221 protein-coding genes and 6 pseudogenes (1 of these 227 cut by a window edge) are annotated in these 222,462 nt (G+C 61.5%); 122 read left to right on the top strand and 105 right to left on the bottom strand.

Annotated elements, in window-relative coordinates:
- Positions 1-2,469, top strand: the 3' portion of a protein-coding gene (locus QMO82_RS17405; RefSeq protein WP_183607932.1) for a response regulator. 915 nt of this gene lie to the left of the window's left edge; 2,469 of the gene's 3,384 nt are visible here — the last part of the coding sequence; its start codon lies off the left edge, out of view; it ends in the stop codon at positions 2,467-2,469.
- 22 nt (positions 2,470-2,491) lie between these two features.
- Here the strand turns inward: QMO82_RS17405 and QMO82_RS17400 are convergent, their stop codons facing one another.
- Together QMO82_RS17400 and mnmD are read right to left on the bottom strand one after the other, a co-directional pair.
- Positions 2,492-2,686: a type II toxin-antitoxin system ParD family antitoxin gene (locus tag QMO82_RS17400; RefSeq protein WP_183607933.1), complete on the bottom strand. Its 195-nt coding sequence runs from the start codon at positions 2,684-2,686 to the stop codon at positions 2,492-2,494.
- 72 nt (positions 2,687-2,758) lie between these two features.
- Entirely contained in the window at positions 2,759-3,487 is a 729-nt protein-coding gene (gene mnmD, locus QMO82_RS17395; RefSeq protein WP_183607934.1) for a tRNA (5-methylaminomethyl-2-thiouridine)(34)-methyltransferase MnmD, read from the bottom strand.
- Between mnmD and QMO82_RS17390 the strand changes: the two genes are divergently transcribed.
- The 8 genes from QMO82_RS17390 (at position 3,486) to QMO82_RS17355 (ending at position 8,982) form a co-directional block, all read left to right on the top strand.
- The gene (locus QMO82_RS17390; protein WP_183607935.1) at positions 3,486-4,664 is read left to right on the top strand and encodes an FAD-binding oxidoreductase; all 1,179 of its coding nucleotides are present in this window, start codon (positions 3,486-3,488) and stop codon (positions 4,662-4,664) included. The genes mnmD and QMO82_RS17390 overlap by 2 nt on opposite strands.
- A gap of 114 nt (positions 4,665-4,778) precedes the next feature.
- Positions 4,779-5,486, top strand: coding sequence for a DUF1045 domain-containing protein (locus tag QMO82_RS17385; RefSeq protein ID WP_180694426.1), 708 nt, complete (start codon positions 4,779-4,781; stop codon positions 5,484-5,486).
- A gap of 113 nt (positions 5,487-5,599) precedes the next feature.
- Positions 5,600-6,523 carry an allantoinase PuuE gene (gene puuE, locus QMO82_RS17380; RefSeq protein WP_183607936.1) on the top strand — a complete coding sequence of 308 codons (924 nt, stop codon included), beginning with the start codon at positions 5,600-5,602 and terminating at the stop codon, positions 6,521-6,523.
- Positions 6,523-7,023: a 2-oxo-4-hydroxy-4-carboxy-5-ureidoimidazoline decarboxylase gene (gene uraD, locus QMO82_RS17375; protein WP_183607937.1), complete on the top strand. Its 501-nt coding sequence runs from the start codon at positions 6,523-6,525 to the stop codon at positions 7,021-7,023. The genes puuE and uraD overlap by 1 nt, the downstream gene beginning before the upstream one ends.
- Positions 7,020-7,382: a DUF86 domain-containing protein gene (locus QMO82_RS17370; protein ID WP_183607938.1), complete on the top strand. Its 363-nt coding sequence runs from the start codon at positions 7,020-7,022 to the stop codon at positions 7,380-7,382. The genes uraD and QMO82_RS17370 overlap by 4 nt, the downstream gene beginning before the upstream one ends.
- 5 nt (positions 7,383-7,387) lie before the next feature.
- Positions 7,388-7,888 (top strand): ureidoglycolate lyase, encoded by a 501-nt coding sequence (locus QMO82_RS17365; protein WP_183607939.1) that lies wholly within the window; start codon positions 7,388-7,390, stop codon positions 7,886-7,888.
- A complete protein-coding gene (uraH, locus tag QMO82_RS17360; RefSeq protein WP_183607940.1) occupies positions 7,885-8,241 on the top strand; it encodes a hydroxyisourate hydrolase in 357 nt (118 codons plus the stop codon). Before QMO82_RS17365 ends, uraH begins: the two co-directional genes overlap by 4 nt.
- The gene (locus QMO82_RS17355) at positions 8,242-8,982 is read left to right on the top strand and encodes a metallophosphoesterase (RefSeq protein WP_183607941.1); all 741 of its coding nucleotides are present in this window, start codon (positions 8,242-8,244) and stop codon (positions 8,980-8,982) included.
- Positions 8,983-9,115: 133 nt separating this feature from the next.
- Here QMO82_RS17355 and QMO82_RS17350 read toward each other — a convergent pair whose 3' ends face one another.
- The 4 genes from QMO82_RS17350 to QMO82_RS17335 all read right to left on the bottom strand — a co-directional run bounded on the left by QMO82_RS17350 (position 9,116) and on the right by QMO82_RS17335 (position 13,408).
- Positions 9,116-10,861 (bottom strand): flotillin family protein, encoded by a 1,746-nt coding sequence (locus QMO82_RS17350; RefSeq protein WP_183607942.1) that lies wholly within the window; start codon positions 10,859-10,861, stop codon positions 9,116-9,118.
- Entirely contained in the window at positions 10,858-11,505 is a 648-nt protein-coding gene (locus tag QMO82_RS17345) for an OB-fold-containig protein (RefSeq protein ID WP_183607943.1), read from the bottom strand. The genes QMO82_RS17350 and QMO82_RS17345 overlap by 4 nt, the downstream gene beginning before the upstream one ends.
- A 5-nt stretch (positions 11,506-11,510) precedes the next feature.
- On the bottom strand, positions 11,511-12,650 hold the full coding sequence (locus QMO82_RS17340) for a PspA/IM30 family protein (RefSeq protein WP_183607944.1): 1,140 nt from the start codon (positions 12,648-12,650) through the stop codon (positions 11,511-11,513).
- 146 nt (positions 12,651-12,796) lie between these two features.
- Positions 12,797-13,408, bottom strand: coding sequence for a CDP-alcohol phosphatidyltransferase family protein (locus QMO82_RS17335; protein ID WP_183607945.1), 612 nt, complete (start codon positions 13,406-13,408; stop codon positions 12,797-12,799).
- A gap of 201 nt (positions 13,409-13,609) precedes the next feature.
- Between QMO82_RS17335 and QMO82_RS17330 the strand changes: the two genes are divergently transcribed.
- The 3 genes from QMO82_RS17330 to QMO82_RS17320 are packed head-to-tail and all read left to right on the top strand — an operon-like array spanning position 13,610 to position 17,169.
- Entirely contained in the window at positions 13,610-15,394 is a 1,785-nt protein-coding gene (locus QMO82_RS17330; protein ID WP_183607946.1) for a bifunctional alpha/beta hydrolase/class I SAM-dependent methyltransferase, read from the top strand.
- 9 nt (positions 15,395-15,403) lie between these two features.
- A complete protein-coding gene (locus QMO82_RS17325) occupies positions 15,404-16,732 on the top strand; it encodes a phosphatase PAP2/dual specificity phosphatase family protein (protein ID WP_183607947.1) in 1,329 nt (442 codons plus the stop codon).
- Positions 16,729-17,169, top strand: a complete 441-nt coding sequence (locus QMO82_RS17320; RefSeq protein WP_183607948.1) for a hypothetical protein — start codon at positions 16,729-16,731, stop codon at positions 17,167-17,169. The genes QMO82_RS17325 and QMO82_RS17320 overlap by 4 nt, the downstream gene beginning before the upstream one ends.
- A 46-nt stretch (positions 17,170-17,215) precedes the next feature.
- On the opposite strand, the gene QMO82_RS17315 is transcribed toward QMO82_RS17320, so the two are convergent.
- The 3 genes from QMO82_RS17315 to puuD all read right to left on the bottom strand — a co-directional run bounded on the left by QMO82_RS17315 (position 17,216) and on the right by puuD (position 21,289).
- On the bottom strand, positions 17,216-18,358 hold the full coding sequence (locus tag QMO82_RS17315) for an alpha-hydroxy acid oxidase (protein WP_183607949.1): 1,143 nt from the start codon (positions 18,356-18,358) through the stop codon (positions 17,216-17,218).
- A 388-nt stretch (positions 18,359-18,746) separates the two neighbouring features.
- Positions 18,747-20,054 (bottom strand): guanine deaminase, encoded by a 1,308-nt coding sequence (guaD, locus tag QMO82_RS17310; RefSeq protein ID WP_183607950.1) that lies wholly within the window; start codon positions 20,052-20,054, stop codon positions 18,747-18,749.
- Positions 20,051-21,289, bottom strand: coding sequence for a urate hydroxylase PuuD (gene puuD, locus QMO82_RS17305; protein ID WP_183607951.1), 1,239 nt, complete (start codon positions 21,287-21,289; stop codon positions 20,051-20,053). Before puuD ends, guaD begins: the two co-directional genes overlap by 4 nt.
- 126 nt (positions 21,290-21,415) lie before the next feature.
- Between puuD and QMO82_RS17300 the strand changes: the two genes are divergently transcribed.
- Positions 21,416-22,102, top strand: coding sequence for a Type 1 glutamine amidotransferase-like domain-containing protein (locus tag QMO82_RS17300; RefSeq protein WP_183607952.1), 687 nt, complete (start codon positions 21,416-21,418; stop codon positions 22,100-22,102).
- Between the two features lie 163 nt (positions 22,103-22,265).
- Positions 22,266-22,598, top strand: coding sequence for a hypothetical protein (locus tag QMO82_RS17295; RefSeq protein WP_003565666.1), 333 nt, complete (start codon positions 22,266-22,268; stop codon positions 22,596-22,598).
- A gap of 174 nt (positions 22,599-22,772) precedes the next feature.
- Here QMO82_RS17295 and QMO82_RS17290 read toward each other — a convergent pair whose 3' ends face one another.
- A complete protein-coding gene (locus QMO82_RS17290; protein WP_097620811.1) occupies positions 22,773-23,669 on the bottom strand; it encodes a LysR substrate-binding domain-containing protein in 897 nt (298 codons plus the stop codon).
- 101 nt (positions 23,670-23,770) lie between these two features.
- Between QMO82_RS17290 and QMO82_RS17285 the strand changes: the two genes are divergently transcribed.
- A complete protein-coding gene (locus tag QMO82_RS17285) occupies positions 23,771-23,962 on the top strand; it encodes a hypothetical protein (RefSeq protein WP_183607953.1) in 192 nt (63 codons plus the stop codon).
- Here QMO82_RS17285 and xdhC read toward each other — a convergent pair.
- The 4 genes from xdhC to QMO82_RS17265 form a co-directional block, all read right to left on the bottom strand.
- On the bottom strand, positions 23,938-24,753 hold the full coding sequence (xdhC, locus tag QMO82_RS17280; protein WP_183607954.1) for a xanthine dehydrogenase accessory protein XdhC: 816 nt from the start codon (positions 24,751-24,753) through the stop codon (positions 23,938-23,940). The genes QMO82_RS17285 and xdhC overlap by 25 nt on opposite strands.
- Before the next feature lie 62 nt (positions 24,754-24,815).
- Positions 24,816-27,155, bottom strand: a complete 2,340-nt coding sequence (gene xdhB, locus QMO82_RS17275) for a xanthine dehydrogenase molybdopterin binding subunit (RefSeq protein WP_183607955.1) — start codon at positions 27,153-27,155, stop codon at positions 24,816-24,818.
- Positions 27,156-27,420: 265 nt separating this feature from the next.
- The gene (gene xdhA, locus QMO82_RS17270; protein ID WP_183607956.1) at positions 27,421-28,887 is read right to left on the bottom strand and encodes a xanthine dehydrogenase small subunit; all 1,467 of its coding nucleotides are present in this window, start codon (positions 28,885-28,887) and stop codon (positions 27,421-27,423) included.
- A gap of 28 nt (positions 28,888-28,915) precedes the next feature.
- Complete coding sequence (locus tag QMO82_RS17265) at positions 28,916-29,692, bottom strand: 3-hydroxybutyrate dehydrogenase (RefSeq protein WP_183607957.1); 777 nt, start codon at positions 29,690-29,692, stop codon at positions 28,916-28,918.
- Positions 29,693-29,947: 255 nt separating this feature from the next.
- On the opposite strand from QMO82_RS17265, the gene glpK reads away from it, so the two are divergent.
- The 7 genes from glpK (at position 29,948) to map (ending at position 37,294) form a co-directional block, all read left to right on the top strand.
- Positions 29,948-31,441 carry a glycerol kinase GlpK gene (glpK, locus tag QMO82_RS17260; protein ID WP_183607958.1) on the top strand — a complete coding sequence of 498 codons (1,494 nt, stop codon included), beginning with the start codon at positions 29,948-29,950 and terminating at the stop codon, positions 31,439-31,441.
- A gap of 10 nt (positions 31,442-31,451) precedes the next feature.
- The gene (locus tag QMO82_RS17255; protein ID WP_183607959.1) at positions 31,452-32,387 is read left to right on the top strand and encodes an LD-carboxypeptidase; all 936 of its coding nucleotides are present in this window, start codon (positions 31,452-31,454) and stop codon (positions 32,385-32,387) included.
- Positions 32,388-32,738: 351 nt separating this feature from the next.
- Positions 32,739-33,113, top strand: coding sequence for a YciI family protein (locus QMO82_RS17250; protein WP_183607960.1), 375 nt, complete (start codon positions 32,739-32,741; stop codon positions 33,111-33,113).
- On the top strand, positions 33,110-34,369 hold the full coding sequence (locus tag QMO82_RS17245) for an RNA polymerase sigma factor (RefSeq protein WP_183607961.1): 1,260 nt from the start codon (positions 33,110-33,112) through the stop codon (positions 34,367-34,369). The genes QMO82_RS17250 and QMO82_RS17245 overlap by 4 nt, the downstream gene beginning before the upstream one ends.
- 89 nt (positions 34,370-34,458) lie before the next feature.
- Entirely contained in the window at positions 34,459-34,926 is a 468-nt protein-coding gene (locus tag QMO82_RS17240; RefSeq protein ID WP_183607962.1) for an SRPBCC family protein, read from the top strand.
- A 508-nt stretch (positions 34,927-35,434) separates the two neighbouring features.
- The gene (locus tag QMO82_RS17235) at positions 35,435-36,496 is read left to right on the top strand and encodes an LLM class flavin-dependent oxidoreductase (RefSeq protein ID WP_183607963.1); all 1,062 of its coding nucleotides are present in this window, start codon (positions 35,435-35,437) and stop codon (positions 36,494-36,496) included.
- A 39-nt stretch (positions 36,497-36,535) separates the two neighbouring features.
- Positions 36,536-37,294 carry a type I methionyl aminopeptidase gene (gene map / locus QMO82_RS17230; protein WP_183607964.1) on the top strand — a complete coding sequence of 253 codons (759 nt, stop codon included), beginning with the start codon at positions 36,536-36,538 and terminating at the stop codon, positions 37,292-37,294.
- 258 nt (positions 37,295-37,552) lie between these two features.
- Here the strand turns inward: map and QMO82_RS17225 are convergent, their stop codons facing one another.
- Positions 37,553-38,128: a PadR family transcriptional regulator gene (locus QMO82_RS17225; protein WP_183607965.1), complete on the bottom strand. Its 576-nt coding sequence runs from the start codon at positions 38,126-38,128 to the stop codon at positions 37,553-37,555.
- A 166-nt stretch (positions 38,129-38,294) separates the two neighbouring features.
- Between QMO82_RS17225 and QMO82_RS17220 the strand changes: the two genes are divergently transcribed.
- The gene (locus QMO82_RS17220; protein WP_183607966.1) at positions 38,295-39,479 is read left to right on the top strand and encodes a YbfB/YjiJ family MFS transporter; all 1,185 of its coding nucleotides are present in this window, start codon (positions 38,295-38,297) and stop codon (positions 39,477-39,479) included.
- Positions 39,480-39,595: 116 nt separating this feature from the next.
- Entirely contained in the window at positions 39,596-40,861 is a 1,266-nt protein-coding gene (gene sbmA / locus QMO82_RS17215; protein WP_183607967.1) for a peptide antibiotic transporter SbmA, read from the top strand.
- A gap of 246 nt (positions 40,862-41,107) precedes the next feature.
- On the opposite strand, the gene QMO82_RS17210 is transcribed toward sbmA, so the two are convergent.
- Complete coding sequence (locus QMO82_RS17210; RefSeq protein WP_183607968.1) at positions 41,108-42,097, bottom strand: polysaccharide deacetylase; 990 nt, start codon at positions 42,095-42,097, stop codon at positions 41,108-41,110.
- A gap of 120 nt (positions 42,098-42,217) precedes the next feature.
- On the opposite strand from QMO82_RS17210, the gene QMO82_RS17205 reads away from it, so the two are divergent.
- From QMO82_RS17205 to der, 3 genes are all read left to right on the top strand, one after another.
- Entirely contained in the window at positions 42,218-42,802 is a 585-nt protein-coding gene (locus QMO82_RS17205) for an NnrU family protein (RefSeq protein ID WP_183607969.1), read from the top strand.
- 318 nt (positions 42,803-43,120) lie between these two features.
- Positions 43,121-43,804, top strand: coding sequence for a tetratricopeptide repeat protein (locus tag QMO82_RS17200; protein WP_183607970.1), 684 nt, complete (start codon positions 43,121-43,123; stop codon positions 43,802-43,804).
- A gap of 16 nt (positions 43,805-43,820) precedes the next feature.
- The gene (der, locus tag QMO82_RS17195; protein WP_183607971.1) at positions 43,821-45,242 is read left to right on the top strand and encodes a ribosome biogenesis GTPase Der; all 1,422 of its coding nucleotides are present in this window, start codon (positions 43,821-43,823) and stop codon (positions 45,240-45,242) included.
- Between the two features lie 78 nt (positions 45,243-45,320).
- Here the strand turns inward: der and QMO82_RS17190 are convergent, their stop codons facing one another.
- Positions 45,321-45,758, bottom strand: coding sequence for a MarR family winged helix-turn-helix transcriptional regulator (locus QMO82_RS17190; protein ID WP_183607972.1), 438 nt, complete (start codon positions 45,756-45,758; stop codon positions 45,321-45,323).
- A 162-nt stretch (positions 45,759-45,920) separates the two neighbouring features.
- Between QMO82_RS17190 and QMO82_RS17185 the strand changes: the two genes are divergently transcribed.
- Positions 45,921-46,940, top strand: a complete 1,020-nt coding sequence (locus tag QMO82_RS17185) for an alpha/beta hydrolase (protein ID WP_183607973.1) — start codon at positions 45,921-45,923, stop codon at positions 46,938-46,940.
- Here QMO82_RS17185 and QMO82_RS17180 read toward each other — a convergent pair whose 3' ends face one another.
- Both QMO82_RS17180 and QMO82_RS17175 read right to left on the bottom strand, forming a co-directional pair.
- Positions 46,941-48,122 carry a glycosyltransferase family 1 protein gene (locus QMO82_RS17180; protein WP_183607974.1) on the bottom strand — a complete coding sequence of 394 codons (1,182 nt, stop codon included), beginning with the start codon at positions 48,120-48,122 and terminating at the stop codon, positions 46,941-46,943.
- A 238-nt stretch (positions 48,123-48,360) separates the two neighbouring features.
- Positions 48,361-49,401 (bottom strand): glutamine synthetase beta-grasp domain-containing protein, encoded by a 1,041-nt coding sequence (locus QMO82_RS17175; protein WP_183607975.1) that lies wholly within the window; start codon positions 49,399-49,401, stop codon positions 48,361-48,363.
- A gap of 431 nt (positions 49,402-49,832) precedes the next feature.
- On the opposite strand from QMO82_RS17175, the gene gstI reads away from it, so the two are divergent.
- Positions 49,833-50,024 carry a glutamine synthetase translation inhibitor GstI gene (gene gstI, locus QMO82_RS17170; RefSeq protein WP_183607976.1) on the top strand — a complete coding sequence of 64 codons (192 nt, stop codon included), beginning with the start codon at positions 49,833-49,835 and terminating at the stop codon, positions 50,022-50,024.
- A gap of 73 nt (positions 50,025-50,097) precedes the next feature.
- On the opposite strand, the gene QMO82_RS17165 is transcribed toward gstI, so the two are convergent.
- The 7 genes from QMO82_RS17165 to QMO82_RS17135 form a co-directional block, all read right to left on the bottom strand.
- Entirely contained in the window at positions 50,098-51,033 is a 936-nt protein-coding gene (locus tag QMO82_RS17165; protein WP_183607977.1) for a sugar kinase, read from the bottom strand.
- A 176-nt stretch (positions 51,034-51,209) separates the two neighbouring features.
- Positions 51,210-51,551: a hypothetical protein gene (locus QMO82_RS17160; RefSeq protein ID WP_183607978.1), complete on the bottom strand. Its 342-nt coding sequence runs from the start codon at positions 51,549-51,551 to the stop codon at positions 51,210-51,212.
- A 177-nt stretch (positions 51,552-51,728) separates the two neighbouring features.
- The gene (locus tag QMO82_RS17155) at positions 51,729-52,715 is read right to left on the bottom strand and encodes an ABC transporter ATP-binding protein (RefSeq protein ID WP_183607979.1); all 987 of its coding nucleotides are present in this window, start codon (positions 52,713-52,715) and stop codon (positions 51,729-51,731) included.
- Positions 52,708-53,715, bottom strand: coding sequence for an ABC transporter ATP-binding protein (locus QMO82_RS17150; RefSeq protein ID WP_183607980.1), 1,008 nt, complete (start codon positions 53,713-53,715; stop codon positions 52,708-52,710). Before QMO82_RS17150 ends, QMO82_RS17155 begins: the two co-directional genes overlap by 8 nt.
- Positions 53,716-53,717: 2 nt before the next feature.
- Complete coding sequence (locus QMO82_RS17145; protein ID WP_183607981.1) at positions 53,718-54,635, bottom strand: ABC transporter permease; 918 nt, start codon at positions 54,633-54,635, stop codon at positions 53,718-53,720.
- Entirely contained in the window at positions 54,632-55,555 is a 924-nt protein-coding gene (locus tag QMO82_RS17140) for an ABC transporter permease subunit (RefSeq protein ID WP_017965401.1), read from the bottom strand. The genes QMO82_RS17145 and QMO82_RS17140 overlap by 4 nt, the downstream gene beginning before the upstream one ends.
- 48 nt (positions 55,556-55,603) lie before the next feature.
- Complete coding sequence (locus tag QMO82_RS17135) at positions 55,604-57,184, bottom strand: peptide ABC transporter substrate-binding protein (RefSeq protein WP_183607982.1); 1,581 nt, start codon at positions 57,182-57,184, stop codon at positions 55,604-55,606.
- 284 nt (positions 57,185-57,468) lie between these two features.
- Between QMO82_RS17135 and QMO82_RS17130 the strand changes: the two genes are divergently transcribed.
- Positions 57,469-59,115 (top strand): alpha-glucosidase family protein, encoded by a 1,647-nt coding sequence (locus tag QMO82_RS17130; RefSeq protein WP_183607983.1) that lies wholly within the window; start codon positions 57,469-57,471, stop codon positions 59,113-59,115.
- Between the two features lie 71 nt (positions 59,116-59,186).
- Here the strand turns inward: QMO82_RS17130 and ade are convergent, their stop codons facing one another.
- Both ade and QMO82_RS17120 read right to left on the bottom strand, forming a co-directional pair.
- Entirely contained in the window at positions 59,187-60,881 is a 1,695-nt protein-coding gene (gene ade / locus QMO82_RS17125) for an adenine deaminase (protein ID WP_183607984.1), read from the bottom strand.
- Positions 60,882-60,999: 118 nt separating this feature from the next.
- Positions 61,000-62,103: a branched-chain amino acid ABC transporter substrate-binding protein gene (locus QMO82_RS17120; protein WP_183607985.1), complete on the bottom strand. Its 1,104-nt coding sequence runs from the start codon at positions 62,101-62,103 to the stop codon at positions 61,000-61,002.
- A 458-nt stretch (positions 62,104-62,561) separates the two neighbouring features.
- Here QMO82_RS17120 and QMO82_RS17115 point away from each other — a divergent pair, with 458 nt between their 5' ends.
- Positions 62,562-63,476, top strand: coding sequence for an HD-GYP domain-containing protein (locus tag QMO82_RS17115; RefSeq protein WP_183607986.1), 915 nt, complete (start codon positions 62,562-62,564; stop codon positions 63,474-63,476).
- An 80-nt stretch (positions 63,477-63,556) separates the two neighbouring features.
- Here QMO82_RS17115 and QMO82_RS17110 read toward each other — a convergent pair whose 3' ends face one another.
- The 6 genes from QMO82_RS17110 to QMO82_RS17085 all read right to left on the bottom strand — a co-directional run bounded on the left by QMO82_RS17110 (position 63,557) and on the right by QMO82_RS17085 (position 69,370).
- Positions 63,557-64,882 (bottom strand): aspartate aminotransferase family protein, encoded by a 1,326-nt coding sequence (locus QMO82_RS17110; protein WP_018243099.1) that lies wholly within the window; start codon positions 64,880-64,882, stop codon positions 63,557-63,559.
- A gap of 350 nt (positions 64,883-65,232) precedes the next feature.
- Complete coding sequence (locus tag QMO82_RS17105; protein ID WP_183607987.1) at positions 65,233-65,550, bottom strand: helix-turn-helix transcriptional regulator; 318 nt, start codon at positions 65,548-65,550, stop codon at positions 65,233-65,235.
- 115 nt (positions 65,551-65,665) lie between these two features.
- Positions 65,666-66,415, bottom strand: a complete 750-nt coding sequence (locus QMO82_RS17100) for a HugZ family protein (RefSeq protein WP_183607988.1) — start codon at positions 66,413-66,415, stop codon at positions 65,666-65,668.
- Between the two features lie 31 nt (positions 66,416-66,446).
- Complete coding sequence (gene choV, locus QMO82_RS17095) at positions 66,447-67,499, bottom strand: choline ABC transporter ATP-binding protein (protein ID WP_183607989.1); 1,053 nt, start codon at positions 67,497-67,499, stop codon at positions 66,447-66,449.
- Positions 67,496-68,341, bottom strand: a complete 846-nt coding sequence (gene choW / locus QMO82_RS17090; RefSeq protein ID WP_017961531.1) for a choline ABC transporter permease subunit — start codon at positions 68,339-68,341, stop codon at positions 67,496-67,498. The genes choV and choW overlap by 4 nt, the downstream gene beginning before the upstream one ends.
- Positions 68,342-68,413: 72 nt before the next feature.
- Positions 68,414-69,370 (bottom strand): choline ABC transporter substrate-binding protein, encoded by a 957-nt coding sequence (locus QMO82_RS17085; protein WP_183607990.1) that lies wholly within the window; start codon positions 69,368-69,370, stop codon positions 68,414-68,416.
- Positions 69,371-69,606: 236 nt separating this feature from the next.
- Between QMO82_RS17085 and QMO82_RS17080 the strand changes: the two genes are divergently transcribed.
- From QMO82_RS17080 to QMO82_RS17070, 3 genes are all read left to right on the top strand, one after another.
- The gene (locus QMO82_RS17080) at positions 69,607-70,209 is read left to right on the top strand and encodes a thymidine kinase (protein WP_183607991.1); all 603 of its coding nucleotides are present in this window, start codon (positions 69,607-69,609) and stop codon (positions 70,207-70,209) included.
- Positions 70,210-70,346: 137 nt separating this feature from the next.
- The gene (locus QMO82_RS17075) at positions 70,347-71,417 is read left to right on the top strand and encodes a hypothetical protein (RefSeq protein ID WP_183607992.1); all 1,071 of its coding nucleotides are present in this window, start codon (positions 70,347-70,349) and stop codon (positions 71,415-71,417) included.
- A 147-nt stretch (positions 71,418-71,564) separates the two neighbouring features.
- Positions 71,565-72,695, top strand: coding sequence for a DUF2333 family protein (locus QMO82_RS17070; protein ID WP_183607993.1), 1,131 nt, complete (start codon positions 71,565-71,567; stop codon positions 72,693-72,695).
- 12 nt (positions 72,696-72,707) lie between these two features.
- Here the strand turns inward: QMO82_RS17070 and QMO82_RS17065 are convergent.
- Both QMO82_RS17065 and QMO82_RS17060 read right to left on the bottom strand, forming a co-directional pair.
- Positions 72,708-73,170, bottom strand: a pseudogene (locus tag QMO82_RS17065) (PAS domain-containing protein).
- A 46-nt stretch (positions 73,171-73,216) separates the two neighbouring features.
- Entirely contained in the window at positions 73,217-73,942 is a 726-nt protein-coding gene (locus QMO82_RS17060) for a LuxR C-terminal-related transcriptional regulator (RefSeq protein WP_183608349.1), read from the bottom strand.
- 310 nt (positions 73,943-74,252) lie between these two features.
- Here QMO82_RS17060 and QMO82_RS17055 point away from each other — a divergent pair, with 310 nt between their 5' ends.
- A complete protein-coding gene (locus QMO82_RS17055; RefSeq protein WP_183608350.1) occupies positions 74,253-75,941 on the top strand; it encodes a hypothetical protein in 1,689 nt (562 codons plus the stop codon).
- Positions 75,942-76,026: 85 nt separating this feature from the next.
- Here the strand turns inward: QMO82_RS17055 and QMO82_RS17050 are convergent, their stop codons facing one another.
- Positions 76,027-76,557 (bottom strand): TIGR00645 family protein, encoded by a 531-nt coding sequence (locus QMO82_RS17050; RefSeq protein ID WP_183607994.1) that lies wholly within the window; start codon positions 76,555-76,557, stop codon positions 76,027-76,029.
- Between the two features lie 159 nt (positions 76,558-76,716).
- On the opposite strand from QMO82_RS17050, the gene QMO82_RS17045 reads away from it, so the two are divergent.
- Complete coding sequence (locus QMO82_RS17045; protein WP_183607995.1) at positions 76,717-78,396, top strand: formate--tetrahydrofolate ligase; 1,680 nt, start codon at positions 76,717-76,719, stop codon at positions 78,394-78,396.
- Here the strand turns inward: QMO82_RS17045 and QMO82_RS17040 are convergent.
- The 3 genes from QMO82_RS17040 to QMO82_RS17030 form a co-directional block, all read right to left on the bottom strand.
- Positions 78,375-78,602: a hypothetical protein gene (locus QMO82_RS17040; protein ID WP_183607996.1), complete on the bottom strand. Its 228-nt coding sequence runs from the start codon at positions 78,600-78,602 to the stop codon at positions 78,375-78,377. The genes QMO82_RS17045 and QMO82_RS17040 overlap by 22 nt on opposite strands.
- 84 nt (positions 78,603-78,686) lie before the next feature.
- On the bottom strand, positions 78,687-79,667 hold the full coding sequence (locus QMO82_RS17035; RefSeq protein WP_246718300.1) for an extensin family protein: 981 nt from the start codon (positions 79,665-79,667) through the stop codon (positions 78,687-78,689).
- A gap of 46 nt (positions 79,668-79,713) precedes the next feature.
- On the bottom strand, positions 79,714-79,968 hold the full coding sequence (locus QMO82_RS17030; RefSeq protein ID WP_272781926.1) for a hypothetical protein: 255 nt from the start codon (positions 79,966-79,968) through the stop codon (positions 79,714-79,716).
- Between QMO82_RS17030 and QMO82_RS17025 the strand changes: the two genes are divergently transcribed.
- The 6 genes from QMO82_RS17025 (at position 79,949) to queF (ending at position 87,448) form a co-directional block, all read left to right on the top strand.
- On the top strand, positions 79,949-82,171 hold the full coding sequence (locus QMO82_RS17025) for a TonB-dependent hemoglobin/transferrin/lactoferrin family receptor (RefSeq protein ID WP_272781927.1): 2,223 nt from the start codon (positions 79,949-79,951) through the stop codon (positions 82,169-82,171). The genes QMO82_RS17030 and QMO82_RS17025 overlap by 20 nt on opposite strands.
- 272 nt (positions 82,172-82,443) lie before the next feature.
- A complete protein-coding gene (locus tag QMO82_RS17020) occupies positions 82,444-84,633 on the top strand; it encodes an anthranilate synthase (RefSeq protein ID WP_183607999.1) in 2,190 nt (729 codons plus the stop codon).
- A 297-nt stretch (positions 84,634-84,930) separates the two neighbouring features.
- Positions 84,931-85,170: a hypothetical protein gene (locus QMO82_RS17015; RefSeq protein ID WP_003561395.1), complete on the top strand. Its 240-nt coding sequence runs from the start codon at positions 84,931-84,933 to the stop codon at positions 85,168-85,170.
- Positions 85,171-85,185: 15 nt separating this feature from the next.
- Entirely contained in the window at positions 85,186-85,857 is a 672-nt protein-coding gene (locus tag QMO82_RS17010) for a DUF2161 domain-containing phosphodiesterase (protein WP_183608000.1), read from the top strand.
- A gap of 212 nt (positions 85,858-86,069) precedes the next feature.
- Positions 86,070-86,984 (top strand): CDF family cation efflux transporter EmfA, encoded by a 915-nt coding sequence (emfA, locus tag QMO82_RS17005; protein WP_183608001.1) that lies wholly within the window; start codon positions 86,070-86,072, stop codon positions 86,982-86,984.
- On the top strand, positions 86,984-87,448 hold the full coding sequence (gene queF / locus QMO82_RS17000) for a preQ(1) synthase (protein ID WP_183608002.1): 465 nt from the start codon (positions 86,984-86,986) through the stop codon (positions 87,446-87,448). The genes emfA and queF overlap by 1 nt, the downstream gene beginning before the upstream one ends.
- A 138-nt stretch (positions 87,449-87,586) precedes the next feature.
- Here queF and QMO82_RS16995 read toward each other — a convergent pair whose 3' ends face one another.
- Positions 87,587-88,360 carry a DUF2076 domain-containing protein gene (locus QMO82_RS16995; protein WP_183608003.1) on the bottom strand — a complete coding sequence of 258 codons (774 nt, stop codon included), beginning with the start codon at positions 88,358-88,360 and terminating at the stop codon, positions 87,587-87,589.
- Positions 88,361-88,591: 231 nt separating this feature from the next.
- Here QMO82_RS16995 and QMO82_RS16990 point away from each other — a divergent pair, with 231 nt between their 5' ends.
- From QMO82_RS16990 to leuA, 4 genes are all read left to right on the top strand, one after another.
- Positions 88,592-89,176, top strand: a complete 585-nt coding sequence (locus QMO82_RS16990; protein WP_183608004.1) for an ATP-dependent Clp protease proteolytic subunit — start codon at positions 88,592-88,594, stop codon at positions 89,174-89,176.
- 160 nt (positions 89,177-89,336) lie between these two features.
- On the top strand, positions 89,337-90,566 hold the full coding sequence (locus QMO82_RS16985) for a benzoate/H(+) symporter BenE family transporter (RefSeq protein WP_183608005.1): 1,230 nt from the start codon (positions 89,337-89,339) through the stop codon (positions 90,564-90,566).
- Positions 90,567-90,627: 61 nt separating this feature from the next.
- Positions 90,628-90,753 carry a hypothetical protein gene (locus QMO82_RS16980; protein WP_272781933.1) on the top strand — a complete coding sequence of 42 codons (126 nt, stop codon included), beginning with the start codon at positions 90,628-90,630 and terminating at the stop codon, positions 90,751-90,753.
- A 155-nt stretch (positions 90,754-90,908) separates the two neighbouring features.
- Entirely contained in the window at positions 90,909-92,633 is a 1,725-nt protein-coding gene (gene leuA, locus QMO82_RS16975) for a 2-isopropylmalate synthase (protein WP_183608006.1), read from the top strand.
- A 224-nt stretch (positions 92,634-92,857) separates the two neighbouring features.
- Here leuA and QMO82_RS16970 read toward each other — a convergent pair whose 3' ends face one another.
- The 4 genes from QMO82_RS16970 to QMO82_RS16955 form a co-directional block, all read right to left on the bottom strand.
- Entirely contained in the window at positions 92,858-93,700 is an 843-nt protein-coding gene (locus tag QMO82_RS16970) for an anti-sigma factor (RefSeq protein ID WP_183608007.1), read from the bottom strand.
- Positions 93,701-93,702: 2 nt separating this feature from the next.
- On the bottom strand, positions 93,703-94,212 hold the full coding sequence (locus QMO82_RS16965) for an RNA polymerase sigma factor (RefSeq protein WP_183608008.1): 510 nt from the start codon (positions 94,210-94,212) through the stop codon (positions 93,703-93,705).
- A 187-nt stretch (positions 94,213-94,399) separates the two neighbouring features.
- Positions 94,400-94,960, bottom strand: coding sequence for a hypothetical protein (locus tag QMO82_RS16960; protein WP_183608009.1), 561 nt, complete (start codon positions 94,958-94,960; stop codon positions 94,400-94,402).
- A gap of 159 nt (positions 94,961-95,119) precedes the next feature.
- Positions 95,120-96,028 (bottom strand): metallophosphoesterase, encoded by a 909-nt coding sequence (locus tag QMO82_RS16955; RefSeq protein ID WP_183608351.1) that lies wholly within the window; start codon positions 96,026-96,028, stop codon positions 95,120-95,122.
- Between the two features lie 70 nt (positions 96,029-96,098).
- Between QMO82_RS16955 and QMO82_RS16950 the strand changes: the two genes are divergently transcribed.
- Positions 96,099-96,578 (top strand): NUDIX domain-containing protein, encoded by a 480-nt coding sequence (locus QMO82_RS16950; RefSeq protein WP_183608010.1) that lies wholly within the window; start codon positions 96,099-96,101, stop codon positions 96,576-96,578.
- A 4-nt stretch (positions 96,579-96,582) separates the two neighbouring features.
- On the opposite strand, the gene QMO82_RS16945 is transcribed toward QMO82_RS16950, so the two are convergent.
- Positions 96,583-97,569, bottom strand: coding sequence for a glutathione S-transferase family protein (locus tag QMO82_RS16945; protein WP_183608011.1), 987 nt, complete (start codon positions 97,567-97,569; stop codon positions 96,583-96,585).
- Between the two features lie 234 nt (positions 97,570-97,803).
- On the opposite strand from QMO82_RS16945, the gene QMO82_RS16940 reads away from it, so the two are divergent.
- On the top strand, positions 97,804-98,367 hold the full coding sequence (locus QMO82_RS16940) for a GNAT family N-acetyltransferase (RefSeq protein ID WP_183608012.1): 564 nt from the start codon (positions 97,804-97,806) through the stop codon (positions 98,365-98,367).
- Here the strand turns inward: QMO82_RS16940 and QMO82_RS16935 are convergent, their stop codons facing one another.
- The 5 genes from QMO82_RS16935 to QMO82_RS16915 are packed head-to-tail and all read right to left on the bottom strand — an operon-like array spanning position 98,368 to position 105,614.
- Positions 98,368-98,784 (bottom strand): GNAT family N-acetyltransferase, encoded by a 417-nt coding sequence (locus tag QMO82_RS16935; protein ID WP_183608013.1) that lies wholly within the window; start codon positions 98,782-98,784, stop codon positions 98,368-98,370.
- Between the two features lie 4 nt (positions 98,785-98,788).
- Entirely contained in the window at positions 98,789-100,858 is a 2,070-nt protein-coding gene (locus QMO82_RS16930; RefSeq protein ID WP_183608014.1) for a hypothetical protein, read from the bottom strand.
- A gap of 1 nt (position 100,859) precedes the next feature.
- On the bottom strand, positions 100,860-103,673 hold the full coding sequence (locus QMO82_RS16925; protein ID WP_183608015.1) for a DUF4159 domain-containing protein: 2,814 nt from the start codon (positions 103,671-103,673) through the stop codon (positions 100,860-100,862).
- Positions 103,670-104,590: a DUF58 domain-containing protein gene (locus QMO82_RS16920; RefSeq protein ID WP_183608016.1), complete on the bottom strand. Its 921-nt coding sequence runs from the start codon at positions 104,588-104,590 to the stop codon at positions 103,670-103,672. Before QMO82_RS16920 ends, QMO82_RS16925 begins: the two co-directional genes overlap by 4 nt.
- Before the next feature lie 13 nt (positions 104,591-104,603).
- On the bottom strand, positions 104,604-105,614 hold the full coding sequence (locus QMO82_RS16915) for a MoxR family ATPase (protein WP_097620252.1): 1,011 nt from the start codon (positions 105,612-105,614) through the stop codon (positions 104,604-104,606).
- A gap of 158 nt (positions 105,615-105,772) precedes the next feature.
- On the opposite strand from QMO82_RS16915, the gene QMO82_RS16910 reads away from it, so the two are divergent.
- The 3 genes from QMO82_RS16910 to QMO82_RS16900 are packed head-to-tail and all read left to right on the top strand — an operon-like array spanning position 105,773 to position 108,305.
- Positions 105,773-106,396 carry a DUF1285 domain-containing protein gene (locus QMO82_RS16910; protein ID WP_183608017.1) on the top strand — a complete coding sequence of 208 codons (624 nt, stop codon included), beginning with the start codon at positions 105,773-105,775 and terminating at the stop codon, positions 106,394-106,396.
- Entirely contained in the window at positions 106,393-107,043 is a 651-nt protein-coding gene (locus tag QMO82_RS16905; RefSeq protein WP_183608018.1) for a CoA pyrophosphatase, read from the top strand. Before QMO82_RS16910 ends, QMO82_RS16905 begins: the two co-directional genes overlap by 4 nt.
- A complete protein-coding gene (locus tag QMO82_RS16900; protein WP_183608019.1) occupies positions 107,040-108,305 on the top strand; it encodes a CCA tRNA nucleotidyltransferase in 1,266 nt (421 codons plus the stop codon). The genes QMO82_RS16905 and QMO82_RS16900 overlap by 4 nt, the downstream gene beginning before the upstream one ends.
- 66 nt (positions 108,306-108,371) lie before the next feature.
- Here the strand turns inward: QMO82_RS16900 and QMO82_RS16895 are convergent, their stop codons facing one another.
- From QMO82_RS16895 to hemF, 3 genes are all read right to left on the bottom strand, one after another.
- Positions 108,372-108,557 carry a DUF1059 domain-containing protein gene (locus QMO82_RS16895; protein ID WP_010029983.1) on the bottom strand — a complete coding sequence of 62 codons (186 nt, stop codon included), beginning with the start codon at positions 108,555-108,557 and terminating at the stop codon, positions 108,372-108,374.
- A 112-nt stretch (positions 108,558-108,669) separates the two neighbouring features.
- Positions 108,670-108,939, bottom strand: coding sequence for a hypothetical protein (locus tag QMO82_RS16890; protein ID WP_183608020.1), 270 nt, complete (start codon positions 108,937-108,939; stop codon positions 108,670-108,672).
- 103 nt (positions 108,940-109,042) lie between these two features.
- On the bottom strand, positions 109,043-109,954 hold the full coding sequence (gene hemF, locus QMO82_RS16885; protein WP_183608021.1) for an oxygen-dependent coproporphyrinogen oxidase: 912 nt from the start codon (positions 109,952-109,954) through the stop codon (positions 109,043-109,045).
- A gap of 177 nt (positions 109,955-110,131) precedes the next feature.
- Between hemF and QMO82_RS16880 the strand changes: the two genes are divergently transcribed.
- Positions 110,132-110,392, top strand: a complete 261-nt coding sequence (locus QMO82_RS16880) for a hypothetical protein (protein WP_183608022.1) — start codon at positions 110,132-110,134, stop codon at positions 110,390-110,392.
- A gap of 3 nt (positions 110,393-110,395) precedes the next feature.
- On the opposite strand, the gene QMO82_RS16875 is transcribed toward QMO82_RS16880, so the two are convergent.
- Together QMO82_RS16875 and QMO82_RS16870 are read right to left on the bottom strand one after the other, a co-directional pair.
- Entirely contained in the window at positions 110,396-112,042 is a 1,647-nt protein-coding gene (locus QMO82_RS16875) for a Na/Pi cotransporter family protein (RefSeq protein WP_183608023.1), read from the bottom strand.
- A gap of 191 nt (positions 112,043-112,233) precedes the next feature.
- Positions 112,234-112,695, bottom strand: coding sequence for a tRNA (cytidine(34)-2'-O)-methyltransferase (locus tag QMO82_RS16870; RefSeq protein WP_183608024.1), 462 nt, complete (start codon positions 112,693-112,695; stop codon positions 112,234-112,236).
- Positions 112,696-113,084: 389 nt separating this feature from the next.
- Between QMO82_RS16870 and QMO82_RS16865 the strand changes: the two genes are divergently transcribed.
- From QMO82_RS16865 to QMO82_RS16855, 3 genes and pseudogenes are all read left to right on the top strand, one after another.
- Complete coding sequence (locus QMO82_RS16865; RefSeq protein ID WP_183608025.1) at positions 113,085-114,941, top strand: ABC transporter ATP-binding protein; 1,857 nt, start codon at positions 113,085-113,087, stop codon at positions 114,939-114,941.
- 97 nt (positions 114,942-115,038) lie between these two features.
- Entirely contained in the window at positions 115,039-115,254 is a 216-nt protein-coding gene (locus QMO82_RS16860) for a hypothetical protein (protein ID WP_246718301.1), read from the top strand.
- An 83-nt stretch (positions 115,255-115,337) separates the two neighbouring features.
- A pseudogene (locus QMO82_RS16855) lies at positions 115,338-115,529 on the top strand (hypothetical protein); the annotation flags it as partial.
- A gap of 125 nt (positions 115,530-115,654) precedes the next feature.
- Here the strand turns inward: QMO82_RS16855 and QMO82_RS16850 are convergent.
- Entirely contained in the window at positions 115,655-115,885 is a 231-nt protein-coding gene (locus tag QMO82_RS16850) for a CopG family ribbon-helix-helix protein (protein ID WP_183608026.1), read from the bottom strand.
- 162 nt (positions 115,886-116,047) lie between these two features.
- On the opposite strand from QMO82_RS16850, the gene QMO82_RS16845 reads away from it, so the two are divergent.
- Positions 116,048-117,961 (top strand): ABC transporter ATP-binding protein, encoded by a 1,914-nt coding sequence (locus QMO82_RS16845; protein ID WP_283196652.1) that lies wholly within the window; start codon positions 116,048-116,050, stop codon positions 117,959-117,961.
- Here QMO82_RS16845 and QMO82_RS16840 read toward each other — a convergent pair.
- On the bottom strand, positions 117,917-118,849 hold the full coding sequence (locus QMO82_RS16840; protein WP_183608028.1) for an endonuclease/exonuclease/phosphatase family protein: 933 nt from the start codon (positions 118,847-118,849) through the stop codon (positions 117,917-117,919). The genes QMO82_RS16845 and QMO82_RS16840 overlap by 45 nt on opposite strands.
- 285 nt (positions 118,850-119,134) lie before the next feature.
- Here QMO82_RS16840 and petA point away from each other — a divergent pair, with 285 nt between their 5' ends.
- From petA to QMO82_RS16820, 4 genes are all read left to right on the top strand, one after another.
- Positions 119,135-119,713 (top strand): ubiquinol-cytochrome c reductase iron-sulfur subunit, encoded by a 579-nt coding sequence (gene petA / locus QMO82_RS16835; protein WP_126911939.1) that lies wholly within the window; start codon positions 119,135-119,137, stop codon positions 119,711-119,713.
- A gap of 14 nt (positions 119,714-119,727) precedes the next feature.
- On the top strand, positions 119,728-121,008 hold the full coding sequence (locus QMO82_RS16830; protein ID WP_183608029.1) for a cytochrome b N-terminal domain-containing protein: 1,281 nt from the start codon (positions 119,728-119,730) through the stop codon (positions 121,006-121,008).
- Positions 121,009-121,033: 25 nt separating this feature from the next.
- Positions 121,034-121,918: a cytochrome c1 gene (locus QMO82_RS16825; RefSeq protein ID WP_183608030.1), complete on the top strand. Its 885-nt coding sequence runs from the start codon at positions 121,034-121,036 to the stop codon at positions 121,916-121,918.
- Between the two features lie 113 nt (positions 121,919-122,031).
- On the top strand, positions 122,032-122,574 hold the full coding sequence (locus tag QMO82_RS16820; RefSeq protein ID WP_183608031.1) for an adenine phosphoribosyltransferase: 543 nt from the start codon (positions 122,032-122,034) through the stop codon (positions 122,572-122,574).
- Between the two features lie 18 nt (positions 122,575-122,592).
- On the opposite strand, the gene QMO82_RS16815 is transcribed toward QMO82_RS16820, so the two are convergent.
- Positions 122,593-123,060 (bottom strand): MaoC family dehydratase, encoded by a 468-nt coding sequence (locus QMO82_RS16815; protein WP_183608032.1) that lies wholly within the window; start codon positions 123,058-123,060, stop codon positions 122,593-122,595.
- Positions 123,057-123,545, bottom strand: coding sequence for a MaoC family dehydratase (locus tag QMO82_RS16810; RefSeq protein WP_183608033.1), 489 nt, complete (start codon positions 123,543-123,545; stop codon positions 123,057-123,059). The genes QMO82_RS16815 and QMO82_RS16810 overlap by 4 nt, the downstream gene beginning before the upstream one ends.
- A gap of 81 nt (positions 123,546-123,626) precedes the next feature.
- Between QMO82_RS16810 and QMO82_RS16805 the strand changes: the two genes are divergently transcribed.
- Positions 123,627-124,700: a hypothetical protein gene (locus QMO82_RS16805; protein WP_183608034.1), complete on the top strand. Its 1,074-nt coding sequence runs from the start codon at positions 123,627-123,629 to the stop codon at positions 124,698-124,700.
- A gap of 120 nt (positions 124,701-124,820) precedes the next feature.
- On the opposite strand, the gene ychF is transcribed toward QMO82_RS16805, so the two are convergent.
- Positions 124,821-125,924 (bottom strand): redox-regulated ATPase YchF, encoded by a 1,104-nt coding sequence (gene ychF, locus QMO82_RS16800; RefSeq protein WP_183608035.1) that lies wholly within the window; start codon positions 125,922-125,924, stop codon positions 124,821-124,823.
- A gap of 139 nt (positions 125,925-126,063) precedes the next feature.
- Between ychF and QMO82_RS16795 the strand changes: the two genes are divergently transcribed.
- The 3 genes from QMO82_RS16795 (at position 126,064) to clpS (ending at position 127,121) form a co-directional block, all read left to right on the top strand.
- The gene (locus QMO82_RS16795) at positions 126,064-126,321 is read left to right on the top strand and encodes an AbrB/MazE/SpoVT family DNA-binding domain-containing protein (protein ID WP_183608036.1); all 258 of its coding nucleotides are present in this window, start codon (positions 126,064-126,066) and stop codon (positions 126,319-126,321) included.
- On the top strand, positions 126,318-126,719 hold the full coding sequence (locus QMO82_RS16790; protein WP_183608037.1) for a type II toxin-antitoxin system VapC family toxin: 402 nt from the start codon (positions 126,318-126,320) through the stop codon (positions 126,717-126,719). The genes QMO82_RS16795 and QMO82_RS16790 overlap by 4 nt, the downstream gene beginning before the upstream one ends.
- A 90-nt stretch (positions 126,720-126,809) precedes the next feature.
- Complete coding sequence (gene clpS / locus QMO82_RS16785; RefSeq protein WP_183608038.1) at positions 126,810-127,121, top strand: ATP-dependent Clp protease adapter ClpS; 312 nt, start codon at positions 126,810-126,812, stop codon at positions 127,119-127,121.
- A 27-nt stretch (positions 127,122-127,148) separates the two neighbouring features.
- Here clpS and QMO82_RS16780 read toward each other — a convergent pair whose 3' ends face one another.
- The 5 genes from QMO82_RS16780 to QMO82_RS16760 all read right to left on the bottom strand — a co-directional run bounded on the left by QMO82_RS16780 (position 127,149) and on the right by QMO82_RS16760 (position 132,318).
- Entirely contained in the window at positions 127,149-127,622 is a 474-nt protein-coding gene (locus QMO82_RS16780; protein ID WP_183608039.1) for a GNAT family N-acetyltransferase, read from the bottom strand.
- Positions 127,619-128,341, bottom strand: coding sequence for an aminoacyl-tRNA hydrolase (pth, locus tag QMO82_RS16775; RefSeq protein WP_183608040.1), 723 nt, complete (start codon positions 128,339-128,341; stop codon positions 127,619-127,621). The genes QMO82_RS16780 and pth overlap by 4 nt, the downstream gene beginning before the upstream one ends.
- Positions 128,342-128,433: 92 nt before the next feature.
- A complete protein-coding gene (locus QMO82_RS16770; RefSeq protein WP_183608352.1) occupies positions 128,434-129,147 on the bottom strand; it encodes an ABC transporter substrate-binding protein in 714 nt (237 codons plus the stop codon).
- Between the two features lie 25 nt (positions 129,148-129,172).
- Positions 129,173-131,524, bottom strand: coding sequence for an EAL domain-containing protein (locus tag QMO82_RS16765; RefSeq protein WP_183608041.1), 2,352 nt, complete (start codon positions 131,522-131,524; stop codon positions 129,173-129,175).
- 185 nt (positions 131,525-131,709) lie between these two features.
- On the bottom strand, positions 131,710-132,318 hold the full coding sequence (locus QMO82_RS16760) for a 50S ribosomal protein L25/general stress protein Ctc (protein WP_183608042.1): 609 nt from the start codon (positions 132,316-132,318) through the stop codon (positions 131,710-131,712).
- Between the two features lie 350 nt (positions 132,319-132,668).
- Between QMO82_RS16760 and QMO82_RS16755 the strand changes: the two genes are divergently transcribed.
- Positions 132,669-134,258: a hypothetical protein gene (locus QMO82_RS16755; RefSeq protein ID WP_183608043.1), complete on the top strand. Its 1,590-nt coding sequence runs from the start codon at positions 132,669-132,671 to the stop codon at positions 134,256-134,258.
- 212 nt (positions 134,259-134,470) lie between these two features.
- On the opposite strand, the gene QMO82_RS16750 is transcribed toward QMO82_RS16755, so the two are convergent.
- The 6 genes from QMO82_RS16750 to lgt all read right to left on the bottom strand — a co-directional run bounded on the left by QMO82_RS16750 (position 134,471) and on the right by lgt (position 140,461).
- A complete protein-coding gene (locus QMO82_RS16750) occupies positions 134,471-135,403 on the bottom strand; it encodes a ribose-phosphate pyrophosphokinase (RefSeq protein WP_126911616.1) in 933 nt (310 codons plus the stop codon).
- A 105-nt stretch (positions 135,404-135,508) separates the two neighbouring features.
- The gene (locus tag QMO82_RS16745; protein WP_183608044.1) at positions 135,509-136,327 is read right to left on the bottom strand and encodes a hypothetical protein; all 819 of its coding nucleotides are present in this window, start codon (positions 136,325-136,327) and stop codon (positions 135,509-135,511) included.
- A gap of 105 nt (positions 136,328-136,432) precedes the next feature.
- Positions 136,433-137,584: a Xaa-Pro peptidase family protein gene (locus QMO82_RS16740; protein WP_183608045.1), complete on the bottom strand. Its 1,152-nt coding sequence runs from the start codon at positions 137,582-137,584 to the stop codon at positions 136,433-136,435.
- Positions 137,585-137,589: 5 nt separating this feature from the next.
- On the bottom strand, positions 137,590-138,384 hold the full coding sequence (gene pgeF / locus QMO82_RS16735; RefSeq protein WP_183608046.1) for a peptidoglycan editing factor PgeF: 795 nt from the start codon (positions 138,382-138,384) through the stop codon (positions 137,590-137,592).
- A 111-nt stretch (positions 138,385-138,495) separates the two neighbouring features.
- Entirely contained in the window at positions 138,496-139,596 is a 1,101-nt protein-coding gene (locus QMO82_RS16730) for a class I SAM-dependent methyltransferase (protein WP_183608047.1), read from the bottom strand.
- 16 nt (positions 139,597-139,612) lie between these two features.
- Positions 139,613-140,461 (bottom strand): prolipoprotein diacylglyceryl transferase, encoded by an 849-nt coding sequence (gene lgt, locus QMO82_RS16725; protein WP_183608048.1) that lies wholly within the window; start codon positions 140,459-140,461, stop codon positions 139,613-139,615.
- Between the two features lie 202 nt (positions 140,462-140,663).
- Between lgt and QMO82_RS16720 the strand changes: the two genes are divergently transcribed.
- The 4 genes from QMO82_RS16720 (at position 140,664) to QMO82_RS16705 (ending at position 143,044) form a co-directional block, all read left to right on the top strand.
- Complete coding sequence (locus tag QMO82_RS16720; protein ID WP_183608049.1) at positions 140,664-140,924, top strand: accessory factor UbiK family protein; 261 nt, start codon at positions 140,664-140,666, stop codon at positions 140,922-140,924.
- 441 nt (positions 140,925-141,365) lie between these two features.
- Complete coding sequence (locus QMO82_RS16715) at positions 141,366-141,866, top strand: YbjN domain-containing protein (protein WP_003541709.1); 501 nt, start codon at positions 141,366-141,368, stop codon at positions 141,864-141,866.
- Between the two features lies 1 nt (position 141,867).
- Positions 141,868-142,695 carry a pyrroline-5-carboxylate reductase gene (proC, locus tag QMO82_RS16710; protein ID WP_183608050.1) on the top strand — a complete coding sequence of 276 codons (828 nt, stop codon included), beginning with the start codon at positions 141,868-141,870 and terminating at the stop codon, positions 142,693-142,695.
- Positions 142,696-142,702: 7 nt separating this feature from the next.
- Positions 142,703-143,044 (top strand): tRNA-binding protein, encoded by a 342-nt coding sequence (locus QMO82_RS16705; RefSeq protein ID WP_183608051.1) that lies wholly within the window; start codon positions 142,703-142,705, stop codon positions 143,042-143,044.
- Positions 143,045-143,052: 8 nt separating this feature from the next.
- Here the strand turns inward: QMO82_RS16705 and QMO82_RS16700 are convergent, their stop codons facing one another.
- Positions 143,053-143,754 (bottom strand): MBL fold metallo-hydrolase, encoded by a 702-nt coding sequence (locus QMO82_RS16700; protein WP_183608052.1) that lies wholly within the window; start codon positions 143,752-143,754, stop codon positions 143,053-143,055.
- 288 nt (positions 143,755-144,042) lie between these two features.
- On the opposite strand from QMO82_RS16700, the gene QMO82_RS16695 reads away from it, so the two are divergent.
- Complete coding sequence (locus QMO82_RS16695) at positions 144,043-144,660, top strand: DUF1236 domain-containing protein (protein ID WP_183608053.1); 618 nt, start codon at positions 144,043-144,045, stop codon at positions 144,658-144,660.
- 184 nt (positions 144,661-144,844) lie between these two features.
- Positions 144,845-145,114 carry a hypothetical protein gene (locus QMO82_RS16690; RefSeq protein ID WP_183608054.1) on the top strand — a complete coding sequence of 90 codons (270 nt, stop codon included), beginning with the start codon at positions 144,845-144,847 and terminating at the stop codon, positions 145,112-145,114.
- 101 nt (positions 145,115-145,215) lie between these two features.
- On the opposite strand, the pseudogene QMO82_RS16685 reads toward QMO82_RS16690, so the two are convergent.
- Positions 145,216-145,593: pseudogene (locus tag QMO82_RS16685) on the bottom strand (branched-chain amino acid aminotransferase); the annotation flags it as partial.
- Between the two features lie 246 nt (positions 145,594-145,839).
- Here QMO82_RS16685 and QMO82_RS16680 point away from each other — a divergent pair.
- Genes QMO82_RS16680 through QMO82_RS16670 form a run of 3 tightly spaced genes read left to right on the top strand, consistent with a single transcriptional unit; the run spans position 145,840 to position 148,433 of the window.
- A complete protein-coding gene (locus QMO82_RS16680) occupies positions 145,840-146,331 on the top strand; it encodes a MarR family winged helix-turn-helix transcriptional regulator (RefSeq protein ID WP_183608055.1) in 492 nt (163 codons plus the stop codon).
- Entirely contained in the window at positions 146,332-147,033 is a 702-nt protein-coding gene (locus QMO82_RS16675) for a response regulator (RefSeq protein ID WP_097620290.1), read from the top strand.
- A gap of 23 nt (positions 147,034-147,056) precedes the next feature.
- The gene (locus tag QMO82_RS16670) at positions 147,057-148,433 is read left to right on the top strand and encodes an ATP-binding protein (RefSeq protein ID WP_183608056.1); all 1,377 of its coding nucleotides are present in this window, start codon (positions 147,057-147,059) and stop codon (positions 148,431-148,433) included.
- Here QMO82_RS16670 and QMO82_RS16665 read toward each other — a convergent pair.
- Positions 148,430-148,888, bottom strand: coding sequence for a helix-turn-helix domain-containing protein (locus QMO82_RS16665; protein ID WP_183608057.1), 459 nt, complete (start codon positions 148,886-148,888; stop codon positions 148,430-148,432). The genes QMO82_RS16670 and QMO82_RS16665 overlap by 4 nt on opposite strands.
- A gap of 35 nt (positions 148,889-148,923) precedes the next feature.
- On the opposite strand from QMO82_RS16665, the gene QMO82_RS16660 reads away from it, so the two are divergent.
- Positions 148,924-149,796 carry an oxidoreductase gene (locus QMO82_RS16660; RefSeq protein WP_183608058.1) on the top strand — a complete coding sequence of 291 codons (873 nt, stop codon included), beginning with the start codon at positions 148,924-148,926 and terminating at the stop codon, positions 149,794-149,796.
- 186 nt (positions 149,797-149,982) lie between these two features.
- Here QMO82_RS16660 and QMO82_RS16655 read toward each other — a convergent pair whose 3' ends face one another.
- The 3 genes from QMO82_RS16655 to QMO82_RS16645 form a co-directional block, all read right to left on the bottom strand.
- Positions 149,983-150,459 (bottom strand): BA14K family protein, encoded by a 477-nt coding sequence (locus QMO82_RS16655; protein ID WP_183608059.1) that lies wholly within the window; start codon positions 150,457-150,459, stop codon positions 149,983-149,985.
- A gap of 142 nt (positions 150,460-150,601) precedes the next feature.
- Complete coding sequence (locus QMO82_RS16650; RefSeq protein ID WP_003561293.1) at positions 150,602-150,817, bottom strand: cold-shock protein; 216 nt, start codon at positions 150,815-150,817, stop codon at positions 150,602-150,604.
- Between the two features lie 487 nt (positions 150,818-151,304).
- Complete coding sequence (locus tag QMO82_RS16645; RefSeq protein WP_183608060.1) at positions 151,305-152,195, bottom strand: DMT family transporter; 891 nt, start codon at positions 152,193-152,195, stop codon at positions 151,305-151,307.
- A gap of 97 nt (positions 152,196-152,292) precedes the next feature.
- Between QMO82_RS16645 and QMO82_RS16640 the strand changes: the two genes are divergently transcribed.
- Positions 152,293-152,766: a DUF3052 domain-containing protein gene (locus QMO82_RS16640; protein WP_183608061.1), complete on the top strand. Its 474-nt coding sequence runs from the start codon at positions 152,293-152,295 to the stop codon at positions 152,764-152,766.
- A 128-nt stretch (positions 152,767-152,894) separates the two neighbouring features.
- Entirely contained in the window at positions 152,895-153,203 is a 309-nt protein-coding gene (locus tag QMO82_RS16635) for a hypothetical protein (RefSeq protein WP_246718302.1), read from the top strand.
- Between the two features lie 190 nt (positions 153,204-153,393).
- Here the strand turns inward: QMO82_RS16635 and QMO82_RS16630 are convergent, their stop codons facing one another.
- The 4 genes and pseudogenes from QMO82_RS16630 to QMO82_RS16615 all read right to left on the bottom strand — a co-directional run bounded on the left by QMO82_RS16630 (position 153,394) and on the right by QMO82_RS16615 (position 157,237).
- Positions 153,394-154,536 (bottom strand): PQQ-dependent sugar dehydrogenase, encoded by a 1,143-nt coding sequence (locus QMO82_RS16630; RefSeq protein WP_183608062.1) that lies wholly within the window; start codon positions 154,534-154,536, stop codon positions 153,394-153,396.
- Between the two features lie 127 nt (positions 154,537-154,663).
- A pseudogene (locus QMO82_RS16625) lies at positions 154,664-154,906 on the bottom strand (class GN sortase); the annotation flags it as partial.
- Positions 154,907-155,084: 178 nt separating this feature from the next.
- Positions 155,085-155,357 (bottom strand): annotated as a pseudogene (locus tag QMO82_RS16620) (marine proteobacterial sortase target protein); the annotation flags it as partial.
- Between the two features lie 236 nt (positions 155,358-155,593).
- Positions 155,594-157,237 carry a glycosyltransferase family 39 protein gene (locus tag QMO82_RS16615; protein ID WP_246718320.1) on the bottom strand — a complete coding sequence of 548 codons (1,644 nt, stop codon included), beginning with the start codon at positions 157,235-157,237 and terminating at the stop codon, positions 155,594-155,596.
- A gap of 357 nt (positions 157,238-157,594) precedes the next feature.
- Between QMO82_RS16615 and QMO82_RS16610 the strand changes: the two genes are divergently transcribed.
- The 5 genes from QMO82_RS16610 (at position 157,595) to QMO82_RS16590 (ending at position 161,549) form a co-directional block, all read left to right on the top strand.
- Entirely contained in the window at positions 157,595-158,797 is a 1,203-nt protein-coding gene (locus QMO82_RS16610) for a pyridoxal phosphate-dependent aminotransferase (protein ID WP_283196651.1), read from the top strand.
- Between the two features lie 100 nt (positions 158,798-158,897).
- Positions 158,898-159,164 (top strand): type II toxin-antitoxin system Phd/YefM family antitoxin, encoded by a 267-nt coding sequence (locus QMO82_RS16605; RefSeq protein ID WP_183608065.1) that lies wholly within the window; start codon positions 158,898-158,900, stop codon positions 159,162-159,164.
- Positions 159,161-159,547, top strand: coding sequence for a type II toxin-antitoxin system VapC family toxin (locus tag QMO82_RS16600; RefSeq protein ID WP_183608066.1), 387 nt, complete (start codon positions 159,161-159,163; stop codon positions 159,545-159,547). Before QMO82_RS16605 ends, QMO82_RS16600 begins: the two co-directional genes overlap by 4 nt.
- A gap of 179 nt (positions 159,548-159,726) precedes the next feature.
- The gene (locus QMO82_RS16595; RefSeq protein WP_183608067.1) at positions 159,727-160,632 is read left to right on the top strand and encodes a glycosyltransferase family 8 protein; all 906 of its coding nucleotides are present in this window, start codon (positions 159,727-159,729) and stop codon (positions 160,630-160,632) included.
- A gap of 47 nt (positions 160,633-160,679) precedes the next feature.
- The gene (locus tag QMO82_RS16590) at positions 160,680-161,549 is read left to right on the top strand and encodes a 3-deoxy-manno-octulosonate cytidylyltransferase (protein WP_183608068.1); all 870 of its coding nucleotides are present in this window, start codon (positions 160,680-160,682) and stop codon (positions 161,547-161,549) included.
- Positions 161,550-161,567: 18 nt separating this feature from the next.
- On the opposite strand, the gene QMO82_RS16585 is transcribed toward QMO82_RS16590, so the two are convergent.
- Complete coding sequence (locus QMO82_RS16585) at positions 161,568-162,665, bottom strand: calcium:proton antiporter (RefSeq protein WP_183608069.1); 1,098 nt, start codon at positions 162,663-162,665, stop codon at positions 161,568-161,570.
- A gap of 229 nt (positions 162,666-162,894) precedes the next feature.
- Here QMO82_RS16585 and QMO82_RS16580 point away from each other — a divergent pair, with 229 nt between their 5' ends.
- Positions 162,895-163,176 carry a DUF2188 domain-containing protein gene (locus QMO82_RS16580; RefSeq protein ID WP_183608070.1) on the top strand — a complete coding sequence of 94 codons (282 nt, stop codon included), beginning with the start codon at positions 162,895-162,897 and terminating at the stop codon, positions 163,174-163,176.
- Positions 163,177-163,365: 189 nt separating this feature from the next.
- On the opposite strand, the gene QMO82_RS16575 is transcribed toward QMO82_RS16580, so the two are convergent.
- Positions 163,366-164,268: a LysR family transcriptional regulator gene (locus QMO82_RS16575; RefSeq protein ID WP_183608071.1), complete on the bottom strand. Its 903-nt coding sequence runs from the start codon at positions 164,266-164,268 to the stop codon at positions 163,366-163,368.
- A 94-nt stretch (positions 164,269-164,362) separates the two neighbouring features.
- Here QMO82_RS16575 and QMO82_RS16570 point away from each other — a divergent pair, with 94 nt between their 5' ends.
- Entirely contained in the window at positions 164,363-165,385 is a 1,023-nt protein-coding gene (locus tag QMO82_RS16570; protein WP_183608072.1) for an NAD(P)H-binding protein, read from the top strand.
- A gap of 120 nt (positions 165,386-165,505) precedes the next feature.
- On the opposite strand, the gene QMO82_RS16565 is transcribed toward QMO82_RS16570, so the two are convergent.
- The 6 genes from QMO82_RS16565 to trxB form a co-directional block, all read right to left on the bottom strand.
- Entirely contained in the window at positions 165,506-166,306 is an 801-nt protein-coding gene (locus tag QMO82_RS16565; RefSeq protein ID WP_183608073.1) for an aminoglycoside phosphotransferase family protein, read from the bottom strand.
- A 208-nt stretch (positions 166,307-166,514) separates the two neighbouring features.
- Positions 166,515-167,639 carry an alkene reductase gene (locus tag QMO82_RS16560; RefSeq protein WP_183608074.1) on the bottom strand — a complete coding sequence of 375 codons (1,125 nt, stop codon included), beginning with the start codon at positions 167,637-167,639 and terminating at the stop codon, positions 166,515-166,517.
- 25 nt (positions 167,640-167,664) lie between these two features.
- Complete coding sequence (locus QMO82_RS16555; RefSeq protein ID WP_183608075.1) at positions 167,665-168,831, bottom strand: MFS transporter; 1,167 nt, start codon at positions 168,829-168,831, stop codon at positions 167,665-167,667.
- Position 168,832: 1 nt separating this feature from the next.
- Complete coding sequence (locus QMO82_RS16550; RefSeq protein ID WP_183608076.1) at positions 168,833-169,126, bottom strand: helix-turn-helix transcriptional regulator; 294 nt, start codon at positions 169,124-169,126, stop codon at positions 168,833-168,835.
- 551 nt (positions 169,127-169,677) lie between these two features.
- The gene (locus QMO82_RS16545; protein WP_183608077.1) at positions 169,678-170,574 is read right to left on the bottom strand and encodes a LysR family transcriptional regulator VtlR; all 897 of its coding nucleotides are present in this window, start codon (positions 170,572-170,574) and stop codon (positions 169,678-169,680) included.
- Positions 170,575-170,596: 22 nt separating this feature from the next.
- Complete coding sequence (trxB, locus tag QMO82_RS16540) at positions 170,597-171,571, bottom strand: thioredoxin-disulfide reductase (protein WP_183608078.1); 975 nt, start codon at positions 171,569-171,571, stop codon at positions 170,597-170,599.
- A gap of 231 nt (positions 171,572-171,802) precedes the next feature.
- Here trxB and QMO82_RS16535 point away from each other — a divergent pair, with 231 nt between their 5' ends.
- Positions 171,803-172,270: an Lrp/AsnC family transcriptional regulator gene (locus QMO82_RS16535; protein ID WP_049736233.1), complete on the top strand. Its 468-nt coding sequence runs from the start codon at positions 171,803-171,805 to the stop codon at positions 172,268-172,270.
- A 110-nt stretch (positions 172,271-172,380) separates the two neighbouring features.
- Here the strand turns inward: QMO82_RS16535 and QMO82_RS16530 are convergent, their stop codons facing one another.
- The gene (locus QMO82_RS16530; protein WP_183608079.1) at positions 172,381-173,727 is read right to left on the bottom strand and encodes a sigma-54 dependent transcriptional regulator; all 1,347 of its coding nucleotides are present in this window, start codon (positions 173,725-173,727) and stop codon (positions 172,381-172,383) included.
- A gap of 4 nt (positions 173,728-173,731) precedes the next feature.
- Complete coding sequence (locus QMO82_RS16525) at positions 173,732-175,603, bottom strand: ATP-binding protein (protein WP_183608080.1); 1,872 nt, start codon at positions 175,601-175,603, stop codon at positions 173,732-173,734.
- A gap of 225 nt (positions 175,604-175,828) precedes the next feature.
- Between QMO82_RS16525 and QMO82_RS16520 the strand changes: the two genes are divergently transcribed.
- Positions 175,829-177,160, top strand: a complete 1,332-nt coding sequence (locus QMO82_RS16520; RefSeq protein WP_183608081.1) for a dicarboxylate/amino acid:cation symporter — start codon at positions 175,829-175,831, stop codon at positions 177,158-177,160.
- A gap of 69 nt (positions 177,161-177,229) precedes the next feature.
- Here QMO82_RS16520 and QMO82_RS16515 read toward each other — a convergent pair whose 3' ends face one another.
- Together QMO82_RS16515 and greA are read right to left on the bottom strand one after the other, a co-directional pair.
- Positions 177,230-178,288, bottom strand: coding sequence for a glycosyltransferase family 4 protein (locus QMO82_RS16515; protein ID WP_183610894.1), 1,059 nt, complete (start codon positions 178,286-178,288; stop codon positions 177,230-177,232).
- A 27-nt stretch (positions 178,289-178,315) separates the two neighbouring features.
- Positions 178,316-178,792: a transcription elongation factor GreA gene (greA, locus tag QMO82_RS16510; RefSeq protein WP_003565408.1), complete on the bottom strand. Its 477-nt coding sequence runs from the start codon at positions 178,790-178,792 to the stop codon at positions 178,316-178,318.
- Positions 178,793-179,059: 267 nt separating this feature from the next.
- Here greA and QMO82_RS16505 point away from each other — a divergent pair, with 267 nt between their 5' ends.
- Together QMO82_RS16505 and QMO82_RS16500 are read left to right on the top strand one after the other, a co-directional pair.
- On the top strand, positions 179,060-180,292 hold the full coding sequence (locus QMO82_RS16505; protein WP_183608353.1) for a putative DNA modification/repair radical SAM protein: 1,233 nt from the start codon (positions 179,060-179,062) through the stop codon (positions 180,290-180,292).
- Complete coding sequence (locus QMO82_RS16500; RefSeq protein WP_183608083.1) at positions 180,292-181,746, top strand: UdgX family uracil-DNA binding protein; 1,455 nt, start codon at positions 180,292-180,294, stop codon at positions 181,744-181,746. The genes QMO82_RS16505 and QMO82_RS16500 overlap by 1 nt, the downstream gene beginning before the upstream one ends.
- A 59-nt stretch (positions 181,747-181,805) precedes the next feature.
- Here QMO82_RS16500 and carB read toward each other — a convergent pair whose 3' ends face one another.
- Positions 181,806-185,294 (bottom strand): carbamoyl-phosphate synthase large subunit, encoded by a 3,489-nt coding sequence (gene carB, locus QMO82_RS16495; RefSeq protein ID WP_183608084.1) that lies wholly within the window; start codon positions 185,292-185,294, stop codon positions 181,806-181,808.
- 520 nt (positions 185,295-185,814) lie between these two features.
- Between carB and QMO82_RS16490 the strand changes: the two genes are divergently transcribed.
- Entirely contained in the window at positions 185,815-186,735 is a 921-nt protein-coding gene (locus QMO82_RS16490; protein WP_183608085.1) for a neutral zinc metallopeptidase, read from the top strand.
- Positions 186,736-186,779: 44 nt separating this feature from the next.
- Here QMO82_RS16490 and QMO82_RS16485 read toward each other — a convergent pair whose 3' ends face one another.
- The gene (locus tag QMO82_RS16485; protein ID WP_183608086.1) at positions 186,780-187,772 is read right to left on the bottom strand and encodes an aldo/keto reductase; all 993 of its coding nucleotides are present in this window, start codon (positions 187,770-187,772) and stop codon (positions 186,780-186,782) included.
- A 126-nt stretch (positions 187,773-187,898) separates the two neighbouring features.
- Here QMO82_RS16485 and QMO82_RS16480 point away from each other — a divergent pair, with 126 nt between their 5' ends.
- The 3 genes from QMO82_RS16480 (at position 187,899) to QMO82_RS16470 (ending at position 190,936) form a co-directional block, all read left to right on the top strand.
- Positions 187,899-188,153 carry a hypothetical protein gene (locus tag QMO82_RS16480; RefSeq protein ID WP_183608087.1) on the top strand — a complete coding sequence of 85 codons (255 nt, stop codon included), beginning with the start codon at positions 187,899-187,901 and terminating at the stop codon, positions 188,151-188,153.
- The gene (locus QMO82_RS16475) at positions 188,146-189,390 is read left to right on the top strand and encodes a TCR/Tet family MFS transporter (protein ID WP_183608088.1); all 1,245 of its coding nucleotides are present in this window, start codon (positions 188,146-188,148) and stop codon (positions 189,388-189,390) included. The genes QMO82_RS16480 and QMO82_RS16475 overlap by 8 nt, the downstream gene beginning before the upstream one ends.
- Before the next feature lie 142 nt (positions 189,391-189,532).
- Positions 189,533-190,936 carry an MATE family efflux transporter gene (locus QMO82_RS16470; RefSeq protein WP_183608089.1) on the top strand — a complete coding sequence of 468 codons (1,404 nt, stop codon included), beginning with the start codon at positions 189,533-189,535 and terminating at the stop codon, positions 190,934-190,936.
- A 17-nt stretch (positions 190,937-190,953) separates the two neighbouring features.
- Here QMO82_RS16470 and QMO82_RS16465 read toward each other — a convergent pair whose 3' ends face one another.
- Positions 190,954-191,274 carry an antibiotic biosynthesis monooxygenase gene (locus QMO82_RS16465; RefSeq protein ID WP_183608090.1) on the bottom strand — a complete coding sequence of 107 codons (321 nt, stop codon included), beginning with the start codon at positions 191,272-191,274 and terminating at the stop codon, positions 190,954-190,956.
- Positions 191,275-191,501: 227 nt separating this feature from the next.
- Complete coding sequence (carA, locus tag QMO82_RS16460) at positions 191,502-192,707, bottom strand: glutamine-hydrolyzing carbamoyl-phosphate synthase small subunit (RefSeq protein ID WP_183608354.1); 1,206 nt, start codon at positions 192,705-192,707, stop codon at positions 191,502-191,504.
- Between the two features lie 273 nt (positions 192,708-192,980).
- Between carA and QMO82_RS16455 the strand changes: the two genes are divergently transcribed.
- Complete coding sequence (locus QMO82_RS16455) at positions 192,981-193,433, top strand: GatB/YqeY domain-containing protein (RefSeq protein WP_183608091.1); 453 nt, start codon at positions 192,981-192,983, stop codon at positions 193,431-193,433.
- 6 nt (positions 193,434-193,439) lie between these two features.
- On the opposite strand, the gene QMO82_RS16450 is transcribed toward QMO82_RS16455, so the two are convergent.
- Entirely contained in the window at positions 193,440-194,327 is an 888-nt protein-coding gene (locus QMO82_RS16450; RefSeq protein ID WP_183608092.1) for a hypothetical protein, read from the bottom strand.
- A 668-nt stretch (positions 194,328-194,995) separates the two neighbouring features.
- Here QMO82_RS16450 and dnaG point away from each other — a divergent pair.
- Together dnaG and recQ are read left to right on the top strand one after the other, a co-directional pair.
- A complete protein-coding gene (gene dnaG, locus QMO82_RS16445) occupies positions 194,996-197,005 on the top strand; it encodes a DNA primase (RefSeq protein ID WP_183608093.1) in 2,010 nt (669 codons plus the stop codon).
- Positions 197,005-198,870 (top strand): DNA helicase RecQ, encoded by a 1,866-nt coding sequence (recQ, locus tag QMO82_RS16440; RefSeq protein WP_183608094.1) that lies wholly within the window; start codon positions 197,005-197,007, stop codon positions 198,868-198,870. The genes dnaG and recQ overlap by 1 nt, the downstream gene beginning before the upstream one ends.
- Positions 198,871-198,911: 41 nt before the next feature.
- Here the strand turns inward: recQ and QMO82_RS16435 are convergent, their stop codons facing one another.
- On the bottom strand, positions 198,912-199,334 hold the full coding sequence (locus QMO82_RS16435) for a type II toxin-antitoxin system VapC family toxin (protein ID WP_183608095.1): 423 nt from the start codon (positions 199,332-199,334) through the stop codon (positions 198,912-198,914).
- Entirely contained in the window at positions 199,334-199,576 is a 243-nt protein-coding gene (locus tag QMO82_RS16430) for a type II toxin-antitoxin system VapB family antitoxin (RefSeq protein ID WP_183608096.1), read from the bottom strand. Before QMO82_RS16430 ends, QMO82_RS16435 begins: the two co-directional genes overlap by 1 nt.
- A 172-nt stretch (positions 199,577-199,748) precedes the next feature.
- Here QMO82_RS16430 and QMO82_RS16425 point away from each other — a divergent pair, with 172 nt between their 5' ends.
- From QMO82_RS16425 to QMO82_RS16360, 14 genes and pseudogenes are all read left to right on the top strand, one after another.
- A complete protein-coding gene (locus QMO82_RS16425) occupies positions 199,749-200,936 on the top strand; it encodes a glycine C-acetyltransferase (RefSeq protein WP_183608097.1) in 1,188 nt (395 codons plus the stop codon).
- Between the two features lie 180 nt (positions 200,937-201,116).
- The gene (tdh, locus tag QMO82_RS16420) at positions 201,117-202,154 is read left to right on the top strand and encodes an L-threonine 3-dehydrogenase (protein ID WP_183608098.1); all 1,038 of its coding nucleotides are present in this window, start codon (positions 201,117-201,119) and stop codon (positions 202,152-202,154) included.
- 10 nt (positions 202,155-202,164) lie between these two features.
- A pseudogene (locus QMO82_RS16415) lies at positions 202,165-202,511 on the top strand (GFA family protein).
- A gap of 50 nt (positions 202,512-202,561) precedes the next feature.
- The gene (locus tag QMO82_RS16410; protein WP_183608099.1) at positions 202,562-202,756 is read left to right on the top strand and encodes a hypothetical protein; all 195 of its coding nucleotides are present in this window, start codon (positions 202,562-202,564) and stop codon (positions 202,754-202,756) included.
- A 221-nt stretch (positions 202,757-202,977) separates the two neighbouring features.
- Positions 202,978-205,035, top strand: a complete 2,058-nt coding sequence (gene rpoD, locus QMO82_RS16405) for an RNA polymerase sigma factor RpoD (RefSeq protein ID WP_183608100.1) — start codon at positions 202,978-202,980, stop codon at positions 205,033-205,035.
- 242 nt (positions 205,036-205,277) lie between these two features.
- Positions 205,278-205,571 carry a GYD domain-containing protein gene (locus QMO82_RS16400; protein ID WP_018242976.1) on the top strand — a complete coding sequence of 98 codons (294 nt, stop codon included), beginning with the start codon at positions 205,278-205,280 and terminating at the stop codon, positions 205,569-205,571.
- 164 nt (positions 205,572-205,735) lie between these two features.
- Complete coding sequence (locus tag QMO82_RS16395) at positions 205,736-206,467, top strand: DUF930 domain-containing protein (RefSeq protein ID WP_183608101.1); 732 nt, start codon at positions 205,736-205,738, stop codon at positions 206,465-206,467.
- A 32-nt stretch (positions 206,468-206,499) separates the two neighbouring features.
- Complete coding sequence (locus QMO82_RS16390; RefSeq protein WP_183608355.1) at positions 206,500-207,597, top strand: DUF930 domain-containing protein; 1,098 nt, start codon at positions 206,500-206,502, stop codon at positions 207,595-207,597.
- A 101-nt stretch (positions 207,598-207,698) separates the two neighbouring features.
- The gene (locus QMO82_RS16385) at positions 207,699-207,860 is read left to right on the top strand and encodes a hypothetical protein (protein WP_183610893.1); all 162 of its coding nucleotides are present in this window, start codon (positions 207,699-207,701) and stop codon (positions 207,858-207,860) included.
- A 56-nt stretch (positions 207,861-207,916) separates the two neighbouring features.
- Positions 207,917-208,645 carry an APH(3') family aminoglycoside O-phosphotransferase gene (locus tag QMO82_RS16380; RefSeq protein WP_246718321.1) on the top strand — a complete coding sequence of 243 codons (729 nt, stop codon included), beginning with the start codon at positions 207,917-207,919 and terminating at the stop codon, positions 208,643-208,645.
- Between the two features lie 63 nt (positions 208,646-208,708).
- Positions 208,709-209,515, top strand: a complete 807-nt coding sequence (locus QMO82_RS16375; protein ID WP_183608103.1) for an AraC family transcriptional regulator — start codon at positions 208,709-208,711, stop codon at positions 209,513-209,515.
- A gap of 82 nt (positions 209,516-209,597) precedes the next feature.
- A complete protein-coding gene (locus QMO82_RS16370; RefSeq protein ID WP_183608104.1) occupies positions 209,598-210,497 on the top strand; it encodes a DMT family transporter in 900 nt (299 codons plus the stop codon).
- A 128-nt stretch (positions 210,498-210,625) separates the two neighbouring features.
- The gene (locus tag QMO82_RS16365) at positions 210,626-211,024 is read left to right on the top strand and encodes a DUF427 domain-containing protein (RefSeq protein ID WP_183608105.1); all 399 of its coding nucleotides are present in this window, start codon (positions 210,626-210,628) and stop codon (positions 211,022-211,024) included.
- A 72-nt stretch (positions 211,025-211,096) separates the two neighbouring features.
- Positions 211,097-211,330: a hypothetical protein gene (locus tag QMO82_RS16360; protein WP_168255511.1), complete on the top strand. Its 234-nt coding sequence runs from the start codon at positions 211,097-211,099 to the stop codon at positions 211,328-211,330.
- A gap of 167 nt (positions 211,331-211,497) precedes the next feature.
- On the opposite strand, the gene QMO82_RS16355 is transcribed toward QMO82_RS16360, so the two are convergent.
- Positions 211,498-211,743, bottom strand: a complete 246-nt coding sequence (locus tag QMO82_RS16355) for a hypothetical protein (RefSeq protein WP_129419782.1) — start codon at positions 211,741-211,743, stop codon at positions 211,498-211,500.
- 134 nt (positions 211,744-211,877) lie between these two features.
- On the opposite strand from QMO82_RS16355, the gene QMO82_RS16350 reads away from it, so the two are divergent.
- The 7 genes from QMO82_RS16350 to QMO82_RS16320 all read left to right on the top strand — a co-directional run bounded on the left by QMO82_RS16350 (position 211,878) and on the right by QMO82_RS16320 (position 216,528).
- Complete coding sequence (locus QMO82_RS16350) at positions 211,878-212,597, top strand: Crp/Fnr family transcriptional regulator (protein ID WP_183608106.1); 720 nt, start codon at positions 211,878-211,880, stop codon at positions 212,595-212,597.
- A gap of 136 nt (positions 212,598-212,733) precedes the next feature.
- Entirely contained in the window at positions 212,734-213,954 is a 1,221-nt protein-coding gene (locus tag QMO82_RS16345) for an MFS transporter (protein ID WP_183608107.1), read from the top strand.
- 76 nt (positions 213,955-214,030) lie between these two features.
- Positions 214,031-214,630 carry a DUF922 domain-containing Zn-dependent protease gene (locus QMO82_RS16340; protein WP_183608108.1) on the top strand — a complete coding sequence of 200 codons (600 nt, stop codon included), beginning with the start codon at positions 214,031-214,033 and terminating at the stop codon, positions 214,628-214,630.
- A 95-nt stretch (positions 214,631-214,725) separates the two neighbouring features.
- The gene (locus QMO82_RS16335; protein WP_183608109.1) at positions 214,726-215,079 is read left to right on the top strand and encodes a DUF1428 domain-containing protein; all 354 of its coding nucleotides are present in this window, start codon (positions 214,726-214,728) and stop codon (positions 215,077-215,079) included.
- A gap of 75 nt (positions 215,080-215,154) precedes the next feature.
- Positions 215,155-215,577 carry a secondary thiamine-phosphate synthase enzyme YjbQ gene (locus tag QMO82_RS16330; RefSeq protein ID WP_183608110.1) on the top strand — a complete coding sequence of 141 codons (423 nt, stop codon included), beginning with the start codon at positions 215,155-215,157 and terminating at the stop codon, positions 215,575-215,577.
- 127 nt (positions 215,578-215,704) lie between these two features.
- Entirely contained in the window at positions 215,705-216,007 is a 303-nt protein-coding gene (locus tag QMO82_RS16325; protein ID WP_183608111.1) for a hypothetical protein, read from the top strand.
- Between the two features lie 167 nt (positions 216,008-216,174).
- The gene (locus tag QMO82_RS16320; protein ID WP_183608356.1) at positions 216,175-216,528 is read left to right on the top strand and encodes a hypothetical protein; all 354 of its coding nucleotides are present in this window, start codon (positions 216,175-216,177) and stop codon (positions 216,526-216,528) included.
- A 368-nt stretch (positions 216,529-216,896) separates the two neighbouring features.
- Here QMO82_RS16320 and QMO82_RS16315 read toward each other — a convergent pair whose 3' ends face one another.
- Positions 216,897-217,637 carry an SIMPL domain-containing protein gene (locus QMO82_RS16315; RefSeq protein WP_183608112.1) on the bottom strand — a complete coding sequence of 247 codons (741 nt, stop codon included), beginning with the start codon at positions 217,635-217,637 and terminating at the stop codon, positions 216,897-216,899.
- 182 nt (positions 217,638-217,819) lie between these two features.
- On the opposite strand from QMO82_RS16315, the gene QMO82_RS16310 reads away from it, so the two are divergent.
- The 3 genes from QMO82_RS16310 to QMO82_RS16300 all read left to right on the top strand — a co-directional run bounded on the left by QMO82_RS16310 (position 217,820) and on the right by QMO82_RS16300 (position 219,726).
- Positions 217,820-218,281 carry an N-acetyltransferase gene (locus tag QMO82_RS16310; protein WP_246718303.1) on the top strand — a complete coding sequence of 154 codons (462 nt, stop codon included), beginning with the start codon at positions 217,820-217,822 and terminating at the stop codon, positions 218,279-218,281.
- 237 nt (positions 218,282-218,518) lie between these two features.
- On the top strand, positions 218,519-219,070 hold the full coding sequence (locus QMO82_RS16305; protein ID WP_183608113.1) for a hypothetical protein: 552 nt from the start codon (positions 218,519-218,521) through the stop codon (positions 219,068-219,070).
- A gap of 464 nt (positions 219,071-219,534) precedes the next feature.
- On the top strand, positions 219,535-219,726 hold the full coding sequence (locus tag QMO82_RS16300) for a hypothetical protein (RefSeq protein WP_246718305.1): 192 nt from the start codon (positions 219,535-219,537) through the stop codon (positions 219,724-219,726).
- Between the two features lie 300 nt (positions 219,727-220,026).
- On the opposite strand, the gene QMO82_RS33835 is transcribed toward QMO82_RS16300, so the two are convergent.
- Complete coding sequence (locus QMO82_RS33835) at positions 220,027-220,236, bottom strand: hypothetical protein (protein ID WP_097620350.1); 210 nt, start codon at positions 220,234-220,236, stop codon at positions 220,027-220,029.
- A gap of 251 nt (positions 220,237-220,487) precedes the next feature.
- On the opposite strand from QMO82_RS33835, the gene QMO82_RS16295 reads away from it, so the two are divergent.
- The 3 genes from QMO82_RS16295 to QMO82_RS16285 all read left to right on the top strand — a co-directional run bounded on the left by QMO82_RS16295 (position 220,488) and on the right by QMO82_RS16285 (position 221,819).
- Positions 220,488-220,640 (top strand): hypothetical protein, encoded by a 153-nt coding sequence (locus QMO82_RS16295; protein WP_183608114.1) that lies wholly within the window; start codon positions 220,488-220,490, stop codon positions 220,638-220,640.
- Between the two features lie 184 nt (positions 220,641-220,824).
- Positions 220,825-221,055, top strand: a complete 231-nt coding sequence (locus QMO82_RS16290) for a hypothetical protein (RefSeq protein ID WP_246718322.1) — start codon at positions 220,825-220,827, stop codon at positions 221,053-221,055.
- A gap of 137 nt (positions 221,056-221,192) precedes the next feature.
- Complete coding sequence (locus tag QMO82_RS16285; RefSeq protein WP_283196650.1) at positions 221,193-221,819, top strand: outer membrane protein; 627 nt, start codon at positions 221,193-221,195, stop codon at positions 221,817-221,819.
- A 203-nt stretch (positions 221,820-222,022) separates the two neighbouring features.
- Here QMO82_RS16285 and QMO82_RS16280 read toward each other — a convergent pair whose 3' ends face one another.
- Positions 222,023-222,310 (bottom strand): DUF1236 domain-containing protein, encoded by a 288-nt coding sequence (locus QMO82_RS16280; protein WP_183608116.1) that lies wholly within the window; start codon positions 222,308-222,310, stop codon positions 222,023-222,025.
- Positions 222,311-222,462: the final 152 nt, after the last annotated feature.

Genomic DNA, 222,462 nt, shown 5'->3' with positions numbered 1-222,462 from the left:
CGCGAAAAGGCGCTGATTGAGTCGCGCAAGCAGGAAGAAATACTGCATCGGGATATCGAGAGCATTCTGCATTCGCTGCCGGTCGGCGTGCTGATCCTCGATAACGACCACCAGATTCTCTATGTCAACGACGAATTCTACAGCATCTGGGAGCTGCCGCTCGACGATCGCTTCGACGGCCGCCCCTTCATCGACGTCATCCGCCGCAATTTAGAGCTCGGACGCTACGACGGCACGCAGACGCCGGAGGAGATCTACGCCTTCCGCAAGCATCTGTTCGAGGCCGAAGTGCCTGAGCCGATCGAGCTCGGCTGGGCGGGGGGCAAATCCGTCATCTTCGACAGCCGCCGCATCTCCAACGACCGTATCCTGCTCACCTATGCCGACATCTCGGCGGTGCGCGAGCGGGAAAAGGAAATTCATGAGACCCGCGCCGCGCTCGAGCGGGTCGGCGAGATGATGCGCGATGCGACACATGCGATGTCGCAAGGTCTTGCCATCGTCCAGGACGGCATCATCAAGATGTCCAACGGGGCGATGGCCGATATCCTGCAGATTCCACCCGCCTATATCGAAGCCGGGCAGGGCTGGCTCGGCATGTTCGAATTTTGCGCGGCGCGCGGCGATTTCCACGATGCCGCTGCCGAAATCCTGCAGGGCTGGCGCGACAATATCGCCGCGAGGCTGCCGATCTCCACCGTCTTCCATGTCGGCGGCGAGCGCTGGGTGAACATGGATGCGACGATCACCAAGGGGCAGCATTGGGTGGCGCTCTTCACCGACGTCACCGAGCTCAAGAGCCGCGAGGAGGAGTTGCGCCATCTCTTGTCGCGCGCCGAAGCCGCCGACCGCGCCAAATCCGAATTCCTCGCCAATATGAGCCACGAGATCCGCACGCCGATGAACGGCGTGCTCGGCATGGCGGAACTGCTTGCCAAGACCGATCTCGATACGCGGCAGAAGACCTTCGTCGACATCATCGTCAAATCCGGAAATGCGCTGCTGACCATCATCAACGATATCCTCGACTTCTCGAAGATCGATGCCGGACAGATGAAACTGCGCAAGGCCGCCTTCGACATCACCGAAGCGGTGGAGGATGTGGCGACGCTTCTGTCCTCGCATGCGGCCGAGAAGAATATCGAACTCCTGGTGCGTGCAGCACCGGATCTGCCCGCCGCCGTGATCGGCGATGCCGGGCGTTTCCGGCAGGTCGTCACCAATCTCGTCGGCAATGCCGTCAAGTTCACCGAGCGCGGCCATGTCTTCGTCGATGTCGGCTTCGAGCCTGCTGCCGGCGGCGAGATCATGGCGAATATCCGCATCGAGGATACCGGCATCGGCATCCCGAGTGAAAAGCTCGAAACGGTCTTCGACAAGTTCTCGCAGGTCGATGCCTCCTCGACCCGGCGGCATGAGGGAACGGGCCTCGGGCTTGCGATCACAGCCGGGCTCGTCGACCTTTTCGGCGGCTATCTCAACGTCGAGAGCGAATGGGGCAAGGGCTCGGTCTTCACCGTCAACCTGCCGTTTGCGGTGGCAGCCGCCCGTGTCGAACCGAGACCGCTGCCGATCAATGTGCAGGGTGCCCGCATCCTCGTCGTCGACGACAATGACGTGAACCGACGCATCCTCACCGAGCAGCTGTCGCTTTGGGGCTTCGACGGCGTGGCCGCCGAGGGCGGCGGTACCGGTCTTGCGATCCTGGAGGCGGCGGCCGATCTCGGCATTACCGTCGATGCCGTCGTGCTCGATTATCACATGCCCGATATGAACGGCGCCGATGTCGCGCGCCGGCTGCGCGCCGATCGCCGTTTTGCCGAGCTGCCGATCATCTTCCTGACGTCGATGGATATTTCCGGCACGGAAAAGGAATTCGCGGCGCTGAACGGTCACGCGCATCTGATGAAGCCGGCGCGCGCCAACGTGCTGCGCAACACCGTCGTCGAAGTGGTGCGCGCCCGGCGCGTGAAACAGGCGTCGGAAGCCGAGGTCGCCCGGCTGCAGGCCGAGGCAGCCGTGCCTGTGCCGGCGCCTGTGCCCGCAGCGCAGCCGCGGGCGGCCGAATTCGTCGACGTGCTCGTCGCCGAGGACAACGAGGTCAACCAGATCGTCTTCACGCAGATCCTGCAGGGAACGGGTCTTTCCTTCCTCGTCGTCGAGAATGGCGCGGAGGCGGTCGCGGCCTGGGAGCGGCACGCGCCGCGCATCATCATGATGGACGTCTCTATGCCCGTCATGAACGGCCATCAGGCGACCCAGACGATCCGCGAACGGGAACAGGGCCGGGGCCACCGGGTGCCGATCATCGGCGTCACCGCCCATGCGCTCGAAAGCGACCGCGAACTCTGCCTCGACGCCGGCATGGACGACTATATGTCGAAGCCGATCAGCCCGGAACTGCTCGAGGAAAAAATCCGGCAATGGCTCGGGAAAGACGAACTGCAGCCTGGGCGCACCAGCTACTGATCCTTGCGGGGAAATAGGGCAATCACGAACGGCTTCCGTATTTGTCTTCAAGACGCGCGGCAACATCGCCGATAGGCTTGAGACGCCCTGCATCCGCGTCGGCGATCCCTCGGCCGATCGCCAGATCGAGCGCCGTCAGCCGATTTCCCCGCCTCGATTTCGCGAGCTCGTTTACATCGTTTTCGAGTTTCTGCCTCAGATTCTCGCCGCTTGCCATATCCACTCCTTTTCGGAAACTGTCTCGCAAAGCGATAGCCTTGGCAATATTGGCGATAGAAGCCGGCTAGCCTTATCGGGCGAACCGCTTGATGCCGCAGAGCATCTCGCGCTTGCCGGCAAAGCCCTGGCGGCGCTCGACGGCAAAACCGGCGGCAATGAGATTGCGACGCACGAAGCCGGCCGCCGCATAGGTGGCGAAAGTGCCGCCGGCTGCGCTTTTTTCACAGACGAGCCGCATCAGTTCTTCCGACCACATCTCGCCGTTGCGCGAGGGCGCGAAGCCGTCGAGATACCAGGCGTCGAAGCCGGGCTTTGCGGCGGCGACGCCGTCAAGGGCGCGGCCGCAGACGACGCTGAGCCGTGTCTGCGCATCGAGGTCGAGCGTGACGGTACCATCAGGCGTCTGCGGCCAGGTCGCCGTCAGCGCCTCGCGTTCGGCATCGATTTCAGGCCAGTGCGACAGCGCCCGGCCGATCTCTTCGCCGCGCATCGGGTGAAGCTCGAAGGAGATGAAATGCAGGTGCTGGCCGCCTATGCGGTGGAGCTTCCACTGCCGCCAGGTCTCGGCGAAGTTCAGGCCGGTGCCGAAGCCGAGCTCGCCGATCATGAATTCCTCACGGCCACTCCAGCGTTCCGGCAGGCCGTTGCCGGCGAGGAAGACGTGGCCGCATTCCAGCCGGCCGTCGGTCTGGCAATAAAAATGATCGCCAAAGGCGGTGGAATAGGGCATATCGCCGTCGCGCCATTCGAGCGGCTGCGGCGCGCCCACGCCAATCTGATCGGGGTTCACGTCTGTCATGGAAAAAGCCGATAATCCTCAGCCGGTCTCAGGTCAATCATCTCCAGAACTGCTGATCGTCGGCGGCGGCATCATGGGCCTTTGGGCGGCCGTCCATGCAGAGCGCCGCGGCATCCATACCCTGATCGCCGACGCCGGCAGATTGGGCGAAGGTGCGAGCGGCGGCCTGCTCGGCGCGCTGATGCCGCATATGCCGGACCGGTGGTCGGAAAAGAAGCAGTTCCAGTTCGATGCGCTGGTCTCGCTCGAAACCGAGATCGCGGTGCTCGAAGCCGAGACCGGACTTTCTGCAGGTTACAACAGGTCCGGGCGGCTGATCCCGCTGCCGAAGCCGCATCTCAACCGCATCGCGCGCGGCCATTCCGAGGATGCCGAACGCCACTGGCGGGCAGGCGAGCGCCGCTTCCACTGGCACGTGCTCGACAGGCCTGATGCAGATGGCTGGGTCGAGGCGTCCGCCGGCGAGAGCGGCTTCGTGCATGACACGCTTGCCGCCCGCGTCGCCCCCCGCTCGCTGATGTCAGCACTGATCGCCTTCCTGCGAGGGGCAAAACATGTGCGCATCCGGGAAAATGCTGTCGTCACCGATCTCGATCCGGATCGCGGCACGGCCGAGATCGGCGGTGAAACCATTGCTTTCGGCCGCTGCATCCTGGCCGCCGGCCATCAGTCCTTTCCGCTGCTGCAGGGGCTGACGCCAGGCTTGAAGCAGCCGCTCGGCCAGCCGGTGAAGGGGCAGGCGGCGTTGTTGAAGGCGGATATCGACCCGGCGCTGCCGACGATCTTCCTCGACGGGCTCTATGTCGTCGCGCATGAGGGCGGGCATGCGGCGATCGGCAGCACCAGCGAGAACCGTTTCGACGATCCTTTTTCGACCGATGCCCAGCTCGACGCGCTGATCGAGGCGGCGCGGGCGATCGTGCCAAGCCTTCGCGACGCTGCCGTCGTCGAGCGCTGGGCGGGGCTTCGCCCGAAGGCAATCGACCGGGATCCGATGATCGGCCGCTATCCCGATCACCCGCGCCTGATCGCGCTGACCGGCGGCTTCAAGGTCAGCTTCGGCCTTGCGCATCGGCTGGCGGAAGCGGCAATCTGTATCGCAGGCGATGCGGACTGCGGATTTTTGCTGCCGGAGAGCTTCGCGATTTCAAATCACATCGCTGCGGCTTCACGTTAAACGCGAATTAGTTCCAGCGTCGTTTCGTTATTCTGTCATGCAAATCACCTATCTGCTTGCGCATCGACAGCGCCTGAAGTCACCGGCGCTCACTTCCTTGATGGAGGAAATCGCATGCGTTATGCCATTTGCTTCACGCCTCCGGCGAGCGACCCGCTCTCGCTCGTGGCCGCCAATTGGCTTGGCCGAAACGTGTTTTCTGGTGATGTGACGGAGCCTCCGGCCATTCGCGGCCTCGGCATTCACGAAATCGCCTTCCATACGGCCGTGCCGCGGCGCTATGGTTTTCACGGTGTTTTGAAAGCGCCGTTCCACCTCTCCTCCGACGTGTCGGAATCGCAACTCTTGCGCGATCTTATGCGTTTCTCCGGAACGGTCCTTCCCTTCCGGATGCCGCGCCTCGAAGTTGCCAGGCTCGGCAATTTCTACAGCCTGCTGCCGAATATCCCCTGTGGGCAGATCCAGTATCTGGCCTCGGCGATCGTGCAGGAATTCGATCGTTTCCGTGCGCCGCTCAGCGAAGCCGAGATCGAGCGCAGCGATCCGGACGGCTTGTCGGCAGCGCAGTTCGCCAATCTGCATCGTTGGGGCAATCCATACGTGATGGAGGAGTTCCGCTTTCACATGCCGGTGACGGGCCCGATCAACGCGATCGACATGCCGCGCATCGAGCCGGCGCTGCGGACGATCTTCGAGCCTGTGTTGAGAGAGCCGATCATGGTTTCGAACGTGGCGCTGATGATCGAGGAGGGCACCGGCGGTCCCTTCCGCGTTCATTCGCTGCATCCGATGGGCAAGGTCAGCGCGCGCAAGATTGCCTGAAGTTCCGTGCGCTAAGGATTTGTTCCGTAAAGGGAAAATTCCGTTGCGCAGTTTCCGTCTCGACATTCCGGCTGCGGATGATACCGTTCCCCGTCTTTTTAGAAGGTGATTTGATGGTATCCGAGACTTATCCGCGCAATCTGGTCGGCTACGGGCGTCAGACGCCCGATCCACAATGGCCGGACGAGGCACGCATCGCCGTGCAGTTCGTCATCAATTACGAGGAGGGGGGCGAAAGCTCGATTCTCGACGGCGACCCGGCGTCCGAAAACCTGCTGTCGGAGATCGTCGGTGCGGCCGCCTGGCCGGGGCAGCGCAACCTCAACATGGAATCGATCTACGAATATGGCTCGCGCGCCGGTTTCTGGCGGCTCTGGCGGATGTTCACCGATCTCAAGGTGCAGGCAACCGTCTACGGGGTGACCTTGGCCATGGCCCGCAACCCTGAGGCCGTCGCCGCCATGAAGGAGGCGGGTTGGGAGATCGCCAGCCACGGCTACCGCTGGCTGGAATATAAGGATTTTCCGGAAGATCTGGAGCGCAAGCACATCCTCGAAGCCGTGCGTCTGCACACCGAACTCACCGGCGAGCGGCCTTACGGCATGTACCAGGGCAAGCCTTCCGACAACACGCTGCGGCTGGTTCAGGAGGAGGGCGGTTTCCTCTATTCCTCCGATTCCTATGCCGACGACCTGCCTTACTGGGTCAAGGGCGTCGACGGGAAACCTTTCCTGATCATCCCCTATACGCTTGAAACCAACGACATGCGGTTTGCGACGCCGCAGGGCTTCAACTCAGGCGATCAGTTCTTTACCTATCTCAAGGACGCTTTCGACACGCTCTATGATGAAGGCAAGGATGGCAGCCCGAAGATGATGTCGGTCGGCCTGCATTGCCGCCTCGTCGGTCGCCCCGGACGGGCGGCGGCGCTGAAACGCTTCATCGAATATGTGCTGAAGCACGACAAGGTCTGGATCCCGCGCCGCATCGAGATCGCAGAGCATTGGCACAAACACCATCAGCCGGACGCGCTCTGATGATGTCGCGCGAGGATTTTGTCTCCCGCTTCGGCGGCGTCTTCGAACATTCGCCTTTTATCGCCGAGCGTGCTTATGACGCCGGCAGCGTGACCGAGCCGCTGACGGCATCAGGCGTGCATGCGGCCCTTACGTCCGTCTTCCGCGCGGCAAGCCAAGAGGAACGTCTCGGTGTGCTCAATGCTCATCCCGATCTTGCCGGGCGCTTGGCAATATCAGGCGAACTCACCGAAGACAGCCGCAAGGAGCAGTCCGGCGCCGGTCTCGACCGGCTGAGCCCCGCCGAGCACGCCCGCTTCACCGAACTCAATTCAGCCTATGTCGAAAAATTCGGCTTTCCTTTCATTATTGCGGTCAAGGGGCTCGGCAAGGGCGATATCCTGTCGGCCTTCGAAACACGGATCGGCAATGGTCGCGACGAAGAATTTGCGACCGCGACGGCGCAGGTTGAAAAGATCGCGCTGCTGCGCCTGACATCGATGCTGCCGGAGGCCGAATGAAAGAGCGGCGCGCAATCGACTATCTCAACGAGATGTATGAGGCGGCATCCGAAGCGCTGTCTTTCGTCGGCGGAATGGACGGGGCGGCCTTCGCCGGAGACAAGCTCACCTTCAAGGCGGTTGCCTTTTGTCACTTCACCATAGGCGCCGCGGCGTCCCGCCTGCTGGTGACCCACCCGGAATTTGCCACCGAGCATCCCGATCTGCCCTGGACAAAAATCTGCGGCACCGGCAACCGTATCCTCGAAGACGTCTTCGATCTCAATCCTTCGGACATGTGGGAGGCGACATATCGCACGCTGCCGGAGCTTCTTTCCGGGATCGATGCCGTCCGTAACTGGCATGCTCAAGGCGAGTGAAACCATTGCCCGAATTTCTCGACATTCGCCCGCTCACCAGATCCGGCTTCGCTCCCTTCGGCGAGGTGATCGAAGCCGATCCGGCCTCGATGCGGCTGATCAACGGCGGCACGACCGAACGCTTTCATGCGCTGGCCTCGGCGGAAGCGACGGGCGAGGGCGCGCGCGTCATCATCAATCTCTTTCGCGGCCAGCCGCGCAGCTTCCCTTATCAAGTCGACATGATGGAGCGCCACCCCTTCGGCAGCCAGAGTTTTTCGCCCGTTTCCGGCCGTCCCTTTCTTGTCGTCGTCTCCGAGGATGAGGAGGGGCGTCCTGCCCGGCCGCAGGTGTTTCTCGCACGCGGGGACCAGGGCGTGAACTACCGCCCCAATGTCTGGCATCATCCGCTGATGGCGCTTGGCCAAGCCTCCGATTTCGTGGTTGTCGACCGCGACGGGCCGGGCAACAATCTGGAGGAATTCTTCTTCGAAACCTCCTTCGTCATCAAGGAGCCAGCCCCATGACCGGACTGACCACGCATGTTCTCGATACCGCTCTCGGCAAGCCGGCCGCGGGCCTCAGGATCGATCTTTTCCAGCTCGACGGAGATATCCGCAGACATCTGAAGACGGTCGAGACCAATGCCGATGGCCGGGTCGACGGCGGTCCCATTCTCGTCGGTGAAAATTTCCACGTGGGAATCTACGAACTCGTCTTCCACGTCGGCGAGTATCTGCGCGGCAATGGCACGCCGCTGCCGCATCCGGCCTTCCTCGATCTCGTGCCGATCCGCTTCGGCATTGCCGACGTCACGGCGCATTACCATGTGCCGCTGCTGATTTCGCCTTACGGTTATTCCACCTATCGAGGCAGCTGAATGAGGTTTGCCGCAATCGCCGATATCCACGGCAACCATCTGGCGCTCGAAGCGGTGCTTGCGGATATCCGCGCTGAGGGCATCGAGGAGATCGTCAATCTCGGCGATTTCTTCAGCGGGCCGCTGGAGGCCGGCCGGACAGCCGATATCCTGATGCCGCTTGGCCTAACCTCGGTTCGCGGCAATCATGATCGCTATCTGATCGAGCAGGATCCGGCCGCCATGCATGCCTCGGATGGCGCGGCCTATCGGCAATTGACGCCATCCCACCTCGATTGGCTGCGCAGCCTGCCGTTCGATTCCGTCTATCGCGGCGAGGCCTATCTCTGCCACGCGACGCCGAAGGACGACAATCTCTACTGGCTGGAATCGGTTTCGCCGGAGGGCTTCGTCTTTCTGAAATCGATCGAAGCGATCGAGGCGCTGGCGGAAGGCATCGACCTGCCGCTGATCCTCTGCGGCCACAGCCATGTCCCCCGCGCCGTCCGCCTTTCCGACGGCCGCCTGATCGTCAACCCCGGCAGTGTCGGCTGCCCGGCCTATGACGACGTCCTGCCTTATTACCACAAGGTCGAAGCCGGCCATCCGCTGGCCGGCTACGCCATTCTGGAAAAGACGGCTGCGGGATGGACATGGCAGTTCCGAACCGTCGTCTATGACCATATGGCGATGTCGGCACTGGCCGCCGAAAGGGGCCGGGCCGACTGGGCGGGCGCGCTGGCGGCGGGTTGGGTGAGATAGAGCATGATGCCGAAAACTGTGAGCGGTTTTCTCATGGCGTCATGCTCTAACTGTTTAATTTAGAACAGGATTCAGATTTCAGGCCGAACCGGCCTAAAATTTCCGTTCTAGTCCAGACCCGCCTGCGCTCCGATCAATCCTTCTTCGGGGGCGGAGGGACGATCGGCTTTGCTGGGGCTGCGGACGGTGTTGCCGGCCTTACCGGGGGTGCGGCAGGCGTTGCCGGCCTTGCCGGTTTTGCGCCATCGAGATTTCCAAGGAGGGATGAGATGGCATTGTCGCCCTCGAAGCCGGCTTCCTTCAGCAATTTGTCGAGGATCGGTTTGTTGGCCTGGTAGGAGAGGAGCTGGCCGGCCAGTCCTTCGCCGAGGCCGATGCCGTTTTCGCCGCCCGCGCCGTTTCCACGGCCGAGCATGCCACCGGTATCGAAGATCCTGATGTCGGAAATCTTCTCGATCGGCTTGACCGCCTCGGCGAGCGCCTCGGGAATGATGCGGATCCGCTCGCGGGTGATCTCGAACTCGATGATGGCAGCGCTCAGTTTGTTGCGGGCGTCGTTGAGCAATGCCTCGCTCTCGGCCGCGGCCTTGCCGGTTTCGAGAATACCCTTGGCCTTGATGATCGCCGCATCCGCCTCGGCGGTCGCGAGCGTCTTGATAGCCTCGGCCTGGTCGCTTGCCGCCTGTTTTTCGGCCTCGGCGCCGACGGTGACGGCGGTTGCTTCCGTCTCGGCTTTCTTGCGCGCGTCGATCACGGCAATCTGCCTTTCGCGTTCGGCGATCTCGATCGCCTTGGCGGTGCCGACCTTTTCCTCCGCTGCTATCGCCAGCGCGCGGGCCGCTTCCGCAGCCGCCTTCGCTTCGGATTCTTCACGGCTCTTATTGGCGACGGCGATGGCGCTTTCCTGCGCCACGATCTGCAGGTCGCGTTTGGCTTCGGTGTCACGCTGCTGCACGGCGCGGGCGGAATCGATGTTGGCGCTTTCGCGAGCCTGCTTGGCGGCTGCCTCGCGTTCGGCGATCGCCTGTTCGGAAGCGATGCGGGCTTCCTCCTCGGCGCGTTTTGCCGCCTGTTCCTGCTGCGCGGTTTCGGCGCGTGTCGCCGCGGATTTGTTGGCGATGTCGCGTTCCTGGCTGAGCTCGGCTTCCCGCTTCGTCCGCTCGATGGTCAGCGATTGCTGGCGGGCCTCGAGATCCTTCTGGGCAATGGCGACTTCGGTATCGCGAACGATCTCGTTGCGCTCCTTCTTGCGGCCCTCGGTGATGCGGGTCAATGCGGCAAGACCCTGCGCATCGAAGAAGTTGTTGGCGTTGAAATGCTTGATATCGGTCTGGTCGAGGCGCGTCAGGGATACGGATTCGAGTTCGAGACCGTTCGACTGAAGATCGGCGCCGACAGCCTCCTGTACGGCCTTGACGAAATCCATGCGCTGTTCCTGCAGCGCGTCGAGGTTCATCGTTGCGGCCACCGAGCGAAGGCCGTCGACGAACTTCGCTTCGATCAGGATGCGAAGCGCCTCGGCGTCATTGGTCCGGTTGCCGAGCGTCTGGGCGGCAAGCGCAATCGAGGAGGCATCGGGTTTCACGCGCACATAGAACTCGGCGCCGATATCGACGCGCATCCGGTCCTTGGTGATCAACGCATCACCTTCACCGCGGCGAACCTCGAGCCGCAGCGTCTTCAAATTGACCCTGGCGATCGAGTGGAAGATCGGCAGGACGACCGACCCGCCGTCGAGCACGACCTTCTGGCCACCGAGGCCGGTGCGCACATAGGCCTCATCGCGACTGGAGCGTGTGTAAAGAGAGGCGAGGACAAAACCGATGCCGAAGATCAGAACAATCCCAATGCCGGCTGGTAGAATAACGTCGTACATCATTGCTGGTCCCTCAAAGATTGATTGTCCGCATCGGTCGGGTCGACCAGCGCGGGAATGGCAATAAACACGTCTGCCGTGCGATCGACGAGAAGAACCTCAATGCCGATCTTGAGAGGTTCCTGCCCCTTGGCGGCTCTGGCTCTCAGCACATGCCAGTTTCCATGCTGATCCTTGACGCGGACGCGTCCCGGCAGTCCCTGATCGAGCGGGCCGATCGACACTTCGGCGGTTCGGCCGAGGAAACCATCGAGATCGACCACATAGGTTTCGTCGTGCGGCACGATCCGTGCCACGGTCCTGCTCGATGCCCTGACCAGAGGGAAGGTGACCACTATGGCGGGAACGACGGCAATGAAGGCGGGCAGTGGTGCCCAGAAGGCGCCGGCGACGGCCTGTATGGCAAAGCCCGCAATGGCGAAGAAGCCAAGCGCCAGCATCAGCAGAATGAGCAGCGGAACCCCGCCGAGATTGAGCCAGGACAAGTAGCCTGAAATGCCGTCATGTCCATGGAAATCCGGTTTTCCCAAAAGCTCCGTGATCGAAAATCCCATGACGGTCGCGAGCATCTCGATCGCGGTCAGGCCGGCCAGGATTGCGGCGGCGATAGCGAAGGGAGCACATTCGGGGGCGAAGAAAAGTCCCATCGGCGTTACCGATTGTCCGCTTTGAAGCGCGCGAGGCGTGCCTCGATCGCCTGTTCGCGGTGCAATCGGTCGAGCTCGTCCAGCTCCGAACTAAGGGCATGTTCGCCTGATGGAACACCGGTCAGCCGCGACACGGCCGCCGCAGCCCTGGCAGCATCGGCGCCCGGCGCCGGCCGGCTGTGACCCGCTGCGGCGTCTTCGGGATGTCTGGCGATGCTGCGCTTGTAGTCGGCAAGGCGGGCGTCCGCCTCGCGGCGGGTGGCGAGCACGGCCTGCAAGGCTTTCTGGCCGTCGTCCAACTGCTCCCTGGCATCGGCCAGTGCCTTATCCAGAGCTGCGATCTGGGATTCGAGATCGATCTGGCGGGCAACGCCGGCCTTTGCCAGGTCATCGCGCCCGGACGAGACAGCGAGGCGGATTTTCGCGTCGAGCGCCTTCATGTCCTCGACGATTTCGTCCTTGCGGCTCTGGATGCGATATTCCTCGGCGCGCGCCTTGCCAAGATCGGTGCGGGCCTCGTCCGCCGCTGCATCGATTTCGCGGATCGCCTGTTCGATGACGGCGATCTTGTTGACGCCTTCCGCCTTGTCGACCGCCGCATTGGCGATGCCGGCAATGAGACGACCCATGCGTGAAAGAATGCCTTCGTTCGTCATGTTTTCCTCCATCCGAGCGGAATTCGGCGTGACGCCGATATGAATCTCGTAGCGATCCTGACCGGCCACAAGGTAGGCCGGAAAAATACTCTCCCATCCCCTGGAATAACCCGCGACATCGAAGGGTACGGCAACGCGCCCATGCACCGTGGCGATCGTCAGATCCGAGGGGCCCTTGATGGCGAAGAGCTTGTCATCGAGCGGCAGAAGCGGCGGATCGGCGTTCGCGCCGCGATTGGCGGCGAAATCGCGAAGACCGAGTGTCACCAGCCGCGCCGGCAGGCCCGTCTGCTCGCGGACGGTTTCATAGGCAAGCTCATGCAGCACGACGAGGTTGGCGCCCGCCCTGTCGTCGATGCGTTCGCTCAGGATGTCGATCATCCTGCGATAGGCGGCAATAGTATCGTCCAGCGCCTGCCGGGCATGATCATCAGGCGCCAGCGTGTAGCGCAGCAGCGATGGGTGCGGTGTCTTGCCTGTGTTCGCCATAACACAAAACATAAAGCACCGCTTTGGTGCTTTCAAGATGTCGCGCTAAAAATACAACCTATGTTTAAGATGCCGTTAGAAGGATCGACACCGTTTCCGGATCACATTTGCCGATGGAGGAGCCGGCAGCGGATCGGCTCCGCTGCCTATCGGGTGGACGTCTGCGCCTCGCGAATACCGGCGCGGATACGATTGATGATCGTCCATATGAGAAGCAGAGCCACCACAGCCCAAAACCACGACGTCCATGCTGCAAACGTCCCGCCAACCGCGACAAAGATGCCGAGCGCGCCGAAAAGCACGGCACGGTCGCTCTTGCCCAGCGGCCCGTCGTAACGCCGGCTTGCGCCAACCGTTTGACCGAGAATGCCGGTAAATTCCGTCAGCGCGGAGAGGAATATGACTGATATCGCCGGCATCCAACCGTTCGGATCGATGAGGGCAAACGGCACATACAGGGCGACATCCGACACGACATCACCGATCTCGTTCAGATACGCGCCTAAAATGCTCTTCTGCCCATGTTCGCGTGCGAGCATGCCGTCGATGGCATTGAGGCCCATGCGCAGGAGAAACCACACAGGCACCAGCAGGAACCAATGCGGAAGCGGGGCGACGCTCAGAAAAAGGCCAAGTGCAACCGAGACGGCGGCAGCAACCGAAGTCACCTGATTGGCGGTGACGCCTTGTGCCGCAAGCGAGCGCACCAGAGGGCGAAGAATGTTCTGAAATCGAGACTTCAATTGATAAACAGACATGCTACCTCAGTGGAATTTCGTGGCAGTTGAACAGTCTATCCCGGCTCGGGCAGTGCAGATCGTCGTCGCTATGAGGACGGCCGCACTTCATAACGGTTCACGCAAAGGACTTACATTTGCAACTAGACTTTTGCAATGAAAGCAAATCACTGTGCTCACCAATGGATGCAACCTATCCACCCATCAGAATTGGAGAAGACCGTGCTGCAAACTGCCGATAGCGTGCAACCCGCCTCGACGGCCAGACCAATGCATGAATCCGAATTCGCATCGCATGACGGCACCCGACTGTTTTATCGGGCGTGGCCTTCGACGGGCGCTGCAGCGAAGGGCGCGATCATTCTTCTCCATCGCGGCCATGAACATAGCGGCCGCGTCGCCCATCTCCCCACCGAGCTCGGCCTCGATGATTTTGCCTTCTACGCCTGGGACGCGCGCGGCCACGGGCGTTCGCCGGGAGAGCGCGGCTACTCGCCATCCTTTGCGGCCTTGGCGCGTGATCTCGATTGCTTCGTCCGCCATGTCAGCGAGACAAGCGGTATCTCAGTCGAAGACATCGCCGTCATCGCGCAGAGCGTCGGCGCGGTGCTGGCCACCACCTGGGTGCACGATTATGCGCCGCCGATCCGCGCGCTGGTGCTCGCCTCACCGGCCTTCAGCGTCAAGCTCTACGTGCCCTTTGCCAAGGAAGGCATTGCGCTCTGGGAAAAGCTCAAGGGAACGTTCTTCGTCAATTCCTATGTCAAGGCGAAGTTCTTGACGCATGACCCCGAGCGCATCGCGTCGTACGAATCCGACCCATTGATATCCAGGCCGATTGCCTCCAACATCCTGGTGCAGCTCTATGAGGCGGCAGCCCGGCTCGTCGCCGATGCTCGCGCGATCACCGTGCCAACCCAGCTGCTGATCTCCGGCAGCGACTGGGTGGTGCGACACGCGCCGCAGCACCGGTTTTACGAAAACCTCGGCAGCCGCATCAAGGAACGGCACGTGCTTGCCGGCTTCTACCATGACACGCTCGGTGAAAAGGACCGCGCGATTGCGCTCGCCGAGGTCCGCCGTTTTATCGAGGCGCGTTTCGCCGAGCCCCGGGCGCCTGCCGATCTTCGCACCGCCCATGTCCAGGGCTATACCAAGGACGAGGCCGACCGGCTCGCGAGCCCGCTTGATGCGACATCCCCACGCGGCATCTACTGGGCGCTCAGCCGCCTCAACATCAAGATCGGCGCTCTGGTGTCCGAAGGCATAAGGACCGGGATCAGGACCGGTTTTGATTCCGGCTCGACGCTCGATTACGTCTACGAGAACAAGCCGCGCGGGCTCGGTCCCGGCGGGCGCTTGATCGACAAGGTGTTCCTCGAGGCGATCGGCTGGCGCGGCATCAGGCAGCGCAAGCTGCACTTGCAGGAGCTGATCGACCGCGCGCTGCAGCGCCTGAAGGCCGCCGGCCGCAGTACCCATATGCTCGACATAGCGGCCGGGCACGGCCGCTATGTCCTTGATGCCATCGAGACGGCTGCCGTCCGTCCCGATAGTGCGCGTTTGCAGGACTATTCCGCCATCAACGTCGACGCCGGCAGCAAGAGCATTGCCGCGCGTGGACTGAGTGATTTCGTGAGCTTCCGCCAGCAGGATGCCTTTGACGGCGAGGGGCTGGCGGCAATCACGCCGGCTCCGGATCTCGCCATCGTCTCCGGCCTTTACGAGCTGTTTTCCGACAATGCGATGATCGCCGCTTCGCTCGATGGGATCGCCCGGGCGATGCAGCCCGGCGGTCTGCTCGTCTACACCAACCAGCCATGGCATCCGCAATTGGAGATGATCGCCCGCGCCCTGACCTCGCACCGCGGCGGCGAGGCGTGGGTGATGCGGCGGCGGACGCAAGAGGAAATGGACCAGCTGGTCGCCGCGGCCGGTTTCCGCAAGATCGAGCAGCGCATCGACCAATGGGGCATTTTCACCGTCTCGCTGGCCGAGAGAGTCTGAGGGCAAAGCGTGGAGAAGGCACGTTCAACTTTTTCCTGGACAGCGCCGGTCCCGAAGCGGGCGGCGCTCTGGCTCGCCTTCCTGGCGCCGCTCTTCTATCTGAGCTATGGCGGCGCCAATTGGCTGGCATCGCAACGCGCTCATGTGCCGAACGTCGCCTTCGCATGGGAAAGCGCCATTCCGTTCCTCGGATGGACGATCATTCCATATTGGTCGATCAATCTGTTCTATGCACTCTGCCTGTTCATCAACACGACGCCGCGCGATGTGGATCGGCTGGCGAGACGTTATCTGACGATCCAGATCGTCGCCGTCGCCTGCTTTATCGCGTTTCCGCTCGAGGCGACCTTCGTGCGGCCGGCAACGAGCGGCTTGCCGGGTTTCATGTTCGCCGTCCTCGGCGGCTTCGATAAGCCGTTCAACCAGGCGCCGTCGCTGCATATCGCGCTCCTGGTGGTGATCTGGGATCATCTGCGCGGGCGGTTGCCGCGCAAGGCACGACTTCTCTGGCACGTCTGGTGCTTCCTGATCGGTGCCTCCGTGCTGACCACGTGGCAGCATCAGGTCATCGACATACCCACCGGCATGCTGCTCGGTCTGTTTGCCGCCTGGCTTTTTCCGCGCGATGCCGGTTCGCCGCTGGCGAATTTGACGATGAGCGGCGATCCAAAGTCGCGCCGTCTCGGCTTCTATTATCTGTGCGGTGCCATCGCATTTCTCGGCCTTGCAGCGCTCTGCACGCCTTTATCGGCAGCAGCGCTTCTGTTGCTCTGGCCGGCTATTGCGCTGGCGATCGTCGCAGTCGGATATTTCGGCGCCGGCCCGCAAATATTCCAGAAACGCGTCGATGGCCGGGCCACGCTTGCCAGCCGCTGGCTGCTCGCACCCTACCGGCTCGGCGCTCTCATCAACATTCGGCTCTGGACCCGGAGAATGCCGGCATCGGTGGTGATCACCGACGGCGTCCATCTCGGTCGTTTTCCGCGTCGCAACGAGGCCGACCGCTTTACCACGGTGATCGATATGACCGGCGAACTTCAGCGCCCGGGCGGGACGCGCGCGCGCTGGTGCAGCTTTCCCGCCCTTGATCTGACAGCCCTCGACAAGATCCAGACGCTTGCCGCGGCAAACCTCATCGAGACCGAGCGCCAGCACGGACCGGTCCTCGTCTGCTGTGCGCTCGGTTTCCAGCGGAGCGCCTGCGTCATCGTGCGTTGGCTGCTCATCACCAGGCGTTGCGAAGATCCAGCCGAAGCCGTGCGGCGGATCGAACGGGCAGGGCGGCGTGTTCATCTGCCCGTGGAAAGTATCCATGCCGTGACGGAGGGCTTGCAATGACGCAGTGGAATGCCACGGCCTCGGCGGCTGCGCGAAATCTCGGCCGCAATTCGATCTGCTGTGGCCTGGCAGCGCTGCTGCCACTGATTGCCGGCCCGATCGCCGTGGAATATCGCGGCTTCGTTCCATCGCTCGGCTGGCTCTTGATGCTCGTATTCTGCGTGCTGGTCCTTGCGCTGGCGGTCCATCTCCTCTTCGATGCGCTGCTGTTTCGCCTTGCGTCGAGCCATGAGACGGAGGCCGCCGGCCTTGCCGCCGTCGACGACCTGTTGTCGCGGATGCAGCTTCGCAAGCCTGGCAGGACGCCGCCCGGCCTGGAGAGGCGGATTGCCGGGTCGCGCCGCATCGTCTGGCGGCAGCGTTTTGCCCTCGCCATCTGCCTGGTGATTTTCGCGATCCTTCTATTCAATGCGAACGACGGCCTGCCGCGATGCTGAATCGCCTGCGGTCGATATAAGCGCTCGCCGGTGCGTGTCTGGCAGGTTATTGCCGGCCGTCGATGATCGAAGAATTCACATCGTTGATGTCGCGTTTGCCGCACAGCGCCATGGTGATGTCCATCTCCTTGCGGATGATGCCGAGCGCCAGCGACACGCCTTGCTTGCCCATGGCGCCGAGACCATAGAGGAAAGGACGGCCGATATACGTGCCCTTCGCGCCGAGCGCTACTGCCTTCAGCACGTCCTGGCCGGAGCGGATGCCGCCATCGAGATGGACTTCGATGCTGTCGCCGACGGCATCGACGATCTTCGGCAGCATGCTGATCGAGGAGGGCGCGCCATCAAGCTGGCGGCCGCCGTGATTGGAGACGATGATCGCGTCCGCGCCGGTATCGACGGCTGCCTTGGCATCTTCCGGATCGAGTATGCCCTTGATGATCAGCGGGCCGCCCCATTGCTCCTTGATCCAGGCGACGTCAGCCCAGGACAGCCGCGGGTCGAATTGCTCGTGCGCGAACGTGGATACGGAGGCGACATTTGTGACATTTTTCGCATGACCGACGATGTTGCCGTAGTATCGGCGCTTCGTCTGCAGCATGTCGAGGCACCAGAACGGCCGCATCGCCATCTGCCAGATATGTTTCGCGGTTAATTTCGGTGGGGCCGAGAGGCCGTTGCGCAGGTCCTTGTGGCGCTGGCCGAGGATCTGCAGGTCGGCCGTCAGCACCAGCGCCGAACATTTGGCGGCCTTGGCGCGACGGATGAGGTCGAGGACGAAATCCTTGTCCCTCATCACGTAAAGCTGGAACCAGAAGGGACGCGTCGTTGCTGAGGCGACGTCCTCGATCGAGCAGATGCTCATCGTCGAAAGCGTGAAGGGAACGCCGAATTCTTCCGCCGCGCGCGCCGCCAGCATCTCGCCGTCGGCATGCTGCATACCGGTCATACCGGTCGGCGCGAGCGCCACCGGCATCGACACTTTCTGACCGATCATCGTCGTTTCCAGCGTGCGGTTGCTCATGTCGACCAGCACGCGCTGGCGCAGCTTGATCCGGCTGAAATCGCTTTCGTTCGCGGCATAGGTCGACTCCGTCCAGGAGCCTGAATCCGCATAGTCGAAAAACATCTTCGGAACGCGGCGCCGGGCGAGCTTCTTCAGGTCGGCGATGGTGAGCGGAGTGGCCATGAATGGAACCTTCACATCTGAACGCGGCTATCGGCGTAACATGAAATTCGGAAGGGCGTTATGGGAAACTAGAGCCTTTCCGGGTAGATTGAAGCATTCTGCCGGAGCAGGTTTTCTTCAGGGCAAAGGCGATTGGCGACGGGCATACCCAGGGTACGTCCGAGCCGATCGCCTTTGATCCTGGCGCAAAGATGCCCGGCCCTCCGGGTTGGCGAAACGGGCCGGCTGATCGACCGGCCGGCTTGGCCGTAGAACTGGGCTACGACGCGCGCCGGCCGGTCGACTATCCGACGCCGTTTGAGCCAACAGAATGCTTCAATCTAATACGGAAAGGCTCTAGCCGCGTCAGACAGCTTACACGGTCCCGCTTTGGGGGCAGCCGATATCGTCAAAGCCCTGCTTTCAAGGCAATACCGGCCACGTAGGTCTCGGCGATCGCCCGGTCGTCGCCCATCGTCTGCAAGAGGAAGAGTTCCTCGGGCAGCGTCTTCACCACTTCCATCTTCAGCGCCATGGCCGGGGTCGCGGTCGCATCGAGGACGACGAGATCGGCTTCGGTGCCGGGTTCCAATGTGCCGATCCGGTCCGTCAGCGACAGCGCCTCGGCATTGCCGCGGGTCATCAGGTAATAGCTTTCCAGCGGGTTCAGCCGTTCGCCGAGCAACTGCTGGATCTTGTAGGCCTCATCCATGGTCTTCAGCATCGAATAGCTGGAGCCGCCGCCGATATCGGTCGCCACGCCAATGCGGACCGGCTTTTCACGTCGTGCCAGCGCCTTCAACGGAAACAGGCCGGAGCCGAGGAAGAGGTTCGAGGTCGGGCAGTGGACGGCAACGGCGCCCGTCTCGCTCATGACATCGGCTTCACGCTCGGACAGGTGGATGGCGTGGCCGAAGAGGCTCTTCGGTCCGAGCAGGCCGTAGCGGGCGTAGATGTCGGTATAGTCGATCGCCTCGGGATAGAGCTCACAGGTGAATTTGATCTCGTCGTGGTTTTCCGAAAGATGCGTCTGGATGTGCAGGTCGGGAAATTCGCGGACGAGAGCTGATGTCGCTTCCATCTGCGCCGGCGTCGAGGTGATGGCGAAGCGCGGGGTGATGGCGACGTGGTTGCGGCCCTTGCCGTGCCAGTCCGCGATCACCTGGCGGGTCTCGTCGTAACCCATCTCCGGCGTGTCGAGCAGGCCCTGCGGGGCGTTGCGGTCCATCATCACCTTGCCGCCGACCATGCGCATATTGCGCTTCATCGCCTCGGCGAAGAAGGCATCGGCCGAGGTCTTGTGCACGGAGCAATAGGCAACTGCCGTCGTCGTGCCGTGGCGGATCAGCTCGTCGTAGAAATGCGTGGCGATCCTTTCAGCATGCGCGCTTTCGACGAACCGGCATTCCTCGGGGAAGGTGTAGCTGTTCAACCATTCGAGCAGGTTGGCGGCATAGGAGGCGATGACCTGCATCTGCGGAAAATGCAGGTGCATGTCGATGAAGCCGGGCATGATCAGATGCGGACGATGGTCGATCTCGGCCGCGCCTTCGGCTGTTTTTGCCTTGACCTCGGCATAAGGGCCGACCGCTGCGATCAGCCCGTCCGTGATCAGCAGGCCGCCATCCTCCTCGTAGAGATAGCTTTGGCTGTCGGTCAGGCTCAGCGGCGCGCGGTGGAAGGACAGCAGGCGGCCGCGCAGGAGTGTTGTCGTCATTGTTTCTTGCCTTCGACTGCGCTTTCGAACCAGGCGACGAGCAGCTTGCGTTCGTCAGGCGTAATATCGGTGATGTTGCCCGGCGGCATGGCATGGCTGCGGCCCGCCTGTATATAGATTTCGCGGGCATGGGCGGCGATTTCCGCGTCATTTTCGAGCATTACGCCCTTCGGCGGGCGGACGATGCCCTCATAGACGGGCTCGGCCGAATGGCACATGGAACAGCGCGTCGAGACCAACTGCTTGACGGCCGGAAAATGCGGATCGCCGGCGAATTGCTGGAAGGCGGGGGCGACGGCTGCCGCATCCGTTTCGCCGGTCAGCAGCTTCGGCACGGTCGAAAGCCACATGATCAGGATGAAAAGGATGACGGTGACGATCCAGGTCCAGGTCGGCCGCCCTTTTCTTGCATGGGTGGTGTTGAACCAGTGGCGGATGGTGACGCCCATCAGGAAGACCAGGGCGGCGATCACCCAGTTGAACGCCGTGCCGAAGGCCAGCGGATAGTGGTTCGACAGCATGAAGAAGATGACGGGCAGCGTCAGGTAGTTGTTGTGCAGCGAACGCTGCTTGGCGACCTGCCCGTATTTCGGATCGGGCGTCCGCCCGGCGATGAGATCGGCAACGACGATCTTCTGGTTCGGGATGATGATCATGAAGACGTTGGCCGACATGATCGTCGCGGTGAAGGCGCCGAGATGCAGGAAGGCGGCACGGCCGGTGAAAAGCTGCGTATATCCCCAGGCCATGAAGACGAGCACGACATAGAGCACCGCCATCAGCCCCCAGGTGTTGCGCCCAAGCGGGGATTTGCAGAGCAGATCATAGACGATCCAGCCGAAAACGAGCGATGCCAGCGAGATCAGGATCGCCACCGGCGGGCTGATATCGAGCACATGCCGGTCGATGAGGAAGAGATCGGCGCCGCCGTAATAGACGATGCAGAGCATCAGGAAGCCTGATATCCAGGTGAAATAGCTTTCGTATTTGAACCAGGTCAGGTGCTCCGGCATTTGCGCGGGCGCCACCAGATATTTCTGGATATGATAGAAGCCGCCGCCATGGACCTGCCATTCCTCGCCATAGGCGCCGGGCGGCAGATGCGGGCGTTTCACCAGCCCGAGATCGAGCGCGATGAAATAGAAGGACGATCCGATCCAGGCGATCGCGGTAATGACATGGAACCAGCGCGCCGCGAAGGCGAGCCATTCCCATGCTATGGCATATTCATACATCGAGTTCCCCTATCTTCCTCCGACTCGTGACATTGCGGAAATTTTGGCGGGGAGGGAAGAGGAGATTGAAAGACTGCACATGCGAACTGATTTCCGCAACGGTGGCGAGGCCGAAGGAGCAATGGAATGATTACCGCGCTCTACAGCGATCAGTTCATCGCCGATAACGCGCCGATGGACCGGCGGCTTGCCGCGCTCATTCTGTCGCGCGGCCACCGCATCGGCTATATCGCTTCTGGCCCGGAGCCGCAGCGGGAGTTTTTCAACGAGAAACGGCAGTATTATCTCCGCTACGGGCTTTCCCTCGATCTCTTCCTCGATCTCGACGCGCTTTCCGGTGAGGAGGAGATCGGCCGGCTGTTTTCCTGTAGCGCCATTCATCTCACCGGCGGCCACACCGGCGATTTTCTGAGACGGCTGCGACAAAGCGGCATGCTGGAGAAGCTGCGCGCATGGGCGCGTGACGACGGTATTCTTATCGGAACCAGTGCCGGGGCGATTTTGATGACGCCGACGATCGCCGCAGACGCGCTCTTTTCCGGCGGTTCCCCTGATACGGTGCGGGATGGCGCGGCTCTCGATCTGGTGCCCTTCGAGTTCTTTCCGCATCTGAACGACGATCCCGACTATCTCCCCGCGCTGCTGCGCTACAGCGAGACGACGGCAAATTCCATTCTCGCGTGCCGGGACGGCGAGGGTCTCATCCTCGGCAACGGGCTCGTCGAAATCTTTGGCGCTCCGCTGATGATTTCCGCCGGTTTTGCCGAAGCTGCCGATCGCGGCCGGATCGCCGATCTGCTGTGCCGTGCCTAAAAGCTGCCGAGAAGACTGTGCATTATCCCCGTCTTGTACTCGGTCTGCTATTATAGCGAACCTCGAAACGACGACGACTCGATTACAGTTATGTTTAAGGCCGCCGGAATAAATAAGAAACGTTAGATCATCGGCGGCGCATTCATCAACGGAGAAGATGCCCATGCGCAGCATTCTGACGTGTGTGATGATTGCGTATGCGTCGCTGGCGACGGCTCACGACGCACCTTCCGGATGGAGTTATGACCCCTATTGTTGCAACGGCGACAGTCATAATGGCGATTGCCAAATGATCCCTTCGAAAAGCGTGGCGGTGACGCCGGGCGGATATCGTGTAACCCTGCTGCCGGGCGACCACCGGCTGGTCACGCATGCTCATGTCTTCCTGCTGCCGATGACGAAGGCGATGCAATCCGGCGACAACGACTATCATCTCTGCCTGTTCCCAAACGAAGATACGCCGCGCTGTTTCTATGCGCCGGAAATGGGATATTGACGTTTGGCCACAGTATCGGACCCGGCTGTTGAGCCGGGTCCGGTCATGACGGGAAGCATTTCCGTCTTTCTTCGAATCACGAAAATGCTCTCTCTTTGTTTTCCGCGCAATTCCCGGCAAAAGCGTTTCACGCTTTGCCTGGCAAAACCGCTTCACCCCTTTCCAGGAATTGCTCTAGTTTCCAGCGATCTTCATCTCGTCGAGGATCCAATTGCGGAAGGCCTTGATCTTCGGCACGTTGCGGCGGTTTTCCGGATAGACGAGCCAGTAGGCCTTGCCGTCGCTGCGCGTCAGTTCGAAGGGCTGGTAGAGCCGGCCAAGGGCGATCTCGGCCGCATAGAAGGCCGGATGGAGGATGGCGACGCCGTGGCCGGCGATGGCGGCATCGGCTTCCACAGCCTGGGAGCCGAGCTGGTTGCGCGGGCGGCGATCGAGATCCGTCTCGGTGACGCCGGCTGCCTCGAACCATTGTTTCCACCAGATGTCGCCGGCGTCGAAGAGATCGAAATTCAGGAGATCGCGCGGCTCCTTGATGCCGCCTGCCGATTCCGCCAGCTTCGGGCTCAGCATCGGGGTGAACTCCAGGCCCATCAGCCGGTGCAGCACCAGCCCCGGCCAGTTGCCGTCGCCCCAGCGGATGCCGACATCGATCTGCTCGCGGGTAAAATCGATGATGTCGGAGCTCGCCTGAAAGCGCACCGCGATCGCCGGATGCTTCAAGTGGAAAGAGCCGAGGCGCGGCGCCAGCCATTTCGAGGCGAAGGTATGGGTCGAACTGATGGCGAGCGTGCCTTCGACGCTGTCGCGCGCCGTCGCCATCGCGTCGTGCAGCATGGCAAAGGCTTCGGTCACCTTCGGCGCCAGCCGCTCGCCGGTCTCCGTCAGCGCGATCTGGCGGGGACGGCGCAGGAAGAGCGGCTCGCCGACATTCTCCTCCAAGAGCTTGATCTGGTAGCTGACGGCCGTCTGCGTCATGCCGAGTTCGTCGCCCGCCTTGGTGAAACTTCCCAGCCGGGCAGCGGCCTCGAAGACGCGCAGCGCATTCAGCGGGAATTGTTTGGAGAGTTTCATGGATAAGTTCTCTTGATGCAGGCAGACGGTCGTTCGATTGGAATTGCAGCATTTTTACCGTCAAACTGCAACTCATACCATCAAACCATCGAGGTGATGTCATGGATTGCTATGTTGTCGAACAGAGCCCGCCGCAGCCGACCATCGGAATTTTCCGGCGCATCGGCGGCCGGCTGGCGCGGATCTGGCGCATGCCCAGCCTCGATCTCGACGCGGCGCCGGATCGCGTCAAGCGCGATCTCGGTTTCCTCGACGGGCGCGATCCCTATTACGAGGACGAGCGCATGCGGTAGGCAGCGAGCGCCGTCAGGATCTCGGCGGCGGTCATGGCGGCGATCACCTCAGGGCGCTTGTCCCTGACTTCAGAGCCGCCGATCGGCAGCGTCAGCCGCTCCAACCAGCCGCGCTCTCCGCTGCCCTCGCGGGAAAGCCAGCTTGCGAAGGTGGCGCGTTTGGTCGCCGAGCCGATCATGCCGGTATAGGCGAGGTCGGTCCGCTCCAGCGCCTCGCGGGCAATGAGGAAATCCAGCGCATGGTCGTGTGTCAGGATGATCACCGCGCCGCCGGCGGCAATATCCTTCACCAGTGCTTCCGGCATCGGCACGAGCCGCGTCTTGGTTTCATCCGGCAGATTGGCGAGTTCTTCCTGCCGCGTCTCGACGACCGTCACCGACAGCGGCAGCGGCGCCAAGGCCGCGGCCAGCGCCCGGCCGACATGACCGGCGCCGAAGAGATAGACCTGCGGCAGACGCTCGATCTCACTGGTTCGCCTGGCGTCGATTTCTTCGGCGACCGCCTGTGTCATCCGGCGAAACCGCAATTGCGTGCGCCCGCCGCAGCACTGGCCGATGTCGGGGCCGAGTGGGATATCCATCTCCACCATTCCGCCGGTTCCCGCCAGCATCTCCCGCGCATTGCCGATCGCCATGAACTCGAACTGGCCGCCGCCGATCGTGCCCCATAAGGCGGTTGGCGATACCAGCATGAAGGTGCCGGCCTCACGCGGGGTGGAGCCTTGCGTGCCGGTGATGTCGATGAGGATGCTGTCCGGGTGGGTGGCGATGAAGCTGGAGAGGTCGGTCATGGGTGGAGGGCCGATGGGTTGGCCGCCGAGGCCAACAAACGAGCCGGACGCGTTTCCATCTGCTACACCCGCTTCATCCGCTCGACCGCCATCAGCACCCGTTCGGGCGTCGCCGGCGCGTCCAGCCTCGGGCAGACCTTGTAGTCGGCGACACTTGCCACCGCCATCGACAGGGCCTCCAGCACTGAGATCGCCAGCATGAAGGGTGGTTCGCCGACGGCCTTGGAGCGGCCGATGGTGGCCTCGGTGTTCTCCGACCACTCGGCGAGGCGCACGTTGAAGATTTTCGGGCGGTCGGAGGCGAGCGGAATCTTGTAGGTCGAGGGCGCATGGGTGCGCAACCGGCCCTTGGCATCCCACCAGAGCTCTTCGGTCGTCAGCCAGCCCATGCCCTGCACGAAGGCGCCCTCGACCTGGCCGAGGTCGATCGCCGGGTTCAGCGAGCGGCCGACATCGTGGAGGATGTCGGTGCGGTCGATCAGATATTCGCCGGTCAGCGTGTCGATCGACACTTCGGTGCAGGCGGCGCCGTAGGCGAAATAGTAGAAGGGCGTGCCGCGGCCGGCCTTGCGGTCCCAGTGGATCTTCGGCGTCTTGTAGAAGCCGGCGGCGGAAAGCTGGACGCGGGCGAAATAGGCCTGCTTGATGAAATCGGGGAAGGGGATCTCGATTTCGCCGACACGCACCCGGTTCGGCAGGAAGACGACGTCGGCGGGGCCAACGTCCCATTTTTCGGCGGCGAAGGCCACCAGCCGTTCCTTGATCTGGCGGGCGGCGTCGAAGGCTGCCATGCCGTTCAGGTCGGAACCGGAGGAAGCGGCGGTGGCCGAGGTGTTCGGCACCTTGGCCGTCGTCGTCGCGGTGATCTTCACCCGGTCGATATCGACCTGGAAGCTGTCGGCCAGCACCTGCGCCACCTTGGTGTAGAGGCCCTGGCCCATTTCGGTGCCGCCATGGTTCAGGTGGATCGAGCCGTCCTGGTAGATGTGGACGAGGGCGCCGGCCTGGTTGAAGGCGGTCATCGTGAAGGAGATGCCGAATTTGACCGGCGTCAGCGCGATGCCCTTTCTGATATAGCGGCTGTCGCGGTTGAAGGCGATGATGGCATTGCGCCGCGCCCGGTATTCGGCGGTTTCCTCGAGCTCCTCGACGACACGGGCGATGATATTGTCCTCGACCTCTTGGTGGTAAGGCGTGAGCGTGCGCCCGGAGCCCGGCTGGCCGTAGAAATTCAGCTTGCGGACATCGAGCGGATCCTTGCCGAGGGCATAGGCGATCTCCTCGATGAATCGCTCGGCGCCGAGCATGCCCTGCGGGCCGCCGAAACCGCGGAAGGCGGTGTTGGAAACGGTGTGGGTTTTCAGTGGCTTTGAGACCAGGTGCACATGCGGGTAGAAATAGCTGGAATCGGCATGGAAGAGGGCTCTGTCGGTTACTGGTCCCGACAGGTCGGAGGAGAAGCCGCAGCGCGCCGCATAGGTGGCGTCGACCGCGTGGATGCGGCCATCGGCATCGAAGCCCACCTCGTAATCGACGAGGAAATCGTGGCGCTTGCCGGTGGCGCTCATGTCCTCGTCGCGGTCCGGGCGGAATTTGATGGCGCGGCCGAGCTTCTTGGCGGCGATGGCGGCGAGGGCTGCGAACTGGTTGCCCTGCGTCTCCTTGCCGCCGAAGCCGCCGCCCATGCGGCGGACATTGACGGTCACGGCATTGGAAGGGATATCGAGCACGTGGCCGACGATATGCTGGATCTCGCTCGGATGCTGCGTCGAGGACCAGACGGTCACCTCGTCGTCCTCGCCGGGGATCGCCGCGGCGATATGACCTTCGAGGTAGAAATGCTCCTGGCCGCCGATGCGCATCTGACCTTTCAGACGCATGGCGGCATTCGTCATTTCCGTTTCCGGCTCGCCGCGCCGGAGCGTCATTGGGGTGATGACTAGCGGGCTGCCATTGGCCAGTGCCCCGTCGATATCGCTCCAGTGCGGCAGGTCGCGATAGTCGATCTTTGCCAGCCGCGCGGCGCGGCGGGCGGCATCCCGCGTCTCGGCGATGACGGCAAAGATCGGCTGGCCGTGGAACTGAACCAAAGTCTCGGCCAGCAGCGGCTCGTCATGGCTGCCGTTGGAACTGACATCGTTGACGCCGGGCACGTCCTTGCCGGTGAAGACCCAGACGACGCCGGGATAGGCGGCGACTTCGGACAGGTCGATGCCGGTGATTTCGGCATGCGCCCGGTCGGAGAGGCCGAGGGCGCCGTGCAGAAGGCCGGCGGGTTCGGGGATGTCGTCGATATAATCGGCGGTTCCGGTGACGTGCTTATGCGCTGAATCATGGCGCAGCGAGCCGTGCATGGGGCCTGATATGATGGCCTTGCGGTCTTCAAAGGTGGACTTGTCCATTAGCGGTGTCCTTCGAGTATGACGAAGGGGAGTGTCGTTGCCTCATACTCCCTCATTCCTGTGCTCGTCACAGGAATCCAGCCACCGCGCGTCGGCGCGGGGAATGACTCATATGACGGCAAAGTAAGGTCTCCCGCGCCCAAGGACTTGGGCGCTCTGGATTCCTGTGACAAGCACAGGAATGAGGGAGGGGAGGCGACCGCGACCGTTCCCATCGAAGCCTGCGACCAGGTCTTGGAGATCAGGCTGAAGATCGATTTTTCCATCACGCCACCTCCTCGAACCGCTTCAGTTCGGCCGGCGCGCCGACGGTCTCTAGATAGAACCGCGTCAACAGGTTCTTTGCCGTCAGTTGCCGGTATTCGGCCGTAGCGCGCCAGTCGGTGAGCGGCTGGTAGTCGGCGTCGAAGGCGGGGCGGGCGGCCTCGATCGTCGCTTCCGTCCAGGGTTTGCCGATCAGTTCGGCCTCCACCGTGCGGGCGCGTTTCGGTGTTGCCGCCATGCCGCCGAAGGCGATGCGGATCTCGGTGATCACCTCGGCGTCGTCGAGCGTCAGCAGGAAGGCGCCGAGCACGGCGGTGATGTCCTCGTCGCGGCGCTTGGTGATCTTGTAGGCGGCAAAGTGGCTGGTTGCCTTGGGATAGGGCACGAAGACGCTTTCGACGAATTCGCCGGGTTTCCGGTCTTGTTGGCCATAGGCGATGAAGAAATCCTCGAGCGGCATTCTGCGCTGGCCTTGCAGGGACCGCAGCGTCAGCGTCGCGCCGAGCGCGATCAGCGGCGGCGGACTGTCGCCGATCGGCGAGCCGTTGGCGATATTACCGCCGATCGTGCCCATGTTGCGCACCTGTTCGCCGCCGATGCGATCGATCAGCCGCCCGAGCGCCGGGATTTTCCTGGAAAGCGCCTCGAAGGCTCTGGTGTAGCTGACACCGGCGCCGAGGGTAACGCCGTCATCGCCTTCCGTGACCGATTGCAGTTCGCTCAAGTGATTGATGAAGACGACCGGGCTCAGCTTGCGCATCTGCTTTGTCACCCAGAGGCCGACATCGGTCGAGCCGGCGACCACAATGGCGCCGGGCTCCTGCGCGAGGATTTCGGCGAGCGCCTGGAGCGAAGCCGGCACGATCAGCCGGTCTTCGCCGCTCGCAATCCTGATCGTGCCGCTCGCCTGCATGGCCCAGAGCCGCGCGATGATTTCCGAACGCGTCCGCTCCAGCGGGTCGAAGAGCGCGCTCGGCCGCATCTGGCTCACCTGCTCGGCCGCCTTGACGATCGGCTCGTAGCCCGTGCAGCGACAGAGATTGCCTTGCAGCGCCTTTTCGATTTCCTGACGGTTTGGCTTTTCCTTCGTCAGCCAAAGGCCGTAGAGCGACATGACGAAGCCGGGCGTGCAGAAGCCGCATTGCGAGCCATGGCAATCCACAAGTGCCTGCTGCACCGGATGCAGCGCGCCGTCGCGGCCTGCCAGGTGCTCGACGGTCACCACATGGGTGGCGTGCAGCGAGCCCATGAAACGGATACAGGCATTGACGGATTCGTAGGCGAGCTTGCCATCGGCCAGCCTGCCGACGAGCACGGTGCAGGCGCCGCAATCGCCTTCCGCGCATCCTTCTTTGGTGCCCGTCAGCCGTCGCTTCAACCGCAGAAAATCGAGAAGCGTCTCGGTCGGCCCGACATCGGTGAGCGCGATGTCTTCGCCATTAAGGATGAAGCGGATGCTGTCGTTCATGATAGTCCCGGTTGTTTTTTCCAAATGGTTAAGCCGCCGTCCAGCCACCGTCAATCGAGATGTGGGTTCCGGTCACTTGGCGGGCGGCGTCGCTGGCGAGGTAAAGCGACAGTGCGCCGATCTCCTCGGCCTTGACGAATTCACGGGTCGGCTGCGCCTTGAGGATGACCTCACTCTTCACCTGTTCCTCGGTCATGCCGCGCGCCTTGGCGGTATCCGGGATCTGCTTCTCGACCAGCGGCGTCAGCACATAGCCGGGGCAGATGGCATTCACCGTCACGCCGAACTCGGCAAGCTCAAGGGCTGCCGTCTTCGTCAGGCCCAATATACCATGTTTTGCCGCGACATAGGCGGATTTGAACGGGGAGGCGACGAGCCCGTGGGCCGAGGCGATGTTGATGATGCGGCCATGCTTCTTCGCCTTCATCAGCGGAATGGCGGCGCGCATGGTGTGGAAAGAGCTCGACAGATTGATGGCGATGATCTGGTCCCATTTCTCGATCGGGAAATCCTCGATCTTCTCAACATGCTGGATGCCAGCATTGTTGACCAGGACGTCGACGCTGCCGAAGGTCTCGGCAGCCGTTTCGATCAGGTCGGCGATCTCGGCGGGCTTCGTCATATCGGCGGGATGATAGAGCGCCCGGCCTTTGGACACTGATTCAAGCCGCGCGACGATCGCCTTGATTTCATCGGCATTTCCGAAACCGTTGATGACGACGTTGTCGCCGGTTTCGGCGAAGGCCGTGGCGATCGCAAGGCCGATGCCGCTGGTGGAGCCGGTGACGACGACTGTTCTGCTCATGCTGTTTCTCCCGAGATCGCGATGCTGCGTTGCAACGTTAGGGGCGAGGTTATGCCTAAAGCCCGCGGGCTGGCAATTCCGCTTTATTCGCTTTTCTCGCTTGCATCCGTGTCCTATTGATTTGTCACGACAATCGACATGGAGCATTTCGGTTTTTCTCCGAATCACGGAAATGCTCTATCTCTTTGTTTCACGCAATTCCGGACGCAAACCGCTGCGCACTTTTGCTGGAATTGCTCTAGCGGGAGGGTTTTCATGAGCGGATATGTTCTGGCGATCGATCAGGGAACGACATCGACGCGGGCGATCGTATTCGATGGCGACATGCATGTCGCCGGCAAGGGCCAGAAGGAATTCACTCAGATCTATCCACGCTCCGGCTGGGTCGAACACGATCCCGAGGAGATCTGGGATTCGGTCGTCTCCACCGTCCATATGGCGTTGCGCGAGGCTGGAATCACGGCCAAGGATATTGCCGCGCTGGGCATCACCAACCAGCGCGAAACGGTGGTCGTCTGGGAGCGCGGGACGGGCCGGCCGATCCAGAACGCCATCGTCTGGCAGGACCGGCGCACGGCAAGCTATTGCGACAATCTGAAACGGCAGGATCTCGAGCGGCTGTTCACGAAGAAGACCGGCCTGATCCTTGATCCCTATTTTTCCGGCACGAAACTTTCCTGGATGCTCGCCAATGTGAAGGGTGCCAGGGCGCGTGCTGCCAAAGGCGATCTGTGCTTCGGCACGATCGACACCTTCCTGATTTGGCGGCTGACCGGCGGCAAGAGTTTCGTCACCGATGCCACCAATGCCTCACGCACGCTGATGTACAATATCGCCGAGAACGCCTGGGACGAGGATCTGCTCGATATACTGCGAGTCCCGGCAGCCATGTTGCCGGAGGTCAAGGACTGCGCCGCCGAATTCGGCATGGTCGATCCCGATATCTTCGGCGCCGCGATCCCGATCCTCGGTGTTGCCGGTGACCAGCAGGCGGCGACCGTCGGCCAGGCGTGTTTTCAGCCAGGCATGCTGAAATCGACCTACGGCACCGGCTGTTTCGCGCTGCTGAACACCGGCGCAGATATGGTGCGTTCGAAAAACCGGCTGCTGACCACCATTGCCTATCGCCTGAACGGCGAGACGACCTATGCGCTTGAAGGGTCGATCTTCATCGCCGGTGCCGCCGTGCAGTGGCTGCGTGACGGGCTCGGCATCATCGGCAAGGCCGGCGATACCAACGCGCTGGCTGAAAAGGCCGACCCGACGCAGGAGGTCTATCTCGTGCCCGCCTTCACCGGCCTCGGCGCACCGCATTGGGATGCCAAGGCGCGTGGCGCGATCTTCGGGCTGACGCGCAACAGCGGCCCGGCGGAGCTTTCCAGGGCGGCGCTTGAAGCCGTCTGCTACCAGACCCGTGATCTGCTCGATGCCATGCAGAAGGACTGGAAGAACGGCGGCGACGACACGGTGCTGCGCGTCGACGGCGGCATGGTCGCCTCCGACTGGACGATGCAGCGGCTTGCCGACCTGCTCGACGCGCCGGTCGACCGTCCGGTCATTCTCGAAACGACGGCACTCGGTGCGGCCTGGCTCGCCGGCAGCCGGGCAGGGGTTTGGCCGGACAGGGACGGTTTCTCGGCCACGTGGAAACGGGATCGGCGGTTCGAGCCCGACATGGACGAGAAGCTGCGGGCGGCAAAGCTCAAGGGCTGGAAGAATGCGGTGAAGCGGACGCTGAGCGAAATCTGAGGGATCTTCCATGCTGACCGAACCGCCGATACTGGTGCCGCCGCGGCTTAAGGCGGGCGACAAAATACGCTTCGTTTCACCCGCCAGTACGCCGGAGAAGGAAGCAGTCCTGGCGCGGGCGAAGGTGCTGGAAAGCTGGGGCTTCCATGTCGATTTTGGATCGCATGCCTTCGACAAATTCGGCTATCTCGCCGGTAGAGACGAGGACCGGCTGGCCGATCTCAACGAAGCGCTGAGAGACCCCGAGGTGCGCGCGATTTTTGCGACGCGCGGCGGCAAGGGCTCCTTTCGCATTTCGGAGCAACTTGATTTCGAGGCAGTACGGAGGGATCCAAAACCACTCGTAGGTTTCAGTGATATCACCGCCCTGCATCTGGTGCTTTGGAAGGAATGCCGGCTGGTCGGCGTCCACGGAGCCTTGATGGACGATGCGACTTGGCCATCTGACACTAATAGCGGTGGCGATTGCCTGTTTCGTTTGCTGACGAGCGGGGCGGATTACGTGCTCGATGCCCGCGAGAGCGAACCGACAATTGCGACAACGACGGATGGCCTGGCAAGGGGGCGACTGATCGGCGGCAATCTCAGCATGATCGCGACCTGCGCTGGCTGGTCGCTGCCGAATCTGGCAGGTGCTATCCTGTTGATCGAGGCCGTCAGCATCGGCATCGGGCAGGTAGACCGTGAACTGACCATGCTCCGCAAGGCGGGACATCTTGATGGGGTTGCCGGCTTCGCGATCGGACAGTTTACCGGTTTCGACGATGCCCGCTATCCGGTTCTTGTCGACCTCCTGCGCGATCATCTTGGAAGGTTTGAAGTGCCCATCCTTGGTGGATTGCCGCTCGGTCACGGCGACTGGCCGCTTAGCGTGCCGATCGGCGCGATGGCGATACTTGATGCGAGGAATAGGCGGCTTATGGTTTCTCAGTCTGCATTACAGTAACGCTTTTCGTGGCATCGTCGGCATTTGAGCTAGGTGTACGGCATTGATGGGCATTGTACTTGCGCCATTCGGCGGACGTCATGAGGGCAATTTTGTAGCCTAACCCGCAACCCCGGCTAATTCGGCTGAAAGCAAGGCGGTGAGGGTCGCCCGTCTGTTCTCGTTACTTCTGTTTCAACCACGGCGTTGCCGTGCTCCAGGAGATCACGTTCTCGCCGCCGAGTTGGCGCCCGCTAGCATGGCCAGCTGCGGCGCTCCCATCGAGTTCAGTCACTTTCCGATCAATAATTTTTTGATGCACGCTGTCGGTCGAGGCGGTACTCCTTCGTCATTCGGAAAGAGGAGTGATCGATGCTTTACGCAATCCTTTGTTACGCCCATGAGGAAACCGTCTTCGCCTGGACCAAGGAGGAGGAGGCTGCCGTCATGGAGAAGCTTTATGCCGTGCAGGAACCGCTTGCCCAAGCCGGCAAGCTCGGCCCCGTCGGCCGGCTGATGCCGACGACGGCGGCGACCACGGTGCGCAAGGGCAAGGACGAGGCCCTCGTCATCGACGGTCCCTTCGCGGAAACGAAAGAGGCACTTCTCGGCTTCTATGTGGTTGATTTCGACACGCTCGATGAGGCGGTGGCCTTCTCGAAGCAGCTTTCCTCCGTCAATCCCGGCTCCACCTCTTACGAAATTCGGCCTTTCTACGTCTTCAGGCCCGGAGATGCTTCATCATGACAGACATTGCCTGGATCGACCTCGCGCTTGCCTCGGCCCGCCCGAAGGCGCTCGGCGCGCTGCTGCGCTATTTCCGCAATCTCGATACGGCGGAAGAGGCGTTCCAGGAGGCATGCCTGAGGGCGATCCGGACATGGCCGGAAAAGGGGCCGCCGCGCGATCCCACAGCCTGGCTCATCTTCGTCGGGCGCAACAGCGGCATCGATGCCGTGCGCAAGCGGTCGAAGCTCCAGGCCCTGCCGGATGAAGACGTAATCTCCGATACAGAGGATGCCGAAAGCGATATCGCCGAGCGGCTGGACGATTCCCATTATCGCGACGACATCCTGCGGCTTCTCTTCATCTGCTGTCACCCGGACCTGCCGGCGACCCAGCAGATCGCGCTGGCGCTGCGCATCGTCTCCGGCCTTTCGGTGCCGCAGATCGCCCGTGCCTTCCTGGTGTCCGAAAGCGCCATGGAGCAGCGCATCACCCGGGCCAAGGCGCGTGTGGCCAAGGCGGGCGTGCCTTTCGAAACGCCGAGCCCCGAGGAGAGGGCCGAACGGCTTTCGATCGTCAGTACGATGATCTATCTCATCTTCAACGAGGGCTACAGTCAGGCCGATCCCAGGCATGAGGCGGCGGCCTTCAGCGACGAGGCAATCCGGCTGGCTCGGCTGATGCTGCATATGTTTCCGTCCGAACCGGAGCTGATGGGGCTGCTTGCGCTGATGCTTCTGCAGATTTCGCGCCGGCCGGCGCGCTTCAGCGCCGAGGATGAAATCGTGCTGCTCGAGGATCAGGACCGTTCGCTCTGGAACCAGCCTTTCATCAACGAGGCGCTGGCGCTGCTCGACAAAGCGCTGCGTCACCGCCGGCCCGGGCCCTTCCAGCTTCAGGCGGCGATTGCCGCGATTCATTCCCGGGCTAAACGGGCTGAAGATACCGACTGGGTCGAGATCGATCTGCTCTATCGCGCGCTGGAACGTATCCAGCCATCCCCCGTCGTCACGCTCAACCGGGCAGTGGTGATTTCCAAATTGCAGGGGCCGCAGGAAGCGCTCGATCTCGTCGATCCGCTTGGCGAGAAGCTCGACGGCTATTTCTATTATCATGGCCTGCGCGGCAATCTCTTAAAGCAGCTCGGCCGCAACGGCCAGGCGCGAGAAGCCTTCGATCGCGCCATCGCGCTTGCCCAGTCGGCGGCGGAGGCCGCCCATATCCGTCACCAGATCGACAAGATGCAGGAAGATGCCGCGCGGCCGATGGCAAAATAATTCGGCGTGCTGTCGGAATGTCGAACGTCGACGCGTCCTTGCGACAACCTGATACGAAACAGGTTTCATTCAAACGGAGAGATGTTGAAATGACCGCCAGCACGCAGCATGAACTCGTCCTTGTTCGCGAATTCGATGCCCCGCGGGAGAAGATCTACCGGGCATGGACCGATCCCGACCTGCTGAAGCAGTGGTTCGTGCCGCGCCCCTGGGGCGTGGCGGAAGCGACGCTCGACGTCCGCCCCGGCGGTTCCAACGTCATCGTCATGCAGGATCCCGAGGGTAATCAGTATCCGAACCGCGGCGTCTATCTCGAAATCATCGAGAACGAAAAGATCGTCTTCACCGATGCCTATACCAGCGCCTGGGTGGCGTCGGAAAAACCTTTCTTCACGGGCATCATCCTGCTCGAAGAACTCGGCAACGGCAGGACCAAATACACCGCCAAGGCCCTGCACTGGCGCGCTGAAGATAAGGAAGCGCACGAAAAAATGGGCTTCCACGAGGGATGGGGCAAGGCGGCGGACCAGCTGGCGGAACTGCTGGCGACGATGTGAGCGACGGGGACGGCGCGGGTCAAGCCGCACCGTCCCGACGCTTCAAGTGCTGTGTGAGGCCGATTGGAAGATGATTCCGCCGATGCATCGAAGTCGTTGAATTTAGATTCGAATTGTGGTCCGGGCGCGCAGGATTTTGCCCTGTGCTTTCCAAGCTATCCTGTGTCAATCTGCTGGCATGAAGGGCTATGTTTGCATCCTCGCATCTGCACGCAACGGTACGCTCTATACCGGCGTGACGCGTGATCTCGCTGGTCGGCTATGTGAGGAGATTAGTCTTTCGTCGCGCGGACGCGCGACTGCTGGATTCCTGTGCCTGTCACAGGAATCCAGCAGCGCCGTGTCCACGGCGCAAAGACTCCTTTACCGTCATACGCTGAAGGCGTTCACCGCCTGTCCGAAACCGCACGCAGCTATCAAGATTCTCGAACATTTCGTTCCAGAGTTTGTATTTGCGTTCGCTTCTGCCGATCCTTATCTCCGGGCTGAATTCAACGGGATGCCGACAATGGAACTGGGTCTTTATACGTTTGCGGACGTCAATCCGAACCCCTCTCGCAGCAAGGGAGCGGAAGGGGCCGAGCGGCTGAAGCATCTGATCGAAGAGATCAAGCTTGCCGATCAGGTGGGGCTCGATGTCTTCGGGCTCGGCGAGCATCATCGGCCGGATTATGCGGCATCCGCTCCTGCAGTCATATTGGCCGCGGCCGCGGCCAAAACGAAGAACATCCGGCTGACCAGCGCGGTCACCGTGCTCTCCTCCGATGATCCCGTGCGCGTCTTCCAGCAGTTTTCGACGCTCGATCTGCTTTCCAACGGCCGCGCCGAGATCATGGCGGGGCGTGGTTCGTTCATCGAGTCCTTCCCGCTGTTCGGCTACAATCTCGAGGATTACGACCAGCTTTTCGAGGAAAAGCTCGATCTGCTGCTGGCGTTGCGCGACAGCGAGGTCGTGGAGTGGAAGGGCGAGCTTCGCGCGCCGATCAACGGGCGCGGCGTCTATCCCAGGCCGCTGCAGGATCTGCTGCCGCTCTGGATTGCCGTCGGCGGCACGCCGCAGTCGGTGGCACGCGCCGGCGCGCTCGGGCTGCCGGTGGCGCTGGCGATCATCGGCGGTGAGCCGCGCCGTTTCGCGCCGCTGTTCGATCTTTATCGCGAGGCCGCGCGCCGGGCAGGGCAGGATCAGGCGAAGCTGAAAACCAGCATCAACGTTCACGGTTTCATCGCCGATACGACGGCTGCTGCTGCCGACCAGTTCTACGGGCCGCAGGCCGAGGTGATGAACCGCATCGGCCGCGAGCGCGGCTGGGGTCCGACGAGCCGGGCGCAGTTCGACATGTCACGCGGGCCGAACGGTGCGCTCTTCGTCGGCGATCCCGAGACGGTCGCCGAAAAAATCATCGCCCAGCAGGCGCTTTTCAAAAACGATCGCTTCCTGCTGCAGATGGCGATCGGGCCGATGCCGCATGATCAGATCATGCGCGGCATCGAACTGTACGGGACGAAAGTCGCGCCGATCGTCAGAAAGGCATTGACTGAAAAGGGTGAAGGGGCGAAAGCCTCAGCTTGAGGTGGCCGCGGCCGCCCTGCGCACGGCCGGGACAGACGAATGGTTATCGCAAACGACGACGAACTGGTAAAGCTCAAGGAGATCGGCCGCATCTGCGCCAACGCCATCCAGGTGATGGCGGCAGCGATGGAGCCCGGCATGACGACGCTGGAGCTCGACGGGATCGGCCGCAAGGTGCTCGAGGATTCGGGCGCGCGCTCAGCGCCGGAGTTCTGCTACCAGTTTCCGGGCGCGACCTGCATCAGCATCAACGAGGAAATCGCCCACGGCATTCCCGGCCCGCGCGTCATCCGCGCCGGCGATCTCATCAATATCGACGTCTCTGCGGAGAAGGACGGTTTCTTCGCCGATACCGGCGCCTCCTTCGCAATGCCGCCGGTCAAGCCGAAGATCGACCGGCTCTGCCGCGACGGCAAGCGGGCGCTCTGGGTCGGGCTCAATCAGGTGAAATCGGGCGAGCCGCTGGCCAAGATCGGCACCGCCGTCGGCGCCTTTGCGCAGAAAAACCGCTATACGCTGGTCGCCAATCTGGCGAGCCACGGCGTCGGCCGCTCGCTGCACGAGGAGCCGGCCGAGCTTTCGACTTGGCCGGACCCTTCGGAAAAGCGTGTCATGACGGACGGTCTCGTCTTCACTGTCGAGCCCTTCCTGTCGCTCGGCGCGACCTGGGCCGAAGGCGGCGACGATGCGTGGACGCTCTATGCCGATCCGAAGGCGCCGACCGTGCAATATGAACACACGGTGGTGGCGACGCGCAACGGGCCGATGATTCTGACCTTGCCGGATGCGCGGGATTAGGGGCGTGCCTCGCCCTTCGAGGTTAGCATCTCCACGACGCTTTGTGGGGCCACCCACTTCTCCTCCCTCATTCCTGTGCTCGTCACAGGAATCCAGCCAACGCGCGTCTGCGCGGTGAATGAATCCATGCGGGAGTTGAAGAGAGTCTCCCGCGCCCAAGGACTTGGGCGCACTGGATTCCTGTGACGAGCACAGGAACGAGGGAGGAAAGGTTAGCGCACTCGTCAACTCACTGAGCTCGCCGGCCAGCCTTCCTCCTCACCCCCGCGTTTCCAGCCTGCCGCCTTGCAGGATTTCGGTGGCGGCGCGTTCCAATATCCCGGCGATGCGGGCGGCTTCGGGTTTCGACCAGGGATAGCGCATGCGCAGGGCCGAGCGCAGCAGCACGCGGGCGGCGCGGATATCGCCGCCGTCCTGCATGAAATCGCCGTCATCGCCTTCGTCGGCGCCGTGACGGTCGGTTTCGAAGAAACGCTTCACATGGGCCATCTTCTCGCCGATGCGTTCCAGCTTGGCGAAGGTATGCAGGATCATGGCGCGGTTTTCCTCGACGCGGCTGCGGCCGGCCTCGGTGATGCGGTAGAGCTTCTTGGCGCCCTCAGCCTCCACCTCGGCAAGGCCGGTTTCCTCGAGATAGGTGAGTGCGGGATAGATGACGCCGGGGCTCGGCACATAAAAACCGCCCGAGCGCTCCTCCAATATCTTTATCAATTCGTAGCCGTGACGCGGCTGCTCACCGAGCAGGGCCAGGATGACGAGCTGCAGGTCGCCCGCCGCGAATTTGCGGCCCATGCGGAATTCTCCGCCGAACATACCGCCTTTGAAACCTCTCATGGCTTTTCCTTTCATCGTTAGATGTATTGTTAGCTATGTCGTAAGACATATATCGTACGATAGTTCCTTTCAAGTGCGGCCGAGAACCTTTGATGTTTTGGGAAATTGATCAATCGATCAGAATTACTTGATTGTGATGCCGGTGCTGCGGCGCGATAAGCGCTGCATGCTCGTGCGCACCCCTCACTCCCCGCCCAACCTCGTTTCCACCGCCGCCGCCGGCGCCGTTGCGATGGCCGCCGCCATGGGTTTCGGGCGCTTCTCCTACACGCCGATTCTGCCGGGCATGATCAGCGGGGTGCCGCTTTCGGCGGCGGATGCAGGCTTTATCGCCTCGGCGAATTTCGTCGGTTATCTCGTCGGCGCCGTGCTTGCCGCCTATGGCTGGGCGGCGGGGCGCGAGCGGCTGGTGGCGCTGCTGGCGCTGTTTGCCACAGCAATTCTGCTCGCCGCCATGGCCGCCACGGATTCCGTCGCGATCTTTGCAATCATCCGTTTCCTGGCCGGTCTCGCCAGCGCCTTTGCGATGGTCTTCACCTCGTCGATCGTGCTCAGCCACGGGGCGGCTGCCGGCAATGACCATGTGCAGGCGGCGCATTTCGGTGGGCCGGGGGCGGGCATTGCGCTGTCCTCGGTCATGGTGTTTCTGATCGGCCTCGGCTTTCACGACGGGCCGGGTGGTTGGCGGGCCGACTGGATCGGCGGTGCAATCTATTGCGCGGCAAGCCTCGTCGTCGTCTTCCTGCTGCTGCCGTCTGCCCCGGCGCAATCGGCGCAGGCGGGCAAGGAGCCGGCGCTGGTCTGGAACCGGGCGATGGTGCTGCTGACGCTGTCCTACGGCCTGTTCGGCTTCGGCTACGTCATCACCGCGACTTTCCTCGTCACCATCGCTCGCCTTTCTGCAACCGGGCCTTTCGTCGAATTCCTCTGCTGGTTCGTTGCCGGCCTGACAGCGGCGGTGGCGCTCTTTGCCTGGAAGCCGTTGGTCAGACTGCTCGGGCTCGGCGGCGTCTATATCGCGGCACTTCTGGTCGAGGCCGCCGGTGTGCTGGCGACCGTGGCGCTGCCGCCTTCCGTCGCACCGCTGATCGGTGGTGCGCTGTTCGGGGCGACCTTTCTGGCGATCACTGCGTACGGCCTGCAGATCGGCCGCAAGCTTTCCCCCGAGAGCCCGCGGCGGGTTCTCGCCATGATGACCGCCGCCTTCGGCGTCGGCCAGATCGCCGGGCCTGTTGTTGCCGGCTGGATCGCCGAGCGCTCGGGCAGTTTCACCGTCCCGACAGTAATCGCCGCAGTTGCACTCGTCGCCTGCGCTGCAATGGTGATGCCGGTTATCAGGAAAGTCGCTTAACCGGTTACATCTCCGTAACAATCGGCCAAGCCCATTGCTGCTTCCTTCGAACTGCCTTAGTTTCCGGCAAAATCAGTGTTCCACGAGACTCACAGTTCAGGAAAGCAAAGCTCCCCGTGTTTCTATCTTTTTTCCCAAAGCCAAAGGCTTTCTTCATATCGGCTATGATCTGGTGTCTGGCCGCGGTCCTTCTGTGGTACTTTGGCGGCGAGCAGGCCGGCGCTGTGATTGGTTTGCCGCCATTGGCGCAAGGGCAGGAAGCGCCGGTTGGCGTGTCTGTCTTCTGGTCTGCGCCATTCTTGTGGTTCTATATTTATTACGTCATCGTCGTTGCGCTGTTTACGGCGTTCTGGTTTTGGTACAGTCCGCATCCTTGGCAGTACTGGTCCATTCTTGGTACTGCACTAATCATTTTCAATACCTATTTTTCGGTACAGGTCAGCGTGGCGGTAAACGCTTGGTATGGTCCCTTCTATGATCTGGTGCAGAAGGCGCTGCAGACAGTCGGTTCCGTTCCAGCGTCCGAGTTCTATGGAAGCATGCTGGTTTTCGCCGGTATCGCATTCGTGGCGATCACAGTCGGCGTTTTTAACCTGTTCTTCGTAAGCCATTGGGTATTTCGTTGGCGCACGGCGATGAACGATTATTATATGGCACATTGGCCCAAACTGCGGCATGTGGAAGGTGCATCTCAGCGTGTGCAGGATGACACGATGCGCTTCTCATCGACCATTGAAAGCTTGGGCGTCAGCCTTGTCAGCTCTGTCATGACACTGATCGCATTTCTGCCCGTGCTTTTTCGGTTGGGCGCAAACATCACTGAATTGCCGTTGATCGGCAATGTGCCACATGCGCTTGTTTGGGCTGCGATCTTTTGGTCGCTGTTCGGAACGATCTTCCTAGCGATTGTCGGCGTTAAGCTTCCAGGGCTACAATTCCTGAATCAGCGCGTGGAGGCTAGGTATCGCAAGGAGTTGGTGTATGGCGAAGACTATGCGGATCGCGCAACGCCGCCGACCGTGGCGGAACTGTTCGCCAATGTCCGGCGGAATTACTTCCGAATATATTTTCACTACGCGTATTTCAACGTTGCGCGCATCTTCTACTCTCAGGCCGACAATATATTCAGTTTCGTTGTGCTAGTTCCCTCGATCGTCGCCGGTAAGTTGACGCTGGGATTGATGACGCAGATCACCAATGTCTTCGATCAGGTTCGTGGATCGTTTCAGTATCTTGTCGGCTCATGGACGACGATCATCGAGCTGATTTCCATTTACAAGCGTCTTCGGGCCTTCGAAGCCGCAATTGATAACGAGCCGTTGCCTGAGATCGAGCAGCGCTATTTGGCGCGCGAGGCGGGTGTCGTGCACGCCGACGGCTAATGGGTCAGGCTTGGCCGGATGGGACAGATGGCTTCAATGCCTGGTGTGCCGTATGGCCGCCCCTCATCCGGCTGCCGCCACCTTCTCCCCGAGGGGAGAAGAGATTCGTGGCAACCTCGTCTTCATCTATCATTCTGCGGAGTATGTCTCGACGGCGGCCCATTCCCTTCTCCCCAGCGGGTAGAAGGTAGCCCGAAGGGTTGAGGGGCTTGCACGGCACCTCGTCTCAGTTGTCAAAATGCCCCTTCAAAGCCCCGACGCCCGCTCCAGTTTGCCACGCGCCTCGATCATCGGGATCGCTTCCGAATAGCTGACGCAGGCGACGTCAGCCCGGTGGCAGACGTCGCTGACCAGGCGGTCGAGGGCGCGCCAGTAGGCGCCGCCGTTCATTTCCACGAAGTGGAAGCCGAGCTGAAGGGGAATTCGGCTGCCGGCATATTGCTTGTCGAAGGCCTCTTTGAAGGCTGAATAGGCGCGCTGCTCGAAGGCCGCGCTGTCTGCGGAATCTTCCTCACCCTTGGAGTGCCGCACGAAGAGATTGTAGTCCATGCCGATGATCGGCTTTTCGTTCGGGCCTTCGGGTATTAGCGGCAGGCCGAAGCGGATGATGCCGTCTTCCTCGACGGGCATGGCCGGGCCCTTGGTGACGAGACTCGCATCATAGCTGAAGCCCGCCTTCTTTTCGGCGGCGATCATGTCGGCGCCCGCGGTCGCCGAGAGGTAGGGGGCGCGAAAGCCCTTGATGCCGTGATCGACCAGATCCAGCCAGCCGGCCGGCTCCTCAAGCCCGACACTCTTCCAGGCATTTTTCAGGGTCGCGTGAAAGGACGCATATTCGGCCAACCAGTCGGCCTCGCTCCAGAGCCGGCCGTCGAAATGGCCGCAGGCATGGCTCGATATGTCGTGGCCTTCGAGATGGGCGTGCCAGATATTGCCGAGACGCTCGCGGATCTCGTCGTCGCTCTGGGCGAAGCCGACATTGGATTTTCCGCGTTTCTGGTGCGGCGCCTGGTAGGCCTTCTTCGCCGCCTCGTTCATCAGGAAGGTGCAGGAGAGGAAATAGGTGAAGTGGGCGCCGTTCTTCGCGGCCATCTCGCGGCTCTTCAACCAGAGCGCATTGTCGTGGGCGCCGTCGAACGAGATGATGACCAGCTGTTTCGGCTGGTCGGCCGACTCGGCGATTGCCGGGAGCAGGAACGAGGCAGCCAGACAGGTGGAGAGGAGAGAACGAGACATGGACACCGCGACAATTTGCTCGCTGTTTCCTTTACCAGAATTGCGGCGAAGCTGCGGTCGTGCTGGCATTTTTTCACGCCAGCCGCTAAGCCATGACAAACGGCACGGAAGGGATGCGCAATGACGTTGCTTATCGTCGGAATCATACTTTTTCTCGGTGTGCATCTCGTGCGGGTGGTGGCCCCGGGCTTTCGCCGCTCGATGATCGCAAGCCTCGGCGAGAAGGGCTGGCGGGCCGGCTATTCGATCGCGAGCATTCTCACGCTGATCCTCCTGATCTACGGTTTCGGTCAGGCCCGGCAGGTCACCGGCATGCTTTATAATCCGCCGGTCTGGACGGCGCATATCGCGATTACGCTGATGCTGATGGCGATGATCTGTCTCGTCGCTTCGCTGCTGCCGGCGGGGCATATCGCGACGAAGACCAAACATCCGATGGTGCTGTCGGTGAAGATCTGGGCGTTGGCGCACCTACTCGCCAATGGCGAGACCTCGTCGGTCCTGTTGTTTGCTGCATTTCTGGCCTGGGGCGTCATCCTGCGCATTTCCCTCAAGCGGCGGCAGCGGGCCGGCGAGATCACGCTCCGGCCGTTCGTCTCGGCCAAATACGACCTCTATGCCGTCGCCATCGGCATTGTCGTCTGGGCGCTGATCATCTGGAAGCTGCACGAATGGTTGATCGGGGTCTCGCCGCTCGTGATGTGACCGGCGCATAGCACCGAAAATCGATTTCGATTTTCGGAAAGGATTATGCGCAGATTCAAAGTGTTAGAGCCTCCTGTCGGACGCGCTAGGGATAGAGCGGTTCAGCCTTTCATGGAAGCGCAGAACCGCTCTAACTTTTTGTTTTACGCAATTCCCGGCAAAAGCGCTTCGCGCTTTGCCTGGGAAAACCGCGCCGCACTTTCCCTAGAATTGCTCTAATCTTTCACATCCCCCTTACAACGGCGGCAAAATGGAGTAGAAGGCCCGACAATATGCGTTTTGCATGGTGTATGGGTATTTCCGCGGCCGGAGACGAGAATGGCATTCAACGACGACAGCTTCATCCGTGAAGTCAATGAGGAATTGCGGTCCGATCAGATGAAAGGCGCCTGGCGCCGCTTCGGCCGTTATATCATCGTCGTCGCCATCCTGATCGTCGCCGGTACAGCCGGCAAGGTTCTCTACGAATACTGGGACGACAACCGCTCCTCGGGCGCCGGCGACCAGTTCCTGGCGGCGATGAAGCTTGCCGACGAGAATAAGAACGACGAGGCGCTGGCAGCACTCGACAAGCTCGAAAAGGCAGGCCATGGCGCCTATCCGGTGCTGGCGCGCATGCGGGCCGCAACCGTCCAGGCGCAGAAGGGCGATGCTGCTGCGGCGATCGCTGCCTTCAACGAGATCGGCAAGGACAACGGCGTTCCGGCTGCCGTGCGCGATGCCGCCAAAATGCGTGCAGGCTGGCTGCTGATCGAAAACGGTTCCTACGAGCAGGTTTCGGCCGCGATCGAGGAAATGGCCGTGCCGGGCAACGCCTTCCGCCATTCGGCGCGCGAAGCGCTCGGCCTTGCTTCCTATAAGGCCGGTAACATGGCCCAGGCGCGGCAATGGTTCCAGTCGATCGTCGACGATACCGACAGCCCGCGCAATGTTGCCAATCGCGCCCATATGATGCTTGATCTCATTACCGCATCCGGCAAGGCGCCCGCCGCGCAGGGCTGAGTTTTAAGGAAAAAGAATGAGTTTCACGGTCGCGATCGTCGGTCGTCCGAATGTCGGCAAATCGACGCTTTTCAACCGGCTGGTCGGCAAGAAGCTGGCGCTTGTCGACGACACGCCAGGCGTGACCCGCGACCGCCGGCCGGGCGATGCCCGGCTGATGGGCCTGGCTTTCACCATCATCGACACGGCCGGCCTTGAAGAGGCGGACGAGGAAAGTCTGCAGGGCCGCATGCGCGCCCAGACGGAAGCGGCGATCGACGAGGCCGATCTTTCGCTCTTCGTCGTCGATGCCAAGAGCGGGCTGACTCCCGTCGATACGGCCCTTGCGGAAATGCTGCGCCGACGCGGCAAGCCGGTGGTGCTCGTCGCCAACAAATCCGAAGCGCGCGGATCCGACAGCGGTTTCTATGACGCCTATACGCTGGGCCTCGGCGAACCGACGCCGATTTCGGCTGAGCACGGGCAGGGCATGATCGACCTGCGCGACGCGATCGTCGCGGCAATCGGCGAAGACCGGGCCTATCCGACCAAGGAGGATGTCGCCGTCACCAACGTCGACGTCTCCCAGGCGGAGGGCGAGGGCGACGAGGACGAAGAGCCCGCCTATGACGAAACGAAGCCGCTCAGGGTGGCGATCGTCGGCCGGCCGAATGCCGGCAAGTCGACGCTGATCAACCGCTTCCTCGGCGAGGACCGGCTTTTGACCGGGCCGGAGGCAGGCATCACCCGCGACTCCATCTCGGTCGAATGGGACTGGCGCGGCCGTACCATCAAGATGTTCGACACCGCAGGCATGCGGCGCAAGGCGCGGGTGATCGAGAAGCTGGAGAAGCTTTCCGTCGCCGACGCGTTGCGCGCCATCCGTTTTGCCGAAACCGTCGTCATCGTCTTCGACGCGACGATCCCCTTCGAGAAGCAGGACCTGCAGATCGTCGATCTGGTGCTGCGCGAGGGCCGCGCGGCCGTTCTCGCCTTCAACAAATGGGACATGATCGAGGATCGGCAGGCGGTGCTTGCGGATCTGCGCGAAAAGACCGACCGTCTGTTGCCACAGGCGCGCGGCATCCGCGCCGTGCCGATCTCCGGCCAGACCGGCTGGGGTCTCGACAAGCTGATGCAGTCGATCATCGATACGGACAAGGTCTGGAACAAGCGCATTTCGACGGCGCGGCTCAATCGCTGGCTGGAGACGCAGCAGATCCAGCATCCGCCACCGGCCGTCTCCGGCCGCCGCATCAAGCTGAAATACATGACGCAGGTCAAGGCTCGCCCACCGGCCTTCATGATCTCCTGCACCCGCTCCGACGCGCTGCCGGAATCCTATACGCGCTATCTGATCAACGGGTTGCGCGCCGATTTCGACATGCCGAGCGTGCCGATCCGCATCCATTTCCGTTCGGCCGACAATCCGTTCGAAGGCAAGAAGAGGCGGACATAGAGTTTTAGCGCGCTGATTGGCGTTGCTGCGTTTGGCACCCCCTCTGTCCTGCCGGACCCGGGGTCGAGCCGCTGGCGCCTAAGCCACGCTTTTGTTCAGCGCCTCGCGCAGCGCCACGATTTCGCTCTGCAGCCGGGTGAGATCGACTGCAGAGCGACCGCTGGCAGCGACGATGCAGCCGGGGATGCCGATTGCCTTTTCCCTGAGGTGCTTGCCTTCCTCCGTCAGCCGAAGCACCACGACGCGTTCGTCGTCCCTGCTGCGTTCGCGTCTGACATAACCAGCGGTTTCCAGGCGCTTCAGCAGAGGCGTCAGCGTGCTTGATTCCAGGAAGAGCTTTTCGCCGAGGCCGCCGACGGTCTGGCCGTCCTGCTCCCAGAGTGAAACCATCGTCAGATATTGCGGATAGGTGAGACCGAGCGAGTCGAGAAGCGGCTTGTAGACGCGGTTCAGTGCGTGGCTTGTCGTATAGACGGCGAAACAGATGAAATTGTCGAGCTTCAGCGGATCCTGCATGGGTAGTCTCCAAAACTTCCGAAGTATATATCGTGCGATAAATAATAGGAAGCGATTTTTATGCATCGCAGCTATGCGCAAATTTATATTGTTCGATAAATAATCGTGCGCGATATAAAAACGGTGTTCAGGACGAACATCAAAAAACGAGAGGACGAGACGATGTCGACCATCAAGACCGCAGTTTCCGCAGCAGCACTCCTGGCAGCTTCCGCCGTCGGCGCGCTTGCCGATCCGGTACTCGAACCGACGACGCAGAAATTCATCGACGGGCTTGCCGGCGGCCAACCGATCTACACGCTGTCGCCGGCCGATGCCCGCAATGTGCTCGCCGCTGCGCAGAAAGGCGACGTCAAGAAGCTTCCTGCGCAGGAAGAGAACAAGGTCATCAAGGCAGGCCCGACGGACAGCATCAAGCTGCGCATCGTCCGCCCGGAACATGCCAAGGGCACGCTTCCGGTCATTCTCTATTTCCATGGCGGCGGCTGGGTGCTGGGTGATGCCGATACACATGACCGGCTGGTGCGCGAAATCGCCAACGGCGCCGATGCCGCAGTCGTTTTCGTCGATTACGAACGCTCGCCGGAAGCCCGTTATCCCGTGGCCATCGAGCAGGCCTATGCCGCGACCAAATATGTCGCCGAGCATGCCAAGGAGTTCAAGGTCGACGCCAGCAGGCTCGCGGTGGCGGGCGACAGCGTCGGCGGCAATATGGCGGCCGTGGTGACGCTGCTTGCCAAAGAGCGCGGTGGTCCTGCCATCGACCAGCAGGTGCTGTTCTATCCTGTCACCGACGCCAATTTCGATAATGGCTCGTACAACCAGTTCGCCAACGGCCCGTGGCTGACCAGGGAAGCGATGAAGTGGTTCTGGAATGCCTACCTGCCCGACGAAGCCAAGCGCAAGGAGCCGACGGCTTCGCCGCTGCAGGCATCGCTGGAGCAGCTCAACGGTCTGCCGCCGGCCCTCATCATCACCGATGAAAACGATGTGCTGCGCGACGAAGGTGAAGCCTATGGCCGCAAGCTCAGCCAGGCCGGCGTCAAGGTCACCTCGATCCGCTACAACGGTACGATCCACGACTTCGTGCTGCTGAATGCGATTACCGAAACACCGGCCGTCCGCAGCGCGATTGCGGTCGCGAACGACACGCTTCGCAGCGCCTTACACAAAAGGGATTGATCAGTCTCCGGAAGGGACAGGCCCGGCGGTTTCGCCGGGCTTTCTGCCCCGCGGAAGCGACTTGGCGAATTGCCAGGCCTTCTTCCATTTCGGCGTGATGACGCCGTTGGCGGCGCGGATATTGTTGATGAACTGCAGCGTCGCGGCTTCCCAGGAATATTGCATGGCAAGGTCGCGGGCTTTTTCGCGCGAGGCCGAGAGCGCGGCAAGGCATGCGGCCCGAAGGTCCTGATCGAGCGCGCCCACTTCGCTGTCCTCGCCGATGATGTCGAGAGGGCCGGTGACGGGATAGGCGGCGACCGGGACGCCCGAGGCCAGCGCTTCGAGGATGGTATTGCCGAAGGTATCGGTCAGCGACGGAAAGACGAAGACGTCGGCCTGGGCGTAGGTTTTTGCCAGTTCCGCGCCGAACTTCACGCCGGTGAAGTGAACCCGGGGATAGCGCTGCTCCAGTTCGGCGCGCGCCGGGCCGTCGCCGACGACGACCTTCGAACCGGGCAGGTCGAGATCGAGAAAGGCTGGCAGGTTCTTTTCCAGCGCCACGCGACCAACCGTCATGAAGATCGGGCGAGGGAGACCGAGGGGTTCGTCTTCAAGCGGCATGGGATGGAACTGCGAGGCGTCGATGCCACGGGTCCAGGGCATCAGGTTCTTGATGCCGCGCGCCGATAGCTCGCGGGCAAGGCTCGGCGTCGCGACCATGCAGCCGGCGCCGCCATTATGGAACCAGCGCACGAAGGCATAGAGCCAGCTCTGCGGGATCGGCAAGCGGGCGGAAACATATTCCGGAAAACGCGTGTGATAGCTGGTCGAGAAGGGCATGCGCTTGCGCAGGCACCAACGGCGGGCGGTGAGCCCCAGCGGGCCTTCAGTGGCGATATGCACGTAGGAGGGATTGTGCTTCTCGATCTCACGGGCGACGCGGCGATAGCTAGCGATCGAGAGGCGGATCTCGGGATAGGTCGGGCAGGGGATGCTGTTGAAGCGCTCCGGCGTGACCATCGAGACTTCGACGCCCAGCTTTGCCAGTTCGCGGTTGGTGTTCTCGATCGAGCGCACCACCCCGTTGACCTGCGGATGCCAGGCGTCGGTGACGATTACGAGCCGTTCCGGCAGATTGCCGGCGGATGCGGCATTGGCCCAGCTCTCGCCGCTGTAAGTGTTTGCCGGACGTTGCAGCATGTCACGATTTCCATCCGCGTTGCAGTGATATGCCAACGCTCAACCCCAAAGCGGGGTTCCGGAACGGCGATTCCCGCTTGCCTATTTTGAGGCATGACCATGATGGAAATATTACAGCCGCATGTCTGTGTTTGCAGAGCCTTAACGGCTCGATCTCCGCGAATATGTCAGCGGCCGATCGCAGATTTCATGCGGAAGGAATGACGGCGCCGGTCATGGACCGGCGCCGTTTGGGAGGTTAGGCGGCAGCGGAAGCCGAGCCTGCGATCGGAACTTCCGAGATCGTCTTCAGAACCTGCGAAGCGATCTGGTAGGGGCAGCCCTGCGAATTCGGGCGGCGATCTTCCAGATAGCCCTTGTAATCGTTCTTGACGAAGGAGTGCGGCACGCGGATCGAAGCGCCGCGGTCGGCAACGCCGTAGGAGAACTTGTTCCACGGAGCCGTTTCGTGCTTGCCGGTCAGGCGCTTGTCGTTGTCAGGGCCGTAGACATTGATGTGGTCCATCAGGTTCTTTTCGAACTGCGCCATCAGCGCTTCGAAATAGGCCTTGCCGCCGACTTCGCGCATATACTTGGTGGAGAAGTTGCAGTGCATGCCCGAACCGTTCCAGTCGGTATCGCCGAGCGGCTTGCAATGATACTCGATGTCGATGCCGTACTTTTCGGTCAGGCGCTGCAGCAGGTAGCGAGCCATCCAGATCTGGTCGGCGGCCTTCTTGGAGCCCTTGCCGAAAATCTGGAATTCCCACTGGCCCTTGGCCACTTCGGCATTGATGCCTTCGTGGTTGATGCCGGCGGCCAGGCACAGGTCGAGATGTTCCTCGACAATTTCGCGGGCGACGTCGCCGACATTCGAATAGCCGACGCCGGTGTAATAAGGGCCCTGCGGAGCCGGGTAGCCCTGTTCGGGGAAGCCGAGCGGACGACCGTTCTGGTAGAAGAAATATTCCTGTTCGAAGCCGAACCAGGCATCTTCGTCGTCGAGGATGGTGGCGCGGGCGTTGCTCGGGTGCGGCGTGACGCCATCGGGCATCATGACTTCGCACATGACCAGCGCGCCGTTGGTACGGGCCGGGTCGGGATAGATGGCGACGGGCTTCAGCACGCAATCGGAGCTGCGGCCTTCGGCCTGCTGCGTCGAGGAGCCGTCAAAGCCCCAAAGCGGAAGCTGTTCCAGCGTCGGGAATACGTCAAATTCCTTGATCTGCGTCTTGCCACGCAGGTTCGGTACCGGAGTGTACCCATCGAGCCAAATATACTCGAGCTTATATTTTGTCATCGTGACTCTCTCAATGCTACGAAGGTGAGCAAATCCGGAGACGATCTCGGCGCGCAAACGCATCCGACCGCCAGGGGATGCATCTATTCAAGCATGTAGCGTGCCAGTTTGATGCCCCGCGAAAGAAAATGCGCGAATCAGCCGGCCCGCGCGCTTTTTTCCGCTTCCCCGAAAGCAGCCCGATTTCACAGCCGAAGGCTGAATCATCAGGGAGAAAGGAATTTTTGGCCGTGGAACCGGATGAAAATTTGGGCGTTAGCATAAACTGATGACGTGTTGAACAAATAGGCGCAAGCTTCTGTGGCAGACAGCATAGCGATCAATCACCGTGATGGCGATGCATATATTTTATGCAATTTGCATAAACTCTGTGCATCGTGCTATGGTTTCGGTGGCAAATGTTGATGCGCAAGCTGAATGGAGGCGATCTCATGCCCACCGGTTTCCATCGTGAATCCGCAACGATCTACCAGTTTCCTGTCAGGCCGCCGCGGGCCGCCAGCCGGTTCGAACGCGCCCGGATGATGGAGCGCGAGGCAGCCGACATCTGCGATGCAGCGCTCGACAGCTGCTGGTATCATGACGAGGCGGTTCGCGAGACCGATCGGCCGACGAAGTCCTGATTTCCTGTTTCGCTCCGGGAGCAGGAATGCCGATAAGCGGGGAGCGCCCGCGCATGGCATTCTTGTTATATCGTCATGCGCGGGTCCGGCCGCTGCTCAGGCCAAGCTTTTCCTTCACGACCAACGCTCCATGTTCACTGACGACGCGAGCCGCCACGCCTGCCGCGAAGCGGGCGGCGGCGGGCGCATCGCCGGTTTCCAGATATCGGGAAAGGAAGGCGCCATTGAAACTGTCGCCGGCGCTTGTCGTATCGACTACCTTCTTCACCTTCTCGGCCGGAACGAAGGTTTCCTCGCCGGCGAAATTCAACCTGACGCCATCCGCACCGTTCTTGACGACAATATTGACGGCGCCGAGCGCCTTATAGCGGTGGATGGTCGCGTCGATGGAATCGTCGCCGAAATGGGCGGCCTCGTCGTCGAAGCTCGGCATGACGAGCACGGAGGAGCGGGCGCCCTCGCTGATCGTCGCGTGCATCACGTCGTAGCTCGACCAGAGGCGGGGGCGGATGTTCGGATCGAACACCACGAGCTTGCCGGCGGCCTTGGCGCGGCGGATTTCGGCGAGCAGCGTCGTGGCGTCCTCCTGCGGCAGGATGGCAAGAGTGATGCCGGAGAAATAGACGACATCAGCGCTTTCCACCGCCTCACGCAGGCAGTCGGGATCGGCGGCCAGGCTGCGGGCGGCCGAATTGTCGCGCCAGTAGCTGAAGGATCGCTCGCCATTCTTCAGATTGATCATGTAAAGGCCGGGCGTCTTGCCCCTGATGCGGCGGATGAGGCTCGTGCCGATGCCTGCTGTCTCGATGAAGGCCACCATCTCATCCGACATGGCGTCGTCGCCAAGTGCGGTGAAATAATCGACAGACCAGTCGGCGGCAAGGCAGGCGCGGGCATACCAGGCGGTGTTGAAGGTATCGCCGGCAAAGCCCTTGCGCAGCAGGCCGTCGCCCGCCTGCGAAAGTTCCACCATGCATTCACCGATCGATAGAAACCGTCTTCCGCTCACCTTGTCCTCCCGGCATGAGCGCCGCTGATCCAACAGGCCGCTCCATCGCTTTGATTGTCCGCTGATACGCGGAGCCGGGCGGAGAGACAAGCGCCGATATCATCGGCGCCGATCCCATGAGGAATGAAAAGCCCGCCTCCACAGACGAAGCGAAGGCAGGCGCCGGCGAAGGATGCCTATTCGTGGATTGTGTAGCTGCCGAGTTCGCAAAGATCCTGCGTGTCGTCGGTGGTCGCGAGGTCGGAACCTTCTTCGAATTCGAAGCGCATATCGTATTTGCAGACCGTGCGGCCGTCGGCGATGGTGATGTTGACGCTTTCGCCTGGATCGAGAACGTCCTCGCCGAATACATCTTCTTCCCAGTTGGCGACGCCGGTCGGCGAACTGTAGAAACGCGTCAGGACGGAGTCGGTCCCGTTGGTGAGCTTGAACTTCAGATCTTCGGCATTCGACGGCACGACGGAGGCGGTGACGATCGCAGCCGCAAGTGCGATCAATCCTGACAGTTTCGATTTCATGTAACGTTCCCCTGGCCCATGATCAGGCCGGAACGAAATAGCATACCGCCATCTAAATCTTCGTTATCAGCGACTATAGATTCCGAAACAAGCCCGTTTCCGAACGCCCCGTCTTGGAGATGGAAGCGCAAATATTCGGAAAAGAGCGAAGGCCATTTCAGCTGGCCTTCGTTCCATTCATGGCCTGTCCATGTGGTAGCAGGCGGCCTTCTGGCCGGGGCGGACTTCCTCGGTCGGCGGCATTTCGGTGCGGCAGATGTCGGTCGCCTTCCAGCAGCGCGGCGAGAAGACGCAGCCTTTCGGCGGGTTGAGCGGCGAGGGCGGATCGCCCTGCAGGCGGATGCGGGTGCGCAGGCGCGCAAGCTTCGGATCCGGGATCGGTGCTGCGGAAAACAGCGCCTGCGTATAGGGATGGGCCGGATGATCGAAGACGGTGGCGCAGTCGCCGGCTTCCACCACCCTGCCGAGATAGAGCACCAGCACATCGTCTGAGATCAGGCGCACGACCGAGAGATCGTGGCTGATGAAGATCAGCGTCAGGCCGAATTCCTTGCGCAGTTTGCGCAGGAGCGTGATCACCTGGCCCTGGATCGAGACGTCGAGGGCCGAGACCGGCTCGTCGCAGACGATGAGCTTGGGTTTGGTGACGACCGCCCGGGCAATGCCGATGCGCTGCGCCTGGCCGCCGGAGAATTCATGGGGATAGCGGTTGATCATCTCGGGCACCAGTCCGACGGCGGTCATGATCTCGCGGACGCGCTCGGTGCGCTCGGCCTTCGAAAGCTTCGGCTCGAAAACGGTGAGCGGCTCGGCGATGATGTCGCCGACCGTCATGCGCGGGTCGAGCGAGGCGATCGGATCCTGGAAGATGATCTGCATGTCGCGGCGGGCGGCGCGCATTTCCTCTTCCGAGAGGTCGAGAAGATTGCGACCCTGCCAGAGGATGCGGCCCTTCTGCGATTTCAGGAGCCGCAGGATGGAACGGCCGAGCGTGGACTTGCCGCAGCCTGATTCGCCGACGATGCCGAGCGTGCGGCCTTCGGCAAGGTCGAAGCTGACATTGTTGACGGCGGTGAGGAAGACCGGCGGCTTGAAGAGGCCCTTCGCAGGCAGTTCGAACTGGGTCGTCAGGTTCTCGACCCTCAGAAGCGAACGATCAGCCATGGTTCAACAACTCCTCACGGCGGGGGAACGGGTGGTAGCAGGCTGCACAGTGGCGCGGCGCCAGCGTTTCGAGCGGCGGCGGGCGGTCGATGCAATCGTCCTGGACCTGCGAACAGCGCGGCGAGAAATTGCAGCCCTTCGGCAGGTGCTGCAGGTTCGGTGGACGGCCGGGAATGACGACGAGGTCATCGACATCCTGGTCCGGGCGCGGGATCGAGGCATGCAGCGCCGCGGTATAGGGATGAGCCGGATTGTCGAACAGCTCGTCGACGGGCGCCTCCTCGACGATGCGGCCGGCATACATGACGGCGACGCGGTCGGCGAGGCCGGCGACGACGCCGAGATCGTGGGTGATCATGACAAGCGCCGTGTTCATTTCCGCCGTCAGGTCGTTGAAGAGATCGAGAATCTGCGCCTGGATGGTGACGTCGAGCGCCGTCGTCGGCTCGTCGGCGATCAGGAGCTTCGGTTTGGTGAGCAGCGCCATGGCGATGACGATGCGCTGGCGCATGCCGCCGGAGAGCTCGTGCGGATAGAGGTTGAAGCGCCGCGTCGGGTCGGGGATGCCGACACGTTTCAGCATGTCGAGGGCAGCAGTGGAGGCGGCGCGCGCCGTCAGCCCGCCGTGAACCTCAAGCTGTTCCGTCAACTGCCTGGAAATCTTCAGCGACGGGTTCAAGGCGGTCATCGGGTCCTGGAAGACCATGGCCATGTCCTTGCCGCGGATCTGGTCGAGTTCGCGCGGCTTCAGCGCCAGCACGTCCTTGCCTTCGAGCAGCGCCTGTCCTGTCGTCCTGCCGTTCTTGGCGAGCAGCCCCATGATGCCGAGGAAGGTCTGGCTCTTGCCGGAGCCGGATTCGCCGACGATAGCGATGCGTTCGCCGCGCCGGACGGTGAGGTTCATGTTCGAGACGGCCTTGACCTCTCCATCCGGCGTTTTGAAGGTGATCGAATAGTCTTTGAGTTCGAGAAGCGTATCTTTTTGTGTTTCCTGGGGCATTCTTATCGATCCTTCGGGTCGAACGCGTCGCGCAGGCCGTCGCCGATGAAGAGCAGGCTGAGCAGCAGCGCCACGAGGAAGCTGGCCGGGAAGACCAGCAGCCACGGCATGCTTTCCATGGCATCGGTTCCCTCGGCGATCAGCGTGCCGAGCGAGGTCAGCGGTTCCTGCACGCCGAAGCCGAGATAGGACAGGAAGCTTTCAGTGGCGATGATCTCGGGAACGGTCAGTGCGGCAAAGATCACCACCGGGCCGACGAGGTTCGGAATGATATGCTTGATGATGATCTTGAACGGCCGCTGACCGGAAGCGCGGGCCGCCTCGATGAATTCCCGGTGCTTGATCGACAGCGTCTGGCCGCGCACGATGCGCGCCATGGTCAGCCATTCCAGTGCGCCGATTGCAGCAAAGAGCAGATAGACGTTGCGGCCGAAGATCACCATCAACAGGATGACGAAGAGGATATAGGGAAGCGCATACATGATATCGACGAAGCGCATCATGATCGCATCCAACCTGCCGCCGATATATCCCGATACCGCGCCGTAGAGCACACCGATGAAGACGGAGACGACAGTTGCAGTCAGCGCCACGGCGAGCGAAACGCGGGTGCCGTAGAGCACGCGGGCAAGGAGGTCGCGGCCGTTCGGGTCGGTGCCGAAATAATGGCCGGTCTCGATCGAGGGCGGGATGCGGAAGGCGGCCCAATCCGGATCCTCGTAATTGAAGGGAATGAACCAGGGGCCGAGGAAGGCAGCCAGGATCAGCAGCGCCAGGACGACGATCGAAAGCACAGCCGCCTTGTTGCGCCCGAGACGGCGCAGCGCATCCTTGGTGAGCGAACGGCTTTCGGGCGCAAGGCCTTCCGCCGCCAGCAGTTCCTGGGCGAGCAGCTCGCGTTTTGCGGGGTTGAGGATCATCGGTTTCTCACTTTCGGGTCGAGCCACGCATAGGCGATGTCGACGAGAAGGTTCAGGAACACGATCAGCACCATGTAGAAGATGACCGTGCCGAGAACCATGCCGTAATCGCGGTTCAGCGCCGCGTTGACGAAATAGCGGCCGATGCCGGGCAATCCGAAGATGCTCTCGACAACCAGCGAGCCGGTGAGAAGGTAGCTTGCCGCGGGTCCCAGATAGGAGACGACAGGCATCAGCGCAGGCTTCAGCGCGTGGCGCATCACAGTCAGCCGCGGGCCGATGCCCTTGGCTTTGGCGGTGCGAATGAAGTTCTGGTTCATCACCTCGATCATCGAGCCGCGGGTGATGCGCGAGATGCGGCCGGCATGCGGCAGCGCCAGAACGACAATCGGCAGGATGAGATATTTGATCGAGCCATCGCCCCAGCCGCCGACCGGAAACCAGGCGAGATGGATGCCGAAGACGAGCTGCAGGATGGGCGCGATCAGGAAGTTCGGCAGCACGACGCCGATCAGGATGAGCGCACCCAGAATATAATCCGGTGCCTTGTTCTGGTAGAGCGCCCCAAGACAGCCGACGGCGACGCCGACAATGATGGCAATCAGGAAGGCAGCCGTACCGATGGTGAAGGTGTAGGGCAGACCGATCATGATCTGCTGGGCGACGGTGAAATCCTCGCTGGCGAACGAGGGGCCGAGGTCGCCCCGCAGTAGGTCTCCGACATAGATCAGGTACTGCTGGATGAGCGGCTTATCGAGATTGTAGTGGATCGCAAGGTTCTTCAGGATCACCGGCGGCAATGGCCTTTCGCCATCGAAAGGGCCGCCGGGGGCAAGGCGCAAAACAAAAAACGAAGCTGTCACGGCGATCCACATGACGGGGATCGTCGACAGGAGGCGACGGAGGGCGTATTTGATCATGGTCGTGGGCCGGTCCTTTCCGCAAGGCGCGGAAAGGACCGTTTTCCCTTACTCTTTCATCGACAGCCAGCGGGTGCGGTGGATGTCCTGAATGTTGTCGACGAAGCCTTCAATCTTCGGCGAAACGACATTCTTCGAGACATAGTAGTAGATCGGCAGGGCGGCGGATTCATCCAGCGCCAGCTGCTCGGCCTTCTTGAAGATTTCAGCGCGTTTCTTCAGATCCGTCTCGGCGTTGCCGTCCTTGATCATCTTGTCGTATTCGGGATTAGACCAGCGGCCGTAATTCATCTGCACGCCTGTCACCAGGAGGTTCAGGAAATTGTCCGGATCGTTGTAGTCGGCGAGCCAGCCGGCGCGGCCGATTTCGACCTGGCCACGCTGCATCTGGTCGTAATGCACCTTGGTTTCGGCATTGACGAGTTCGACATCGACGCCGAGCGGCTTCCACATGGAGGCGATGGCAACGGCGATGCGCTTGTGGTTGTCGTTGGTGTTGTAGCTGAGAACGGCGTGAAGCGGCTTGTCCGGGCCGAAGCCGGCTTCCTTCAGCAGCTTCTTGGCTTCTTCGACCTTGTCCTTGTAAGGAAGATCCTTCCAGGAAACATAGGCCGGTTCGCCGTAGTTTGCCGTGCCCGGCGGAACCCAGGAGTAAGCCGGCAGTTCGCCGGTGCCAAGGATCTGCGGACCGATCACTTCGCGGTTGATCGCCATGGAGAGGGCCTGGCGGACGCGCTTGTCGCTGAAGGGCGGCTTCTGCGAATTGACGACGTAATAATAGAGGCCGGAGAAGGGGGCGACATGCGCCTGACCCGGCAGGTTCTTCTTCATCCACTCGTACTGGTCGGTCGGGAAGTCGGTGAGAATGTCGAATTCGCCGGCACGGTAACGCTTCAGCGCGGCTTCCTGGTCCTCGAGCACGAAGAATTTGGCGCCGTCGATCTTCAGGTCCTTGGTGCCGTACCACTGGTCGTTCTTGACGGTCGTGACATGCGAACCCGGAACCCATTCGACCGGCTTGTAGGGGCCGTTGGTGACGATATTGCCGATCTTGACCCAATCCTGGCCCTTCGCTTCGACGACGTGCTTCGGCAGCGGGTAGGCCGTGTAATGCATCAGGGCGTTAATGAAGTAAGGCGTCGGATTTTCCAGGGTGATTTCGAGCGTCTTGTCGTCGATCGCCTTGACGCCGAGTTGGCTGAAATCGGTGATCTCACCCTTGTTGATCTTTTCGGCGTTCTTGATGGTGAACTGCAGATAGGCATAGTCGGCGGCGTTCTTCGGGTCGACGAGGCGCTGGAAGGCGAAGACGAAGTCTCCTGCCGTTACCGGCTGGCCATCGGACCACTTGATGCCGTCACGAAGCTTGAAGGTATAGACCTTGCCATCCGGCGAAATGGTCCAGCTTTCGGCCTGGCCGGGGATCGGATTATCCTTGGCGTCCTCGGTGACGAGGCCTTCGAAAATGTCGCCGGCGATGCGGTTCTCCCAGTCGCCGGAAAGTTTCTGCGGATCGAGCGACTGCGGATCGCCACCATTGTGAATGTTGAGCGTGGCCGCATGCGCCGAAAACGCCAGCAATGTGCCAAGCATTGCGGAGGCGAGAAATTTTTTCGTGAACTGGTTCATCGTGGGTCCACCTTTCTAGGCTTTGCGCCTTTATTAGACATTTGTTCCCGGTGTTTGACCTCTTACGTGCAGGTCAGTGCGCACCTTATCGCAAAGGAATCGCGTTGCAACCCCAAATCCGGAGGCTGGAAACGGGTTGTGGACAAGCCTCCATACGTCTCCCCCTTGTCGGGTCGCGACGACATGTTGCGACATTGCCAGCACCTCCATGATGACCTCACATGTTGTCTTTTGTTTCGCCCGCTTTAGTGTGGCGAGCGCTAACGAGGCAGGAGATATAGCCGATGGCATTGCAGGCAGGCGGGAATGCGGACTGGTGGCGCGGCGCGGTGATCTATCAGGTCTATCCACGCTCGTTTCAGGACACCAACAGCGACGGGCTCGGCGATCTCAGGGGAATCACCCGCCGTCTGCCGTATATTGCCAGCCTCGGTGTCGACGCGATCTGGCTGTCGCCCTTCTTCAAATCACCGATGGCCGACATGGGCTATGACGTTTCCGATTATTGCGATGTCGACCCGATCTTCGGGACGCTCGCCGATTTCGACGAGATGATGGCGGAGGCGCACAGGCTCGGCATCAAGGTGGTCATCGACCAGGTGATCTCGCATACATCAGACCGCCATCCCTGGTTCGTCGAGAGCCGGACGAGCCGGACCAATGCGAAGGCGGACTGGTATGTCTGGGCCGACCCGAAGCCCGACGGTACGGCGCCGAACAATTGGCTGTCGATCTTCGGCGGGCCGGGCTGGGAATGGGATGGCGTGCGCCGCCAATATTACCAGCACAATTTCCTGACCTCGCAGCCGGATCTCAACTTCCACAGCAGCGAAGTGCAGGATGCGGTGCTGAATACGGTGAAGTTCTGGCTTGACCGCGGCGTCGACGGCTTCCGGCTGGATACCGTCAACTATTATTTCTGCGACAAGCAGCTCAGAAGCAATCCGCCGCACGAGCCCGATACCAGTGACGGGGGTCTCGATGCGCCCGACAGCAACCCTTACGGCATGCAGAACCACCTCTACGACAAGACGCAGCCGGAGAATATCGGCTTCCTCAAGCGGTTCCGGGTGCTGCTCGACCAATACGAGGATCGCACGACGGTTGGCGAAGTCGGCGACGGGGCACGTTCGCTGAAGACGGTGGCCGCCTATACGAGCGGCGATGACAAGCTGCATATGTGCTACACATTCGACCTGCTGGGCTCGGATTTCACCGCCGCGCATATTCGCGGGTGCGTCGAAGCCTTCCAGAAGGCGGTCACGGATGGCTGGGTCTGCTGGGCTTTCTCCAATCACGACGTCATGCGCCATGTCAGCCGTTTCGCGCTGACGGCGGAGGAGCGGCCTGTCGTCGCCAAGCTGGCGATTTCGGTGCTTTCGGCGCTGCGCGGTTCGATCTGCCTCTATCAGGGCGAGGAACTCGGCCTGCCGGAGGCGGAGCTTGCCTTCGAGGATCTGCGCGACCCCTACGGCATCCGCTTCTGGCCGGCTTTCAAGGGCCGCGACGGATGCCGCACACCGATGCCCTGGGAAGCTGGCAAGGCGCATGCGGGCTTCACCTCGGCCGAGAAGAGCTGGCTGCCGGTGCCCTACGAGCAGGCGGGGCTTTCCGTCGATACGCAGGAGGGAAGCGGCAGCTCGGTGCTCAATCACTATCGCAGGACGCTCGCCTTTCGGAAGAGCCACCCGGCGTTGATCGACGGCGAGATGACCTTCCTCGGCTCCAACCAGGACCTGCTCGCCTTCACCCGCGAAAAGGGTGGCGAAAAACTGCTCTTCGTTTTCAACCTGACGCGCAAACCAGCGGAATTCCGCCTGCCTGCCGGCATCGTACTCGGGGAACCGCTTGAGATGCCGGGTTTTGAGGCGGTGGTGAGCGCCGGACTGGTGAAGCTTGCGGCGCTGGAAGGGTTTTGTGCACGAGTTTGATATTCTTGCAGCTGAAACAATGAAGGCGACGGTTAAAGGTTGCCCGCTGCGGAGTCAGCCTTGGAATTGCATCATCCAATCAACGCGAACTTGTCCACATCGACCATGCCGCGGTCGGATATTTTCAGGTGCGGGATGACAGGCAGCGGCAGGAAGGCGAGTTGGAGGAAGGGTTCTTCCAGCGTGGCGCCGAGCGCGAAGGCGGCCTTGCGCAGATGGTGCAGCGTATCGCGGACGGTCTCGTAGGGCTCGAGGCTCATCAGGCCGGCAATGGGCAGGGCGATTTCGCCGGTCACCTTGCCATCCTCGACGACGACGAAGCCGCCCTTGATCTCACCGAGGCGGTTGGCGGCGTGCGCCATGTCGTCCTCATTGACGCCGACGATGCAGATATTGTGGCTGTCATGGCCGACGGTGGAGGCAATCGCGCCCTTCTTCAGGCCGAAGCCCTGGACGAAGCCGTTGGCGTGGTTGCCGTTCTTGCCATGGCGCTCGATGACGGCGACCTTGATGATATCGTTGGCAAGGTCGACCGCCGTCTCGTTGCCCTTGACCGGCAGGCGGTAGCGGCGATGCTCCGTGATGATCTTGCCCGGCATGACGCCGATAACAGGCGTTTCGCCCTCGGCGACGGGCACGCCGAAATGGGCGGCGTTGACGGGCCGGGCCTTGACGCTGTCGAGACCGATTGGGGCGACCGGCCTGCGTGTGGAAAAGAGTGCGTCGGTGACGCGGCGGCCGGCCGAAAAGACCATCTCGGCACGGCAGTTTTCCAGGCTGTCGAGAACGACCAGATCAGCGCGCCAGCCCGGCGCCACCAGGCCGCGGTCCCTGAGGCCGAAGGCGCGGGCGGCCGAGATCGAGGCGGCGCGGTAGATCGCTAAGGCTTCGACGCCGCTGGCGATCGCCGTGCGGATCATATGATCGAGATGGCCCTGTTCGGCGATGTCGAGCGGATTGCGGTCGTCGGTGCAGAGCGCCAGATAAGGCGACAACCGCTCGGTGATGATCGGAATCAAAGCGGCGAGGTCCTTGGACACCGAACCCTCGCGCACAAGGATGTGCATGCCCTTGCGGATCTTTTCCAGTGCTTCGGCTGCGCTCGTGCATTCGTGCTCGGTGCGGATGCCGGCTGCGAGGTAACCATTGAGATCGTTGCCGGACAGCAGCGGTGCGTGACCGTCGATATGGCCGCCCTGGAAGGCGTCGAGCTTTGCCATGCAGACGGGATCCTTGTGGATCACCCCGGGGAAATTCATGAATTCGGCAAGGCCGATGACCTTGGGATGGTCGCGGTAAGGCAGCAGGCGCTCGATCGGTAGGTCGGCGCCTGCGGTTTCGAGATGTGTCGCCGGCACGCAGGAGGAGAGCTGGACGCGGATGTCCATGATCGTTTCCAGCGCCGATTCGAGAAAGAATTCGATGCCGGCGCTTCCCAGCACATTGGCGATTTCGTGCGGATCGCAGATCGCGGTGGTGACGCCATAGGGCAGGACGCAGCGGTCGAATTCATGCGGCGTCACCAGCGAGGATTCGATGTGCAGATGCGTGTCGATGAAGCCGGGAACCACTGTTCTGCCCGAGATATCGATCTCGATTTCGCCCGCATAGTCGCCTGAAGTGCCGACGATGCGGTCGGCGCCGATGGCGATGTCGGAGCGGACGAGTTCGCCGGTGACGAGATCGAAGAAGCTGCCGCCCTTCAGCACGATATCGGCCGGCACGCGGCCGACGCCTTGGTCGATGAGACGTTCGAGTCTGGTCATGACGTTGCTCACATTACAAGCGATTCCGAAGTTATAACCGATCTGCCGCCACAAGCGAGGGCCGCAAAACGAAACCGGGCGCCACAGGGGCGCCCGATCGATGGCGATCAGCGATGGCTTACTCGGCGGCGACGATCTTTCCGGCTTCCCACTTGTAGAGCGAGAAGCTCTGCGAAGTGAGGTCGCCGGTTTCGCCGTAGGTGAGTTTGCCGATGGCGGTCGGGATCTCCATGCCGCCTTTCAGCGCGGTCGCTACGGCTTCCGCATCTTCGGTGCTGCCGGCCTTTTCGATGCCGGCTTTCAGCACTTCGACGGCGGCATAGGCGTTGAGCGTAAAGGCCTCGGCCGGGATGTTCTTGGCGGCGAGCGCCTCGGCTGCGGCCTTGGAATCCGGGCTCTTGGTGGCGTCCGAAGCGTTGGTGAAGACGGTGCCGGCGGCGGCATCCGTGCCGATCGCCCAGAATTCGGTGTTGGAGAGGCCGTCGCCGCCGATGATCGTCGCGTTGGCGGCGAGGTCATGCAGCTGACGGGCGAGCAGGCCGCCTTCCGGGTGGTAGCCGCCGAAATAGACCACGTCGACCTTTTCGGACTTGATGCGGGTGGTCAGCGCGCTGAAATCCTTGTCGCCAGGGGTGATTGCGTCATTGACGACTTCGGTGACGCCGCCGGCATTCAGCGTCGCCTTGAAGGCGTCGGCGAGGCCCTTGCCGTAAGCGCCCTTGTCGTTGACGACGGCGATGCGCTTGTCCTTGAAATTCTTCAGCACGTATTTGGCGGCGACTTCAGCCTGCTGGTCGTCGCGGCCGCAGGTGCGCAGCACGTTGGTGAGGCCGCGCTTAGTGAGGTCAGGGGCCGTTGCGGTCGGAGTAACCATCAGCACGCCGTTTTCGGCCAGAACGTCCGAAACCGGAATCGCAACACCTGAGGTGACGGGGCCGACGACGAAGCGGATGCCGTCGCCGACGACCTTGTTGGCGGCGGAAACGCCCTGTTTCGGTTCGCCGGCATCGTCGGCCAGTTCGAGGACGACCTTCTCGCCGAGGATCCCGCCCTTCTTATTGATCTCGTCGACGGCGGTCTGAGCGCCGTTCTTCACCTGGTCGCCATAGGCGGCGACGGGGCCGGTCAGCGGCGCAATCAGGCCGATGGTGATATCTGCATGGGCAAGCGGCGCAAAGGCGAGCGAGGCGACAAGGGTCGCCGTCAATGTCTTGAGGGTCATAGTCTGTCTCCTTGGGTGGGGTCATTCGACCCGCGATGAGTGCCGCGCCGGTTTTTCCGATCATTCAACAGCCCGTCGGGCCGTGCCAAGGACGATCGGTAAGGGCGCGATCAGCGAGCCTGCCGGCCATGTTTGACTCGGGAGGGCTCATGACAGATTTCTAGGAATTTTGATGCAATTTCGCAAGATCATAACAAAACGGAAGAGAAATCGGGTCAATCCAGCCGAAAATTCGATCGAGAAGGATATTTTTGTCGTGGTTTGTCGATTTTTCGAGACCGGGCTGCCAAGCGCGAGCTTTCGTCGAGGATGAAAGCTGAGCTCATGCTGCCCCCCTCTATCTCTCGCATTAACCGTTAATTCGGTGGATTGTAGTAGAAGCATGCGACACGCAAATAGTGCTGCGCTGAAAACGAAAGCTACACAAACTTAGAGACGTATCGGGACTAGAGATCTGAATGCTCAAGCGTATCGACGCCAGCCAGGTGCGTATCGGAATGTTTGTAGAGGCTATCGAGGGCCTGTGGCAGGATCCGCTTTTGTCCAAGCGCAGATTTTCCGTTCGTCGCGAGCTCGACGCCGCAAAAATCCGTAAATGCGCCACTGCCGTCGTCGTCATCAACACCAGCAAGGGCTTCGATACCAATGGCCTCCCAGGGCGTGACATCGAGATCGATAGCAAGGCGGCGCGCGAAACCGTCCAGAAATCCGTGCAGATGCTGGAGGAGGTTTTCGGCCGGGTGCAAAATGGCGAGGGAATCACCTTCGAGCAGGTAGCGCCGGTGATTTCCTCCGTCTCCAAGTCGATGGATGAAAGCCCTTCCGTTTTTCTGAGCGTGACGCGTCTGAAATCAAAAGACGAAGTGACGTTCCTGCATTCGATTTCGGTGAGTGCGCTGATGATCCTTTTCAGCCGGCATCTCGGACTTGATGAGACTACGGTTCAGATGCTCGGTACTGCCGGGTTGTTGCATGATGTCGGCAAGCTCGAAATTCCGCTGGAGGTGCTCACCAAGGAAGGGCGCCTGGAAGAGGATGAGATCATCCTGATGCGGAGGCACCCGGAGCAGGGGCACGCAATCCTGTTGAGGCAGGAGGGCATGTCGGACATCGTTCTCGACGTCTGCCTCAATCACCACGAACGTATCGACGGCAAGGGCTATCCGCATGGGCTGTCCGGCAGTGCGGTCAGCCTGTATGCGCGTATTGCCACGATCTGCGATGTTTATGACGCCGTTACCTCGGTGCGGCCCTACAAGGCGCCATGGAGTGCCGGCGATGCGTTGAAATGGATGCTGGGCGTCGAAGGGCACTTCGATCGCCGGCTTCTGAAGAAATTCGCCCTCTGCCTTTCCGTCGCCTCGGTGACGTGAATCTTCTTCGCTTTCGGAAAAGAAAAGCCCGCAAGGACGATGTCCCCGCGGGCTGTTTGTGCGGAGCTTTCTGAGCGATTTCAGATGTTATTCTGCAGGATGGTCCGCAGTTTGCCGAAGAGCTCGTCGATATGGTGCTTCTCGATGATCAGCGGCGGGGAGAGGGCGATGATGTCGCCGGTGGTGCGGATCAGCAGGCCGCTTTCATAGGCCTTCAGGAAAGCGGTGAAGGCCCGCTTGGTCGGCTCGCCGGCGATCGGATCGAGTTCGATCGCGCCGATCAGGCCGGTATTCCGGATGTCGATGACATTGGGGCAGTCCTTCAGCGAATGCAGCGCGTCGGCCCAGTAATCAGAAAGCTCGGCGGCGCGGGTCAGCAGGCCTTCTTCCTTGTATGTGTCGAGGGTCGCCAGGGCTGCAGCCGAGGCAATTGGGTTGCCGGAATAGGTGTAGCCGTGGAAGAACTCGATCATGTGCTCCGGGCCGTTCATGAAGGCATCATGGATCTCGGAGGTGACGAAGACGGCGCCCATCGGAATGACGCCATTGGTCAGTCCCTTGGCGGCGGTGATCATGTCGGGCTTGACGTCGTAATATTGCGCGGCAAAGGGGGCGCCGAGGCGGCCGAAGCCGGTGATGACCTCGTCGAAAATCAGAAGGATGCCGTGTTTGGTGCAGATCTCGCGCAGCTTCTGCAGGTAGCCTTTCGGCGGGATCAACACGCCGGTGGAGCCCGCCACCGGCTCGACGATGACCGCGGCGACGGTGGAGGCGTCATGCAAAGTGACGATACGCTCCAGCTCGGTGGCGATGTCGCCGCCGTGCTCGGGCTCGCCGCGGGTGAAGTTGTTCTTGCCGGGCTGGTGGGTGTGCGGCATGTGATCGACGCCGGTCAGAAGCGTGCCGAACATCTTGCGGTTGGTGACGATGCCGCCGACGGAGATACCGCCGAAATTGACACCATGATAACCGCGCTCGCGGCCGATCAGGCGGAAGCGTGAACCATTGCCCTTCACCCGGTGATAGGCGAGCGCCACCTTGAGCGCCGTTTCCACGGATTCGGAACCGGAATTGGTGTAGAGAACGTGGTTCAGGCCTTCGGGGGCGATGTCGACCAGGCGGTTTGCCAGTTCGAAGGCCTTGGGGTGGCCAAGCTGGAAGGCCGGTGCGTAATCGAGCTCGCCGGCCTGTTCGCGGATCGCCTCGGTGATCTTCGGGCGGCAGTGGCCGGCATTGACACACCACAGGCCGGCGGTGCCATCCAGCACCTGGCGGCCGTCATGGGTGGTATAATACATGTCCTTGGCGCCGACGAACAAACGCGGCTCCTTCTTGAACTGGCGATTGGCCGTAAACGGCATCCAGAAGGCGCGAAGATCGTTGGGTGCGTTGAGGCGGTTGGACATGCTGTTCTCCTGGCCACTGACGGCCCTTTCCCGTGGGCTTCACGCCCATATTTTGACTGCCCGGTCAAATTATCAGCGCTTCCCGAGTCGTCAACGGGAAAAGTCCGGAAAGCCCTCTTGGCGGCAAGCTCAAGCTGCTGGCTGTTCACGGGCGAGCGCTTCGGCGCGGTCATGCTGCAATTCCTTCCGGTGAAGGGAGCAGAGAGACTATGGCTTTCAAAAAGCACGACCGGCAAATCGCAAATTTGCCGGTCGTGCCATAAGGTTCACGTGCTGAAATATCGTTGCCACGCCTCCGGGAACATCCCCTTACGGCACGACATAGGCCGACGTTCATGTCAGCGCTATCATTAAGCGGCGGATCTATTCCTGCTCTGCACGAGGTAGATATCTTCGAGGGTCGCCAAGATTTTCATGACCGGCTCGGAGGTGCTCGAATAATAGATGGTTTGTGCGTCTCGGCGGGTCTTGACCAGCTTTTGAGCGCGCAGTTTCGACAGGTGCTGAGAGAGAGCCGACTGGCTGAGGCCGACCTGCGTTGCAAGCACGCCGACGGCCACTTCGCCCTTCACGAGGCTACACAGGATCAGCAATCTCTTGGGGTTTGCCATGGCCGACAATAAAGCTGCCGCCACATTCGTGTGATCGGCCAAATCAGTGGTTTCCATATTTATCTTCCTAATGCGAAACGTACATCACGTGTGTTGGCACAGGCCGCCTGCCGCGATTTTCACCCACGCCTAAAAATTAGCAATTCGGATCGAAGATTGTATATACCTAAATTTAAGGTATCGAGTATGCTATTTTAGATATGTTTGAACAAATGTGATCGGCATCCCCAGCGAGGGTTTCGAATTCGTATCGCAGCAGAAAATCACCGGAAATGAGATCGAAACCTGAGGAATCGATACCACAAATGCGCCAGGAAGCCGATTTTGGCGCGTTTAACCTGGTGGCGAGCATCTCGGCCACATCAGGGTGGCGTTCTACTAAATCTCGCACTGCCTCCGCCGCCCCGGCGGCAATCTCCTCATTCGCAGCCGACTGGATGATGAGATCGTGCCCGTCGAGTTGGTAGGCACGGCCGAAGCCGCCATTGAGGCTCGCCTGTTCCGGTTTGAGACGGAAGAAGAGGAAATCAGGAAAATCGATATAAAGCTGCGCCTTGGTGTGGCGAGCGAGAAAACGCGTGCGGATACGCTCATAGAACGCGTTGCCGCGCTCGACCGGTTCCGCCAGGCATTGGGTCGTCAGACGGGGGTGGGCCAGAGGATCGCCCTTGCCGGGCTCGCCGGCCAGCAGTGAGGCGCGCGGGTCCCTGGCGAGCGCCCTGGTATGAGCCGACAGCTTCGAAACGAGGATGACGGGGGTGCCGTCAATATCGGTGGCGACCAGCACGCGGCTGGCGAAAGGGAAGCCGGTCTCGGGGTCGAGAACGGCAATCGCCGCGTGCCGCGCGGAGCGCAGAAGCACGCGGGCGAGTTTGCGGGCGTCGTCGTCGGTTTCGCGTAGGGGCGAGGGCTGATCCTTCATATCCGCTTTGTGGCAAAGCGGATTGAAAACATCAAGCGTCCTGCTTGCGGCGATGGCGGGTAAGGCCGGCGACGATATCCTGTGCCGAGATGGTGCCGACGATCGCACCGTTTTCAACGATGCCGATACTGCCTGGCTGGCGAGCAAGGGCATCGAGCACATCGACGAGCGGGGTCGCGGCGCGGGCCGTGGCGCTGACGCTCATGCCGGCGGCGGTCTGGCCGAGGCCGGGCTGCATCACGTCGGCCGCCGTCAGCATATTGATCGGATTAAGGTTCTGCACGAAATCCGCGACATACTGGTCGGCTGGGTTCTTGACGATGTCATGCGGCGTTCCGCATTGGATGATGCGGCCGCCTTCCATGATGGCGATGCGGTTGCCGATGCGGAAGGCTTCGTCGAGATCGTGGCTGACGAAGAGGATGGTCTTCTTCAGCCGCCGCTGGAACTCCAGGAGTTCGTCCTGCAAGCGGGTGCGGATCAATGGATCGAGGGCCGAGAAAGGCTCGTCCATCAGCAGGATCGGGGCGCCGGTGGCAAAGGCGCGGGCAAGCCCGACACGCTGCTGCATGCCGCCTGAGAGTTCGTTGACCTTGCGGTCCGCCCATTTCGTCAGGTTGACGAGCTCAAGCTGCTCGCCGACGCGGACCTTGCGTTCGGCCTCCGGCATGCCCGCGAGCTCGAGGCCGAAGCCGACATTGTCGGCGACGGTGCGCCAGGGTAGGAGGGCGAACTGCTGGAACACCATGGAGACGGTGTGGGTGCGCAGGTCGCGCAAGGCTTTGGCATTGCATCTGTAGGGGTTGACGGAGCCGGTGGCCGCCGAGACTGCGACATCCCCGCGTACAACGGGCGCGAGCCCATTGACGGCGCGCAGCAACGTCGATTTGCCGGAGCCGGACAGCCCCATCAACACCAGGATCTCGCCTTCCTCGATCGTCAGCGAAGCATTGGCGACGCCGAGCACCAGCCCGGTCGCGGCGCCGATTTCGTCGCGCGTTTTGCCCTGGTCGACCATGGCGAGTGCTGTTTCCGGCCGGTCGCCGAAGATGATGCTGACATTGTTAAAGCTTACCGCGGTCATGCAGCGCCTCCTTCACCCGCCGTGCGGAACATCCGGTCGAGAATGATTGCCAGGATGACGATGCAGAAACCCGCCTCGAAACCCTTGGCGATATTGACGGTGTTCAGCGCACGAACGACGGGCACGCCAAGCCCGGGAGCGCCGACAAGGGCGGCGATGACGACCATCGATAGCGACAGCATGATGGTCTGGGTGAGGCCCGCCATGATCTGCGGCGTGGCGAAGGGAAGCTCGATCTTGCGCAGCACCTGTATCGGCGTCGCGCCGAAGGCGACGGCGGCTTCGACAAGCGACGGCGGCGTCGAGATGATGCCGAGGCGCGTCAGCCGGATCGGCGCGGGAATTGCGAAGATGACGGTCGCGATCAGCCCCGGCACCATGCCGAGGCCGAACAGGATCAGCGCCGGGATCAGATAGACGAATGTCGGGATGGTCTGCATGAGATCGAGCACCGGGCGCATGGCGGCATAGACCCAAGGGCGGCGGGCGGCGGCAATCCCGAGCGGAATGCCGATCACCATGCAGACGAAGGTGGCGGCAAGCACGAGGGCGAGCGTCTCCGTCGTTTCCTTCCAATAGTCCTGGTTCACGATGAGCAGCAGCCCGAGACAGGTGAAGACGGCGACCGCGATCGACCGGCGCAGCCAAAAGGCGATGGCGGTGATGGCAGCGATGACGATCAGCGGATGAGGCTTCTGCAGCACGAAGAGCAGGCCGTCTATGGCGCTCGACAGCAGGAAGGCGATCTGGTTGAAGAACCATTCGCCGTTCGAGGTCAGCCAGTCCACGAAGGATTTGGCCCAGGGGCCAACGGGAATCTTAAATTCGGTGATCCAATTCAAGGGGCGCGCCTATCCAGAAAACAACAATCGGACAAAAATAAAACGGGGCGGCGAGCCGCCCCGTTCATATCATCAGAGACCGAGGCCGGTCTTGGCAGCCGCCAGCGCGTCGCCCTTGCCGTCGCGGGTCTTGACGCCGGCGAGCCAGGGCTCGATCGCCGAGGGGTTCGCCTTCAACCATTCGGAAGCTGCAGCCTCCGGCTCCTTGCCGTCGTTGAGGATCTTGCCCATGATGTGGTTCTCCATGTCGAGGGAGAACGTCAGGTTCTTCAGCATCGCGCCGACATTCGGGCATTCGTCGAGGTAACCGGCCCGCACATTGGTGTAGACCTTGGCGCCGCCGAAATCCGGACCGAAGATATCATCACCGCCGGTGAGGTAGGTCAGCTTGAAGTTGGTGTTCATCGGATGGGGTTCCCAGCCGAGGAAAACCACAGGCTTGCCTGATTTGTCGGCACGCGCGACCTGAGCGAGCATGCCCTGCTCGGAGGACTCGACGACTTCCATATCCTTCAGGCCAAAGGTGTTCTTTTCGATCATGTCCATGACGAGACGGTTGCCGTCATTGCCGGGCTCGATGCCGTAGATCTTACCGTCGAGATCGTCCTTATGGGCGGCGATGTCCTTGAAGTCCTTGATGCCGAGCTCGGCACCCTTGGCGTTGGTGGCGAGCGTGTACTTGGCGCCGACAAGGTTCGGGCCGAAGGATTCAACCGACTTGTCTTCGAGGTAGGGACGCACATCCTTTTCCTGCGTCGGCATCCAGTTGCCGAGGAAGATGTCGATGTCCTTGTTCTTCAGCGAAGTGTAGGTGACCGGCACCGAAAGGACCTTAACATCGGTCTGATAGCCGATGCTCTTCAGGACGACGGACGCGGTGGCGGTGGTGGCGGTAATGTCCGTCCAGCCGACGTCCGAAAAATGGACGGTGGAGCAGCTGTCGGGATCGGCGGCGAAAGCAGTAGTCGCAACGGAGAGGGCGGCGACGGCAGTTGCAGTAACGAGTTTGAACGTGCTTGTTGTTTTCATTTTAGACTCCCAGTCTTTAAGTTCCCAAGCCAACCACCAATAGCCGAGTTTGACAAGCGACCTCAGTGCGTTTGCGGCGTATCGACCCATGCGATTGCGACGTCGGCGGTTTTTTCGCAGCGCCTTGTTTTCCGACCGCTCGGCGATTTTCGGGCTGGGATTCCTGTGATTATCGCTTTCAGGGGGCTTTCCTTTGCCGTTGTGAGCTTTCAATAAACCGATCAAGGAGAGATCGGATGGCAAAACTCTATTTCAACTACTCGACGATGAACGCCGGCAAGTCGACGATGCTGCTGCAGGCCTCCTATAATTACCAGGAGCGCGGCATGCGCACGGTGCAGCTGATTGCTGCTTTCGACGAGCGCACCGGCCGCGGCGTCATCGGCTCGCGGATCGGGCTGGAGGCGAGCGCCATTCCTTTCGAGCCGCACGAGGACCTGTTCCGGCTGATCGCGACGCTGAGCGGAGAAGGGGCGCCGATCGCCTGTATCTTCGTCGACGAGGCGCATTTCATGACGCCTGTCCATGTCTGGCAGCTTGCCCGCGTCGTCGACAGGCTCGGCATTCCTGTGATGGTCTACGGGCTCAGAACCGATTTCCAGGGCAAATTGTTTCCGGCCTCGCAGGAGCTGTTGGCGATCGCCGACGAAATGCGCGAGGTGCGCACGATCTGCCATTGCGGGCGTAAGGCGACGATGGTGGTGCGGCTCGACGCGGCGGGGAAAGTGCTGCATGAAGGCGCGCAGATCGATGTCGGCGGCAATGAGAAATATGTCTCGCTCTGCCGCAGGCATTGGGATGAAGCGATGAACGGGGCCTGGGTCGCCGAGCCGGTCTGAAGCCGCATGCCGCCTGTTTTCTTTGGCGCGGCAAGCAATGTGCTTTCTAGTTTGCGTCATTCCGGACGGAAAACCGCTTCGCACTTTTCCCGGAATTGCTCTAGCTTGGGCAGCACGAGATTCCCTGGAGAGGCCTAGTGCGCAAACCTCCGCCATTCGACAGCCAATACGAAGCTGCAGGCAGCCTTGCCGAGAGGATTGCGGCTGACGGAGCCTATTGCGTGGCTGCGATCAGCGCCTTCAACGGCGATGACGCACGTTCGGCCGACGATGTCTTCCTCGAACAGAATGCTCGCTTCCAGGCCCATATCGCCGATACTGCGGCGCTCGACGCCCTGCAGGCCGGTCTTGTCTTTTCCCTCGACCGGCTGACGGCCGAGGTTTCGGCCGATCTCGACAGTTTCCGGGGGCTGACGCTGCGCGAGAAGATGGCCGGCTGGGTGTCGCGCCAGCGGATGTGGCGCATGTATACCGAACGCGTGCGCGAGGCGCCCGTCATCGAACGGCTGCTCGACCTTTTGACGAAATCGGACGCGCTCGCCAAGCTAATCGCCGGCCAGCGCGCTTCGATCACCGAACGGCACAGGGCCGCCGAACGCGGTCTCGTCGACATCGTCGAACAACGGCGCCGGCTGGTCGATTCCATCGATCTCGCCCGCCTCAAGATGAGGGAACTCAATGCCAAGGCGCTGACGACGCAGGGCCGCATCGGCGTCTACGGCAATAGGGCGCATTGGGAGCAAATGGAGGCGGAGCGGCGGGCGCTGAAGGCGGAAGCCGAGCGCATTTCCGCCGAGGAGCACGAGATGCGCGACGACAGTCAGCGGCGCGAGCGTTTCATCGGCCTGTTCCAGTCCTTTGTCGATTCGCTGAATGGCCGGATCGCCGCCTCCAACGTGCTGCTGCGCAAGCTGATGATCGACGTCGAGGAGCGGCTGATCATCTACCAGGCGCAGGTCGATACCGACCGGCCGGGCATGAAGATGCGAATCAAGCCGGAACTCTTTCCCGATATCGCCGCCCCGATCAGGCTGTTCGAGAAGGGCATGCTGGTCGCCCAGGATCTGGAGCGGCGCAAGAGCCGCGCCGATCTCGAATTCGCCGGCAGGTTCCCGGCCTATGCCGAACCGCCGGAAACATCGGGAGCGCCGCTGATCGACACGGCGCCCAGGTCCTTCCGTTTCAGCCTGCCCTTTCTGCGTTCCTGAGCCTCGGGGCCTGGTTCGCACCTTTTCCGCGATGCTTTCATTCGGAAAATCGAAGGGCTCGTGTTGTGCTCGGCCTACCGAGCGCATATGTGGGATGCAGCGGGGCGGCAATGTCCCGATGTTCGCCTCGCCTGACAGGAGACGACGATGCTTGACCGGATAGCCGGTTTTTTCAGGCTGATCGGCCAGACGATCGGCCGCTGGGCCCGCTTGTTTTCCGCCTGGGCCTTCTGGCCCTTTCTCGCCGCGCATGGCTGGTATCAGCGCCGGAGCTGGATGATCCGACTGCCGGTCATCGCGCTCGTGGCGCTATTCGTCGTGCTATACGGCTATTTTTTCTGGCAGACGCAGGTCTGGTCGAATTTCAACACGGCATTTGTCGACCAATACCGGCTTTCCGAACGCAAGGTTGCCGCCGGACAGGAAGTGCCAGCCGCCGAGGGAAGCAGCACCACGGCTGCCAAAACTTGCCAGCGCTCGGCCATCGTCGACGTCGTGGCCGATTTGACCGATTTCAATGTCAACCAGAACGCATGGATTTCCTCCATGCTGCTCTACAAGATGGGCTTCTTCGGCATCGACTGGGATCACACACCCTTCCTCGACAACAAGGCCTCGTTCCAACGCGGCGTCAACCAGGCGGTTCGGCGAACTTCGGCGGAGCTCGTCGATACGCTCGGGCGCGTGCGCGGCACGTCAGGCATCAACAACGATTTGCAGAGCGCGCGCGGTAATCTTCAGTTCGATGAACACAGCTGGTATTTCGGGCTCAATCCCTTCGGGCCGAAAACGCCGACGCCCTCCTATTACCGCTCGGCGGTCGGCAGCCTGCGTAAGTTCAACACCGATCTTTCCGCCTGCAATGCTATTTTCGACGGCCGCGCCGACAATCTCATGCAGTTCATAGACCGCATCGCCAACGATCTCGGCGGGACCTCCGACATGCTCGCCGAGCGCTCGGAAAACCACAATCGCGGCTGGTTCGATACACGCGCTGACGACCGGTTCTGGTTCGCCTACGGCCAGCTTTACGGCTATTATGCCATCCTTGCCGCAGCGCAGGCGGATTTCTCGCAGGTCGTGCAGGAGCGCAATCTTGGAGCGGTCTGGAGCGGCACGACGCGGCAGTTCCAGGCGGCACTGCGCATCCAGCCGGCGATCATCTCGAACGGGCGCGAAGACGGCTGGATCATGCCGAGCCACCTCGCCACGATGGGCTTCTATATTCTCAGAGTGCGCTCGAACCTGGTGGAAATCCGGTCGGTGCTTGATCGCTAAAGGGTTCTCGACTTAGCGGGGTAGCGTATTGTCCTCGAAGCCGACGACGCGCAGTTTCTCGACGAACTCATAAGTGATGCCGACGATGCCGCCGCCGCTTTCGTCGTCGCGAAAGCGGCCGACGCTGCGCACCAGCTTGTAGCCGCCAAGCCGGTTGTTCGACGCGATAGACGAAATGGAAGCCGGCGCCGTGACGGCTCGCCTCTTCGAAGGTCTGGGCGATCAGGCTGCGATCCTCCTCGTGGATGCGCTACATCAGCGCCGCCAGGTTGACGGGGCCATCGCTATAGGGGAGGCCGAAGATCGTGTGGACATCCTCGCTTGCGAAGAAATGTCCTGTCTCTATGTCGATGCGCCAGAGGCCGAAGAGGCGATAGGCTGCAAGCATCTGGACGATGTCCGCATCGGTGATGCCGATGTGGGGGCGGGATTGATCTGCCCTGTCAATGACGGGCTGTTCGAAGCGAAGAGACACGATACGCCCAGATCACGGGACGACGTTCCGACTCTCTTCCGATTCCTCAGTTGATCAGTTTCAACCGAATTGCCTTGGCCACCAACTGGGTACGATTGACGCAATCGAGTTTTTTGATCGCGTTCGTCATATAGGCGTTCACCGTATGGTCCGAGAGTGTCAGGATCTGGCCGATTTCGATCGAGGTCTTGCCCTGGGCGGTCCAGCGCACAACTTCCAGCTCTCTGATCGACAGCACGTTATGCGCGCATTCCTCATTGCGCTTGACCGCATTGTATGCATCGAGTGCATGCAGAATGATCATTGCCAGTTCGTTGACCTCGCTCTGGCCAAGTGCGGCGCGCTCGCCGCAAAACCAGAAGACCAAGCGCTGGCCATCGGCCGCAATGGTCGGCATGGCAACGCCTGCCGGTATGGCGTGGCGCAGCATCAAGGCACGCAGTTCGGCCGGGAAAGCCTGACCATTGACGGCGTCGTTGAGGTGCCAGACCGGAGGGACCGCGGACTCCCTCAGCCGCAAGCCAAAAGGACAGCCACGCATCATGTGGGCGCGGTCGAACTCCCTGATATAGGCGGCCGGAAGCGAACTTTCGATCAGCAGGGGTTTCAACAGGAGGTCTTCCGGAGCGGGGGCGTGCATCAGCGTCGCATGCGACAATCCGAAGGCTGTCGAGACCCTGCCCAGCGCCTGCGCAAACAGGCTGCGCGTTCGTGCAGCCGCAAGCTCTGAAGAAAGCAATGACTGTCTTTCAGAGGTGGTCATGTAAGACATTTGTACGCCCCCGGCAGCCCCAATGTTAACGCTATCAAACACAGAAATGCCGTGGGATGCTAGTCCCAATTGCCTTGGTGCAAGCCGATTAATCCAAATTGTGAAGAATTAGTGACAATTACGCGCGCCATGGTTGAGTTGTCGTCGGTGTTAGTAGCGTTATGGTATCGGTAACATCTTTCATGGCTGAATAACTGTGAGTTTCGCCTATGGCGGATAGGAAGAGAATCACTTCGGGAGAAAGCTCGGGCGGTAATCGCCATCGAAATCTGGCTTGCTGCGGTTCGGTGCAATTGCTAATCGTATTCTCATGTATGACCGAGGCGATTTAATCGTGCGCTTTCCAATTTTTGTTTTTAGCAAGCATCTGTTATCTCTTATATTACTTGTCCTATTATTTTTGAGCTTGCCGATCGGTCCCGCGATCTCGGAGGCTGCCGAGCAGAAGAAGCAGGCGGGGCAGCCGCCGATGCGTTTCATCATCGTACGCAGCCTCCTCTGCATGGAAGACTGTCCTGAATGGATATCGGCAGAGGGGCGCATCACCTCCGATACTCCCACCCAGCTCCGAAAAGTTCTGAAGAAAATCGGGGATCGGAAATTGCCGGTGGTCTTCCTGTCGGAAGGTGGCGAGGTAGATGCCGCCTATGCGATGGGCCGGATGATCCGCAAGGCCGGCCTGGAAACAGCCGTAGGAGGCACGCGACTGAAGGATTGCCCAGCGGACGATACGCGCTGCGCCGCCGCTATCGCAAAGGATGGTAGCTCGGTCGGCGTCACCTATTCGGATGGCGCATACTGTTTTTCCGCATGTCCCCTGGCCTTCGCCGGTGGCACCTCGCGCGTCTCGTCGCAATGGGCTTTCATCGGCGTCCACCAGATCACGACCGTCTACAAGAGGGAGCGTGTCTCCTATCGCATCGAATACAAGATCGTGAATGGCAAGAAGAAGGAAATTTCCCGCAAGGAGGTTGGACGCAAATCCGCGGGGCAGAGCAGTTCCACTAAACTTGGAAAGAAGGCCGCCGCTGCCCTGACGGGCTATTTGAAGGAAATGGGCGTCAGTGCCGATCTGATCGCTTTGATGATGAGTACCCCTCCTGATCGCATCACTATCGTACCGCCCACAGATGCACTTCGCATGGGGCTGAACACCGACATGCTGGCTTACAATGAGTGGCCGGGCATGCCGCTCTGCGCGCCAGGTGCAGCCGCCGAGGCCGTCTGCCACGGCCATCCGGCGGTCGAAGCCCCCGCGGCGGCCGAGGCGCCCGCGCAGGCTGTGGCCGCAGACACGAGCGTGAAGCTGCCGACCACCCATCCGATGGATTTTCTGCTGATGTCCAATGGCAACTGCGAGGACGAGTGCACCCAGTGGATTTCTGCGGATGGAGACATCACGCCGGAGACGCCGGCGCGGTTGGAGGCGATCCTGAAGACGCTCGGCGGAAGAAAGCTGCCGATCGTCTTTCAGTCCAATGGTGGGGACATGGATGCGGCTTTCGCGATGGGGCGGATGATCCGTGCTGCAGGTCTGGAGACCTCGATTGGCAGAACGCAGTTGCCGAATTGTCCAAAGCTGGATCCGCTTTGCAAAGCCGGCATCGCCGAAAACGGACCGACCGAGGGCGAAGTCTTTGCCGGCCGTGCGTCCTGCCTTTCGACCTGTACTCTGGCCCTGATGGGAGGAAGGCCGCGGGTTGTCGGATATTCCTCTATCGGCCTCGTCAGACCTACGGCGGCTGAATATAGGGAATTCTTCGCCTATTTCGACGAGATGGGCGTCAGTGCCGAGGCATACGAGACGATGATGCTCACGACATCAATTGAGCGAGGGACTATATTTCGTACTCAGGCGCTCGAGCTTGGCATCATCAATGGTATCATCCCTGATGATGAAGAGCCCGGCTTGCATGTCTGTGGACCGGAGGCGAAGGAAAGCCTTCGATGCCACAGAAAAGCTGAGGCGAAGATCGTGCCTGCTGCTTCGGTCAATTGATCTCAGGACACGAAAGAAGCATAGCTCGGCGATTGCGGCGGGCTGTTGCCTTGTTCACCCTTCGAAGGCGCCTCTGTGCCGTCCTCTAAGTCTTATCCTTCAAATCATTCTTCGACGTCACGCTCATCAGCTTCTCCAGGAAGCCGAGCATGACGGCGGAGGCGACGAAAGCGAGGTGCATCAGGGTCAGCCACATGATCTTGCCGTCGGCAAATTTGTCGGCATTGAGAAAGACCTGCAGTAGATGGATGGAGGAGATGGCGACGATCGAGGAGGCGACCTTGATCTTCAGGCTGCCTGAATCGAGCTTGCCGAGGAAGGAGACCTCGTCGCCAGCCTCACTGGCCTCGTCGAAACGGCTGACGAAATTCTCGTAGCCCGAGATCATCACCATGACGATCAGGCTTGCGACGAGGGCCGCATCGATCAGGCTGAGCATGGCAAGGATCATCTCCGCCTCGTCGAGGGCGAAGACGCTGGAAGCGATCTTCAGCAGCTTGTAGCCGAAGGAAACCGCGTAGACGGCGAGCGCCGCTACCAGGCCGATATAGAAGGCGACGAGGATCCAGCGGCTCGACAGAATGATGCGCTCGATGATGAGTTCCAGTGTTTTCATGTCTTCACCCTGTAAAACCGCGATCGTTGCCCGCCACATAAACATCCGACGTGGCGGCCGCAAGGCGCAGCGCTATTCACACCTTGCCGATATTTCGCTATCCCGATGAAGGGAGAACAAATGCCTCCGCTCCCGCGGAGGTTGGGACGGGGAACATCTATGCCATCACTCAAGTCCGATATCGAAATCGCGCGCGCCGCGGTCAAGAAACCGATCGTCGAGATCGGGGCGAAGCTCGGCATTCCGGTCGAGCAACTCGCTCCCTATGGTCACGACAAGGCGAAGATCAGCGCCGAGTTCATCGCCGCGCAGGCAGGCAAGAAGGACGGCAAGCTGATCCTCGTCACCGCGATCAACCCGACGCCGGCCGGCGAGGGCAAGACGACGACGACCGTCGGGCTCGGCGACGGGCTGAACCGGATCGGCAAGAAAGCCATCGTCTGCATTCGCGAGGCTTCGCTCGGCCCCTGCTTCGGTATCAAGGGCGGGGCGGCCGGCGGCGGTTATGCGCAGGTCGTGCCGATGGAAGACATCAACCTGCATTTCACCGGCGATTTCCATGCGATCACCTCGGCGCACAATCTGCTGGCGGCGATGGTCGATAATCACATCTACTGGGGCAACGAAGAGAATATCGACATCCGCCGCATCACCTGGCGGCGGGTGATGGATATGAACGACCGGGCGCTCAGGAGCATGGTCTCCTCGCTCGGCGGCGTCGCCAACGGCTTTCCGCGCCAAGGCGGCTTCGACATCACCGTCGCCTCCGAGGTGATGGCGATCCTCTGCCTCGCCACCGATCTCAAGGATCTCGAGCGACGGCTCGGTGACATCATCATCGGTTACCGCTTCGACAGGACGCCGGTGCATGCGCGCGATCTGAAAGCCGACGGCGCCATGGCGGTGCTGTTGAAGGATGCGATGCAGCCGAACCTTGTGCAGACGCTGGAGAACAATCCGGCTTTCGTGCATGGCGGGCCTTTCGCCAACATCGCCCATGGCTGCAATTCGGTGACGGCGACAAAGACGGCGCTGAAGCTCGGCGACTATGTGGTGACCGAAGCGGGATTCGGGGCTGATCTCGGGGCTGAAAAATTCTTCAACATCAAATGCCGCAAGGCCGGGCTGAAGCCGGATGCGGCCGTCATCGTCGCGACCGTAAGAGCGCTGAAGATGAATGGCGGGGTGAAGAAGGAGGATCTCGGCATGGAGAACGTCGCGGCGCTGAAGAAGGGCTGCGCCAATCTCGGCCGGCACGTCGCCAATGTGCGCCGCTTCGGCGTGCCCGTCGTCGTGGCGATCAATCAATTTGTCTCGGATACCGATGCCGAGATCGCGGCGGTGAAGGAATTTGTCTCGAGGCTCGGCGCCGAGGCGATCCTCTGCCAACATTGGGCTAAAGGTTCGGCCGGCATTGAGGAGCTGGCGCATAAGGTGGTGGAACTGGCCGAGTCAGGACAGGCGAAATTCCAGCCGCTCTATGGCGACGACATTTCGTTGTTCGAGAAGATCGAGATCGTCGCCTCGAAGATCTACCATGCCGGCGAAGTGACAGCCGACAAGGCGGTGCGCGACCAATTGCAGACATGGGAGGAGCAGGGCTACGGCAAGCTGCCGGTCTGCATGGCGAAGACGCAATATTCCTTCTCCACCGATCCGAGCCTGCGCGGCGCGCCGGAAGGCCACATCGTCACCGTGCGGGAAGTGCGGCTTTCGGCGGGAGCCGGCTTCGTCGTCGCCATCACCGGCGAGATCATGACAATGCCCGGCCTGCCGAAATCGCCCTCGGCGGAGCGGATTTTCCTGAATGATCAGGGTTATATCGAGGGGTTGTTCTGATCCGGTGACGGCTTACCAAAGCGCTCGACCAGATGGCGCTGCCGACGCTTTTCAAAGTCTGGATCGATAAACAGCCAGATGAAAAGGCTTTGCAGCGTGCCGAGGAACAACATTCCTATGACAAAGAGCCAACGCAATTGACCGGTAAAGATGAAGCCGACAGCGACGATCAGGAGAACTGCGATGATGTTCGCTATGATCTTCATTTGTCGCTGACCCTCCACCCATTTTGCAGCTCTATGTGGTTATTTCGGCGTATGGCTCAAGCGAGGATCGCAGCCACTGAATGATCAGTGGCAATAACGATAGCCGCCCTTCCGCTCGATCACGTCGAGGTGGAAATGCGTTTCGTGGGCAGCGTCGCTTTCGGGGTCGAGGACGGTGGTGAAATAGAGGCAGCCGGCGGCGCTGACGGTGCGTTGGAAGGCGCCTGTCAGCGTCGGATCCTCGCGGCGGGAGCGGACGGCGACATCCTCGCCCTTTTCGAAATGGAAGCTTGCAATGTCGATGGCGTTGCCGCGGGCATGTTCGGAGATCTTGCCGGTTTCGCCGTTGTTGCGCAGGCGGCACATATAGGCCGTAGCCTGATTGACTGATGTGATGCGGCCCTGTTCCGGCAGGGCGGCGGCGGCGGCGGGGATGACGCTCTCCTTTATCCAGCGGGCGAGGGCAAGGGCTGTCGGGCAGCGGATCGTCGCCTCCGGCTTGAGCTTGATGCCGGGCAGGGGTTCGGAGACGATGATCGGCTTGTCGATGCCGCAGCCGTTGCCGTCGTCGATGCGCGGTGTGTCCTTGAAGACGACGCCGAGTGCCTGGAGTGCCGCAGTGCATTCGGCGTGATCGGCATCGCTTTCGGGTTCGATTGTCAGATGCTGCTCTTCGAGTGTCTGCTCGGCAGGTGGCTTGTCGTCTTCCGCCGGCGGCTGCGGGCTTTTAAGCCCGCCTGGCGGTAGCGGCGGACCTTGCATCGATTCTGCAGGCTCCGGCTTTGACCGTTCAGGCTTTGCCGGTTCGGTTGGTGGCGCCGGCGGCTGCTCCGGCGCCGGCGCTTCCGGCTCCTTCACATCAGGCTTCGGCTGAGGCGCGGGCACATCATCCGGCGCAGGCGGTTCGGTCTTTTCGGGGAGCGGGGCGGGGGCTGTCATATCCCCGGCGTCCGGTCGAGCTTGCGGTAAGGGGCCGTGCGGGGGCAGGCGGGCGCCGGCAAGAAAGGCGGTAGCGGCGAGGATCGCCAGTATCGAAAGTTTTCTCAACGCATCCGGTTCCGTCATATCGATAGCGCGGGGGTATAACGCATTGTGGCGGTTTTCGTTGCAATTACGCAACGTCCGGCAAGATCATTAAAACTCGAATATAATATTCAACATAAACTTCTGCCTTATCTTGACATAATTCCTCATGTTTTTTATGCGGCGAAAAGAAGGCGAAGTTCTGCGCCTTCATCCGCAAAGCCCAGCCAGCCCCTCGAGCGTTCGCCGCGCCACGACCAGCCAGCCCGGTAATCATCATGAGAGGGTAGGTTATGATCGTCCGGTATTGGCGTTCAGTTCTCTTGGTCTGCACGGCAGCCACAGTTGTTCTTCCTGTTTCGCAGTCTTTTGCGCAAAGCGCTCCGGCAACGGCACCACAAGCCGCGGCGGAAGACAGCACCGTCCTGCAGAAGATCGTCGTCAAGGGCAAACGCGTGGCGCCAGGCAGCGTCGCCGACACGCCGCTTGCGACGGAGATCACCGACAAGCAGCTCGACGAGAAACAAATCACCAATCTCGAAGATCTCGGTCGCAGCGTCGATCCCGGCGTGAATTTCTCGCGCGGGGATGCCGGCGTCAATCTGCGCGGCCTTTCCGGCGCACGCATCCTGACCGTTGTCGACGGCATTCCGATCCCCTATCTCTCGAACAGTTCGCGCCAGGGTGCGTTTGCGCCGGCCAACGCCAATGGCGGCGGCGACACGTTCGATTTCAACTCGCTCTCGTCGCTCGATATCGTGCGCGGCGCGGATTCGAGCAAGGGCGGCTCGGGAATGCTCGGCGGCGCGATCGTCGTCAATACGCTGGAGCCGGAGGATATCATTCCTGAAGGCCGCGACTGGGGTGCGATCGTCAAGTCGACTTATGACAGCGATGACAGCAGCCTTTCCGGTTCGGCCGCTGCCGCCAAGAAGATCGGCGGCACATCGATCCTGTTTCAGGGCGGCTACCGCAAGGGCCATGAACGCGACAACATGGGCGACAACGACAGTTACGGTCGTTTCCGCACCGAGGCGGATCCCGCCGATTTCGACCAGCACAACCTGCTCTTCAAGCTTCGCCAGGAATTGGAAGGCGGTCATCGCATCGGTCTGACGGCGGAACGGTTCCGCCGCGATCTCAAGACCGACCTGCGCGAACTCCAGGGTGTTGCTCCCCGCACCTTCCTGACCGACAATTATGACGGCCGCGAACTGCGCGACCGCGATCGCGTATCTCTCGACTACGATTACGAAGCACAGTCTTCGGATGCATTCTTCACCAGCGCCCGGGCCACCCTCTATTGGCAGGATCTGAAGAAGGAGTCGGGCAGCAAAGGACGCACGTCGGCCAATGTCGCCTACGGCCGCAACAACGAGATCGAAAATAAGACCTGGGGCTTCAACGGCACTGTTACCAAGGACTTCGAATATTCGAACGTCCGCCATTCGGTGAAGGCAACCCTCGAAGCGACGACGTCGGGCTGGAGCCAGTACAGCTCTGCGCTTTGCCCGACGCCGACGACGTGCCCTTCGCTCAACAACCAGTCGGAAGTACCAGACGTCGACAGCAAGACCATCGGCCTGTCGATCGAAGACAAGATCGAATTCGCAGATACGAATTTTGCGCTGACGCCAGGCATTCGTTTCGACTGGTTCAGCTATGATCCGTCGACGGGCGGCGGTTTCGCCAGCAATCCGGCGCTTGCCAAGTTCGGTACGCTGTCCGACCGCAGCGATCAGCATGTTTCGCCGAAGGTGCTCGCCACCTACGAACTGACACCCGATGTGCAGCTCTACACCCAGCTGTCGTCGGCCTTCCGCGCCCCGACCGTCGACGAGCTCTATAGTCGCTTCTACAATGCGGGCGGCAACTATGCCCAGCTCGGCAATCCCGACCTGAAGCCCGAGACCGGCTACGGTGTCGAAATGGGCGCCAATTTCGACACAGGCGATTTCAACGGTCGCTTGGCGCTCTTCCACAACCGCTATCACAACTTCATTGAAACGAAGACGAGCGTAAACGCCTCCACCGGCATCACGGAGTTCAACTATGCCAACGTCAGCAGTGTGACGATCTCGGGTGTCGAAGCGAGCGCCAACAAGACGTTTGACAACGGCATCAACCTGCACGCAGCACTTGCCTATGCCTATGGCAGGAACGAGGAAACCGCTCAGCGCCTGCGCTCGGTGGCGCCATTCAAGGCGATCGTTGGCGGTGGTTGGAGCAACGAGGCCTTCGGCTTCGATGTTTCCTCGACGCTTTCGGCGGGCATGCTCACCGACCATCTGAATACCGTCGGCACGAAGCCCGACACGACCTTTGATGCGCCCGGTTACGCGGTCGTCGATCTAACCGGCTGGTGGACGCCGGAGCAGGTGCCGGGACTGCGCGTGCAGGCCGGCGTCTACAACATCTTCGACCAGGAATATTACAATGCGCTCGCCGTGCGCGACGTCAACTTGAGCTCGACAGCAACGCAGCCGCGCGAATGGTATTCCGAGCCCGGCCGCACCTTCAAGATCTCGCTGACCAAGATCTTTTGATCCAGGGTATGAACCCAGACGACATCGCATGGGGTGGCTTTCGGGCCGCCCTTTTTCAATCCCGCAATCGCCTCTTGCGCGGCGGCTGATCTCAGGCTAACAATTTTTCTCATGATCAAGTCCTTGAACATTGCTGTTTGGTGGTGGGCTCGCTAAGGCGGCCTCGACCAATCGTGTCCAAAGACGACGACGAGTGAGCCGCCCGAAACTTCGAGGCGGCTTTTTTGTTTTATCGCCGCCTGTCGTCCGGGCCCCGATAACGGAGTGGAACAATGGTAACGATCCTGCGGGATGATGGTGCGGAAATCTACGAGACCAAGGGCGGCATATCCGTCACGCGGCAGCGGCGGGCAATCCCTTACGGCGATGCGGTCTCTTCCTATATCGACAAGCTCGACGAACGCCGCGGCGCCGTGTTCTCGTCGAATTACGAATATCCAGGCCGCTATACGCGCTGGGATACCGCGGTCGTCGATCCGCCGCTCGGCATCTCCTCCTTCGGGCGCGACGTCTGGATCGAGGCCTATAATGAACGCGGCGAGGTGATCCTCGGCTTTGTGACCGAACGGCTGAAGACGGTGTCCGACCTGGTGCTCGGCGCTTCCTCCGCCCGCCGCCTCGACCTTTCCGTCAAGGTGCCGGACCGGGTGTTCACCGAGGAAGAGCGCTCGAAGATTCCGACGGTTTTCACCGTGCTGCGTGCCGTGACCGACCTCTTCTATTCGCAGGCGGATGCCAGCCTCGGGCTCTACGGCGCCTTCGGCTACGACATTGCCTTTCAGTTCGACGCGATCGATCTGAAGCTGACGCGGCCCGCGGACCAGCGCGACATGGTGCTCTACCTGCCGGACGAGATCCTCGTCGTCGACAATTACGCCGCCAAGGCTTGGATCGACCGCTACGACTTCGAGAAGGGCGGCCTCTCGACCGAAGGCAAGGCAGGCGATATCGCACCGGAACCCTTCAAGCACACGGACGCCATTCCGCCGAAGAGCGATCACCGGCCAGGCGAATATGCCGAGCTCGTCACCAAGGCGAAGGAAAGTTTCCGCAAGGGCGACCTCTTCGAAGTCGTGCCGGGGCAGAAATTCATGGAGCGCTGCGACAGCAAGCCTTCCGACATCTCCAGACGGTTGAAGGCGATCAATCCGTCGCCCTATTCCTTCTTCATCAATCTCGGCCATCAGGAATACCTGGTCGGCGCATCGCCCGAAATGTTCGTGCGCGTTTCGGGCCGCCGCATCGAAACCTGCCCGATCTCGGGCACGATCAAGCGCGGCGACGATCCGATCGCCGACAGCGAGCAGATCCTGAAGCTTCTGAACTCCAAGAAGGACGAGTCCGAACTCACCATGTGCTCGGACGTCGACCGCAACGACAAGAGCCGTGTATGCGAACCGGGCTCGGTCAAGGTGATAGGCCGCCGGCAAATCGAGATGTATTCGCGCCTCATCCACACGGTCGACCATATCGAGGGGCGGCTGCGCGACGATATGGACGCCTTCGACGGATTCCTCAGCCACGCCTGGGCCGTCACCGTTACCGGCGCGCCAAAACTCTGGGCGATGCGCTTCATCGAGAGTCATGAAAAGAGCCCGCGTGCATGGTATGGTGGGGCGATCGGCATGGTCGGCTTCAACGGCGACATGAATACCGGCCTGACGCTGCGCACCGTGCGCATCAAGGACGGCATCGCCGAGGTGCGCGCCGGCGCAACGCTGTTGAATGATTCCATTCCAGAGGAAGAAGAAGCTGAAACAGAACTGAAGGCCTCCGCCATGCTTTCTGCTATCCGCGACGCCAAAACGGGCAATTCCGGCAAGATCCAGCGCGACGTCGCAAGCGTCGGCAAGGGCGTCAGCATCCTGCTCGTCGACCATGAGGACAGCTTCGTTCACACGCTGGCCAATTATTTCCGCCAGACGGGGGCGACGGTTTCGACCGTGCGCACGCCGGTGCCGGAGGAAATCTTCGATCGGCTGAATCCGGACCTCGTCGTGCTGTCGCCCGGACCCGGAACGCCCAAGGATTTCGACTGCAAGGCGACGATCAAGAAGGCGCGGGCGCGCAGCCTGCCGATCTTCGGCGTCTGCCTCGGTCTGCAGGCGCTTGCCGAAGCCTATGGCGGGGAGCTACGCCATCTGGCCCTGCCGATGCACGGCAAGCCCTCGCGCATCCGCGTGCTGGAACCGGGCATCGTCTTCTCCGGCCTGTCGAAGGAAGTGACGGTCGGCCGCTACCACTCCATCTTCGCCGATCCCTCGACGCTGCCGCGCGAGTTCATCATCACGGCGGAAAGCGAGGACGGCACGATCATGGGTATCGAACACGAAAAGGAGCCGATCGCCGCGGTGCAGTTCCATCCGGAATCGATCATGACGCTCGGCGGCGATGCCGGCATGCGGATGATCGAGAATGTCGTGGCGCATCTGGCGCGTAAGGCGAAGACGAAGGCGGCGTGATTGCAATCCGCCCGGCCCTCTCTGCTTGCGGGAAGGGCTGGGCGTTCAGGAGTGGCGTCGAGCGTGTCCTTCGAGGCTCCGGCCTTCGGCCTCCGGCCTTCGGCCTACGCACCTCAGGATAAGGGATGTTGCAGGAAGCCGCGCCCGAATAAGCGGCGTGGAGATGCCGTGACAAGGCCGCTGCTGAGGCCCGAGAGCCCATAGGGCGATGCCTCGAAGGGCGAGGCGAGTATTCCGAGGTTGACTTTATCAGGCAAATCAGAACATTTCAGGAACGATCAATCGGAACCCATCGCCGTGGCCAATGCTGAAAAGTTCATCGTGCTCCCTTACCGCAAGAATCGCGGCAATCTCGTGCCCGGCGAAATGCGCCAGGCGTCGAATTCCGTCAGTGCGGAAAAGATCGCTTCGGCGATGGCTGAGCGGTTCGTCGGCGTGGCGGCCTATGCCGTGATCGTCGACGAGGAAACCGGCGACATGTCCTCGCCGCGACTGCTTGCCCGATATGGCGAGATTGCCGATCTCAACGCCGCTTGAGGCGCCGTTTTTACCATGGAGACGTCGCTTTACCTGCCGGTCAAAACCTTCCTGGAGGCGGCTGGCTATGTCGTGAAGGGCGAGGTCGGCGGATGCGATCTCGTCGGCCTGAGCGAGGGCGAGCCGCCGGTCGTGGTGGTCTGCGAACTGAAACTTTCCTTCAACCTCGAACTGCTTCTCCAGGCGGTCGACCGCGCCGCTATGAGCGATGAAGTCTGGATCGCGGCCCGCGTTTCGGCCAAGGGGCGCGGGCGGGAGGCCGACCGGCGCTATCGCGATCTCTGCCGGCGGCTCGGTATCGGCATGCTCGGTGTCTCCGACGGCGGCGAGGTCAGCGTCATCGTCAGCTCCGTCTCGCCGATGCCGCGTACCAATCCGAAGCGGCGGACACGCCTCGTCAGGGAGCATCAGCGCCGCCGTGGCGATCCGGCCGTCGGCGGCGGTTCGCGGGCGCCGATCATGACCGCCTACCGTCAGCAGGCGCTGCTCTGTGCTTCGGCACTCGAGCAGGGACTGAAGCGGCCGCGGGAGATGAAGATGCTTGCCCCCAAAGCCGGGCCGATCCTGCGCGACAATGTCTACGGATGGTTCGAGCGCGTGGAAAAGGGCATCTACGCTCTGACACCGGCGGGGCAGGCTGCCCTGTTGCGGTGGCCGCAAGCTGGGCTTTCCGACCCAGCTTCCTGAGCCGGGCTATGGCTGGCGCCCGGGATCACGCGGCGGGCCTGGCTCCGACTGAGGATGGCGAGGCCTGTGAACGGCGCGTCATTCCCTTTGACAAATCCTGCGTCATCGCCCATATCACCCTCAACTGAACCGCCTGCGCGACATTCGCGTGGGCGGTTTTGCGTTTCCACGGCTGAAAAGCTGCAATTCATTCGCAACCGCAGGGGAACGATATGAGTGACAACGGCGATCTTACGGTTCGGAAGCTGGCGATGTGGGGAATTCCGCTGTCGCTCGGCGTGATGGGACTGAAGATGGTGGCCTGGTGGGTCACCGGCTCGGTGGCGCTGCTGTCGGACGGGCTTGAATCGACGGTCAACGTCGTTGCCGCCTTCATCGCCTTCTTCGTCATCCGTTACGCGCAGAAGCCGGCCGATCACGACCATCCTTTCGGCCATCACAAGGCGGAATATCTGTCTGCCGTCACCGAGGGCGTGCTGATCGTCGTCGCCGCCCTGCTGATCGTCAACGAGGCTGTCGGTTATCTCGCCGAGCCGCGCATGCTCGATGCGCCGGGGCTCGGCCTTGCGATCAACTTGGCGGCCGGTGCCATCAATGCGGTCTGGGCGCGGCTGTTGATCCGGACCGGACGCAAATACCGCTCGGCGGCGCTCGCAGCCGACGGTCAACATATCATGTCCGATGTGGTGACCTCCGTCGGCGTGCTAATAGGCCTGTTGCTGGCGCTGGCGACGGGTTATGCGATCTTCGATCCGGTGCTTGCCATCCTCGTTGCGGTCAACATCCTCTATCAGGGCTGGAAAGTGATCTCGCAATCGATCGGCGGGCTGATGGACCAGGCGGTCGAGCCGCAGGAGGAGGAGGCGATCAAGGAGGCGATCGCCACCCATGCGGCGGGCTCGATCGGCGTGCATGACCTCAAGACGAGGCGGGCCGGCACCGTCACCTTCATCGATTTTCACATGGTGGTGCCGGAAGCTATGTCCGTGCGGCAGGCGCATGATATATGCGACCGCCTTGAGGATGCCATCAGGGCGGTGCATGAGGGCGCCAAAATCGCCATTCATGTGGAGCCCGAGGGCGAAAAAGCCCATGGAATCCGTGTCAAAGTCGTCAAGGAGGCATGATGCCGAATACCGATGTTTCCAGCCTGTCGATGCTGGGCCAGCAAACCGAAACCGCCAAATCGCCTGAGGAGGCGGTGCTTGAAAAAGTGCCGTCCAATCATGCCGGCACCGATTACGTGGTGCGCTTCACCGCGCCGGAATTCACGTCGCTCTGCCCGATGACCGGGCAGCCGGATTTCGCCCATATCGTCATCGATTACATTCCGGGCGAATGGCTGGTGGAATCGAAGTCGCTGAAGCTCTTCCTGCACTCCTTCCGCAACCACGGCGCCTTCCACGAGGATTGCTCGGTCTACATCGCCAAGCGCATCGTCGAGCTGCTTGACCCCAAATGGCTCAGAATCGGCGCCTACTGGTATCCGCGCGGCGGCATTCCGATCGACGTCTTCTGGCAGACGGGCAAGCCACCGGAAGGTGTGTGGCTGCCGGAGCAGGGCGTTGCCACCTATCGCGGGCGTGGGTGAGCCACGGCGCCGCCAAAGGCGGCAGCAATCGATCCAGTGGATCGATTGCAGTGGCGAACGCCCCGAGCCTTAGCGAAGGGCCGGGCAACGGCGCGGCAACTGAATACAAACTGCCGCCCATTCTCCGGCTATTACACCTCAAACATCCGTGACGTCGTCGCCGGACGAATCATCGGAATAATCGTTGCCGTCGTCATAATCGGCCTGCTGCACGTTGGCGTCGTCCTTGTCATCGGCGGCGTTGTCCGAAGCCTGGCGGCGGTCGTCATTGCCATAAAAATTGTTGATGACGGTTTCCTCGGTCGGCGCGCTGGCGTTGCCGAAGGGGTTGGCGCCGAAGGGTGAGCCCCAGCCGAGCGAGGACATGTGGTTGCCGAAGATGCCGCTCAGCGAATTGGCCAGCAGCATGCCGCCGGCAACGCCCGCCGCCGTGCCGAGCGCGCCGCGCAGGAAGCTGCCGCCGGCCGATGGCGCAGGGGCCTGCTGGCTCCAGGGGCCGCTCGGCTGCTGCGGCATCTGCCGGACGTCGCGGTCGTAGCCGCGGGAATCGTCATAGCCGCGGGAGGGCTGGCCCCAGGGGCCGGGGTTGGAGGGGACAGGCGCGGGCTGCTGCGTCTGCGTATTGCCGAAGATCGAGCTCAGGAAGCCGCCGCCCTGTTCGGCCTGGCGGTGTTCACTGGCGCCGGCTTCCAGCTGGCGGACACGCTCATCGAGTTCCTTGATATGGTTGGCGGCCGCCTCCAGCCCTTTTTCCTGAACGATGACGGCCTGGGCCAGATAATAGGTGGCGGAAGGTTGCTCGCGCGTTGCCTGGTCAATCAGGGCTTCGGCGTCGCGGTCGCGCGGCTGGGCCGCAGCGGTGCGTACGCGGTCGAAGAGGGCGGTCAATAATTGGCGTTCTTCCGGTGACATATCCTGCCTCCTGTTGATCTTATATAGCGTTTGCCGCTTGAGCGATGAGGTAGGAACCGATTCAGGCTTTTCAAAGCCTTTCACCGTTACATTTCAGTAAGGCTTGCAGAACGGCGCGCGGCTTCTTAAGGATATCTGCATCGCTTCGGTGCCTTGTGTTTTTCCCGCATTGTTTTAGGCATTGAGTCGCACTATGTGCGAGGAACCCGAATTCATCTCCAAGAGGTTCGAATGAACGACGAAGACCAGGACGACAAGACGAAGGAACTGCCGCTCGGCAAGGAAACGGAGGCGAATCTTTTCAAGTCGCGTTCGATCTTCATCTACGGACCGATCAATCAGGAATTGGCGCAGAAGGTCTGCTCGCAGCTCGTGGCGCTTGCCGCGGCCAGCGACGACGACATCCGCATCTATGTCAATTCGCCCGGCGGCCATGTCGAATCCGGCGATTCCATCCATGACATGATCAAGTTCATCAAGCCGAAGGTCTGGATGATCGGCACGGGCTGGGTCGCCTCGGCCGGCGCGCTGATCTATGTCGCCACTCCGAAGGAGCGGCGCCTCTGCCTGCCGAACACCCGCTTCCTGCTGCACCAGCCCTCCGGCGGCACGCGCGGTATGGCATCCGACATCGAGATCCAGGCGCGCGAGATCATCAAGATGAACGAGCGCCTGAACAGGATCATGGCGGAGGCCACCGGCCAGCCGCTCGACAAGATCGCCAAGGATACGGATCGCGACTACTGGCTGTCGGCCGAAGAGGCGAAGGACTACGGCCTGGTTTCGCGGGTCGTGACCTCGCAGGCCGATATCTGAGTTTTCTCAGCCGAAGCTGCCAAGAACCGCCCTTGCCCGCTGACCGCAGGCGAGGGCGTTTTGTTTTGGTCGGCATGGAGAGGCCGGCCGATCTGATGACGCGGGCGCTGAACGGAAAGGGCTGAATCCGGACTTGCATGCGCGGCAATCCTCATGCTCCATGCGCCATTCCGCAGCCGCGAGTCCTGCCATGCTCAAAGATTTTTCCGTCCAGGCCCTGTTCATGGGGCTGCTGACCGCCTTCGTCGGCTCCGCCAGTTCCTTCGCCGTCGTGCTGCACGGGCTCGAGGCAGTCGGCGCGACGGATGCGCAGGCGGCGTCCGGGCTGATGGCATTGTCGATCTCCATGGGCGTCTGCGCGATCGTGCTCAGCGCCGTGACGCGATTGCCGATCAGTATCGCTTGGTCGACGCCGGGTGCGGCGCTGCTGGCAAGCACCGGGGCGATCGAGGGCGGCTTCAATGCGGCGGTCGGGGCATTCCTGATCTGTGCCGTGCTGATCGTCGTCGCCGGGCTGTTCAAGCCGCTTGGCCGGGCGGTTGCCGCCATTCCCGCACCGCTTGCCAATGCGATGCTTTCCGGCGTGCTGATCGGCCTCTGCTTCGCGCCGGTGAAGGCAATCGGCTTCAATCCGCTGTTCGGGCTGCCGATCGTTGTCGCCTGGATCGTCGTCGGCGCCTTCAAGCGGCTTTGGGCGGTGCCGGCAGCACTCGCGGCTTTCGTGCTGGTGCTTGCCTTCGGCGTCGATATTCCCGACGGCGCCTTCGCCTCGCTCGAGCGATCGTTGGTGCCGACGGCTGAAATCGTCCGGCCGGTGTTCAACCTTGCCGGTCTCGTGTCGATCGCGCTGCCGCTCTTCATCGTCACCATGGCCTCGCAGAACATTCCCGGCATCGCCGTGCTGAAGGTCAATCACTACGATCCGAAGCCCGGCCCGCTCTTTGCCGTCACCGGCTTCTTTTCGCTGCTGTCGGCGCCGTTCGGCGGCCACGCCGTCAATCTGGCGGCGATCACTGCGGCGATGTGCGCGGGCCAAGATGCCCATGCCGATCCGAAGCGCCGCTACTGGGCATCGCTGATCGCCGGTGTCGGTTATATCGTCCTCGGCTTGCTGGCCGGCGCGGTGACGGCCTTCGTCGCCTTGGCGCCTCCCATCCTGATCGAGGCGGTGGCGGGACTGGCGCTGGTCGGCGCCTTCTCGTCCTCGGCAATGTCGGCCTTCCAGGCGCCGGAATCGCGCGAGGCCGCGGCAATCACCTTCCTAGTCACCGCTTCCGGCATTTCCTTCGGCGGCATCTCAGGCGCCTTCTGGGGGTTGATCGCCGGCGGCCTGATGCTCGCGCTGTCGCAACTGGTGAAGATGGTGAAACAGCGGTCTCAGTCGACGTGACGGAAAGTCGCCGCGCCGCGAGGGCTTGCCAGTTCCACCGCCCAAGGTTATAAGCGCGGCCATGAAGACCAATGGCGCCAAGATTTCCGAGACGATTGCACGCGGCCGCATCGCCCTGCGTGACAGCTCGCGCGCCCTGACCTCGCTTCTTCTCCTCGGCCTTACGCGCGGTTGCCGGGTCCTTTGAGGAGCGCCCGGCGGCCGAAAGCCCGCCCGGCAATCGCTCCTCGCGACTCACTTTCAAAATTGACCTAACGACCGACGAAGGTCCGCATTTGTTTATCGCCAAGCCCGATGTGATCGGCTAAGAGCGGGCAAATGCCGGGACGAGGAGACAAGACAATGGACGCGAAGACGCAATCCTCCAGAAGCGTTGTAAAAGGCATGCCCGATGCGGCGGTGAAATACCGGCCCTATCCGCAGGTGAATATACCCGACCGCACCTGGCCGACGAAGACCATCACCAAGGCGCCGGTCTGGTGCTCGGTCGACCTGCGCGACGGCAACCAGGCGCTGGTCGACCCTATGGGCCACGACCGTAAGGCCCGCATGTTCCAGCTGCTGCTGGAGATGGGCTTCAAGGAAATCGAGATCGGCTTCCCCTCGGCTTCGCAGACCGACTTCGATTTTGCCCGCTGGTGCGTGGAAGAGGGCAATGTGCCCGCCGACGTCTCCCTGCAGGTGCTGGTGCAGTGCCGCCCGGAACTCATCACCCGCACCTTCGAAGCACTGGAAGGCGCAAATCGGCCGATCGTGCATTTCTACAACTCCACCAGCGAGCTGCAGCGCCGCGTCGTTTTCGCCAAGGATGTGCAGGGCATCAAGCAGATCGCCGTCGATGCCGCCAAGATGATTACCGACATGGCCGTCAAGGCCGGCGGCGGCTACCGTTTCGAATATTCGCCGGAAAGCTTTACCGGCACGGAACTCGAAGTGGCGCTGGAAATCTGCAATGGCGTCATCGAGGTCGTCAAGCCGACGGCCGATAACAAGCTGATCATCAATCTGCCGTCCACCGTCGAGATGGCGACGCCGAATGTCTATGCCGACCAGATCGAATGGATGTGCCGCAACCTTGACAATCGCGAGAACCTGATCATTTCCCTGCATCCGCATAACGACCGCGGCACCGGTATCGCCGCCGCCGAGCTGGCCTTGCTGGCCGGCGCCGACCGCGTCGAAGGCACGCTGTTCGGCAATGGCGAGCGCACCGGCAACGTCGACATGGTGACGATGGCGCTGAACATGTTCACGCAAGGGGTCGATCCCGAGATTGATTGCTCGAATATCGAGCGCATCAAGGAAGTGTTCGAATATTCGAACCAGATGGCGATTTCCGAGCGTCATCCTTACGTCGGCGAGCTGGTCTATACCGCCTTCTCCGGTTCGCATCAGGATGCGATCAACAAGGGCATGAAGGCGGCCCAGGTCGCCAACCATCCCGTTTGGGAGGTCCCGTATCTGCCGATCGACCCGCGCGATGTCGGTCGCTCCTATGAGGCGATCATCCGCATCAACTCGCAGTCCGGCAAGGGTGGCATCGCCTATATTCTGCAGCAGGACTACGGGCTCAACCTGCCGCGCAACCTGCAGGTCGAGTTCCGCGAGGACATTCAGCGCATTACCGATGTCGAGGGCAAGGAGCTTCCCTCGAAGCGGATTCACGACCGTTTCATCGAGTGCTACGTGACGCAGCCGAGCGCGCGCCTGAAATTCGTCGATCACCACACCTATCCCGATACTGAGCGCAAGGGTCAGCGGATCGTAGCTGCCGAGATTACCGACAATGGCGAGATCAAGCGCATCGAAGGGCGCGGCAACGGCCCGATCGACGGCTTCATCAACGCGCTGTCGCATTATCTCGGTATCGAGATGTCGGTCGAGGACTATTCCGAGCATTCGCTGCAGCACGGCTCGAACGCTGCGGCGATCTCCTATGTCGAGACCTCCTATCCTGGCGGCAAGCTCTTCGGCGCCGGTATCAACACCAATATCGTCGCGGCCTCGCTGGAAGCGATCGTCTCGGCAGCCAACCGCGTGCTCGAGGTGAGGGCCGGCAAGGCCTGATCTCAAAAGGACTCAGGCCGCGATCGTATTGGTGCAGCGCGGCCTGACGATTAGGTTGCTTCGTTGCGTCTTCACTCAGCAAGAGCAATAAAGGCGTGCCGTGTGGCCCCCATCCGCCCCTGCTGGCCACCTTCTCCCCGCTGGGGAGAAGAGGGAGCAAGCCGATTTGGCCTCGTTCCACTACAGTCCTTCAAGAGCGAAACGCTGCGGCATATAAGGCGGAATCAAATCGCCGTGGCGATTTTCATGGCGAGCTGGCCGAGTGCCGCTTCGGCGGAGGGGCCGGCAAGCACGTAGGAGGTGCCGGCATTGTGCCAGGTGACGAGGCCTATCTCGTCCTTGATCGTTTCCTTGAAGTCGTCGGTCTCCGGTGGCTGTGCGTCCTTGCGGAAACAGATGGAGATGACGTCGCCGTCGGCATTGGAATAGACGAGCTGGCCGACAGGGCGGCTGTCGCCGAGAATGACGCGGGCACCCTGGAAAGTCCAGGATTCGGCGGAAAGATCGGGCACGCGGAAAGGCACGCCGATCACGGTCGTCAGCCAGCTGGAGATTTCCTCGGCCTGCGAGGCGGGCACTTCGACGAGATGCCGGGGCTGACGGATCAGCAGGCGCTGATAGGCGGTGACATCGCCCAGCCAGTCGCTGGTGTTAACAGGCGCGGTGGCGGCGGTCGTGGTGGCGATTTCGTCGGCATCCGGGCTGGTGCCGACGAAATAGCCGATGCCGCAACCGACGACGAAGAGGATGAGCGCGGCGGCCAGCGCCTGCGGGCCGCTCGGCGCCAGTTTCACGTGCGGGCGCGTGGCGCGCTGGGCGATCGGCGTCTTCGGCGGCTGCGTGCTCTTGATCGAGCGGACGAGGGCGAGGGGCACCGGTTCCTTCAGGATGTCGTCGAAGCGGCGGCGGCCGAAATCAGCGCCGTGGCGCAGCTTCTCATGCAGCCGGCGCGCGTTCTCGTCGTCTGCCAGGCGCTGCTCCAGCTCGTGGCGCTGTTCGGGCGAGACTTCGCCATCGAGAAGGGCGGTGAGCTGGGCTTCGAGCGGCAATTTCCTGAGATCGAGCAAATTCAATACCTGTGAATCGGGTGGGTGCTGGCAAGCCCGGCAAAATGCAGCCTTGCCGTCGCGAGCTGCGAGACGACATTTGCCACCGGCGTGCCCATGATGTCGGCCGCCTGCTGATAGCTGTGGCCTTCGACGTCGACGAGCAGGAACATGCTGGACAGGCCATCCGGCATATCGGCGATCATGCGATGGATGGCGTCGGGATCGACCGCAGCCGAGCGTTCGCGCGCGGCCTCTCTGATATCGGTGACGTTGCCGCGGACGGAAGCCTTCGGCTTGCGCTTGCGGCTGTCGTCGGTCCATTGCTGGCGGGCAAGCGTATAGATCCAGCTTTCCAGCCGGCCTTCACCGCTCCATTGATGCCCCTTGGCGATGGCGCGCTGACAGACAGCCTGAACGAGTTCGTCGGCCACGGCAGCCTCACCCGCGAGCGTGATCGCGAAGCGGCGAAGGCGGGGCAGAAGGCCGACGAGATCACGCCGGAGATCGATGGTCGTTGCGGGTTGACGCATTGTCTATCCAAGAAGCATTCACAATGGTTTCGCGGACGAAGGGTTCGCCGTCGGGCGCGAAGCCGGCCTTATCGCCGCCGACGATGCATGTGCTTTATGAAACAAGTCTCCTGCACTTCGCAAGCATCCGGCGGTCTTCATCCCCCTTTCTCAAGGGATTTTCGTATTGTGGCCCACAAAACTTGCGTCAATATGTCTTGTAGCCATTCAAGCTCTGCAGCAGAGCGCGATAGGCCCATGTTCCTTCGCCGCCGCGATCGCGGATTTCGACGAGTTGGACGCGGGCTCCCTGGATATCTCCCTGTTCCACCAGCGCCATGCCCATGTAGGAGCGGGCGAGAATGTAGTTTTCGTCCGCCTGCAGCGCCTTGCGGTAGTAAGACATGCCGAGTTCCATGCGGCCGGCCTTGCGGTTGGCGTAGCCGAGATAGTTCAGGATGCGCGGGTCGTTCTGGTTGCGGGCGAGATTGAGCACGGTGATGGCGTTCTCATATTGGCCGGCATAGGCAAACTCCCGGGCGAATTTGAAGAGATCGTCGTCGTTGAAGCTGCTCTTCTTCGGGTTGACGCATTCCTTCTTGGCCTTGTCCCAAACCTTGCCGCCGGTGCAGGTCTTGGTCGTCTCGGTCTTCGGCGGCGGATTCGTGTCATCATTGCCGCCGCCGACCGCAAAAGCGGACGTGGCAATGCCGAAGGCGAAGCCGGCGGCGAGCGAAAGTGTGGACAGGTGACGGAAGGAAGACGTCATGGGTGGGCTCCGTTCTGAGGCGATGCTGTTGCTCGGATTGTACGCTTACCGCCAAAAATACCAAGAGGGTAAGCGGCCTCCATGGCAATTGTTGCGGCGATGGCCCGACGTCCTCGCAGATCGATTCAAGTGCTGGATGAAAGGTCTCCGGAGCCGGCGCTAACGCGCGAAAATATCGGCGCTTTCCGGCATTACTGCGTCGCCGGTCCGGTTGAGGCTGAAGCGCTGGCCGCTGAGCTCCCAGGCGCCGGGCGAACCGTCGATGGAGAAGAGGTTGTAGGCGGCGGGCGGTTTGATGCTGCCCGGTCCCTGCGAGGCCGAGGCGATGCCGACGACGGGCACCGGCTGCACCTGGCCGCGCAGCCAGTGCAGCGTATTGAGGTGCGTATGCCCGTGCAGCACGAGCTCGGCGCCGCCGGTCGAAATCACCGCGGCGAAGCGGCGAATGCCAATCATGCGCTTGTAGAAGTTGGTGGCGCCGCGGATCGGCGGATGATGGATCATGACGACGCGGAAGAGACCGGCTTCGCCGGCCGCGCGCAGCATGTTGACAGTATCGCGGGCCTGGCGCGCGCCGAAGAAGCCGGAGGCGGCAAAGGGAGGCGTGGCGACCGCCGTCGAGCAGCCGACGATGGCGACCTTGTCGCGGATGCGCAGATAAGGGAAGATGTGGCGATCCTCCTGCCATTGCGGCGGGGAAAGATCGCCGCGGACATAATCGTACCAGGCGCGCATCGACTTCTCGTAGGCGCCGGGCACGTAGGCATCGTGATTGCCGGGAACCACCGAGGTGTTGGCGGGGTCGCCGAGTTCACGCAGCCAGGCGGCGGCGGCGCGAATCTCAATGCCGCTCGCCAGATTGACAAGGTCGCCGGTGACGGCCAGATGATCGGCCTGATGGGCGCGGATATCGTCGAGCAGCAGATCCAGCGTGCTGCCGAAAAGGTGCTTGCGTCGATTTCGATGCCAGTTCACAAAGCCCGTTATGCGTTTTGAAAACAACTCCTGGATGGAAAGGCGGGGCAACGGCCCGAGGTGGACGTCGGAAATATGCGCGAGCTTGAACATGCTACGAGACATAGACCAGCTTATTGACAAATCAAACACATCCGGTGCGATGAAGGGCTGAAACGGAACGATGGTGGATAAAGAGAAGCGGCCCCCTCACATCAGGCTGGCCTTGCGCCTCCTGCATGTTTATTTCTCCTTCGCCCGCGGCATGACGATGGGTGTCAGGGCTGCCTGCTTCGACGCGGAAGGGCGGATTTTCCTCGTGCGTCACAGCTATGTCGGTGGCTGGCATATGCCGGGCGGCGGGCTGGAACGCAACGAGACGGTCGAAGAAGCGCTCGCCAAGGAACTGCGCGAAGAGGGCAATCTCAGGATCATCGGCAAACCGCAACTGGTCCAAGTCTATTTCAACACCACCACCACACGGCGCGACCATGTCGTGTTCTACCGGGCGAGCGTCGAACAGACGGCGCCGCGCCCGCCGGACTGGGAGATATCCGACAGCGGCTTCTTCTCGCTCGACAGCCTGCCCGAGGGCACGACCCGGGCAACGCACCGCCGCCTCGCCGAGCTTCGGGGCGAGCAGGAGCCTGACCACCGCTGGTGAGAGGTTAAGCCGCGGCAAGTTTGGCGCGGCCGTGCGGGCTATCGAGAGCGAGCGCCGGGCCGACGGGGACGATACCTGTCGGATTGATCGTCTTGTGGCTGCGGTAATAGTGCTGCTTGATGTGCGTGAGGTTCACCGTCTCGGCGACGCCGGCTGTCTGATAGAGATCTCTCAAATAGCCGGGCAGGTTGCGGTAATCGGCGATACGGCGGATGTTGCACTTGAAATGGCCGACATAGACCGGGTCGAAGCGCACCAGCGTGGTGAACAGGCGCCAGTCGGCCTCGGTTACTCTGTTGCCGAAGAGGTAGCGGCCCTTGCCCAAACGCTCGTCGAGCATATCGAGGGTTTCGAACAGCTTGCCGACATTTTCCTCATAAGCTTCCTGGGTGGTGGCAAAGCCCGCTTTGTAGACACCGTTGTTGACGCTGTCGTAGACGGTGGCGTTCAGCGCATCGATTTCGGCGCGGAGATCCTCGGGATAAAAATCGCTCTTCGCGCCGGTCAGCCCGTCGAAGGCGCTGTTGAACATGCGGATGATCTCTGCGGATTCGTTGTTGACGATCGTGCCGATCTTCTTGTCCCAGAGGACGGGAACAGTCACGCGGCCGGAATAGTGCGGATCGGCCCTGACATAGATCTGCCAGAGCGTGGTCGCGCCGAAGAGCTGGTCGCCGGTGGCGCCGTCGCCGACTTTGAACTCCCAGCCGTTTTCGACCATCAGCGGGTCGACGACCGACACCGAAATCAGCTCTTCCAGCTTCTTCAGTTTGCGGAAGATCAGCGTGCGATGCGCCCAGGGGCAGGCAAGCGAGACGTAAAGATGGTAACGCCCGGCCTCGGCCTTGAAGCCGCCGCTGCCGGAAGGGCCGGCTTCACCGTCCGATGTCACCCAGTTGCGGAACTGCGAGGGCTGCCGTTTGAATTGACCCTTGCTCTCCTTCGTGTCGTACCAGATGTCATGCCAGACGCCGTCCACCAGCATTCCCATGATCTTCATTCCCTTGGTTGGCCTGGCCCTTGGCACTGGCCCTCGGTTGCGTGTTGGCTGGAAGATATCCGAGATAGCGGGGCTTTGCAGGCGGTAAAGATTGAACAGTGCGTCACGTCGGTCAGCTGACAGTGCATTTTGCGTTGGACGGCCGAAAGTTTTCCTGCTATCGGCCTTTTCACGATTTTGGGATCCCTGCCTGATGTTCATTTCCAGAAACCCGCGACGACGCTGATGCTCCCGAACGCCCAAGGCGTGTTCGAGACCCATCAATCTGTCCATCCGGTTTCTGTCATCATGTACAAGCACGATCTCGTCTACCTCACCGAAGACGCGTCTCATGACGCCGCCATCGAACACATCAACGAAGAAGCCTTCGGTCCCGGCCGCTTCACCCGCGCTGCCGCGCGTATCCGCGAGCAGGGGCCGCATGATTTGTCGCTCTCCTTCATCTGCACCGATAATGGCGAGACGATCGCTTCCGTGCGCATGACGCCGGTGCTGGCGGGCTCCGTGAAGGGCCATCTGCTCGGCCCGCTCGCCGTCCGCCCCTCGCACAAGAATAAGGGCATCGGCCGGGAACTGGTGCGGATCGCGGTGGAGGCGGCGAGACGCAAGGGCTCGGAAGCCGTCATCCTGGTCGGCGATCCGCCCTATTACGGCCCGCTCGGCTTCGAGAAGGTCGCCTACAACGCGCTGTCGTTTCCAGGCCCCGTCGATCCCGGCCGCGTGCTCGTCGTTCCGATCGCCGCGGGCGTGCACGAGCGGCTGAAGGGCATCATCGCCTGGCACGGATGATCAGAGGTTTTTGCGGAGGAAGCTGCGCGTGCGGCCTTCCGGGAAGTCCTGAAGCTCTCCGAAGACCTCATAACCCTGACGCAGATAGGCGCGCAGCGCCTGCGGGCTGAAGGTGTCGATCCAGGCGCCGCGGCAGCCCCGGGCTCTCGCCTCTTCTTCTGCTTTGCTCAGGAGCTTGCCGGCAAGACCGGTGCCGCGCAGCGTATCGGGGATATAGAGCATCTGGGTGAAGAGCCAGCCCCAGGCGGTAAAGCCCGAAAGACCGCCGGTCACCTTGCCGTCGGTGTCGCGGATGAGGACGGCGAGCGTCCGGCGATCGGACGGGCCGACATCGCCAGTGTTGAAGGCCGAGAGCGCATCGGTAATCGCCGCGAGTTCTTCCGGCGAGGGCGCGGCGGTGAGCTCGAATTCCGGCATGAGATTACCGCCCTTCGCGCCACCACATGGCGCCGAAGGCGAAGAGCAGAATGCCGACGCCGGCAAAACCGGCAAAGAGCGGCAGCGTGTTTATGCCCTTCAAAACCGTCTCGCTGGTCATGCGGATCATCATGCGATCATTGTCGGCGACGCGCACCTGGCCGCGCACCGGCAGGATCGGCGGCATGCTGATCCTGCCATTTTCATTGGCAATGCGGGTCACGAGACCCTTGCTTCTATCGGCGACCGGCTTCAGCACATCGGTCGTCGAGATCATTGCCTTAAATTCCGGTGCGTCGACGGCGCCGATATGGACAAGCGTCGAGAGCTTGCCGTTGCGGATTTCGAAGAGGCCGATTTCGTCCATCCTCTTCTCGGCCTTGTAGAGCCCGGGTTCGGATTGGGTGAGCGGCAGGGTTTCGGTCTTGCCGGAGGGATAACGCACGGTGGCGTTCCCGGGATTGTCGCCGATCGTCTGGCGCGTGACTTCAAGAGTCCGGCCGGAGGCGCGCGCCGTCAGCGCTTCTTCCTCGAGCGCCGGCTCCTTCATCAGCCAATGGGCGATACGGCGATAGAGCGAAACGTTCGGACCGCCGCCTTCGAAGCCGCGCGCCCAGAGCCAGCCCTGATCGGAAAGCAGCATGGCCACGCGGCCCTGGCCGGCGCGGTTCAGCACCAGCAAAGGATGGTTGTCGGCGCCGAGCATGATCGTCTCGCCCTGCGGCCGGTCGACATCGACGCTGCGGAACCAGCGGCCCCAATGCGGCGGATCCTCGCCCGAACCATCAAGGCCGCGCGTGACGGGATGTTTGCGGCCTTCCTCGGAGAGCCGGGGATAGAAGGCTTTTTCGATCATCTCTCCGGTGGGCGTTGCCGGCAGGACCGAGGACAGCGGCGTCAGGGCGATGGAATCGGGACCGGCGTGCTCGGGGCCGGCGGCGATCAGCAGCGCGCCGCCATTGTCGACATATTGCGCGATGTAATCGTAATAGAGCAGGGGCAGCACGCCGCGGTGCTGGTAGCGGTCGAAGATGATCAGGTCGAAATCCTTGATCTTGTCGACGAAGAGCTCGCGCGTCGGGAAGGCGATCAGCGACAGCTCGTTGATCGGCGTGCCGTCCTGCTTTTCCGGCGGACGCAGGATGGTGAAGTGGACGAGATCGACCGAGGCGTCGGATTTCAAGAGGTTGCGCCAGGCGCGCTCGCCGGCATGCGGTTCGCCGGAGACGAGAAGGACGCGGAGATTCTGGCGGATGCCGTCGATGACATGGACGGCGCGGTTGTTGGCGGTGGTGACTTCACCGGGAAGGGCTGCGACCGAGAATTCGAGCACGTTGCTGCCGCCGGCCGGCACCTTGAAGGAGAAGGGCGTATCCTGGCCGGGCGTCGCCTGCAGGGTGGCGATCTCATCACCGTTCAGCTTCACGGTGACATTGGCCGTGCCGCCAGGGCTCGGGCCGTCGTCGAAGACGCGCAGAACGACCTGCTGCTCCTCGTTGACGATGCCGAAGCGCGGCCCCTTGATGACTTCGATGCGGCGATCGAATTCGTTGGCTTTGCCGGTGATGAGGCCATGGATCGGCGCGTCGAAACCGAGCGCCTGATTGGCGGCCGGAACATCATGGACTTCGCCGTCTGTCAGCATGATGGCGCCGCCGATACGGGCGGGCGGGACATCGGCGATATTGGCCGACAGTGCGTCGAACAGCCGGGTCGACGGCACGTCGGAATTGACGTCGCCTTCGACATCGACGAAGCGGGGTTCTATCTGGGGAAAGCGGGCGAGCTGTCCCTTCAAGGCCGCAAGCGCATCGTCGGTCGTCTTGACGCGATCGGGCGTCTGTTGGCTCTGGCTTCGATCAACGAGAACCGGGACGATGGTCGACAGCTGATCCCGGTCCTCCTGCAGCAGCACAGGATTGGCAAGGGCGGTGAGCATGGCGAGCGCTGCCAGCGTCCGGATCCAGGCGCCGCGAATGCCGCGCCAGATTGCCAAGCCGGCGATGATGGCGCTGACGGCAGCCAGTGCGGCCAGAACCGGCCAAGGCAGGAAGGGTGAAAAGTCGAAGGTCATCTCATTGTCCTAACCGTTCGAGAAGGTCGGGAACATGGACCTGGTCGGTCTTGTAGTTGCCGGTCAGCATGTACATCATGATGTTGACGCCGGAACGATAGGCATATTCGCGCTGCGTTTCATCCGACGGCACGGTCGGCAGTATCGGTATGCCGTTGTCGTCGATTGCCCAGGCACCGGCGAAATCATTGCCGGTGATCAGGATCGGCGAAACGCCGTCGGCTGTCGCCGCCGATTTTTCGGTCGCTTCGCGGCCGCCCTGCCGGGCCTCGATCCAGAGGGGGCTGCCGGTGTAACGACCGGGAAAGCTCGAGAGGAGATAGAAGGATTTCGTCAGCACGTGATCTGACGGTACCGGCTCGAGCGGCGGAATGTCGAGATTGCCGAGGATTTGCTGCAGCCTTTGACCGTTGGCGCTGACGTTGCCGCCATTGTCCAATGCGCTGATCTGGTCGCGCGTATCGAAAAGCACGGTGCCGCCATTGCGCATATAGGCGTCGATGCGGCTGATCGCCGCCGTCGACGGCATCGGCGCCGTCGCCGAAACCGGCCAGTAGATGATCGGGTAGAAGGAGAGTTCGTCCTTGGTGGGGTCGATACCCACCGGCGGCGCCGGCTCCAGCGTCGTGCGGAATGTCAGGAACTGGGTGAGGCCCTCGAGGCCGCGCTCGGATATATTGTCCACGTCCTGTTCACCGGTGACGACATAGGCGAGGTGGGTGTTATCCAGCCTCTGCAGGATGAGGTCGTCGCCGGGCTGGGAGTCGTCGGCGTGAAGCGTGCCGGGTTGCATGAGAAAGCCGGCACTGAGCGCAATGGCGATCATCGCCGCTGTGCGGACCGCCGGGCGCGAGCGCGAGAACGCGCCATTCATGAAGAGGACGACGAGGCTATCGGCCAGGAGCAGCAGGAAAGCTGTAAGAAAGAGCGCGGGCTTTGCTGACCAGCTCTCGCCGCCGATCAGGCCTTCGCGCACGGCATTGGTCCCCGTTGTGTCGAGCGGCATCAGTTCGGCATTCTCGGGCAGGACGTTCAGTGAGGTGAAACCATCTTCCGAACCGTAGAGCCCGGGCGGGTTGTCGAAATTCGCCGTCGGCTCGGCTCCGGCCGGTGGAATGAGGGGCCGCGCCGAACCCGTCTCGGAGACAAGCGTGCCCTTGGCGGTCAGCATGCGGAACGGCGGCAGCGTCTCTGAGACACGCGCATTGCCGCGCGCCTCCGACGTCACGCCGCCCGAGCGCGATATCTGCAGGAGGTGTCGCAGCATGTCGACGAAAGTGCCTGAGATCGGCAGATCGGACCAGGTCGCTTCCGCCGTGACATGAAACAGGACGATCTGGCCGGATGCGAGTTGCTTCATCGTGACGAGCGGCGTGCCGTCGGCCAGGCTCGCCCAGGTGCGTTCGGCAAGATCAGGCGTCGGTTCAGCCAGCACCTGGCGCTTGACGACGACATCGGCGGGACGCGTTATGCCGGCAAAAGGCCCGAAACTCGGAAATTCGGCAAGCGACTGCGGCTCGCTCCATGACAATGTGCCGCCCAGCGCCCGTTCTCCCTGGCGCAAGATGACAGGGATCAGCGGATCGTCCGCAGGCGCTGCCGCCATGCGCGGGCCGGCAAAACGCAGGAGCATACCGCCATTCGATATCCAGCGGGTCAAAGGTTCGTAGGTCTCCTCCGGCAGCCGGCCGATATCGGCCATGATGATGATGGAGGGATTGCTGGCGAGAAGTTTCGGTATTGCCACCGAAAGATCGGAATCGCTGGGTTGGATCAGATCCGCATAGGGCTGCAGCGCCCGCTGGATATAATAGAGCGGCGAGAGCAGCGGCTGGAACTCATCCCCTCCTTCACCTGACAGCAAGACGACACGGCGGCGCTTGAATGCGTCGTCGAGAAGGTGGACCGCGCCTGCCGTCGCGCCGTTATCAACGCTGACGCGAGCGAAATCGTTGCGCATCTCGAAAGGTGCGGTGATCGAACTCGTCGCAACGCTCTGGCCGGGACGGAAATCCACCCTGCCATTGGCGATCGAGCGGCCCTGGTTATCGACGGCGTTCAGCGCCACGGATGCGGCATGCGAGGTGTTGAGGCGTGTGACCTTGACGGTCATGGCATCAGCCGCATTGTTGGCCGCGGTGATCGCGACCGTCCGTGCGGCGTCGCCCTCGATCAGGCGGAGATCGGCGGGCTGGAGTTCGGCGAGCCTGCGCACCGTGGCGTCGTCGGCCTTGGTGGCGGCGCCGTCGGTCAGAAAGGCGAGGGTGCCCGGCTTGATGCCGTTCAGCGCGGCGCGCAGCGCCTGGAAGGCGCGCTCACGGTCCGGTACCAGCGGTCGCGGCTCGGCGGCGCGCAGCTTGTCGCGGGCGCCTGCGGCGGTGCCTGGAACGGCGTCGTTGGTCGGATCGGCAGTGAAGGCGATCGATACGGGCATGCCGGCGGATTCGGCATCGTCTATCAACGCGTCGGCGGTCTGGATGCGGCGGTCCCAATCAGGTGCCGCCGCCCAGCTGTTGTCGACGAAGAGGACGAGCGGGCCGCCGGATGCGAGCGAACTGGTGCGTGGATTGAAAACCGGATCGGCGATCGCAAGGATGACGACGGCGGCGAGCAGCATGCGCAGCAGCGTCAGCCACCACGGGCTTTGCGCCGGCGTCTCCTCGCGCTTCAGCACCGATGCGAGGATCTTCAGCGGCGGGAAGACCTCGCTCTTCGGACGTGGCGGCGTCAGCCGCAGCAGCCACCAGATGACGGGCAGCGCAACGAGCGCGCCGAGAATGGCGGGAAAGGCGAAAGCGAAGGGAACGGCGCTCATAGCTGCCCTCCGTGCGTTGCCTTGGCCGGCATGCCGGACAGATACATATGCACCGCGACCAGTGCCTCCGACGCAAGGTGATCGGTGCGGTGGCTCGCGAAGGTCCAGCCGAGATGGCGCAGCGATTGTCCGAGGCTGTCCCTGCGGGCGAGGTAGGCGTTGCGATAGGCTTCGCGGATGTGTTCGGCGCGGCCGGAGACGAGCTTGGCGCCGGTCTCCGGATCGGTGAATTCGGTGCGGCCGCTATAGGGGAATATCTCCTCGGCGGGATCTGCTATCTCGACCACATGGCCGCGCAGGCCGCGGCGGGCAAGCGGGCCGAGGCGTTCCATGATCGCCGCCGCATCGTCGAGGAAATCGCCGATCAGGACGAGGTCGCTCCAGCCGCGGATCATCGCCGTTTCCGGCAGGCCGCCGGTCAGCGGTGTGTGCATGAGCGCGGCTGCGAGGCGTTCGGCGGCGTTGCGGGCGGAGGCGGGTTCCATGATGCCGGGGCAGCCGATGCGCTCGCCGGAGCGGGCGAGGATTTCGGCCAGTGCCAGCATGACGACCAGCGCGCGGCTTTCCTTGGAGACGTTGCCGTAGCTCGACTTGTACATCATCGAAGGCGACATGTCGCACCAGAGCCAGATCGTGTGGGCTGCCTCCCATTCGCGTTCGCGCACATAAGTATGGTCGTCGCGGGCGGAGCGGCGCCAATCGATGCGCGACAGGCTCTCGCCCTCGGCATAGGGACGGAACTGCCAGAAATTTTCGCCGATGCCGCGTTTGCGGCGGCCATGCCAGCCGGCGATCACCGTATTGGCGATGCGCTTGGCTTCCACCAAGCAGTCCGGCACCAGGGCGGCCCGCTGCCTGGCGCGGGAAAGGGCATCGCTGCCTGACGTCGGGTTGACGATCTGTCCGATAGATGCCACGCGTCCGGCTTCCTTATCCCTTTGCCTGCTTGACCAGTCCGGCGATGACATCGCGCACCGACATGCCCTCGGCGCGGGCGGCGAAAGTCAGGGCCATACGGTGCTGGAGAATGGGTTCGGCGAGCGCGAATATATCGTCGAGCGAGGGGGCAAGGCGGCCTTCGTAGAGCGCCCTGGCGCGCGCGCAGAGCATCATCGCCTGGCCGGCGCGAGGGCCGGGACCCCAGGCAACGTTCTTGTCGGTCGAGGCATTGCCCTGTCCGGGACGGGCGGAACGCACCAGCGCCAGGATGGCATCGACGACCGTGTCGCTCACCGGCATCTGCCGCACCAGGGTCTGGATTTCGATCAGCCGCTGCGCGTCGATGACGGCCTCCGGCCGGGTTTCGCCCAAGCCTGTCGTCTCCAGCAGGATCTGGCGTTCGGCGGCGAGTTCGGGATAGTTGACGTCGACCTGCAGCAGGAAACGGTCGAGCTGGGCTTCGGGGAGCGGATAGGTGCCTTCCTGCTCGAGCGGGTTCTGGGTGGCGAGCACATGGAACGGCGCCGGCAGGTCATAGCGCTGGCCGGCGATGGTGATGTGATATTCCTGCATGGATTGCAGAAGGGCCGACTGGGTACGCGGCGAGGCGCGGTTGATCTCGTCGGCCATCAGCAGTTGGGCGAAAACGGGGCCCTTGACGAAGCGGAAAGACCGGCGTCCACTGTCGTCCTGGTCCATCACCTCGGACCCGAGAATATCCGAGGGCATCAGATCCGGCGTGAACTGGATGCGGTTGGCGGCAAGGCCGAGCACTTCGCCGAGCGTCGTCACCAGTCTGGTCTTGGCAAGGCCGGGGACGCCGACCAGCAGGGCATGGCCGCCGGAGAGCACGGCAAGAATAGTGTTCTCGACGACGCTTTCCTGACCGAAGATTACCTTCGAGACTTGTCCGCGGATGGCGGCGATATCGGAGAGCGCCTTCTCGGCGGCGGCGACAATCGCCTTTTCATCGAGGCTGGCTTCGGTCTTCATCATACCCACGGGCATCTCCAACGGCTGAAATCATTCGGCAGCGAATCGGCGGACTTATACATCTGCCTCATACTCGATAGAGTTATGGAGATGCGACGGGCTGACAAGTTCGTTGCGAATGACTATCTCGTGACTTTACTTCGTTAAGGACAAACCGGGACGGAAGAATGGCAACCGAAGAAATCAGCGGACAGGCGGATGCGGCGGGACTTGCCGCAATGATTTCGCGCGCGTCCGCGGAAAGTAGCGGTAAAAAACGTGGGTTGCCGCCGGTCGAGCGGTGGAATCCGCCTTTCTGCGGCGATATCGACATGGAGATCAGGGCCGACGGCACCTGGTTCTACATGGGCACGCCGATCGGCCGGCCGGCGCTGGTTCGGCTGTTTTCGACGGTTTTGCGGAAAGACGACGACCAGAGAACCTATCTCGTAACTCCTGTGGAAAAGGTCGGGATAAGGGTCGTCGACGCTCCTTTCATCGCCGTGGAGATGAGCGTAACGGAGGGGCAAGGCCAACAGGTGCTGACCTTCCGCACCAATGTCGGTGATGTCGTGGAGGCGGGAGGAGAGCATCGGCTGCGCTTTGCCATTGCAGACGGAAACGCCGAACTGAAACCCTATCTGCATGTGCGCGGGCGGCTGGAGGCGCTGGTGTCGCGTGCGGTGATGTATGAACTGGTCGCGCTCGGCGAGATCCTCGACGTAGAGGGGCGGGCGATGTTTGCGATCCGCTCCGCCGGCGAGGTCTTCCCTGTCATGCCGGCCGACGAACTGGATGCTCTTTGCCGATGAATGATGCGATCACCCACCGTTATCCGCTGTTCTCAGCAGCCGAATTCCGCCGCCGCGCGCTCAACCAGAACGGCGGGCCGGTCGATCATGCCTGGCGCGATCACGGCGACCACATCCTCAACCCCGATATCGTGGCCGAGGTCGAGACCTTCAAGCTGCGCGACGCTGCCGTGCTCGTGCCCGTCGTCGATGACGGCGAAGAGGCGCAGGTGATTTTCACCAAGCGCACGGCGACGCTGCGCAAACATTCCGGGCAGATCGCCTTTCCCGGCGGCTCGATCGATCCCGCCGATATCTCACCTGAGATGGCGGCGATCCGCGAGACGGAGGAGGAGATCGGTCTCCCCGGTTCCTTCGTCGAAACCGTCGGGCGGCTGCCGAATTATCTTGCCTCGACGGGTTTCCGCATTACGCCGGTGCTCGGCGTCGTCACGCCGGGCTTCGCACTGACGCTGAATCCGGCCGAGGTGGACGATGTGTTCGAAGTGCCGCTTTCCTTCCTGATGAATCCTGCCAACCACAGCCGCGACAGGCGTGTCATCGACGGCATCGACCGGCATTTCTACCGCGTGCCCTATGAAACCAGAATGATCTGGGGCATCACCGCCGGCATCGTCCGCACGCTTTACGAAAGGCTTTATGCATGACCGGCCTTGCCGACCAAGCTTGGTTCCGCGATCCGGCACTCGGCCGGATCCTTTCGCTTCTCAACGCCGATGGTGGGGCCGATGGCGGGGAAGCTCGGGTGGTCGGCGGCGCCGTGCGCAACAGCCTGATGGGCCTGCCGGTCAGCGATATCGATATCGCCACGACACTGACACCCGAGATCGTCATGGACCGGGCGGCAGCGGCCGGTATCAAGGCGGTGCCAACCGGTCTGCAGCACGGCACGGTGACGCTCGTCATCGACGGCAAGCCCTTCGAGGTGACGACACTTCGCACCGATGTCGAAACCGACGGACGGCATGCCAAGGTTGCCTTCAGCACCGACTGGAAGGCGGATGCCGAACGGCGGGATCTGACGATCAACGCGCTCTATGCCGATGCCGAGGGCGAAGTGGTGGATCTGGTCGGCGGGCTTGCCGATATCGAGGCGCGCAATATCCGCTTCATCGGCGATGCTGCAAGGCGTATCGCCGAGGATCATCTGCGCATCCTGCGCTTCTTCCGCTTCTTTGCCTATTACGGCTCCGGACGGCCGGATGCCGAGGGGCTGAAGGCCTGTGCCGCGGCGCGTTCGAAACTGAAGACGCTGTCGGCAGAACGCGTCTGGTCGGAGCTTAGAAAGCTGCTCGGTGCTGCCGATCCCGGCCGGGCGCTGCTCTGGATGCGGCAGATGGGGGTGCTGACGGAAATCCTGCCGGAATCGGAAAAATGGGGGATCGATGCGATCCCTTCGCTGATCGCCACCGAAAAGGCGCTCGGCTGGACGCCCGATCCGCTGCTGCGCCTCGCGGCGATCGTGCCGCCCGATGCGGCGCGGCTGGAGCCACTTGCGGTTCGGCTGAAGCTCTCGAATGCAGAAGCGGCCACTCTCAAGGCCTGGGCGACGGCAGCGCCCGTCAATGACGAGATGTCCTCGGCGAGCTTCGAACGGCTGCTTTACCGCAACGGTGCCGACGGTATCATGACGCGGCTGAAGCTGGCGCTCGGCGTTGCGCGCGGCAAGGCTGAAGGGGATTTCGGTGAAATGGCGCGGTCGGCGCGGCTAACAAAGCTGCTGGATCAGGCGACGAACTGGACGAAGCCGCAGTTTCCGTTGAACGGCGGCGATGTGATTTCAGCGGGCATCGCCTCCGGCCCGCGCGTCGGCGAGCTGCTTGCAGGCCTGGAAAACGAGTGGGTCGAGGAAAACTTCGTCTCCGACCGGGCGGCACTGCTCGCCCGGCTGCAGGAACGCGTACAATAGCGAATCCCGCGCCGCACCCGTTGGATGCGGCGGCTTTCGTCGTTGGTATGAATACTCGCCCAGCTATCAGGCGGCGGTCGCTTCGTCGCGGATGCGGGCCTTGATGTTATCAACCATATTTTCGCGTATGGTCGTTTCGCCATGAGCCGTCTTCAGGTGCTCGACGGCGCGGCGGACCACCTCTGCGTCATTATCCGCCCGGGTGTGCCAAGCGCAGCCGGGAACGAGCGTGCCGCATTCGAAAAGTCGCATGGTTTTCTCCTCTGTCTGAAACGCAACGGCCATCGCGCTTTCACGCGATTGATGAATGTGCGGAGGAAGAGAAGGTTCCGGCCGGCATGAGGTGACGACCGGAGAAGGTCTTTCAGTCGGGCATCGCCCAAGCTTTGTAGGTATCCGAAAGCTGGCCGGGCATGTTGCTGTTGGCGGCCGCGGCTTCGTTCTGCAGCTGTTCCGGCGATTTCCCGCCGGCCAGTTGCAGCTTCACCTGTTCGATGAAGCAGGACAGCGGCAGATCCGAGCCGCTCTTGGCCCGCAGTTTCTCGGCGATGCGCGTCAGAAACTCCGGTGCGTCGATTGCGCGGGATGTTTCCTGGACATCCGTGGACGCAGGCGAGCCACTTTGTATCGTCATGACAATCCTCCTCCGATTGTTACGCACATACATATAAAGTTAGGACGCACTGAGTTTTCGTGAAGGTCTTTCACCTCGAATTTATCGATGAGATATCACAGTGTCATGGCCAGCGGACGACGGGCGGCAATGACGACAGAATGGATTCAACGTTGCCGCCGGTCTTCAGGCCGAAGATGGTGCCGCGATCATACAACAGATTGAATTCGACGTAACGGCCCCGACGGATCAATTGTTCGTCGCGGTCGGCTTCCGTCCACACCTTGTTGAAGTTGGAGCGGACGATCTTCGGATAGACCATGGCGAAGGCCCGGCCGACATCGCGGGTGAAGGCGAAATCGGCGTCCCAGCCTCCGGCTTCCTCGCTCGAATGCAGCCAGTCGTAGAAGATGCCGCCGATGCCGCGGGCCTCATTGCGGTGCTTCAGGAAGAAATAGTTGTCGCACCAGGCCTTGTAGGCGCCGTAATCGGCAACTGCGTGATTGCGGCAGGCGATCTCCATGGCTTTGTGGAAGAGCTGGCTATCCTCGTCCTCCTGCGTGCGGCGGCGCGACAGCACCGGTGTCAGGTCGGCGCCGCCGCCGAACCACCGGCTCGTGGTGACCACCATGCGCGTGTTCATATGCACGGCCGGGACGTTGGGGTTGACGGGATGGGCGATCAACGAGATGCCCGAGGCCCAGAAACGCGGATCATCCTTGGCGCCGGGTATCTGCGCCCGGAAATCCGGGGAGAATTCGCCGTGGACTGTGGAGGTATGGACGCCGACCTTCTCGAAGACGCGCCCTTCCATCATCGACATCCGGCCACCGCCGCCGGCGCCGTTTTCGCGCGACCAGTCCTTGGCGACGAAGCGGCCGGGCTCCTGGTCGGAGAGCGGCCCTTCCAACTCATCCTCGATAGCCTCGAAGGAGGCGCAGATCGTATCGCGCAATCCCTCGAACCAATTGCGGGCGGCCGCCTTCTTCTCTTCGATATCGTCAGGCAGGCCGATCGGCAGTTCCGGTCTTTCCATTTTCGTCTCCGGCGGTCGACATCGTCTTCGGAGGCGACTCGCTCATTCTTGATTGCCGGCCATGATTAGCAGTTGGCGCTGCGTCTCGCCAAGCCGAGACAGCACCGCTGAGCGCTTCCAAGATTCGACTCGCAAATAAAGAATTTCGATATTACCTTTTCCCAAGAGGTAGGTTTGATGAAAAAAGTTCCAGGGCCTCCGTCCTTCGACGGCCTGAAGCGCAGGATCGCGAGACATCGGGCGGAAACATCCTCCCGCAGGAAAGACCATTTCGTGCGTGAGACATATTGCCTCGGCCTCCTCGACGCACGCGCCAAGGCGCGCGAATGGTTCGACGAATATCCGAAAGCCGCCTATTGGACCGAGGTGGAGAGCTGGCGCCAGCTCGACGGCGACCAGATCGAATTCACCATGCGCCGCCTGCCGACGGCCGACTGACCGTCACTTCGCAGGGGTGCGCACACGGCTTTCGATCAAGAGGCCGCTTTCATCCATAATCGGATGCGCGACGGAGACGATGTGGGCGTTGATGCGCTTGAGGTCGCGCAACATATCGAGATGCAGCGAACTTGTCTGCAGGCTGTCGGTGCGGCCGTCGCGCAGGCGTTCGAGGTGACGCTCGGCCGACTGTTTTTCCATCCGGCGCACCTCGACCTTCACCTCCATCATCTGACGCGCGAGATTGAAATCGCGAGTGACGAAGATCGTCTGGGCGACGCGCAGGTTGTCGATCGTCAGATCGAACAGCTTGCGCAGTTCCTGGTGGCCGTCTTCGGAAAATTTGAGCCCGAGAGAGATTTTCTTCGCAACTTGCTCCGCCAGGCCTTTCTCGATGATGTCGCCCATATGTTCGAGATTGATCGCATAATCGATGACGACGATCGACCGGCGGGCGTTCTCGTCGCTGAGACCCTCGCGGCCAAGCCTGGAGAGATAGACCTTCACCGCCTGCTGCAGCCGGTCGACGCGCTCTTCGAGGGCGGGGATCTCGGTAAGCTTGGATGCGTCGTTGTGCTCGAAGGCCTCGGAGACCCGGATCAGCATGCGCTCGATCAGGTCGCCGACGCCGAGCACTTCGCGGGTGGCGCTGGCAAGGGCAACGACCGGCGTCGAAAGCTCCTGCGCATCCAGATATTTCGGGGCACTGTCGGGCTCGGCCTGATCCGGCACCAGCCGGGCCATCAGAGCGGCGAGCGGCCGGGAGAATGGCCAGGCAACCGCTGCCAGCAGAAGGTTGAAGGCAAGATGCGCATCGACCGGCAGCTTGGCTGGCTCGAAGGGCAGCATCTGGATGAGTTCCGCGCCGTAGCCCGCCAGCGGGAGGGCGATGAGACAGCCGAGCGAGCGGACGGCGAGATTACCGAGAGTGACGCGCCGCGCCGAAGCCGGGCCGGACAATGTCGCGACGACAGGCGGTATCGCACCGCCGAGATTGGCGCCGAGTACGAGCACGATGACGAGTTCGGCGGAGATGAGGCCGGCCGAGGCGAGCGACAGGATGAGCACCACCACCGCAAGGCTCGACGAGGATAAAAAGGCGAGGGCTGCCGCGAAGAGCAGCGCCACCGGCAGCGCGCCGTCCAGCAGGCCGATGAAGGCGGCGAGAGCCGGAGAGGCGCGCATCGGCTCGGTCGCAAGGCCGAGAAGGTGCAGCGACAGCAGCATCAATCCGATGCCGATCAGCGCCGCACCGCCGCCCTGACGGGTGCTGGAGCGGCGGCGGTAAAGCACGATGCCGGCCAAGATCAGGAGGGGAGAGAGCCATTCGATGCCGGTGGCGACGATCCAGGCGGTGATTGCGGTGCCGACATTGGCGCCGAGCAGGACGATCTGCGCCATGCGCGGCTTGACCAGATCACGTTCGACGAAGGATGCGGTCATCAGCGCCGTCGCGGTGGAGCTCTGCAGCGCGATGGTCGCCACGAGACCGGACAGGAAAGAACGAAAGCCTCCACGTGTGCCGCTCGCCAGTCCCGTTCTCAGGCGGGCGCCGAAAGCCCGGGAAACGCCATCCTTCACCTGCGCGAGGCCGAACAGCAGCAGAGCCACGGCGCCGAACAGGTTGATCATGATGATTGTGGAGTCCATTTTGTTGTTTTTATTCTTCTTTCGTCGGCCAGGAGGCGTGCAAGCCTGGATTTTACCTTCCCAAGCTGTTGAAACTATAGAGGCAATTCGAATTTTTTGATTGCTCGGCTAATAAATATAGACCTGTTTGGCAGATTGACAACGTCATTTTGCGACACGTGCCGTCGGCCATTCCGCCGAGGCGGTGTCGATCAAACCCAGGCGGTTTGGCGCATCGCCTCGCCGACGATCATTGCGGCCGAGACCGCGACATTGATCGAGCGCTGGCCTTCGACCATCGGGATCAGGATGCGGGCGTCTGCGGTCTCATGCACCTGATCCGGCACGCCGGCGCTTTCACGGCCGAAAAGCAGGATATCGTCGGGGCGAAAGGCAAGGTTGGTGTAGCGATCGGCGGCTCTCGTCGAGGCGAGGATCAGGCGGCGGCCTGATGTGGCGCGCCACGCCTCGAAGCGCTCCCAGCTGATATGGCGGGTCAGCGCAGCGGCGGCGATATAATCCATGCCGGCCCGTTTCAAATTGCGGTCGGAGACATCGAAGCCGGCCGGCTCGATCAAATCGACCGCGAAGCCGAGGCAGGCGGCTAGCCGCAGGATCGTGCCTGTGTTGCCAGGAATATCCGGCTGGTAGAGTGCCAGTCTGAGGTCCGTCATGACGTGCCGCCTTCTTGTTTTCGTTTCGATGCGCGAGGCGTAATCCAACTGTTATTTCGGAGCAACAGGGGCGCGTTTGGCCCGGAACATTCAATTTACGCCATTATGGGGCTGGAAATTTCGCGGTTTTCGCGTTATCCATCCCCAGCTTCAATCGCCAGCAGGGAGGGCCGACATGAATATTTTGCTCGATATGCGCTTTCCCGCCGTGATGCCGATCAAGGCGACATGGCGCCGCTAGTGCGCATTTCTTCCTGAAATCCCCTTCTTGATCCATTGTGAGGCTGTTTCAGCCTCGCCCCTTGAACGTTCGGTTCCCATATGTGCTTGCATGGCGCCGGGATGGCGCGAAGCCGGGAGCCGAAACGCTGATGTTTCGGAGCAATTTCATGTTTGGCTGGTTCGAACAGCGACTCAATCCCTTTCCGAGCGAGGAGCCGGTCGCTCCGCCGAAGGGTCTTTTTGCCTTTTGCTGGCACTACAGCAAGCCGGCAGCCCCTTGGCTCGGCCTGATGGCCATGTTGACGGCCTCGATCGCCGTCGGCGAAGTGGCGCTCTTCCAGTTTCTCGGCGATATCGTCGACTGGCTGACCAATGCCGACCGTACCACTTTCCTGCAGACGGAGGGCCACAAGCTCTTCTGGATGGCGGCGTTGGTACTGGTCGGCTTGCCGCTGGCGGCCGGGCTCGATTCCCTCATCATGCACCAGATGCTGCTCGGCAATTATCCGATGAGCGCCCGCTGGCAGATGCACCGCTTCCTGCTGCGCCACAGCATGACGTTCTTCGCCAACGAGTTTGCCGGGCGCGTCGCGACAAAGGTGATGCAGACCTCGCTTGCCGTGCGCGAAACGGTGATGAAGATCCTCGACGTCTTCGTCTATGTCGTGACGTACTTCCTGACGATGATCATCGTCATCGCAGCGGCCGACTGGCGGCTGATGATCCCGATCCTCGTCTGGCTCGCCGTCTATATCGGCATCGTCGCCTATTTCGTGCCGCGGCTTCGCAAGATCGCGGCGCAGCAGGCGGATGCACGCTCGATGATGACGGGGCGTGTGGTCGACAGCTACACCAACATCGCAACCGTCAAGCTGTTTTCGCATGCCGGCCGCGAGGAGGTCTATGCCAAGGAGGGCATGGACGAGTTCCTGCAGACCGTGCACAGGCAGATGCGCAAGGTGACGCTGTTCCACATCAGCGTCTACCTCAACAACTGCGTTGCGCTCTTCGTCGTCTCCGGCCTGTCGATCTGGTTCTGGCTGAACGGGGCGATCTCGGTCGGCGCCATCGCCATAGCCATCGGTCTTGCCATGCGCGTCAACGGCATGTCGCAATGGATCATGTGGGAAGTCTCGGCGCTGTTCGAGAATATCGGCACGGTCTATGACGGCATGGAGATGATGAGCAAACAGCATGACATCGTCGACAAGCCGGGGGCACCCGTCTTGACGGCGAAGAAGGGCGCGATCCACTACGACCGCATCCGCTTCCACTACGGCAAGAGCAAGGGTGTCATCGACAATCTGTCGCTCGATATCAAGGCGGGCGAGAAGGTCGGCCTCGTCGGCCGCTCCGGCGCCGGCAAGACGACGCTGATGAACCTGCTGCTCCGCTTTTACGATCTGGAGGGCGGCCGCATCACCATCGACGGGCAGGATATATCAGGCGTCTCGCAGGAGAGCCTGCGTTCGCTGATCGGCGTGGTGACGCAGGACACCTCGCTGCTGCATCGCTCGATCCGCGACAACATCGCCTATGGCCGGCCGGAGGCGACCGATGCCGAGGTGATCGAGGCCGCCAAACGCGCCAATGCGTGGGAGTTCATTGAGGGGCTCGTCGACATGCAGGGCCGCGCGGGGCTCGACGCGCAGGTCGGCGAACGCGGCGTCAAACTGTCAGGCGGCCAGCGGCAGCGTATCGCGATCGCCCGCGTCTTCCTCAAGGACGCGCCGATCCTGGTGCTCGACGAGGCAACCTCGGCGCTCGATTCGGAAGTCGAGGCGGCGATCCAGGAAAACCTCTTCGCCCTGATGGAAGGCAAGACGGTGATCGCGATCGCTCACCGGCTTTCGACGCTGACGGAAATGGACCGGCTGATCGTGCTCGACAAAGGCCGGATCATCGAGGCCGGTTCGCATGCCGAACTGATCGAGAGTGGCGGCATCTACGCCGACCTCTGGAACCGCCAGTCCGGCGGCTTCCTCTCCGATCACGCGGAGGAAGCGGAAGAGGCCGCGGAATAACGATCGACCCTTCCCGCGAAAGCGGGGAGGGTTTCTTAATTGTTGAGAACAGTTAAGAAAGCAGTTACATTTCCTCATCTCAACAAGGATATCGCCTATGGCGACCGTGACGATCTCGCTGCCGGATAGCCTCAAGGCCTTTGTCGAAAGTCAGATGGCCAGCAAGGGCTATGGCAATGTCAGCGAATATTTCCGTGGCCTTGTTCGCGATGCACAGGCGCGTGAAACGAGGCGCGGCTTGAGGCTTTACTGCTTGAGGGCTTGGCGTCGGGCGATGCGGTGGAGGCAACGCCCGCGTTCTGGAACGATCTGAGAAAAGAAGCAGTCGAGTTGCTGGCCACGCGGGGCAAAAAGAAGTCGCTGTGAGGCTTACAGTCAAGCCGGCAGCCCGGGTCGATATTCTCGCAGTTTGCCTATCTCTCGGAGCATGGCGGAGAGGAACTCGGCCTGCGGTTCCTGCGCGCGACCGAGCAGTCTTTCACACGCCTTCTCGACTATCCTAACTCAGGTACACCGAAAACATTCGGCAATTCAAATTTGACCGACGTTCGATCGTGGCCTGTTTCAGGTTTCGAGGATATTCGCGCCTATTATCTCATCGAGTGTGATGTCGTTATGATCTTGCGCGTCCTGCACGGCCGCCGGGACGTTGTCGGCATTCTGTCAAGGATTGATGGCCGTCGGGACCATGCCTTTTGTTACCTCTTATCCGCTCAAAGGCTGTCGGCCCAGTCGATCACGCGGTCATGTTCAACGATGACGATGGTGTTGGCGGCTGCGATCGTGCGCAGCGCCACGATGCGGCGGCGCTCTTCCTGGTCGAGCCAGGCGGCGAGGGCCTCTGCGACGATCTCGTCGCGCGGCAGCGCTAGGTCGATGGCCAGGGCGTCGAGCCTCTCTGCAAGCGGAAGCGGAATATGCGCATCGAGCATTTTCGTTTCCATGAAACCTATCTCCGGTGAAGCGCCATCGTAGTGTCAGATTGTGACCGGTTCCGGGGCAATCAATAGCGATGCCGCCGATGTTATCGATCATTACAAAAATATAAGGTTTGTCGGCATTTCATTCTCTTTGCCGGTCCTCCTTATCCGCCTATATCGTTTTCTATGATCTTAAGCCCCATCCTCCGCCTGTTCGAGACCTGGATCGATCCGTTTCGTCCACGCGCCAATCTCCAGCCTCCGCGCTCGACGCTCGGATTCATCTGGTTCTATATCGGCCAGGCGAAGATGCCCTTCATCGCCATGCTCGTTCTCGGCGGCACGTCGGCGGCGATCGAGGCGGCGCTCTTCTGGTTCGTCGGGCGGCTGGTCGATATCCTCGGCAGCATCACGCCCGGCACCGGCTGGAGCGGTCTTCTCGCAGCCCATGGCGGCGAGCTGTTCGGCATGCTCGCTCTCATCGGGATCGTGCGCTTCGTCGTCGCCTTCCTGATCGCGCTTGTCGATCAGCAGGTGATCACACCTGGTTTTTACAATCTAGCACGTTGGCAATCCTATCTCCATGTCTCCAGGCAGTCTTTGTCGTTCTTCCAGAGCGATTTCTCCGGACGCATCGTCACCAAGGTCTGGTCGGCAGGGCAGGCGACCGGCGATCTCGTTACCTCACTGATGGAAAGCGCCTGGTTCGTCGGCATTTATGCCGCGACGACGCTCGTGCTCGTCGCCCGGCTGGACTTTTCCCTTGCCGCCGTCGTGTTGTTCTGGCTTGGCGCCTTCGGCCTGCTTGCACGCCACTTCGTTCCGCGGATCCGCCATCATTCGCGCGAAACGGCGGAGGCCGGATCGATGCTGAACGGCCGGATGGTCGATTCCTACAGCAATATGCAGACGCTGAAGCTGTTTGCCCGTGACGAGGAGAGCGACCGCTATATGCGGCAGGGCTTCGACATCTATCAGGACACGGTGCTGCGCTTCACGCGGTTCATCACCGGCGTCAGGGCCTCAATGGCGCTGCTCTCCGGACTGATGATCGTGACGATGGCGGGGTTGAGCGTCGATCTCTGGCTGCGCGGCCTGGTCAGCTCCGGTGCGGTGGCCTTCTCGCTGGCGCTGGTGCTCCGGCTGAATTTCCTGTTGGGGCGGCTGATGACGCAGTTCAACGGCATCATGCGCAATCTCGGCACCATCCAGAATGCCGCCGAGCTGATCTCCCAGCCGCTGGGGCTCGTCGATCGGGCCGATGCGAAGAACCTGGTGATCCGGCAGCCGGGTATTCGTTTCGACAATATTTCCTTCCGCTACGGCAAAGATCACCAACCGGTCGTCGAAAATTTCTCGCTCACCATCCGCCCGGGCGAAAAGGTCGGGATCGTCGGCCGTTCCGGTGCGGGGAAATCGACGCTGATGAACCTGCTGCTGCGCCTCTACGATATTCAGGACGGCCGCATCCTCGTCGACGGCCAGGATATATCCGCCGTGACACAAGAAACCCTCAGGATGCAGATCGGCGTCGTCAGCCAGGACACGTCGCTGCTGCATCGTTCGGTGCGCGACAATATCCTGTTCGGCCGGCCGGATGCCGGCGAGGAACGGCTGGTCGAGGCGGCCAGGCGCGCCGAAGCCATCGACTTCATCGAGCGCCTGCAGGATCAGCAGGGGCGCAGAGGTTTTGATGCGCATGTCGGCGAACGCGGCGTCAAATTGTCAGGCGGCCAGCGCCAGCGCATCGCCATTGCCCGGGTCATGCTAAAGGACGCCCCGATCCTCGTTCTCGACGAAGCGACGTCGGCGCTCGATTCGGAAGTGGAGGAAGCGATCCAGTCCAATCTTCATCGGATCATGGCGGGCAAGACCGTGCTTGCGATCGCCCATCGGCTGTCGACGATCGCAGCACTCGACCGGCTGATCGTCGTCGATCTCGGCCGGATCATCGAGGAGGGCAGCCACGACGAACTGCTTTCCCGCGGCGGGCTCTATGCCGAACTCTGGGCGCGTCAGTCCGGCGGCTTCCTGGCGGCGGACGAGGATCAGAGCTCAGGGATCGACGACGAATTCCGCCATCAGGCCAAAATGATTTGAACCGAAACTCTCCTTGATGCGGCGGACCGATTTCAGCCGCAGAGGCGCTTTGCTGAAAACGTGATCGATCGGAATGCCGAAGGCGCCTGCAGCGATCGGCCATGTCGCCGGCTCCAGCGATACCGTGCTGAGGCCCCGGCTGCGCATGAGATACTGCACGTCGGGCGCCAGGATAGACGTATTGAAATCACCGGCAAGGACAAGCGGTCCCGGCAGGGTCGGGATAATCTCGGCTAAGTCTTCGATCTCAAGGCCGTGGAATTCGTCATAATAGGGTTTGGTCAGGTGCGCCGCGAGGAAATTGACCTTCTGACCGTCGAAATCGACCGTCGCGATCGTCAGCCGGTTGCGCCAGAGCAGCCCGAGATTGCGGATGCGCGGTTCGATGAGCGGGCGCTTCGACAGCACCAGCGTATCGCATTCCTGCATGCCGACACCGCAGCCGACGTAATAGGGATAGGTCTTCAACAGCCGTGGCAGTTCCGACAAAACCGGTTCGGCTTCCAGGATGTTGACGACATCGGCACCGGAGGCGATGGCCATGTCGGCGATATCAGCGCCGTTGGCGAAATTATCATTCTCGATATTGAAAGACATCAGCTTGAAGAGGGCCGGGCGGTTCTCTTCGACAGCGGGTTCGACGAACTCGCGCATCATCACGACGCCGTGGACGACAAGGACCACGGATACGCCGAGCGTCAGCAGCGCATACCAGTGCCGCTTGACGAGAAGGGCTGCGATAGACGCCGCCGCTGCGGCCACTGCCAGATGGACCTGGAAGCTGTAAAAGAAGGAAAGCAGATAGAAATCTTTGACGTAGCGCAGCGAGACGATGGCGAGAACGAGGGTGGTGAGAACGCTGAATACGCAAAAAATCGTGTCTCTCATCCGCTCCGGTCCGGCTCGCTGACGTGGCTGCGACTGCGCCTATCACGACGGCCCTTTTGTTGCAATGCAGCATAATGGCAAGCTCGTGTTTGCCTTAAAAAATTCATCGGATATTCCCGCGACATTGTGCCCTCGTCCCCTTGCCAAGACTGGACATAATTTGCGATCAAGCTTAGAACGCGCCGGATTGCCGGGGAATCTATGGCCGAATTGTGTCCAGATCGATTCGCCGGCAGAGGGGGCAGGGCGGAATTCCGCAATATTTGCGCAGAGGATGGTTAGGCCGTGAGCGAACACGTAACGACAAGCGAGGCTTCGACAGAGCCTACTCGCCGTGATTTCCTTTATCTCACCACTGGTATGGCGGGCGCTGTCGGCGCCGTTTCGGTTGCCTGGCCGTTCATCGACCAGATGCGCCCGGATGCATCGACGCTGGCACTCGCCTCTATCGAAGTCGATGTTGCGAGCCTCGAGCCCGGCATGTCGCTGACGGTCAAGTGGCGCGGTAAGCCGATTTTCATCCGCAACCGCACGCCTGAGGAAGTGAAGGCCGCCGCCGATGTTCCGCTGGCAGATCTCAAGGATCCGGTCGCCCGCAATGCCAACCTTCCGCCTGAAGCTCAGGCAACCGGTGTCGACCGTTCCGGCGGCAAGGACAAGGAAAACTGGATCGTCATGATCGGCACCTGCACCCATCTCGGCTGCGTGCCGCTCGGCCAGGCCGGCGAATACAATGGTTGGTTCTGTCCCTGCCATGGCTCGGTCTACGATACGGCCGGCCGCATCCGTAAGGGTCCTGCGCCGCAGAATCTGGCGATTCCGACCTTTTCATTTATATCCGATACCAAGATCAAGATCGGTTGAGGGGAGACTGATTAATGAGTGGCCATTCCAGCTACGAGCCGTCAACCGGCCTTGAGAAATGGGTCGATGCGCGCCTGCCTTTGCCGCGCATGGTCTATGACAGCTTTATTGCTTATCCGGTTCCGCGGAACCTGAACTATGCCTACACCTTCGGCGCCATGCTTGCCGTCATGCTAATAGTGCAGATCCTGACGGGCGTGACGCTCGCCATGCATTATGCCGCCGACACGACGATCGCCTTCAACTCCGTTGAAAAGATCATGCGCGACGTCAACCACGGCTGGCTGCTGCGCTACATGCATGCCAACGGTGCCTCCTTCTTCTTCGTCGCGGTCTACCTGCACATCGCCCGCGGCCTCTATTACGGCTCGTACAAGGCGCCGCGCGAAATCCTTTGGATCCTCGGCGTCGTCATTTACCTGCTGATGATGGCGACCGGCTTCATGGGTTACGTTCTGCCCTGGGGACAGATGTCCTTCTGGGGTGCCACCGTCATCACCGGCTTCTTCTCGGCCTTCCCGCTGGTCGGCGAATGGATCCAGCAGTTCCTGCTCGGCGGCTTTGCCGTCGACCAGCCTACGCTGAACCGCTTCTTCTCGCTGCACTACCTGCTGCCCTTCATGATCGCCGGCGTCGTCGTCCTGCACATCTGGGCGCTGCACGTCACCGGCCAGACCAACCCGACGGGCGTCGAGGTCAAGACAAAGACCGATACGGTGCGCTTCACGCCCTATGCGACGATGAAGGATGCGCTCGGCGTTTCCATCTTCCTGCTGGTCTATGCCTATTTCGTCTTCTACCTGCCGAACTTCCTCGGCCATGCCGACAACTACATCCCGGCCGACCCGTTGAAGACGCCGGCCCACATCGTTCCGGAATGGTACTTCCTGCCCTTCTACGCGATGCTGCGCTCGATCACCTTCAACATCGGCCCGATCGACTCCAAGCTCGGCGGCGTGCTGGTGATGTTCGGCGCGATCATCGTGCTGTTTTTCCTGCCCTGGCTCGACACCTCGAAGGTCCGTTCGGCCGTCTACCGTCCCTGGTACAAGCTGTTCTACTGGCTGTTCGTGATCAATGCGATCATCCTTGGCTGGCTCGGTTCTCAACCGGCGGAAGGCCTGTTCACGACGATTTCGCAGATCTGCACGCTTCTCTACTTCGCTTTCTTCCTGGTTGCGATGCCGGTTCTCGGCCTGGTGGAAACACCGCGCCGTATCCCGAACTCGATCACCGAAGCGGTGCTCGAAAAGCGCAACAAGACAGCTGCCGCCAGTGCAGCGGCCAATGCGTAAGCGCGCGACGGAAGGGAATAGAAATATGAAAACGCTTGTTGCAAGCATTCTGCCGCTCGCCGTCGCGGCTCTTCTCGGCAGCGCCGCCTTCGCTGAGGAAGCGGCGCCCGCGAACGGAGCAGCATCCGCCCACCACGCGGAAGGTGCGACGCCGCACTATCCGCTGAAGGAGCCGAAGGAGGAAGAGTGGACTTTTGCCGGTCCGTTCGGCCATTACGACAAGGCTCAGCTTCAGCGCGGCCTCAAGGTCTATACCGAAGTCTGTTCCGCCTGCCATTCGATGAACCTCGTGCCTTTCCGCATGCTCGACGAGCTGGGTTATTCCGAGGCGCAGGTGAAGGCTTTCGCCGCCAACTACGAGGTCCAGGACGGCCCGAACGCCGCCGGCGAGATGTTTACCCGCAAGGCGGTTCCTTCCGACCACTTCCCGGCGCCTTTCGCCAATGCGGAGGCAGCCGCCGCTTCCAACAACGGTGCGGCTCCGCCTGACTTTTCGCTGATCGCCAAGGCCCGCGAAGTCGAGCGCGGCTTCCCGCAATTCGTTTTCGACATCTTCACGCAGTATCAGGAAAACGGCCCGGATTACATCCACGCGCTGCTGACTGGCTATGAAGAGCCGCCGGCCGGCTTCGAGATACAGCAGGGGCAGCATTACAACCCGTATTTCCATGCCGCCGCCGTCCTCGCCATGCCGAAGCCGCTTTCCGACGGCCAGGTGACCTATGACGACGGCGCGCCGGCGACCGTCGATCAGTATTCGCGAGATGTCTCCGCTTTCCTGATGTGGGCCGCCGAGCCGCATCTCGAGGAGCGCAAGCGCACCGGCTTCATGGTCATGATCTTCCTGGCGATCTTCACGGTGCTGATCTATCTGACGAAGCGCTCGGTCTACGCCAACAAAGAACACTGAGTGGTTCCAGATTGACATTCAAAAGGCGGCCTCGGGCCGCCTTTTTTGTTGGTTCCGCTCCTGGCAGTTGATAGGGTGCGGCCAGTTTCATGCCTCGCAGATACGGATTTTCCATGGACAATACGATTTCGGAGCTCGCAGCCAGCATCCGCTCCATTCCCGACTACCCCAAGCCCGGCATCATCTTCCGTGACATCACCACGCTGCTCGGCAACCCCCGCGCTTTCCGCCGGGCGGTCGACGAATTGGTGCAGCCCTATGCGGGCACGAAAATCGACAAGATTGCCGGCATGGAGGCGCGCGGCTTCATTCTCGGCGGCGCTGTGGCCCATCAGCTTTCCTCTGGCTTCGTGCCGATCCGCAAGAAGGGCAAACTGCCGCATGATACCGTGCGCATCGCCTATAGCCTGGAATATGGCGTCGACGAGATGGAGATGCATCGCGACGCTGTCCAGCCCGGCGAGAAGGTGATCCTGGTCGACGACCTGATCGCCACCGGCGGCACTGCCGTCGGTGCGACCAAGCTGCTGCGCCAGATCGGCGCGGAGGTGGTCGGCGCCTGCTTCGTTATCGATTTGCCGGACCTTGGCGGTCGCAAAAAGCTGGAAGAGCTCGGCGTCGTCGTGCACACGCTGGTCGAATTCGCCGGACATTGAGCCCGTATTCCGACGAGGTCAGTCGAATTCCAGCACACCGCTTTCGAAGCGCATGACGGCATCGCCGTTCTGGTTGACGCCCTCGCAAAGGATGGTGTTGAGGTGCCAGCCCGGCCGCGACGCGAGCGGCCGGCTGGAGAGGAAGGCGACGGAATAGGTCACGACGTCGCCCGGGAAAACCGGCCGCAGCCATTGCAGTTTCTGGAAGCCCGGCGAGGGGCCGAGGTTCGGTGCCGTCAGACCCTTTTGCGCAAGTGCCACGCCCTGGCTTTTCCAGAAGGCGAGGAAGGTCCGCATCCAGGCGGCAGTGGTATGCCAGCCCGAGGCGCAAAGGCTGCCGAAGAGGGTATCCTTGGCTGCTTCCTTGTCGACGTGAAAACGCTGCGGATCGTAACGTCTCGCGAAGCGGATGATGTTTTCCTCGGTGAAGGTGTAGCTGCCGATCTCGGCCTTCTCGCCGACGGCGTAAAGTTCGGACATTCTCATGCCGATGCCTCCGGGTTCACGCTGATGCCCGGCGCGGGGCGCATGCGGATCATGACCGAATTCTCCGAGAGACAAACGAGTTCACCGCGCTGGTTTTTCAACTCGTGGCGGAACTTGGCGATGCCCATGCCGGGACGCGAGCGCATCGGCCGGGCTTCGAGCACGGTCGAGTGGCCCTGCAAAGTATCGCCTGCCAGCACCGGCTTTCGCCATTCCATCAGATCGACGCCCGGCGCACCCTCGCAGAACGCGTTCAGGATATAGCTGTCGGCCATCATGCGCATCAGCATCGAGGAGGTGTGCCAGCCGGAAGCGGCGAGCCCGCCGAGAATGCTGGCGCGGCCGGCGGCTTCGTCGACATGCATCGGCTGCGGGTCGAATTCCCGTGCAAACTCGATGATTTCTTCGGCGAGCACCAGCTTCGGGCCGAGGGCGAAGCGGCGACCGGGCTCAAAATCCTCGAAGGAAAGCTTTTCTGCCGACATTCGCTTCTCCCGCCATATGCAGCGCACAATGCTTACAATAGCATCCGTGCGGGCTCAATGATTCCGGGGAGATAAACCGGCATGACGGAACTGAGATCGATCCTCGACGAGGCGGCGCGCCAGGGGCTGATTTCGCCGGAGGCGGGCGGGCGGCTTCTGCCGTTTCTCATCGAGCGCGGCGTGGCTGTCGCCGAAGCGCAACCGGCAATCGCAGCCGAGGGGCCGGCCTGGTCGGATACGGAGACGCCCCGTTTCGTGCGAGGCTTTCACGACGTGCTCATCACCATCGGCGTTATCGTCGCGCTCGTCGGCCTCTGGGGCCTTGCGCCGCTTTACGCCGTGCCGCCTGCCATCATCGTGCTGTCGGAAATCCTGGTGCGCCGCCAGCGGCTTGCCTTGCCGGCCGTCAGCCTGACGATCGCCTTGTTCTGCTGGATATTTTTGCTGATGTCCCGCGTTTTCACGCCGTGGACGTCCCAAATCGGGGCTGATCTGACGCAGTTCGTCGCCGGCTTCCCGATCCTTCTCGGCGTCTACTATGCCCGCTATCGCGTGCCCTTGGCGCTGGCGCTCGCCATCATGTCGACGCTTGCCTTCGTACTCACCCTGCTTTTGCGCTTGGTGCAATGGCTCAGCGGCGATCCCGCATTTTTCGTCGACCATCTTGCCCTGCTGGCCGGGATCTCCCTCGTCTGCGCGCTCGGCCTCTTCGCGACCGCGCTCTATTTTGATCTCGGCGACCGGCTGCGCCGGACGACACGCTCGGATATCGCTTTCTGGCTGCATCTCGGCGCTGCGCCGGCGCTGCTCTACAGCACCGTTTCCTTACTGTCTGTAGGGGCAAGCGGTCGTATCTTCGACCTGGCGAACATGTCGGCTCGGACGCCCGTGGTCGTCGCGACCGTGGCGGCCCTGATGCTGATCGGCCTCGTCATCGACCGCCGTGCCTTCGTCACTTCGGGGCTGCTGTCGCTCGGCGTTGCGATCTTCAGCGTCTTCCGGCAGGGAAGCGCGACGGTCGATACCTATATCTACACGACGCTGATCGTCGTCGGCGCGATCGTATTGATCATCGGCACCGGCTGGATGCCGCTTCGACGGCAGGTGCTGCGCGCACTGCCGTCGGCAATCGCAAACAAGCTGCCGCCGGGTTGAGGCGGCAGCGTATCTAGAGCGGTTCAGCTTTTAGCGGAAGCGCAGAACCGCTCTATCCTTTTGTTTTTGCGTAATTCCGGACGGAAAACCGCTTCGCACTTTTCCTGGAATTGCTCTAGCTCAGGTATTGAAGCGGAAGTGGATGACGTCGCCATCCTGGACAACATATTCCTTGCCTTCGTCGCGCGCCTTGCCGGCATCCTTGGCGCCGATTTCGCCGTTGTATTTGATGTAGTCGTCATAGGCGATGGTGTTGGCGCGGATGAAGCCGCGCTCGAAATCGGAATGGATGACGCCGGCGGCCTGCGGTGCCTTGGTGCCGCGCTCGATCGTCCAAGCGCGCGTTTCCTTCGGACCGACGGTGAAGTAGGTGATGAGGTGGAGCAGCTTGTAGCCGGCGCGGATCAGCCGGTCGAGACCGGCCTCATCGAGATCGAGGGCGGAGAGGAATTCCTTGGCCTCATCCTCCGGAAGCTGGGCGACCTCGGCCTCGATCGCCGCCGAGATGACGACGGTTTCGGCACCCTGTTCCCTGGCCATGACGGCGACGGCCTCGGTGAATTCGTTGCCGGTCGAAGCCTCGGCCTCAGCGACGTTGCAGACGTATAGCACCGGATGCGAGGTCAAGAGGTTGAGGCCCTTGAGGATGGCGATTTCCTCGGCATCGAGCGTCGACAGCAGCGTGCGTACCGGCTTGCCTTCGTTGAGCAGCTTCAGCGAGGCTTCCATGATCGGCAGCATCGCCATCGAATCCTTGTCCTTGCTGGTGGCGCGCTTGCGCGTCTGCTCGGTGCGCCGCTCCAGGCTTTCGAGGTCGGCGAGCATCAGCTCGGTCTCGATCGTCTCGGCGTCGGCCACGGGATTGATGCGGCCCTCGACATGGGTGATGTCGCTGTCTTCGAAGCAGCGTAGCACATGCACGATGGCATCGACTTCGCGGATGTTGGCGAGGAACTGGTTGCCGAGGCCTTCACCCTTCGAGGCGCCGCGCACCAGGCCGGCGATATCGACGAAGGAAATGCGCGTCGGGATCAATTCCTTGGACTTGGCGATGTCGGCAAGTTTGCGCATGCGCGGATCGGGCACGGCGACTTCGCCGGTGTTCGGCTCGATGGTGCAGAAGGGATAGTTCGCCGCCTGTGCGGCGGCCGTCTTGGTGAGCGCGTTGAAGAGGGTCGATTTGCCGACGTTCGGCAGGCCGACGATGCCGCATTTGAAGCCCATGGCTTGATGTCCGTATCTGTGAAAACTTTGTCCCTGCCTATGGGGGAACACCTTTCCCCGGTCAAGGGTCGATGAAATTAAAGCTCCATTGAAAGTAAGGCAAAACTGCCTTACTTTCAATGGAGCGGGGAGTGTTGTGATGGTCAGGCTCAAGGTTACGGCGAAAGGTCAGGTGACCCTCAAGAAAGAGGTTCTCGACCATCTTGGGGTAGCGCCCGGTGACGAGATCGAGATCGATCTCCTGCCGAGAGGCAGTGGTAATATCCATGCGATCAAGCCGATGGTGCCTATCGAGCGCCTGTTCGGCATGTTTTCGCACAAGGCCGACAGAGCCTATTCCATCGATGAAATAAATGAGGCGATTGAGGCTGGATGGGCTGGCGAGGACAAGGTTTGAAGGTCGTCGTCGATACGAACATTCTCGTGCGGATGTTCACGCGGGACCATCCTGTCGAGAGTCCGAAGGCCGAAGAGTTCCTTCGGTCCTACAGGATCGTCGTGCCGAACCAGACTCTTTGCGAATTAGTCTGGGTTCTTCGACGGCTCTATAAATTCGATGCAGCTGAAGTGAAGCAGGCGATAACATATCTTGCAGATGCGGAGACGGTCACACTCGATCGTGCCGCTGTTGCAAGCGGTCTTTTGTTCTTGGAGGCTGGCGGCGATTTCGCGGATGGCGTCATTGCGTTCGAAGGCGAAAGGCTCGGCGGAGAAAGCTTTGCGACGTTCGACAGGAAAGCGGCTGCCATCCTTCGAAAAGCCGGCCAGAATTGCCTCCTGCTCTCCGCCGACTGATCCGTGATTGAACTGCTGTGCTGACGGTGCAATATATTACCGGCGGATGTTTTTCCGCTTTTTCATGTCATCAACGGGGTGGATTTTCCGATGAGTGACAATGACGTCGCCCTGAAACCGAAGATCAAGGTGAAGCCTAAGCTGGACAAGCCGAAGCTCTACAAGGTCATTCTCGTCAATGACGACTATACGCCGCGCGAAATCGTCATCGTGATCCTGAAGGCGGTCTTCCGCATGAGCGAGGAGACCGGCTACCGGGTGATGATGACCGCGCACAAGCTCGGTTCCTGCGTGGTCGTGGTCTGCGTCAGGGACATCGCCGAGACCAAGGCCAAGGAGGGCGTCGACCTTGCCAAGGGCATGGGCTTTCCGCTGATGTTCACCACCGAACCCGAGGAATGATGTTGAGCAGACACGCTCGGGCGTGGCTCAGGGCCGGCGGATCTGATAGCCGGTCTTGTCGCTGATGAAGCCGCAATTCTCGTAGAAGCGCAGCGTCGCCGGGTTCTTCGAGCCGGTGAGCAACATCACCTTGTAGCAGCCGCTCTTCCAGGACTCAGTTACCGCATGGCCGATGACGGCGCCGGCATAACCGCGCTGGCGGTGGTCGGCGTGGGTGACCACGTTCTCAATCAGCGCATAGGAGGCGCCGTTCCGCGTCAAGTTCGGCACGACGATCAGGGTGGCGGTGGCAGCGGCGAGGTCGCCGGCAAAACCGATGAATACTGTCATGCCGGGCTGGGCGAGGATGGCAGAGAAGCGCTCTTCAGCCATGGCTTCGTCGAGAAGCGGATCCGTCGGGTTCAAATGCCGGTAGAGGACGGTCAGCCCCGGGAGATCGCCTGATGCGGCCGGGCGGATGGCGAAATCCCGGTCCTGATCGTGATCCGTTACGACCTTCATTCCCCTTTGTTGCCGAACATCTTCTTCAGCATCTCGGCCATCGGCCCGGTGACGGGAAGTTTCGGCTGATTGCTGTTGCGGGCTTGGCGGATATGCGACTGGCCGGCCGGCTTCTTCTCGCTTTCCTTCCGCGGTTTCTCTTCCTCGATCTTGCCGCCGAGCGCCAGCGCGATCTTATTCATCAGCTGCGAATCCTCGTTTCGCACCAGCATGTCGGCATTGTCGGCGAGCGTATCGAGCAGCGGCTCCAGCCAGACTTTGTCGGCCTTGGCGAAATCGCCGAGCACATGGTTCTGCACCATTTCCTTGACGCCGGGATGGCCGATGCCGAGGCGCAGCCGGCGGTATTCCTTGCCGCAATGGGCGTCCAGCGACTTGATGCCGTTGTGGCCGCCATGGCCGCCGCCGGTCTTCAGTCGCGCTTTGCCTTGGGGAAGGTCGAGTTCGTCGTAGATCGCGACAAGATCGGCGGGCTGGAGCTTGTAGAAACGCATCGCCTCGCCGACGGCTTCGCCGGAGAGGTTCATGAAGGTCTGCGGCTTGACCAGCAGCACTTTCGCGCCGCCGAGTTCGCCCTCGGCGATCTCCGCCCTGAACTTCTTCGACCAGGGCGAGAAGCTGTGGCGCCGATGGATGGCGTCGACGGCCATGAAGCCGATATTGTGGCGGTTGCCGGCGTATTTGCCGCCGGGATTGCCGAGACCCGCGATAATCAGCATGGCCTGTCTTCCCTCGCTAAAACTTCCCGCCGTTCACCACCGCGAAACGAAAGCAAAGTCAAGCGGAAAGGGCAACGGCCTGCCGGGCGGCGTCAGTCCACAAGGTTCATGCCGTATTTCATGAAGATCTGCTTCTGGTCGCCATCGGCGATCAGCTTGTCGAGGGCAGCCTGCATCCTGGCGCGCAGATCGTCCGGAAAGCTCTTCTCACAGGCGATGCCCATCGGCTGGGCGGACAGCACGGTCACCAATTCCACCGGCTGGTCGGCTTTCAGCTTATCGAAATAGAGTTCGGAGATCGGCATCATGTCGATGCGCCCGTTCAGCAGCTTGCGCAGCGTGGCGTTGAAATCGCTAGCGACGTCGAGCTTGGTGAAGCCCTTCTCCTTGAGGATCGTCTCGGTGTAATCCTCGCGCTGGGTGCCGATCGTATATTTCTTCGCCTCGTCCAGATTGGCGGCGGTGACCCCCGAGCCCTTACGGGTAATCAGGATGTTGCGGTCGATGAGCAGCGGCTCGATCCATTTGAACAGCGGGTCGCGCGCGCTATTGTGGGCGGTGGCAAAGACGCAGGTCATCGGCGTCGTGCGGGCAAGGCCATAGGCGCGCGCCCAGGGCATGACCTCGAGCGTGTAGTCGATACCGATCGCGGCCATCACCTTTTCGACCTGCTCGACGGTCGCGCCCTTGATCTCCTTGCCTTCGCGATAGTTGAAGGGGGCATAATCCTCGGTGGTGAAAGTCACCGTCTGCGCATGGGCAACACCGGGCAGTGCCAGGCATGCGAGAAGCAGGAGCTTTTTCATCATATCAATCTCCTTCGTTCTTCATTCACGAGGCGCGCGCCACGGCCGATTGTGAGCCCACCAATTGCTCGATGAGCGTGCTTGCATGCTGCGGACGATGGAAGAGGTAGCCCTGGCCGTAGTCAAGCCCCATCTGGTGAAGCGTGCGGCATTCCTCTTCGGTCTCGATGCCCTCGGCGATGACGGTGCAATTCATCTTGTGCGAGAGCGTGGTAATGCCTTCGATCAGCATGCGGCTCTTCTGGCGCACGTCGTCGTCGCCGTCGTTGATCGCGCGGGTGAAGGACTGGTCTATCTTGATGATATCGACAGGGAAGCGGTTGAGGTAGCTCAGCGACGAATAGCCGGTGCCGAAATCGTCCAGCGCGATGCGGCAGCCGAAACGGCGAAGCTCGGTGACGATCATGCGAATTTGCGGGTTGTCGTGCATCAGCACGGCCTCGGTGATCTCGACGACGATGCGCTCGGGGCGGATGCCATGGCGACCGACGATGGCGGCAAGGCGGGCCGGCAGCGCCGGCTCGAACTGCAGCGGCGAGAAATTGATGGCGAGATAGGTGTCCTGCATGCCCGATATCCGGGAAATCTTCGCGAGATTGGCGATCGCCTTTTCCATAATGACGTTGCCGACGCGGACGATCTTTGCCGTCTCTTCGGCGACGCTGATGATCTCGGCCGGCGGCATCAAGCCCTTCTGCGGATGGTTGAGGCGCATCAGCGCTTCGAAACCGGCAATGCCGCGACCGTTCAGATTGACGATCGGCTGCAGGAAGGCCTCGAACCAGTCGTCGACGAGGCCGGCTTCGATATTGGCTTCGATCTCGGCGCGGCTGCGGGCGCGGTCGAGCATGGCGTTGTCGAAGAGCTGCGCGCCATTCTTGCCGTCGCGTTTCTTGGCATACATTGCCAGGTCGGACTTCTGCAGCAGTTCGGCCGCGGTTGCGGCGTGGTGCGGATAGATGGCGATGCCGACGGAAGCACTCAAATGCATGTCGGGGGCGAACGGCGTTTCGAAGATCGAGGCGATCTGCTCGCACATCATCTTGGCGCGTTTTTCGGCGTCCTTGGCCGGCAGCAGGATGGCAAATTCGTCGCCGCCGAGACGGGCCGCCTCATCGGAAGGGGCAAGAAAGGTCTTCAGGCGTTCGACGAGCTCGACCAGCGCCATGTCGCCGGCGGCATGGCCCATATTGTCGTTGATCCACTTGAAGCGATCGAGATCGACGAAGAGGCAGGCAAGCTCCTGGCCGGCTGCGTCGGCGGCGGCGATCTTGTTGTCGAGGACGGCTTCGAAGCCCTGGCGATTGAGAAGCCCGGTCAGGTGATCGGTGATCGCCTGGCGGTGGTTGCGGTCCTCGGACGCCTTGAGTTCGGTCACATCGGTCATGACCGATAGCGACAGGCGGTCGTGAGCGCCGGCTTCCGCCTCCGATTCCATGATGAGGACGTCCATGGTGCGGCCGTCCAGGCAGACGAACTTGACGGTGACGGTCATGCCGCTCTCGGCCTGGCGGCGCCGGACGAACTTGTCGCGGGTGGTCGATGTGACGAGATCGGCGAAGTTGCGGCCGATGACGGCGGCGCGGTTATAACCTGTGGCAAGCAGCCAGTAATCGCTGACGGCGGTGATGCGATCCTCCTCGTCGAGCGAGAAGAGCATGGCGGGCGTCAGATTATAGATGTCGGTGGCGCGGCGGTGGGCGAGCTTCAGCTCCTTTTCCTCGCTTTCAAGCTTTGTCTGCATCTCGTTGAAGCTGCGGGCAAGCCGTCCCATCTCGTCGTTCGACTGCCAGTCGACATGATGACGGGAGCCCAGCTGGCGGGTGGCCTCGATTGCTGCCGTCAGCCGCAGGAGCGGCTGGATGACGAAGAAACGGTTGCCGATCAGCGCCGTGCCGAAAACGGTCAGCACGGCGAAGATGAAGATCGAGATGAAGACGACCTCTTCCTGCTTCAGGCCGGAAAACAGGCCGAGCGCGGGATAATAGACGCTGATGCTGCCGAGGTTCTTCGGGCCGTCGACGGTGTTGTAGATGATGGCGCGCGACACCTGCACGAGCTTGCCGTCGAAGGAGCGCGGAATAGTGGACTGGCTGACGTCGAGCTGGCCCGACTGGTCGCGCACTTCGACCTTGACGATGGCGCCCTGGGAAACGACCGTCGCGCTGATCTGGGTGACGCTGTCCTCATCGAGGTCCCAGAGCGGTTTTGCCAGCGCCTGGGCATTGGCGACAAGAAGAACGGAAATATGATCGCGTATTTCCTTGTCGGCCCGTTCCGAGGAAAGAAAAAGGAAGAGAACAAAGAGAGGAGCGACAAAAACAAGCAGCGCTCCGCAAACAATCGCAAAAAATCTGTTCTCAACGGAATTGTTCATGGTTCCGTCTACTCCCCCAGGCCGGCCATATTTGCTGTCGCGCGTTCGGGCAGGCTTCATCGCAGCTGACGGGGCATGCTTTCACGAATATGTTAAATTTGCTGAAACGGAGCTCTTTCCGGGCAATGAAAAGCCCGCTTCCCAGGGGGAAGCGGGCCCTATGCTTTACAAATTGCTCGAAGCGATCAGGCTTCGGCTCCGCCTTCCGCAGCGGCCTCGTCAATGCCGCCAGCCGGGGCAATGATGGTCGCGATCGTGAAGTCGCGGTCGATGACCGTCGTGACGCCCTTCGGCAGGGTGACTTCCGAAATATGGATGCTGTCGCCGATCTTCTTGCCGTTGAGGTCAACGTTGAAGAATTCAGGGATCGCATCGGCCGGGCAATGGACTTCGACTTCGTGGCGAACAATGTTCAGAACGCCGCCGACCTTGATGCCAGGGGACTTCTCTTCGTTGATGAAGTGAACGGGGATTTCGACGGTCACCTGGGTGTTGCCGGAGACGCGCAGAAAATCGACGTGCATCGTGAAGTCACGGACCGGATCGAGCTGATAGTCCTTCGGCAGAACCTTGAACTTCTTGCCGTCGACTTCGATCGTCGCCACGGTGGTCATGAAACCACCGGCATGAATGCGCTTCGTCACCTCATTGGTGTTGAGAGCGATGGCAATGGGGGCCTGCTTGTCACCATAGATGACAGCGGGAATCAAACCGTTGCGGCGAAGTTCACGGGCGGACCCCTTACCAACCCGTTCGCGCGCCTCGGCCTTGAGCTCGTAAGTTTCCTGGCTCATGGCTATTCCTTTCGAGGTTATTTGGAGAGTTCAGCGGCGGGCAAAAGCCTTGTTCCGACGAACCGGAGGCGGGTTTCCCCAACCTCATCCGCGTTGCCTCCAAGGGTGTCTACGCGGACCGGTGGCCTATATTATAAGTCGCTCGGAAACGCAAGTTGCGGATTCAGGCTGCTTTCCGGTGAAATGCGCGCTTCGGCAAGCCGAAACCCCACCCGACATCGCGGCGATCGTATTCCCGGTCCCGCAGGTAGCAAAATTCAGCTTTCCCGCTCCGGTCGAGGTTGACATCGGCGCGCTTCACCTCTTTGGATGGCCGCATTTAAAAAAGCGGCTGAGGAGAAAATCGGACTATGCGTCTCAAACTTGTCACGGCAACGAGCTTGCTGGCACTTTGCCTTGCCACCACGGCCCAGAGCGTCGAGATCAACCAGGACGGCGCCAATGCCGTCAAGGACACCCTGACGAAGCTCCTTCCCCAGGATCTGGCGAAGAGCGGCCTCGTCACCGTCAATCCGGCAGGCGCGCGCTACGAGATCATCTACGATCTGGCGAAGCTGCTTGCCAAGGCCGATCCGGCGACATTCGCGATCAACGGACTGACGCCGTTCTCGATGTTCGCCACGCCGCTCGACAGCGGGCTCTGGAATATCGAGGGTGACAACAAGCTTGATGTCTCCGGCCATTTCAAAGGCCCAGAGCAGAAACCGACGGATTTCTCCTATTCCATCGCTTCGCTTGTCTACAGCGGCGTCTTCGACCCGGCGATAAGCTATCTGCGCTCCGGCACCGCCACGGCCAAGGACATCAAGCTCTCCAGCAAATCCGAGACCGAGGAAGTCCATGCCAGCATCGCCGGGATGGACCAGAAGCTGAGTTCGACGGACAGCGCCGATGGCAATGGACGTATCGATTTCGCCGGCAGCGGTTCGATGTCGAATTTCGTCGAGCAGGTTTCCGGCCTGCAGATGCCGCCCGTTGAAATCCGCGCCGACTCGATCGATGTCGAGGCCAAGGTGAACGGCCTGCCGGCCAAACAGATCCGCGAGATCGCCCTTTTCGTTCTCGACCATCTCGACGAGAAGGAGTTGAGCCCCGAGAACAGCGACAAGATCAAGGGAATGCTCAAGGAAGCCTTTCCGATTCTTGCCTCGTTCAGCGAGACGATCGGGGTCAACAATCTGGCCGTCAGCAGCCAGATGGGCAATGCCGGCGTTAAGGCGTTCGGTTACAACCTGGCTGTGGATGGGCCGAGCAACGCCATGCGTTTCGGCTTCGGCATGAATGCACAGGACATCAGCTTCGACAGCCCGTTGATGCCGGCAAACTATTCGCCTTTCCTGCCGACCAGCTTCGAGCTGCAGCTCGCCATGCCGAATCTGGATTTTGCCACCTTCGGCGACGCGCTGATGGCGATGGATTTCAACGCCAAGCAGCCGGAGCAGAGCGGCGACGAGATGGCGAAAAAGTTCTTCCGCGACGGCCGCCTTGCCGTCGAGTTTCCGAAGATCAGCGCCAAGTCCGATGTCTACGACGTCGACATGACGGGAAAGATCGAGGGACGGGTCGACACCGAGAAGGACTATTCGATGGAGGCGACGGTCCTGGCCCGCGATCTCGACAAGACGATCGCCGCGGTCCAGGAGCTTGCCAAGACGGATCCCGACCTCAACCAGGTCTCCTTCGGCATCATGATGGTGAAGGGCTTTGCCAAGATCGATGCGGACGGCCGCTCGCGCTGGGACATCAGCGTCAGCCGCGATGGTTCCGTGGCGATCAACGGCCAGCAGATCAAGGGGCCGGATGGTCCGGATGAGGGTCAGGATCAGGATACGGGGCTGGAGCCGGACCAGCAGGATCAAGATCAGGGGCTGGCGCCAGACCCGGAGCAGGAACCGGATCAGGGTCAGGACGCGGTACCTGCGCCGCCGCAGCAGCCTTGAGCCTTGTCAATCGGGATCAGAAATGAGGGGGCCGGCCTTTGTGCCGGCCTTTTTATATCTTGCGCCACAAACTTCGCCGCGACCAACGATCGGTACCGGGGGGGGCTCCACTGCAATCAACGGCCCGCAATTCATGCGGCTCGGTGAGCCCGGTAATGGCTGGTCCATCTGATGCAGAAATTGAAAGAGCCGGTCGCGGATGCCGGCTCTGTTTAGTCGAAGAGGCTGGAGACGGACTCTTCCTGGGCCGTTCGGCTGATGGCTTCGCCGATCAGCGGCGCCGTCGTCACGATGCGGATATTGTGTGCCGAGAGCACGGCCGTGGTCGGCTGGATCGAATCCGTGATCACGAGTTCGCGAAGCTTCGAGGAGGTGACGCGGGTGACAGCGCCGCCGGAGAGGACGCCGTGGGTGATATAGGCGGTGACGCTGGATGCGCCCTGGGCCAACATCGCGTCGGCAGCGTTGCAGAGCGTGCCGCCGGAATCGACGATGTCGTCGATCAGCAGGCAGTCCTTGCCGGCGATGTCGCCGATGATGTTCATCACTTCGGATTCACCCGGCCGATCGCGACGCTTGTCGACGATGGCCAGAAGACAGTCCAGCCGCTTGGCAAGCGCGCGGGCGCGAACCACGCCGCCGACATCCGGCGAGACGACCATGACGTTGCTGAGGTCATAATGGCTCTTGATGTCGCGCGTCAGGACGGGCAGGGCGAAGAGATTGTCTGTGGGTATATCGAAAAAGCCCTGGATCTGACCTGCGTGGAGATCGAGCGTCATGACGCGGTCGGCGCCGGCTTCGGTAATCAGGTTTGCAACCAGCTTGGCGGAGATCGGTGTGCGGCCTGAAGCACGACGGTCCTGACGGGCATAGCCGAAATAGGGAAGAACCGCCGTGATGCGGCGTGCCGAGGAACGACGCATCGCGTCGATCATGATCAGCAATTCCATCAGGTGGTCGTTGGCAGGAAAGGCGGTGGGCTGTACGAGGAAAACGTCCTCGCCGCGCACATTCTCCTGGATTTCCACGAAGATTTCCTGATCGGCAAACCTTCGGACACTGGCTTTCCCCAAGGGAACATTGAGATAGGTGCAGATCGCTTCGGCGAGTTGCCGGTTCGAATTGCCTGCGAAAACCTTCATTTTGGTCCGCCTGTTATGCGCTGATAGCCGCGCTTTTTAGCCAGCTTCCCCATGAATGCAAGGGGAAAGGCGTCACAGGCTTTGATATTTGCAAAAAGTTTGTGACTAACCGCCCTGCGTCTGCCGCCAGGAGGAGAATTCCGCGATGGTTTTCGAGCCGATCTGCTGCATCACCGAGGCCGGGACGCCCGCCCAGGGATCGGCCGCGGCCGTCGGCACGCTTTCCTGCCCCTGGATGCGGTGCAGACGGCCGCCGCCACTGTCGAGAACGTCCCAGACATAGACTACGGTGACCTTGCCGTCGTCGCTGAAGGCGGACAGATAGCCTTTGAGAATGTAATCGCTGCTCGCATCGGTCGAACTCTTGATGGAGAGGCCGTGGGCCCGCGCCTCGGCGCCGAGTTGGCGCGAGAGCGGCGTCACCGCCTGCACCGGAGCGCCGATGATCGGCAGGAAGCGCACGGTATTGCCGCGGGAAGAGGCGTTGGGGCTGACGGCGGCGGTCTGCTGCGGCTGTTGCGCTTCGGCCGGCTGCGCCGACTGTGCGTCCAGCCCACCGTCTGAAGCCGGCGGCGGCAGCGCTTGTCCCTCGATCGGGGCGGAGGCGGCCGGCGAGGAGCTGTTCCTCGACAGGGCGTCAGCCTGTTCCTGCATCGTCGTCGGCGGCGCGCCGGGGCCGGGCCGATAGGCCCGCTGCGACTGATCATAGGCTGGATGGTAGCCGCCGGGCTGCGGGCTTCCGGCAAACCCCGGCTGACGGGCGCCCGCCAAACGCTCGGCCTCGCTCTGGGTCACCGGGCTCGACGACGGGCGCCCGGAAGAATCGCCGATATCGACCTGCGGCGTCAGCGCATCGGTGGTGTTGCAAGCGGTTAGCAGAGCCATGACGACCAGGAGCGTGGGCACAATCGCAGCTCGCGTCATCCCTTGATCCGTCCTTCCCACAATCGCATCAGCCCCACCCGAATTTATGCGGGTGGGGAAGGTCCTCTGTCAATTCCGGATTATCAACCGGAGCAAGCTCGATCTTTAAAGCCCGATGAAATCGAGCGGATGGCGGGAGAGCGCACGTGGCGCATCCGCTGTCGTCAGATAGGTCTGGCCGAGCGTCATCGCCGTGCCCGTATCGGAATCGGCGATGATCATGTGCACGAAGAGCGACATGTTCGGCTCGATCGGCTGCGGATTGCCGACATGGAACATCTGATGCTCCATCCAGGAGGGCGAGAAGCGGGCGCCGAGCGAATAGCCGCAGGCATTCAGCCGATGGCGGGCAAGGCCGCGCTCATCGATGATCCTGGCATGCATGTCGAAGACATCGCCGAATGTATGGCCGGGCTTCAGCACGGTCTCGATCGCCTCGATCGTCTCGCGGCAGGCGTTGTAGAGCTCGCGGTGGCGGTGCGTCGGTTCGCCGATGACGATCGTGCGCATCATGGCGGCATGGTAATGGGCATAGGCACCGGCCCATTCGAGCGTCAGCTGGTCGTTGGCGTCGAGCTTGCGGCGGCCGGCCTTGTAGCGGCAGAGCAGGGCATCGGCGGCAGAGCCGATGATGAATTCGTTGGCGGGATAGTCGCCGCCGCCGGAAAAGATCGCGCCCTGCATGGCGGCGAGGATATCGGCCTCGTCGGCGCCGGGTTTGGTCAGCCGGATCGCGGCATCGAGTGCATCGTCGGCGAGAACGGCGGCGCGCTCGACATAGGCGACTTCGGTCGGGCTTTTGATCAGGCGAAGGCGGCTGACGAGATAGGAAGCGTCGACGATCTGGCCGAAGGTGGTCAGCTGCGCGTCGAGCAGGCGGGCGACGCGGCCGGTCATGCCGTGCGTATCATATTCGACACCGATGCGGGCGCCGAGCAGATCCATCTCGACCAGCAGGTTCTTCAGGTCGAGCGTTGGATCGGCGTTGACCCGGTCGACCCAGACGTGGATGTCCTCGAGGATCGAGGTATGTTTGGCTTGGCGAAGATCGGCCGAGCGGGTGATCAGCGCCATGGTGCCGTCGCTCTTGACGACCAGCGTCTGGAAGAAGCAGTAGCCGAAGGTGTCGTAGCCGGTCAGCCAGTACATACTTTCCTGAGCGAAGAGCAGCAGGGCGTCGAGTTTTTCTTCCTTCATCTTTTCGGTGAGGCGCGCAAGCCGGCTTGCGAACTCGGCCTTTTCGAAGTGGAGTGCCATTCTGCTCAAGTCTCCCTGATTGATATCGCTGAAATCTGGCGGCCGTAGTCCGGTTCTTTACGATGCGTCGTCCTGCGGTAGGAAAAGAAGCGCTCGCTATCCGGATAGGTGCAAAGGCCAAGGCTTTCGGCCCGCACGCCGGCCCGGGCCAGCCTGTCGATGGTCAGTGCCGGCAGATCGAACATGGCGTGCCCTGATGTTGCTAACGGTACGAAGAAGCGCTCGTAATCCGGATCCTCGGCGATGAAGCGGTCGACGAATTCCGGGCCGACCTCATAGCTTGCCTGGCTGATCGAGGGGCCGAGGCAGGCGACAATGCAAGCGCGTTCGGCCCCCAGCGTTTCCATGGCAGCGATGGTGTTTTCGAGCACGCCGGTCAGCGCGCCCTTCCAGCCGGCATGGGCAGCGCCGATGACGCGATTGTCGGGATCGGCAAAAAGGATCGGGCCGCAATCGGCGGCGAGCACGCCAAGCGCAATGCCAGGCGTGGCGGTCACCATCGCATCCGCCTCGGGGCGGGCGCCGTCGTAATCGGCGCCGATCGTCGCGACATCCGGGGAATGGACCTGATGCACGGTCGCCAGCCGCTCGATCGGCAGGCTGAACCAGGCGGCGACGCGGCGGCGGTTTTCCATAACCTTGTCGCGTTCGTCGCTGGAGCCGAGGCCGACATTGAGGCCACGATAGATCCCTTCGGAAACGCCGCCGGCTCGGGTGAAATAACCGTGGCGGATGGTGCTGCCCGCCGCTTCGTTCAGCAGCGCGCTTTCGATCGGTGCGGGAGAGGCCGCGTCCTGCATCTGTGATTCCGGGGTTTTTAAGGGGTTTGTTATTGTCCCAAGCGCATCGCACCGGCGGCGCGCTTCAAGTTCTTGTTTCGCTGGGATGTTGAACCAGCCGCGTGCGCCCTGTCAATCCACCGGACGAAAGGGCATGAGGTCGATGGCGGGATGAGAGACCGCCATCACCTTGAAGAGTTCACCCATCCGGCCTTCACCGGCGCCGGCGAGCCGTTCGACTGCGGCCTGGATGACTTGCTGGGTTTGCAGTTCGCGATCTTTGCCGAGGGCGGCGGCGCGCTCGAGGATGCCGAGACCGGTCAGAAAATCACCCTGATGCAGGGCGCCGTTCAGATGGACGCCGGCTGCAAGCGCCGTTTCGGCGAGCTGCTGGAAGTCGACATGGCTCGTCAGATCGGCTTCACCGGGATGGGCGAGCGGGGGGTCGAATTCATGCATGCGCACGGCCTGCAGCGTATCGCCGAAGCCGGTGACGAGATGGCCGTAGTCGATCGCGAGCGCCGTTCCGCCGAAGGCGCGCAGCCGCTCGCAGATCGCCATCATCACCGCCTGGCGGGCAGGGGAGATCTCGAAGAGCGTGCCGAGCGGCAGGTTCTGCACCGATTCCGGGAGAAGTGCTGGATCGAGACCGGCGACGCCGGCGGCGAAAGTCAGTTCGCCATCGGCATCGAGCCCGACCATGCGCTCGCGGAAGCCCGTCTGCGTGCGGACGAACTGGCGGATCGGGATGGCGTCGAACAGCTCGTTGGCGGCGATCAGCGTGAAGCCCGACGGTACTTCGTCGAAACCGTTGTGCCAGGCGATCTTGTCGCCGTAATCCTCGAGCGTCTGGCTCTGAACGTCGCGCAGGCGTTCGCTGGTTTCGACGAGATGCACGGTCATCGCATCCAGGAGCGGCGGGGCGATGCGGGAGATGACGCGCAGCATATCCGCCATCATGGTGCCGCGGCCGGGGCCGATCTCGACGAGGCGCACGTCCGCCGGCGTCCCATGGCGTTGCCAGGCATGGACGATGAAGACGCCGATCATCTCGCCGAAAATCTGACTGACCTCGGGTGCCGTGACGAAATCGCCGGAACGGCCGAAGGGCTCGCGGGTGCGGTAATAGCCATGTTCGGGATCGGCCAGGCACAGCGAGAAATAATCGGTGACGCTGATCGGGCCGTTGGCCTGGATGATCGCCTTGATCTTTTCGCCGAGAGCGGTGGTCATGTCGCGTCCTGCTGTATTAGAGCTGCAGCGCAGCCTGGCGGCGAGCCCGCAGCATCGCCCAGAGGCCGAGCAGGATCATCGGGGAGGAGAGGACCATGCCCATGGTCAGCCAGTTGGTGCCGAGGAGGTAACCGAGTTGGGCGTCGGGCTCGCGGAAGAACTCGACGAAGATGCGCGACAGCGCATAACCGCAGACGAAAACGCCTGTGATGAAGCCCGGGCTTTTCAGCGCGCGCATGCCGTAGACGAGGGCGGCCAGCACCAGGAGCAGAACAATGCCTTCGAGGCCGGCCTCGTAGAGCTGGCTCGGGTGGCGGGCGAAGGGACCGCCGGTCGGGAAGACCACGGCCCAGGGCACGTCGGTCAACCGGCCCCAGAGTTCGCCATTGATGAAGTTGGCGATGCGGCCGAAGAACAGACCGAAGGGAACGACTGTCGCGACGATGTCGAACAGGCTCCAGGTCGGGATGGCGTTGCGGCGGGCAAAGAGGATCATGGCGATCGTCGTGCCGGTCAGGCCGCCATGGAAGGACATGCCGCCGTTCCAGATCTCGAGCGCACGGATGGGGCTGCGCAGGACGGCCGGAAGATCATAGAAGAAAATATAGCCGAGACGACCGCCAAGCACGACGCCGAGGGCTGCCCAGACGATGAAATCATCGAGCTGCGTCCTTGATATCGGCGCGCGATTGCCGGGCCAGAGACTGTCGTTGGCGGCGAGGCGGCGCGCATAGGCCCAGCCGAGCAGGATGCCGGCGACATAAGCGAGACCGTACCAGTGAATCGCCAGCGGACCGATCGAAACGGCAATCGGATCGATATCCGGGAAAGGCATGATGGCAAGGAGATCGGCGGCTATCGGCAAGGTTTTCCCATCCGTTGAGGTCGGCGGAACATGCCGCTGCGATCCCGGACGGTCAAGTCCATTGTTCGTGATGGCTCCTTCGCGGCCGGTTCCGGCAAGCTTATCCGATGCAAAGCGCTTGCATCGCGGGTGGCGAAGCCCTACCTCAATCTTCGAGGCCCCGAAGGGCTGAATTCACCTCATGCCAAGGGAGAAAAACGCCATGACGACCGGAACGAACCGCATCATGGACGAATTCGCCAAGCTGATGACCGATGCGGCCGGCGCCGCCCAGGGCGTCCGCAAGGAGATCGAAACCGCCTTCAACGCTCAGGCCGAGCGCTGGCTGAACAGCATGGATGTCGTCAAGCGCGAGGAGTTCGAAGCCGTGCGCGAGATGGCGATCAAGGCGCGCGACGAAAACGAGGCGCTTGCTGCCCGCATCGCGGCACTCGAGGCAAAACTTACCGGCGAAGGCCATTAAAACACGTCGCGATCGTAAAACCGCTGCCCACATCTGCGGGACATGTCTGAAAGTCCCGATACGACGCAGGATGCGGCATGGCCTTGTTGCCACATGCCGCATCTTTCATAAAAAATTCAGGTGAGTTTTCCACCTGTGGACACTGCCAAAAAAGCCAATTCGCAGAGTCGCTTATTCTCCCTTCTGAATTGAATTTCGAAGAGCCTTTCCACAGTGGCCGGTCCTATTTTCCCTTCTGGGGGCTGGCAGGGGGCAAGGGGCGCTATACACTGATTTTAAATGATGATTCGAAGCGACTTGGTAAGCTCCGGGCAGGTTATCTGCGTTAAGTCTGGCAGCGGTTCAACGATCATCCGAGTGGTGGTTCCGGTATTTGCGTGTGTCTTTTCTTGTGTTCGTACACCAAGTTAGCCGCATTCGTTCCGGTCAAGAAGGTGCTGCATGAACCTGATGGAATTGGAAGTCGAGCGTCAGTCGAACCCGGTCGATATGATCGAGTACGTTGCCTCCAACAACGACTGGTCGTTCGAACGGTCCGGCGAGGACGAGATCGCGATGACGGTCGAGGGTCGCTGGACGGACTACCATGTCTCCTTCTCCTGGATGGAGGAGTTCGAGGCGCTGCACCTTGGTTGCGCCTTCGATATCAAAGTTCCCGACATCAGGGTCAACGAGGTGGTCAAGCTGCTCTCGGCGATCAACGGGCAGGTGCTGATGGGGCATTTCGACCTCTGGCGCCAGGAAGATGTCGTGATTTTTCGCCAGTCACTGCTGCTTGCCGGCGGTGCGGAGCCGACCAACCGCCAGGTTGAGGTGCTGCTGTCCAGCGCGCTCGACACCTGCGAGGCCTATTTCCAGGCATTCCAGTTCGTCGTCTGGTCCGGCATGGAGGCAACGAAGGCGATGGAAGCCGTGCTGTTCGAAACGGTTGGCGAGGCATAAGATGCCGACGAAGGCTTTCTCCTCGGAAAAACCCGTCGTCCTGATCGGTGCCGGAAACATGGGCGGGGCGATGCTCTCCGGCTGGCTGAAGAGCGGCGTCCCGGGCTCGGCCGTCATCGTCGTCGATCCCGGCCCCTCACCGGCAATGCTCGCGACGATCAGTGAGGCGGGTGCGAAGCATCTGACCGCGCTTCCGGCGGATCTGAAGGCCAGCGTTCTGTTTCTGGCGGTCAAACCGCAGGTGATGGAAACGGTGTTGCCGGCGGTGAAGAGCGCCGTCGGCACGGAAACGGTCGTGGTTTCGGTCGCGGCCGGCAAGACGCTCGGTTTCCTCGAGAGACATCTCGGCAAAGCCGCCATGGTGCGGGCCATGCCGAACACGCCTGCTATGGTCGGGCGCGGCGTCACCGGCGCCTTTGCCAATGCCGGTGTCGGCGCTCAGCAGCGTGAGCGTGTCCATTCGCTTCTCAGTGTCTCGGGTCCGGTCGAATGGGTGCCCGCCGAGGCTGATATCGATGCCGTAACGGCGCTTTCGGGCAGCGGTCCTGCCTATGTGTTCTATCTCGTCGAATGTATGGCGGAGGCAGGCCGTAAACTCGGCTTGCAGGCGGACCTCGCCATGCGTCTTGCGCGGGAAACAGTCGCGGGGGCTGGTGAACTTTTGCATCAGTCCCCCGACGACGCTTCGCGGCTGCGGCAGAATGTGACCTCTCCTGGCGGCACGACGGCGGCCGCACTCGCCGTGCTGATGGCCGAAAACGGCATGCAGCCTCTGTTCGATGCTGCGCTTGCGGCGGCGCGCAAGCGGGCTGAAGAGTTGGCGGGCTGACGCAGACATGGCGGAAGAGATCACCTACAACGATTTCGAGCGCGTCGACATCCGCGTCGGTACGATCGTCGAGGTCGCTCCCTTTCCGGAAGCGCGCAAGCCGGCATTCAAACTGGTGATCGATTTCGGCCCCGACATCGGCACGAAAAAATCCTCGGCGCAGATCACCGTCCATTATACGCCGGAAAGCCTGATCGGCCGGCAGGTGCTCAGCGTCGTCAACTTCCCGCCGCGCCAGATCGGGCCGTTCCGCTCGGAGGTGCTGACACTGGGTTTCGAGGACGAGAACGGCGCGATCGTGCTGGCGGCCGTCGAGCAGCCGGTGCCGAACGGCAGGAAGCTGATGTGAGCGTGAGCTCAGATCGTCTTACCAGGCGTTTGGCCTGATGCGTTCGTGCCGGATGCCCCGCCGGCTCTGATTTCCTGCAGAAATGGATTGCTCCGCCGTTCATCGCCGATGCGGCTGCCGGGGCCGTGGCCGCAGATGAAGCCGACGTCGTCGCCGAGCGGCAATACCTTATCGCGGATCGAATCGAGAAGCTGCTGATGATTGCCGCCGGGCAGGTCCGTCCGCCCGATCGAGCCGTTGAAGAGCACATCGCCGAGATGGGCGAAATTCTGTGTGCGGTTGAAATAGATGACGTGGCCGGGCGCATGGCCGGGCGCGTGATAGACCTCGAATTCGTGGGTGCCGAAGGAGATCTTGTCGCCATCCTTCAGCCAGCGGTCGGGCAGGACGTTGCGCAATCCCGATATACCATATTTTGCGGCCTGGGACTCGATCCGCTGCAGCAGCGGCAGGTCGTCCTGATGCGGGCCAACCACGTCGACGTTCAAGGCCTCCTTCAGTTCGCTGGCCCCACCGGCATGGTCGAGATGGCCGTGGGTCAGCCAGATTTCCTTGATGGTCAGGCCGTTTTGCGCGATCGCCTGTTGGATCAGCGGCACGTCGCCGCCCGGATCGACGACGACGCCTTCCTTGGTATCGGCATCGAAGAAGATCGTGCAATTTTGCTGGAAGGGTGTCACCGGAATGATGCCGGCTTGGAGCATGCCCATAAGTGCCTCGCTTAGTGTCTACGATGCTCAGGGTATAGTCCGAAACGAATGCAAGGACAGCCGGAATCTTCTGCCTCCGCGGCCTGCCTCACGGCAAAAAGACGGACTGCAACAAGAATTTATGCCTCTCTTCACCATCATCACCGGGCGAAAAAATCGAGTTTTGTCCAATCCTTCAAAGCAGTTGCATGGAATCTCCCATAAGTGGTGTTTCGCGCAGGGGGAGCGCATGGGAACATCGTCGAACCCGGCGCGTTGTCCGCCCATCGAAACCAAGGAGACGCTCCTATGACCTTGAAGAGAAACATTCTGCTGGCGGGAGCCGTGCTCCTGGCGAGCGGCGGTCTTGCGCAGGCGGAGATGATGGCGACGACCGTCAATGATCTCAACGTCCGGGCCGGCCCTGGCCCGCAATATCCGGCAGTCGGTCTTGCCACGCGTGGCTCGACCGCGGTGCTCGACGGCTGTATCGAAGGCAGCCGCTGGTGCCGTGTCGACGTCAATGGTATGCGCGGCTGGGTCTATGCCGATTATCTGCAGGTCGACCGCGGCGGCAGCCCGGTCATCGTTGAACAGCACCGCGCCGAGATAGGCGTTCCCGTCGTGACCTACGAGTCGACCGGAAGTGTCGTTCCCGCCGAGCCTCAACCGGCGCCTGGCGACGAATTGCTCGGCCCCGTCGGGTCGGTCGAAACCATCACGCCACCTGAGACGGTCCGCACCTATATCGAGACCAACCCGGCTGACACCGTGCGGCTCGGCGGCGATGTCGTCGTCGGCGCGCAGGTGCCTGCCGACGTCACCTTCCAGACGATTCCCGACTACGAGTACCGCTATACGAGGATCAACGACCGGCCGGTGCTGGTCGATCCCGGTACGCGCCGGATCGTCTACGTCTATCAATGACACGATTGGCAAAAACTGAGGGCGAGGCGGACGTCAGGCCGCCTCGTTCCGGGCCAGTTCTGCCTTGCCTTAATCCCGCATCGGTTGATTTTCTTAACGCGTTCCTCCGAAATATGATAAAATGCTAATATGCTGAAGGTTCGGCATGGATCGGCGATCGGGGAGATCGCCACAGGAGGAAATCATGGAAGCGCTACTTCCGCTCGTCATCCAATTAATAGCAGGCGCCATCGGCGGTAACGCCGCAAGCGCCGCCTTGAAGCAGCAGGCACTGAATATCGTCGCCCGCACGATCGCAGGCGCGATCGGCGGCGTGGCCGGCGGCATGCTGCTCAGCATGGTCGGCGGCGAAGCGGCGATGACCGGCCTGATCGCCGACGGCATCGGCGGTCTCATCGGCGGCGGCATTCTCTCGACGCTCGCCGGACTGGTTATGGCGCGGGCACATAGGTAAAAGGCCAGACACTCCGGCCGGAGCGAACGCGTGACGGATCTTATTCGGCGGCGACCGCCGCGGGATAGACTCCTTTAAGTCGTCGTTTATCAGGGTTCGGAAATCCTGCGCTCGATCACGGCAATGCTGCGGCGTTTGGCGAGTTCGATCACGGTCTGGCGAGTGATCGTTCATAATCGAGCATTATCGCATCCGCATAACTCTTGGCTGCAGCGGCGTGCTTGGAAACAAGTGCAGATCACGGAGAGACCGGCCGCCTTGGAGGCGCAGGGCGCGGTCTTCGGATCCGGACGACGGTGTTCGGCGATGTCGAGCCGGTTGCTCTGCAACTTCTCGGTCGGGTTGAAAGAGCTGCCCCATTGCCCAGACGGCGATGGTGACGTTGATGCGATTGGCCTGCGCCGAAACGCCCATCATTTCGCTGCCGCGCCAGGCAATCGGGCGGTATAGGCATCCTGGAAATCCTGGCGCTTCAATAGCCCGACGGTCGCCGCGGGCGCCATGCCTGTTGATTGTTGTCCCCATTACGTTTTATCCACAGACGCAAGGGGAAATTGCGCGGTGCGTCGGAGTGCCGGACGGGATTTGGTTTCCAGGGAAACGAGAGGCCGTGTGGGGCTCCCGGCAGAGCACGGGGAGCCAGCAGCGACGCAAGATACGCCAATAAAATTGACATATCTTCGCGAAAGTTTCCGGCTGTGTTGGGAAAAGAAAGGAAATGCCGAGTGTCACGACAGACCGGTCCGAAAGCGGGCAAGCCGGAGCCGCTGGCCACGGCGATGGAAGATACCGACATGATCGATTTCGAGATCATCGAGCAGTTCTTCTTTGCCTATCGCGATTTCGTTTCCGATCCTGACGCCATCCTCGAAAAGAGCGGCTTCGGTCGGGCGCATCACCGGGTCGTGCATTTCGTCAACCGCAATCCCGGCATGACGGTGGCCGATCTTCTCGATACGCTGCGGATCACCAAGCAGAGCCTTGCAAGGGTGCTGAAACAGCTGATCGATTCAGGTTATATTCGCCAGGTGGCGGGGCCTGAGGACCGGCGGCAGCGCAAGCTCTATCCGACGAAATCCGGACGGGAGCTGGCGCTTGCCCTTGCCGAGCCGCAATCGCGCCGCATTGAGCGGGCATTCGAAGGGGCTTCTGCGGAGGTGCGGGAGGGCGTAAAAGCTTTCCTCAGAGGGATGCGGGACAGACAGAAGGCGGATTGAATGGCGGTCAAGACAGGTATTTCCGACGATGCGGCGCATCTGCTGGTGGTCGACGACGACTCGCGCATCCGCGCGCTGCTCAATCGTTATCTCGCCGAGAACGGCTTCCGCGTCACCGTCGCCGCCGACGGCGCCGAGGCGCAGCGCAAGCTCACGGGGCTCGATTTCGATCTCATCATCATGGATGTGATGATGCCCGGCGAATCCGGCATCGAGGTCACCCGTGGGCTTCGCGCCATCAAGAACGTGCCGATCATCATGCTGACGGCGCTGGCGGAATCGGGCAATCGCATCGAAGGGTTGGAGGCGGGGGCCGACGACTATCTTTCCAAGCCCTTCGATCCGCGCGAACTGGTGCTGCGCATCAACAACATCCTGCGCCGCAATGCCGGCGGCGAGGGGCCGAAGATCGAACAGGTGATGTTTGGTCCCTACACCTTCTCGCTGACTCGCAAGGAGCTGAAGAAGGCCAGCGAGGTGATCCGGCTCACCGACCGCGAGCAGGAGATCATGCTGCTCTTTGCGCGCCGCGCCGGCGATACGATCCCGCGTCACGAGCTGATCGGCAACGACACCGAGGTGGGCGAGCGAACGATCGACGTGCAGATCAACCGGCTGCGGCGCAAGATCGAGGAAGATCCGGCCAACCCCGTCTGGCTGCAGACGGTGCGCGGTATCGGATACAGGCTGAGCATCGATTAAACTCAAGATCAGGACCGGCGCTGATGGTGACGATCGACAGCTTGCGGCGGGAAGACCGCAGTTCTGCGCCGGGCTGGCGCTGGATCGTCCGCTGGCTGCGCCGGCGGCTGCCGACCGGGCTTTACGCGCGCTCACTGCTGATCATCATCATTCCGATGGTGCTGTTGCAATCCGTCGTCGCCGCCGTCTTCATGGAGCGCCACTGGCAGATGGTGACGGAGCGGCTGTCGCTTGCCGTCACCCGCGACATCGCGGCGATCATCGAGATCATCGAGACCTACCCGCAGAATTCCGACTATAGCGAAATCATCCGCATCGCCCGCGACCAGCTCAGCCTGCAGATCTCGATCGAGCCGGACGGCGACCTGCCGCCGCCGCGTGTCAAGCCGTTCTTCTCGATCCTCGACGGCATCCTCAGCGACGAGATCACCGACGAGATCCACCGGCCTTTCTGGATCGACACGGTCGGCAACTCGAACCTCGTCGAGATCCGCATCAAGCTCGATAACAAGATCCTGCGGGTGCTGACCAAGCGCAGCCAGACCTATGCCTCGAACACGCATATCTTCATCGTCTGGATGGTCGGCACCTCGCTGGTGCTGATCGGCATCTCGATCCTCTTCCTGCGTGGGCAGATCCGGCCGATCCTGATGCTGGCGCGAGCGGCCGAAAGCTTCGGCAAGGGGCAGAAGCCCGACAATTTCCATCCGCGCGGCGCCGACGAAGTCCGGCGCGCCGGTCTTGCCTTCATTCTGATGCGCGAGCGAATCGAACGGCAGATCGAGCAGCGAACGGCCATGCTCTCCGGCGTCAGTCATGATCTGCGCACCATCCTGACCCGCTTCAAGCTGCAATTGGCGCTGGCCGGCGACAATCCCGACCTGCATGGGCTGAACGACGACGTCAACGACATGCAGACCATGCTGGAGGCCTATATGGCCTTCGCGCGCGGCGAGGTCGAAGAGGATGTCGGAGAGCTGAAACTGAGCGAGATCTTCGCGAAGCTGGAATCGGATTTCGCCCTGCACGGCAAAAAACTCAGCTATTCGATCGAAGGCGACGACGACATATCGGTCAGGCCGAACGCCTTCATGCGTCTGGTCACCAACCTTGCCTCGAACGCACGCCGTTATGCCGACAGGCTCGACATCGAGGCCAAGCACAATGCCAAATGGCTGACGGTGGTTTTCGACGATGACGGGCCGGGCATTCCTGAAAAGAACCGCGAGGACGTGTTCAAGCCATTCTTCCGGCTGGATATGGCGCGCAACCTCGATGCGTCGGGCACCGGCCTCGGCCTTGCGATCGCCCGCGACATCGCCCGCAGCCACGGCGGCAACGTCACCCTTGGCGACAGCCCGCTCGGAGGACTGAGAGCTACGATCCGCATTCCAGCCTAGATGCCTGTTGCAGTCAGCTTCACGGCTTTGCGCGCATCGAAATCGTCCAGGTGTTCGACGATCCAGCGCCAGAGCGCAGCGACCTGCATGAGGAGGTCGCGGCCGAGCGGTGTCAACTCATATTCGACGCGTGGCGGCACCTCGGGATAGAGCGTGCGGATGACGAGGCCATCTCTTTCGAGAGTGCGCAGCGTCTGCGTCAGGACTTTCTGGCTGATGCCCTCGACCCGTTCCAAGAGGCGCGAGAAGCGCAAGGGGGCGCCGGCATCGGAGAGTACATGCAGGATGCGGAGCGGCCATTTCGCCGCCGCCCGCTCGATCAGAACACGGGCGCGCGCATCCTGTTCGTCCGTGATACTGCGGCAGAAATCGAACATGTCGTTGCTCACGTCGGTTACCTCAAGGTGTGTATAGATCGTCCGGGTACCTTCTTTCGATCGGATACAATAGACCATACATGAGCCGGGAACCAAAGAAGGAGAGGTTTCCGATGTCCAAGGTCTGGTTGATTACGGGGAGTTCGCGCGGTCTCGGCCGAGCACTGGCGGAGGCGGTTCTGGCCTCTGGCGACATTCTGGTGGCGACGGCACGCGATCCTGCCCAGCTTGCCGATCTTTCCGAACGGTATGGCGGCCAGGTTTTGACGCTTGCGCTCGACGTGACGGACGAGGCGGCGGCCGCGGCCGCGGTCGAGGCTGGTGTGAAGAGGTTTGGTCGCATCGACGTGCTTGTCAACAATGCCGGTTACGGCAATGTCTCCTCGATCGAAGATGCCAGCCTTGCCGATTTCCGCGCCCAGATCGAGACCAACCTGTTCGGCACGATCATCATGACCAAGGCGGTCATCGCTCTGATGCGCGAGCAGGGGGCGGGGCATATCATCCAGTTCTCATCCGTCGGCGGCCGGATCGGACCTGCCGGGCGCGGCGCCTATTCAGCGGCGAAATTCGCTGTCGAGGGCTTTTCCGAGGTGTTGTCGAAAGAGGTTGCGCCATTCGGCATCAAAGTGACGGTGATTGAGCCCGGCGGCTTCAGGACCGATTTCGCCGGCGCCTCGACGGTGCTTGCCGAAGGGCGGCAGGACTATGCGGAGACGGTCGGCGCGACCGTGCGCTTCCAGCGTGAGTATAATGGTCGCCAGCCCGGAGATCCTGCCAAAGCGGCTGCGGTCATCATCCATATCGCCGGCCTCGATGCGCCGCCGCTCCGGCTGCTGCTCGGCAGCGATGCCGTGCGCAATGTCGAGAAAGCGGATGCTGCGCGTATCGAAGCTGATCGGGAATGGCGCGCCGTCAGTGTCTCGACCGATTTCGAGCCGGATGGCGAGACGGAGCCGACGTCCCGGGAACAGAAGGCGGGTTGAACAGGGGTAGAGCATTTCCGTTTTTCTTCGAATCACGAAAATGCTCTATCTCTTTGTTTTTACGCAATTCCCGGCAAAAGCGTTTCACGCTTTGCCTGGCAAAACCGCTGCACACTTTTGCTGGAATTGCTCTGAAAACAAAAGCGCCGCTGAAAAGCGGCGCTTGGCATCGGGGATATTGAGCGATCAGCCGGCGGTGCAGAAGTGGCTGCGGCCGTCATTGCCGATATAGGTGCCGCTGCGCGGATCGAAGGACCGGTAACGATACGAGCAGTAACGCTGCCATTGCGGCGACCAAGGCTCCACTGACGTGCGGACCGGCGCGTAGTATTGCGGCTGCTCGACATATTGTGGCTGCTCGACATAGACGCGGCGCGGGGCGCGATAGACCGGAGCGGGCTCGTAATAATCCGGTTCGTAGGCCGGGTCGATGTAGCGGCGCTCTTCGTAAACCGGACCGTTATTGGCATTGGCGATGGCAGAGCCGACGATCAGGCCGGTGGCAAGGCCGACGGCGCCGCCAACCCACGCATCGTTGTTGCCATGATGATTGCCATGGCGCCAGTGGCCGTCGCGGGCCGAGGCTTCACCAATGGCGGAAAGGGTGAGCGCCGCAGCGGTTGCCGTCAGCAGAAGTGTCTTGGCGAGCCTGTTCATTGGCATAAATCCTAATCCCGGGAACCGAACGCCGGTTCCTTTCTCGATGGTCACAGTCGTACAGATTTTTAGCTGAACGAAGGCTGAACGACAAAACCCGGCATTGCTGCCGGGCTTCAACTCGAATTCGACAGCCTTGTTTAAGGGTTCAGCCCGCAATCTGCAGATTGACGGCCTTCGGGCCTTTGCCACGGCGATCCGGCTCCGTGTCGAAGCTTACCTTCTGGTTTTCCGTCAGACCGGCCAGCCCGGAGGCTTGAACGGCAGAAATGTGAACGAAGATATCGGCGCCGCCCCGGTCCGGCTTGATGAAGCCGAAGCCTTTGTCGGTATTGAAGAATTTTACAGTGCCAGTCTCGGCCATGCGTCAGGTCCTTTTCTCTCTGCCCGCCATCCACACGGGCAGCATCATAGCATTGCCTCCTTGCGGGAGGTGTTGGCAGGCAATTCTTGAAATGTGAGAAAAAGGTCCCCTCTACCTCTGCCTGCTCCAGGCAGGACTTTCGCCCGCCATTTTCGGAACCGGCTGACCGGAATATTAGCGTTCCCGGCGCGCAAATACTTAAGGACTTCCCATGCTCGCAAAATGCCCGAACGCGCTGAGAGTGCTGCGTTTAAAGGATTTTGGCAAGCAAAAGTTTTTAGCGTGCCGGGTGGGGCAGACCCCTGCGGATATCCAGTTTGCGCAAAAACGCAAAATTTTCTTCGAAGATAGGGAATGATTAACGTTTTATATCGTCTGCAATATAAGTTGCGAGCAGATTTTCCCAAAAATGCAACGTGAGCGCGTCTTCACACGCCTCCGGCAAAATTTTTTCCGATGCGTGACCAATCCATATTTGGACGCGTGTTCAGGCGGCCGGCACGCGTCGCCGGGCGAGCCCGGGCACGAGTTCGACCACAAGCATAGCGGTAAACAGGAGCGTGCAACCTGCATAGCCTGTCGCCGGCATCGTCTCGCCGAGCAGAAGGGCGGCGAGTGATGAGCCGAACAATGCCTCGGACGAGAGGAAGATCGCGGCCTGCGAGGGCGTGGTGTAGCGCTGGGCGATCACCTGCAGCACGAAGGCGAGGCCGGAGGAGAAGATGCCGACATAGAGTATCTCAGGTGCTGCGGCCCAAATCGCCGATAGGGTGATCGGTTCGACGGCTGCGGCAATGGCAAGCGCGCAGACCGCGGTGATGGCGAATTGCGTGGCCGAGAGCGCGAGCGGCCTTCCGGTGGCAGACACGGTCGTGCCGGCCAGGGTGATCTGGATTGCCCAGAAGACGGCGCAGACGACGGTCAGGAGATCACCTGATGTGAGGGCCGAGAGATGACCGCCGGACAGAAGATAGATACCCGCGATAGCCATCAGCGCGCCCGGCCAGATGACCCAATGCGGGGCACGACGCAGGAAGAACACGGCGATCAGTGGCACGAAGACGACATAGAGGCCGGTGATGAAGCTGGAATTCGTCACCGTCGTCGTCTGCAGCCCGACCTGCTGCGTGGCCGCGCCGCTGAAAAGGGCAAGGCCGGTCAGGACATAGAGTTTCGCATGGCGTCGGCTTGTCTTCACCTTGGTTTTGCGCGCTTCAAAAACGACGAAGGGCAGCACGGCCAATGTGGCGACGGCAAAACGCAGGGCGATGAACCAGAAGGGACCGATCGCCTTCATCGCCGTCGATTGCGCGACGAAGCCGCCGCCCCAGATGGCGGCCGCAAGCAATAGGAGGAGGTTCGCCTGAGCGCGCGTCATGTCGTCCTCGATGGGGAAGGGATGTGCCCAATCGGTTAGCAGTTGCGTTTCTTCTAGGCAAGGGTGAAGACTTCACACCTGACGATGGAGGTAGGGCATGCGACGCGAAGAAGGCCGGCCGGCCGGCGACATGGCGGCAACGCCCGGGACGGCAGGCTATTCAGGCACGCCGCTCGCCAGGAAGCTCGGCCTTGTGCGCGGGCAGGCGGCCGCCCTTCTTAGCGTTCCAAAGGCGATTAACGACATCCATGGCTTCGACGGTTTTGCCTCGGTCGCCCTTGCGCTTCCCGAAATACCTCGCCGGGCGTTCGACTATATGCATCTGTTTGTGACTGAACGAGAGGCGCTGGAGGCTATTGCGCCTACGCTCTTCGGTGTTCTGAAGCCGGACGGCATGGTCTGGATCTCATGGCCGAAGAAACGTTCGCGGGTGCCGACCGATGTCACCGAGGATGTGTTGCGAGAGATTCTCCTTCCGACCGGTCTGGTCGACGTCAAGGTCTGCGCTGTCGACGAAGTCTGGTCCGGGCTGAAATTCGTCATCCGTAAGGAATTGCGCGGCGCATTTTGACGTCTCAGCCGTTGCCGTTTTCCGGCACTGTCCCAACGCACCATCCGCGCGAAGAGCCCGCCCAAATTGCCGATTGTGTAAACGACGGAAGGCCGTATTGTCTGGTCGAATATAGGTGGGCGATTCTAATGCATATTAGATATTTAAAGTATATCCTGTTGTGCTGGCTTTTAATAGTTGCCATAGAACCCGCGAGTGCCCGCGACACTGGGGATAGTGGAACAACACAGCTTAGCGGCTCGGAATTCAATTATACCGTCACTGCTTTAGGCGCCAAGGATCGAAGAATCGAAGTCACTCACAACGGAGAAAAATATATTGGCCCGTTGGCGGAGATGTCGTTTCGCGACCGGCATTTGCAAGTTTTCCAGATGGTGGCGAAATTGATCAAAGGCAGCTGCCAGAACGGCGTTTCCTCCTCGGAAATATTTGGCTGAGCAGGGATCCGGAACAAGACAAAGATCCCGAGGCTAGGCATCCTCAATACTTCATCTGGGAGTACAGCTGTAAATAGCCGCCCCGTGCTTGGCTTCCCGGTTTCGGGAACAAGGTCGATCACGGCGTTCCGTTCCAGCGAAGTGTCGCCGTCCCCGTCTTCAGCCATTCGTCCATCATCGCCGTGTGCGCTCAGCCGTTATTGGCCTCAGCGCGCGAGATCCTGAGCAGTGATCCGTCATCCTCGTCCGTCACCATCAGCAGCGCGCCGTCAGGCGCGACGATGATATCGCGGATGCGGCCGTATTCGCCCTCGAACAGGCGCTCTTCGGCCACGAAGGCGCCGCTCTCGTCACGCTGCATGCGCGAGAGCAGCTGGAACTTCAGCGCCGCGACGAGGAAATTGCCGTCCCATTCCGGGAACATGGCGCCGCGATAAACGGCGAGCGCCCCGGGGGCGATCGACGGATCCCAGTAATGCAGCGGCTGTTCAAGCCCTTTCTTGGCGGTACCTTCGCCGATCTCGGCGCCTGAATAATCGCGGCCGTAGGTGATGATCGGCCAGCCGTAATTCTTGCCTGCCTCGGGCTGATTGATCTCGTCGCCGCCGCGCGCACCATGTTCGACAGTGTAGAGTTTGTCGTCCTTGCTATCGAAGGCGATACCCTGCGGATTGCGGTGGCCTTTCGACCAGATTTCCGGCAGCGCCTTGCCGCCGTCCTTGAAAGGATTGTCGGCGGGGATGCTGCCGTCGGCGTTGATGTGGATGATCGAGCCGGCGTCGTCCCGCCAGTCCTGCGAGCGGTCGCGGTCGCCACGGTCACCGACGCTGATGAACAGGCTGCCGTCGGGGGCAATCGCGATGCGCGAGCCATACTGGATGTTGCCCGAGGTGAAGCGCTGCATCGTGAAAACAGGCGTGACGGCGTCCAGTCTCTTCTCGTCAGCGGAAAGCGTGGCGCTGAAGGCTTCGGTGCCGGAGCCCTGCCGATTGGCGATGGCGGCGGTGAAATACAGCCTGCGGCTCTTGGCAAAGTCCGAAGCGAGCGCCACGTCCATCAGGCCGCCCTGGCCACGGGCACTGACCTTCGGAACGCCGGCGATCGGATCGGAGACCTTGCCGTCGCGGATAATGCGCATGCGGCCGGGCCGCTCGGTGACGAGATAGGCGCCGTCGGGCAAGATTTCGACAGCCCAGGGATGTTCGAGTCCGTCGGCGAGCTTGTCGACACGGACGGTCGGGCCCTGCGTGTTGACAGTATCGGCGGCATCGGCGGATACCGCGCTGAAGAGGGCTAGTGCTGCTGCGAAATTGAAGGCGGACAGTCTCTTCATCTTGTTTCCCGTCGTCTCTCCAGTTCGAACGTGGAGCGGGCAGGGGGTCGCTTCAACCTCATTCGGTCCGCAATAACGGCTTTGTGTTTGCCGGTTGAACGGAACCCGTCGCCTGGTCGATCAGCCCAGCCTTCGCCTTCAGCAGGAAGCCATCGCCGATCAGCGCCAGGCCGTAAAGGGCAAGACCGGCAATGGCAAAGGCGATCGCCCGTTCGGTCGAGGAAAGGCGCCAGAGGAAAAAGCCTTTCCTTCGCCGCGCCTTCGGCACATCGTGGGCCGTGGCGGCGGCAAGGGCGAGTTCCAGATAGGTCGGAAGCGGCTCGAATTCAGTCGCTCCCTCATTCTGGCTTGCAGCAGGCCTAACGACCATCGGGCTTGGCTCCGATCAAGACAATGCCCTTGAGGCGACGACGCCAGACTGCCAGCCCGCTTGCCGCCGTCAGCGCCAGGAGCAGCATGGTGAGCCCGCGGATGATCTGCTCCTCGGCCTGCGTTGCCGTCTGCGTCAGGTTCATGGTCGAGGACTTCTGCGCGACCATCGTGGCGGCCTTGGCGATCGGGCCGGAGACATCGATGGCGACGTCGGGCTTCAGCCATGGTGCTTCGACATAAAAGCCCGCCGGCGAGCCGCTGTTGACGCCGTTCGGCCGGACAAGTGCTGCGAGCTGGTTGGATGCCTGTTGCGTCTCGGCGCGGGCGGCGGAGGCAAACCCCACTATTGCGGCGATGCAGGCAACAAGGGCGGTGACCGCGACAAAAAGTGAAACGGAAATCCGGCGCATGCGCATGCGCCCGACGGCAAGCTCATCTTCCAGAAACATTGGCGCACCCTCAATAACCAATTTCGGAGACCGGAATAATGCTGCTTCGATCTCGGCGCGCTCACGACCGAATTGCGGCGACGCACGGCATTTGTTGCGGCTTATTGGTGGCGATGACGAAGTCCGGCGATCTTGCTGATTTCAAAAGGCGAAAAATGCGATCGTCGCCACCGCGAAAGTGCCGGGGTCGGGGCCATATCCTGTCCGAGACCCCTGGCCTCGGACGGTCGCGGCTCTCATGGACGGGTGATCCTGTAGACCAGCAAATCATCCGAATCGACAAGCTTGGTTGCGGTCCTTTCCAGATAGTCGATGACCCCGTCATGATGCTCGACGAACAGCAGGTCCTGCTTGTCGGTGGCGTTCTTGGCCACGCCGAACAGATCCGCGCCTTGCGCGCGCAGTTCCTCGAGTTGGGCGATCGCGGTGGCATCGTCGGCGACGAATTTCGACCATTCGGTATCGCCTCCGCCAGGCGGGAACACCCAGCCGCGCGCCCTGCTGTAGTAGACTGCGACGGGATCGCCGACCTCGGGCGCGATGGCGACGACAAGCTCGCCGGGCTGCGCCAACCGCGCCAGTTCCTCGCCGAGCAGCTTGCCCTTCATGGCGATTGGCTTCTTCATCGTCCTGACGAGGGGAAGGGTCGACCAGACAAGCGTGACGGCCACAATGCAGATCGCGCGAAGCACGACCACCGGCGATAAAACGGTTCGCGATGCAAGCGTCGCCAGAAGAAGCGCGCCGCGGCCGCACAACATCGCGACCGGCACATGGAAGATGTGGAAGTTCCACACATTGCTGGTGATCTCGCCCGCCGCCGCCAGATAGACGACCATGGCCGCAGCCAGCCACACATAGGGGATGGCCGAAAGGGTGCACTGCCTACGGTCTTCGGGGGGGCTGGGCGGCATCCACAAGCCGACCGCGAGCAGGATCATGAACGGATAGCCGTAGAACCACAAGAGCGAGGTGTTCCACGCGGATTGGAAGTAGAACCTGTCCCTGACGTATGTCCGGAAGCCGGATTCCCAGATATAGCCGCCGGTGCCGGCGACATGAAACGGCGGATAGCTGCGGCCGAGATAAATCGCCCAGCTGAAATAAGCGCCGATGACGGCCAGGCTCACGAGCCCCGACAGGAAGACCCCGGCCGCCTGTTTTAGTTTCTTTTCCAAAATCCAGAAGACCATCAGGTAGAAGATGACGGCACCGGCGGCCAAGCCTGGTGGCTTTGACAGGACACCGAGCGTGAAGCTGACCGCGGCGAGCGGCAAGAGCCGGCCGCTGCCGCCGGCCCAGTATTTGACGAACAGCCAGACGCCGAGAGTTACCAAGGCCAGCATCGCGGGATCGGGAAGAAACGAGCTGTCGATCATGATCGCCGCCGGCATCAGCGCATAGGCCAGTGCCGCTGCGTGGGCGTGCATCTCCCCCCAGCATTGCGCCGTCAGCCTGTGCAACGAAAACACCGTCACCAGACCGAAGAAGGCCGCAACCACGCGGCCGAACCAGTCGTGCCAGCCGAAAAATTGATAGAGCAGGGCTGTAAGATAGCTGACGATCTGGAATTCGCGGCCCTGATAGCTTGGCCCAGGCCCGGTCCAGCTGACCTCAGGAAAGAAGATGTTCCAGCTGCGCTGCTGGAAATTGTCGGCCATCATTGCGGTGCTTATCTCGCGCCAGCTGAAGCCGTCGACCAGCGGCAAGGTGATCTTGTGGAGCCTGAAGACGATCGCAATAATCAGGATCCCCAGCAAGATCGCCGTGTTGAGGTTCAGGTAGTTGCGAACAGCCATGTTCCGGCAGGTCGTCTGAGGGTATTGCCGACCGTCGGCCTGATTCAATTCCGGGTCGTCTGGCGCGATACGTGCGGGCATCGGATCGAGAGGAGGATCAGGCTGAGCGGGATCTCGCCGCCGGCGCGGTCGGTTGTGGAGCCGCTCGTAGGCTTCACCGAGCAGCGGCTTGGAAGGCTTGCGGGGCGGCTTTGTCATGGCGGCAGTTCATCAGCAATACCTTAAAAAGCAATTCACCCAGATTGATTATTGACTACGCGCCGCAAGCCTTGCCGAAGAGGACGGCGGGCCGGCTCGCCGGTGCGGCGAAACGATCAATAAGAATCATTGCCCCCATCACGCCTTTGCGCTTGAAATGCCGTCATACATTGGACATAGAGCTAACCGCAGAACTCCGGTCCCGGCTTTCTGCCCGTTTCAACCAATAGGACCGATATCATGGCCTTCCTTGCCGATGCTCTTTCTCGTGTGAAGCCTTCAGCCACCATCGCCGTCTCTCAGAAAGCGCGCGAGCTGAAAGCAAAAGGACGCGACGTCATCGGCCTCGGCGCGGGTGAGCCGGATTTCGATACGCCGGATAATATCAAGAAGGCCGCCATCGACGCGATCAATCGCGGCGAGACGAAGTACACGCCGGTTTCCGGTATCCCGGAACTGCGCAAGGCAATCGCCGCCAAGTTCAAGCGCGAGAACGGCCTCGAATACTCCTGGGAACAGACGATCGTCGGTACCGGCGGCAAGCAGATCCTGTTCAACGCCTTCATGGCGACGTTGAACCCGGGTGACGAAGTCGTCATTCCGGCGCCGTACTGGGTGTCTTATCCGGAGATGGTGGCGCTGTGCGGCGGCACGCCGATTTTCGTTTCGGCCACCCAGGAGCATAACTTCAAGCTCCAGCCGGCAGATCTCGAAAAGGCGATCACGCCGAAGACCAAGTGGTTCATCTTCAACTCACCGTCCAACCCGACGGGCGCTGCCTATACGCATGACGAGCTGAAGGCGCTGACCGACGTGCTGGTCAAGCATCCGCATGTCTGGGTGTTGACCGACGACATGTACGAGCATCTGACCTATGGCGACTTCAAGTTCGTCACGCCCGTGGAGGTCGAGCCCAGCCTCTACGACCGGACACTGACGATGAACGGCGTCTCCAAGGCCTACGCAATGACCGGCTGGCGTATCGGCTATGCCGCCGGCCCGATCCAGCTCATCAAGGCTATGGACATGATCCAGGGGCAGCAGACCTCGGGCGCGACGTCGATCGCTCAGTGGGCGGCTGTCGAAGCGCTGAACGGCATGCAGGATTTCATCCCCGCAAATAAGAAGATCTTCGAAGGCCGCCGCGATCTCGTCGTGTCCATGCTGAACCAGGCCAAGGGCATTGTCTGCCCGGTTCCGGAAGGCGCCTTCTACGTCTATCCCTCTTGCAAGGGCCTGATCGGCAAGACGGCTCCTTCGGGCAAGGTCATCGAGACAGATGAGGATTTCGTTTCCGAATTGCTGGAAACCGAAGGCGTTGCCGTCGTTCATGGCTCGGCCTTCGGCCTCGGTCCGAACTTCCGCATCTCCTACGCGACCTCGGAAACGCTTCTCGAGGAAGCCTGCCGCCGCATCCAGCGCTTCTGCGGCGCCTGCAAGTAAATCGGACTGCGATAATATCGATCGAAGGCCCGCCGGTGACGGCGGGCCTTTTGCTTGTGCGGCGTTGACGATGTGGCTGCATGTGGCTACATTTGAGACTATGAAGACCGTTTCGATCCGCGATGCGAAAAACCGCCTGACCGAGCTCGCCCGCGAGGTCGAGGAAGGCGAAACCATTATCGTGACGCGGAACGGACGCCCGGTGTTCGATCTCGTGCCACATCAGAAACGCGGCGGTTTGAATTTGGAGGCCGGTCAGGCTTATCTTCGTGCTCGGGGTATTACCAATCCGGTGCCATTCATCGCGGACGATTTTGACGATCCGCTGCCTGAGGATTTTTTCCTGAGGCCCCTGCCGGAGTCATGAGACTTCTTCTTGATACTCACATCGTTCTGGCGATCCTGCGGAAGGACGCCGGCGAGCGATTTCCCGAGATCGCCTCGCTGCTTGGCGACAGCAAAACCGTGGGCTTCGTCAGCGTCGCAAGCCTTTGGGAAACGGCAATCAAGGCTCGTCTGGGAAAGCTGGATCCCGGCATGCCGCTCGAAGACATTGCCGGGTCTCTTGAGGAAATAGGACTGATCCTGCTGGGGATCGAAATTCGGCACGTCATCACCACCGCCGATCCCGAGCCGGGAGCGCGCGATCCCTTCGACCGGCTGCTGCTGGCACAGTGCAAGGTCGAAGGGTTGCAGCTTGCGACCGTCGACCGGCTGCTCGTCGATCATCCGCTGGCATTGCGGCTATAGCTCATATGCCGATTCAACGCGTTGCCGCATTGATTCCGCTTTGCCTCGCAAGTCGTTGAATTCCGATTCAAAACGTGAGAGCGAGCGCCGACGGGACGGGCGGTCTGCGGTTGCGGGCGGACGCCAAACCAACTAGATATCCGGCATCAAGTTTAATTACCGCTTCGGGAGGCCGGATTTTGCAGCAGAGTGCCGTCATCGTCTGTTCGGATGTCAACATGCTGCCGGCCGCCTGCTGCACCCTGCTTTCTGTCAAGCGCAATCTCACGAACGCCGGCATAGAGTTCCTGCTTCTCGGCATTGATCTCAAGCCGAACGAGATCACCGAGGTCGGCAATTTCGCGCGTCTGCACGGCATGGCGATCAAGGTGCTGCCTTATGCTACGCCGGAGACGGCGCGACAGGCGCGAGGCCGCTGGTCCGCCGCGACGCTGGCGCGGCTTTACATGGATCTGCACATTCCCGAGACTGTCGAGCGCCTGCTTTACCTCGATGCCGATGTGCTCGCGGTGGCGCCCGTCGATGAACTCTTTGCGAGAGATCTGCAAGGCAAGGCGCTTGCCGCCGTCGACGATTACGTCATGGCTTTCCCCGAGAAATCAGGCGCGCGGCAGCGCAAGATCGGCATGGGCGATGGCGGCCGATACTTCAATGCCGGCGTGCTGCTGTTCGACTGGTCGGCCTGCCGGACGAGGGGGCTTTTCGCCAGGACGCGGGAAATCTTCGAGGAGCGGTCGCATCTCTTCGAGAACAACGACCAGGATGCGCTGAACGTCACGTTCGATCGCGACTGGCTGGTGCTCGATCCGCGCTGGAATACGCAGACGGGCCTGCTGCCTTTCGTCGATCGGCCGGCCATCTTTCATTTCACCGGCCGCAAGAAACCGTGGCAGGCGACCGTTCCCTGGGTTCACCGGCGGATGGCCGAACGTTATGCCGAGGATCTCCGCAACACGCCCTGGGCCTCCTTCTGCAGGCAGCCGTCAATGACGGGCCGGCTCGCGGGCTTCCTCTCGCATGTGGGAAAGCAGGTCGGCGGGCTGACGCGGCTTGCACGGATGCGCGCCTATTTCAGCAACAGCTAGTGAGGCGGGCCGAGCGCATCGTCCTTGGAAAGTGCATGTGAGCCGATATGGAATCAATTCCCAGCGATACGCAAACCACGGCCACCGCGGATGGCGGCTTCAATGTCTTGACGCCGGACGCGTGGAAGGCGCTGCTGTCGCGCTATTCCCACGTCGTGCTGGTGGCAAACAGCGAGGCGGTTGATTTCGAGCGGCTGCGAAACGAATTGCCGGAGACGGCGCTCTACGTGTTCTTCAACAATGTCTATAAGGTGCTCGACGAGCCCTTTGCCGGACATGCGGTGCTGGTGGCCCGCAGCGGCGTGATGGGCGCCAATATCGTTCACCGGCGCGAAGTGGGGGATGTCCTGCGCTTCTTTGCCGGCGACGATTTTCTGGGCGTCGTCAATATTCGCGTCTCGGCTGAGGAAAACTTCAGTGAGGAGAGCCGCTTCAAAGGCGTCAGAGCCCGCCACCTCGATCTGACGCAAATGCTCGGCGATCTCTATCCGATGGGCAAGATTGCGACGAGCGGCTTTGCGATGGCGCTCTGGCTCGCCGACCTTCAACTGCCGGGCAAGATCCTGCTTGCCGGCTTTTCGGCAAAGAGAAGCGAGAAGTGGAAGGTCTTCGATGTGCATGATTGGACGTTCGAACAGATCTTCCTGCGTCTCTTTGCCCGGATGGGGGCGATCTCGATGATGGGCGGCGTCGATGCCAGCCCCTATGCGGCACTCGCCAAACGGTTTCCACAGGTGCCGCCGATCGAGATTGCAATGACGGCGGCCGAGGTCTTGTCCGAGCGGCTCCACAATGCCAACGGTCAGATCGACCGGCTGATGTCCGTCACCAAATCCATCCGAGCGATCGAAAATTTCTTCCGGCGCTTCAAGCCGAAAACCCGGAAAGAGCGTTTCCTCGAAAAGTCGAAGGAATGACTGTCGCAAGGCAAGCCTTTAAAGCCCCAGCGCCGTCAGCATGACGAAGGTGGCGAAGAGGATGAAGTGCGTCATGCCTTCGATGGCGTTGGTCTCGCCGTCATTGAGGTTGATCGCGGCGGCAATCAAGGTGATTGTCACCATCACCGTCTGCACCGGGGTCATTGCCATGATGAAGGGCTGGCCGGTATAGAGTGCGATCGCCTCCATGACGGGCACGGTCAGGATTACCGTCGACAGCGAGGCGCCCATGGCGATGTTGACCGTCGCCTGCATGCGGTTTCTGAGTGCAGCCCTCAAGGCGGTCAGGATCTCGGGGGCGGCTGAAATCGCTGCGACGACGACGGCGGTGACGGCGATCGGCGCGCCGCTGTCGCGCAGACCCTCTGTCATGAAGGCGGCCATGAACTCCGCCAGCAGGCCGATAATGACGACGCCGACGAGAATGGTCGCGATCGACATCGCGGCCGACTCGTCGGGGCCATGCTCCTCCGGACTTTCCTTCTTCCGTTCGGAGCGCGGATAGCTGTAGCTGAAGAAATAGCTGTGCTGGCCGACCTGCATGCGCAGGAAGAGGCCATAGAGCGCGATCATCGCGACGATGGTGAAGGCGGAATAATAGTGCCATCTGTCGGCGGGCACGAATTCCGGGACGATCATCGAGATGCCCATGGCGGTGAGGATCATCACGCCGTAGGTCTTGCCTGAATTGTCGTTATAGGGCTGTTCGCCGTGCTTGAGGCCGCCGAGCAAAGCTGCCAGGCCGAGAATGCCGTTGATATCGAGCATCAGCGCGGAATAGATCGTGTCGCGCACCAGCGTCGGCGAACTCTCGCCGCTCATCATGATGGCGAGGATGATGACTTCGACCGCGACGGCCGAAAGCGTCAGGATCATCGTGCCGTAGGGGTCGCCGACCTTGACGGCGAGCAGCTCGGCATGATGGGCAACACGGATCGAGGCGAGTACGATGGTGCCGACCAGGGCGGCGGCTGCGATCAGCGCGACGCCGCGTCCCATCTCGATCACTGCATGTTCCAAGAGATAGGCGATCGCTGCAACGACAAGTGCGGCGACCAGAAACGTCTCTTCCCTCAAGCGTGACGCAAACTCCAAGACTTAGCTCCTGTCCGGATTTATGCGTTTTATCTAAGCCTCTGATTTCGCATATCAAGCAAGCCTCCATTCAGTCTCATTTGCAGTCTTGGGCGTTTAATGGAATACTGAATGTCATCGGGGCCGGAAAGCAGATCGCGGCGTCCTCGAATTCTCGTCAAGCGGCCGCGATGATCCGGATCCTGTCCGGAAGCGTGCGAATGCGCAATAAAGATGAGGAGACGGATGCATGATCAAGGTGGTCTACGAAGTCGTGCCGCATGACGGCGGTTGGGCCTACAGGCTCGGAGGCGTCTATTCCGAGGCATTCCCGACCCATGCCGAGGCGCTCGAAGCCGCGCGTATCGTCGCGGACGAACAGCAGGTCGGCGGCGATTCCGCCGAGATCAGTTGGCAGGACGAGAACGGCAAGTGGCATGAGGAATATGCCGAGGGCGGCGATCGGCCCGAAACCGAAGTGGTGGACAGCCAGTGGAAGGGCCGCGCGGCCGAGGCTTCGCAGGGTATGTGACGCGAACCATCGCCCATCAAATGTTCGCGCGACGCTCGCCATTCATCCCGAATCCGGCTGCCACCTTCATTTGAGCGCGGCATAATCGGCCGCCGCTTGCGGATGCGCGATGACACAATCCCGAATCCTTCCTCCTTCGATACGTGCCGTCACCGGTCGGGCCGGATGCCGAGTCATGTGCTTATGGGGTCATGCGCTTGTGCAATATCGGTGATAGTCCTGGAGCCCTTTGACCAGCGCGTCGAAGGTGGCGCGGCAGCGCGGCGAAGTCTTCAGGCTCTCATGCATCGCCACCCATGTGCCGAGCGGGATCTCGAATGCGTCGGGCAGGATGCGAAGCAGGTCGGGATGTTCCCGGGCGAGGCCGGTCTGGCAGATGCCGATGCCGACGCCGGCGTGGATCGCCGAAAGCTGGGCAAGATTGCTGTCGGTCCTGTAGGAGAATTTGATGCCCTCCGGCGCGGGATAGCGTTTCATCACCATGCGGACATAAGCCGTCTGCCGATCGAAGCCGATGAGGCGATGGTTTGCGAGATCGGCGATGGTTTCGGGGATGCCGTGCCGTTCGAGATAGCGGCGGTGGGCGTGGAAGCCGAGCGGGATATCGCCGATGCGGCGCATGATCAGCGCATCCTGCTGCGGCTCGGCCATGCGCACGGCGATATCGGCCTCCCGGTTCACCAGATCCTCGATCGTATCCGATGCCGAGAGCTCGATCTGGAGCTCGGGATAGGTCTCCTGCAACGGTCCGAGAATTCCAGGGAGCACTTCGACGGCGATGACCTCGCTGGCGCTGATCCTGACGGTTCCGGCCACGCGCTCGCGCTGGCCGGATGCGGTGCGCAAAAGCGCGGCGGTGGTTGCCGCCAGCGTTTCGGCGTAGGGCTTCAGTGCCAGCGCGGCGTCGGTCGGCAACAGGCCGTTCGGCGATCGGATGAAGAGCTCGGCGCCGACCGCCCGTTCCAGGGCGTCGACATGGCGGCCTATGGTCGGCTGGGTCAGCCCCAATTCACGGGCGGCGGCCGAAAGCGACCCTTGCTGGAGCACGGTTAGAAAGCTGCGGTAGAAATCCCAGTTCGGTTCAGTCTTCATGTATTTTTGTATAACGACTGCACTTATTTCGTCAATTTCGTTTATCGCCTTCCGAGGACATACTCATCTCATCCGGTCGAAGGAGATGATTGTCATGAGCCGAGACATGAAGACGACGGCACTGGTACTCGGGGCGACGGGCGGTATCGGCGGCGCGGTTGCCCGCAAGCTGCTGGCGCGCGGCTGGCGTATCCGGGCGCTCAACCGTGACGCCGCCAAGGCGTCGAGGAGCGAGCCGGCTTTCGAATGGGTGCAGGGCGATGCGATGAATGCCGGTGACGTGCTGAGGGCGGCCGACGGGGTCGGCCTGATCGTTCATGCCGTCAATCCGCCCGGCTACCGCGACTGGGAAACGCTGGTGCTGCCGATGCTCGACAATACCATCGCCGCTGCCCGCGCCGTCGATGCGCGCATCGTGCTGCCGGGCAACGTCTATAATTTCGGTCCCGATGCCCTGCCGGCGCCGGCGGAAGAAAGTCCGCAGCATCCGCTAACGAAGAAGGGGGCGATCCGCGTCGAGATGGAGAAGCGGCTAGAGGCGGCGTCGCAGGCCGGTGCCGGCGCCATCATCGTCAGGGCCGGAGATTTTTTCGGTCCGGGCGCGACCGGTAACAGCTGGTTCTCATCGGGTCTCGTCACGCCGGGCAAGCCGGTCGGCACGATCAAGAATCCGGGGCGGCGCGGGGTCGGCCATCAGTGGACCTATCTGCCCGATATGGCGGAAACCATTGCCCAGCTGATCGACCGAGCCGATCGGCTGCCGTCCTTTGCCGTCTATCATATGGATGGTTTCTGGGATGCAGACGGCATGCAGATGGCCGAAGCGATCAAGCGCGTTGCCGGTGGCAAGGCGAAGATCGGCCGTTTTCCCGGGTGGATCATAGCGCTCGCCGCCCCCTTTATTCCGATGATGCGCGAGATCAACGAGATGCGTTATCTCTGGAAGGTGCCGCTGCGAATGCGAAACGACAAGCTTGTTGCCGAACTCGGCAAGGAACCGCAGACGCCGATCGACGAGGCGGTCAGGGCTTCGCTCGCAGCGCTCGGCTGCCTGCCCGAACCGCGTCGCGCCACGGCCGCTGCCTTTATCGGGCATTCGCCTGAGAATGCCGGTTAGAGCAATTCAGCAAAAGTGAGTCGCGGCTTTGCCAGGCAAAGGGTGAAACGCTTTTGCCGGGAATCGCGTGAAAACAAAGAGAGTGAGCATTTTCGTGATTCGCAGAAAAACGGAAATGCTCTAGGACTGCAGTTCTGCCAGCGCGATCCGGGCGACCGTCAGGGCTTTATCTGCCTGCTCGACATTGGGATCACCGAGGAACCAGGCGGCGGAAAGGCCGGAATAGGCGGCGATCCATTGCAGCAGCCGCTTCGGCTCGAGCCGGGCCTCGGCAGAGACGATGGCCAGCTGGCGGCGGAAACGGATGGGGTCGGTAATGGTCGGTAATTCCTCGTTGGCGAAGATATTGGCGAAATCGAAGCCGCGCTCGCCGTAAAGCCGCTTCGGATCGATCGCCAGCCAGCCGCGCGTCTCGAAATCGAGGACATTGTCGTGATGGATGTCGCCGTGGAGGACTGCGAGGTCGCGCGGATCGGCAAGCAGGGCATTGGCGATCGCTGCGCAATCGGCAAGCGTGCCGCCATGTTGGCCGGCGGCCGGTTCGAGATCGCGGAACCAGCGGCTGAGGGGAATGGGATCGGGAATCGGCTTTTCGCGCGGCGCATGCAGCCGTGCCGCCGTGCGGCAGAGAATGCGGCTTGCTTCGTCATCCTCGCCGTCCATCGCCATGGCAAGCAGCGAGCGTTTACCGGTTGCCCGTTCCAGCAATACGGCGTCGCCTTCGTGGGCATAAACATCAGCTGCGCCGTCGCCGTCCCACCATTGCATCAGCAGCGCGCCATATCGTTCGTCTATATCGGTGGCGACTTTCAACATGGCGGGTCTCTCCTGCCAGAGGACCGGCAGCAGGCGGCTTGAATGGGTGAGGATGGGGTCGCCGTCTGATATGAGCGACCAGCGATCGAGATAGTGAGCGAACATGGCGTCCTACATAGGGATCCCGAATGCAGAAATCCCGCCCTTCGCCGGGATTTTGCGGTTTGTTGACAGGCCTTGTGCCGAGGATCTACTGCACGGGCGGCAGATGCTCGGGACAAGCCCGAGCATGACGGAAGAGGAGTTGGCCGACTTTGCCAGCAATCTGGGAAATCCCGCCAAAGGCGGGATTTCGTAGTTCGGGTCGAAAGACTCAGGCGACCTTTTCTAGCGTGGGATAGTCGATATAGCCCTTGGCAGTGCCGCCGTAGAAGGTCGATTGATCGGGCGTGTTGAGCGGCAGGTTCTTGGCCAGCCGTTCGACGAGATCGGGATTAGCGACGAAGGGCTTGCCGAAGGCGACGAGATCGGCGCGGCCACGCTCGGCGGCATCAATTGCCAGATCGCGGTCATAGCCGTTGTTGACCATCCAATTGGCCTTGCCGCCGGCCTGTTCATAGGCCTGGCGCAGCGCCTTATAGTCGAAGGAGGGGTTGTCGCCCTGCTTGTAATCTCGGTCGCCGCCGGTCTGGCCTTCGACGATGTGGATATAGGCGAGGTCGTATTTGGCCAGCCTCTCGACGACGTGGGTGAAGGTCGCCTGCGGGTTGGAATCGTAGCTATCGTTCGATGGCGTGACCGGCGAAATGCGGATTGCGGTGCGACCGGCGCCGATTTCCTTCACCACGGCATCGACGACCTCGAAAGTCAGGCGGGCACGGTTTTCGATCGAGCCGCCATATTGGTCGGTGCGGTCGTTGATGCCGTCTCGCATGAACTGGTCGAGGAGGTAGCCGTTGGCGCCGTGGATTTCGACGCCGTCGAAACCGGCATCGATGGCGGCGCGGGCGGCCTTGCGGTAATCCTCGATGATGCCGGGAATTTCAGCCGTTTCGAGCGCGCGCGGCTCGGAGGTGTCGGCAAAGCTGCCGCTGCCGTCGGCATTGACCAGATAGGTCTTGGACTTTGCGGTACGATTGGTCGAGGAGACCGGCTTGCCGCCGTTCGGCTGCAGCGTCGTGTGCGAGATACGGCCGACATGCCACATTTGAACGACGATCTTGCCGCCGCCGGCGTGGACGGCATCGGTGACGCGCTTCCAGCCGTCGAGCGCTTCCTTGGTATAGAGGCCAGGCACGTTGGCATAGCCTTGGCCCTGATGGGTGATCGGGGTCGCTTCGGTGATGATCAGGCCCGCGGTGGCGCGCTGGCGGTAATATTCGACATTGAGGTCGTTGGGGATTGCGCCCGGCGAGCGGTTGCGGGTGAGCGGCGCCATGACGATGCGGTTCTTGACTGATATGTCGCCAACCTTGGTGGGTTCAAAAAGCTTGGCCATGATGGTCCTTTCTTTTGCGGGAGGATCACTCGGCGGGGGCGAGGGTGGCCCGGCCCCTGGCGGAGAGATAGGTGAGCGTCGTCGCGCCGAGGCCGATGAGAGCCATCAGGGCTGCGGCGAGCGGAACGCGGGTGAGATCGAAGCCGGCGTCGATAACCAGGCCGCCCACCCAGGCGCCCAGCGCATTGCCGGTGTTGAAGGCGCCGATATTGATCGTCGAGGCGAGGTTGGGAGCGTCCTTGCCGAAGCCGACGACGCCGACCTGCAGCGCCGGCACGGCGGCAAAGCTTGCTAGTGCCCAAAGAAAGAGGGTGATCTCAGCCGGGATGAAGAAGCGGCTGGTATAGCTGAAGGCGATCGAAGTGACGGCGATCGCGGCGAAGACGCCGGCGAGCGTTGTGCCGAGGCGCCAATCGGCAAGCTTGCCGCCGATGAGATTGCCGACGGTCAGGCCGAGGCCGATCAGGAACAGTGTCCAGGTGACGCCTTCCGGCGAAACGCCGGTGACGTCGCGCAGCAGCGGCGCGATATAGGTGAAGAGGGCAAACATCGAGGCGGCGAAGAAGACGGTGGTGGAAAGCGCCAGCCACAGGCCGCCATTCCTCAGTGCTGCGATCTCGCGCAGGATGCTGCCGTTTTCCTGCTGCCTATCTCTGGGCAGGATGGCGATCAGGCCTGAGATGGTGACGACGCCGATGATGGTGACGACGCCGAAGGTGGCGCGCCAGCCATAGGCCTGGCCGATCGCGGTGCCGAGCGGCACGCCGAGAACATTGGCAAGCGTCAGGCCGGTGAACATCAGCGCCACGGCGCGGGCCTTGCGGTCTTCGGCGACGAGGCCGGCGGCGACCACCGAGCCGATGCCGAAGAAGGCACCGTGGCAAAGTGCGGTCACGATGCGGGCGATCATCAGCACCCAGTAGTCGCTCGCCAGAGCGCACAGCAGGTTGCCGGCGATGAAGAAGGCCATCAGCGCAATCAGGGCGGTGCGGCGCTTCAGCTTCGCGGTCGAAATAGCCATCACGGGGGCGCCGATCGCAACCGCCAGCGCATAGCCGGTGACCAGCCATCCGGCCTGCGGGATGCTGACGGAGAGATCGGCCGCGACTTCGGGCAACAGACCCATGATGACGAATTCGGTGGTGCCTATCGCAAACGAGCTCAAGGCGAGAACGAGGAGGGCGAGGGGCATTCTAAAGATCCTGCGTCAGTTGCTTCAGGAAGGCGGCAATCGTTTGTTCGTTGCGTTTGTAGAAGATCCACTGGCCGACGCGTTTGGTGGTGACGAGGCCGGCGCGATGCAGCGTTCCCAAATGAGCCGAGACCGTCGACTGCGACAGGCCGCAGCGCTCGAACTGGCTGGCGCAGACGCCCATTTCGAAAGGGTGCTCCTGCGAGGGAAAATGTTTCTCCGGATTTTTCAGCCAGCTCAGAATGTCCATCCGGGTAGGGTGGGCGAGTGCCTTAATAATCTCGTCTTTGTCCATCGTGGTTCGCCGAACTATAGATCGTGTTTGATCGATATATCGATCGCCGGGCTTCGATATGCAAATCACGGAGGCGTGAGGGGCGAATTTTATCGAATGAGCAAAATTTGGGCAAAAAAAGAGGGCCACCGGAAAACCAGGGCCCTTGTAATTGTGAAGGTCAAAAACCTCCAGAGGGGAACAGCTAATGCGGTGGTACTGGGAGAGAAACCACAAGATGCATCAGCTATGAGAGATATGGTGCTTCCCTAGGCAGGTTTCAATGCTTTTTTGTGCATGTCTGCTATGCGTCGCACAATTTTTTTGCGGTGCGGCATTTCCCTGAGCGAGCAAGGCAAAAAAAGAGGGCCACTGGAAAACCAGGGCCCTTATAAGTGTGAAGGTCAAAAACCTCCAGAGGGGAACAGCTAATGCGGTGGAACTGGGAGGAAAAGCCACCATGTGCATCAGCTATGTGCGATATGGTGGTTTATTGGGCAAACGGCAACCCTTATTTGCGCATGCCAGTCATGCGCCTTCTGCATAGTATGCAAAACGTCGACAAAACCGGCTTAAAAGTTCCAGTTTCTGGCCTTGCTGACGATGAAATCGCGGAAGGCCTTCAGCTTGGCGGCGTTCTTGATCTCGTCGGGATAGCAGAAATAGGTATCGAAGGAGGGAACGTCGGCATTGATTGCCAGCTGGATCAGGCCGGGGTCGCGGCCGACGATGTAATCCGGCAGGCAGGCGACGCCGATGCCGAGCAGGGCGGCCCGCTTGATCGAGGTCTGGCTGTTGATCTGTAGATGCGGGATACGCTTGTTGTCGGACGAGCGGCCGGCGACCTCGAGCCAGTTGACGTCGAGCAGGTAGCTCGGGGCGGGCTCGCCGAACGTAATGATGCGGTGATTGTCGAGATCCTCGATCTTCTGCGGCTCGCCATGGCGGTTGATGTAGGAGGGAGCGGCATAGACGTGCATGTGCACGGTGAAGAGCTTGCGCTGGATGAGGTCGGACTGTTGCGGCTGGCGCAGGCGGATGGCGCAGTCGGCATGGCGCATGTTCACATCCACTTCCTCGTTGTCGAGGATCAGCTGGATCTGCACATCGGGATAAAGCTGCAGGAATTCCTGGATCTTGTCGGTCAGCCAGCCCTGGCCGAGGCCGACCGTGGTGGTGACGCGCAGCCTGCCGGACGGCGTCTCATTCGTCTCGGTGAGCTGCATCTTCACGGTTTCGAGCTTCAGCAGCACGTCATGGGCGGTGCGGTAAAGCAGCTCGCCCTGTTCCGTCAGAATCAGGCCGCGCGCATGGCGGTGAAACAGCTTGGTGCCGACATCCTGCTCCAGCGCGCTGACCTGGCGGCTGATGGCGGATTGGGACAGATGCAGTTTATCCGCCGCATGCGTGAACGAACCCGCCTCGGCAGCTGCGTGAAAAATACGCAGCTTGTCCCAATCCAATGGCATTCCCCCACCCCTCATGCCGATCTTACTCCGCTGCCACGGCGACGGGCATGTGGCCCGTCAGATATCGCTCGGCTTCAAGTGCCGCCATGCATCCCAGGCCGGCGGCAGTGATCGCCTGGCGGAACGTATCATCCGTCACGTCGCCCGCGGCATAGACCCCCTCCAGGCTGGTCGCGGTCGAATCCGGCGCGGTCCAGAGATAGCCGTTGTCCTTCAGCTTCAGCTTGTCCTTGAAAAGCTCGGTGGCCGGCGCATGGCCGATAGCGACGAAGACGCCGTCGATCGGCATCTCGGTGATCACCCCGGTTCTGACGTCGCGCAGCCGGGCGCCGGAGACGGATTGCGGCATCGGCGGCTTGGCCGGCGCGCCGGTGATTTCGGCGACTTCGGTGTTCCACAGGACCTTGACGTTTTCCTTGGCGAACAAACGTTCCTGCAGGATTTTCTCAGCCCGGAAGAAATCTCGGCGATGCACCAATGTCACCGACTTGGCGATGTTGGACAGATAGAGGGCTTCCTCGACGGCGCTGTTGCCGCCGCCGACCACGATCACATCCTTGTTGCGATAGAAGAAACCGTCGCAGGTGGCGCAAGCCGAAACACCAAAACCCTGGAAATGCTGCTCGCTCTCGATGCCGAGCCACTTGGCCTTGGCGCCGGTGGCGATGATCAGCGTATCGGCGGTCCAGACCTGGCCGCTGTCGGTGCGGGCGACGAAGGGACGCTGGTTCATGTCGACTTCGGTCACGACGTCGTTAACGATCTCGGCGCCCACATGTTTTGCCTGCTGCAGCATCTGTTCCATCAGCCAGGGACCCTGGATCGGATCGGCAAAGCCCGGATAATTCTCGACATCGGTGGTGATCATCAACTGGCCGCCCTGTTCGAGACCGGCGATCAGAACCGGTTTCAGCATGGCGCGCGCGGCATAGACCGCGGCAGTATAGCCTGCGGGTCCAGAACCGATGATGAGCACCTTGGTATGGCGGGCGGGCATGTCATTTCCTTTCGACTGGGCAGGAGGCGGCGGCTAGATGGCGATTGCGGCCGTTTCGCGGTCCAAGCGCCATTTATGAACGTCCAATGCTTTTATTCAAGGGCAGCCTTGCGTTACCAACAAGGCAAATCGCCCGGATGTGCAAGAATCCGTCATCGGCGTGAAACATTCTTGCGTATTCCGCCGCTTTATATAGAAGCTCCCCGCGGAGAATTAAAGAAAGGCCATGATGTGGGTCGCGCCGAGCTCGACGTCATCGACATAAAGATACTCCGGGAATTGCAGGCCGACGGCCGCATGACCAATGTGGAGCTTGCCGACCGCGTCGGCATCTCGGCGCCGCCCTGCCTGCGCCGGGTGCGCAAGCTTGAGGAAGCCGGCATCATCGAGGGCTATCACGCGATGCTGAACAGCCCGAGGCTCGGCTTCGATCTGGTCGCTTTCTGCATGGTCGGCCTCAAGCACCAGTCGGAAGGCAATCTCAAGGCGTTTGCCGCGGCGACCGCCGAATGGCCGCTGGTGCGCCAGGCCTGGATGGTCTCCGGCGACAGTGATTTCCTGCTGCATTGCGTGGCTGAAAATCTCACCCACTTCCAGGATTTCGTCATCGAAGTGCTGACGGCAAATGAACATGTCGATACCGTGCGCACCATGCTGACGATCCGCCAGGTGAAGAAGCTCGGACTGGTGGAAGTCTGAAACAGGCTAAAGCGCGTCGCGATCTTTCAGATTCGCTTCTCGCGCTTTAGGTCTTTGTTTTGACGCATGTCGTTCTCGCAAAACCGCTGCACACTTTTGCGCGACATGCTCTATTTGCGCGCGGCATAACCGCCGCGGTTGATGCCGTGGCGCTGCAGCTTGTCGTAAAAGGTCTTTCTCGGAATGCCGAGCGCCTCGATGGTGCGGCGCACGTCGCCGTCATTGGCCGCAAGCGCGTCACGGATGATCTCCGCCTCGTAGCGCTCCAGCCGTTCGGGCAGCGTGCCGCCCGTCGGCTGCGGGGGGACTAATGTCGCTCCGCCGCCTTCCACGCCCAGCACCACGCGTTCGGCATAGTGGGAGAGCTCGCGGACATTGCCCGGCCATGCATGGGTGGCGAGGTGGCGGCGAACATTCTCTGAGAGTTGCGGGACATCGCGGCGAAAACGCTCGGCGGCGCGGGTGGCGAAGTGAGAGAACAGCAGCGGAATATCGTCGCGGCGCTCTCGCAGCGGCGGAATGGAGATCGTCACCACATTCAGCCTGTAATAGAGATCCTCGCGAAAATCACCGCGCAGATCGGGATCCCCGAGGTCGATCTTGGCGGCGGCGACGACGCGCAGATCGACCGGGCGCACCTCGTTGGTGCCGAGCGGGGTGATCTCGCGCATTTCCAGCACTCTCAACATCTTGACCTGGGTGGCGACAGGCATGCTTTCGATCTCGTCGAGGAACAGCGTGCCGCCGCTTGCATGTTCGATGCGGCCGGTGCGTCGCTTCTGGGCGCCGGTAAAGGCGCCCGCCTCATGGCCGAACAGCTCGCTTTCGATGACGGTTTCGGGGAGCGCCCCGCAGTTCAGCGCCACGAAATTGCCCTTCCGGCGGTGGCTCCATTGATGCAAGATCTGAGCGACCACTTCCTTGCCGCTGCCGGTTTCGCCGGCGACGAGCACGTCGACATCGGTATCGGCGATATGGCGAAGAATGTTTCTCAGGTTTTCCATCACCGGCGTCTGGCCGATCAGCGGCGAATTCTCCTGCGCATCTTCGGCAGCCTTGCGCAGCATGCGGTTTTCCAGGACAAGCCGGCGCTTCTCGCTGGCGCGACGCACACTTTGGACGAGCCGATCGGCCGCGAAGGGTTTGGCGATGAAATCATAGGCGCCGTCTTGGATCGCCTGAACGGCCATCGGAATATCGCCGTGGCCGGTCATCAGGATCACGGGCAGGTCGGCGTCCATGCCTTGCAGGGTAGCGAAGAGCTGCAGCCCGTCGATCTCCGGCATGCGGATATCGGTGACGACGGGGCCGGCAAAGTCGGCCGGCAGGTCGGCCAGGGCAGCTTTCGCGCCGTCATAGGCTGAAACGGAAAATCCGGCGAGTTCGAGCGTCTGGGCGGTGGCGCGGCGCAAATCCCTATCGTCGTCGATCAGCGCAACGGGCATCGGTGTGGCCATGATCTCAAGCCTTCCTCAGATGAACCATGAAGCGGGTGCCGCTGTCATCGCTCTCCACCTCCATCCGGCCGCCGTAATCGCCGACGATATCCTTGGAGATGACCAGTCCCAGGCCGAGGCCGCTTTCCTTCGAGGTGTTGAACGGCGTGAACAGGCCTTTGCGGATCTCGGGCGAAATGCCGGGGCCGTTGTCGGCGACCATCACCGTGACTATGCCGGCATCGGCTGATGTCCTTATCTCGACGTGGCCCTCTTCGGCTTTCGGCGCCACCGCCTCCAGGGCGTTCTGAAGCAGATTGATGAGCACCTGCTCGAGACGGATACGGTTTCCCATCACCTGCAGCTCGGCAGGCGGCAAGTCGATGGCGAGCGTATCCATGCGGCCGGCAAACCGGCTGCGCAAGAGCATCACCGCACCCTCGATGACGTCCTTCAATCCCGTCGGCTCGGCATTGCCGCGGCCCTTTCGGGCAAAGGTCTTCAACTCCTCGGTGATTGAACCTATGCGCTCCGTCAGCGCCGCGATGCTTTCGAGATTTTCGCCAGCGGGCGCCGTCTGGCCGCGATCGAGGAAGGTGCGGGCGTTGTCCGCATAGGCGCGGATGGTTGCCACCGGCTGATTGATCTCATGGGCGACGCCAGCCGCCACCTGACCGAGAATGGCCAGGCGGTTGGCCTGCACCAGATCCTGCTGCACCGCCTGCAGTTTCTGCTCCGTACTCCTATGGCCTGTGATTTCAGCCTGCAACCGATCGCGCGCCTGGCTGAGATCGAGGGTCCGCTCGACCACGCGCCGTTCCAGTTCCTCTCGCGCCTGCTGTTCCCTGAAAATTTTAAGGGTGACGGTCTGGCGGCGGCGCAGCAGGAAGGCTGCGCCTGATAGCAGCGGCAGGAGCATCAGCAATGCCAACATCCGGGCTTCGCGAATGCCCGCATCGACGGACGGCCCCAGCGCCACCAGATGCTGTAAATGCCATGCTGTGGCGGGAACCGGCATTCCGACATCGAGAAACCTGGTTTTCCCGGCGCCGCCCGGCATGACGATCTCGACGACGTCAAGTCTGTCGCCGAGGCTTCGGACCGTATCGAGCGGCAGCGGCTGAAGCGGCGCATCACCGAATTGCAGGCTTTCGCGGATCGCCGTCAACCGATCGTCGGCGATCCGGCCGATCGTCATGAACCGCCATGATGGGACGCTGGTGATGAGGATGATGCCTCGATCGTCAATCACGTAGGACGGCGCGTCCGAGGCTTTCCAATCCGCCTCGACGTCGTCGAATTCCACCTTGACCACGACGACACCCAGCAGCCCGCTGCTGCCGGTGATCCGCTCGGAAATGTAGAGGCCGGGTTTCTTGCTGACGGTGCCGAGCGCGAAGTGCTCGGCCTGTCCCAGCGCGACCGCCCCCTGAAAATATTCCCGGAAGCGATAGTCATTGCCGACGAAGCTTGTCGGTTCGCGCCAGTTGCTGGCCGAAACAGCCATGCCCTCCTTGTCGATGACATAGATGACGGCAGCCTTCGTGCCCGCTGCCAGCATTTCCAGCTTCTGGCTGAGCCGCTCGAACGTGCCGGCATCGTTTCCCGTCAGCGCCGAGGCGAGTGCTGCGTCTTGCGACAGCACGAAGGGAAGCGCCCGGTATTTTTCGAGAACCGTGCGCAGCAAAGCCGCATTCAGCCTCGCATCCATGCGGGCCCGTTCTTCCAGGGCCGCTTCGGCATGGCGCCGTCCAATCTCGCCGCTCGCCCACAGGCTCGCAGCGACGGTAAGAAGCGCGATCACCGCATAGGCCCACCACATCCGGCGGATGCGGTGCTGCAAAGGCAACGAAGACCACGGCGGCGACAGGGACAAAGTCATGGAGGATTTGTGCATTTTTCCGCACGAGACGCAATTGTGTTTGTGTGGGTTTCCGCATTTATGAATGCGCCGCCCATGGCTCTGGAAATAATTATATCATAAAATCAATGATTTAATTTGATTGGTTAAAACTGGCACGGTGATTGCGAATGGGATGGCAACAACGGCTGAGCTGTTGGACTTGAAGCGAACGGCTCGGGAGGCCGGAGTTCGTTCCGGACGAGCCTTTAGGAGGACATCATGATCGCAGCACCATTCGATGCAGTCGCAGACAGCAAGGGCAAGAAGCCCTTCTATTCCCATCTTTACGTTCAGGTTCTCGCGGCCATCGCCGCAGGCATCCTGCTCGGCCATTTCTACCCGGAACTCGGCGCGCAATTGAAGCCGCTCGGCGACGCCTTCATCAAGCTCGTCAAGATGATCATCGCTCCGGTCATCTTCCTGACGGTGGCGACCGGCATTGCTGGCATGAGCGACCTGAAGAAGGTCGGCCGCGTCGCCGGCAAGGCGATGCTCTACTTCCTGACCTTCTCGACGCTGGCGCTCGTCATCGGCATGATCGTCGCCAATGTCGTCCAGCCCGGCGCCGGCATGAACATCGATCCGGCCTCGCTGGATCCCACCGCCGTTGCCACCTACGCCTCGAAGGCGCATGAGCAGAGCATTGTCGGCTTCCTCACCAACATCATCCCGACGACGATTGTCGGCGCCTTTGCCGATGGCGACATTCTGCAGGTGCTGTTCTTCTCGGTGCTGTTCGGCATCGCACTCGCCATGGTCGGCGAAAAGGGCGAACAGGTCGTCAATTTCCTCAATGCCTTGACGGCTCCGGTCTTCAAGCTCGTCGCCATCTTGATGAAGGCCGCCCCGATCGGCGCCTTCGGCGCCATGGCCTTCACCATCGGCAAGTACGGCATCGGCTCGATCGCCAATCTCGCCATGTTGATCGGCACCTTCTACATCACCTCGCTGCTCTTCGTTCTCGTCGTTCTCGGCGCCGTCGCTCGCTACAACGGCTTCTCGATCCTGGCGCTGCTGCGTTACATCAAGGAAGAGCTGCTGCTGGTTCTCGGCACCTCGTCTTCGGAAGCAGCGCTTCCGGGCCTGATGAACAAGATGGAAAAGGCCGGCTGCAAGCGTTCGGTCGTCGGCCTCGTCATCCCCACAGGCTATTCCTTCAATCTCGACGGCACCAACATCTACATGACGCTGGCGGCCCTGTTCATTGCCCAGGCAACCGGCATTCAGCTCTCCTGGGGTGACCAGATCCTGCTGCTCCTGGTGGCGATGCTGAGCTCCAAGGGTGCCGCAGGCATCACCGGCGCCGGCTTCATCACGCTTGCCGCAACGCTCTCCGTCGTGCCCTCCGTGCCGGTCGCCGGCATGGCGCTGATCCTCGGCATCGACCGTTTCATGTCGGAATGCCGGGCGCTGACCAACCTCGTCGGCAATGCGGTCGCAACGATCGTCGTGGCACGTTGGGAAAACGAGCTGGATACGGCGCAGCTTGCGGCAGCGTTGGGCGGCCAGGCCGACGACACGTCGGCTGCCGGGCTCCAGCCGGCGGAATAATCGGCCAGTGTTCATGGTCTTGAAAATCTGCAGCGGCCCGTTCTCCAACGGGCCGCTTCTTTTTCCGCTTCAGCCGCGGTTGTCGCCGAGAAGCCTGTTATAGACGGCGCCGATCGCGCTTGCTTCCTTCTCCAGCGCGAAATTCGTCGTGACATGGCGCAGCGCATTCTCGCCATGCGTGATCGCCAGAGCGGGATCGGCGATATAGGGCGCGATTGCCCGTGTCAGCGCCTCGCCATCGCCGGCCGCGACGACCGAACCCGTCTCACCCGTGACGATGAGCTCGGCGTAGGCGCCCGCGTCCGATGCCACCACCGCCGTGCGCGAAGCCATGGCTTCGAGCGGCGTCAGGCCGAAGCCCTCGTTGCGGGAGGGGGCGACGTAGAGGGTCAGGCGGCGATACCAGACCTTGATATCCGGCACTTCGCCGAGGAAGAGGATCCGGTCGCTGAGCCCGGCGGCGGCAACATCGGCCTTGAGCTTGTCGCCGAATGCCGAGTGCTCCGCCGTCACGCGACCGGAGACAACAGCTGTCCATTCCGGATTCTGCGGCAGCAGCTTGATCATCGCCTGGACAAAAAGATCGGTGCCCTTCTGATGGCGCACGCGGCCGAAACAGCCGATGAGATGGCGGCCCGGCAGGCCGGTGGCGGCGATGCCGTCCTCTGCCGTTTCCGGCGGGTGGAACAGGGAAAGGTCGACGCCATGCTGGATGATCGTGTGCGGCACCTCAAGGAACGATCCGGAACGGTCGCTGGTCGCAATCACCGCGTCCATGCGGCGGATCAGCCATTTAGTATAGGCGGTGTGGCGGCGTTGCGCGGCCGAGGTGAAGAGCAGCTTCAGCGGCATGCGCAGGAGATGCCGAAGCAGGATGCCGACGGCCATTTCATTGTTGCGGCGGGCGTGCCAGACACGGCGGCGGCGGCGCGCCGGCGGGCGCCAGAGGCCAAGGAGCTGGCGCCACCGAAGTTTCGGCAGGCCCTCCGGCAGGCCAGGGCCGAGGGTCGCGATCCCAATGCCGAGCCCGATCTGGCAGGGAATGAGCTGGACGATGGTCGACGTGACGCCGGAGAGCCGGCGCTTGAAATTGGGCGCGATGATCTCGACGTCACGCATATCAGGCAAGGGATGGGTCTCGTCTGTGGCGGGCGATCAGCCCCAGGAAACCTGGAGGATTTCGTAGGCCTTGGAGCCGCCCGGCGCATTGACCTCGATGGAATCGCCGACTTCCTTGCCGATCAGCGCGCGGGCGATCGGCGAAGAAATGGAGATGCGGCCGGCTTTGACGTCGGCTTCCTGGTCGCCGACGATCTGGTAGGTCTTTTCTTCCTCGGTGTCCTCGTCGACGAGCTTCACCTTGGCGCCGAACTTGATCTTGTCGCCCGACATCTTCGTGAGGTCGATGACCTCGGCGCGCGCCGTCAGGTCTTCCAGCTCGCTGATGCGGCCCTCATTGTGGCTCTGGGCTTCCTTGGCGGCGTGGTATTCGGCGTTTTCGGAAAGGTCACCATGCGCACGGGCTTCGGCGATCGCCTCGATGATTCGGGGACGCTCCTCCTGCTGACGCCAGCGCAGCTCTTCCTGCAGCTTGACGAAACCACCCGGTGTCATCGGTACCTTTTCAACCATTTTTCTGTCCTTCAATCCTTGTATCCGCCGGTCCTTGCATCAGCAAAGTCAGGTACACACAAAAGAAAACAGGTCCCGAAGGGGAGCTTCGGAACCGTGCCACAATCCTAGTTGAGTGCTTATAGCAGATCGCCAAGGCCGATTTCCAGAAAATTCGCATGAACGAAACGCAACCCGCCCCGGCGTCCGATGGTGCGTCTGAAAAATGGGCAAGGGTGGGATTGCTTGGATTGACTTTGCCCCAAGGAACATATAGTGAACAAACTAATGAAGAAGTCACTAACAGAACGCTTGGCCATCCTTTCCGACGCAGCGAAATATGACGCGTCCTGTGCGTCCAGCGGCACGGTGAAACGCGATTCTCACGCAAGCGGCGGGCTCGGTTCGACCGAGGGATCCGGCATCTGTCATGCCTATGCTCCGGACGGGCGGTGCATTTCGCTGCTGAAGATACTGCTGACCAATTTCTGCATCTACGACTGCGCCTATTGCGTCAATCGTTCGTCGAGCAATGTAGAGCGGGCGCGTTTCACGCCAGAGGAGGTCATCTGGCTGACGTTGGAATTTTATCGCCGCAACTATATCGAGGGCCTGTTCCTTTCCTCCGGCATTATTCGGTCGTCCGATTACACGATGGAGCAGATGGTCCGCATCGTTCGCGAACTGCGCGCGACGCATAATTTTCGCGGTTATATCCATCTGAAGTCGATCCCTGAGGCGTCGCCGCGTCTGATCGAGGAGGCGGGGCTTTATGCCGACAGGCTGTCGCTCAATATCGAGCTTCCGACGGATCACGGCATCACCCGCTTCGCACCGGAAAAGAAGCCTGCCAATATCAGGCGATCGATGGGGGATCTGCGGCTGAAGATCGAGGCCGCCAGCGAACCGACGCTGCAGACGAAGAAGCGCCAGCGTTTCGCACCCGGCGGCCAGAGCACGCAGATGATTGTCGGTGCCGATGGCGCCAACGACGCGACGATCCTTGCGACCAGCGGCCGGCTCTACAGCAGCTATGGTCTGAAGCGCGTCTATTATTCCGCCTTCAGCCCGATCCCGGATTCGTCGAAAAACCTGCCATTGATCAAGCCGCCGTTGATGCGTGAACACCGGCTCTATCAGGCCGACTGGCTCTATCGTTTCTACGGTTTCGGCATCGACGAGATCACGGCGAACCAGGCGGGAGGCATGCTCGATCTCAGCCTCGACCCCAAACTTGCCTGGGCGCTTGCCAACCGGGGCGAATTTCCCGTCGATATCAACAAGGCCGAGCGTGAACGGCTGCTGCGCGTGCCCGGCCTCGGCACCAAGACGGTCAAGGCGATCGTTTCGGCGCGGCGGTTTCGTCGTCTGCGGCTCGACGATCTCCAGCGGCTTGGCGTTTCGATCAAGAAGGTCCAATCCTTCATCTCGGCGGAAGGCTGGTCGCCGCGCCGGCTGATCGACCGGCCGGACCTTCGCACCATGTTCGAGCCGCAACCCGAACAATTGTCGCTGCTGTGATGCGCCGGGTCGTGCTGGCAGGACGCGGGGATCTTGCCGAATGGCGGGATGCCGCTCGCGCTTTCGCGGTCGCCGGCATCTTGCCGGAAGAGATCGATTGGCGCGAAAAAGACGCAGAGGCGGATCTTTCATTCCAACGCGACGCCATGCCGCCACCGCCCGCGGCGACACGCAAGCCGATGACGGTGCCGCCGGCCTTCATCGAGCTGGCGGAGACCGTTCTCTGCCATTCCGATCCGGCGCGGTTTTCCCTGCTTTACCGCCTGCTCTGGCGACTGCAGCTGGACCGGCAAGTGCTCGAAGTGGCATCCGACGAGGATGTCGCCCGTGCTCGGCTGATGGAGAAAAACGTCCGACGCGATGTGCATAAGATGACGGCCTTCGTCCGTTTCAAGGAGGTGGGGCCCGTCTCTGCGGACCGCCGAAAATTCCTCGCCTGGTTCGAGCCGGACCACCATATCGTCGGGCGCACAGCGCCATTCTTCCAACGGCGCTTCACCGACATGGACTGGCTGATCGCCACGCCCAAAGGGTCGGCCGCCTGGGATGGTGAACGGCTGACGATAAACGACGCGCCGTGCGAAAAGCCCAACCTCACCGATGCCACCGATGAACTGTGGCGCACCTACTACGCCAGTATCTTCAATCCGGCGCGGTTGAAAGTGAAGGCGATGCAGGCGGAGATGCCGAAAAAATATTGGAAGAACCTGCCGGAGGCCGATCTCATTCCCGGGCTGATCGCATCGGCAGAGAGCAAGGTGCGGGCCATGGCCGCGCGGGAGGCGACGCAATCGCTGCCTTTTCACGACCGGTTGCAGGAGGCGGCGCGCAACCTTCCCGCCGAGCCTGAAGCACCCGCAGGCACGCTGGGAGCGTTGCGGGCCGAAGCCGCGGTTTGTACACGTTGTCCACTTCATGCCAATGCGACGCAGACGGTGTTCGGGGAGGGGCCGCGCGATGCCGAGGTGATGTTCGTCGGCGAGCAGCCGGGCGATCAGGAGGACATATCAGGACGCCCCTTCGTCGGTCCGGCCGGCCGGTTGCTCGACCAGGTGATATCAGAGGCGGGCATCGACCGCTCGAGGCTCTATGTCACCAATGCCGTCAAGCATTTCAAATATGAGCCGCGCGGCAAGCGCCGCATCCATCAGAAGCCTGACATGGGTGAGGTGACGCATTGCCGCTGGTGGCTCAATCTGGAGATGACGCTGGTCAAGCCGAAGCTCGTGGTTGCCATGGGGGCGACGGCGCTGGCGGCGCTGGCCGACGTCAAGCAGCCTCTCCAGAATATCAGAGGGCAGGCAATGGCGATCGACGCGGGGCGGACGCTGTTCGTGACGGTCCATCCGTCCTATCTGCTGCGTATTCCTGACGAACGATTGAAGGCGGAGGAGTTGGCGCGATTTCGCGACGATATGCTGAAAATCCAGCGGCTTATGGCAATAGCTGGATAAATTGATTCCGGAGCTTCGGAGCAGCATCACCGCTCATCGAGCGGTGATGCTGTCCTGTCTTAGGCGAAATAGCTCTGCAGCGGCCGGACTTCCAGATTGCCGGCCTTCAGCGCCTTGATCGCCTGGGCGGCGGCTTCGGCGCCGGCCATCGTCGTGTAATAGGGCACCTTCTGCATCAGCGTCGCGCGGCGCAGCGATTTTGAGTCCGAGATTGCCTTGTTGCCGTCGGTGGTGTTGATGACGAGCTGGACCTGGCGGTTGCGGATCGCGTCCTCGATATGCGGACGGCCTTCCAGAACCTTGTTGATCTTGGTGGCGGTGATGCCGTTTTCGCCGAGGAAGCGGGCGGTGCCGCCGGTTGCCAGCACCTTGAAGCCCTGTTCGACGAGGATGCGGATCGCCGGCAGTACGCGCGCCTTATCCTCGTCGCGCACGGAGACGAAGACCGTTCCGTCACGCGGCAGTTCGACGCCGGCGCCGAGCTGCGACTTGGCGAAGGCGAGCGCGAAATCGGTATCGAGGCCGATGACTTCGCCGGTCGAGCGCATTTCCGGGCCGAGCAGCGTGTCGACGCCGGGGAAGCGGGCGAAGGGGAAGACGGCTTCCTTGACGGCGATATGCTTGAGCTTGCGCGGATCGGGCTTTTGCCCATAGGCGGCGAAGGTCGCGTCGAGTTTTTCGCCGGCCATCACACGGGCGGCGATCTTGGCGATCGGCGCGCCGATGGTCTTGGCGACGAAGGGCACGGTGCGCGAGGCGCGCGGATTGACTTCGAGAACGTAGACGGTGCCGTCCTTGATGGCGAACTGGACGTTCATCAGACCGCCGACATTGAGCGCCTTGGCCATCGCCTTTGCCTGGCGCTCCAGCTCGTCGAGCAGTTCGACGGGCAGCGAGCGCGGCGGCAGCGAGCAGGCGCTGTCGCCGGAATGGATGCCGGCTTCCTCGATATGTTCCATGATGCCGGCGACATAGACGTCGGTGCCATCAGAGAGGCAGTCGACGTCGACTTCGATGGCGTGGCTGAGATAGCTGTCGAAGAGCAGCGGGTTCTTGCCGAGCAGGGTGTTGATCTGGCCGGTCTTGTCATTCGGATAACGCTGTTTGATATCCTCCGGCACCAGTTCCGGAACGGTATCGAGCAGGTAGGTCTGCAGCTGGCCTTCCGAGTGCAGGATCTGCATGGCGCGGCCGCCGAGCACGTAGGAGGGGCGCACGACCAGCGGGAAGCCGATTTCGGCAGCGACCAGGCGGGCCTGCTCGACCGAATAGGCGATGCCGTTATTCGGCTGGTTGAGGTCGAGCTTCATCAGCAGCTTCTGGAAGCGGTCGCGGTCTTCGGCGAGGTCGATCATATCGGGCGCGGTGCCGAGGATCGGGATGCCGTTCTTTTCGAGCGCTTCGGCGAGCTTCAGCGGCGTCTGGCCGCCGAACTGGACGATGACGCCGACGACTTCGCCCTTTTCCTGCTCGGCGCGCAGGATCTCGATCACGTCTTCGGCCGTCAGCGGCTCGAAATAGAGGCGGTCTGACGTGTCGTAGTCGGTCGAGACGGTTTCCGGGTTGCAGTTGATCATGATCGCTTCATAACCGGCATCCTTCAATGCGAAGGCGGCATGGCAGCAGCAATAATCGAACTCGATGCCCTGGCCGATGCGATTCGGGCCGCCGCCGAGAATGACGACCTTCTTGCGGTCGGACACTTCGGCCTCGGAGCGGGCGGCGCCGACGAAGGGCGTCTCATAGGTCGAATACATGTAAGCGGTCGGCGAGGCGAATTCGGCGGCACAGGTATCGATCCGCTTGAAGACCGGGCGGACGTTCAGGCTGTTTCGGAACTCGGCGATCTGCTTCGGGCGCTTGCCGGTCAGTGTTGCCAGGCGCGCGTCGGAAAAGCCCATGGCCTTCAGCATGCGCAGGTTGGCGGCATCCTCCGGCAGGCCATGCTCGCGGATACGGGCTTCCGTGTCGACGATGTTCTTGAGTTCGGCGATGAACCAGGGATCGATCTTGCAGCCCTCATGCACCTCTTCGATGCTGAGACCCATGCGCAGCGCCTGGGCGACCATGCGCAGGCGATCCGGCGTCGGTGTGCCGATGGCGGCGCGGATGGCGTTGTGGCTGGATTCGCCTTCCTCGGAGTCGGGGATCTCGATCTCATCGAGGCCAGTCAGGCCGGTTTCGAGACCGCGCAACGCCTTCTGCAGCGATTCGGCGAAGGTGCGGCCGATCGCCATGACTTCGCCGACTGACTTCATCGCGGTCGTCAGCACCGGCGAGGCGCCGGGGAATTTCTCGAAAGCGAAACGCGGGATCTTGGTGACGACGTAGTCGATCGACGGTTCGAAGGAGGCAGGCGTGGCGCCGCCGGTGATGTCGTTGTCCAATTCGTCAAGCGTATAGCCGATGGCGAGCTTGGCGGCGATCTTGGCGATCGGGAAGCCGGTGGCCTTGGAGGCCAGCGCCGAGGAACGCGACACACGCGGGTTCATCTCGATGACGACGAGACGGCCGTCCTTCGGATTGACGGCGAACTGGACGTTCGAGCCGCCGGTCTCGACGCCGATCTCGCGCAGCACCGCGATCGAGGCGTTGCGCATGATCTGGTATTCCTTGTCGGTCAGCGTCAGCGCCGGGGCGACGGTGATCGAATCGCCGGTGTGGACGCCCATCGGGTCGATGTTCTCGATCGAGCAGATGATGATGCAGTTGTCCGCCTTGTCGCGGACGACCTCCATCTCATACTCTTTCCAGCCGAGCACCGATTCTTCGATCAGCACTTCGGTGGTCGGCGACGCGTCGAGGCCGCCGCCGACGATCTCGAAGAATTCCGAGCGGTTGTAGGCAATGCCGCCGCCGGTGCCGCCAAGCGTGAAGGAGGGGCGGATGATGGCGGGCAGGCCGACATGGTCGAGCGCCTGGGCGGCGATCGCCACGGCATGGTTCATGTAGCGCTGCTTGCGGTCGCTTTCGCCGAGATTCCACTGGTTTTCCAGCTCGTCCAGCGCCTTGTCGAGGTCTGCGCCGGAAAGGCTTTCGCGCAGCTTGCTGCGCTCGGCTTCGTGGGTCTTGCGGTCGAGATCCTTGATATCGGTGGCGTTCGCCAGCATCGAGCGCGGCGTTTCCAGGCCGATACGGCCCATCGCCTCACGGAACAGCGCGCGGTCCTCGGCCATGTCGATGGCGGCGGGCTTTGCGCCGATCATTTCGACATTGTAGCGATCGAGCACGCCCATGCGCTTCAGCGACAGCGCGGTATTCAGCGCCGTCTGGCCGCCCATGGTCGGCAGCAGCGCGTCCGGGCGCTCCTTGGCGATGATCTTGGCGACGACCTCGGGGGTGATCGGCTCGACATAGGTGGCGTCGGCCAGGCCCGGATCGGTCATGATCGTCGCCGGGTTGGAGTTGACGAGGATGACGCGGTAGCCTTCCTCCTTCAGCGCCTTGCAGGCCTGGGTGCCGGAATAATCGAACTCGCAAGCCTGGCCAATGACGATCGGTCCCGCGCCGATGATGAGGATCGATTTGATGTCTTGGCGCTTCGGCATGGGCGATATCCATTTCTAGCTGCGCAGAAAGCCGGCCAGGGTGGGAGATCACCGGGTCGGGTCGCGCATTGAGGGTCTTTTCAGGCTAGAAGCGGCTTATAGGCAAATGTATTTGCAAACGGAACCCCATAAATCGCGGAATCGACAGGAATCCAACACGCCGCGAAAGCCTATTCCCCGTCGAGCACGACCGGCAGCCGGATTTCGCCGCCACGCGCCGGATTGACGATGGCGACTGCGGCCTCCTCCAGCCCGATCCGCCGGATATCCGCGGCTCGACCTTGATCTGGGCGGAGGCGATGAGATCGGCGGCGCGGCGGTTTCCTTCAGGATGTCCCGGTTTCCCGCTGCTGATACCGGCGCGGGCAATGCTCCTGGCGCAAGAGCGCTGCAGCGGTCCACGGTCCTCGCGGAGGCGGGGGGGGGCCGATTGCCCTGATGAAGTTGCTGGAATTCCGGCCGCCGACGGATATATAGATTCCTTAAAGTGCAAGCAGAGGCATTGCCGGGGAGAGCGAAGATGGAATGGAGAGGCCGGCGTCAGTCCGACAATATCGAGGATCGCCGCGGCGATCCGACCGGCGGCGGTTTCGGCCGCGGCGGCGGCTTCAACTTTCCCTCCGGCGGCGGCGTTCGCCGCGCCGGCGGGGGCTTGAGCATCGGCACGATCATCTTCCTCGTCGTCATCTATTTCATCTTCAAGGCGATGGGCATCGACCTGATGCAGGTGCTCGACACCGGCGGCGTGACGAGTGGCCCCGGCTACGAGCAGAGCCAGTCGGGCGGAACGCGCGCGCCCGCCAATGACGAGATGACTGCTTTCATGCGTACCGTTCTGGCCGAGACCGAGGATACCTGGCAGGGAATCTTCCAGGCGCAGGGCCGGACTTACGAGGAGCCGCGCCTGGTGTTGTTCTCGGGCTCGACGGCATCGGCCTGCGGCTCCGCATCATCGGCAACAGGCCCGTTCTACTGCCCGGGCGACCATAAGCTCTATCTCGACACCGAATTCTTCCAGGAGCTTTCCGACCGCTTCGGCGCGTCGGGCGATTTCGCCGAGGCCTATGTCGTCGCCCACGAGGTCGGCCATCACGTGCAGAACCTGCTCGGCATTCTGCCGAAGTTCAACCAGGCCCGCCAACGCATGAGCGAGGAGGAAGCCAACAAGATGTCGGTGCGCGTCGAATTGCAGGCCGATTGCTTCGCCGGCATCTGGGGCAAATACACCCAGCAGAAGGGACTGCTGGAGAGCGGCGACCTGGAGGAAGCGCTGAACGCCGCCCAGCAGATCGGCGACGATACGCTGCAGAAGCGGTCGCAGGGTTACGTCGTGCCCGAAAGTTTCAACCACGGCACCTCGGCGCAGCGCGTCAGGTGGTTCAAGCGCGGCTTCGACAGCGGACAGCTGACGGCCTGCGATACGTTTTCAGGGCCGGTTTGAGGGGGTAGCGTTTTGCCGTGCAGTCCCGTCAATTCGCCTGCTGCCTACTTCTCACTGTCCATATGCTGCAGCACATGTTCGGGATAGCGCCCACCCGCCGCCGCATCCTTCGGGACGGCACGTTCGATGGCGGCGAAATCCTCCGGTGACAGGTCGACCGCGCGTGAGCCGAGCGCCTCGCTAAGCCGGTCGCGGCGGCGGGCGCCGATGATCGGGACGATATCCCCGCCCTTGGCGGCGACCCAGGCGATAGCGATCTGGGCGACCGAGACGCTTTTTGCCTCGGCGATCTCGCGCAGCTTCTCCACCAGAGCGAGGTTCTGCTCGATATTGCCTTCCTGGAAGCGTGGGCTATGGGTACGGAAGTCGCCGGCCGTGGCCTTGCCTTTCTGCCAGTGGCCGCTGATCAGGCCGCGCGAGAGCACGCCGTAAGCGGTAATCGAGATGCCGAGTTCGCGGGTCGTCGGCAGGATCTTCTCCTCGATGCCGCGCGAAATCAGCGAATATTCGATCTGCAGGTCGACGATCGGGGCAACAGCGGCGGCGCGGCGGATCGTCTCGGCGCCGACTTCCGACAGGCCGATATGTCTGACATAGCCCGCCTTGACCATATCGGCGATGGCGCCGACCGTGTCCTCGATCGGCACGTTCGGGTCGAGGCGAGCCGGGCGATAGATATCGATATGGTCGACGCCGAGGCGTTGCAGCGTGTAGGCGAGGAAATTCTTCACCGCGACCGGGCGGGCATCGATGCCGCTCCAGCCGCTTGCGGGATCACGGAGCGCGCCGAACTTGACGCTGATGACGGCATTCTCGCGCTTGCGCCCTTTCAATGCCTCGCCGATCAGCATCTCATTGTGGCCCATGCCGTAGAAATCGCCGGTATCGAGCAGGTTGATGCCGGCATCGAGCGCGGCATGGATCGTCGCGATGCTTTCTGCGCGGTCGGAGGGACCATACATGCCCGACATGCCCATGCAGCCGAGGCCGATCGCCGAGACTTCGGGTCCGGTCTTTCCCAAACGATAGGTCTGCATTGTCTTCTCCTTCGTCCTCGCCGCGAGCGGCGCTGTCGATACCGTTCTACCGCATTCGCGTTCGAGCGATAATCGGACGGCATCGAACAGGCTGTGCTGGGAAATGCACAATGAGCGATCCTTTGAGTGATCTGGATGCCGTCGCGGCAATTGCAAGGGAACGTGTCGCCCGGCGATCCGCTGGGCGGCTTCCGGTCTCCTGAAGCTGAAACGACAGCGCGCGCTCTGCGGTTGAAGCGTCTCATGAACTTCCCGTGCAGCATTATCAAAAACTTTGAAATGTTCACGGATTGTTTCGGTTTCTTTTCTGAGCTATGTCACTTTCTCGGCGACGAGATCGTCTTTTCAGAACCAACCGCTGTAGAGATGCCTCATGCTTGATCCCAAATTCGTTCGCCGCGGCCTTTTCCTGGTCTTCATCATCCTTTTTCTCGACATTATCGGCATCGCCATCATCATGCCGGTGCTGCCCGCCTATCTGGAGCAACTGACCGGCGGCAGCGTCAGCGATGCGGCGATCGACGGCGGCTGGCTAATGCTGGTCTATGCCGGCATGCAGTTCCTGTTCGCGCCGCTGCTCGGAAACCTGTCCGACCGTTTCGGCCGCCGGCCGATCCTTCTGCTGTCGGTGCTGACCTTTGCGATCGACAATTTTATCTGCGGCATCGCCACCAGCTTCTGGATGCTGTTCGTCGGGCGTGTGCTTGCCGGCATCAGCGGCGGCAGCTTCGCCACCTGTTCGGCCTATATCGCCGATATCAGCACGGAGGAGAACCGGGCGAAGAATTTCGGGCTGATCGGCATCGCCTTCGGCGTCGGTTTCACCATCGGCCCGGTGGTCGGCGGTGTTCTCGGCGAATTCGGCCCGCGTGTGCCCTTCCTCGGCGCGGCGGCGCTATCGCTTGTCAATTTCATCGCCGCCTGCTTCCTGCTGCCGGAAACGCTGGAGGCGAAGAACCGCCGCCGGTTCGAGTGGAAGCGCGCCAATCCGCTCGGCGCGTTGCGCCAGATGCGCCATTATCCCGGCATCGGCTGGGTCAGCCTTGTGATGTTCCTGTTCTTCCTGGCGCATGCCGTCTATCCCTCGGTCTGGTCGTTCGTCTCGACCTATCGCTACGGCTGGAGCGAGGGACAGATCGGCCTGTCGCTCGGCATTTACGGCATCGGTGCGGCTGTTGTCATGGGGCTGGTTCTGCCGCGGATCGTGCCGGTGCTCGGCGAGTGGAAGACCGCTTTGCTCGGCCTCTGCTTTTCGGCGGTCGGGCTCACCGGCTATGCCTTCGCCTGGGAGGGCTGGGTGGTCTATGTCATCATCGTTGCGACCGTCATGGAAAACGTCGCCGATCCGCCGTTGCGCAGCATCGCCGCCGGCATGGTGCCGCCGTCGGCGCAGGGCGAGCTGCAGGGCGCGTTGACCAGCCTCAGCAGCATCACCACCATCCTTGGACCGCTGATCTTCACGCAGATGTTCGGTTATTTCACGCGGCCCGAGGCCCCGGTCACCTTTGCCGGTGCGCCCTATCTGACCGCCGCCCTGTTCATCCTGGTGGCCGCCGGCGTGTTCCTCGTCCGGGTCCGGGTTCGCGAGTCGGCCGAGGCGCTGGAAGCGGCGGGTTGATCGATCAGGAATGCTGATGTGATGATGAATTTTTCATCATCTGCCTGTTTTGGGGTAGTTCTTCGCCGGGCTTTGATCTAAGTCCGGAATGATATTTTGCCGCGAGCGGCGGCGACGCGATTTCAATCACAGGACTAGTGTCATGGACACGCCGATCGACGCGCGCAGGCTTGCGCCGACAACCGATAATCGTTGGGGCGCACATTTCCGTGCAACGCTGGCGCTCGGCATTCCGCTGATCGGCGCGCAGCTTGCCCAGCTCGGCATCAACACCACGGACGTGATGATCGTCGGCCGCCTCGGCGCCGAGCATCTGGCGGCGATGGTGATTGCGGCGCAATTCCTGTTCACGATCCTGATCTTCGGCTCGGGCTTTGCCATCGCCGTTATTCCGATGGTGGCGCAAGCCTATGGCCGCGGCGACGTTATCTCGGTGCGCCGGGCGCTGCGCATGGGTCTGTGGGTGGTGATCGCATACTGGGCCATCATGCAGCCGGCCTTCTTCAATTCGGAGCAGATCCTTCTCTTCGCACAGCAGAAGCCCGAGGTGGCCAAGCTCGCCCGTGGCTACATCATGATCGGCCAGTTCGGCGTGTTGCCGGCGCTGCTCTTCAACGTCATGCGGGCGCTGGTCAGCGCCATCGGCAAGGCGGGCATCATCCTCAACGTCACCATCGCCACGCTGGTGATGAATGCCATCTTCGCCTATATGCTCGTGCTCGGCCATTTCGGCTTTCCGGCGATGGGGCTCGAGGGCGCGGCGATCGTTTCGGTCGTCGTGCAGACGGCCGGCTTCCTCTTCATCCTGGCTTTCGTGCAGCGGCGGGAAGAGACCCGGCGCTACGAGATCTTCGTGCGGTTCTGGAAGCCCGACTGGCATGCGCTGCTGGAAGTCATCCGGCTTGGTTTCCCGATCAGCGTCACCATCCTTGCCGAGGTCAGCCTGTTCACGGTGGCCTCGCTGCTGATGGGCTATATCGGCACCCTCGAGCTTGCCGCCCACGGCATTGCCCTGCAATGGGCCTCGATCGCCTTCATGATCCCGCTCGGCCTCAGCCAGGCGGCGACGGTGCGCGTCGGCGTCGCGCACGGGCAGGGCGATTATGATGGGCTGGTGCGGGCTTCGATCATGGTGCTCATCCTCGCCTGCGCCATTTCGGCGGTGGGCTCGGTGCTCTTTGCCACCATGCCGCATTTCCTCGGCAGCTGGTTCCTCGACGTCAACTCGCCCGAAGCGCCCGAAGTGCTTGCCTATGCCGGGCCGCTGATCGTCGTTGCCGGGCTTTTCCAGCTCGTCGACGGGCTGCAGGTGATCGCCAATGGATTGCTGCGCGGCCTCAAGGATGCGCGCGTGCCGATGATCATGGCGTTGATCGCCTACTGGCCGATCGGCTTCTTCCTGGCCTGGGCCTTTGCCTTCCCGCTGGGCTTCGGCGGCATCGGCATCTGGTTCGGTTTCCTCGTCGGGCTGGCAGCGGCCGCCGTCATGCTCTGCACGCGCTTCTACCTTCTCCTTCGCCGGGAGGCGAAGCTGGCCCGCGCCTGAGCCGGCCGCCGATGCCGTCAGGCCGCGACGGGTTTGTAGCTGGCGATATCGGCGCGAATGCCGAGACGCGCAAACATTTCCTGCGGATCGAAATTGGCCGCCTTATGAGCCGCTGCCACGGTGGCCCGCGCGCGTTCGACGACCTCGGTATTTTCCCATTCGGCGATGGTGACGAAATTGAATTCGCCGGGGCCGGCGACCTGCTCCAGCACCCTGTGATCGATGAAACCCTCCTGCGCCTCCAGCAGCTTGTGGGTCATCATCACTTTGACAAGAAATTCCTCGCGCGCCGCCGTCGGCACGATGAACTTGTCGACACGATAGAGAGCTCCGCTCATCCACTTTTCTCCTGCATCGGATGTTTGCAGGCAGATCTGTAATTCCTCAAGTTAAGCTGAGGTCAATAGGCGAATAAAGAAAAGGCCCGGCCGCTGCATAATTCCTCAAATCGGAATCGATTTAAGGAATTATGCAGCAATTCAAAGTGTTACAGCGTCCTCTGCGCGTCTGAAAAGACGCGCGGCGCTGTAAGCGAGCCTTCATCGGAAAACGCTATGGCTTGAACTCAGCGTTCGGCGAGCGCCGGTTCGCCCTTCTTCTCGCGCACCATGTTGATGAAGCGGCGGAAGAGATAGTGGCTGTCCTGCGGGCCGGGAGAGGCTTCCGGATGGTGCTGAACGGAGAAGACCTGCTTACCGAGGACGCGCAGGCCGCAATTGGTGCCGTCGAAAAGCGAAATATGAGTCTCTTCAACGCCGTGGGGCAGCGACTTCGAGTCGACCGCGAAGCCATGGTTCATCGAGACGATCTCGACCTTGCCCGTCGTATGGTCCTTGACCGGGTGATTGGCGCCGTGATGGCCCTGGTGCATCTTCTCGGTCTTGGCGCCGAGGGCGAGACCCAGCATCTGGTGGCCGAGGCAGATGCCGAAGACCGGGATATCGGTCTTCACAAGCGTCTTGATGACAGGCACGGCATATTCGCCGGTTGCCGCCGGATCGCCCGGGCCGTTCGACAGGAAGATGCCGTCCGGCTGCATGGCGAGCACGTCTTCGGCGCTCGTTGCGGCCGGCACGACCGTCACCTTGCAATCGAGGCCGGCAAACAGCCGCAGGATGTTGCGCTTGACGCCGTAGTCGAGGCAGACGACGTGGTATTTCGCATCCGCCGCGCCGAGTTCACCGTAACCTTCGTTCCAAACCCACGGGGTCTCTGTCCATTGCGAGGACTGGCCCGACGAAGCGACCTTGGCAAGGTCGAGACCTTCGAGGCCGCTCCAGGCCTTGGCTTCGGCCTTCAGCGTCTCGATGTCGAAGACGCCGTTCGGATCATGGGCGATCACGGCGTTCGGAGCGCCGTTCTCACGGATCCAGGCGGTCAACGCGCGCGTATCGATGCCGCAGAGACCGATGACGCCGCGTGCCTTCAGCCATTGGTCGAGATGCTTGGCGGCGCGGTAGTTCGAGGGGTCGGTGATGTCGGCCTTGAAGATGACGCCGACTGCGCCGTGGCGGGCGGCAGGGGTCAGGTCCTCGATGTCTTCATCATTGGCGCCGATATTGCCGATATGCGGAAAGGTGAAGGTGACGATCTGGCCGAGATAGGAGGGGTCCGTCAGGATTTCCTCATAGCCGGTCAGCGCCGTGTTGAAGACCACTTCGGCCGGCACCTTGCCGGTGGCGCCGATGCCCTTGCCTTCGATGACCGTGCCGTCGGCAAGAACGAGCAGGGCGGTCGGCTTTTCGATTGTCCAGGGTGCTGTCGCGGTCATCTTCATCCCGTTTCCGGCGACCGGTGCGCGCGCTGCCGCGGCTGGCCGCCTTTTGATCTCGCAGGCGTGTGGACGCGGCAATGCCGCGCGCTTCAGGCCTGATCACGAATTTTGGTGCAGGTGGCGGTAAATAGCCACGCAATCGCTTAGCGTCAATCTTTCTAGCCGAGATCTCAGCCGTTTTCCTGCGCTTTATCGCACCGATCGCGCAATTTATTTGATCCGCCGCATCAGCGTGGTTTATGAAGCGGCATCAAAACAGGAGTGAAGACCATGCTGCGCGATCAACTCGCCACCCAGCTAAAAGAGGCGATGAAGGCCAAGAATGCCGAGCGGCTTTCCACCGTCCGGCTGATTCAGGCCGCGGTCAAGGACCGCGATATCGCCAATCGCGGCACCGGCAAGGAGCAGGCGAGCGACGACGAGATCCTGCAGATCCTCGCCAAGATGGTGAAGCAGCGCGACGAATCAGCGAAGATCTACGAAGAGAATTCCCGGCCGGAGCTTGCCGCCAAGGAGCGCGCCGAAATCACCGTCATCCAGGATTTCATGCCGAAGCAGCTCTCGGACGGCGAAGTGCGCACCAATATCTCGGCGATCATCGCCGAGACCGGTGCCGCCGGCGCTAAGGACATGGGCAAGGTGATGGCGGCGCTGAAGGAGCGTTATGCCGGCCAGATGGATTTCGCCAAAGCGTCGGCGACCGTCAAGGAACTGCTGAACTGATGCGTCTCAGCTAACGCGTCTCGCCTGCGGTTCGTCCCGAACCGCAGGCCCGAGCACCGCTTCGGCGGCAGCATCGATGATGGCGAATTTCGCCGCCTGATAATTCCAATATTCCATGATGAAGCGGCCCGACAGCCAGAAGTCGCCCTTGCGGGAAGGTTCGGTCCAGCCGACGCTCCCCATGGCCGCCGCCTGAGTCAAAAGCCGCTTCAGGTGGGTGTTGGAGATCATGAACTGTTCGCGGATTTCTCTCAGCGACAGAGGACCGAGCACGACGCGTTCGGCCGTCCGGGGAAATTCTGGAAGGCGCGAGATCAGATAGTCCATGACAAGCCCGCCCGTGTTCGCCCAGTTGAAGAGGTTGAACGTGGCGCCCGGACTGCGCACCCTTTCGCTGCCGATGATCGCCCTGGCGATCAGCGGCTGGATCGCTGCCATCATCGCCGAGGGATCGGCGGTGATCTTGTCGGCGCGTTCACCGCCGTCGAGGCTGTCGAGGATCATCATATGGGTGACGAGCCATCGGGTGAAATGCTGTTCGGCGATCTCAGTGGGTTCCAGATAGCGTGTGCGCTTGTCGGGGCCGGGAACCGCCCGCAGGAAGCGATAGGCCAGCATTTCCTGCATGAAGGCTGCGGCCGTATTGCGGCTTGCAATGTCGTTCCTGACTGCGAAATCGATGAAGCGGCCGGAATAGAGCCCCCTCCTGCCGTCGTCGGGATGACCGTAGTGAAGGGCGAAACCGGCATGGGCCATCAGCCAGCGCTGCTGCGCGGCAAAGATCGAGGCGATACGCGGGCTCTCGCGGTAGATCGAAAGCATCTGATCGGCGCAATGCAGGATCGCAGAAAGAAATCGATCGTCTGCTGCAAGATTGTCCGCGGTAAAAGCCATTGGAGAGGTCCAGGAGTTCCGCGCATACATCTTTCATGCAGGCGCCGCCTGTCAACGGTTTTGTCAATAAGCGGTTAATTTCAAAGGAGAGTTGTCGCAAAGGGAGCCAAAATTTAAGAAGGCAGGAGCTGGGGGCGCTCCTGCCTTCTTGCTCTTTGCTTCCGCCGGCAAACGCAGGGCCAAGGCCCAAGCCGGAGGGTATTTGCAAAGGCACCCTTGCGAAGCGGCGCCGGGGGTAGGGATGGTGCTTCGCTCGGGGATCGCTTTGTTGAGATCGAACCTATTGCGGGCTGGCGGCTTATTCAAATTACAAAAAAATAATGATTGGCGAAAACGGCGCTTGAAGAGACCTCAAAGCGGAGGCTGAACAGTGGGCTCGAAGACGGAGGAGTCTAATCGAAGGAAATGATAAGATACTGTTTTTAAAGGTTTTAATTCGGTTTTTCCAAAGGCTGCGGCTCTTCGCGAAGCCCTTGCGACGATGGATTTCCCGATCTGCGAGGACAATAATGTCGCACCCCTGTCGCAGGGGCGATAACGTGTTGTTGATTGGATAACCGACGTCTTGGGCAACCAGTGCACTTGCCTGTGAATAGCGGGTTTTCATGACAAGTTTCGTGGCATGGAGCGGCAAACCAGCTTATATGGAGCTTGGCCAAGAGGTATAAATGCGCTTTTCCAACACCTTTCTCGATGAGATCCGCGACCGCGTTCCGATTTCGAACGTGATCGCGCGCCGCGTCAGCTGGGATAAGCGAAAGACCAACGTGTCGCGCGGCGATTACTGGGCCTGCTGCCCGTTCCATGGTGAGAAATCGCCGAGTTTCCATTGCGAGGACCGGAAGGGCCGCTATCATTGCTTCGGCTGCGGCGTCACTGGCGACCATTTCCGCTTTCTCACCGAACTCGAAGGCTTGAGTTTTCCCGAGGCGGTGCAGCAGATCGCCGACATGGCCGGCGTGCCGATGCCGCTTGCCGACCCTGTCATGGAGAAGCGCGAGAAGGAGCGTGGCTCGCTGATCGACGTCATGGAAATGGCGACACAATTTTTCCAGGATCAGTTGCAGACGGCGAATGGGGCGAGGGCGCGCGCCTATCTGCGCGACCGCGGGCTGACGGGGCGCACCATCGAGACCTTCCGTCTCGGTTATGCGCCCGACAGTCGCAATGCGCTGAAGGAATTCCTCGCCGGCAAGGGCGTCACTAAGGAGCAGATCGAGGCCTGCGGCCTGGTCGTCCATGAAAACGTGCCGGTTTCCTACGACCGCTTCCGCGACCGCATCATGTTCCCGATCCTTTCATCGCGGGAAAAGGTGATCGCCTTCGGCGGCCGCGCCATGTCGGCCGATGCGCCGGCGAAATATCTGAACTCCAACGAGACGGAGCTCTTCCACAAGGGCAATGTCCTTTATAATTTCGCCCGCGCGCGCCGTGCGATCCAAGGGCCTGGCCGCGGCGATCCTCAGGACGACACTGCGAGTGGCACCATCATCGCCGTCGAAGGCTATATGGACGTGATCGCGCTCTATCAGGCAGGCGTCGAGAATGCCGTTGCGCCGCTCGGCACGGCGCTTACCGAAAACCAGCTCGAGCTGCTTTGGAAGATGGTGCCGCAGCCGGTGCTCTGCTTCGACGGCGACGGCGCTGGCATCCGCGCCGCCAATCGCGCCGCCGAACTGGCGCTGCCCCATCTGAAACCCGGTTATTCCGTCCGCTTCGCGCTGCTGCCCGATGGCAAGGACCCCGACGATCTGGTGCGCGATGACGGCCGCGCGCCCTTCGACAAGGTGATGAGCCAGGCAAAGCCGCTTTCGGAGATGCTGTGGAGCCGGGAGATCAACACCGGCAAGTTCGATACGCCCGAGGCACGCGCCGAGCTCGAAGCGCGGCTGAAGCAGCTGGTCGCCGTCATCGCCGACGAGAATGTGCGCCGCCACTATCAGCAGGATATTCGCGACCGGCTGAACGCCTTCTTCCAGCCGCAGTTCCAGAACCGCAACAATGGCGAACGCCGCGGCGGCTTCAGCGGCAACGGCAATTACCGGGCGGGCCGCGACAATGCCGGCAAGGCAGGGCCGAAAAGCCCCAGCGTCATTTCCGACCGGCTTGCCCGCTCCGGCCCCGTGCGCGGCCACCGGGACAATACGGCGCTGCGCGAAAGCGTGCTGGCGCTGACCGTCATCAATCATCCCTCGCTAATGATCGACGATTATGACGAAATCGCCGCGATCGACTATGACAGCCGCGAGCTGCAGCGGCTCTGGTCGGCGATGCTGGGAGCCGCCGCTGCCGTCGCCGGACCGCATCTGACACGCGAATATCTGACCGAACGATTGGAGTTCGAGGGTTTTGGCCCGCTGATCAAGAGCCTCGATCAGCAGGTGCGCAATGCCCGGCTCTGGACGGCGACCGAGGAGGCGGCGATGGAGGATGCACGCGAAGGCTACCGCCAGGCGCTCGCCTTCCACAAGCGGGCGAAGGCGCTGCGCAGGCAGAAGATTGAACTCGAGCGCGAGATCGCGCTGGCGACCGAAGCCGGCGACGGCGAGGCGATCGTTCAACTGATGCGGGCGCAGCAGGAAGTGCATTTCGAAGGGGTGCGCCTTGAGAACCAGGAGGCGATCATCGATGGCTTCGGGGTGCTTTCCGGCCGCGTCAAAGGGGCGGCGAACCACTGATGTCGCTGACCGAACGCAACGAACCGGGCTTTTCCGCCTCCGATGCGCTGTTTTCCACCGGCCGCGCGCCGCTCGATATCCTCAAGCAGGTCTACGGTTATTCCTCTTTCCGCGGCAAGCAGCAGCAGGTGGTCGAGCATGTGGTTTCCGGCGGCGATGCTGTGGTGCTCTTCCCCACAGGGGCCGGCAAATCGCTGTGCTTCCAGATCCCGGCGCTCTGCCGTGCCGGTGTGGGCATCGTCGTTTCGCCGCTGATTGCGCTGATGCGCGATCAGGTGGAGGCGATGAAGCAGCTCGGCATCCGGGCGGCCGCGCTCAATTCGTCGCTGTCGCGCGAGGAATTCATCGAGGTTCGCCGCGCGCTTTCGGCGGGCCGGCTCGACCTTCTCTACGTGACGCCCGAGCGCATTCTGACCGATGGGTTCCGTGAACTGATCGCCAATGAGAAGATCGCGCTGTTTGCTATCGATGAGGCGCACTGCGTCTCGCAATGGGGCCATGATTTCCGGCCGGAATATCGCGAGCTCGGCCGACTCGGCGAACAATATCCCGGTGTCCCGCGCATCGCCCTGACGGCGACGGCCGATCCGCATACGCGCGACGACATCATCGAGCGGTTGGGGCTCGATGCTGCGGAGATCTTCACCACCAGCTTTGACCGTCCGAATATTGCCTACGAGATCGTCGAGCGCGACCAACCGCGCCAGCAACTGCTGCGGTTTCTCTCCGGTCACAAGGGCAATAGCGGCATCGTCTATTGCCTGTCGCGCGCCAAGGTCGAGGATACGGCCGAGTGGCTGAACGGGCAGGGCATCCGTGCGCTCGCCTATCATGCCGGCATGGACAGGGCGGTGCGCGACGCCAATCAGGATGCGTTCCTGAAAGAGGAGAATCTCTGCCTAGTCGCCACCGTCGCCTTCGGCATGGGCATCGACAAGCCGAATGTGCGTTATGTCGCCCATCTCGACCTGCCGGGCTCGGTGGAAGCCTATTACCAGGAGACCGGGCGAGCCGGGCGCGACGGCCTGCCGTCGGAGGTCTGGATGGCCTATGGCATGGCCGACGTCATCCAGCGCGGCCGGATGATCGACGAGGGCAGTGCCGCCGCCGAGATCAAGCGGGTCGAACGCGCCAAGCTCAACGCCTTGCTGGCGATCTGCGAAACGGCCTCCTGCCGGCGCCAGGCGATCCTTGCCCATTTCGGCGAGGCCCATGCCGGCCAGTGCGGCAATTGCGACACCTGCCTGAAGCCGGTCGAGACCTGGGAGGGCACGGAGGCGGCAATCAAGGCGCTGGCCGCGATCTATCGCACCGGCGAGCGTTTCGGCGCCGGCCATGTCGTCGACGTGCTCCTCGGCAACGTCAACGAAAAGACCGAGCGTTTCGGCCACACCGAGATGCCGGTCTTCGGCGCCGGCAAGGATATTCCGGCGCGTGTCTGGCAATCGGTCTTCCGCCAGCTGCTCGCCATGGGGCTGATTCGCGTCGATCACGAAGCCTTCGGCGCACTGAAGCTGGAGCCGGAGGCGCGCGCCGTCTTCAAGCACGAGCGGCAGGTGTTCTTCCGCAAGGACCGGCCGGCTTCGGAGCGGCGCACGAAGAAGGCGGAACGCAGCGAACGCAAGTCGGCCCTATCGGGCGCCGACGGCACTCTGTTCGAAGCGCTGCGGGCCGAGCGCATGGCAATCGCGAAATCGCTCGGTGTGCCGCCCTATGTCGTCTTTCCCGATACGACGCTGATCGCCTTCGCCACGGAGAAGCCGCGCAGCCGCAAGGAACTGCTCGCCATATCGGGCGTCGGGCAGGCGAAGCTCGAACGCTACGGCGATGCCTTCCTGGAGATCATCCTCTCGCACGGCCAGTAGTCCGCGGAGATCGGTGATGGTCGCGATCCCGGAGCCTTTGGTCAGGCAAGGTCTGTGTGGAGGAAGTCGTTGCCTTTGTAGAGAAGGCGCGTTTTCAGCGCTTTGGCGCAAGCATAGGCAAAGCAATCGCCGAAATTCAGGTCTGCCCGATGACCAATGACTTTTCCATAGCTCATGCTTGCAGACAGTGCATATTCGCCGATCTCATGCGAGATCGAAATTTCTTCGAGATTGAGATCTTCGGCGAATGCGTCAACCGCCTCGGCTGACGCCCTTAGAAGTTCGGGTGGCGTTTTCCTGCCTGTGGGCGTCTTCTGCCGTGCGAGCGCCTGGATAGCCTCGAAACGGACAAGGGGCGAGATGTGCATAATGGGATCGCCCGATGCCGCCAGAACCTTCTCAAGTTCTTCATGGCCGGGCTCTCGCGCAAGAATGGCGACGATTGCTGATGCGTCGATAAACATCAGCTACCCCACATTTCGTCGCTGAATTTCTTCAGGTCGAATGACGGGTCGTTTGCTCCCATCGCGTCCGCCAGCGATTTTGCGCGCGTGAGGCGTTCATGCAGCGGCCGGCTTTGCCGCGCGCGCGTAAGCTCATGATGGAGGGCCGTTCGCACGGCGTCGGTTTTTGTTGCAGCTTTGGTCAGGCGCTGCAGCTCACGCGCAAGCTCATCTACTGCAGGGTCTCGAATATAAAGGGCCATGGTAATATTCCTTCTGCATATACGGATATCACTTTTGAATATTCATTTCAATTTCTCTCACTGCCGACCTTTCCTTGTGAAAATATTTCGTACCGGATCGGCGACATCAGCACTTGCTTTGTGCTAATTGCAGCGCCCATCGGAGGACGTTTTGGGGACAAGGGCGTTTACAATGACAAAAGCATTTCTCTCCCACCTGCAATCTGAGCTTGCCTCTCTTCAGGATGCCGGCCTCTACAAGTCCGAACGCGTTATCACCTCGAAGCAGGCCGGGGAAATCGCCGTTGTTTCCGGCGAGCGGGTGCTGAATTTCTGCGCCAACAACTATCTCGGCCTTGCCGACAGTGAGGAACTGGCCGAGGCCGGCAAGCAGGCGCTCGATCGCTATGGCTACGGCATGGCCTCTGTGCGGTTCATCTGCGGCACGCAGGAGGAGCACAAGCAGCTCGAAGCGCGCATCTCCTCCTTCCTCGGCATGGAAGACACGATCCTCTATTCCTCCTGCTTCGATGCCAATGGCGGCCTGTTCGAAACGTTGCTGTCCGAGGAGGACGCGATCATCTCGGATGCGCTGAACCACGCCTCGATCATCGACGGCGTCAGGCTTTCGAAGGCCAAGCGATTCCGCTACGCCAATAACGACATGGCGGCACTCGAAGAGGAACTGAAAAAGGCCGAAGGCAGCCGCTTCAAGCTGATCGCCACCGACGGCGTCTTCTCGATGGACGGCATCATCGCCAATCTCGGCGGCGTCTGCGATCTCGCCGAAAAATACGGCGCGATGGTCATGGTCGATGACAGCCATGCCGTCGGGTTCGTCGGCAAAAATGGCCGCGGCTCGCCGGAACATTGCGGTGTCGAGGGCCGGATCGACATCATCACCGGCACGCTCGGCAAGGCGCTCGGCGGTGCATCGGGCGGCTATACCGCGGCGAAAGCGGAAGTCGTCGAATGGCTGCGGCAGCGCTCGCGGCCCTATCTGTTCTCGAACACGTTGGCGCCGGTTATCGCGGCGGCCTCGCTGAAAGTTTTCGACCTCATCGAAAACGGCGATGCCTTGCGCAGGCGTCTTTCCGACAATGCGGATCTTTTCCGCATGGAGATGACCAAGCTCGGTTTCACCCTTGCCGGCGAAGGACACCCGATCATTCCCGTCATGCTGGGTGACGCCAAGCTTGCCCAGGACATGGCGAGCCTGATGCTGAAGAAGGGCATCTATGTGATCGGTTTCTCCTTCCCCGTCGTGCCGAAGGGCCAGGCCCGCATCCGCACGCAGATGTCGGCGGCGCATTCGCAGGCGGATGTCGAGCGGGCGATTGCGGCTTTTGCCGAGGCAGGACGGGAATTGGGTGTAATTTGAGAATAGGGCTTGCCCCTCACTCTAACCCTCTCCCCGTAAAAACGGGGCGAGAGGACGTGCCAAACGCAGCGTCCAGGGTTGATGAAGCCGGTGCGGCATACCCCTTCGCCCCACTTGCGGGGAGAAGGTGCCGGCAGGCGAATGAGGGGCAGGAATAGGCACTGACCAAGGAATACAGATATGTCGAATATGATGAAGGCGCTGGTCAAGTCGAAGCCGGAAGTCGGGCTCTGGATGGAGAATGTGCCGGTGCCCGAGGTCGGGCCGAACGATGTGCTGATCCGGGTGAAGAAATCGGCGATCTGCGGCACCGACGTGCATATCTGGAGCTGGGACCAGTGGGCGCAGAAGACCATTCCGGTGCCGATGGTGGTCGGCCATGAATTCTCCGGCGAGATCGCCGTGATCGGCTCGGCGGTCACCCGTTATCATGTCGGCGAGCGGGTTTCCGGCGAAGGGCATATCGTCTGCGGCAAGTGCCGCAATTGCCGGGCGGGCAGGGGGCATCTCTGCCGCAATACGCTCGGCGTCGGCGTCAATCGGCCGGGGTCCTTCGGTGAGTTCGTCTGCATTCCCGAAAGCAATGTCGTGCCGATCCCGGGCGATATATCAGACGAGATTGCCGCAATCTTCGATCCGTTCGGCAATGCCGTGCACACGGCGCTTTCCTTCGATCTCGTCGGCGAGGACGTGCTCGTCACCGGCGCCGGGCCGATCGGTATCATGGGCGCGCTCGTCGCCAAACGTTCAGGCGCCCGCAAGGTCGTCATCACCGATATCAATCCGCACCGGCTGGATCTCGCGCGCAAGCTCGGCATCGACCATGTCGTCGATGCCTCCAAGGAAAACCTGACCGATGTGATGAAGGCGATCGGCATGACGGAGGGTTTCGACGTCGGGCTTGAAATGTCGGGAGCGGCCCCGGCCTTCCGCGACATGATCGACAAGATGAACAATGGCGGCAAGATCGCCATTCTCGGCATTGCGCCTGCTGGTTTCGAGATCGACTGGAACAAGGTGATCTTCAAGATGCTCAATCTCAAGGGCATCTATGGCCGCGAGATGTTCGAGACCTGGTACAAGATGATAGCCTTCGTCCAGGGCGGCCTCGATCTTTCGCCCATCATCACCCACCGCATCGGCATCGACGACTTCCGCGACGGCTTCGAGGCGATGCGGTCGGGTAACTCCGGCAAGGTGGTTATGGATTGGATGTGAGGAGGACGACATGATTTATGAAGGAAGCTGCCATTGCGGCAACGTGGCTTTCGAGGTCGAAGGCGAATTCACCGAGGCGCTCGATTGCAACTGTTCGCTCTGCCGCGGCGCGGCGGGCTTCTCGCCTTCGTGCCGCGCGACAAGCTGGTGCTGAAGACGCCCGAGGCTAATCTCTCGACCTATACTTTCAACAGGCATGTCATCCGGCATCACTTCTGCGCCAATTGCGGCATCGCGCCGTTCGGCGAGGGCGTAGGCCCGAACGGTGCGGCGATGGCCTCGATCAATTTGCGCTGTATTCCTGCGGTCGATCTCGGCGCGCTGACGGTGACGGCCTACGATGGCAAGGCAAAATAGCCAATATTCGTCTGGACAGAGGCGAATAGATCGCCGGCAGGACTGCAAAAATGGCCGAAACAACTGCAGCGCAGGCAAAATTCTTGCTGCCCTTGTCTTTTGTTCGCCGCCTCTTAAATAAGGTTCGCAATCGCTGCCGCGGTTCAAAGCCTGTGGATAAGGCTTTTTCCGATTTTTCGTGGGCTTTTTTTGTGGAAAAGCTTGACGAGAGCAAAAAATGTGGGAATCACCGTTCGACTTGTTGAAACGGTGAACTGGGTCAAGGCGGATCGCGCAACCATGGCCGGAAATCCAAAAGCAAAGAAGCTTTGCTGTCCGGTGCCGGCTATCGTGGTTAATCAGGCTTTAAATGTCATCCCGTTAGGTGGGCAAAGGTGATTCTGGGCGGCGCGTGCGATGCGTCAGGCCCTGAGACGGCCCATTCACCGTAGCGAGATTGGATAGCGTCAGGAAGGCGACGATATAAATGGCAACCAAGGTCAAAGAGAACGAAGACGCGGAAGTCGAACGCGACGGCGCAAGCGACGGCCCTCTTCTCGATCTTTCCGACGACGCGGTCAAGAAGATGATCAAGGCCGCCAAGAAGCGCGGCTATGTGACCATGGACGAGCTCAACGCAGTCCTGCCGTCCGAAGAAGTGACGTCCGAGCAGATCGAAGACACGATGTCGATGCTGTCCGACATGGGCATCAACGTCATCGAAGACGAGGAAGCTGAGGAAGCCGGTGCTTCCGGCAGCAGCGATGACGACGATAGCGGCGGCGACGAAGAGAGCGAAGGCGGCGAACTCGCGCCTTCGAGCGGCACGGCGCTTGCGACCGCCAAGAAAAAAGAACCGACCGACCGTACCGACGATCCTGTTCGTATGTATCTGCGCGAGATGGGCTCGGTGGAGCTTCTCTCCCGCGAGGGCGAAATCGCAATCGCCAAGCGCATCGAGGCCGGCCGCGAAACGATGATCGCAGGCCTCTGCGAGAGCCCGCTGACCTTCCAGGCGCTGATCATCTGGCGCGACGAGCTCAACGAAGGCACGACGCTGCTGCGCGAGATCATCGATCTCGAAACGACCTATTCCGGTCCTGAAGCCAAGGCTGCGCCGCAGTTCCAGAGCCCCGAGAAGATCGAGGCCGACCGCAAGCTCGCCGAAGAGAAGGAAAAGACCCGTCGCGCCCGCTCCGGCGACGACGACATCACCGATGTCGGCGGCGAAGGCCTGCCTCCCGAGGAGGAGGAAGAGGACGAGGACGAATCCAACCTTTCGCTGGCGGCGATGGAAGCCGAGCTTCGCCCGCAGGTGATGGAGACGCTGGATACGATCGCCGAGACCTACAAGAAGCTGCGCAAGCTGCAGGACCAGCAGGTTGAGCAGCGGCTGTCGGCTTCCGGCACGCTGTCGACCGCCCAGGAGCGCCGCTACAAGGAGCTCAAGGATGAGCTCATCAAGGCGGTCAAGTCTCTGTCCTTGAACCAGAACCGCATCGACGCTCTGGTCGAGCAGCTCTACGACATCAACAAGCGCCTCGTTTCCAACGAGGGCCGCCTGCTGCGTCTGGCCGAATCCTACGGCGTCAAGCGCGATAGCTTCCTGGAACAGTACCAGGGCGCCGAGCTCGATCCGAACTGGATGAAGTCGATCGGCAATCTGGCCGCCCGCGGCTGGAAGGAATTTGCCCGCGGCGAAAACACGACGATCCGCGACATCCGCCAGGAAATCCAGAATCTGGCGACCGAGACTGGTATCTCGATTTCGGAATTCCGCCGCATCGTCCATATGGTGCAGAAGGGCGAGCGCGAAGCGCGCATCGCCAAGAAGGAAATGGTCGAAGCGAACCTTCGCCTGGTCATCTCCATCGCCAAGAAATATACGAACCGCGGTCTGCAGTTCCTCGACCTCATTCAGGAAGGCAATATCGGCCTGATGAAAGCGGTCGACAAGTTCGAATACCGCCGTGGTTACAAGTTCTCGACCTATGCGACATGGTGGATCCGTCAGGCAATCACCCGTTCGATCGCCGACCAGGCCCGCACGATCCGCATTCCGGTGCACATGATCGAGACGATCAACAAGATCGTCCGCACGTCGCGCCAGATGCTGCACGAGATCGGTCGCGAGCCGACGCCGGAAGAACTGGCCGAGAAGCTGGCCATGCCGCTCGAAAAGGTCCGCAAGGTCCTGAAGATCGCCAAGGAGCCGATCTCGCTCGAAACCCCGGTGGGCGACGAAGAGGATTCGCATCTCGGCGATTTCATCGAGGACAAGAACGCGCTGCTGCCGATCGACGCCGCCATTCAGGCGAACCTGCGCGAGACGACGACCCGCGTCCTCGCCTCGCTGACGCCGCGCGAGGAACGTGTGCTGCGCATGCGCTTCGGCATCGGCATGAACACCGACCACACGCTCGAAGAAGTCGGCCAGCAGTTCTCTGTCACCCGCGAACGTATCCGTCAGATCGAGGCGAAGGCGCTGCGCAAGCTGAAGCATCCGAGCCGCTCCAGGAAGCTGCGCTCGTTCCTCGACAGCTAAGGGGCGATACAACCTTTACGATTGCGAAAGCCGGGCTTCATGTCCGGCTTTTTGCTTTTCGTCCTTTTCCACTGCTGCACACTTTTGGGCGACACGCCTAGTACCAATGATCCCGGCGGCTTTCTTGTCGCTCGGTGGTGACAAGATTATAGTCCGGCCACGGGGGAAGAAATCGATCGCGATGCGCGAGCGAGGACCGACGCATGCCCGTGTCGGGCGAATCCTCCGGTGGGAGGTGCGAGATGACCACTTACATTGTGTTGATCAACTGGACGGACCAAGGTGTGCGCAACGTTCGCGACTCGTCAAAACGGCTGGATGCGGCGAAGAAACTGCTCGGCGACATGGGCGGCTCCTTCAACCAGTTCTTTCTGACGATGGGCGGCCACGACATGGTGGCTGTCTGCGAAGCGCCTGACGATGCCGTCATGGCGCGGTTTGGCCTCTCGCTGGCGATGGGCGGCAATGTCCGCACCCAGACACTGAAAGCATTCCCGGAGGCCGCCTATCGCGAGATCATCGGCTCGCTTGGTTGATCGCGACAAAGGAGCTATCGGCGATCCTAAACGTTGCGCAATGCGCGTCAGACTGGCACTGTCGTTCTGTCATTAATTCCTCGTGGCGCGTCGGCAGGCTCTTGATGAAAGCGTTCCTGGGTTTCATGGCCGCCTTCGATTGCCCGACAGCTGTTTCCTGAGCGATGGCACTTGTGTGGGAAAATCGGGATGAAGGCATCGAGCGGGGCGCTTTCGCCTCGTTCGGGCTGCATGCCGTCATGCTTGCGCTGCTGCTCCTGCTGCTTCCGAGACCTGAGCCGCCGGCACCGCTGCAGGACGAGGGCATTACGGTCGATATCGTTCCCGAGGTGGCCAAACCTTCAGCAATAGCGCAGCCGGTCGCCACGCCTGCGCGCATTGCGACAAAGCCGGATGTGAGTGCGTCGGTCCAGGAGATCGTTCCGCCGCATCAGGAGAAGGCGCTTGCGGTCGTGACGTCGCCCGAAGTGGCTCCGGCGCTGCCGAAGCCCGATGCATTCGTTGAGGCGGGCCAGCTGTTTTCGGAGACGGTGTTATCAGATCCGCGCAGCCGCCGCGCCCGCGAGGCACTGCGTGGCCCTGCTGGCAGCGAGCGCAATCTGCAGCTCTGTGATCTCGAGGCGCTGGAGCAGGTCCGCCGGGCGCAGCCGGGTATGCGGCCCGATACGCTCGCGCCCTATGCGATGGCGGCGGAGAAGGTCAACGGCAACAGCGTCGAGGTGAGGGGCGGCGCCTTCCGCAGCCAACGCAAGTGGTACAACATTCAGTTCAAATGCGGGCTTGATGCTAGCTCCGGCAAGGTCGCGTCCTTCGCCTTTCTCGTCGGTGCTGCCATTCCACAGAGGGAATGGCAGCAGCACAATCTGGTGGCCGACGATGGAGCCGCCGACCAATAAGTCAATCGCTGCGATCACGCGGTTTTTTTCTTTTGTGGCTTGATGCTGCCGGTTTTAAAGGCCACATCGCTGCTGTGACAGAAGAAGACGTGGAACCAGCGGAAACGCAGTACGAAACGGGAAAGCAGCGGCCTGAAATCCGCTGGGGCATCGTCGCGTCGGTTGTTGCGCACATTCCCATCGTTGCTCTTCTGATTTTCGGGCTGCCGAAAATCGAGCCGAAACCCGCCGAAGACGAGAGCGTCAAGGTGGAGCTCGTTCCGCCGCCGGAGGAGAAGAAACCGGAGCCCAAGCCCAAGGAAAAGCCACCGGAGCCGAAGCCGCCGGAAGAAGCCAGGAAGCAGCCACCACCTCCGCCTCCGCCGCCACCTCCTCCACCGCCGGTTAAGAAGGTGCCTGAGCAAGCGAAGCCGATGCCAACCCTGAACCCTGTCATCGAGTTTGGCGACAAGAATAGCGGTCCCGAAAAGTCGTTGGCGGGAAATTCTTCTCAGGGCGAAACCAAACCAGCAACAACCCCACCGGAGCACGATGCGGAACCGGAGCAGATGCCGACACAGGCTGCTGCGGAAAAACCTGAAACTGAGACGCCTGCTTCAAAGCCCGTCCCAGATGATGTGAAGCTTCCAGAGGTTGCGACAACAGACGTTTCTCCGAAGCCCAATGGGCCGCCGACAGACGTGTCTGGCGAAGCCACGACGAGTATCGAGGAGGCCAAACCGCCGGAGCAGAAGATCGCTGAAAAGCCGAAAGCAGTCGCTAAAAACAACGATCTGCCGAAGGCAAAAACGCTGTTTTCGCGCATGGGAGATGGCAATTTGCTTGCGCAGACTGCGATCGATGGCCTTCCGCGCAAAGAGCGGGTGGCCACGCTTTGTACTACCGAGCTTCAGGGCCAACTCGTTCACGGTTCGCCGAGTTATTTCCCATCCGCATTGCCTAGTTTCGGGTTGCGCAGCGGTACCGTCCTTGATGTCCCGGATGCAGCCTTTGGCACAGCGAAAGGCTGGTACCACGTTCGTTTCCGCTGCGAGCTGGATGAGGGAGCTACGAAAGTCGTGTCGTTTGCCCACGAAGTTGGCGGATTGATCCCCCGCAGTCAGTATGCGAAATATGAAATTCGTGACTAGTCCTCGCCATCCTGAATTGCAGGAACAAGCCACGCGCAAGGAACCGCACCTAGCCTCTTCTCATGGCCGTGATGGTTACGGTGAAGAAGAGGACAAATGATATGTCGAACGAGATCGAACATTTTTTCGAGCGCCAGGATGAAGCCATGAGCGCGCTGTTCCTGGAAAACAAAGGCGACGAGCTGACCGATATTCTGGTGGCGGCTCTGGAAGAAGCTTTCGAGATCCTTCTCGAAGCAGCCCCCGCCGAAACGTTTCATTGATAGTTTCCGACAAATTGCCTGCCGGCCCGCTTGCGGCACGCCTGTCCGGTTACCGGATGGAGCAGGATGCGCTCGGCCGGTCGACGGCAAGCGTCTTCCGCCTCGAAGGTGAGGGCCTGCCGGCGCTCTATCTGAAGGTCGAGGAGGTGGCTACCTTCGGCGAGCTCGCCGACGAGGCAGCCAGGCTCGGCTGGCTCAAGGCCTCCGGTCTGCCATGTCCCGAGGTGATCGCGCGGGAAAGCGACGGCGAGCACAACTGGCTTTTGATCAGCGCGCTACCGGGGAGCGACCTTGCCAGCGCGTCGGCGTTGACGCCGCTTGTGCGGGTCGAACTGCTGGCTGCAGCCCTCCTCGACCTGCATCGCCTGCCGATCGCTTCCTGCCCCTTCGATCACCGGCTGGAGAGACGTATTGCAACGGCAAAAGCGAGGATGCAGGCCGGCATCGTCGACGAAACCGATTTTGATGCGACGCGGCTTGGAAAGAGTGCCGAAGCCCTGTTTGCCGAGCTCGAAAGCAGGAGGCCGGGACGCGAGGATCTCGTCGTTGCCCATGGCGATGCCTGTCTGCCGAATTTCATCACCTCCGAAAAGGGATTCTCCGGCTATATCGACTGCAGCCGCCTCGGCGTCGCCGACCGCTATCAGGATATCGCGCTCGCCTGCCGCAGCATCGCCCATAATTTCGGCGAGGCGCTGGTGCAGCCCTTCCTTGATCGTTATGGCATGCCGGCCACGGATCCGGCGAGGCTCGACTATTATCGGCTGCTCGATGAGTTCTTCTAAGCCTGATTGCGCGGTGTCCGTGCGGCTGGCAAGGTGCTTGGTGATCGGACACGCGGACAGACGATGGCGAAAAACCAGTTCAGGATGTTGCGCTCGGCGCTGACGGGCGTCGAGGCGGTGGAAGCGGAAACGCATCACAGCTTCAGCAGGCACACGCATGAGCAATTCGGCATCGGCCTGATGTCCGCCGGTGCGCAGTCGTCGCTCAGCGGCCGCGGCATGGTGGAGGCAGAGGCCGGCGACATCATCACGGTCAATCCGAACGAAGTGCATGACGGCGCGCCGATCGGAAAGGGACGATCATGGCGCATCCTCTATTTCCATCCCGCCATCGTCACCGGTTTGGCGCAAGAGATCGGCCAAGGCGGGGCAGGGCGATCGGAAATTCCGCGTCCCGTCATTCGCAACCGCGCGATCGCCGCCCGCTTCGAAAGGCTGTTTAGTGCGGTGACCGGCGATGGAGCGGCCGACGGGCTCCTCAGCGAGGAATTACTTCTGCAAATTGTCGCCGATGTCATGCGCGATCGCGGCGGTTTCGAAGCGAGGCCAGCAGTGCCGGCGTCGATCCGCGCGGCCCGAGAGCTGATCGATGACGATCCGCTTGCCGCCGTCTCGCTTGCCGATCTTTCCCGGCAAAGCGGACTCAGCCGCTTCCAGGTGCTGCGCGGTTTTGCCAAGGCGACCGGCCTGACGCCGCATGCCTATCTCGTCCAGGCCCGCATCCATATCGCAAGGCGGCTGATCGCTCAGGGCATGCCGCTGGCTGAAGCGGCCTTTGCCAGCGGCTTTGCCGACCAAAGCCACATGACGCGCGTTTTCGTGCGCAAATATGGCCTGTCGCCCAGCCTCTATGCCGGCGGCTTTCTCTGAGCGCCTGCATGCGCCTGCAATTTCGTTCAAGACCCTGATCCATCCCTGCTGTTTGCTCGGCGCGTCCAACAGGAGACGCCGAATGTCGAGACAGGTTCAAGGTTATCTCTATCTGGCGCTGGCGATGCTGACGGTGGGAAGCACGGTCATCGCCAGCAAGCTCATCGCATCAGGCCTGCCGCCGTTCAGCGCCACCGCCTTGCGCTTCGCCATCGCCTTTCCGGTCTTTCTCGTGCTGATGCGGGCGACCGAGGCGCGGCTGCCGAAGCTCTCCAGACATGACGGCCTCATCCTCATCATTCAGGCCGGAGCCGGCAGCGTCGGTTATACGACGCTGCTGATTTCCGGCCTCAGCCTGACCTCGGCAGCGGATGCCGGCGTCATCATCGGCACGCTGCCGGTGGTGTCGGCGGCAATCTCCATCCTGCTGCTTGGCGAACGGCCGCAGCGTGGCCTGCTTTTCGCCGTGGCGCTGGCGACGGCAGGCGTGCTGTCGATCGCCTTCTCGCCGGAGGCGGCCGGCGGATCGCTCTCCGGCAATGCACTGATCTTCCTGGCAGTCGTCTGCGAGGGATTGTTCATCCTGCTGAACAAAAGGCTGAAGACGGAGATCGCGCCGCTTGCCCAGTCGACGCTGATGACCGGCATCGGCTTCCTCGTCGCCGACATCCCGGCTATTTTCGAAGCGCCTCTCGCACAGGGTATTTCCGGAAGTGCTGTCGCCGCCGTCGTCTATTATGCGCTGGTGCCGACCGTCGGGGGATTTCTGCTTTGGTATGCCGGCGCCGAAAGGGTGAGCGGCACGGAGGCCGCGCTCTTCACCGCACTTGCCCCGGTTTCCGCCGTCATGCTTGCCTTCATCATCCTTGGCGAGCCGGTCGGGCTTAACCAGATCGCCGGCATCGCCTGCGTGCTTGCCGCCGTGCTCGGCCTGGCCCTTGCCGGGCGGCGTGCTGCGATGAAAGCGACAAGCGGAGGGTAGACGGTGCGGTTCAGCCATTGCGATGCGATATGGCAGGTCTTTCACGAACTTCGCGCCGACGTGCCCTTGGGCCGGCGGCATGTTCGCCCTATCTCCATGGGGCCGATATCTCCTGGAGACGAACCACCATGTCAGACAAGACGATCAAGATCCCGGGACCGGACCATCCGATCACCGTCGAGTACAACCCCTCCCGCGTCGTCGTCACGCTTGGCGGCAAGACCATCGCCGACACTCACGATGCGCTGACGCTGCGCGAGGCCTCCTATCCGCCGGTGCAGTATATCCCGCGCAGGGACGTGGACATGTCGCTGCTTCAGCGCACCGACCACAGCAGTCATTGCCCCTATAAGGGCGATGCCTCCTATTACAGCATCATTGCCGGCGGCGAGCGCTCGAAGAATGCCGTCTGGACCTACGAGGCGCCGAACGCCGCGGTCAGCAATATCAAAGACCATCTCGCCTTCTATCCCGATCGCGTCGACGGCATCGAGGAAATGGCCTCTCCGGAAGCCGGCACCTTCTGACGCGCATTGAACCCGTTCCGGCGGAACATGTTTGCCGCCGGGCCGTTAGGCTCGTCTAGCGGGGGATGTGTCGTGCCGAAATTCTACTTTCAACTCTTCGATCGGGATGGTGTCGGGGCGACCGAGACGGGATATGATTTCGACTCTATCGAGGCTGCCAAAGCGGAGGCGCGGCGCGTGCTCGCGGAGATGGCCGCCGAAGGCCTGCCGACTGCGCCTTTGAATATGATGTCGGTGGAACTCTTCGATGAAAGCCGGCGGCCGCTCGCGGAAATCCGGCTGATTCTCGAAGAAATTGCGAAATAGCAGCCACAGGCATGCCGGCCTGTGAATGCCTGTCGATCTGCCAAGGCAATCGAAAGACTATGTCAAATTTAATTGCCGGTTATGAAGGCGGGTCTTAGCGTCGCGTCACAATCGACCGAGTCGGATTGGTGCGTATGTGACCGGCGGCAGCCCTTAAACGACGGCCGCTATCGCAAGACGTCGAGCCATTCATTGTTGAAGACGAGGCTGGCGACCGTGACCGGATCGCCCTTCTCGTTGCGAACGGTGATGGCGATCGTCATGCGATCACCCGCCGGCAGTTCGTCACGGGCCACATCCAGCAGGATGCGGGTCACTTCTTTCGGAATGTCTTCACGAGATCTGAGCTCGGTGCCGTGCTCATCGCGCGTCGGACCTTCCCCGTTGTGTAGATCGAAATAGTAGCGAGCCATGTTTTTTCCCTGCGCGTCACAGGAGAAATCACAGATGAAGACAATTGTTCCCGAGGCTAGGCATTGATTCTTATAGAAAAAACGAGGTCGCATCGAAATCGGTCAGGCCGCCTGCGATATTGGCGGGCAAGCCCGTGATTGAATCCTTGCTGCTCAACCTTGGAAGCCGTGATGTGCTGTCGGCCGAGGAGGAAAGACATCTCAGAGCGATTATCGTCAAAGACAGGTATTTTGCTGCCGGAGAGGATCTCGTCTCCGAAGGAAGCCGGCCTGGCCATAGCACGCTGCTGCTCGATGGTTTTGCCGCGCGCTACAAGGTGATGGCCGATGGCAGCCGACAGATCACCGCACTGCATGTTGCCGGCGATTTTGTCGATTTGCACGCTTTCCCGATCAAGAAGATGGATCACGGCATCGTGGCCCTGTCGTCCTGCCATGTCGCCTTTGCCGATCACGCCGACCTCAGGGCAATCACCGAGCGCATGCCGCATTTGACCCGGCTGCTCTGGCTCGACACGCTGGTCGATGGCGCCATTCACCGCGAGTGGATTGTTGCCATGGGCCGGCGCTCCAAGCGCGCCCATATCGCTCACCTCGTCTGCGAATTGTTCGTGCGGCTGCAGGTGGTGAAGCGGACGCGGGGCGCAAGCTTCCAGTTTCCGTTGACGCAGATCGAGATGGCCGACGTGCTCGGCGTTTCCGTCGTCCATCTCAACAAGACGCTGCAGGCGCTGCGGCGGGAGGGTGTGTTCACCTGGGAAAACCGGACGATCACCATCGTCGACTGGGAGCGCCTGCAGGAAATTGCCGAATTCGATCCCGGCTATCTCAGCATCTCCAGGGAGCCGCGCTAAGACCGAGGTATCACACAATCCGGTGACACCAGCTCATTGCGATTGACAATTCGTCCATTCGGGCAGAACACCGCTCCGATCTTCTTGAAAACTCTTATGAAGGCTGGCGCGACCGTGGCCGGCCGGTGACATCGCAATGGACATATCCCAAGGACCGGGGAGCGTTCTTCGCCACCCCGGCTATCTGAACTTCGCCGCCTCCCGCGTCTTTTCCTCGCTTTCCTTCCAATCCATCGGCATCGCCATGGGCTGGATGATCTACGATCAGACGCACAGCGCCCTTGCGCTCGGCCTCGTCGGCTTCTGCCAGTTCCTGCCGATGGCGGTGCTGACCTTCGTCGTGGGCCATGTCGCCGACCGGTTCGATCGACGCCGCATCGGCCTCATCTGCCAGCTGATCGAGGCGCTGACGGCGCTGGTGCTGGCGGTTGCCACCTGGCAGCAATGGTTGACGCCGGCCGGCATCCTGGCCGCCGTCACGGTGCTCGGCGCCGTCGTCGCCTTCGAGCGGCCGACCATGGCGGCGCTGCTGCCGAATATCGTGCCGGCCTCGATGCTGCAGAAGGCGGTCGCCACCTCAACCTCGATGATGCAGACGGCGCTGATCATTGGCCCGTCGCTCGGCGGCCTGCTCTACGGCCTGAACCCTGTCGCGCCCTTTGCCATCGCGGCGCTGCTGTTTGCCGTTGCGAGCTTCAACGTCATCTCGATCCGCATGCAGTGGGCGCCTGCCAGGCGCGAGCCGGTGACATTAGCCTCGGTCTTTGCCGGCGTCTCCTTCATCCGCAGCCGGCCCGTCATGCTCGGCACCATCTCGCTCGATCTCTTCGCGGTGCTGCTCGGCGGCGCCACCGCGCTGCTGCCGATGTTTGCCAGGGATATCCTGCATGCCGGCCCCTGGGAGCTCGGCCTGCTGCGCGCCGCGCCGGCGATCGGCGCGCTCGCCATGTCGATCGTGCTTGCCCGCCGGCCGCTCGAGAGCAATGTCGGGCGCAAGATGCTTGTCGCCGTCGCGGTGTTCGGCCTTGCCACCATCGTCTTCTCGCTGTCCACCAATATCGTGCTTTCGGTCGCCGCACTGCTTGTCGTCGGCGCCTCCGATACGGTGAGCGTTGTCGTGCGCAGTTCGCTGGTGCAGCTCCTGACGCCGGACGAGATGCGCGGCCGCGTCAGTGCCGTCAACTCGCTGTTCATCGGCACCTCCAACCAGCTCGGCGAATTCGAATCCGGTATGATGGCGGCCGTGCTCGGACCGGTCGCCACCGGTCTCGTCGGCGGGCTCGGGACCATCGTCGTCGTGCTCTTGTGGATGCGGCTTTTCCCCGATCTCACCAAGGTCAAGACGCTGCAGGGCTGAAACATGCACGCCGCGTTGAAAGTGGAAGACGGTCCCGCTAGGGTCCGCGCGAACCATTAACCGGCGGGGGCCGCGCGTGACGAAAACTTTTCTAACCTATGCAATGGCGGCGGTTTTCGCCTTGGCGCCGGCCGCCGCGCTGGCCGAATGGCAGGCGATCGAAGAGGTGCGGCCCTATTCGATCTCCGGCAAGACGGGCGCCGAGCTCTACGAATCGATCGGGGCGCGGGGCCCCAAGGCCGGGGTCACCGGCCGGGTGATCGCGCATACGACCTTCAAGCTGACCTGGACCCGGAAATACGAACCGCAGGGCAATGCCTGCGTGATCACGACCAACCGGCCAAAGCTCATCATCACCTATACGCTGCCGAAACCGGCGGCTGCACTGCCGGCGGCCGTCGAGAGCAGTTGGGAGAGTTTTATATCAGGCGTTGCGGCCCATGAGCGGGTGCATGGTGAAACCATCAAGGAGATGGTCAAGGAGATCGAGGCGACGAGCATCGGCCTCACCGTTGCCGACGACCCCGACTGCAAGAAGATCCGGATCGAGCTCACCCGCCGCCTCGGCGAGATCTCCGCGAAGCAGCGCCAGCGCGGCCGCGACTTCGACAAGATCGAAATGGGGGACGGCGGCAATATCCAGCAGCTCATCCTCAAGCTGGTGAATGGGCCCTGATTGCCTGAAAGAGGCTCCCGGCGCTTCATCCCTGGACCGGCCCGGCCGGCTTCCTATCTCCTCCGCAATCACAGACACGCGAGAGGAGGAGTGCAATGTCCTATGTCGATGGTTTCATCGTCGCGGTACCGAAGGAAAATGTCGAGGCCTATAAGAAATTCTCGACCTTCGCGGGCACGATCTGGAAGGAATATGGCGCGCTCGAATATGTCGAATGTATCGGCGACGACGTGCCCTATGGCGAGCTGACCTCCTTTCCCCGCGCCGTGCAGGCCAAGGAGGACGAGGTGGTGGTGTTTTTCTGGATCGTCTACGGCTCGCGCCAGGAACGTGACGATATCAATGCCAAGGTGATGGACGATCCGAGGCTCAAGGGCGACCAATGGCAGATGCCGTTCGACGGCAAGCGGCTGATCTATGGCGGCTTCGAGATGCTGATCAAGCTCTGACGCGGTGTTCAGCGTTGACTTGTCGGTCATGGCGCGCCAACTCGCGGCGATACGATTCCGAGATGGGAGAGCGCCTTGCCCCAAACGATCCTTACCCTGCCCACACGCGGACAGGGCCTTTACGAATTCACCGACCAGGCGGAGGCCTTCGTCAACGCCGCGGGGCCGGAGGAGGGGCTGCTCACCGTCTTCGTGCGCCACACATCCTGTTCGCTGCTGATCCAGGAAAATGCCGATCCCGATGTGCGCACCGACCTTCTTTCCTTTTTCCGCCGCCTGGTGCCGCCGGCCTCCGATGCGTCGATGGGCTGGGTCGTGCACAGGGCCGAGGGGCCGGACGATATGCCGGCGCATATCAAGGCGGCGCTGACTCAGGTCTCGATCGGTATTCCGGTCGCGCGCGGCCGGCTGATGCTCGGCACCTGGCAAGGCCTCTATCTCTTCGAACATCGGGACCGCCCGCACCGGCGCGAAATCGTGCTGCATCTCGGCGCCTGAGAGGATTAATCCTTCTGAACGCAAACTGAATGTGCGGTTCCAACACCGTTCAGTTTGCCGCGGTTACTGTCGAGACAATCCCTGAAGGGAGAGTCGCAAAGACAAGAACAAACCGACGGAGATACCCATGACGCATTTCCTCACCAAGGCTTGCCTCGCCGCAGTGCTCGCCCTCGGCGCCGTTCCGGCCACCGTTTCCGCGGCAGCCGCGGGACCGCAGACGAACTTCGTCGTCGAGGCGCAATACCATCGGCCGATCCGCGGCTGCTCGCCGATGCATGCCGTGAACAAGGCGCGTGATTACGGCCTGCGGAGAGCGCATGTCACCCGTATGTCGCCGCGCGTCGTCGTCGTTGCCGGGCGCGACCGTCGCGGCTGGGACAGAATGGTCTTCGCCAATGTCCGCGGCTGCCCGCTGATCCGCCGCTAAGATATTAAGGCGGCAAGCGCCGACGAGCCCTGCCGCCGTTTTGCCTTGACTGCGCCACTTTCCGCCGTCTCTTCTCTAATCCGTATGAGTGATTCCCAATGACGCTTCGGCGTGATGCGGGGGGAGCGCGGCTCGACCGCACCGACTATAGAACGAAAGGTTTTTCGATGATGCAGTTTTTGGCAAAGGCGGGTCTTGCCGTCATGCTGACAGCCGGCACGCTTGCCGGCACGGTGGCGCCTGCCGCCGCCCAGTTGAATATCATTATCGGCGATCAGGACCGTGATGCGCCGCGGGACTACCGCCGTCCGCTTCCGCCGCCGGGCTTCGAACGTCGCGGCCGCGGCTGCGATCCGCGTCTTGCCGAAGATATGGCCCGCGACTACGGCTTCCGCCGCGCGCGCGTCGTCGATATCACCCCGCGCCGCGTCATCGTCCAGGGCTGGACACGTCGCGGCCCCGGCGAGATGAGCTTCGGCAACGTCCGCGGTTGCCCCGCGCTGCGCCGCGGATATCAATAGAATACCGCCTGCACGTCTAAACGACGTGCGCCGCTGCAAAAGCCGCCTTTGCCGGTCTCCCGATCGGCAAGGGCGGTTTTCTCTTTTGGGATTGGTTTGCGCTCGGTTTGACTGCGCTCTTTCTTCCGGCATTGTCCCGGGCTGTACCAATGCAAAACCCCTCCCCAACCGCTCCCCACAAGGGGGAGGGGCTAAGCTCTGGTCCCGGGCGGCGATCAAAAGCAGAGGTTTTGCCGGCTGTTTCCGTTCTACGGATTGCGACGATAGAGGTTATGTGAAGCGGTGCGCCACGTTAGCCCCTCCCCCTTGTGGGGAGGGGTCTTGGGTAGCAGCCGGCGCGAACAGCATCGACACGCGGCGCCTCCATTTTACTGCTCGATTGCGAAAGTCACGGTGACGCTGACATTGTAATTGTTCTCGCCGCTCTGGACGGGAACGGCAGAATCCCCGGCCTCCTTCATCATCGTGGCGCGATAGACCGGCTGCGGCATGGCGCGCGGCACATTCTCGTTAATCTCGAGGATGCGGCCAAGTTTGACGCCGGCGGCTTCGCTCAGCGTCTTCGCCTTCTTGACCGCCTCGGCGACGGCGTTCTTGCGTGCCTCTTCGATCGCCGCTTCCGGCTTGTCGTTGGTGAACTGGATGTCGCCGCCCTGGTTGATGCCGAGCGTGACGGATTGGTCGATGACCTGGCCGAGCTTGGCGAGATCGCGCAGCCTAACGGTGACCGAATTGATCGTCTGGTAGCCGATCAGCTGCGGCTGCTGCTGCTGGCCGTCGACCGGCTGCGGATAATTATATTGCGGCTGGATGGAAAAGCCGGAAGTCTGCAGATCGCGCTCGGCAATGCCGCCGTCCTTCAGCGCCTTCAGCACCTCGTTCATCGCCTTGTTGTTCTCATCGAGGGCTTCGCGGGCGGTCTTTGCCTGCTTGACGACGGCGAGATTGACGATGGCCATATCCGGAGCCACGGCCGATTCGCCATCGCCCGTCACCGAAATCACCGCCTCGCGCGGTTTTGCCTCCTGCGCCAAAACAGGCGCTGCGCTGCCAAGCGGCAGGGCCAGAAGGGCAGTCATCAGAAGTGTCTTGGAAAGAATCGGCGCCATGTTTCATTCCCTAGTTGTCGTTTCCCGGATGAACTTTCTGTCGGTTGATTGTGAAGCTATTGCGGCGGAGAAGATAGGCGCATGCGCATCGCGAGAAAAATGTCTGAGATGCCTGCGTTGGAGTTTGCGCCGGAAGGGCGTCGGCTGATCCTTAAAAGCTGAAAACGGCTGGACCGGAACCGATGGGTCGCTATCCTACGGCGATCATCGATGATGAGGAAACCATGTTCGAAACCCTTGATCCCGTTCCGCCTGAGATCGCAACTGCGATTTCCGACGGCCTGACTGCCTTCAACGAGAGCGCTGAGATCAGGCGTGAGGCGTTCGCCATCGTCTGGCAAGGGAATGGAGGGCTTACTGCCGGAATAACGGCGTCCGTTTCCTTCTCGATTCTTTTCATCGGCAATCTGTGGGTGGCAAAATCGCTGCGGTTGAGCGGCATCGGCACGAAGTTGATGGCGGCGGCGGAAGAAGAAGGGCGCCGCCGCGCCGCTGTAACGGCCTGCGTCGACACGCTCTCGACCCAGGCGCCGGACTTTTACCCGAAACTTGGATATGTCGAATTCGGCAGGATCAGCGGGCATGCCGCAGGCCGGCCTGTCGACCGGATCTGGTTCCGTAAGGAACTCTCCGTCGCAGCCTGATCAGGACCGCTGGCATGACCGATGCCGGCGAACGTGCGCGAGGATCGGCGTGCTCGATTCCATCATCTGGCTCGATAGGTGGCCACGGCACATCGGTAAAGCTGCAAGCAAACAATTGCATAAACCAACGTGGCGAGGCGACCGCTTCCCAAATCCCGCAAACCTGATAGCAAATATGGCGGGTTAAGGAACAAGCGGCGGCCGCAGAGCACACGGTGTGGCCGGCAAGGGGGCAGCATGCGATTCATGGCAATTCTTTCGATCAGCCTCACCATCGGTCTGGCGGGGTGCTCTCAAGTGGCGGAAAAGGCTGAGAACGCCGCCAACCGCTCTTACACCAGCTATGCGCTGGGCAAACCCTATGCGGAGATCGCCAATCTCGGCCAGTCGCCGATGGCGCGGCTTTCCGGTTCCGAAGCGACCTTCGGGCCGATGATCGGCGCGACGCCATTGAAAAACGGCATGACGATCTACCGGCATATGGCGCCGGCCGCCAGGACCGAGACCGGCACGAATTTCGCCGGCCTGGTCGGTAGCTCCACCGTTTCTGAGAATAACCGGCTTTCCTATTTCCTGGTGGGCGCCGACGGGATCGTCAAGGATTGGGCCACGGGCTCCGTGCAGGGCAGCGCCAGCGACTGCGTGCAATATATCGGCGCCATCATCAATCGCTGCAACGACATGCGGCAGCTCCAGGCCTCGCTCGCGCTCTATGATATCAGGGTGGCGACCAAGGGCGGCCACCCGATTGCCAGCTGGGGCGAACCGGCTGCACCTGTCGTGAACTGAGGAGGAGGGCCGGCCGGGATAAGGTCGTTTGCCTTACCCGGTGGTCAGCGGAGGCGTTGGCGACTAGGCGCCGAAATCATCCATGAAGGATGGATGGATGGCGGGCTTACGTTCTTCGCGCGCGTCGCGAAAACGCTGGGGAACAGCGCCGAGACCACTGACGAAACGGCTCAGGAGCCGGCGATTGAAAAGTTTCTGTATGGCACTCATAGCAGTTCACTCATTCTTTTTTTTGTTAGCCGGCAGCATATATTTTGCTCAACCTGCCATAACAATGGGCAATTTTGCATGACAGTTATGTGACGGTGCATGGGCTTGAAAAGATCGGCGGAAAGACGATCACTTTAGCGTTACGAGAGGCCGCCGAGAGCAGTCGATTGGCATCAATCAATGCCTGCATTCGCTGTGGCGTGGTAGATTGCTTGGCCGGGGCAAAGCCATGCCCCTGCGAAGGAGAACCTCAGATGAGCCGATTTTTCGCACTTATCGCGACCGGAACGCTGATCAGCCTCGCCACGATCATTTCGGCCTGCACGTCCACCAGCCTCGATCAGACTTCGTCGATCGGCGGCGATTACTATTACGAAAGTCAGCCGCTCAATCCAGCCTGTGGAGGCGGATTCAGGCCTAGCGATGGGCGGTCTTGTAGTTACTAGAAAAGAGGGCTGATCAGCCCGACGCCGTGGGACAAGTCAGCGAGTGCTGTCATCGCGCGGAAGCCGATGTTTGCCTCAACATCGTCCGTATGGTCCAATCGATGAGCAGCTTTCCCGAGACCGAGCGAACGGAATTTCCATAGGTCCAAATTGCGGCTGGGCGATTGCGACCAGCTGTCTGCGGCCGGCCGAAATAGCCGCTCTAGGAAACGCCCGCCGCCGAGAAAGTCGGATCTCCGGCTTGGATCTCGCAATCGACATCACCGCTTTGGACTTCTGCTTGGCGTCTAAAGTGATCAGTCAGTGAAGCCCTTGCAGTCTGTTTCGCCGCTCTGCCAGCAGTTCATGTTGAACCAAATTCCTGGCATTGTCCGAAAGACCATTCGGCCCCAAGAGCCCAAGTTCGGTAAACCGCGCTTCGATTTCCTTAGGAATGCTATCCGCTTCGTGTTGGCAAAGGCGCACAAGCCACTTCCATTCGTCGCTAGTCATATCCCTGTGAACGACCATGAATAGTTACCCTCCCGAGAACAACGACATCCATTAATAACTACCACAATCGCGATCAAAAGGCAGGTAGCTCGACGATCAGGCTGACGCATGAACGCGAAATTTCCGATCATTCTCGGTAAGTCTCCATAGCCGATAGTTGGCAACGGTGGCGCATACTTCTTGTCGCAGTCCCGCGTGCGATCTTGCAACGAAATATAGAAGTCTGTTTGCGCGGAAGAAAAGCCACATCCCCCGAGGGAGAAGCTCAGATGAACCGATTTTTCGCCTCTATCGCGACCGGCCTGATCAGCCTTGCCACGATCACTTCGGCCTGCGCCTCGTCCGGAAGTCTCGATCAGACTTTATCGATCGCCGGTTACTATCAGGAAAGTCGCCCACTCAACCCAGCCCATGCAGATTAGTTCACTCTGTAATCTCTACAGGCTTGATATAAGTATGTGTGAGATAGCGGCGTTCTCGCCGCCTGATAAATCAAGGCAGAGGTCTGCGGCTTCCAAAAATCTTGGCAACTATTGAAGCTTGGCTCTGTAACGCTGATCGTTTGCCACATGCACCCTTTGAGCCCTTCTGCCCGGCGTCTGGCTGCTGCTACAGCCATGCCCCTTCCAAGGGGAAGTTCAGACGAACCGATTTTTCGCCTTTATCGCGACCGGAACGCTGATCAGCCTTGCCACGATCACTTCGGCCTGCGCCTCGTCCGGAAGTCTCGATCAGACTTCATCGATCGGCGGCGGCTACTATCATGAGGGTCGCCCACTGAACCCGGCCTGCGCGGACGGGTTCAGACCCAGCGACGGGCGGTTCTGCAGTTATTAGCGGGCGCGATACTTGCCATGCCCACTTTGGCGCATATGTTTTCTACCCTATAGTTTTGCGAGTGTGTCTTTAGCGTTACCGCTATTTGTTGAGTTGGGCCGTATCTAGTATGTTGCAAGACATGGGGGTAAACGAAAATGAAGCTAACGATCGCCACCACTTTACTAGCACTTGTCGCAACGAGCGCGTTTGCAGCGGATGCCGTGCAGGACGTCCCGGCCACACCTGTTACGGCTGCGCCAGCTTTCAGCTGGTCAGGCCCGTATCTTGGTATGGATGGCGGCGCCAGTTGGCTGAACGGTGACTTCAGCGTCGGCGGCGCCAGCGATTCTCAGGATTTCAACGGCGGCGTCTTTGGTGGATTTGCGGGTTACAATTTCCAGTTCGACAACAACATCGTTGTCGGTATCGAGGGCAACCTCGAATACAACTGGAACGAAGAGGGAGCGCTGGGGGCGGACGTTGGGACCGATTGGGCCGGCGCTGTGCGTGGTCGTGTCGGCTACGCCTTTGACAGAGCGCTGCTTTATGGCGCAGCTGGATGGACCGCTACGCGTGGATACGTGGACCTGCCGGGATTCGACAAGGAAACGGAGACCTTCAACGGTTACACTGTCGGCGCTGGTGTCGACTTTGCCATCACCAACAACATCTTCGCCCGTGGAGAGTACCGGTATAACGACTTCGGCAAGAAGGACATTCTCGGCGTTGATGTCGACCTCGACCAGCACGAACTCAAGTTCGGAATCGGCGTGAAGTTCTAAGAACTGTCCGTCGATCAGCAGTAGAAAAGCTACACGGAACTTTTTCTGCGTTTCATGGCAACGACGTCATTTGATGCAGCTCGCTGCGGCGGATGCCAAGCTGAATTCAACTCTCGATCGCCGAGCGAACGGCACCTGATGCGAAGGAAGGTGGAATGATAAAGCATCGCGGGCCTTGGAAACATGCCCGCGATGCTTTCAAGTTATTGGATGACCTCAATCACCGCGCGGGTCTTCGGATTGACGAGCACGCGCTTTTTGTTGACGACCACATAACCGTAATCAGGTTGATCGGGGATTGTGTGGATCTCGACCGTGTCAGGAAGCGGCGTACCGACTACGACGTCACCTTCAAAGGTGACGGATGGCGTTTCCTGTTTTTGGACATAGGTCTTGACCTCGCCAGGGACGACGACCGTCGTCGTCTGCGCGAACGCCGCTCCCCCGAGTGACAGAAACAGCGATGCGGCAGAGATGACCAGTATTTTCATAATATCCTCCCAGGATCTTGAGTGTCCCGGTAAACGCCACCGATAAGATATAGTTCCTCCGCTACACGGAATGCCTGTGGGCATGTTTAAATAGTCACATCCACTTTCCGGGTCAGATTGAAGCATTCTGCAGGCGCAGGGTTTCGCCATCC

Origin of the sequence: Rhizobium sp. BT04, from assembly GCF_030053135.1 — a bacterium.
Taxonomy (GTDB): domain Bacteria; phylum Pseudomonadota; class Alphaproteobacteria; order Rhizobiales; family Rhizobiaceae; genus Rhizobium; species Rhizobium binxianense.
The sequence above is the reverse complement of the archived record's forward strand: the minus strand, read 5'-3'. Positions and strand labels throughout refer to the sequence as shown.

What these genes read in the sequence shown, in the direction of transcription:
- QMO82_RS17400 (WP_183607933.1), bottom strand. Translation starts at nt 2,686, where the DNA reads ATGGCAAGCGGCGAGAATCTGAGGCAGAAACTCGAAAACGATGTAAAC.
- QMO82_RS17390 (WP_183607935.1), top strand. Translation starts at nt 3,486, where the DNA reads ATGGAAAAAGCCGATAATCCTCAGCCGGTCTCAGGTCAATCATCTCCA.
- mnmD (WP_183607934.1), bottom strand. Translation starts at nt 3,487, where the DNA reads ATGACAGACGTGAACCCCGATCAGATTGGCGTGGGCGCGCCGCAGCCG.
- QMO82_RS17385 (WP_180694426.1), top strand. Translation starts at nt 4,779, where the DNA reads ATGCGTTATGCCATTTGCTTCACGCCTCCGGCGAGCGACCCGCTCTCG.
- puuE (WP_183607936.1), top strand. Translation starts at nt 5,600, where the DNA reads ATGGTATCCGAGACTTATCCGCGCAATCTGGTCGGCTACGGGCGTCAG.
- uraD (WP_183607937.1), top strand. Translation starts at nt 6,523, where the DNA reads ATGATGTCGCGCGAGGATTTTGTCTCCCGCTTCGGCGGCGTCTTCGAA.
- QMO82_RS17370 (WP_183607938.1), top strand. Translation starts at nt 7,020, where the DNA reads ATGAAAGAGCGGCGCGCAATCGACTATCTCAACGAGATGTATGAGGCG.
- uraH (WP_183607940.1), top strand. Translation starts at nt 7,885, where the DNA reads ATGACCGGACTGACCACGCATGTTCTCGATACCGCTCTCGGCAAGCCG.
- QMO82_RS17355 (WP_183607941.1), top strand. Translation starts at nt 8,242, where the DNA reads ATGAGGTTTGCCGCAATCGCCGATATCCACGGCAACCATCTGGCGCTC.
- QMO82_RS17350 (WP_183607942.1), bottom strand. Translation starts at nt 10,861, where the DNA reads ATGATGTACGACGTTATTCTACCAGCCGGCATTGGGATTGTTCTGATC.
- QMO82_RS17345 (WP_183607943.1), bottom strand. Translation starts at nt 11,505, where the DNA reads ATGGGACTTTTCTTCGCCCCCGAATGTGCTCCCTTCGCTATCGCCGCC.
- QMO82_RS17340 (WP_183607944.1), bottom strand. Translation starts at nt 12,650, where the DNA reads ATGGCGAACACAGGCAAGACACCGCACCCATCGCTGCTGCGCTACACG.
- QMO82_RS17335 (WP_183607945.1), bottom strand. Translation starts at nt 13,408, where the DNA reads ATGTCTGTTTATCAATTGAAGTCTCGATTTCAGAACATTCTTCGCCCT.
- QMO82_RS17320 (WP_183607948.1), top strand. Translation starts at nt 16,729, where the DNA reads ATGACGCAGTGGAATGCCACGGCCTCGGCGGCTGCGCGAAATCTCGGC.
- QMO82_RS17315 (WP_183607949.1), bottom strand. Translation starts at nt 18,358, where the DNA reads ATGGCCACTCCGCTCACCATCGCCGACCTGAAGAAGCTCGCCCGGCGC.
- guaD (WP_183607950.1), bottom strand. Translation starts at nt 20,054, where the DNA reads ATGACGACAACACTCCTGCGCGGCCGCCTGCTGTCCTTCCACCGCGCG.
- puuD (WP_183607951.1), bottom strand. Translation starts at nt 21,289, where the DNA reads ATGTATGAATATGCCATAGCATGGGAATGGCTCGCCTTCGCGGCGCGC.
- QMO82_RS17300 (WP_183607952.1), top strand. Translation starts at nt 21,416, where the DNA reads ATGATTACCGCGCTCTACAGCGATCAGTTCATCGCCGATAACGCGCCG.
- QMO82_RS17295 (WP_003565666.1), top strand. Translation starts at nt 22,266, where the DNA reads ATGCGCAGCATTCTGACGTGTGTGATGATTGCGTATGCGTCGCTGGCG.
- QMO82_RS17290 (WP_097620811.1), bottom strand. Translation starts at nt 23,669, where the DNA reads ATGAAACTCTCCAAACAATTCCCGCTGAATGCGCTGCGCGTCTTCGAG.
- QMO82_RS17285 (WP_183607953.1), top strand. Translation starts at nt 23,771, where the DNA reads ATGGATTGCTATGTTGTCGAACAGAGCCCGCCGCAGCCGACCATCGGA.
- xdhC (WP_183607954.1), bottom strand. Translation starts at nt 24,753, where the DNA reads ATGACCGACCTCTCCAGCTTCATCGCCACCCACCCGGACAGCATCCTC.
- xdhB (WP_183607955.1), bottom strand. Translation starts at nt 27,155, where the DNA reads ATGGACAAGTCCACCTTTGAAGACCGCAAGGCCATCATATCAGGCCCC.
- xdhA (WP_183607956.1), bottom strand. Translation starts at nt 28,887, where the DNA reads ATGAACGACAGCATCCGCTTCATCCTTAATGGCGAAGACATCGCGCTC.
- QMO82_RS17265 (WP_183607957.1), bottom strand. Translation starts at nt 29,692, where the DNA reads ATGAGCAGAACAGTCGTCGTCACCGGCTCCACCAGCGGCATCGGCCTT.
- glpK (WP_183607958.1), top strand. Translation starts at nt 29,948, where the DNA reads ATGAGCGGATATGTTCTGGCGATCGATCAGGGAACGACATCGACGCGG.
- QMO82_RS17255 (WP_183607959.1), top strand. Translation starts at nt 31,452, where the DNA reads ATGCTGACCGAACCGCCGATACTGGTGCCGCCGCGGCTTAAGGCGGGC.
- QMO82_RS17250 (WP_183607960.1), top strand. Translation starts at nt 32,739, where the DNA reads ATGCTTTACGCAATCCTTTGTTACGCCCATGAGGAAACCGTCTTCGCC.
- QMO82_RS17245 (WP_183607961.1), top strand. Translation starts at nt 33,110, where the DNA reads ATGACAGACATTGCCTGGATCGACCTCGCGCTTGCCTCGGCCCGCCCG.
- QMO82_RS17240 (WP_183607962.1), top strand. Translation starts at nt 34,459, where the DNA reads ATGACCGCCAGCACGCAGCATGAACTCGTCCTTGTTCGCGAATTCGAT.
- QMO82_RS17235 (WP_183607963.1), top strand. Translation starts at nt 35,435, where the DNA reads ATGGAACTGGGTCTTTATACGTTTGCGGACGTCAATCCGAACCCCTCT.
- map (WP_183607964.1), top strand. Translation starts at nt 36,536, where the DNA reads ATGGTTATCGCAAACGACGACGAACTGGTAAAGCTCAAGGAGATCGGC.
- QMO82_RS17225 (WP_183607965.1), bottom strand. Translation starts at nt 38,128, where the DNA reads ATGAGAGGTTTCAAAGGCGGTATGTTCGGCGGAGAATTCCGCATGGGC.
- QMO82_RS17220 (WP_183607966.1), top strand. Translation starts at nt 38,295, where the DNA reads ATGCTCGTGCGCACCCCTCACTCCCCGCCCAACCTCGTTTCCACCGCC.
- QMO82_RS17210 (WP_183607968.1), bottom strand. Translation starts at nt 42,097, where the DNA reads ATGTCTCGTTCTCTCCTCTCCACCTGTCTGGCTGCCTCGTTCCTGCTC.
- QMO82_RS17205 (WP_183607969.1), top strand. Translation starts at nt 42,218, where the DNA reads ATGACGTTGCTTATCGTCGGAATCATACTTTTTCTCGGTGTGCATCTC.
- QMO82_RS17200 (WP_183607970.1), top strand. Translation starts at nt 43,121, where the DNA reads ATGGCATTCAACGACGACAGCTTCATCCGTGAAGTCAATGAGGAATTG.
- der (WP_183607971.1), top strand. Translation starts at nt 43,821, where the DNA reads ATGAGTTTCACGGTCGCGATCGTCGGTCGTCCGAATGTCGGCAAATCG.
- QMO82_RS17190 (WP_183607972.1), bottom strand. Translation starts at nt 45,758, where the DNA reads ATGCAGGATCCGCTGAAGCTCGACAATTTCATCTGTTTCGCCGTCTAT.
- QMO82_RS17185 (WP_183607973.1), top strand. Translation starts at nt 45,921, where the DNA reads ATGTCGACCATCAAGACCGCAGTTTCCGCAGCAGCACTCCTGGCAGCT.
- QMO82_RS17180 (WP_183607974.1), bottom strand. Translation starts at nt 48,122, where the DNA reads ATGCTGCAACGTCCGGCAAACACTTACAGCGGCGAGAGCTGGGCCAAT.
- QMO82_RS17175 (WP_183607975.1), bottom strand. Translation starts at nt 49,401, where the DNA reads ATGACAAAATATAAGCTCGAGTATATTTGGCTCGATGGGTACACTCCG.
- gstI (WP_183607976.1), top strand. Translation starts at nt 49,833, where the DNA reads ATGCCCACCGGTTTCCATCGTGAATCCGCAACGATCTACCAGTTTCCT.
- QMO82_RS17160 (WP_183607978.1), bottom strand. Translation starts at nt 51,551, where the DNA reads ATGAAATCGAAACTGTCAGGATTGATCGCACTTGCGGCTGCGATCGTC.
- QMO82_RS17155 (WP_183607979.1), bottom strand. Translation starts at nt 52,715, where the DNA reads ATGGCTGATCGTTCGCTTCTGAGGGTCGAGAACCTGACGACCCAGTTC.
- QMO82_RS17150 (WP_183607980.1), bottom strand. Translation starts at nt 53,715, where the DNA reads ATGCCCCAGGAAACACAAAAAGATACGCTTCTCGAACTCAAAGACTAT.
- QMO82_RS17145 (WP_183607981.1), bottom strand. Translation starts at nt 54,635, where the DNA reads ATGATCCTCAACCCCGCAAAACGCGAGCTGCTCGCCCAGGAACTGCTG.
- QMO82_RS17140 (WP_017965401.1), bottom strand. Translation starts at nt 55,555, where the DNA reads ATGATCAAATACGCCCTCCGTCGCCTCCTGTCGACGATCCCCGTCATG.
- QMO82_RS17135 (WP_183607982.1), bottom strand. Translation starts at nt 57,184, where the DNA reads ATGAACCAGTTCACGAAAAAATTTCTCGCCTCCGCAATGCTTGGCACA.
- QMO82_RS17130 (WP_183607983.1), top strand. Translation starts at nt 57,469, where the DNA reads ATGGCATTGCAGGCAGGCGGGAATGCGGACTGGTGGCGCGGCGCGGTG.
- ade (WP_183607984.1), bottom strand. Translation starts at nt 60,881, where the DNA reads ATGACCAGACTCGAACGTCTCATCGACCAAGGCGTCGGCCGCGTGCCG.
- QMO82_RS17120 (WP_183607985.1), bottom strand. Translation starts at nt 62,103, where the DNA reads ATGACCCTCAAGACATTGACGGCGACCCTTGTCGCCTCGCTCGCCTTT.
- QMO82_RS17115 (WP_183607986.1), top strand. Translation starts at nt 62,562, where the DNA reads ATGCTCAAGCGTATCGACGCCAGCCAGGTGCGTATCGGAATGTTTGTA.
- QMO82_RS17110 (WP_018243099.1), bottom strand. Translation starts at nt 64,882, where the DNA reads ATGTCCAACCGCCTCAACGCACCCAACGATCTTCGCGCCTTCTGGATG.
- QMO82_RS17105 (WP_183607987.1), bottom strand. Translation starts at nt 65,550, where the DNA reads ATGGAAACCACTGATTTGGCCGATCACACGAATGTGGCGGCAGCTTTA.
- QMO82_RS17100 (WP_183607988.1), bottom strand. Translation starts at nt 66,415, where the DNA reads ATGAAGGATCAGCCCTCGCCCCTACGCGAAACCGACGACGACGCCCGC.
- choV (WP_183607989.1), bottom strand. Translation starts at nt 67,499, where the DNA reads ATGACCGCGGTAAGCTTTAACAATGTCAGCATCATCTTCGGCGACCGG.
- QMO82_RS17085 (WP_183607990.1), bottom strand. Translation starts at nt 69,370, where the DNA reads ATGAAAACAACAAGCACGTTCAAACTCGTTACTGCAACTGCCGTCGCC.
- QMO82_RS17080 (WP_183607991.1), top strand. Translation starts at nt 69,607, where the DNA reads ATGGCAAAACTCTATTTCAACTACTCGACGATGAACGCCGGCAAGTCG.
- QMO82_RS17070 (WP_183607993.1), top strand. Translation starts at nt 71,565, where the DNA reads ATGCTTGACCGGATAGCCGGTTTTTTCAGGCTGATCGGCCAGACGATC.
- QMO82_RS17060 (WP_183608349.1), bottom strand. Translation starts at nt 73,942, where the DNA reads ATGTCTTACATGACCACCTCTGAAAGACAGTCATTGCTTTCTTCAGAG.
- QMO82_RS17055 (WP_183608350.1), top strand. Translation starts at nt 74,253, where the DNA reads ATGTATGACCGAGGCGATTTAATCGTGCGCTTTCCAATTTTTGTTTTT.
- QMO82_RS17050 (WP_183607994.1), bottom strand. Translation starts at nt 76,557, where the DNA reads ATGAAAACACTGGAACTCATCATCGAGCGCATCATTCTGTCGAGCCGC.
- QMO82_RS17045 (WP_183607995.1), top strand. Translation starts at nt 76,717, where the DNA reads ATGCCATCACTCAAGTCCGATATCGAAATCGCGCGCGCCGCGGTCAAG.
- QMO82_RS17040 (WP_183607996.1), bottom strand. Translation starts at nt 78,602, where the DNA reads ATGAAGATCATAGCGAACATCATCGCAGTTCTCCTGATCGTCGCTGTC.
- QMO82_RS17035 (WP_246718300.1), bottom strand. Translation starts at nt 79,667, where the DNA reads ATGACGGAACCGGATGCGTTGAGAAAACTTTCGATACTGGCGATCCTC.
- QMO82_RS17020 (WP_183607999.1), top strand. Translation starts at nt 82,444, where the DNA reads ATGGTAACGATCCTGCGGGATGATGGTGCGGAAATCTACGAGACCAAG.
- QMO82_RS17010 (WP_183608000.1), top strand. Translation starts at nt 85,186, where the DNA reads ATGGAGACGTCGCTTTACCTGCCGGTCAAAACCTTCCTGGAGGCGGCT.
- emfA (WP_183608001.1), top strand. Translation starts at nt 86,070, where the DNA reads ATGAGTGACAACGGCGATCTTACGGTTCGGAAGCTGGCGATGTGGGGA.
- queF (WP_183608002.1), top strand. Translation starts at nt 86,984, where the DNA reads ATGCCGAATACCGATGTTTCCAGCCTGTCGATGCTGGGCCAGCAAACC.
- QMO82_RS16995 (WP_183608003.1), bottom strand. Translation starts at nt 88,360, where the DNA reads ATGTCACCGGAAGAACGCCAATTATTGACCGCCCTCTTCGACCGCGTA.
- QMO82_RS16990 (WP_183608004.1), top strand. Translation starts at nt 88,592, where the DNA reads ATGAACGACGAAGACCAGGACGACAAGACGAAGGAACTGCCGCTCGGC.
- QMO82_RS16985 (WP_183608005.1), top strand. Translation starts at nt 89,337, where the DNA reads ATGCGCCATTCCGCAGCCGCGAGTCCTGCCATGCTCAAAGATTTTTCC.
- QMO82_RS16980 (WP_272781933.1), top strand. Translation starts at nt 90,628, where the DNA reads ATGAAGACCAATGGCGCCAAGATTTCCGAGACGATTGCACGCGGCCGC.
- leuA (WP_183608006.1), top strand. Translation starts at nt 90,909, where the DNA reads ATGGACGCGAAGACGCAATCCTCCAGAAGCGTTGTAAAAGGCATGCCC.
- QMO82_RS16965 (WP_183608008.1), bottom strand. Translation starts at nt 94,212, where the DNA reads ATGCGTCAACCCGCAACGACCATCGATCTCCGGCGTGATCTCGTCGGC.
- QMO82_RS16960 (WP_183608009.1), bottom strand. Translation starts at nt 94,960, where the DNA reads ATGACGTCTTCCTTCCGTCACCTGTCCACACTTTCGCTCGCCGCCGGC.
- QMO82_RS16955 (WP_183608351.1), bottom strand. Translation starts at nt 96,028, where the DNA reads ATGTTCAAGCTCGCGCATATTTCCGACGTCCACCTCGGGCCGTTGCCC.
- QMO82_RS16950 (WP_183608010.1), top strand. Translation starts at nt 96,099, where the DNA reads ATGGTGGATAAAGAGAAGCGGCCCCCTCACATCAGGCTGGCCTTGCGC.
- QMO82_RS16945 (WP_183608011.1), bottom strand. Translation starts at nt 97,569, where the DNA reads ATGGGAATGCTGGTGGACGGCGTCTGGCATGACATCTGGTACGACACG.
- QMO82_RS16940 (WP_183608012.1), top strand. Translation starts at nt 97,804, where the DNA reads ATGCTCCCGAACGCCCAAGGCGTGTTCGAGACCCATCAATCTGTCCAT.
- QMO82_RS16935 (WP_183608013.1), bottom strand. Translation starts at nt 98,784, where the DNA reads ATGCCGGAATTCGAGCTCACCGCCGCGCCCTCGCCGGAAGAACTCGCG.
- QMO82_RS16930 (WP_183608014.1), bottom strand. Translation starts at nt 100,858, where the DNA reads ATGACCTTCGACTTTTCACCCTTCCTGCCTTGGCCGGTTCTGGCCGCA.
- QMO82_RS16925 (WP_183608015.1), bottom strand. Translation starts at nt 103,673, where the DNA reads ATGAGCGCCGTTCCCTTCGCTTTCGCCTTTCCCGCCATTCTCGGCGCG.
- QMO82_RS16910 (WP_183608017.1), top strand. Translation starts at nt 105,773, where the DNA reads ATGGCAACCGAAGAAATCAGCGGACAGGCGGATGCGGCGGGACTTGCC.
- QMO82_RS16905 (WP_183608018.1), top strand. Translation starts at nt 106,393, where the DNA reads ATGAATGATGCGATCACCCACCGTTATCCGCTGTTCTCAGCAGCCGAA.
- QMO82_RS16900 (WP_183608019.1), top strand. Translation starts at nt 107,040, where the DNA reads ATGACCGGCCTTGCCGACCAAGCTTGGTTCCGCGATCCGGCACTCGGC.
- QMO82_RS16895 (WP_010029983.1), bottom strand. Translation starts at nt 108,557, where the DNA reads ATGCGACTTTTCGAATGCGGCACGCTCGTTCCCGGCTGCGCTTGGCAC.
- QMO82_RS16890 (WP_183608020.1), bottom strand. Translation starts at nt 108,939, where the DNA reads ATGACGATACAAAGTGGCTCGCCTGCGTCCACGGATGTCCAGGAAACA.
- hemF (WP_183608021.1), bottom strand. Translation starts at nt 109,954, where the DNA reads ATGGAAAGACCGGAACTGCCGATCGGCCTGCCTGACGATATCGAAGAG.
- QMO82_RS16880 (WP_183608022.1), top strand. Translation starts at nt 110,132, where the DNA reads ATGAAAAAAGTTCCAGGGCCTCCGTCCTTCGACGGCCTGAAGCGCAGG.
- QMO82_RS16875 (WP_183608023.1), bottom strand. Translation starts at nt 112,042, where the DNA reads ATGGACTCCACAATCATCATGATCAACCTGTTCGGCGCCGTGGCTCTG.
- QMO82_RS16870 (WP_183608024.1), bottom strand. Translation starts at nt 112,695, where the DNA reads ATGACGGACCTCAGACTGGCACTCTACCAGCCGGATATTCCTGGCAAC.
- QMO82_RS16865 (WP_183608025.1), top strand. Translation starts at nt 113,085, where the DNA reads ATGTTTGGCTGGTTCGAACAGCGACTCAATCCCTTTCCGAGCGAGGAG.
- QMO82_RS16860 (WP_246718301.1), top strand. Translation starts at nt 115,039, where the DNA reads ATGGCGACCGTGACGATCTCGCTGCCGGATAGCCTCAAGGCCTTTGTC.
- QMO82_RS16850 (WP_183608026.1), bottom strand. Translation starts at nt 115,885, where the DNA reads ATGGAAACGAAAATGCTCGATGCGCATATTCCGCTTCCGCTTGCAGAG.
- QMO82_RS16845 (WP_283196652.1), top strand. Translation starts at nt 116,048, where the DNA reads ATGATCTTAAGCCCCATCCTCCGCCTGTTCGAGACCTGGATCGATCCG.
- QMO82_RS16840 (WP_183608028.1), bottom strand. Translation starts at nt 118,849, where the DNA reads ATGAGAGACACGATTTTTTGCGTATTCAGCGTTCTCACCACCCTCGTT.
- QMO82_RS16830 (WP_183608029.1), top strand. Translation starts at nt 119,728, where the DNA reads ATGAGTGGCCATTCCAGCTACGAGCCGTCAACCGGCCTTGAGAAATGG.
- QMO82_RS16825 (WP_183608030.1), top strand. Translation starts at nt 121,034, where the DNA reads ATGAAAACGCTTGTTGCAAGCATTCTGCCGCTCGCCGTCGCGGCTCTT.
- QMO82_RS16820 (WP_183608031.1), top strand. Translation starts at nt 122,032, where the DNA reads ATGGACAATACGATTTCGGAGCTCGCAGCCAGCATCCGCTCCATTCCC.
- QMO82_RS16815 (WP_183608032.1), bottom strand. Translation starts at nt 123,060, where the DNA reads ATGAGAATGTCCGAACTTTACGCCGTCGGCGAGAAGGCCGAGATCGGC.
- QMO82_RS16810 (WP_183608033.1), bottom strand. Translation starts at nt 123,545, where the DNA reads ATGTCGGCAGAAAAGCTTTCCTTCGAGGATTTTGAGCCCGGTCGCCGC.
- QMO82_RS16805 (WP_183608034.1), top strand. Translation starts at nt 123,627, where the DNA reads ATGACGGAACTGAGATCGATCCTCGACGAGGCGGCGCGCCAGGGGCTG.
- ychF (WP_183608035.1), bottom strand. Translation starts at nt 125,924, where the DNA reads ATGGGCTTCAAATGCGGCATCGTCGGCCTGCCGAACGTCGGCAAATCG.
- QMO82_RS16795 (WP_183608036.1), top strand. Translation starts at nt 126,064, where the DNA reads ATGGTCAGGCTCAAGGTTACGGCGAAAGGTCAGGTGACCCTCAAGAAA.
- clpS (WP_183608038.1), top strand. Translation starts at nt 126,810, where the DNA reads ATGAGTGACAATGACGTCGCCCTGAAACCGAAGATCAAGGTGAAGCCT.
- QMO82_RS16780 (WP_183608039.1), bottom strand. Translation starts at nt 127,622, where the DNA reads ATGAAGGTCGTAACGGATCACGATCAGGACCGGGATTTCGCCATCCGC.
- pth (WP_183608040.1), bottom strand. Translation starts at nt 128,341, where the DNA reads ATGCTGATTATCGCGGGTCTCGGCAATCCCGGCGGCAAATACGCCGGC.
- QMO82_RS16770 (WP_183608352.1), bottom strand. Translation starts at nt 129,147, where the DNA reads ATGAAAAAGCTCCTGCTTCTCGCATGCCTGGCACTGCCCGGTGTTGCC.
- QMO82_RS16765 (WP_183608041.1), bottom strand. Translation starts at nt 131,524, where the DNA reads ATGAACAATTCCGTTGAGAACAGATTTTTTGCGATTGTTTGCGGAGCG.
- QMO82_RS16760 (WP_183608042.1), bottom strand. Translation starts at nt 132,318, where the DNA reads ATGAGCCAGGAAACTTACGAGCTCAAGGCCGAGGCGCGCGAACGGGTT.
- QMO82_RS16755 (WP_183608043.1), top strand. Translation starts at nt 132,669, where the DNA reads ATGCGTCTCAAACTTGTCACGGCAACGAGCTTGCTGGCACTTTGCCTT.
- QMO82_RS16750 (WP_126911616.1), bottom strand. Translation starts at nt 135,403, where the DNA reads ATGAAGGTTTTCGCAGGCAATTCGAACCGGCAACTCGCCGAAGCGATC.
- QMO82_RS16745 (WP_183608044.1), bottom strand. Translation starts at nt 136,327, where the DNA reads ATGACGCGAGCTGCGATTGTGCCCACGCTCCTGGTCGTCATGGCTCTG.
- QMO82_RS16740 (WP_183608045.1), bottom strand. Translation starts at nt 137,584, where the DNA reads ATGGCACTCCACTTCGAAAAGGCCGAGTTCGCAAGCCGGCTTGCGCGC.
- pgeF (WP_183608046.1), bottom strand. Translation starts at nt 138,384, where the DNA reads ATGCAGGACGCGGCCTCTCCCGCACCGATCGAAAGCGCGCTGCTGAAC.
- QMO82_RS16730 (WP_183608047.1), bottom strand. Translation starts at nt 139,596, where the DNA reads ATGACCACCGCTCTCGGCGAAAAGATCAAGGCGATCATCCAGGCCAAC.
- QMO82_RS16720 (WP_183608049.1), top strand. Translation starts at nt 140,664, where the DNA reads ATGACGACCGGAACGAACCGCATCATGGACGAATTCGCCAAGCTGATG.
- QMO82_RS16715 (WP_003541709.1), top strand. Translation starts at nt 141,366, where the DNA reads ATGAACCTGATGGAATTGGAAGTCGAGCGTCAGTCGAACCCGGTCGAT.
- proC (WP_183608050.1), top strand. Translation starts at nt 141,868, where the DNA reads ATGCCGACGAAGGCTTTCTCCTCGGAAAAACCCGTCGTCCTGATCGGT.
- QMO82_RS16705 (WP_183608051.1), top strand. Translation starts at nt 142,703, where the DNA reads ATGGCGGAAGAGATCACCTACAACGATTTCGAGCGCGTCGACATCCGC.
- QMO82_RS16700 (WP_183608052.1), bottom strand. Translation starts at nt 143,754, where the DNA reads ATGGGCATGCTCCAAGCCGGCATCATTCCGGTGACACCCTTCCAGCAA.
- QMO82_RS16695 (WP_183608053.1), top strand. Translation starts at nt 144,043, where the DNA reads ATGACCTTGAAGAGAAACATTCTGCTGGCGGGAGCCGTGCTCCTGGCG.
- QMO82_RS16690 (WP_183608054.1), top strand. Translation starts at nt 144,845, where the DNA reads ATGGAAGCGCTACTTCCGCTCGTCATCCAATTAATAGCAGGCGCCATC.
- QMO82_RS16675 (WP_097620290.1), top strand. Translation starts at nt 146,332, where the DNA reads ATGGCGGTCAAGACAGGTATTTCCGACGATGCGGCGCATCTGCTGGTG.
- QMO82_RS16670 (WP_183608056.1), top strand. Translation starts at nt 147,057, where the DNA reads ATGGTGACGATCGACAGCTTGCGGCGGGAAGACCGCAGTTCTGCGCCG.
- QMO82_RS16665 (WP_183608057.1), bottom strand. Translation starts at nt 148,888, where the DNA reads ATGGTCTATTGTATCCGATCGAAAGAAGGTACCCGGACGATCTATACA.
- QMO82_RS16660 (WP_183608058.1), top strand. Translation starts at nt 148,924, where the DNA reads ATGTCCAAGGTCTGGTTGATTACGGGGAGTTCGCGCGGTCTCGGCCGA.
- QMO82_RS16655 (WP_183608059.1), bottom strand. Translation starts at nt 150,459, where the DNA reads ATGCCAATGAACAGGCTCGCCAAGACACTTCTGCTGACGGCAACCGCT.
- QMO82_RS16650 (WP_003561293.1), bottom strand. Translation starts at nt 150,817, where the DNA reads ATGGCCGAGACTGGCACTGTAAAATTCTTCAATACCGACAAAGGCTTC.
- QMO82_RS16645 (WP_183608060.1), bottom strand. Translation starts at nt 152,195, where the DNA reads ATGACGCGCGCTCAGGCGAACCTCCTCCTATTGCTTGCGGCCGCCATC.
- QMO82_RS16640 (WP_183608061.1), top strand. Translation starts at nt 152,293, where the DNA reads ATGCGACGCGAAGAAGGCCGGCCGGCCGGCGACATGGCGGCAACGCCC.
- QMO82_RS16635 (WP_246718302.1), top strand. Translation starts at nt 152,895, where the DNA reads ATGCATATTAGATATTTAAAGTATATCCTGTTGTGCTGGCTTTTAATA.
- QMO82_RS16630 (WP_183608062.1), bottom strand. Translation starts at nt 154,536, where the DNA reads ATGAAGAGACTGTCCGCCTTCAATTTCGCAGCAGCACTAGCCCTCTTC.
- QMO82_RS16615 (WP_246718320.1), bottom strand. Translation starts at nt 157,237, where the DNA reads ATGCCCGCACGTATCGCGCCAGACGACCCGGAATTGAATCAGGCCGAC.
- QMO82_RS16610 (WP_283196651.1), top strand. Translation starts at nt 157,595, where the DNA reads ATGGCCTTCCTTGCCGATGCTCTTTCTCGTGTGAAGCCTTCAGCCACC.
- QMO82_RS16605 (WP_183608065.1), top strand. Translation starts at nt 158,898, where the DNA reads ATGAAGACCGTTTCGATCCGCGATGCGAAAAACCGCCTGACCGAGCTC.
- QMO82_RS16600 (WP_183608066.1), top strand. Translation starts at nt 159,161, where the DNA reads ATGAGACTTCTTCTTGATACTCACATCGTTCTGGCGATCCTGCGGAAG.
- QMO82_RS16590 (WP_183608068.1), top strand. Translation starts at nt 160,680, where the DNA reads ATGGAATCAATTCCCAGCGATACGCAAACCACGGCCACCGCGGATGGC.
- QMO82_RS16580 (WP_183608070.1), top strand. Translation starts at nt 162,895, where the DNA reads ATGATCAAGGTGGTCTACGAAGTCGTGCCGCATGACGGCGGTTGGGCC.
- QMO82_RS16575 (WP_183608071.1), bottom strand. Translation starts at nt 164,268, where the DNA reads ATGAAGACTGAACCGAACTGGGATTTCTACCGCAGCTTTCTAACCGTG.
- QMO82_RS16570 (WP_183608072.1), top strand. Translation starts at nt 164,363, where the DNA reads ATGAGCCGAGACATGAAGACGACGGCACTGGTACTCGGGGCGACGGGC.
- QMO82_RS16565 (WP_183608073.1), bottom strand. Translation starts at nt 166,306, where the DNA reads ATGTTCGCTCACTATCTCGATCGCTGGTCGCTCATATCAGACGGCGAC.
- QMO82_RS16560 (WP_183608074.1), bottom strand. Translation starts at nt 167,639, where the DNA reads ATGGCCAAGCTTTTTGAACCCACCAAGGTTGGCGACATATCAGTCAAG.
- QMO82_RS16555 (WP_183608075.1), bottom strand. Translation starts at nt 168,831, where the DNA reads ATGCCCCTCGCCCTCCTCGTTCTCGCCTTGAGCTCGTTTGCGATAGGC.
- QMO82_RS16550 (WP_183608076.1), bottom strand. Translation starts at nt 169,126, where the DNA reads ATGGACAAAGACGAGATTATTAAGGCACTCGCCCACCCTACCCGGATG.
- QMO82_RS16545 (WP_183608077.1), bottom strand. Translation starts at nt 170,574, where the DNA reads ATGCCATTGGATTGGGACAAGCTGCGTATTTTTCACGCAGCTGCCGAG.
- trxB (WP_183608078.1), bottom strand. Translation starts at nt 171,571, where the DNA reads ATGCCCGCCCGCCATACCAAGGTGCTCATCATCGGTTCTGGACCCGCA.
- QMO82_RS16530 (WP_183608079.1), bottom strand. Translation starts at nt 173,727, where the DNA reads ATGGCCACACCGATGCCCGTTGCGCTGATCGACGACGATAGGGATTTG.
- QMO82_RS16525 (WP_183608080.1), bottom strand. Translation starts at nt 175,603, where the DNA reads ATGCACAAATCCTCCATGACTTTGTCCCTGTCGCCGCCGTGGTCTTCG.
- QMO82_RS16520 (WP_183608081.1), top strand. Translation starts at nt 175,829, where the DNA reads ATGATCGCAGCACCATTCGATGCAGTCGCAGACAGCAAGGGCAAGAAG.
- greA (WP_003565408.1), bottom strand. Translation starts at nt 178,792, where the DNA reads ATGGTTGAAAAGGTACCGATGACACCGGGTGGTTTCGTCAAGCTGCAG.
- QMO82_RS16505 (WP_183608353.1), top strand. Translation starts at nt 179,060, where the DNA reads ATGAAGAAGTCACTAACAGAACGCTTGGCCATCCTTTCCGACGCAGCG.
- QMO82_RS16500 (WP_183608083.1), top strand. Translation starts at nt 180,292, where the DNA reads ATGCGCCGGGTCGTGCTGGCAGGACGCGGGGATCTTGCCGAATGGCGG.
- carB (WP_183608084.1), bottom strand. Translation starts at nt 185,294, where the DNA reads ATGCCGAAGCGCCAAGACATCAAATCGATCCTCATCATCGGCGCGGGA.
- QMO82_RS16490 (WP_183608085.1), top strand. Translation starts at nt 185,815, where the DNA reads ATGGAATGGAGAGGCCGGCGTCAGTCCGACAATATCGAGGATCGCCGC.
- QMO82_RS16485 (WP_183608086.1), bottom strand. Translation starts at nt 187,772, where the DNA reads ATGCAGACCTATCGTTTGGGAAAGACCGGACCCGAAGTCTCGGCGATC.
- QMO82_RS16475 (WP_183608088.1), top strand. Translation starts at nt 188,146, where the DNA reads ATGCTTGATCCCAAATTCGTTCGCCGCGGCCTTTTCCTGGTCTTCATC.
- QMO82_RS16470 (WP_183608089.1), top strand. Translation starts at nt 189,533, where the DNA reads ATGGACACGCCGATCGACGCGCGCAGGCTTGCGCCGACAACCGATAAT.
- QMO82_RS16465 (WP_183608090.1), bottom strand. Translation starts at nt 191,274, where the DNA reads ATGAGCGGAGCTCTCTATCGTGTCGACAAGTTCATCGTGCCGACGGCG.
- carA (WP_183608354.1), bottom strand. Translation starts at nt 192,707, where the DNA reads ATGACCGCGACAGCACCCTGGACAATCGAAAAGCCGACCGCCCTGCTC.
- QMO82_RS16455 (WP_183608091.1), top strand. Translation starts at nt 192,981, where the DNA reads ATGCTGCGCGATCAACTCGCCACCCAGCTAAAAGAGGCGATGAAGGCC.
- QMO82_RS16450 (WP_183608092.1), bottom strand. Translation starts at nt 194,327, where the DNA reads ATGGCTTTTACCGCGGACAATCTTGCAGCAGACGATCGATTTCTTTCT.
- dnaG (WP_183608093.1), top strand. Translation starts at nt 194,996, where the DNA reads ATGCGCTTTTCCAACACCTTTCTCGATGAGATCCGCGACCGCGTTCCG.
- recQ (WP_183608094.1), top strand. Translation starts at nt 197,005, where the DNA reads ATGTCGCTGACCGAACGCAACGAACCGGGCTTTTCCGCCTCCGATGCG.
- QMO82_RS16435 (WP_183608095.1), bottom strand. Translation starts at nt 199,334, where the DNA reads ATGTTTATCGACGCATCAGCAATCGTCGCCATTCTTGCGCGAGAGCCC.
- QMO82_RS16430 (WP_183608096.1), bottom strand. Translation starts at nt 199,576, where the DNA reads ATGGCCCTTTATATTCGAGACCCTGCAGTAGATGAGCTTGCGCGTGAG.
- QMO82_RS16425 (WP_183608097.1), top strand. Translation starts at nt 199,749, where the DNA reads ATGACAAAAGCATTTCTCTCCCACCTGCAATCTGAGCTTGCCTCTCTT.
- tdh (WP_183608098.1), top strand. Translation starts at nt 201,117, where the DNA reads ATGTCGAATATGATGAAGGCGCTGGTCAAGTCGAAGCCGGAAGTCGGG.
- QMO82_RS16410 (WP_183608099.1), top strand. Translation starts at nt 202,562, where the DNA reads ATGGCCGAAACAACTGCAGCGCAGGCAAAATTCTTGCTGCCCTTGTCT.
- rpoD (WP_183608100.1), top strand. Translation starts at nt 202,978, where the DNA reads ATGGCAACCAAGGTCAAAGAGAACGAAGACGCGGAAGTCGAACGCGAC.
- QMO82_RS16400 (WP_018242976.1), top strand. Translation starts at nt 205,278, where the DNA reads ATGACCACTTACATTGTGTTGATCAACTGGACGGACCAAGGTGTGCGC.
- QMO82_RS16395 (WP_183608101.1), top strand. Translation starts at nt 205,736, where the DNA reads ATGGCACTTGTGTGGGAAAATCGGGATGAAGGCATCGAGCGGGGCGCT.
- QMO82_RS16385 (WP_183610893.1), top strand. Translation starts at nt 207,699, where the DNA reads ATGTCGAACGAGATCGAACATTTTTTCGAGCGCCAGGATGAAGCCATG.
- QMO82_RS16380 (WP_246718321.1), top strand. Translation starts at nt 207,917, where the DNA reads ATGGAGCAGGATGCGCTCGGCCGGTCGACGGCAAGCGTCTTCCGCCTC.
- QMO82_RS16375 (WP_183608103.1), top strand. Translation starts at nt 208,709, where the DNA reads ATGGCGAAAAACCAGTTCAGGATGTTGCGCTCGGCGCTGACGGGCGTC.
- QMO82_RS16370 (WP_183608104.1), top strand. Translation starts at nt 209,598, where the DNA reads ATGTCGAGACAGGTTCAAGGTTATCTCTATCTGGCGCTGGCGATGCTG.
- QMO82_RS16365 (WP_183608105.1), top strand. Translation starts at nt 210,626, where the DNA reads ATGTCAGACAAGACGATCAAGATCCCGGGACCGGACCATCCGATCACC.
- QMO82_RS16355 (WP_129419782.1), bottom strand. Translation starts at nt 211,743, where the DNA reads ATGGCTCGCTACTATTTCGATCTACACAACGGGGAAGGTCCGACGCGC.
- QMO82_RS16345 (WP_183608107.1), top strand. Translation starts at nt 212,734, where the DNA reads ATGGACATATCCCAAGGACCGGGGAGCGTTCTTCGCCACCCCGGCTAT.
- QMO82_RS16335 (WP_183608109.1), top strand. Translation starts at nt 214,726, where the DNA reads ATGTCCTATGTCGATGGTTTCATCGTCGCGGTACCGAAGGAAAATGTC.
- QMO82_RS16325 (WP_183608111.1), top strand. Translation starts at nt 215,705, where the DNA reads ATGACGCATTTCCTCACCAAGGCTTGCCTCGCCGCAGTGCTCGCCCTC.
- QMO82_RS16320 (WP_183608356.1), top strand. Translation starts at nt 216,175, where the DNA reads ATGATGCAGTTTTTGGCAAAGGCGGGTCTTGCCGTCATGCTGACAGCC.
- QMO82_RS16315 (WP_183608112.1), bottom strand. Translation starts at nt 217,637, where the DNA reads ATGGCGCCGATTCTTTCCAAGACACTTCTGATGACTGCCCTTCTGGCC.
- QMO82_RS16310 (WP_246718303.1), top strand. Translation starts at nt 217,820, where the DNA reads ATGGGTCGCTATCCTACGGCGATCATCGATGATGAGGAAACCATGTTC.
- QMO82_RS16305 (WP_183608113.1), top strand. Translation starts at nt 218,519, where the DNA reads ATGCGATTCATGGCAATTCTTTCGATCAGCCTCACCATCGGTCTGGCG.
- QMO82_RS16300 (WP_246718305.1), top strand. Translation starts at nt 219,535, where the DNA reads ATGAGCCGATTTTTCGCACTTATCGCGACCGGAACGCTGATCAGCCTC.
- QMO82_RS33835 (WP_097620350.1), bottom strand. Translation starts at nt 220,236, where the DNA reads ATGGTCGTTCACAGGGATATGACTAGCGACGAATGGAAGTGGCTTGTG.
- QMO82_RS16295 (WP_183608114.1), top strand. Translation starts at nt 220,488, where the DNA reads ATGAACCGATTTTTCGCCTCTATCGCGACCGGCCTGATCAGCCTTGCC.
- QMO82_RS16285 (WP_283196650.1), top strand. Translation starts at nt 221,193, where the DNA reads ATGAAGCTAACGATCGCCACCACTTTACTAGCACTTGTCGCAACGAGC.
- QMO82_RS16280 (WP_183608116.1), bottom strand. Translation starts at nt 222,310, where the DNA reads ATGAAAATACTGGTCATCTCTGCCGCATCGCTGTTTCTGTCACTCGGG.